The sequence below is a fragment of the Microbulbifer marinus genome (assembly GCF_900107725.1).
Classification (GTDB): Bacteria; Pseudomonadota; Gammaproteobacteria; order Pseudomonadales; family Cellvibrionaceae; genus Microbulbifer; species Microbulbifer marinus.
Window position 1 is genome coordinate 1 of record NZ_FNQO01000003.1, and the last position, 230,686, is coordinate 230,686.

Below are 230,686 nucleotides of genomic sequence, written 5' to 3' on the forward strand. Positions count from 1 at the left end.
TCGTCGTCGTCGTCGTCGTCGTCGTCGTCATCGTCGTCGTCGTCGTCGTCGTCGTCGTCGTCGTCGTCATCGTCGTCGTCGTCGTCGTCGCCCTCGCCAAAAAGAGGTCTCGGGCCCAAACCGCCATCGTCGTCATCGTCAGCGGCCGCGACGACAGCGCCCACTCCTAGCAGCCCAAGACCTGCACCCCACCAGGGAAACGCCGCCGCAGCAGGGGCAGCGGCGGGAACCGCAGCCGGAGCTGGGAAACCCGCACCACCAAGCATCGCCAGGTGCACGACCTCGTTTTCTCCATCAAGTACCAACTCGCTGCGATCACCGTCTTCGTCAACCTGGAAGAAGTTGGCGATGACAATCTGCTCACCCGACTTGAGGATGACGACCAGATCCATCCCCTTCCTGCCATAGGAGGCAATCTCGTCCGACTTCATGGGCAGCTTGACCAGCCCAACAGAAGTCAAGTCCAGGTCATCCAGCGGTACCTCTTTCAACGAGCGGGTGCCCTTCTCATAAATCGTTGCGATCATGCTTTCACCTACCTACAACACTTGCGGAACTTCATTTACACATGTGCTAACACGCGTAAGCTAAATCGGCCGTCTGACGCCTTGGAAGCTTTGGAATGGATCCGCTAATAGGTATGAGCTTTGCCTTCCCTTTGCATCCACAGTCCAGCCTGCACAATTTGCACATTTTTTGTACAGCCATATTTGGTATGGACTGCTACAGGGAACCTTTCAAGAGAAAAAATACCGCCAGCTATACTGAGCCCACCGGTTTATGGATGAATCGATAATAAGGAAGTAAGACGTCCTCGATGGCCATTGATGAAGACAACGACAACGCCTGCAACAGCCGCAAAAGTCGCGCGCTGGTTGATACGCCGGTGGGACCAATAGCCGGCACAATTGATATAAGGAAGGGGGTTAGGCGTTTTCTGGGCATACCGTACGCCCGCCCCGCCGTCGGCGAACTCCGCTGGCAACCGCCGCAGCAGCTACCGGCCTGGCAAGTACCATTCAATGCAATCAATTTCGGCATGCCGGCGGCACAGAACCCGTCTTCCTTAATGGAAGTGTGCGGCCCCAACGGTGAGCCGCCGGAAAGCGAGGACTGCCTCTACCTAAATATTTACGCCCCGCCACATGTTGGCGAAAGAAAACTGCCGGTGATGCTTTGGGTGCACGGTGGTGGCTTTTCTATTGGTTCGGGCTGCCAGGAAATTTACAACGGTTGCCATCTGGCCGCGAACGGTCGCGCCATTGTCGTTACCTTCAATTACCGGCTCGGCGCTCTCGGCTTTTTGCGCCTACGGGATTTCTGCGACATTCCCGCCAGTGGCAATGAAGGGCTGCTGGACCAGATTGCCGCACTAGAGTGGGTGCGAAAAAATATATCTGCCTTTGGCGGAGACCCCGACAATATCACCCTCTTTGGCGAGTCCGCCGGTGCCATGAGCATCGCTGCGATGCTTGCCGCGCCGCGCAGTCGCGGCCTTTTCCGGCGCGCCATAATGCAGAGCGGCCACCCCGGCGCAATGCACAGTATCGAGCGCGCCAACGATTTGGCGCAGGCATTCGTTACGCACCTGCAGCGGGCGGGCCACAGCTCGCCGGAATCCGCCAGCACCCGCGCCCTGCTGCAGGCCCAGCAGGCGGTAATGACCGATCCGCGCATGGAGAAGTGCTGGGGGCAGCTGCCCTTCAAGCCGGTGCTCGATGGCGAGCTTCTGCAAACCAGTGCCGTGGAAACCCTGCGGAGTGGCGGCACGCCCGAGGTATCCCTGTTGCTTGGCAGCAACCTGGATGAATGGAACCTGTTCAGCGCCGCCGCCCCCCAGATATTTACCCTGGACGACGCACAGATACGCGCGCGCCTTGAGTGGCTGTTGCCGGGCCACCTGCTCGACCCGCTGCTGCGTTACTACCACGAGTTGGCGACTTCCATCGACGACAACCCCTGGCCCGAATGGAGCCGAACCTGGAACCTGCTACTCACGGATATGGTCTTTACCCTGCCCGGCCTGCGCCTGCTGCAGGCTCACCGCGGCGAGCAATTCCACTATCACTTCGCCCAACCCCTGGCCGCGCAACCACTGCTTGGTGCCTGCCACGCAGTGGAGCTGGGCTACGTCTTCGGCACCCACGGCGCCATGGCCCTGCAACCCCTGTACGGCGGCGAAAGCGACCCCCACCGGCTTAGCAATACGATGCGCGAAGCCTGGCTGAACTTTGCCGAATGCGGAGACCCCGGCACAGACTGGCCCCGCTTCAACCGGGGCCATAGCCGCCGCTTCGGCGATCACCCCACCGCGCGCCCCTTCGACACAGCGGAACTGGCCAGAGTGTGGCAAGATGTGCCAGACGATCTGCTGAATGGTTACCTGTAATCAATGACAAAAATACTACTGGTCCGCCACGGTGAAGCGGCAAAGGGGCCAACCATACCAGACCCGGAACTCACCGAATTAGGTCATCAGCAAGCGGAGCGGCTCGCTCGCAAGCTGGCCGGTTCAACGCCCTTTCTTCTTACCAGCAGTCCGAAGACCCGTGCGCGCCAGACAGCCCAGCCACTGGCAGACATCTGGCAGCGCCCGGTCAACATAGAAAAAGCAGTCACGGAAATCCCATCACCCGAAGGGATGCCACTCAGAGAGCGTGGCCGGTGGATTCGCACCCTGCTCGACAGCAATTGGGATCTACTGGACGAGCGGCAGTTGGCGTGGCGCAGCGATCTCTTGAGTTATCTACTGCGGCTGGAAGAAGACACGGCAATTTTCTGCCATTTTATGGTGATCAACTCCATCGTTGCGGAAATTCGGGGCGATAAACGGATAAAACAGTTCCGCCCCGATTATACGTCGGTGACGGAGTTGCGGCTGACCGACGGAGATCTCGAATTGATCCGACTGGGGCGGGAACGGGGCAGCCGCATTTTGTAGAGCAAAGCCGGGGCGAGCACTGAGCTCGCCCATCAGCCGGGCGAAAAATGCCAACTTCTGGAAATCAAGCCAGACTCTTGCTCACCACTTCATACAGGTCCGCGGATAGCTTGCCGGAATCCATTACCGCCTGAAGCGCGCCCTGCATTTTTTCACCCAGTTCTCCCCGGTATTTCTTCCAGCGCGTGATCGGGATAACCAGGCGCGCCGCAATCTGCGGGTTGAGTTTATCCAGGGCAATGACTTGCTCGGCAACAAATTCAAAGCCGCTACCATCGGCACGATGGAACTGGGTGAAATTGCGGTTGGCGAAACCACCGATCACCGCGCGGACCTTGTTCGGATTCTTCTGCTCGAAGGCCGGATGCTGCATCAGTTCACGCACTTTCTCCAGGGTTCCCCACCTGGCGCTGGTGCTCTGCAGGCCGAACCACAATTCCACCACCTGGGTGTCCTGCCGCCAGCGCTGATAAAATTGCGCCAGCGCCGCCTCCGTATCGGCGGCCTCAGCAAAGTTAACCAGTGCCCCCAGTGCCGCGGCACTGTCGGTCATATTGCTGGCCCGATGGAACTGCTGCTGCGCCAGCTCGAGCGCGTCGGTATCCTCGGTCACACACAGATAGGTCAGACAGGTATTCTTCAGACTGCGCGCGGCAATTTCTGCCGCATCGGGGCTGTAGGGTTTGTCGCTATGCAGGCCGCGGTAGCAGACCAGCAGATCGTCCTTCAGGGCTTTCGCCAGGGCTCCGCGGGCAAATTTGCGTGCAACAATGATGGCCTCTGCATCGATCTGTTCGGATTGCTCCGCCAGCGTCTGCTCGCTCGGCAGAGCCAGCATTTCCGCAATCAGTGCCGGATCCAGATCGCGATTCTGCAGCACGCTGCGATAGGCCGCCACCAGCGCCTCCGGCAGATACAGCGACTTGCCCTGGCGGTAGTCAGACTGCAGCTGTTCGAGCGCCATAAACGCCAGGCGCTGACTGGCATCCCAGCGGTTGAATGCGTCCGAGTCATTGCGCATCAGGAACAACAGCTGCTCGGTAGTGTATCCATAGCGCACTTTTACCGGCGCCGAGAAATCCCGCAACAGTGACGGCAACGGCTTTTCCTGCAGACCAGTGAAATTGAACGTCTGCTCCTGCTCCGTCACCTGGAGCACAACCTGGGTATTCCCCGCCGAGTCCAGCGGCAGGTCCGTGCCTTCGGCGCCCAGCAGACCAAGCGCCAGCGGTATATGGAATGGCAACTTCTGTTCCTGCCCGGGCGTGGGCGGGCAGGACTGCTTGACGGTCAGCGCGTAATTGCCGGTAGCCTCGTCGTAGGCGTCGGTCACGTCCAGTACCGGTGTACCGGCCTGACTGTACCAGCGCCGGAACTGGGTCAGGCCCACGCCATTGGCGTCTTCCATTGCCTTGATGAAATCTTCGCAAGTTACCGCGCAGCCATCGTGACGCTCGAAATAGAGGTCACTGCCCTTGCGGAAACCCTCAGCACCCAGCAGGGTGTGAATCATACGCACCACTTCCGCACCCTTTTCGTAGACGGTCAGGGTGTAAAAGTTGGATATCTCCATGTAGGAATCCGGGCGCACGGGGTGCGCCATAGGGCCCCCATCCTCGGCAAATTGGGTAGTGCGCAGCATGGACACATCCTCGATGCGCTTGACTGCCCGGGAATTCATGTCCGCTGAGAATTCCGCATCGCGGAATACGGTAAAGCCCTCTTTCAGGCTGAGCTGGAACCAGTCGCGGCAGGTAACACGGTTGCCGGACCAGTTGTGGAAATATTCGTGGCCGACTATGGATTCGATGCGTTGGAAGGTGCTGTCCGTGGCGGTTTCCGGGCTAGCCAGTACGCAGGCGGAATTGAAGATGTTCAGCCCCTTGTTTTCCATCGCCCCCATATTGAAGTGATCCACCGCCACGACCATAAAGATGTCCAGGTCGTACTCTCGCCCGTACACCTCTTCATCCCAGCGCATGGCCTTTTTCAGTGAGCGCATGGCATGGTCGCACTTACCGATATTCTTGGCCTCGGTGAATATCTGCAGTTTCACCTCGCGTCCGCTGGCGGTGGTGTAGCTGTCCTCGACCTGCTGCAAGTCACCGGCCACCAGTGCGAACAGGTACGATGGTTTGGCGAAAGGATCCTCCCAGGTGACAAACTGGCGCCCATCTTCGGTAGTGCCGCGGGCTGTCTCATTGCCGTTTGACAGCAGGACCGGATATTGCCGCGGCGCGACTATCGTGGTGGTGAAACGGGACATCACGTCCGGGCGATCCGGGTAGTAGGTGATCTTGCGAAAGCCCTCGGCCTCGCACTGGGTGCAATACATGCCGTTGGAGAGGTACAGGCCCTCCAGCGACGTGTTGTCCTCCGGATTGATTCGGTTGTGGATCTCCAGCTCAAATTCCGGCGCATCAACCGGTATCGACAGGCCCTGCGGCAGCTCCTGATAGCGGCTGGCGGGAACCAGCTTGCCGTCAATGGAGACTGACAAGAGTTCCAGTTCCACACCATCCAGCACCAGCGGCGGCAATCCCTCTCCAGCCGCCGGGTTGCGGCGGATCTTCAGTTGCGACTTTACCAGGGTCGCCTTGGGTTGCAGCTCGAAGTGCAGCCTGGTGCTGTCCACCAGATATTCCGGCACTCGGTAGTCCTTCAGGTAAACAGTGCTGGGTTGGGCATCTTTCATGGTCTGAAACTTCCTCTGCTAGGGCCTTGCCACCGGAAAATGAGACGCGGCGCACAAGTTATCATTCCATAAAAAATTCACAAGAGCGGGAAGGCGTTTAAGTCTCCGGTGCGGCGGCAACATCCCCCAGCAAGAACGAGCCGGCCGCCGATGCCCTGGCGCCGAAGCACGATGCGCGCTGGCGCAACAACCCGACAAACCGCGCTGACTGCAGGGGCTGCTATGCAGGATAAGCGCCTTGCGCGGGACGGGATTCAATCAGTAGCCTGCAGCGTGGCCATCCTTGCGGCTCTCTGACGCACCGTGATACACGCCCTTACCGTCGCGCTTGATACCCTGATAGCCGCCGTAAGGGCCGCTCTCAAAGCGCAGTTGATGGCCCATCTGCACCAGACTGCGACGGGTCTCCATCGGGAAGCCGTCTTCGAGGCTGATGTAGCCGCCGTCCGACATGACCTCATCCGTCGGCTGGCTGGAGCCTGAGTGCAGAATACGCGGCGCATCGCCCGCCTCCTGCACATTCAGACCGAAGTCCACCATATTGATCACGATCTGCGCATGCATTTGGGGCTGGGTGGCCCCCCCCATGACTCCGAAGCTCATGAACGGTTTGCCATCTTTGGTTATAAAGGCGGGAATAATCGTATGGAAGGGCCTCTTGCCGGGCTGGTACTGGTTGAAGTGCCCTTCCTTGAGGCTGAACATCTCGCCGCGGTCCTGCAGGATAAACCCAAGGTCTCCTGGTGTCATACCCGATCCCATACCGCGATAGTTGCTCTGGATCAGCGACACCATATTGCCGTCCTTGTCCGCGACGGTCAGGTAAATGGTGTCACCGTGGCGCAGCGCCACATTGCCGGCGTCGAAGCGCTTGGCGGCCCGATCCGGATCGATCAGCTTGCGCCGCTCGGCGGCGTATTCTTTCGAGATCAGCTGCGCGACACGAATCTCGTTAAACGCGGGATCGGCGTAGTATTTTGCCCTGTCCTCAAACGCCAACTTTTTCGCCTCGACAAACAGGTGCACGTATTCCGGACTGGTGCGACCAAGCTTAGCCAGGTCGTAGCCTTCGAGAATGTTCAGAATTTGCAGCGCCGCAATACCCTGCCCGTTTGGCGGCAGCTCCCACACATCGTAGCCGCGGTAGTTGGTCGAAACTGGTTCCACCCAGTCGGATTTATGCGAAGCCAGATCTTCGTATGACAGGAAACCACCGTTCTCTTTCATATAGGCGGCGATTTCCTTCGCGATATCCCCCTTGTAGAAAGCGTCGCGTCCTCCCTCGGCAATCTGGCGATACGTCTTGGCAAGGCGCGGATTACGGAACAGGTCGCCTTCCTGGGGTGCCTTTCCGCCGGGCATATAGGTTTCGCGGAAACCCGGATACTTTTCCAACAGCGGTACGGAACGGTTCCAGTAGTAAGCCACCAGCTGCGTCACCGGAAAACCCTGTTCCGCGTAATCGATCGCCGGCGCCAGAATGTCCTTGATTGGCAGTCGACCGAACTTCTTGTGCAGCTCAAACCAGCCGTCCACTGCGCCGGGAACAGATACCGGCAGTGGCCCGTGAGAGGGTATTTTCGACAGGTTGTTTTGCGCAAAATACTCAAATGGCAGGGATTGGGGAGATCGGCCACTGGCATTCAGGCCGTATAGTTTGCCCTCTTCAGCGCTCCAGACGATGGCGAACAGGTCACCGCCGATCCCGCTTCCAGTGGGCTCCATCAGCCCCTGAGCCGCATTGGCGGCAATTGCCGCATCAACTGCACTGCCACCGCGCTTGAGGATATCCAGTGCAACCTGTGTCGCCAGTGGCTGACTGGTCGCAGCCATGCCCTGTGTCGCCAGCACCGGCGAACGACTGGCAAAGCCCTCGCCATTCACTCGATCGTACGCCATGGCTGTATCTCCGCCTAACAGGGTGAAGAAAATGAACGCGCCATTCAGGATGGCTCGACTAGCTAAATTCACCAATGGTGCCTCTCTTATTATTGTTCCAGGCCGTTTACACTGAAATTCTATATCCTTGCCAGTTTCCACAATTGCCCGGCAATCGCAAGTCAGTTTCATGAGGTTACGCGTGCGCAAATCTCGTTTTGTCCCACTCACGGCAGTTCTGCTGATCGTTGCGCTCTGCAGCTGGGCCTGGTGGGAACGCGACCGTGTTGCGCCAGTCCTGATCAACGCCCTGATTGAAGGCGGGAGAATTGACGCGATCCACGGACTGAAGTTTTCTTTCGGGCAAACTGATATCGAACGACTCGATATCTCTCTCGATAGCGGCGCGAAACTGCAACTGGAAGAGATGCGACTGGTCCGCCCTTTCAGCATGATTTTTTCCACGGGGCGGAACCGGGCTCGAGTGACGATAGAAAAGCTGAAATTTTCACCTCCGGAGGCCACTGTTAGCGACGTGGCAGCACCGGAAAGAAGAGACGCCCAGCCCGAGCAGGATTTCAAACTCAGTGACGCCTCTAAGGTATTGCTGGCTTATCTACCGGAACAACTGCAAATCTCAGAACTCATCTGGCCGGAAAACGGCGCTCAATCTGCTGCACTGGAACTCCATCGCGACCACGAAAGGCATACCATCAGCGCGAATTTATCCAGTGGCGAACAGCAGCTGTCCCTGCAGATTCAGCCGCAGGAACGGCAACTAGAATTGGTCGCCCGCCTCGGTACCCGGGGCCATGAACCCGCGCTGTCGTTGCACGGCAATTTGATACCCACAGACAGCGGTACCTGGCGGGCTGCCGCACAACTCGATTCCGACCTGGAGCAGTTGACCGGGCTGCCACTGGCCGGAAGCCTTGACGATATTGCGGCGAGTGCTTCGGGGCAGCTGGCTGCCAGTGTTGAAGCAGAGATACCGGATGAGCTATTTCACTTCCAAGGCTATCGAAAAGTCAGCGCAAAGTTACACAGCGAGTCACTGCAGCTGACCCTCCCAGAGGAGCTGCTCGGCGTTCCACTGGAGTTGTTACTGTCTACCGACGGTATCCCCATCGACATAGCGCTTACTTCGTTGCAGCCAATACGCGGGGAGCGCGTCTCTGGATCAGCCACGGTAAAGCTGACACCGGCTGGACAGAAACGGCCGCTGCTAGACCTAAGCATTGAAACCGATACCGACACGGGTATACCCGTGATCGGGCTGAAGGGCACTCTAAACCTTGAAGCCGCCGGACCACTCCTCAAGGCGCCGAGATGGCAGGAAAGGTTAAAAGCCATAACCATTGATTCGCCATCCGGTGCTATTGGTTTCGATGGCACCGCAAAAATGAAACCACTGCACGAACGCGGAGATGGCAATCAGCACTGGCTGAGCGATGCCAGCCTTACGCTGGTACCGGATAGCCGGGCGAAATTCAGCTTCGCCGTGGAAGCAGACAAAGACAGGATCAAAGGAAAGGTGATTGCCCAATTACTGGAGGCGTTGAAGCTGCACATTCCACATTGGCCAGGCACTATCCAGATGACTGGTGGGCCTGTCACACTGCAGCTGGCGACCGAGGGTAGTGACACGCCCGTCCGCTCCAAATTGCAGCAGATTAATTGCATGATCTCGGAAGAGAGCAACTGCTCCCTGAGGCTCGCCGCAACGGCGGAGAGAATTGCGCACAGCGCCAGCAAGCTCTCCATTCGTAAGCCTTCAGTCGATACACAACTCAACTTTACCCTGCAAGCTAATGGCCAGCGCTGGCTATTCCACCACACGGATTTTTCTGCACAGGGAATCACCAGCGACAGTATCGGGGTCGACAACCTGCGGCTCACATCACCATTGCTGGACTGCACGCTGGCGAATGGTAAGCAAACTTGTAACAGCAAAAAATTGCGCGCGGACTTTGCTCTAGTGAAAGCCGACCAACTGACCGCTTCCGGCGCGGTAAATTTTGACAATTTTCAGTTCCAGCAGCACAGCGGTAAGCAGCAGCTCAGCAGCCGCTACAGCTCAGAAGGACTCAAGTTTACCGCCCAGGGCAGCTACCAGCTCGAACCGCTGCTTAATGGAAAGCTCGACTTTCAGGATCAAAGGCTCAGCGGCGAGGGTCATATACGCTTAGGCAGCCTGCGGACACAGACAACATGGCATCACGATCTGGAATCCGCGAAGGGATTCGCTGCGTTCACGCTGGAGGAAGCGAAATTCAGCCAACAACAACCGCTCAGTAAGGCCGTGCAAGGCCTGCCACTGGATATCGTTGCCGGAAAAGTCGCTGCCAAGGGAAGTCTGTCCTGGCCCCAGGATCGGTCCTCCCGTGACACCGCAGACATCGAGCTGAATAATGTGGCGGTTGTCTACAAAGATAGCTTTGCCACCGGAGTTCAGGCAAAGCTGACATTAAGCAAGAGAACAGGACACTGGCTGACAGCAGAGCCACGGCCGGTAAAAATAGACACTCTCGATGTGGGGCTCCCCATCAAGGACATTCGCTTCGCAGTGTCACTGGATGAAAAGGGAGACCTGAAGCTGGGCGACGTCGGCGCGAAGCTGTTAAGTGGAACCCTGCAATCAGAGGCGCTGACCTGGAATCTCAATGGCGAAGAGCGCAGGAGCCTGGTCCTTCTCAACGAAATCTCTCTGCGAGAGCTGGCACGGGAGACCGAAGCAGGGAACTTTGCCGCTTCCGGCATTATCGACATGCGAATTCCGTTGCTCACGAACGCCGACGGAATAACCGTAGAGAAGGGAACTATTGAAGCCCGCCCCCCGGGCGGAAGGCTACGCTATTACGGTGCCTTTTCTGCCGAGATGTTATCCACCAACCCGCAGCTGAAACTGATTGCCGGTGCTCTGGAGGACTACAATTACCGGGCCCTGTCCGGCACCCTGGAATATCCCCCCAGTGGCGATATGCAATTGCAACTCAAGTTGATAGGACGCAGTCAGTCTGTGGACGCGGACCGGGATCTGATTATCAATCTGAATCTTGAAAACAATATCCCCGCCATGCTTCGCTCGCTGCAGGCCAGCCGGGACCTCAGTGAGGCGCTTGAACGCCAGATTCAGTGATTCACCCGCCGACATTCCGGTTCAGATTAGGTTAAGCTTGGGCCAATACAATAACCCCTGAAGTAAAACCCTGAGGAGCGTCAGATGACGACCACCAGACTGACTCCTGCACTGTTACTCTGCGCTATGGTTATCGCAGGGTGTACACCGACGGTAGCGGTGCAGGCCCCCAGTGAGCCGATAACCGTCAACCTGAATGTGAAGATTGAACATGAAATCCGTGTAAAGGTTGACAGGGAGCTGGACAACCTCTTCGAGGACAAAGAAGGCATTTTCTAAGGAGTCGAATCATGAAGATTGTTAAGACTGCGCTGCTGTTTCTGGGCCTGATCATCGCCCTGCCGGCACTGGCCATCAGCCTGAGCGAAGCCAAGAGCCAGGGCCTTGTCGGAGAGGCGAACAGTGGCTACATCGCCGTAGTGAGCCAAAGCTCTCCGGACCTCGAAAAGCTGGTGGCGGAAGTCAACGCCAAGCGGAAAGCCGAATATGCCCGGATCGCAAAACGCAATAATATTGATATCGCCCAGGTTGCGGCGCGAGCGGCCGAAAAACTCGAAGCCCGAGTGGCTCCGGGAGAGTACTATCAGGACAACATTGGTCGCTGGGTACAGAAATAACTGTGAACAAGGCTTGGCACGGCACTGTCGCACTTGGCGAGAGCATCAGCGACAGCCGAAAACCTGCCGGAAAAATAGAAAAAGCCCGCGGAGAACAATGCCTCCGCGGGCTTTTTATTATTACTTGTCAAATTTAAAGATTACCGAACAGGGAAAGACCGTCTAGCCCCTGCTTTTCCATCACTTCGCGTAACCGCTTTAGAGCATCCACCTGGATCTGGCGCACACGCTCACGGGTCAGGCCGATTTCACGCCCTACTTCTTCCAGGGTGCTGGCCTCAAATCCACGCAGACCGAACCGGCGGGAAACCACTTCGCACTGCTTGTCCGGAAGCTCACCCAACCAGCGGTTGATGCTGTCGAATAGGTCGCTGTCCTGTAGCAGTTCTGCCGGATCCGATTCCTGCTGATCCGGAATCGTATCGACGAGGGTCTTTTCCGACGACGGGCCAATTGGTGTATCCACCGAAGTAACACGTTCGTTGAGCCCCAGCATTCGCTCGACATCACCTACCGGCTTTTCCAGCAGAGTCGCGATTTCTTCCGCCGAGGGTTCATGGTCAAGCTTCTGTGCCAGTTCACGGGATGCACGCAGATAAACGTTCAGTTCTTTGACCACGTGAATCGGCAGCCGAATCGTCCGGGTCTGATTCATAATGGCCCGTTCAATCGTCTGGCGGATCCACCAGGTGGCATACGTCGAAAAGCGGAAACCGCGCTCAGGGTCGAATTTTTCCACCGCGCGAATCAGGCCCAGGTTGCCCTCTTCAATCAGATCCAGCAGCGCCAGACCGCGACTCACATACCGGCGCGCAATCTTTACCACCAGCCGTAAGTTACTTTCGATCATGCGCTTTCTTGCCGCCGAGTCGCCACGCAACGCCTTGCGCGCGTAGTAAACCTCTTCTTCTGCGGTCAGCAGGGGGGAAAAGCCAATTTCATTGAGATACAACTGAGTGGCGTCGAGATTCTTCTGCAGGTGACGATCACTGTCCAGCCTGCGCACTCGAGCCTTCAGGGGGGTGGGTTCGGAGTTTTTTTTTGCCGCTGGTCTCCGGGTGCGGCCGTCGTTCTTGCCCTCTTTCTGGTTTATTTGTTGCTGTTTCTGATCTGCTGCCAACTCAGGAGGAAGATCATCTGCGGGGCCAGTCACGGACTGGTCTTGCCGTTGTGCTTCCATTTCCCCTACTCCTTGTACTTTGCCAATATCAGCCGCACTGCAAACTGATTGCGCCATGACTGGCTTATCAGCTGCGTTACCGTCTGTGCGACAGTCACGGGACCGGCAGACCTTGCAGTCGTCACGAGTCCAGTGACTACCTCAAGTGGTACAAATTAAAAATCCATTTTTATTTGCAGAGCTTTCTGACTATCACTCGAGTCATGGCAGATAAGCAAGGGGATCGACAGGCTGACCGTTTCGTCGAATCTCAAAGTGGAGCTTATTGCGGTCGGTACCACTTGAACCCAATTCCGCTATCCTCTGCCCCGCTTTGACTTCGCTGCCCTCCTTCACAAGTAACTTGTGGTTGTGGGCATAAGCACTCAGATACTCCTCACTGTGCTTGACGATCAGCAGTTTCCCGTAGCCTCTCAGCGCACTTCCCGCGTAGATCACGGTGCCATTGGCTGCTGCGAGTACAGATTCTCCCTTTTCACCGGCGATATCAACTCCCTTCCGCAATGGGTCGCCGGAACTGAACCTGCTGATGACCTTGCCCTTTGCCGGCCAGCGCCAGCGGATGGAGGAGCCGGACGCCCGTGAAATCGGCTGGCGCGGCTTCCCTTGCGTTAAAGATTTTGAACTCTTGATGATTGGTTTTTTCTGGGGCATGGGCGCCGGACGGGGCTTCTTGACCACCTTGGAAGCGACGGCGACTACAGGGCGCCCAGCCAGCTGCAGGCGCTGCCCTGGATAGATTTGATAAGGTGCAGAAATACCGTTGATCGCCGCCAGATCACGAAAATCCTTGCCATATCGCCACGCAATTGAATATAGGGTTTCCCCGCGGCCAACCGTGTGATGCTTGATTCGAATGTCCGGCGGCTGGCTCAGTGAGCTGGTGGGTGCTGGGTGCGAGGCACAGGCATAGAGGAGCAGCGGCAGTACCACCACGCTCAAAATTTTAAACACCAGCGAAAAAAAATGACCAGAAACAGGGCAATTGTCCCGCCATTTCTGACGCTGGCTATGCTGAAAGAAACGACATTTCATTATTCTCTTTTTACATCAGACGGCCGCATTTATGGGAAAAGTGTCTAAAAAAAAGCTCTAAAAAATCACCGAAATCCTTCATAAAAAGTTGCCACTCCGATCTTTTGCAGATCTTACTGCGGCGAGACGCAGGATTTCCCCTCTCGATGCTTTCTCCCGAGAGAATCCACCAACAGTACCAGAATCGCGGCGACGATCGCCGCGGCTACTGCCGCCCCCAGGTAAGCATTCTCGCCGGTTTGGGCGCTGTAAGTAGCCGGCGAGGTGTTGGACATCAGCGGCGCCAATTTATTCACCCCCTCTTCCGCGCCGGCAAGCGGCAGCTTCCATGGCCAGATTATCTTCAGGCTACCCAGCAGAATGCCGGCAAGAAAAGCCAGGGTGCGGGCAATGTAATGGTGCATCAACCAGGACAGCAGCCGGCTGAACAACAGCAGTCCGGTGCCGGCGCCGGCGGCAAAACAAACCAGGTACAGCAACTGCATTTCGTGCACAGCCGCGAGAACTCGCGGATAAATACCGATCAGCAGCAATATAAATGCCCCTGAAATACCGGGCAGTATCATTGCACAGATCGCGAGGGCACCGGAGAGAAACAGTGTTACCGGCGTCGCGGGGATCTGTCCAGGGCGCAGCTCACTGACCAGCACCGCAGTCGCCGCGCCGATCAGCAGGAAAAGCACCACCGAAACCGACCAGCGGGGAATACTGCGCAGAATCGGCACCGCTGATGCCAACACCAGACCGAAAAAGAAGGCCCAGACTACGATCGGGTACGTCTGCAGCAAATAACCGATCAAGCGCGCCAGGCTGAAGACACTGATCAGTACGCCACTGAACAGGGCGAGCAGGAAACTGCCATTGATATATTGCCAGGCAACCACAGGGCCGTGGCGGCGCAGTATGGTGATGCAATGGGGACCAATACGGCTCAGTGAATCGAGCAACTCCTGGTAGATACCCGTGATAAAGGCGATGGTACCGCCGGACACGCCGGGAACCACGTCAGCCGCGCCCATAGCCATGCCGCGCGCGACCACGCCCGGATAGCGGCTTTTAAACAGGCCCGACAGATTCATCGAACGACACCACTCAGCAGCGGCACAAAGCGCACTGCCTCCAGTTTTTCGACGTCAAACTCATCGCTGTCTTCACGACGGGTGACGACGGTCAGGAACTGACGCTCTGAGCCAACCGGAATGACCAGCACGCCGTTGGGGGCCAGCTGCTCTTTCAGCTCTTCAGGAATGGATGCAGGAGCGGCAGCCGCCAGAATGGCGTCGAAGGGGCCCTTCTCCGGCCAGCCAAAGCCTCCGTTACTGAGCTTGAATTCGACATTGAAGTGGTCCAGCTCCCGCAGTCGTCGCCGCGCCTGATCCAGCAGGGGCTCGATGCGTTCCACGGAATAGAGCTGATCGACGAGACGCGCGAGAATGGCAGTCTGGTAACCGGAGCCGGTGCCCACCTCCAGTACCCGGTGCAACGACTTGGCACGGCTCAGCAGTATCTCGGTCATGCGCGCGACAATATAGGGCTGGGAGATGGTCTGCCCGTACCCGATCGGCAGCGCAGTGTCCTCATAGGCGCGAATGGCCAGCGCTTCATCCAGGAAAAGATGCCGGGGCGTGGACGCCATTACATCCAGCACCTCCTCGTTGCTGATCCCCTCCTCCCGCAACCGTTGTATCAGGCGGTTGCGGGTGCGCTGGGAGGTCATCCCCAGACCTTCTCGTCTCAAGCGATCCATATTCTTCTTATTTCCAACTTCTGCAGCGCGAATCGCGCCAAACCCGAGTCACAGATTCTATGTGGCGCCCGTTACATTGACCAGCTCTGCCACCTCCCGCAACAGCGCCGTTGCGAATGCCCCCACCGGCAGGGCGAACTCCAGCACAAGGTCGTCCCCTTCCCACACATGGTTAAAGGCCTCCGGGCGCAGTACCAGCGGACGGCGCTCCTGCTTCAGCCCACAGTGCTCCAGCCAGTCGCACCAGCGCTGCCAGGGCTCCAGAACCCGTGCCTCGAGCTCGGCGAGGGTCTCCGTCGCCAAATTCCTGCCGCGCCCCCACAATGGGCCTGTCGGTTCGGACTGCGGCTCACCGGCAAGTGGCTGCTGCCAATTCGATTCGCGCACTCTCTCCGCGAGCACCTGATTAAAAAGCCAGCTGCGAGCGGCGGACATGGCAAATGCCTTGTCACTTTTGCGGCAGCGACCGTTTTCTTCCGCCAGCCGGCGCGCCAGCTGCAAATTGCCACCGTCGCGCCCGAAACGCTGCTCGCCGAAGTAATTGGGTACTCCGCCGGCAATGCCGACCAAAACGCGCTCGGCCGCCTCTCGGTCGCCGCGAATATTGCGCAGCCGGATTCGAAAGCGGTTGCCGCTGTGCTCGCCGCGACGCAACTTGCGCGGTCCGCGGTGATGCTGCAGCAACGAGATTTCGTCGTTGTTTATCCGCTCCCAGTCCGGCGCCGGCTTCTGTCCCAGCCAGACACTAAACCATTGGGTAGTCACCGCATGGCGGTCTTTAAGGCCGTAGTAGCCGACATCCTGAGGCCGGACGCCGGCCAGTCGCGCCAGCTGTTGCGCCACCCAGGCAGTGTTGGCTCCGCGCTTGCGCACCTGCAGATATACGTGTTCACCGTTGTCGGCAAGCGCCGGCGCTGCCAGCTCCTCCACCACAAAATCTTCCGGCGTACTGCGAAATTCGCCGGCAATGGGCACCCCTCCGAGAGCCCGCGGCCAGTCCAGCGCCAGTGACCAGTCGAAGCTATCGATGTCAGGCATCGCCGCGCCCGAGCAGGACCGCCGCCTGGGCAGCAATGCCTTCCCCGCGACCGGTAAAACCCAGTTTCTCGCTGGTTGTGGCCTTGACGCTGATCACGCCCGCGTCCACGTTGCAGTCAGAGGCGATATTGGTCCGCATGGCATCGATATGCGGCGCCATTTTGGGGGACTGGGCGATCAGCGTGCAGTCTGCGTTCACAAGGCCATAGCCGCGCTCGGCAACCAGAGCAACCACGTGACGCAACAGCCCGCGGCTGTCGGCGCCGGCGTAGCTGTCATCGGTATCCGGAAAGTGATGGCCAATATCTCCGAGCGCCAGCGCGCCCAGAATGGCGTCCGCCAGTGCGTGCAGCAGCACATCGCCATCGGAGTGCGCCTTCAGCCCACGCTCGTGGGGGATTTTTACCCCACCCAATATCACGTGATCGCCGGGGCCAAATGCGTGTACATCGAAGCCCTGGCCGATTCGAAAACTCACTATCTCTTTTCCTCTGTGGGCGCATAGCGCAGGCGTAGTATGGTTTCCGCCAACACGATATCTGCGGGGTGGGTCACCTTGATATTGTCGCGCCGCCCGGGCACCAGTTGCGGCGAATGACCGAACAGCTCCAGCGCGCTGGATTCGTCAGTGATCGCGGCGTGCTGCTCCAGCCCGCGCCGCAAACAGGAGTGCAGCAGGCCAAGAGGTGCGCGCTGGGGAGTCTGTGCCAGCCAGATACGATTCCGGTCCAGGGTTTTTTCCACCACCGCACAACCCTGCTCGACACCGCTGAGCTTGACGGTATCGCTGGCCGGTTGCGCCAGCAGGGCGATCGGGGAAACGTCCTCACTCAGCAGCGCGCTAATATCGTCCAATGCGACGCAGGGACGCGCGGCATCATGCACCAGCACGGGCGTATCTTCCGATGCGTGTGTGGCGAGAAAATTGAGAGCAGCCAGAACTGAATCGGCGCGCTCGGCGCCACCAGTGATCGGGTGTACCAGCGGGTGTTTCGCCTCAGGCAGATGGGGGAAGTGAACATCGTCTGCGGACAAAGCCACAACGATGCCGGAAAGCCCCGGCCAGGTGAGAATATTGCTCAGCGTCAGCGACAGCAGCGGACGCCCCAATAACGGCAGGTACTGTTTGGGTCTGTCCGCCCCCATGCGCTTGCCGACACCGGCGGCGGGCACCACCACCCAATAACCGCTAACGAGAGAGCCACTAATCACTCTTTACCCTCTTCCGGGTCGAGAAAGATAAACAGGGTTTCGCCATCCTTGATCAGGCCGAGGTCATAGCGCGCCTTTGCCTCCACTCCGTCGGTGCCTTCTTTCAGGCTGCGCACTTCCCGCAGCAGCTGGCGGTTTTCCCGCGCAAGCGCGGCGTTCTTTTCCTGCTGCTGGGTGAGCTGGCGTTTCAGGCGCGTCACTTCTGCCAGACTGCCCTCACCGACCCAGAGTCGGTACTGGGAGGTGAGCAGGAGCAACACGAGAATTGCCAACAGCCAGCGCATCGGATTTCGTTCCGGTTACCAAAAATGCGGAATGATGACAAATCGCCAGGACTTGCGATTTGCACTGCCGAAGGCAGCCCCGGAGGGGTGAAGTACATGGATGTACTTCATGAATGCGAAATGCGGAATATTGCATTCCACGCCATTAGAGGCATATCCATTCCGCATTCCCCATTCCGCATTCCGCATTTATTTAAACTCGGCGCGGCCGCGGTACGGAGCAGAACCGTTCAGCTCGGCTTCGATACGCAGCAAACGGTTGTACTTGGCCACGCGGTCGGAGCGGCACAGGGAACCGGTCTTGATCTGGCCAGCGGCGGTAGCGACAGCCAGGTCGGCAATGGTGGTATCTTCGGTTTCGCCGGAACGGTGAGAGATCACCGCCGTGTAGCCGGCATCCTTCGCCATTTTGATCGCGTCCAGGGTTTCGGACAGGGAGCCGATCTGGTTGAACTTGATCAGGATGGAGTTACCTACGCCCTTCTCGATACCCTGCTTAAGGATCTTGGTGTTGGTTACGAACAGGTCGTCGCCCACCAGCTGCACCTTGTCGCCGATCTTGTCGGTCAGCACTTTCCAGCCGTCCCAGTCGCTCTCGTCCATACCGTCTTCGATGGACAGGATCGGGTAGTTGGCGGACAGGTCGGCCAGGTAGCTGGCGAAGCCTTCGCTATCGAACTGCTTGCCTTCGCCGGCCAGGTCGTACTTGCCATCTTTGTAGAATTCAGAGGAGGCACAGTCCAGTGCCAGGGTGATGTCCTCACCGAGGGTGTAGCCGGCCTTGTCCACCGCCTCGGCGATCACTTTCAGTGCCGCTTCGTTGGACGGCAGGTTCGGTGCGAAGCCACCCTCGTCACCCACTGCGGTATTCAGGCCGTTGCTGGACAGTACTTTTTTAAGGGAGTGGAAGATCTCCGCACCCTGGCGCAGTGCTTCGGCAAAGCTCTCGGCCTTGACCGGCTGAACCATGAATTCCTGGATATCCACGTTGTTGTCGGCGTGCTCGCCGCCGTTGAGGATATTCATCATCGGCACCGGCATGGAGTACTGGCCGGCAGTGCCGTTGATTTCGGCAATGTGCTGGTAGAGCGGGATGTGTTTGGATTTTGCCGCTGCCTTGGCCGCGGCCAGAGAGACCGCCAGAATCGCGTTGGCGCCGAACTTGGATTTGTTTTCGGTGCCGTCGGCATCAATCATCGCCTGGTCCAGGGCGCGCTGGTCGCTGGCATCCATGCCTTTCAGCAGATCGGCGATGGTGGTGTTGATATTCTCAACCGCCTTCAACACACCCTTGCCCAGATAGCGGCTCTTGTCGCCGTCGCGCAGTTCCAGCGCCTCCCGGGAACCGGTGGACGCACCGGACGGTGCGCAGGCCGAGCCAATAGAACCGTCTTCCAGAATCACGTCGGCCTCTACGGTGGGGTTACCGCGGGAATCCAGCACTTCGTAGGCCTTTACGGCGACAATCTTGCTCATCAACAAGGGCTCCATGTTTTTTGTGAATGTTAGTGAATGGCTAAATAATCTTGTTCAAATCCAGGCCTTAAACCTGCACCCCGGCGGCCCTGCCGCCGGGAGCCTTCGCTTTACGCACATCGCGTAGTTCAGTTTCGGGCCTTCGAATTATTTGGTATCCAGCGGCGCAAAGCCTTTGACCAGGTCGTCCACTGCCTTCATCTGTGCCAGGAAGGGCTCCAGTTTTTCCAGCGGCAGCGCACTGGGGCCGTCGCACAGCGCCTTGTCCGGATTCGGGTGGGCTTCCAGGAACAGGCCGGCAATACCGATGGCCAGACCGGCGCGGCCGAGTTCGGTGACCTGGGCGCGGCGGCCGCCGGAGGCTGCGCCCGACGGATCGCGCATTTGCAGTGAATGGGTCACGTCGAAAATCAGTGGGGCACCACCGGAGGCGTCGATCATGGTGCGGAAGCCGAGCATATCGACGACCAGGTTGTCATAACCGAAGCAGGCGCCGCGCTCGCACAGGATGATCTTTTCATTGCCGCATTCGGCAAATTTCTCCACCACGTTTTTTACCTGCGGCGGGCTCATAAACTGCGGCTTTTTCACATTGATCACCGCACCGGTCTTTGCCATCTCGGCAACCAGGTCGGTCTGACGCGCGAGGAACGCCGGCAGCTGGATAACATCCACCACTTCGGCCACCGGCGCAGCTTGGTGCGGCTCGTGCACGTCGGTGATCAGCGGCACGTCGAAGGTTTTCTTGACCTCCTCGAAGATCTTAAGCCCCTCTTCCATGCCCGGTCCTCGATAGGAGTGGATGGAAGAGCGGTTGGCCTTGTCGAAAGATGCCTTGAACACATAGGGGATGCCGAGCTTCTCGGTGACCTTTACGTAGTGTTCGGCAACCTGCATGGCCAGGTCGCGGGACTCCAGTACATTCATACCGCCGAACAGTACGAACGGCTTGTCGTTGGCGACCTGAACTTTTCCGACTTCGATGGTTTTCACTGTCTGTTCCCTCATCCCAGCGCGGCCGCCGCGAACGGCGGGGCGCAAGGCTTAATTTACTTTGAACCCTGGCTTTCGTGCTGCTTCATCGCCGCGGCGATGAAACTCTCGAACAGCGGGTGGCCGTCGCGCGGCGTGGAGGTGAATTCCGGATGGAACTGGCAGGCGACGAACCAGGGATGCTCCGGCAGTTCGACCATTTCCACCAGCGTATCGTCCGCGGACCAGCCACCTATCTTGAGGCCGGCCTTCTGCAGCCGATCTACATAGTTGTTGTTCACTTCGTAACGGTGGCGGTGGCGCTCGACAATCACATCGGAACCGTAGATTTCCCGCGCCTTACTGTCTTTGGCCAGGCGACATTCCTGGCCGCCAAGGCGCATGGTACCGCCCAGGTCAGACTGCTCGTCACGCTTCTCGACCTTGCCTTCCTTGTCGATCCACTCGGTGATCAGGCCGATGACCGGGTTGGAGGTATTCACATCGAATTCGGTGCTGTTGGCATCTTTCAGGCCAAGCACATTGCGGGAGTATTCGATCACTACCGACTGCAGGCCAAGGCAGATACCGAGGAACGGAATATTGTTTTCACGCGCGTAGCGCACGGATTCCAGCTTGCCTTCCAGCCCACGCTCACCGAAGCCGCCCGGGACCAGAATCGCATCGGCGCCCTTGATCAGGTCGAGGCCACCCTCACCTTCGACATCTTCCGCGTTGATGAAGTCGATATCCACCTTGCAGCGGTGCTTGATGCCGGCGTGAGTCAGGGACTCGATCAGCGACTTGTAGGCGTCCAGCAGCTCCATGTACTTGCCGACCATGGCAATCTTCACTTCGTGGTCCGGATTCAGCTTGCCGTCAACCACGGCGTCCCACTCGGACAGGTCCGGTGCCGGGCAATCCAGCTGCATCTTATCTACGACGATATCGTCGAGACCGTAGCTGTGCAGCAGCCGCGGCACACCGTAGATAGTCTTGGCGTCCGGCAGCGGCACCACCGCGCGTTCTTCCACGTTGGTGAACAGCGCGATCTTACGGCGGGAATCATCGTCGATTTCGCGCTCGGAGCGGCACAGCAGAATATCGGGCTGCAGGCCGATGGAGCGCAGTTCTTTTACGGAGTGCTGGGTCGGCTTGGTCTTGGTCTCGCCGGCGGTGGCGAGATAGGGCACATAACTCAGGTGAATCAGCAGTGCGCGATTCACGCCCAGCTCCACGCGCAGCTGGCGCACGGACTCGAGGAATGGCTGGGATTCGATATCCCCCACGGTGCCGCCGATCTCGACAATAGCGACATCCACGTCGCGGCCGCCCTCTACGACGCGGCGCTTGATCTCGTCGGTGATATGCGGGATCACCTGCACGGTACCGCCCAGATAATCGCCGCGGCGCTCTTTGCGCAGCACGGTTTCGTAGACTCGGCCGGTGGTGAAGTTGTTGCGCTTGGACATGCGCGTGCGGATGAATCGCTCGTAGTGGCCCAGATCCAGATCCGTCTCGGCACCATCTTCGGTGACGTAAACCTCACCGTGCTGGAACGGGCTCATGGTGCCCGGATCCACGTTAATGTACGGGTCCAGCTTCAGGATGGTGACCTTGAGGCCGCGGGCTTCGAGAATGGCGGCCAGGGAGGCGGAGGCGATACCTTTCCCCAATGAGGAAACCACGCCACCAGTGACAAAAATATAGCGCGTCATGCAAAACCTTGGTCAGTTGAATGCCCGATGGAATCGGGTTTGCGGGGCTGGCCCGAGCGAGATGTCCTGCCCGTCCCGGAGCCTTTGAGATGGGACGCCAGACTACCAGAAAGGTGCCTGCCGCTCAATCGCAAATTACCCGCAGGCCCCGCCATAGCGCCATTTGAGCGATCCTTCAAGCCCCTCTTCACAAAGGAACAGATCACCCACCGCGAGCAGCGTCCCGTCACGGTAGACCAGTGGTACCAAGTCGCGCAGCCAGGGCTCCAGCCCGGCTTCCTGCAACAGCTTTTTCAATGCCTGCGAGTGTCGGCGATGGGTTGGCCGGGCCCGCTCGCCACCGGAGCGATAACAGACCTGATAATCCCCTTGGGGCCAGCCGGAATCTACCGTCAGGGTCCAACCGCCGGCCAGCTCCAGGCGATCCCGGCCATTCCAGCGGTATTGACGGCCAGCCGGACTCGCCGGCAGCGGTGGTGTCAGGAACAGGCGATCGCGAAAGCGGCGTGCCACCAGCCCACCGACGGCAACTGCCATCTGGGTATCCTCGCCGGACTGCAGGGCCTGCTGCAGGGCCTGCTCGAGATGCGGCGCCTCCGGCATGCTGCCACCGCAGGCGGCAATCCAGCTGCGCAACAGGTTCTTCCGCCGACGCTGCGGTAGCAACCGCACCGATGCCAGGCTGATACTCTCACCGAAACGCTCGCGGCGCTGATCGCAGAGCTCAAGATCTGCGCTGCCCAGATCCCCGAGCAGCTCCGCCGCTTCGCGCAAATTCTGCACGGCGCGCGTCACCCGTTCGCGCAGTGGCCAGCGCTCGCTCAACAGCGGCAACACCGCGGCGCGCAGGTAGTTGCGATCCAGCGACTGGTCCGCGTTGCTCTCATCTTCAATCCACCGCAAGCGGTGTTCGCGCGCATACTCCTCCAGCTGCGCGCGACCGACGCCGAGCAGCGGACGCAACACGCTCGCGCCGCCGAGTGGTCGAGCGTCTGCCATCGCGGCGAGACCGAGGGCGCCGGCACCGCGCAGCAGGCGCAGAAAAAAGGTTTCCACCTGGTCGTCGCCGTGCTGAGCCAACAGCAGCTCGTCACCGGGCTGCAGTACTTCCCCGAACACTCTGTAGCGGGCATCGCGCGCTGCCTGCTCCAACCCGCGACCATCGCGATCCACCTGGACACGGCGCGCCACAAACGGCACCCCCAGCGAATCCGCCATCGCCGCACAGTGCTCCTGCCAGGCACCGGCATTGGCAGACAGGCCGTGGTTCACGTGTATTGCCCGCAACTCGAGCCCCTGCCGACTCAACAGGTGGAGCAGCACAGTGGAATCCAATCCGCCACTGAAGCCCAGCCAGCGGTTTCCGCCACAGGAATGACGCGATACCCGGCTCAATACACCCTCAATCCACTCACTCACATTCGCTTCCGCTCACCCAATCCGCCTCACCTGCCCAGCGCGTGCACCCGCGCCCTTGCCGCACATATGGAATTTTACCGCAACCTCTAATGATGGAATTTTGAGCACAAATGAAACTATTGTGCCATTTTGGCCTGTCGCAAATTGGCCCCTGATGATAAATTCCTGTTCTGAGTTTGAACTGTGTCAAATTTTTATAAAAAGAGTCCAAAATGGTCCAGTTAGTTGTAGATTCCGGTTGTGACCTGCCGGATGAGTTCCTACGAAAATTCTCCGTTCCGGTACTTCCCCACACCGTCAGCGTTGGCGAGGACAGCTTCGGCGATCAGCGCAACCCCGCCAAGATGTCACATTTTTACTCCATGTCCCTGGTCGATCGCTCGCGCCAGATAGTGACGGGGCCGGCCTCCACCGATGATATCGAGTCGATACTGCAGGGTCTGATCGATAAAGGCGGTAAGGATATCGTGGTACAGACCATCAATGGCGCCAACAGCCCGACATTCGACAACGCGCGTACCGCTGTACGCAGGCTGAGCAATAACGACGCGATCGCCGACGACATCTCGATTCACGTCGTGGATTCACAAACGGTGTTCTGCGGCCAGGGGCTGCTCGCACTCTATTCACTCAGCCTGATTCAAAAGGGGCTCAGCGGCGCTCAGGTCCGGCAAAGAGCGGAAGAGTTTCGCCGCAAGATTCACGGCTACGCCGCCATCAAGGATGTTTACTACGTGCGCGAACGCGCGCGCGCGAAAAACGAAAACAGCATCAGTTGGCTCAAGGCGACCGCCGCCCGTCACCTGGATCTGCACCCTATCCTGTCGATCCACCATGACGGCAGTACGGTGACCGACACCGTACGCGGCTATGACAACTGCACCGAGGCCCTGTTCAAGCTGGCGATCGACAAGATCCGCGCGGGAGAGCTGCAGGCACCGATGGTTGCGACCAGTATCGCCGGCCGGCTGGAGGAACTGGCAAAAATACCGGGGTTTGCCGAGCTGGAACAGGTCGCGCAGGAGCACAATGTGAAGGTCTACCGTTCGGTTATGAGCCTGTCAGGCGGCATCAATCTGGGGCCGGGAACGGTCGCCATGGCAATGGCCACCAAGGACTGAGGACTGTCCGCGCAACGGAATCGGGAGGGCGCTGTCACCCTCCCCCGATTCCGGGAGAGGGTGAATTCTGAAACGGGGATTAGGAGACGATGTTCCCGTAGCTCATCAGGCGCTGGTACCGCTTCTCTAGCAACTCATCGATCGGCACACTGCGCAGCTCCTCGAGCTGGGCACTGAGACGCTCTCTCAGGCGCGAAGCCATGGTATCCGGATCGCGGTGGGCGCCGCCCAGAGGCTCCGGAATGGTTTCATCCACGATGCCCAGCTCTTCCAGCACGCTGGAAGTCACCCCCATGGCCTCGGCCGCCAGCGGCGCCTTCTCCACGGTTTTCCAGATAATGTTGGCGCAGCCTTCCGGCGAAATCACGAAGTAGGTCGAGTACTGCAGCATGTTCAGCTGATCGCCGACGCCTATCGCCAGGGCGCCGCCGGAAGAGCCCTCGCCGATCACCGTGCAGATGATCGGCGTGCGCAGGCGCGACATGACCGCCAGGTTCTTTGCGATGGCTTCACTGATGCCACGCTCCTCACTGTCGATGCCGGGATAGGCCCCGGGTGTATCGATCAGCGTCAGCACCGGCATTTTGAAACGCTCGGCCATTTCCATGACACGCAGTGCCTTGCGATAGCCCTCGGGCTTCGGCATACCGAAGTTGCGGGCCACCTTTTCGTTGACGGAGCGACCTTTCTCCTCACCGATCACCGCCACCGGCACGCCGTTCAGGCGCGCAATACCCGCGATAATCGCCTTGTCATCCCCGAAATGGCGGTCGCCGTGCAGCTCGTCCCAGTCGGTGAAGATGCGCTCTATATAGTCTTTCGAATAGGGGCGCTGTGGATGGCGCGCCACTTGCACCACCTGCCACGGCGACAGGTCGGAGTAAATGGATTCGGTCAGACTCTTGCTCTTCTCCCGCAGGCGGGCCACCTCGTCAGCAATGTTCAGCTCGTTGTCATCGCCCACGTGCTGCAGCTCTTTTATCTTGCCTTCCAGTTCAGCAATCGGCTGTTCAAACTCGAGAAAATTGAAATTCATGAAATCCGCGCCTTTAACTCAATTCAACGCCACCAGGACATAATGGCGGCATAGCTTACCCGTACAGAACCAGCCAGTCGACCCCGGGCGCATCTACCGTCGCTCAGTGTAGTTGAGCGCAACCCGCTCGCGCCCGAGCAATTCGCGCAATGACTGCACCAGCTGGTCATTTGGCTCCACGTTCCACTCGGGTGGCAACTTGTAGACACCGCGGGCGTCGCTGCGCATAACCTCCAGTCTGACACCGCAACTACTGGCGGGCCCACCGGTATAGGGTTGCAGGCAGGCCGCCAGGCGCTTGGCCAGCCCGGGCGTCGCGGCGGCGCTTTCCAGTTGCAGGCGCATCCCGTTTACGCTGCGCTGGCGCAGTTCGTCCAGTGTCGAGACGCCGTTGACGGTCATTTTCAGGCCGCCGCTGTAGTCATCGTGGGCAACCGGGCCGTCCAGCACCAGCAGCGAATCCTTGGCCAGTTTTTCGCGGTGCTCGCCAAATGCCTCGCTGAACACCGCCGCTTCGATGCGGCCACTTCGATCATCCAGCGTCACGATTGCCATGGTATCGCCGCGCTTGGTTTTCATCACCCGCATCGCCACCACCAAGCCAGCCACCTTCTGGCTTTCCTTGCCCGGCTTCAGGTCGGCGATACGCGCCTTCACCAGATGCTTGAGCTCATCCTCGTATTCGTCGATCGGGTGGCCGGTCAGGTAAAGGCCGAGTGTGTTCTTCTCGCCCTCGAGGCGCTCGCGGATACTCCACGGGCGGGTGCGGCGGAATTCCGCGTAGACATCGCCATCGGACGCCTGCGGCACCACCTCGCCGAACAGGTCCATCATGCCCGCGCTGGCGTTGGCGGCCTGCTGCTCGGCCGCCTTCACCGCCTCGTCCAGCGCATTGAACAGTACCGCGCGGGAGTAATCCAGGCCGTCAGCGCCGCCGACATCCGGGCCGATGCCGTCCAACGCGCCGGAACGCACCAGCGCTTCCAGCGCGCGCTTGTTGACCTTGCGCGGATCGATGCGGGAACAGAAATCGAACAGGTCGGTAAATGGCCCGCCCTCTTCACGCACCGCGATAATGTTCTCGATCGGGCCCTCACCAAGGCCCTTGATGGCGCCGAGGCCGTAGATGATGCGGTTGTCGATATCGACCGAGAACTGGTAGCTGCCCAGATTCACGTCCGGCGGTACCAGCACCAGCTCCATGGCCCGGCACTCTTCGATAAAGGTCACCACCTTGTCGGTCTTGTCCATGTCCGAAGACATGGTCGCGGCCATGAACTGTGCCGGGTAGTGCGCCTTCAGCCAAGCGGTCTGGTAAGACACCAGCGCATAGGCGGCGGAGTGGGATTTGTTGAAGCCGTAACCGGCGAACTTCTCCACCAAGTCGAAGATCTTGATCGCCAGCTCCGGGTCAACGCCCTGGGCTTTCGCACCGTCTTCAAACGTCGCCCGCTGCTTGGCCATCTCCTCGGGCTTTTTCTTACCCATGGCGCGGCGTAGCATGTCGGCGCCACCGAGCGTATAGCCGGCCAACTCCTGTGCGATCTGCATCACCTGTTCCTGGTAGACGATAACGCCGTAGGTCGGCTCCAGGATCGGTTTCAGTTTCTCGTGCTGGTATTTGGCATCCGGGTAGGCCACCTGGGCGCGGCCGTGCTTCCGGTTGATAAAGTCGTCCACCATGCCCGACTGCAGCGGACCCGGGCGGAACAGGGCCACCAGGGCGATCATGTCCTCGAGGTTATCCGGCTGCAGGCGCTTGATCAGGTCCTTCATGCCGCGGGATTCCAGCTGGAACACGGCGGTGGTCTCGGCCCGCTTGATCATCTTGAAGGTTTCTTCATCGTCGAGTGGCAGCGCCTCGATGACGAGCGGCTCCCTGCCCTCGCGCGCGCGCTGCTCGTCCACCATGCGCTTGGCCCAGTCGATGATCGTCAGCGTGCGCAGGCCAAGGAAGTCAAACTTCACCAAGCCCGCGTCTTCTACGTCGTTCTTGTCGAACTGGGTCACCAGACCGGCACCGGTCTCGTCGCAGTAGAGCGGGGCGAAATCGGTCAGCTTGGTCGGTGCAATGACCACGCCGCCGGCGTGCTTGCCCACGTTACGGGCCACACCCTCGAGCTGCAGGGCCATCTCCCAGATTTCCTGGCCCTCCTCGTCGTTCTCGAGAAATTCCCGCAGCACCTCTTCCTGCTCGAACGCCTTCGTCAGGGTCATGCCGACGTCGGGCGGAATCATCTTCGACAGCTTGTCGGCAAGGCCGTAGGACTTGCCCTGTACCCGCGCCACGTCGCGCACCACCGCTTTCGCCGCCATGGTGCCGAACGTGATGATCTGGCTCACCGCCTGGCGGCCGTAATTGTCGGCCACGTAGCCGATCACCCGGTCGCGTTTCTCCATGCAGAAGTCGACGTCGAAGTCGGGCATCGACACCCGCTCCGGGTTCAGGAAGCGCTCGAACAGCAGGTCGTACTGCAGCGGATCCAGGTCGGTAATATCCAGCGAGTAGGCCACCAGCGAGCCGGCACCGGAACCCCGCCCCGGCCCTACCGGGATATCGTGGTCCTTGGCCCACTGGATAAAGTCCATCACGATCAGGAAGTAGCCCGGGAAGCCCATCTGGATGATGATGTCCAGCTCGAAGCGCAGCCGATCCTCGTAGACCTTGCGGCGCTCGGCGTAATCCGGCGCGGACTTGTCGAGAATTTTCTCCAGGCGCCGTTCCAGGCCGTCGAAAGAGACCTTCTCAAAGAACTGGTTCTCGGTCATGCCCTCGGGAATCGGGTACTCCGGCAGGAAGTACTTGCCCAGCTGAATCGGTGCCGAGCAGCGCTTGGCGATCTCCACGGTATTGTGCAGGGCTTCGGGAATATCGCTGAACAGCTCCCACATTTCTTCTGATGTGCGGAAATACTGTTCCGCCGAATAGCGTCGCTCGCGGCGCGGATCGTCCAAGGCGCGACCTTCGTGAATACAGACGCGCACCTCGTGGGCCTCGAATTCGCTCTCCTCGAGGAAACGCACATCGTTGGTGGCCACGACCGGCAGGCTCAGCTCCTGGGCAAGGGCAACCGCTGCGTGCAGGTATTCCTCGTCACCGGCGCGGCCAGTGCGCTGCAGTTCCAGGTAGTAGCGACCGGGGAAAATCTGGGCCCACTCCCGGGCCAGCTCTTCCGCCTGCGCCCGGCGCCCGGCAACCAGTGCGCGGCCGACGTCGCCGTATTTGGCACCGGACAGCATCAGCACGCCTTCACTGTATTCGCGCAGCCATTCGCGGCGCACATAGGCGTTGCCGTGGTATTGGCCCTCCATCCAGGCGCGGGAGATCAGCTCGGTGATATTGCGGTAGCCGTCGCCGTTCATCGCATACAGCGTGATCAGCGTCGGCTTGTCCTCACCGCCCTCGCTGAGCCAGAAATCGGCACCGGTCAACGGCTTGATACCAGCGCCGAGACAGGCGCGATAGAACTTGATCTGGCCGTAGAAGTTGGTCTGGTCGGTCAGTGCCAGCGCCGGCATCTGCAGTTCTGCGGCGCGCGCCACCAGCGGCTTGATGCGCACCAGACCGTCGATCAGCGAAAATTCCGAGTGAACTCGTAAATGGACAAAGGGTTGGGTCATATCATTACGCATTTTTTGGAGGCTAGGCCCGGGGTGCTCTGTAGCTGGCTTCCGGGCGCCCCTGCTACCGGTGAGCTTTCGCCAGACACGGGCTAGGCGCCCCCCTTTAATACATCCCTGTACGCTCTCCACGGCCATCCATGGCCGTGGAAGGTCTGGCAAAAGCCCCCCGGTATCAGGGCTTCACATCGGCCTTATTAGGATGGCCGACCAATGCCGTTTTAATTCTTGTTTCGTGTTACCAGATGCGGCCCATCTGCCGCGCGCGCTCGGTACAGCTCTTCAGCACTGCACGGCGCTCATCGTTATTCATGGTGCCCCAGCGACTGATTTCCATACCGCTGCGGAAACAGCCCTCACAGATATCCTGCGCATTCAGGGCACATACGGAAATACACGGGGACTTTACCGGCTTCTCCACCGGCAACTCGGTCAATACTGCTTCTTCTGACATCACGATTCTGAAACAGGGACTAACTGCTCGGCAAAGCGCTTGCCGTTGTCGGCGTAGTGATCGCTACTGGCCTTGAGCAGTTCGAAAGTGGATTCATCGAGGGTTTTGACAACCTTGCCGGGGCTGCCCAGTACCATCGAATAGTCGGGGATCTCGGCATTTTCGGTGACCAGCGCGTTGGCGCCGATGATGCAGCACTTGCCGATCTTGGCGCCGTTCAATACCACCGCGTTTATGCCGATCAGGCTGTAATCGCCGATACTGCAACCGTGCAGCATCACCTTGTGGCCGATGGTCACGCCGGTACCGATCGTCAGGGGAACGCCCGGATCCGTGTGCAGTACCGAGCCGTCCTGCACGTTGCTGTACTCGCCGATGGTGATCTGGTCGCAATCGCCGCGCACCACCGCATTGAACCAGACACTGCTATGACTAAGCATTCTGACATTGCCGATCACGTGGGCGCCGGGCGCGATATAGTGCCCCTCGCCTTCCAGTTGTGGCTGCTTATCCCCCAGTCTGTACAGCATTCGGCCTCCGGCATTCTGTTGGTGCAAGCCGGGTATTATCCCGCGCCGAGGGGGCCGTGGCTAGCGGATGAACCTTGCGCTTTTTCCGGTGGCCCCGGGCGGGCTACAGCAGCGCGCCCTGCTGCACGAAACGGGCGCCCTCCAGGGACAGCAGGCGGGCCTTCATGTCCAGGCCGCCGGCGTAGCCGGTCAGGGTGCCGTCCGCGCCGATCACCCGGTGGCACGGAATCACTATCGCTATCGGGTTGGCGCCATTGGCCCGCGCCACCGCCCGAATCGCCTTCAGGTTGCCCAGTGTCTCCGCCTGCTCGCGGTAGCTGCGGGTTTCGCCGTAGGGGATGCGCAGCAGTGCGTCCCAGACGCGGCGCTGGAATTCGGTGCCGCGGGGGTTCAGAGGCAGCTCGAAATCCCGCCGCTCACCGGCGAAGTACTCTGTCAGCTGCTGTGCGGCCCTGTCGGTCAACTCCGACGCCCGGCGCTGCCAGTCCTGGCCCACCCGCGTCGCGTGTCCGTCGCGGTGAAACTCCAGCGCCACCAGCCCCCGCTCGTCCGCGGCGATCAAAACCTCGCCGAAGCGGGTGGAGTAGATTTCATAGTTCGTCATCGTCAATCTCCGGATTTCAGCGACTGCCACAACAACAGCGCCCCGTAGGCGCGCCACGGGCGCCAGTTTTCGGCCCGCGCCAGCGCCTGTTTCGGCTTGGCCTTTTCCGCCCCGCTGCCGAGTGCCTGCAATATTCCCAGGTCCGATGCCGGAAACGCGTCCGGCATCGACAGGCCGCGCATGGCGATATAGTGTGCGGTCCAGTCTCCGATGCCGGGCAACGCCGTTATCTGCCGGCACCAATCGTCCAGCTCTGGCTCGGCAAAATTCACCCGCCCTTCCAGAGTCGCGGCGACAAACTCACGCAGCGTCCGCGCTCGCGCGCGGGTCAAGCCCAGGTCGGAGAAGTCCGCTCCCTCGAGCCGCTGCGCGGTCGGGAACAGCCAGTGCTCGTCACCCGCATCGTCCACAAACGACTCGCCATAGCGGGCCACGATACGCCCGGCGATAGTGGTGGCGGCAGCAACGGAAATCTGCTGGCCGAGAATCGCGCGAATGGCGTATTCGAACGGATCCCAGGCGCCCGGCAAACGCAGCCCCGGCGAAAGCGCCAGCTGTTTCTCCAGCATCGGGTCCCGCGACAGCACGGCAGAGATCTCCTCGGTGTCGGCGTCCAGGTCGAACAGGCGCCGCAACCGCTGGTTGACCAGGTAGAGTGCTGCCCCAGCGCCCTCGCCCTGCACCTCCACCACCAGGCGGCTCTTCTCCGCCTGGTGGGTTACCCGCAGTACGCCGCGGAACTGATCCAGCGCGATGCTGCGCTGGTACACCTCGCCCTCCACCTGCTCCACACCGGCCAGCACGCGCGCACCGAGAAATGCCAGTAGCTGCGACCAGTCCAGCGGCGGGCGGTAATCGAGATAGAGACGGATTCTTGATCCCCGCGCACCGGCCACGCCCCCAGCAGCCCGCTCCCGCCTGACTTCCGAAGGCGTGCGCTGGTAGATCTGCTTGAACACGCCGTTGAAGCGGCGCAGGCTGTTGAAACCCGCCTCAAACGCGATATCGGCGATCGGCAGTTCGGTATCGCGCAGCAGCCTGAATGCGAACAGCGCGCGCTCTGCCTGCCACACTGCCAGCGGGCTTACGCCCAGATGTTCGCCAAACAGCCGCCGCAGGTATCGGCTGCTGACCCCGAGGCGCATCGCCAGGACTTCCACGGATTGCGCTTCGCGCTCACTGCGCATCAACTTCAGCGCGCGCTGCACCGTCGTGGACACCAGCCCCCAGGCCGGGCTCCCCGGCGCCGAGTCCGGTCGGCAGCGCAGACAGGGGCGAAAGCCGGCATTCGCCGCCTCCGCCGCCGTCGCGAAGTAGGTCACATTGTGTTCCAGCGGCGGTCGCGCCGGACAGATGGGCCGACAGAAGATACCGGTGGTCTTCACCGCCGTGAAGAAACGGCCATCGAAGCGCCGGTCGCGGGCAAGGCGCGCGCTGGAACAGATTGCGGGGTCGAGCTGCACTGACATCTCCTCTTGCAGGCGGTCAGTGTAGGGCGATGCGGCGATCGCGACTAGTCAAATTCGGAACTGACTGTTACACGCGACGGCGCCGGGATAAGCCTGAGGAAACGCTGGCAGGCCAGGTTGACGGAGCAGCTGCACTAGGAAGCAACTCATCAGAGGCGGAATACATTCGTGGCCAAGATTGTACTCAGAACACCTTGTGAAAATGCCAGAGATCGGGTCCGCGCGGTGACACCTCCCCACTTCAGAATGGCTCCCGTACAGGTGTCAACACGCGCACCAGTGTCCACAGGTAGCACAGACTTTGCCGTCGACTTTTTAGACGCCCTCGCGGCCGCGCCTAAAAATACATATCCAAATAGTCTGTAAGATTTACAAGCTCCGGATTTCGGAGGCCGCAGAGGTTGCCAGAGCATATCTTGTCAGCTTCGCGATGCGAGCCGCGCCGAAGCCCGCCGAATGCTTACCCGCTCAACTTTAATCGATCATTGCGTACCAACTAGAGATCCCGCCGAAGGACATATTGAACTTACCGCAGTTGCAGGCCCTGAATCTCCCTTCACCCGACAGTCGAATGTCGCGACGCGATTGCGTCCCGATGTACCTGTCAAACGATTACTTGATTATTGTCACGCCATTTTTTAGCAGTGGATCACAATTTCTATTAGAACTCAGACTGCAAAGAAGTATAAAGGCGGCCGGCAGCGCGCACCGCAATTACCGGGCGTTCAATCAACCCCATTAGCGGCAGCGAGGCCGGGCCTACAGGGAAGTAGGTGGTGGATTTACGGCACATAAGAATTTTCCGCCGTACATCCGACTGCTGCGTAAGACAGGTTCACCCTTGTTCCCTGGCAGATAACAAAAAGGAATTTTGTTTTGGAGAGTTTATCCATGCGCCGTCTCTTGATTATTTTACTTTCACTTTCGGTCGTTATTCTGACCGCGTGCAGCGCGGATACCAAAAACGGCAGAAGAAACAGCACCATTCAGGTGACACCTACTACAACCGTCGTCGATACGGATAGCGACGGTATTGCCGACAGCAGTGACAACTGCCCCAATGCCGCCAACGCCGACCAGGCCGACACCGACAAGGATTCCATCGGCGATGCCTGCGATTCCGATATCGACGGTGATGATGTCGCCAATGAGCAGGATAACTGCCCACTAATCGCCAACAATGAGCAGTCCGACATCGACGGTGACGGTACCGGCGACGCCTGTGACAATGATCGCGACGGCGACGATGTAACCGACAGCCTCGACAACTGTCCTGGGACCGCAAATCCGGACCAAGCCGATCAGGACAACGACAATATCGGCGATGCCTGTGACTCCGATAGCGATACCGACGACGACGGCGTCGATGACGGCGCAGACAACTGTCCCAATGACGCCAATTCCGATCAGGCCGATATCGACGGCGATGGCGCCGGAAACGCGTGTGACGGCGACGACGATGGCGACGGCACCGCTGACGGCGGCGATAACTGCCCACTGACACCCAATACCGACCAGGCGGACCAGGACGGCGACGGCATCGGCGACGCTTGTGACACCGATCGAGACGGCGATGGTGTGGACAACGACAGTGACAATTGCCCGCTGGTCAGCAACACCGATCAGGAAGACGTGGACGGCGATGGTATCGGCGACGCCTGTGACGATCTGATCGACAACGACGACGACGGCGTTGCGAACGACGCTGACAACTGCCCCTCACACCCCAACTCCTCGCAGCGGGACACCGATGGCGATGGCATCGGCGATGCCTGTGATGATCTGATTGACAGCGACAACGACGGTGTCGAAGACGACATCGATAACTGCCCGCTGGTGGCCAATGACGATCAGCTCGACAGCGATGGCGACGGTCAGGGCGACGCCTGTGACAACGACGACGACAACGACGGCATCGGCGACGGGGACGACAACTGCCCGCTGACCCCCAATAACGATCAGGGCGACCTGGACGGCGACGGTGTCGGCGACGCCTGTGACGATGATCGCGATGGCGACGGTATACCCGACGGTAGCGATGACTGCCCGACGGATGCCACCAACACTTGCGATCAAGGTGACAGCGACGGCGACGGTGTCGATAACGGGCAAGACAACTGTCCCAACATCGAAAATGCGGACCAGTCGGATCTCGACAACGACGGTATCGGCGACGCCTGTGACGACGATACGGATGGCGACGGCGTCGGCGACAGTGGCGACAACTGCCCGATGACCGCCAACGCCGATCAACTCGACACCGACGGCGATGGTATCGGCGATGTCTGTGACGACGACCTCGATGGCGACGACGTTACCGACGACGTCGACAACTGCCCGCTGGTGAACAATCCATCGCAGCAAGACAGCGACGGCGACGGCTTCGGCGATGCCTGTGATCCCGACCAGGATGGTGACGGCGTCGACGACAACGACGACAATTGCCCGGCAACTTCCAATCCGGACCAGATTGATTCGGACGGTGATGGCCTCGGCGACGCCTGTGATCCGGATGTGGACGGCGACGGCGTCGACAACCAAACCGATAACTGTCCGCAGACGTACAATCCACCCGTACCGCCGAGCACAGAACAGGACGACTTCGACGGTGACGGTATCGGTGACGCATGTGACGATGGCACCGCGGCGACCTGCGAAGGTATCGGCAACTTCGAGCCGATTACTACCTTCAATTCGAAACTGGACCACGGCACAGTCGGCGACTGCAGCGGCTGCTCGGTAACCAGTCCGGGCCGGGTGACCAACGACGTCATCACCGATGCGGCGCGTATGGAAGTAGCGACGGGTGCATCCGGCTATGCCTACCTCGAGGTCGAAAGGACCGAGACTCTGATCGGCCGCCACAGGATCGGTTTCCTGGTCGAGCATCCGGCATCAATTCTGGATCTCATACTGTTGGATACGATCACCATCACCACGCTGCGGGATGGAGTACCCACCGGCGACAGCGCCTCTGGATCGTCACTGGTCGTGTTCGATGTGGACGGCGCGGTCAATCAGCGCCTGTTGACCTTCAATTCCATCCATGACTTCGACCAGGTGCATCTCCGCCTCGACAGCCTGCTGACCGAGGTCAACCAGCTGGATGTGTACTTGGCCTGTATGGCACCGATTAACCAGTAATTTAAATCACTAACGAAAAGCCCCGGCAATTGCCGGGGCTTTTTTTATGAGCGCATAGCCAAAAAATCAATTCTTTGTCTGGTGCCTGCCAGCATCGTAGTACTGCCACAGCACATTCACGATCTTCCACTCGCCATCGACTTTCACCAAGTGCATATAATCGAGCCACTCATCGGCCTCCACCTTGACCGTGGCAATTCTGTCGTGAATATCGAGTACCTTGACCGACTTGCGGGGATTATCGGGGAATCTGTCCCCATTGCGGTTGTAACGCTCGGCTACTCGCAGCATGGTGTCGTAATCGGTTTCCAGCAGGGTATCCTGCTCATCTTTTCGCCAGAAGGTGCGCTTTTTCAGCGCCGGATGAAGGGCCCTTTGCATCTGGTTTCTGTCGACACTGTGCTGTGATTCCAGGTAGTCGAGGGAAGCACGGATGATCATATCGCGATCATCGGCCAGAGCCGGGAAGCTGCATAGAGTGGCAAACAGCAGGGAAGCGCGCAGGTAGATAGACATATCAGATTCCTTGTCTGGATTCTTTTGCGCGACAGATGATGCCCGGGTGGGCAAGGACCGCCACCGCTTTTCGACCAGTCGAAACCTCTGACCGGCAAAAAGAATCCCCACGCACAGGGACGCCCCGGACATGGTGGTGCGAGGGCACAAAAAAAGCCCCGGCGTTGCCGGGGCTTTTTGAGCGGGAGAGAAAGTGCTTATTTGAGGCCCAATACTTCTTTGCCCTGAATAAAGGTCACATCCACCGGAATATCCGCTTCCGCGAGTCGATCCAGATCCGCTCGCAGTTCGGCGCCGACCACACCCTTGCCTTCCAGCAGCTCCTTCGACTTCGCGTAGTCGCCGTCACCCTGGATGGTCAGGATCAGATTGGACAGCTTTGTCATGGCTTCCTGCATCTTCTCGAAATCGACGCTGTACTGACCGGTCTCCGGGTCGCGGGTAAAGGCACCCTGCTCCTTGAAGAAGTTAAAGCGCATCATGTTCGCCTTGCCGTGGGCGCTGGCAGCGCCGAAACGCACACTGCGGAAAATACTGGCGAGGAAGGTGACATAGTTGTCCATCAACTCACCTTCTTCGAGCTCACCTTTCTCGTGCAGGCGCGTGACCATGTACAGGCCGAGAATGTCCGCCTTGCCCTCTTCCAATGCGGAAGAGGTTTCCTTCAGCGCCTGGCGTACGTTGCTACCGTCAGTAACGGTCTTCTTGATGCCGAGACCGTGAGCCACTTCGTGGAACATGGTGTTGGCGAAGAAGGCCGGGAAGGTGATGTGCTTGCGCTGGTCCTCGGCAATCAGCACTTCGCTGATCGGCACAAGGATCTTGTCGAACTTGGCGCGCATCGCGTTTTTCAGCTGCAGGCGACGGGTGCCCTTGGCCAGCTGCACTTCCTCGTCGTTCGGCAGGTTGATGGCAATGGTCTTGGAACCTGCGTTGCTGTGACCCGCATAGAAGAGGACATCGTAGGCGTTCAGGTCGGAGTCGGTGCCCGGCTCTTCTGCCTTGTACTTGTCGTCAACCGGCAGTCCCTTCTGCAACTCCGGCAGGAACGCCGCAAACTTGGCCAGTTTTTCGCTCCACTCTTTGTCTTTCAGCAGCACGTAGGACTCGTAGGCGGTGCGGTAGGCGAACAGCTGGTCTTCGTAGTTTTCGATCGGACCGATCACCACGTCGATATCGTTGTTCTTCATGTCCATCCAGGCCATATCGCTGGGACGGAAATCGTCACTGACCAGCGCATCGGCGCGCATGCTCAGGTAGTTGGCGAACTCCTTGTCCTCAGCCAGCTTGGCGGCCTCGCGCAGAATCTCGGCGGCGCGCTCCAGTTCGGCCTTGTAGGCCTCGCTGTAGGGGATCAGTTCCAGCTTGCCCTCGCTGTTGCGGCGCACCAGTGAGTAGAGACCGTCTTTACCCGGCTGCTGCCAGGCTTCGAATTCAGCCTTGGTCATGTCCGCCGGATAGAAATTTGCCCCGAGCGGTTTGGGACCGTAGCCCTCGACAAACGGCTTGTTGCCGTTCAGGCGATCCCAGGGGCCGTAATTGATCTTGGCAAACTCGCGCTTGCGGCTGTCTTCGATACTCGACAGCAGGTCCTCTGCCGGTCCGAAGGACTGCAGCCAGAACAGACGGTCCATGATCTGGCTGGCGTCGATCAGCAGGCCGATCATCTGGCGCTGATCGTCGGACAGGTCGCTCAGGTCCGCGTTCAGCTCCACCGGCACATAGATGTCAAAGCGCTGTTCCGCGTCTTCCACCGGCTGATCCGCCGGTGTGGCGACGGTTTCCGATTCCACGACCTGGGCTTCGGCCTCGGCCTGTGCGGTTTTTTCTTCCTGTTTGTCGCTGGGTGAGCAGCCACTTACCAGCAACAGCGCCAGCAGTGCAGCGATTATCCGTGCGGATTGAATAGGGGTCGTCATAAGAGGTTCTGCCTATCGTTATATTTAGTCCGGCGCCACATTAGTCCGGCCGCGGATATTTATCAAGGATGAGCAAGAGCAGGCACCAGTCTTTTAAGGAATCAACGGTTGTGTCACCGCCGTCCGCGCTTCGGCGGTGCGCTCCTGCTGCTGCAGTTGCCACAGTGTCGCGTAATGGCCATTTTTAGCCAGCAGCTCGACATGACTCCCCTGCTCGACAATGCGGCCTTGATCCATCACCAGAATCACATCCGCATCCACGACCGTGGAGAGGCGATGGGCAATCACCAGCGTGGTCTGCTCACGGGCGATTTCCCGCAGTGATTCGAGGATGCCGCGCTCGGATTTACTGTCGAGAGACGAGGTGGCTTCGTCGAAAACCATGATCGGCGGCCGCTTGAGCAGCGCGCGTGCGATGGCGACCCGCTGTTTTTCTCCGCCGGAAAGCTTCAGGCCGCGCTCACCGACGAGCGTCTCCACTCCTTCCGGCAACTGCTGCACAAAGTCGTGCAGATGGGCGTGGCGGATTGCCTCCATCACCTCGTCATCGCTGGCTTCCACCCGACCGTAGCGCACATTCTCCAGAATCGACTGATTGAACAGCACCGCATCCTGCGGTACTACGCCGATCGCACGACGCAGCGATTCCTGACTGACGGAACGGATGTCCTGGCCATCCACCAGGATGCGCCCCCCGGTGACGTCATAGAAGCGGAACAGCAACTTGAACAGCGTGGATTTACCCGCGCCGCTGGCACCGACTATCGCCACTTTCTGTTTCGGCTGCACGGTAAAGCTGACACCGCTGAGAATTTCGCGATTCTCCCGGTAGCCAAAACGCACATCGTCAAACTCGATACGCCCTTCCCGTATCTCCAGCTCCGCAGCGCCATCCCTGTCTTTTACTGCCGGCTCCACCGTCAGCAGCGAAAACATTTTTTCAATATTTGCCAGGGCACCCTTCATTTCCCGATAGACAAAGCCGAGGAAATTGAGGGGGATGAAGATCTGCATCATGAATGCATTGATCAACACGAAGTCACCGATGGTCATCTGACCTGTAGTGACATTCACCGCGGCCAGAATCATCGCACCGCACATGGCAGCGGCGATGATCAGCGCCTGGCCCGCATTGAGGCCGAACAGCGACAGGCGGTTCTTGCGCCGCGCCTGCTCCCAGAATGCCAGCTCACGATCGTAGTGGCCGGCCTCGTGCCGTTCGTTGCCGAAATATTTCACCGTCTCGTAGTTCAGCAGACTGTCCACCGCGCGGCTGCTGCTCTGGGACTCCGCCTGATTCAGCTCGCGCACGAAGCGCGTGCGCCACTCAGTGGCCACCACGGAAAAGCCGATGTAGACGACCACCGCGCCGAGAACCAGCAGCGCGAAGGCGACACTGTAGTTCCACCACAACAGCCCGGCGACCATCGTGATTTCCACCAGTGTCGGCACAATGTTGAACACCATGAATCGCATCAGGAAGCCGATGCCAGAGTTGCCGCGTTCTATGTCCCGTGACAGGCCGCCGGTGCGGCGGTTCAGGTGAAAATCCATATCCAGCCGGTGCAGGTGCCGGAACACCTCCAGGCCGACCCGCCGCTGGGCGCGTTCGGTGACCCGGCCGAAGATCGTATCGCGCAGCTCGCCGAACAGCGTGCTGGAAAAGCGCACCGCGCCGTAGGCCAGCAGCAGGCCGAGCGGCAGTGCGATGGCCTGAGCGGTACCGCCGGCGCTATCCAGATCGTCGACAATGTGTTTGAGAATAAAGGGCAGGACCACGCCGGCGAGCTTGGCGCCGACGAGACACAACAGCGCGAGGATGACTGCGCGCTTGAATTCCAGCAGGTAGGGAAACAGGGTTTTCAGTGCGCCCCAGTGCACTTCCTCCAGGGCGACGGTAGATTTTGGTCTGGGCATAGCTCGGTTCGCAGGATAACTGGTGCGCATTATACGCACGCGACAACGGGAGCGCCGCGAAGATAGCACCTCAAGCTAAGTTGAGGTCAAACAACCCGCTGCAGCAAACCGGTAATCTCAGCGAGCCGCCAACAAATGGTTAACTCAGCGCCCGCAAGGGTACATCGTCGCGGCGGCCGATGGACGCACCGAGCACCTTGACCAGGAACTCGGTCAGTACGCCGGCGGTGAACCCCCAGATCTCGTAGCCGCGGTACAGGTAGGCCGGCAGATACACCGCGCGCTTGTCGATGGTGATCCGGTCGGTGCGGATGCGCGGATCGGCGAGAAAAAATGACAGCGGCACGCGGAAGATCGCATCCAGCTCGCCGGGATTCGGGGTGAGTTTTGCATCGCGTGAAATCACACCGACCCAGGGCGTGACCTGCACCTGCCAGCGGGTGGTGCGCGACCACAGTGGGCCGAGCACCCGCACCTGATCAGCCGGCAGACCGATTTCCTCCTCCGCCTCGCGCAGCGCCGTGTACTCCAGCGACGGGTCCGTGTCATCCCAGCGTCCGCCCGGCAGCGAAACCTCGCCCGAATGCGTGGACAGGTTGGCCGAGCGCTTGGTCAGAATCACCTGGGGATCCGGCTCGTCGGTCAGCGCCAACAGCACCGCTGCGTGCCCCTGCAGATCGGGGCCACTCGGCACCCTGGTCTCCAGATCACCTCGCAACAGGGAAATCTTTTCTTCAATCTTGGTCAGCATAAAAACCTGTATCAACGCACTTCAATTGTGCACGGGGCACATATTCCATCATACCGAATCCAGCCCTGCGCGCCGAGCGATCATTTTTTGACCAGCAAGACAGGGAATTCCCCACGGTCGGGGAATCCGGCACGTCAACGGAGCTAATTCATCAGCTGCCTGCGGCAGTATCCTCCTGCGGCTGGGACTGAGGACTGGCCTGCCCCTTGGCCTTCTCGCGCAGCGACTGCACCAGCGCGTAATACACCGGCACCAACAGCGTCGCCAGCAGGCTCGCGGCGGTCATACCGCCAAATACCGCCAGGCCCAGGGAAACCCGGCTCACGGCACCGGCGCCGGTAGCCAACAGCAGCGGTATGACGCCGAGAATGAACGACATCGCGGTCATTAACACGGCGCGAAAGCGCAGGCGCGTCGCACTGAGTGCGGCGTCGGCGATGGACTTGCCCTTGTCCCTCTCCACGCAGGCAAACTCCACAATCAAAATTGCACTCTTCGCCGCCATGCCGATCAGCAGCACCAGACCGATCTGCGTATACAGATTATTGATGGAGCCGGTGATCCAGACTGCAAACATCGCGCCAGTGATGGCGATAGGCACACACAGGATCACCGCAATCGGAATGCTCCAACTCTCGTACTGCGCCACCAGAAACAGGTAGACGAACACCACGGCCAGGGAAAAGAGTATTGGCGCCATGTTGCCGGAACTGATTTCCTGCAGACTGGAGCCGGTCCACTCGTAGCCGTAGCCTTCGGGTAGCTGGTCGGCCAGATCCGCCATCGCGTTCATCGCCTGACCGCTGGAATAACCCGGCGCCTGCGCACCGTTGATCGTGACACTGTTGTAGAGGTTGTAGCGGTTGATGGTTTGTGGAGCGACCATCGGCGTTATCTTGGACACCGAAGTCACCGGCACTAGGCCACCGCTGTTGGAACGCACGTAGAATCCGGCCAGGTCCTCCTCCTTGTCACGGAACTGGGCATCCGCCTGCACCATCACCTTGAAAACCTTGCCATACAGGTTGAAATCGTTGACATAGTAACCACCGAGCAGCGCCTGAAAGGTGGAATAGACCTCCATCAGCGGTACACCGAGGACGTGGGCCTTGTCCTTGTCCAGCGTCAACTGCAGTTGCGGTGTCGTGGCCTGAAAACTGGTGAAGGCCTGGGCGATCTCCGGTCGCTGGTTCGCCGCGCCGAGCAGCCCGTACATTACCTGCGCCAGCTGGCTTGTGCTGCGCCCTTGCAGGTCCTCGAGAATAAACTCGAATCCGCCGACGGAGCCCACGCCCGGCAACGGCGGTATGGCAAAGGGCATGACCTGGGCATTGGGTATCTGCGCAACTTTCTTCTGCACCCGCTCCATGATGGCAAACTGGTGATCCTGTTCGTCGGTGCGGTCATCCCAGGGTTTGAGCACGGCAAACATCATTGCCGCATTCGACGACGCACTGTTGGCCAGCAGGTTGTAACCGGGCACTCCCACTACGTGGGCCATGCCAGGTTCTTCCTGCAGAATATCGCTCACCTGCTCCACTACCGGTATCGTGCGCTCCAGCGAGGAACCATCCGGCAGCTGAACGTGCAGCAGAAACGTGCCCTGGTCCTCGTCCGGAACAAAGCCGCCGGGAACGGTCGTGAACAGCCAGAAGCAGAAGGCAAACATCGCGGCGATCGACGCAATGCCAAGCAGGGGGATGGCCACCCAGAAACGCACCAAACGCAGATACAGATTCGTGGTGCGATGCAGGAATCGGTTGAAAAAACCGAAGATTCCGGTTTCCTTAATACCGGCGACCTCGCCCCCCGGGCCCGCTTTCAGCACCGTGGCACAGAGCGCCGGACTCAGTGTCAGCGCATTGATTGACGAGATGATCACCGCCATGGATATGGTGATGGCGAACTGCTGGTACATCTTTCCGGTGACCCCCGGCATCAGCATCACCGGCACAAAAACCGCCAGCAACACCAGCGTGGTAGCGATCACCGGACCGGTGACCTCGCGCATGGATTCGAGCGCCGCCTCTCTCGGCGACAGCCCCTCCCCCATCAGCCGCTGCGTGTTTTCCACCACGATAATCGCATCATCCACGACGATACCGATAGCGAGGATCAGCGCGAACAGCGTGATGGTGTTGATACTCATGCCCAGCCCCAGCATCAGCGCAAAAGTACCGATCAGTGATACCGGGATGGCGATAGCGGGTATCAATGTCGAACGCCAGTCCTGCAGGAAAAGGAACACGACCAGGATCACCAGAATCAGCGCCAGGATCAGCGTCTGGACCACCTCTTTCATCGACGCCTCGACGAACAGCGTGGTGTCGTAAAGCACAGTGGCTTCCAGATCATCGGGGAAGCGTTCGGCAAGCAGGGCTATCCGTTCCTTGATGCCGTCGGCCACCTGCAGCGCGTTGGCGTCCGGCAGCTGGTATACACCGATCACTGCGGCCGGCTTCTTGTCCAACAGCCCGGCGGCGACATAGGACTGACTGCCCAGCTCTATCCGCGCCACGTCCCTGACTTTGACCATGCCGCCATCCGGCTTGGCGCGAATGGTGATGTCGCCGAATTGCGCCGGATCCTCGAGGCGCCCCTTGGCGATGATGTTGTACTGGAACTGCTGCTCCTTGCTGATCGGCGGTGCGCCGAGCTGGCCCGCGGCCACCTGTACATTCTGCGTCTGGATCGCGCTGATCACATCCTGCGCGGTGACATCGAGTGCCGCCATCCGGTTGGGGTTCAGCCACACGCGCATCGCATAGTTACGCGCGTTAAAGATGTTGACCTTGCTGACGCCGGGTACCCGCGCGAGTTCGTCCTTCAGGTAGATTTCCGCGTAGTTGGCCAGGAACAGCTCATCGAAGGTGTCGTTGGGGGAAAACAAATTCACCACCAGCAGCATGGTGGTGCTCTGTTTCCTCACGGTGACGCCGTTGCGTTTGACATCCTCCGGTAGCGTCGGCATTGCCTGCTGCACCCGGTTCTGCACATTCACCTGGGCAATGTCCCCGTCGATCCCGGAATCGAAGGTGACCGTCAGGCTGTAGGAGCCATCGTTGCCACTGGTAGAGGACATGTATGCCATGCCCTCGACACCGTTGACCTGCGCCTCGATCGGCACCGCGACACTGTCGCGCACCACCTCGGCACTGGCGCCGGCATAACTGGTAGAGACACTGATGGTCGGGGGCGCTATATCCGGGAACTGGGCCACCGGCAACAGTGGCAGGGCCAATATTCCTGCCAGGGTTATCAGTATCGAAATGACGAAGGCGAAGCGCGGTCGCCGGATACAGAAGGCACTGATCATAAACCGGCCGCACTGTCTCCTGACCGCTGCGGGTTATTTGCTGTCATAGAATTCCACTTCCTCGGCCTCGCGGGAATCGCCGCTGCCGGTCGACTCCCCCTCACTGCCGGCGCCGGCGGCCCGCACCTCTCCCGACGGCGGCGGCGCGGGCGGCTCACTGTTTTCGTAGGGGTTGCGCGGCGTGCTCTGCGGCGTCACCGGCTTGTCAGCCACGACCCGCTGCAGGCCATTAACGATGACGGTTTCCCCGGCCTTCAGCCCCTCTTCCACCGCCCACAGTTCTCCCTCGCGCTGGCCCAGCTTTAGGTAGCGCTTGCTCGCCACATTGCCCTCGCCCAGGACAAACACATAGCGCCCCTGCATGTCCTCCATCACGGCGGACTGCGGCACCAGCGGCTTGACCGCGTCGCTGCCGCGGAATACGCGAATCGATACCCGCGCGTACTGGCCCTGCGCCAGCAGCTGTCCCGGATTGGGGAAGCGAGCGCGCACGGCGATGGAACCGGTATTCGGGTCTATCTGGTTGTCGACGAACACAATGTCGCCCGGGTGGGCGTAGGAGGTGCCGTCCGGCAGCTCGATACGAATATCACTCTGTACAGGCGCCAGCCCCTGCTGTCGCCGCCGCTCTGCTTCCACCTGCACAGCGAACAGTTGATCCTCCGGGACTTCGAAAAGCACGTAGATCGGATCCATCTTGACGATGGTCGCGAGCGGTTCGGACTGCGGCCCGACCAGGGAACCCTCGGGGTACTCGGCGCGCCCGATGCGGCCGGTGAGTGGCGCAAATATCTCGGTGTAGGAAAGGTCGAGTTCGGCTTTTTCCACATTCGCCCTCATGCCCTCGACACGGGATTTGGCCTCCTGGAAATTTCCCTCCAGCTCATCCATCTGCACCTGGCTGATAGCACCGGAGCTCACCAGCTGGCGACCGCGGCGATAATTGCGCTCGGCCACCCGCAGCGCCGACTGTGCCTGCGCCAGGTTGGCGCGCTGATTGTCCAGCGCGGCGATAAAGGGCTTGGGATCTATGCGATACAACAGCTGCCCCTGCTGTACCATGTCCCCTTCGGTGAAGTGGCGGCTCTCGATATAGCCCTCCACCCGCGGGATCACCCGATACTCATCGGTAGCCTCCACCCGCCCGACATATTCGAAGCGCGGAATGACCGGCTGTTCCCGTACCGACAGCACTTCCACCGGCGGCGGCGGTGGCGCCTCTGGCTCTTCCTCTTTGCCGGTACAGGCGCACAAAATGGCCAGCGACAGCCCGAACAAAAAAAATCGTGCCATGGAAGTTCAACCATCGCCTGCTGCAAAAAGATCTCGTCTAACAACTATAGGCGGGGACAACCAGGCGCCGGCAGGCGAGCGCGCTGGCGCTCGGGATTACCATGGGTATACTGGCGCCATGAAATTCTGCAGTCACTGCGGCAGCGATGCCGTCACCTTTGCCATTCCCGCAGGCGATGACCGCCCGCGCCACCTGTGCGGCGGTTGCGGCGCCATCCACTACATCAACCCGCGCATCATCGTCGGTGTCCTGCCCTATCTCGGCGACAGGGTACTGCTGTGTAAGCGCGCCATAGAACCGCGCTTGGGGCTGTGGACGCTGCCAGCGGGATTTATGGAAAACGGCGAGACCAGTGAGGAGGGCGCACTGCGGGAATCCTGGGAGGAGGCTCGGGCCAATATCCGTGTCGACGACCTCTACACCATCTACGACATACCGCATATCAACCAGGTCTACCTGATGTACCGCGGCGAACTGACGGATACCAATTTCGGCCCGGGCCCGGAGTCGCTGGAAGTCGAGCTGTTTCACGAAGATGAGATTCCCTGGCAGGAAATCGCCTTCCCGATCATGAGTGAGACGCTGGAACTCTATTTCATGGACCGCCAGGCGGGCCACTTCCCACTGCACCGCGGCGTCATTCAGCGCAAGCTGTGATTTTCGCAGCGGAACCAACAAAAAAGGGCGAACCGGTGGTTCGCCCTTTATCGCAATCTGGTGCGGTCAATCAGCCGCAGCGTTCATCCAGTTTCCACAGGTCGAACGCCGGCTCCTCGTAAGGATGGGCCGCGCGCAACGCGGCCAGTGCCGCGTCCACCAGCTCGTCTGCGCACACCATCTCTACCCGGTACTCCGCCACCTGCTCTACCTGGCCGGACTGGCCGATAAACGGTTGGCTACCCTCCAAGGGTCGGAACTGTCCCGTGCCCAGCACCTGCCAGCAACAGCTATCGTAATCGCCGATGCGTCCGGCGCCGGCGTCGAACAGTGCGCGCTTGACCACTTCCACGTGGGACTCGGGGATATAGGCACAGAGTTTGTACACGCAGACTCCTTGCGGGCAAGTTGAGATCAGAACATCAGCGTCATCAGCTTACGCTGGTACTGGGCCGCCAGCGGATCACCGCTACCGAGGCTTTTGACGATATCGAGAAACGCCTGCTTGGCCGCGCCATCGGCGAAATTCAGGTCCTTGCGCAGAATATCCAGCAGCAGCTCCAGCGCGTCCTGCGGGCGGCCGTTCTGGCTGTACTGCACCGCCAGCTTGTAGGCGGCGTCGTAATCCTGCGGATTCTGCTCCACCGCCTGCTGTAGCGCCTTGATCTCCGGCGATTCCGCGGCCTTCTGCTTCAGTTCCAGCTGCGCCATCAGCTGCTGGTAGTCGCTGTCCTGGTCCGCAAGCAGGATCTTGCCGAGTACCGTTTCCGCCTCCGGGGTGCGGTTCTGCTCCAGCAGCACCGCCGCCAGCTGTTTGGCGATGTCGGCGCGCTCGCCGGACTCGGTGTAGACCTGGCGCAGCACCGGCAATGCCTCGTCCAGCTTGCCCTCGGCCACCAGCTTCTGCGCCTGCTGAAACTGCAGCTCCCAGGCTTTCGGCAGGTACTTGTCCAGCATTTCGCGGATCTGCTTCTCCGGCTGCGCGCCGGCAAAGCCATCCACCGGCTGGCCGTCTTTCAGCACCATGACCGTCGGCAGGCTGCGCACGCCCAGCTGGCCGGCCAGCATCTGTTCGGTATCGGCATTCACCTTGGCCAGCAGGAACTGGCCGGCGTATTCATTGGCCAGCTTTTCCAGCACCGGCATCAGCTGCTTGCAGGGCTCGCACCAATCCGCCCAGAAATCCACCACCACCGGGCGTTTCATGGATTCTTCGATCAGCACCTGCTGGGCGTTTTCCGCCGTCACATCGACAATAAATTCGTTCACAACTACTCCTGAACCAAGCTGCAGTTATCTGTTAGCGGTATATGGTATCAGCACCGTATGCCAATTCGAGTGCCTCGCGCTCGACTTTGCGCAGGCCCCTGACGATCAGGCCGTAGGACCTGTCCATCAACCGCTCGATTTCATAGTCCGGCACGCTGCCGTCCAGCAGCACCGTGTTCCAGTGTTTCTTGTTCATATGGTAACCGGGAATCACGCCGGTAAAGATATCCCGCAGGGCCTGGGCTTCGTCGGGATCGCACTTTAAGTTCGTGCAGTCGACGCCGTCGAGGCGGCCAACGGTGGCGAACATCTTGCCCTTGATCTTGAACACCGCGACATCCGGGCCAAAGGGGAAATCCTCCTCGGCCTCGGGGCGGGAGAGCAGATAGTCGCGCACGGCCCTGCGGTCCACAGTGGATTCCTACCAGTTCAGGGACGACGGCAGCCGCGGCGACGACAGCAGTTTACTGAAGCGCTGCCAACGCTCGTTCGGATCCTCGGTGCCCTCTTCCACATAGTCGGCCACCAGTTTTTTGCCCCAGTTGTAATTGATCACATAGGCGCCGTAGGCATCCACGAAGCGTTTGCGCTGCGCAGCCTTTTCCGGACTCATCAACGTGTATTTCTGGAACAGCTCGACCACCTTGTCGCCGTCGATCTGGCCATCGATGTACTGGCGGGCAACTTCATTGCCGGCAAAGCTCAGCTTGGCGATCAGCTCCAGTACGCGATCGTATTTCTCCGCGTCGGCCGGATTCAGGCCGGCGAGCGGATAGAGCACTTCCTTTTCAAACTCGAGTTTTTCCTCACCGGGGAATGCCAGCTCGATACCATAGTTGGCGCTGCCCTCAGCAATCACGGACTGCGGGCTGAATAGCGGGTAGACACTGTACTCGACCCAGCCACGCTTGTTGACCAGCTCGTCTTCCAGCAGCGCGTTGTAAGTGTGGTGGCCCGGATAACCCTCGTGACAGCCGAGATCGATGGCGCGGTCGATCATGATCGGCAGCTCAGTATTGATCTGGATCAGGCTCTGCGCATTGCCCTGATACCAGTTGTATCCACTCCAGGGCTTGTCGGTGACATATTCGAGTACGAAGTTTTCGTTTGCCGGCAGCTGGATATGCTGCTTGGTGCGCTCGCGGCAGGCATCGATGGCCGCATCGAAAACGGCCTCGAGTTTGTCAGCGGGAACTTCAAACTGCTTTTTGAACGCCTGCACACGGACGGGCAGCGGCTCGTCGCCGGGCAAGAGTTCTTCTAGCTCGGCCAGTATCGGGCCGAACTCGGCAAAATTCTGTTTGGGCGGTTGAGTGTCGTAGAGCAGCTGTGCTTCGCGCTCGAAACTGCGCTCGGTGGCACCGGCCAGGCTCTCCGCGTGCGCGATCAGTGCGCGCAGCTGGGTTTTCAGATAGTGCACGCGCAGATTTTCGATGGAGCCGTCTTGCTTTTTTACTTCCGGCAGCTGCTTCAGCAACTGCTTGCCGCGTGCGGCAATGTCGACCGGCTTAGCCTCACTGCTGGCGGCCTCTTCCTTCCACTCCTGAGGACCGTAATAGGCATCGACGTAACTGTCGTCGTGATTGCCCAATTCCAGCACCAGCTGCACATAGCTCTTCGCCACCGCATCCATGTCTGCTTTTTTCCCCTTCGCAATGTCCGGTGCCTGCTCTACTGCTGCAGCCGGCTCTTGTGCCGACTCTTGCGCCGGCGCTTCTTTCCTGTCGCCGCAGGCACTCAGGGTGAGCAACAGTGCCGTCAGCGGCAGCAGCCTGAATAGTATTTGAGCTAGATTCATCTCGGTTCCCTTACTACTGGTAGTCGTATTCTGATTCTTGTTCACGGCGCGCCAGCATGTCACACCGGCACCACTTCGCAAAGATGCTCTTCCCTTTGCAGCGCGGCCTCAACTTCCGCCACGGCACGTTCGGCAGATTCCAGCGCACCCTCCATATAACCGAACCACTCCACGGCAAATTCGGTGCCGGCCCAGTGGATCGGGCCATTGGGCTCGCGCAGTCGCGCGCCATAGCCGGTCCAGGTGCCCGGCGCCATCAGCGCAGCGTAGCAGCCGCGGGTCCAGGCTTCACTGCTCCAGTCCTTATCCACATATTCCAGCGGTCGCCGGGCCTGCTGGCCAAAAAACTGCGCAAAGCACTCGAGTACCCTTTCGCGCCGCTCGTCCGCACTGACAGCGCTCAAATTGCGGGCCGTGTCACCCTCGAGGAAACCCATCAGCAGACCGGACGACTTGCCCGCCTCGGAATTGTCGAAAGTCACACGCACCGGCCCGGTCGGACTCGCCACCTGGCCGGACAACTGCGCGTCCCGCCAGAAGGGCTTCTCGTAGCGGGCCACGCACTTGATGCAGGCGCCGGCAGGCATGCGCTGCAGTAACTGATCGCGCCAGGACGGCAGTTCCGGCTCGAAACGGATACGCAGCGCCTGGTTGGGCGGCAACGCCACGATCATGCGCTCGCAGACGAGAGAACCGGCACCATGCCACAGCCGCAGGCGGCCATCGGGCAGCTGCTCGATTTTCTCTACCGGTGCATTCAGCTGTACTCGCTCTCCCAGCTGCTGCGCCATGCGCTCACACAGACCCGCGGTGCCACCGTGCACCCGATCCTGCTGGGCACCGCCGGTCACCGACAACAGGGTTTCGAGCGAATCGCCGGAACGCGCGTAAAAGAGTGCGTGCAGCAGCGACAGCTCGGCTGGTTCGGCGGCGAAAACCGCACCGATACCGACTGCAAACAGTTCCCGCGCCAGCCGCGTGCGGCAGTTTTTTTGCAGCCACGAGTCGAGCGTCACCGAATCCCAGTGTTCGGCCTTCGTGTGTGTCCAGGGCGCCGCCGGGTCGAGGCTCCGCGCCATGGCCTCGAAGCGCGCCATCGCGATGCCTAGGTCGGCGAGTGCCAGCGGATTGATTTTCGGAATGGTGCCGCGATAGCGACGCCCGCGACCGTTCAGATACAGCAGGTTATCGCCGCTGTCATACAGCGGCCAGGTCGTTGCACCCAGCTCCTCGATCAGCCGATACATCCGGTGTTGTCCCGGTCCGACCCACTGGCCGCCGATGTCGACCGTATCGCCGTTGGCAAAGCGGTGATTCTGCAGGCGGCCGCCGACCCGGTCGCGCGCCTCGAGAATCTTTACCGAGTATTTACTTCGCAGCAGGCGCGCCGCCTGTAAACCGGATATACCGGCGCCAATAACAACGACCTGAACCTGTTCCAGTGACATGCAGCCTCTCTCAACGCGCATTATTATTCTGTGCCAGCCACAGGCTGGAAATCACCGCGCCGTCGCGGCGCTGGCCCTGCAGCACCTCGCCGTGCAGCACCGCGGTAGTCTGGCCGTCATCCCCCAGATCCCACAACGCACCGCGGAAAAATGTATTGATGCCCGCGCGCAGATGCGTGCCGCGTCCACCCAGCGCGTACTTGCGCCAGGCCTCGCCCTCGCTGAGTGCACCGACATCCGCGCTATCGACGTCCGCCGGCGCCGCCGCGCCGTTGTAACCATTCCAGGGCCGCTGCCAGATGCCATCGGGAGAGGAATAGGACGGCACCGCCACCAGCTCGGCGCCGTCGAGTTGTTGCCAGGTATCGGGATACCAGCTGTCAGCGCAGATCAACACCCCCAGGCGTCCGAGCGGCGTATCGATAATCGGCAGCGGTTGCGTCGCCGGCTCGGTGAACGGCAGCTCACTGTCAATCGGATACCGCTTGCGCACCGGGCCCGCCACTGAGCCGTCGGCAAAAAATACAAAACTGCTGTTGTAGATGGGACCGGTGCCGGTATGTATCCGGTTTTGTTTCACGGACGGCACCGGCAGTGCGATGGAGCCCGCCACCAGCGTCACATTAAACTCCTCGGCCAGCGAGGCGAACAGCTGCTGGTACTGCGCGGCCATCGTCACAGCCTTGGTTTTGAACAGTGCCGCGGCGAAGGGATCGGCGGCGGTCTCGCTACTCAGCTGGTGTACAAAGGCTGGCAGATTACCCAGCGCCGCCCACAGCATCGCCATCGAAGTACTGTCGGCGCGAAAAGTCAGGAAACTTTCTCCCTCCGCCACCAGCCAGGTGCCGATATGTTCGGGAAACACCACCAGGGTCTGCTGACTCAGCCACCCGGCGTCCTGCGCCTTGACCAGATAGCCGCGCAGCTTGCGCCGCAGCCGTTCGGCGCTGGCGTAGTCCGCGGAGGTGAGGTAGGGCTGGATGGATACCAGATTGGCGTCACCGGGTCGGGCCGGATTCAGCGCTTCCAGTACTACCGGCGGCTCAGGGGAAGCAGCTGCATCCCGGGGCAGCGGGATCTGCAACAATAGGGCGAGGGCTGCCACAGCCAGGGCGGCGGCCAGCAATAGCTTTCTTATCATTATTTTGCACTTTGCTTTCTTGTCAGTGGCTACTATAGCGGCAAAGGAATCTTCGATTAAGTCCAGAGGGCGAGACGGAGATTTCCGGCACCGATGGACCGGCCTTTCCACCCGAGGACCCAATGCCCCGCGTGACCTTCCGCTTCTACCGGGAGTTAAACGATTTCCTGCCGCGACATCTGCGGCAGCGGGAATTCGAGCGGGACTTTCTGTTGGCGGGCTCCATCAAGGATGCGATCGAAAACATCGGCGCTCCCCACACCGAAGTGGACCTTATCCTCGTGAATGGCCGATCGGTTGATTTCGATTATCTACTTCGCGACGGCGACCGCGTCAGCGTCTACCCGGTTTTCGAGTCACTCGACATCTCCACCGTCACCCGCCTGCGGCCCCACCCGCTGCGGGAAACGCGCTTCGTGTTGGACTGCCATCTGGGTCGTCTGGCCCGCTATCTGCGTATGCTCGGCTTCGACAGCCTGTTCCGCAGTGACTATGCGGACGAGACACTGCTGCAAGTCTCCGTTGCGCAGCGGCGCATACTGCTGACCCGCGATATCGGCCTGCTGAAGCGCCGGCAGCTCGAACGCGGCTATTTTGTCCGCGCCACCAAACCGCGCGAGCAGCTGGGCGAAGTAATAGAGAGGCTGCAGCTACAGGGCTGCCTGCGTCCGTTCACCCGCTGCATCGCCTGTAACGGCAGTATTGCCGCGGTGCCCAAACAGGATATTGCCGATCTGCTGCCGGAGAACACCCGGCGCTACTTCGACGAATTCTTTCAGTGCCGCGACTGCCTGCGTATCTACTGGAAAGGCAGCCACTACGAGCGCATGAGTTTGCTGGTGCGGGAATTGCGAGCCGGCTACGGTTAGGCCGCACGACTGGCGCGGTGCTTGCCCTCAGCCTTCGCCTGCCGGCCGCTTTTCCGCCTCGAGGGCGTCTTCCGCCAGCGGGTGATCCCCCTCCTCCGCCAACTGGTATTCCTCCGACACCGGCGCCTTGCGCAGCACCAGGAATCCGGCGACACCGGCAATGACCGAAGCCAGCAGTACACCGGCCTTCGCCTGGATCAACAGCTCCTGCTCGCTGTAGAACGCCAGTTCGGCAATAAAGATGGACATGGTGAAACCGATACCGCCGAGCAGCGCCACGCCGAAGATGTGGTGGAAGCTCGCCGACTTGGGCAGATTGCCGAGCCCCAGTTTCCAGCCGAGCCAGGTGGCGCCGACGATACCGATCAACTTGCCAACCACCAGGCCGGCGATGACACCGAGGGTCACCGGATTGAGAACGGCGCTGGAACTGGTGAAGCTGTCGATGGGAATGCCGGCGTTGGCCAGGGCAAAGATGGGGATCACCAGGAAAGCCACCGGTGTATGCAACCGGGTCTCCATCCGCTGCAGCGGCGACTGCGCCAGGTTGACGCCGTTACCCAGCGCCATGACCCGCGCGCGCAGCGCATCGTTGGCAATAATCTTGTCGCCGGGACGGAAACAGCGGTCGAAGCTGCGGATGATGTCCTTGACGAAAGTGCTGAAGGCGACCGGGTCGTATTTCGGCCTCGCCGGCAATGCCATCGCGGTGATCACGCCGGCGATGGTCGCGTGCACTCCGGCCAGGTGCAGCTCGTACCACAACAGCAGTCCGACAAACACATAGGCGGGCGAACGGCGGACGCCGGCGGCCTTCAACAGCCACATGATCACCACCAGGCAGCCGGCGGTGATCAGCGCGGTCATGTTCACCTGCTCGGTGTACCAGATGGCGATCACCAGAATCGCGCCCAGGTCATCGACGATGGCCAGCGCCACCAGGAAAGTCACCACCGAGCGCGGCACGCGATTGCCCAGCAGCGCGATACAGCCGACAGCGAAGGCAATGTCCGTGGCCATGGGGATGCCCCAGCCACGCTCGCCCTCGCCTCCGGCGTTCAGTGACGCGTAGATCAGTGCCGGCACCACCATGCCGCCGATCGCCGCCATCACCGGCAGCACCGCCTGCTTCAGATCGGAGAGTTCCCCCACCAGAAACTCGCGCTTGAGTTCCAGGCCGACGAGGAAAAAGAAGATCGCCATCAGGCCATCGTTGATCCAGTGGTGCACACTGAGGGAAAACTCCCAGTCGCCGGCGTTCAGGCTGATGGGCAGGTGCAGCAGGTGCTGGTAGGCCTGCTGTAGCGGCGAGTTGGCGATGATCAGCGCCGCCACGGCGGACAGCATCAGCAATATGCCACTGCTGCTCTGGCGGTGGATAAACTCTTCAAAAGGGGTGACCAGGCGGCCGAAAGCACCCTCTAGCGGCGCTTCAAATACCTTTCCCTTGCGAATCTTGAACTTGTCCAGAACGCTTTTCGCCATCGACCGCTGACCTCCTTTCTAAAGATTAGCCCGCATTGCGTGCAGGCCGGCGCTTTTACCAACAGGGGCCAGAGGTTAGCATGGCAGCCACTTCCTCCACCATGTTTTTAGAACTATAGTGCCATTCATGACCCGCCTGGACCTTTTGTTAGTACAGCGCCAACTCGCCAATTCGCGCACCCACGCCAAGAAGCTGGTGGATGCCGGCCGGGTCATGGTGTCCAGCGGTGGCAGCTGGCAACCCGCGCAGAAAGCCGGCCAGGCGGTTGGCGAGGACTGGGACTTCAGGGTCGAGCCCCTGCCGGAAGATCGCTATGTATCGCGCGCGGGACTCAAGCTGGCGGCGATTCTCGACCATACGGGACTGGATCCGCGCGGCTGGCACGCCCTGGACGTAGGCTGCTCGACCGGCGGCTTCAGCGACTGCCTGCTGCAGCGCGGCGCCGAGCTGGTGGTGGGAGTCGATGTCGGACGCGACCAGCTGGCGCAGAAGCTGCGCGACGATCCCCGCATGCACCTGTTCGAGGGCATCAATGCGCGCCACCTGGACGCACAGCAGATCAGCCCCTTCGGCGATGCCGGTTTCGACGCGATTGTGATGGACGTGTCCTTCATTTCCCAGACACTGATCCTGCCGCAGCTACCGGCGCTGCTCCGCCCCGGAGGGCAGCTACTCAGCCTGGTCAAACCCCAGTTCGAAGTGGGCCCCGAGGGTATCGGCAAAGGCGGCCTGGTGCGGGATGCAAAGCTCTACCCGCAGGTACGCGACAAGATTACCGGCCTGTGCCGTGAGCTGGGGCTGGAGGTCAGGGAATATATCGACAGCCCGATCAGGGGCGGCGATGGCAATCGCGAGTTCCTGCTGTGGGCAACCCGCGGCGCCGATCTGTAGGGACGCCCCTGATTTCACCCTTTTGCTGGTGCAGCAACTCGAGTTGGGCGCTGCGACGGCCCTGTTGCCGGGGACGGTTGCCAGTCACGCTGTGAATACGTCCCTGTACGCTCTACGTGGCCATCCATGGCCGCGTAAGGTCTGGCAAACCGTCCCCGGCAACAGGGCCTTCACATAGACCTTGTCGATTCACCCGACTTGATTTGAATGAAACACTAAATAATCTTCGGCTTGATTACAGCGATACAATTTGAGCCAAGGTCCTGCTGCCGCCACAAGCTCAGCGACGGAGCCAACGTCGGCACCGTCGGGCGAACACGGGGTTCGCCCCTACAAGATTTCTGTCACCACCTCGGTTTTGACCGAGTTGGCGATAAAGCACTGCTCGTGGGACTGGTGGTGCATCGTTTCCAGTTGTTCACGGCTGGGCTGCTTTTCGCCCGAGAAGGTAATCCGCGGCCGCAGTGTCACGCGAGTCATGGCCATCTTGCCGCCGTCGGTCTTTTCCATCACCCCCAGCGCCTCGTCGCGGTACTCGTCCACGACGAATCCGCGTTTGGCGGCGATGGCGAGGAAAAACAGCATATGGCAGCTGGACAGCGAGGCGACAAAGGCCTCTTCGGGATCCACGTTTTCCGCCACCGAATAGGGCAGCGGCACTATATGTGGCGACGATGATGCCGGCACTTCGAGACCACCATCAAACAGCCAGGTGTGGCCGCGGCTGTATTTATTGTCGGTGAATTTTTCGCCATCGCGCCGCCAGTGCACAGTGGAAAAATACTCGGACACGACACGCCTCCGTGAATTCTCAGCGCAACAACTTTTCCAGCTTGGCTTTGAAACGCTGCGGCTGCCCTTCGGTGGGAGAACGGCTGCGGGTGGGACGCAGCACCAGCTGGCCCTGACAGTTCGGGCAGCTCCGATGCAGCTGCTCCGTACACTGCGGGCAAAAAGTGCATTCAAATGAACAGATATAGGCTTGGTCTGTGAGCCCCAGCGAGACGCCGCAGCGCTCGCAGGTGGACTTCATTCTTAACATGGCAGCCCCGTGCAATTCTTATCCAGGCGCATTTGCGCCTCCTCGCGCGGCCGCCGATCAGATTCTAGTGACCTGATCGGGACCGCCAAATTGGAAAAGGCGGGATGCCAGTGGGAAATTACCGGCTATTCCGCCTCGAGTTGCTGGTCGGTGCGCGCCGCCATGATGAAGTCATTTTTGTGCAGACCCTTGGCCTCATGGCTCCACCAGGTCACAGTCACCTTGCCCCACTCGGTCAACAGGGCCGGGTGGTGCCCAACTTCTTCGGCAATGGCGCCGACGCGATTGGTAAACGCCAGAGCCTGCTTGAAGTTGCGGAACTTGAACACACGCTCCAGCTGCAGGATTCCGTCGCGGGTAACCGGTGTCCAGTCGGGTATTTGTCGCAGCAGCTCTGGCAGTTCTTCATCACTGACCAGAGGTGCATCCGCGCGACAGGCTTCACATTGTTGTTGGGCGAGTTCAGTCATGGATCAGTCCTCAAAAATCTTTGGTTATTATGGACTCTTTTGAGTTGGGGCCCACTCTAACCGCCGTCTCCCGAGGAAACAAGCGCACCGACCAAAAACACATTTTATGTGGTTTTCTCCCTGGTTAATGGGACGGAGTGCTAAAAATGACGCAAAGAGTTATCACTTGGAGAGCCATGCGAAGCAGTAGAGACGTCCGGCGTTGTCGGCGCCGGATTTAACCGAGGCGATCAGGGATATGCTAATTTTCAGCACCTGCAGACTTTTCAAATCAACGAGATAAAAACCAAAATTGAGGATTGCCATGAGATCGACCATTCCCGCTCTCGCCCTGCTGCTGGGGCTGAGCGCCTGCGACCAGCAGGCTACTGACAGTACCCGTCCGCAACAGGCCCAGGCGCCCACATCCGTCGAGACCAGCGCCGCGACGCTGCAGACTTTCGAGCAGTTGCGCGAACAGTTCGTCAACGAACTCTGGCAACTGTTTCCGTCGTGGGCGGTTCGCGAGGGCTACTACAAGGTGGCCGATCAGCTACAGGTGCCCGACGATGCCTATCGCCAGCGCGTCCTCGACTTCGCCACCACCTACAGCCGCAAGTTTGCCAACCTCGACAGCAGCCGGCTGGACGCCAATGCGAGCAGCGATCTGGCGCTGATTCAGAACTTCCTGTCGCGCATCCAGTGGCAACTCAAAACCTTTAAGTCCTATCAGTGGAATCCCGCCGACTACAACGTCTCCCACGCCTTCGCATTGATCCTGAACACGGATTACGCACCGCTGGACGAGCGGCTGCGCACTTTCAGTAAGCGCATGGCAAAGGTGCCGGCCTATTACGATGCGGCGGAAAAATCACTGCGCACACCGGCATCCCCGCAGCTGGTTCTGGCGGTCGAGCAGAATGAAGGCGCGCTCAGCGTATTCGGCGAGGAGCTGAAGCAGAAACTCGCGCAGAGCGGTCTCAGCGACGACGAAAAGAAGGAGTTTACGCAACGCCTGCAAGACGCCCGACAGGCTATCGAGGAGTACGTGACCTTCCTGCAGACCAAGCACACGGATCTGGAGAAGACACAGAAATACAAGGATTTCCGTATCGGCGAAAAACTGTATGAAGAGAAATTCAAATACGATATCCAGATCGGCATGACCGCCAAGGAACTCTACGAGCGCGCCCTGGAAGAGAAAGCCAAGCTGCACGAGAAGATGGCGGAGCTGGCGGACAAGCTCTGGCCCAAGTACTTCCCCGAGAAGCAGCAGCCTCAGGACAAGCTGGATAGAATTTCCGCGGTACTGGAAAAACTGTCCGAGCACCACGCGACCAAGGAAACCTTCAAGGCGGAAGTTGAAAAACAGATACCCGAGCTGGCCGCGTTCGTCACCGAGCACGACCTGCTGACACTGGACGAAGACAAACCGCTGGTCGTGCGCACTACCCCGCCCTATATGCGCGGCTTCGCCGTTGCTTCGATCAATGCGCCGGGCCCTTACGACAAAGATGCCAACACCTACTATAACGTGATGCCGATCGAGGACTTTCCCGATGACCGCGCCGAGAGCCTCCTGCGCGAATACAACAGTTATCTGATGCAGATACTGAATATCCACGAGGCCATTCCCGGCCACTACACGCAATTGGTGTACGCGAACAAATCACCGAGCCTGATCAAGAGCATTCTCGGCAATGGTGCGATGATCGAGGGCTGGGCCGTCTACACCGAGCGCATGATGCTGGAGGCCGGCTACGGCGATTTCTCGCCGGAACTGTGGCTGATGTACTACAAGTGGAACCTGCGCACGGTGACCAACACCATCCTCGACTACGAGATACAGGTTAAGGGCATCGACGAAGAGCGGGCCATGGAACTGATGGTCCGGGATGCCTTTCAGCAGCAAGCGGAAGCCATGGGCAAGTGGCGCCGCGCCACCCTGAGCCAGGTGCAGCTGACCAGCTACTTCGCCGGTTACGCCGATATTCTGGCGCTGCGCGAGGAAATGAAGCAGAAGCTCGGTGAGAAATTTAACCTGAAGGAGTTTCACGAGAAATTCCTCAGCTACGGCAACTCACCGGTGCCGGTGATTCGGGAGCTGATGCTGGCGGAACTGGACGGCCAATAGCGACATCCAGGCAGGGGCGAGTCGCTACACGATACCGCCCCCGCCCGGGGGCGGCCCCACTTGCGGGGCTCGCCACCGAGCCGCGATCGCCTGCGGCCAGGCTGGCCTGCGCTGCACGCCTTCGCCCCGCTGACTGCTACTCGGCCGGCACTGGCTACCGCGCCGGGAGCAGCAGCAACTGGCGATCTGGCCTATCCGCTGGCTCGGCAACCACTGGCAGCAACCTGCCCTGCAACCAGTACGGCAGCTGGTCCAGATAATGATCACCCAGTGGGTGCCCACTCTGGCCGCCGGGGATCACTGCCCGCACTTCGGGCGTATCCCGCAATTCCGCTACCACCCGCACCGTCGCGCCCATGCTCACATCCAGCGAACCGGAATAGCGATAGCTGGCTCGGCCCACCGTCGCCGTGCTGCCGCCCCAGGGGTGCGCATCGCTATCGAACAGCATCCCCAGCAACGGCACGGCGCCGCTCAGTTCGTGGTGCAACGCCAGGCGGTGCTGGGCGCCCAGGCGCCAGAGAGCGACATCCTCACCCTGGGCCGCACGCACCTGGCCAACCGCTGCGCGGAAGGCTGCGGTGATCAGCCCGCTGCGACTGTCACGCCACCAGGCCGAGTCCCGCTCGCGCAGGATCAGCCGGTCCAAGGCGTGGTTGAGCACGTAGTTGTATTTGAACAAGTGGCGCTGCAAATCCTCGCCGAGCTCCGGCAGGAACAGGCCGCGCGCCAGCTCGCGATACCAGACTTGAAAGACCAGCGGTGCCGCCTGATCCGTGTCGGCCACCGGATCCGACTGCCAATCCTGCAGCTGCGCCAGGGCCGCCTGCTCGACTGCATCGAGCCCCCGCGGCTCGACCTCTCCCAACAGCGCGGGCAGCAACAGTGATGCCTGGCCATCGTGCCAGTCGAACTGCAGGCGCCGCATGTCATCCACGGTCAGGTCATGCTGCGATGACAGCTGCTGCTGGATGCGTTCGATGCGGTAGCGGGGGGCGTTATCGGCGGATACCAGCGGTCCGAGGCCACGCGGATTGACCCGTGCATTGGCCGCAGCCAGGTAGCCCTGCGGCGGATTGTAGATCTCGGGCATTTGCGCCGGCGGCACGAGACCGCGCCAGCGATTCTGCGCGCGGTGCCCCGGCAGCGGCTCCAGCCCTTCGCCGCGCCCGCGCAGGGGAATCAGCCCGGCGGTGCGAAAGCCGATATTGCCGTCCACATCGGCGAAAGTCGCATTGAGTGTCGGGCCCGGATAGCGGTCCAGTGCCGCGGTAAATGCCTGCCAGTTCGGCGCGAGGTTCAGGTCGATGATCGACTCGAGGGAGTGGCCGTCTAGATGCAGCATGGTCCAGGCCAGCGACAGCGCAGGTGCCTCGCTGATCAGCGGGCCATTGCGGGTCGTGACCAGCTCGAGCACCTCCGGCTGCGAGCGCCCGCGCACCGGAATTTCCACCAGCTGCGTCTGCGCCCGGTACCACTGATCACCGTCGCGGAACCGCAGTGGGTCCTCCGCTGAGCGCACCTCTGTGAACAGGTCCTGGGTGTCGCCGATATTGGTGAAACCCCAGGCGATATGCTCGTTGAAACCATTGATCACTCCCGGCAGGCCCGGCACGGACCAGCCGCGCAGCTGGCGATCGTCACCGAAGAACAGGTGCACCTCATAAAAAAGATTGGGCAGCCCCAGTGCATCGTGGGAATCAAAGGCGAAGAGTGCGCGACCGCTGGCGCTGCGCTCCGGAGCCACCACCCAGCCGTTGCTGCCGAAGGCAAAGCGCGGCATCAGCGGCGTATCGGCGGCGCTTACGCTGTCGAGGCGACTCAGCAACCCGCTGAGAGCTCCACCACGTTCTCCACCGTTATCCGGTTGCAGTATGTAGGGGAAATCCGCCTGCTCGCCGTCATCGGGCTGGAAGACTGTCGCCAGGGCGTCACCGACCTTTTCCCGCAGCGCCAGACGCAATATCTCGTGGCGAAAGTTGCGCCCCGACTGCAAGCCCATCAGGGCGCCGATGGCGAACACGTCCTCACGCTGCCACGGCTCCGGGCGATGCCCCAGCAGCAAAAACTCGGGTGGTGCCAGCGTGTACCCCTGTAACGCGCCATTGACCCCGGCGACATAGGCATCCACCAATCGCAGGAATCTTTCACTGGCATTGGCCTGCAGCGTGTTCGCGATCATCGGCACACGCATGCGCCAGAGTTCGCGATCCGTTGCCAGCATGCTGTCACCGAACAGTTGCGCGAGCCGGCCGCGGCCGGCGCGACGCAGCAGTTCCATCTGCCACAGACGCTCGCTGCCGTGCAGGTAACCCTCGGCAAAGAGCGCATCCGCCAGGCTCTGGGCGCGCACGAAGGGGCGCGCGTGCCGGTCGAAGCGGATGTGCACCGGCTGCTCCATTCCGCGCAGCGCGAGTTCCCCGCTGTATTTCGGCAACGACAGCGACAGCGCGGCGAAGAGCGCGATGGCGGAAAGCAGTATCAACACCGCCCCCGCCAGGCTCAGTTTTTTTATTATTTTTTGCATGGTTCGCTACCTCTCCGCCGGATGGCGATCATTTTTTGTTGCGGTTCAGCACTGCTGCAGTACCGGCCAGAGCGCCTCGATGTCGCCATCGCGCTCGGCAACCAGGTCGCCGAAACCGAGCAGCACTGCCTCACTCTGGGTCGGACGAAAGAAAACATAGTCGTCTGTGCGCAATTTTTCGCGCTTGCGTACGGTCATCAGCTGTTGATTGGAGCTGAGCCCGAAGAGTCCGCTGGGGCGCATCGACCGGGGATGAACCGGCTTCGCCATCCAGCGGCCGCCATAGAGGAACAGGCTCTGGCGGCCGTGCGAGAACAGTCGTGACAGCGGGCGCAGGTAAGGCAGATCGAGGCCCTGCCAGCATTTCAACACCGGCGCGGCAATATGGCAGGCCGGCAGCAGTTCCGCCAGTTGCGGATCGTCGAAATCGGTGGGCTTCAGCAGACAGGAACCGAGGCTGACCTCGTTCACCGGCGACTGCCGCAGGTGCTCCCGGTAGGTCAGGCTGCCGGCGCCGTTCAGCAGTAAATTGTCGACAGAGCGCCCGGGATAGCGTTGCAGGTACTCCTGCACGAAAGCCCGATAGCGCCGCTTGGATTTCTCGGCCGCCGCGCGGCGACTGGCGATCAGCGGCGGCGCCTTGGCCACGTGCGGGTCGTAACCCATGAAGCCGCAAAACTCCAGCGCCGGCTCCCCCTCGATCATATCCAGCAGTGGCGCCAGCTCGGCGGGGCTACCGAGTCCACCGCGATGCATACCCACGTCGATTTCGAAACACACGGAAAAGCGCCGTCCCAATTCGCGCGCCAGCTGCCCGTACTGCTGCAGCCGCTCGCGGCTGTCGACCAGCCAGTGAATGCGGCGGTCATCGACCCCCTCCGTACGCCGGTAGAAGTGGCGCAGCGCGGCAACCGGCAACGGCTTACCAAGCAATATGTCTGCCCCGGGCAGGGCGCGCTGTACCTGCGCCAGAAATGGTTCGTGGAATACCATCAACCGCTGCGTATCGAGCGCCGTGGCCGCATAGCGCAGCAGCTCTATGGACGGCAGGGACTTGACCACCAGGCGCACCGGCAGGCCCCGCAGATGTCGGCGTACACAGCGCAGGTTGTGATCCAGCCGTTCGAGGTCGATCACCGCACAGGGGCGCCCCGACCACTGCTGTCGCAGGGTGCGGCTGAGGCGGGCAAAATCCTCCGCCGCGAGCGCCCGCGCCGGCGGCGAAACCCCCCGGCGGAACGGCGCGACAGGCAGTGGACGCCCGTCATCTCGCCGACAAAATTCCATAGGTCACCCCGGAAATGTTTGAACATATGTACAAACATTTGAGCAGAAGCGCGGCTGCCAGGCAAGCGTCAAATTAGATTCATCGGGGATCGGATATCGGGGAGGGGTGAGCTGCGCCTAGTCGCGCAATCCCAACAGCCAGGCCATCTGCCGGTGCATTTGCCGGTGGATGTTATCGCGACTCACGCGGCCGGAGGCCAGTCCCTCGTACTCCAGCCGCTGCAGCGTACCGAGGCACAGTTGCGCATCGACTTCCGGCGTGCGGCTGCCGAGCAGGCGGCACAGGCGCACGAAATCCTCCAGGTAGCGATTGCGGTAGCGCATCGCCAGCGCGCGCAACTCCGCACTGACCGAAAGCTCAAACGCAAACGTCATCTCCATCACCAACCCCTCGGGCCTGTGGCGAATCTGACGCACCACATAATCGGTGGCCACTTGCGCGAAGTGGTCACACAACTGCCTGCGCACCGCCAGGGTCCGCCGCTCGGCCGCGGTGAACTGTGCCAGGTAGTCGAACACCTGCTTCCATGTATCGGTCAACTCCGCCTGGCCGCGTGAGACCTGGTAATGCAACGCCTGTTCCAGCAGCTCATCGAGATTGGCGAAGTAGTAATTGATCAGGGAGTAATTCACCCCGGCCTCTTTCGCCACGGAGCGGTGGGTCACCGCGCGGTAGCCGTCGCGGTGAATGAGCCTTAGCACGGCCTCGAGAATATTGTTGCGGGTCTGTTCCCCCTGTGCGCGACGCGAACGCCCGGGACGCGCTGTGGAGGTCTTGCGGCTCTGCCCGGCGGAGGAAGCGGAAGGTTGCTGCGGCATTTGTGGCTGCTGTTGGTGGTGACAGGCACCAGTGTAAGACAAGGCCCCGATCAAAGATAGTTTGCACAAATGCACAAACAAGGGTAGCCTCGCTATTGTTTGAACATTTGTACAAACAACTAACGACACAATATCGAACTCGAGGTTCAAGAAGTTCGGTCAAGACCCGCAAGCTAACAATAATCATATTGAGGGGATTGCCATGAAAGCGACCACCCAACCGCTCCAACGCAAGCTGCTGCCCGCAGCTATCACCCTGGCCACCTGCACCTACGGCAGTGCCCTGCTAGCACAGGAAAACACCGCGCTGGAGGAGGTAGTGGTCACTGCCCAGAAGCGCGAACAGGCACTGCAGGATGTACCCGTCAGCGTCACGGCCTTTACCAGCGAGTCCATCGAGCGCTCGGGCATCGAGGAATTCGAAGACTACGCCAGCAGAACCCCGAATGTCGGTTTTACCCAGCAGGGCAACCGCGCCTTTACCAAAGTCGCGATACGCGGTGTCACCAATATCGGCGGCAAGGCCAATGCGGTGGGTATCTATCTCGACGAGTTCAACATTGCGCCGAACATACTCGTCAACGGCTACTCACGCACGGCCGACACGGAACTGTTCGACGTGGAACGCATCGAGGTACTGCGCGGCCCGCAAGGCACCTATTTCGGCCGCAATACCATGGGCGGGGCGATCAACATCACCTCGCAGAAGCCGGACACTTCCGCCGCCTTCGGCTCGGTGAAACTGCAGGGTGACGAACACGGCGGTTACCTGGCCCGCACCAGCTACAACCAGCCGCTCGGCGACAGCGCCGCGCTGCGCGGCGCTGTGTTCTACCGCGAACAGGGCGGCTGGATGGACAACATCGGCCCCAGCGACGCCACTAACGACGGCGACAGCAGCGGTGCCCGCATCGCACTCTACGCAAAGCCGACCGAGCGCCTGGATATGGATCTGGCGCTGTCGCGCGTCGAGCACAACCAGAGCATGCCGAGCCTCGTGGCCAGTGGTCAGCTCGGCAGCATCCTGCAGCAATTGAATGCAATTAACGACCAGTTCCCGCTGCTGCTGGCGAGCATGGGCTACCCCGGTCCGGTCGCCCCCATCGATACCGCTGCCCTGCCGGAATGGCCGCTGCCCACCACCGATGCGCCTTTTGTCAGCGCAGGCAATTACGACACCCTCGCCACCGACCTGCCGCACGAGTCCAGCTCCGAGACGGATACCGCCACCGCCCGACTGGTATACGCGATCAACGACCACCTCACCCTGACTTCCGTCAGTGGCATCACCCGCAACGATTTTTCCGCGTTTGGCGACGGCGACATGTCCGTTCACCCGGCGTTCACCGTCGGCCGCGACAGCGACATGCGCGCCTGGAGCCAGGAGTTCCGCCTCAGCTCCAGCGGCAACGGCAGTATCGACTGGCTGCTCGGCGCGATCATCGCCGAAGATGAAATCAGCGAGACCGACATCAGTACCCACCTGGCCAGCGATCCCTTCCTGGATGCCTGGGGCACACTGCTGTTCGGTCTCAGCGCACAGGGCGGCCTGATCGACTTCACCGATCCGGCGATTCAGGCCATGCTGGCAACCCCGGGCGCAGTGCCCGGACTCTTCGGCCCGCTATCGGTAGGAAACTTCGAAGACGTCGACCGCGCCAACGAAACCCGCAGCCGCGCCGTATTTGCCGACACCACCTACTACGTGAACGAGGACTGGGAACTAAGCCTGGGCCTGCGTTACACCGATGATCGCGTGGACTTCTCGGAACTGACCCGGCCAACCGTGACCCTGCCGGTAGGCGAGGATCAGGTCAGCACGGACTTTACCGACTTGTCGTCGCGGGTCACGCTCAACTACCGGCTGGGCGACAGCAGTCGTCTCTACTTCACCGCCGCCAAGGGCTTCAAGGTGGGGGGTGTCAACTCCAGCGTTACCGCGCAGATCGATGAAGTGGACCAGGTGTTCGACAAGGAGACCGGCTGGAGCTACGAGCTCGGCAACAAGAGCCAGTGGCTGGACAACCGCCTGCAGCTGAACCTGTCCCTGTTCCAGTTCGACTGGAGCAACCTGCAGGTGCGCGGCCAGGATCCGCTGAGCCAGCGGCAGTTTGTGCAGAACGCATCGGATGCACAGAACCGCGGCCTGGAGATCGAGCTGACCGCCCTGCTCACCGACAACATCCAGCTCAGCACCAGCTACGGTCGACTGTCCGCCGAATTCGATGGGTTCACTAATGCGGTAACCACCAATGGCGACGTGATCGATGCGACCGGCAACCGCATCCCCTACTCGCCCGAAAACACCTTCAGTGCCGCGCTGGATATCGATATTCCCCTCAACGCCGGCTTCGATGGCTACCTGCACCTGGACTACAGCCATATCGATGATCAGTACTTCGATGTGGAGAACAGCGAGGCACGCATGATCCCCGCCTACCAGCTGTGGAACGCGCGCGCCGGCATCGGCAACGACAGCTGGAAACTGGCGCTTTTCGCCAACAACCTGCTGAACGAGGAGTACCTGCTCGGGCTGCAGGGCCTGGAGACGCACTATTCCGGGCTGCAGCGCAGTGTCGGTACCCCGCGCACGCTCGGCGCCAGCCTGACCATCGATTTCTGATCGGCCTGGTACTTTGCGCGGGCCCCAGGGCGGCCCGCGCCTTTTTAATACGGAGTAAGAGAAATGAAGTTTCCCGAACACGGCCGCGACACCGGCAATATCCTGCAGGATCTGGCAGCGCGCAAACAACAGGATGTGGACTGGCAGAGTGGCCGCGCATTTGCGTACGTCTACGACGCCGGCCCCGAGGCCATGCAACTGCTGAAAGACAGCTTCACCCTGTTCATGACCGAGAACGGGCTGGACCCCACCACTTTCCCCAGCGCCATGGAGCTGGAAAAAGACGTGATGAGTATGGCCATCGACCTGGTCGGCGGCGGCGCCGAGGCGGAGGGCAGCTTTACCTCCGGCGGCACCGAGAGCCTGCTGCTGTCGGTCAAAACGGCGCGCGACTACTGCCGCACGCACAAGCCCCATATCAAACAGCCGGAGTTGTTGCTGCCGGAAACCGCCCACGCCTCTTTCTTCAAGGCCTGCGCCTACTTCGATATCAAACCGGTGGTCGCGCCGGTGAATCCACACACCTTCCGCGCGGATCCGGCGGCGATGGCGGAGCGGGTGACGGAAAATACCATCATGATGGTGGCCTCCGCCCCTTCCTACGCGCACGGCGCCGTCGATCCGATCGAGGAGCTGGGGCAGATCGCCCTCGAACACGAACTGTTTTTCCATGTCGACTGCTGTGTGGGCGGCATGTATCTGCCGTTTGCGCGTCAGCTCGGCTACAGGATTCCCCGGTTCGACCTTTCCGTGCCCGGCGTGACCCAATTGTCGATGGACTTCCACAAATGGGGCTATGCCGCCAAGGGCGCCTCTGCGATCATCTACAAGAATGGTGCCGAGATGCGCCGCCACCAGTATTTTGCCTGGTCGGGCTGGACCGGTTACTCGGTCATCAATCCGACCATCATGTCGACCAAGAGCGCCGGCCCGGTGGCCGCCTGCTGGGCGATTCTGCAGTACATGGGGCGCGAGGGTTATCTCGACCTGGTGGAGTGCACCCAGTCGGCCTCGGCAAAAATCCGCGCAGCCATTACCGAGATACCGCAGCTTTACCTGCTCGGCGAACCGCGCACCAACCTGTTCTCCTTCGCCTCCGACGAGGTGGATGTGTTCAAGCTGGCGGCGAAGATGAAAGAGCGCGGCTGGTACATCCAGCCCCAGTTCGGCTTCGGTCCGTCACCGGCCAATATTCACCTGTCGGTCGGTGCCGGTAATGCAACGCACACCGACGCGTTTATCGCCGACTTGCGCGCGACGGTGGCGGAGATGGCAGCGAAGGCCGCCGGCCCTAGCCTGCAGGCACTGCCGGAGGACATTCACCTGGCGCTGAAGGAGAACTCTCCGCGGCTGCTCGAGGAACTGAGCCAGCTGATCGCCGGCAACGACGGCGACATCGCCGGCCGTATGGATTACATCAACAACCTGCTCAACCTGATGCCGCCCCCCGTCAGGGATGGGTTGCTGAGCGAATTCGTCAACGGTCTCTACAGCAAGGCCAGCGCCTGACGGCGCCAATAGCAGACAGAGCAGCGACCAGTGACAATAACGACAAGCCTGGAATCGGTAACCAGCGCCGGCGGCTCCCAGCGCTGGCGCCTGACCGCAGTACTGATGGTCACGGTGTTCGTGGCCTATCTCGACCGCATGAACATCAGCCTGGCACTGCCACTGATGGCGGAAGAGTTTGCCTGGAACCTGGAACAGAAGCAGTTCTATGGTTCCCTGCTGATGAGCCTGTTTTACGTGGCTTACGGCCTTTCCAATCTGCTCATGACCCCGCTGGCCGCGCGGCTGGGGCCACGCAGCAGCCTGCTGGCGATCGCCCTGCTTTGGTCGCTGTTCACGGCGCTGGGGGCTTTCTTCAGCCAGTTCGTGCTGTTGTTGTGTGCATCTCGTGTGCTTCTCGGGCTGTCCGAGGGCGTGCACTTCCCGATGGCCAGTGCATTGGTGCAGCGCTGGTTTCCGCTGCATGAACGCAGCCGCGCCAACAGTATCTGGATTGCCGGCCTGTTCCTGGCCATCCTCAGCGGGCCGCTGTTGCTGGTACCGCTGATGCACCTGTTCGGCTGGCGCGCCGGCTTCTACTGCCTGGCGATAGGCGGCCTGGCCCTGAGCCTGCCGCTGATCCGGCGCTGGGTTTACGACACACCGGCAGCACACCCGCGCCTCAATGCGTCAGAGAGGAGTTACCTCGAGCAACACCTCCCCCCCGCGGGACCGGCCGCACCCCTCGACTGGGGGCAGCTGCGGGACCTGGTGACCCCGGCGTTTGGCCTGATGATGCTGGTGGGCATCCTGAACAATATGGCATCGCTGGGCATTGCCAGCTGGCTGCCCACCTACCTGGCCAGCAAGGAGGGGGTCGATTACCGCGACCTCAGCTATCTGGCCGCCCTGCCCTATGTCTTTTCCTTTGCCGGCATGGCCTGCTGGGCACATCTGGGAGATCACGCCAACAATCGCGGCGCACTCGCTGCGTCCGGATTCACGATCGCCGGCATCGCGGTGTACTGCGCTTTCCGCGCCGAGCCGCTGTGGCTGGTAATGACACTGATGAGCTTTTCGGTGTTTTTTATCTCCGCCTACAACGCCTGCGAATTCGCCATGGTGCAGCGCCTGCTGCCGGCGGAATGTGCGGCGGAGGGCACCGGTGTTTATAACGGCCTGTCGACCATGGTCGGCGGCGGACTGGGCACGGCACTGATGGGACAGCTGATGGCGGACGGCAGCAGTACCATCGACGCCTGGCCGGTGTTGCTGCTGTTTCTCGCCGCCGCCATCGCCATCGGCACGCTCGGGCGGATCTGCCGCTACTGAGGCCAATTCACACTACAGGGAGAAAAAAAATGTCCATACCGGATAACAGTCTCGCCGAGTTCTATCCGTACTACCTGGAGCAGCATCGCGACGCGCGCTGCCGCGCGTGGCACTTCGCCGGCACCGCACTGGGGTTGGCCGCGCTGGTCGCCGCCATTGTCACCGCCAATGCATGGTTGGTGCTGGCGGGTTTGGGCAGCGCTTACGCCTGCGCCTGGAGCGGCCATTTTCTGTTCGAGAAAAACACCCCCGCCGCCTTTACCAATCCGTTCTACAGCTTCGTATGCGACTTCATGATGTTTCGCGACCTGCTGCTCGGACGGCTTTCGTGGCGCGATTCCGGCACAGAAAAAAGCCAGTAGGTCCGCAGGCTGCAATGATGCGCCGATAGCGAACAGTCTCGCGGCAATACTCAATTCACGGGCACAAAAAAGGCCGGGTCCCCTGCGGGGCCCGGCCTTTTTTCCGGGGGGAAGCGGGTTAAACCGCGCCCTCCTCGATCTTCGCCTTCCAGATCAGCGGTCCGGTGTTGTGCACCGACTCGCCCTGGCTGTCCACCGCCACGGTAACCGGCATATCCTCGACCTCGAACTCATAGATCGCTTCCATACCCAGTTCCGGGAAGGCCACCACCTCGGCATTCTTGATCGCCTGGGCGACCAGGTAAGCGGCGCCGCCGACTGCCATCAGGTAGACCGCCTTGTTGTCGCGGATCGCGTCGATTGCGGTCGGGCCGCGCTCGGCCTTGCCGATCATGCCCAGCAGGCCGGTCTCTTCCAGCATGGTGCGGGTGAACTTGTCCATGCGGGTGGCGGTAGTCGGACCGGCCGGGCCCACCACTTCCTCGCGTACCGGATCCACCGGGCCAACGTAGTAGATAAAGCGGCCGGCCAGATCCACCGGCAGCTTCTCGCCCTTGGCCAAGATATCGACCATCTTCTTGTGCGCCGCGTCGCGGCCGGTCAGCATCTTGCCGTTCAGCAGCAGGGTCTCGCCCGGCTGCCAGCTCAGTACGTCTTCGCGGGTCACCTCATCGAGATTGACACGGCGGGTGTTGCCGCCGGCCTCGCGGGTGATCGCCGGCCAGTCTTCCAGCTTCGGCGGCGTCTGGCGTGCGGGGCCGCTGCCATCGAGCGTGAAATGGGTGTGGCGGGTAGCGGCGCAGTTGGGGATGATCGCCACCGCCTTGTTGGCGGCGTGGGTCGGGTAGTCCTTGACCTTCACATCCAGCACGGTCGTCAGACCACCGAGGCCCTGGGCGCCGATACCCAGCTTGTTGACCTTATCGTACAGTTCCAGGCGCAGTTCCTCGGCACGATTGCTCGCACCGCGCTCCTGCAGCTCCTGGATATCGATCGGATCCAGCAGGGATTCCTTCGCCAGCAGCATCGCCTTCTCGGCAGTGCCGCCGACACCGATACCCAGCATGCCCGGCGGACACCAGCCGGCGCCCATCTGCGGCACCATCTTCAGCACCCAGTCGACCACGGAGTCGGACGGGTTCAGCATCGCGAACTTGCTCTTGGCCTCACTGCCGCCGCCTTTGGCCGCGACATATACCTCGACGGTGTCGCCCGGCACGATTTCGTAATGGATCACCGCCGGGGTGTTGTCGCCGGTGTTCTTGCGGGCGCCGTCCGGATCCTCGAGGATGGACGCCCGCAGTACGTTGTCCGCATTCATGTAGGCGCGGCGCACACCCTCGTTGACCATGTCGGTCACGCTTATGTCCGCATCCCACTGCACGTTCATGCCCACTTTCAGCTTCACGGTCACGATACCCGTGTCCTGGCAGATCGGGCGGTGGCCCTGGGCACACATGCGCGAGTTGATCAGGATCTGGGCCATGGCGTCCTTGGCCGCCGGGTTGGCTTCCTTCTCGTAGGCCTTGTTCAGGGCCTGAATGAAGTCCTGCGGGTGGTAGTAGGAGATGAATTGCAGCGCGTCGGCGACGCTGTCGATCAGGTCATCCTGGCGGATAGTGGTCATGGGCGCTCCAGTTAAGGTATCTGGCGGTTAAGTCTCGAGGCGGGCGATTTTACACGAAATGTAGGGTTATTGGCGGGCCTTGCCGCGATCAAATGGCACAAAAAAGGGCGAACCTCTGGTTCGCCCTTTTGCCGTCGCTGTGCGACTGTAATTACATCGACGAGGCCGTAGAACCACCCTGCAGCGAGCGGATAGCGTCGCGCAGCTGCACCAGGTCCTTGTTGACCGTGCGGCGGTAGGCGTCGATGGACTCCACTGCCTCTTCGTTGGCGCCGACGCGCGCGGTCAGGTCACTGCGCACGGATGCCAGCTGGCGCTCCAGCCGCGCCAGCTTGTCGGCGGTCTCGCGCTGACTGGCACTATTGGACTTGCGCAGTTCCGCCAGCGCCGACTCAACGGCGGCAATTTTCTTCACGCTGGCACTCATGCCATTGACCTTGCTGGTCAGGGCCGCGACCTGCTTCTTGTTCGCGTCCGCGGCACTCTTGTTGGCGGCGATGCTCTTACGATTGGTGTCGTAAGCGACGCCCCACAACTTGCGGATCTCGGCAGCGTTGTCCTTGGCCTTGGCGTTCAGCACCTCAACCGAGGCCGAGGATTCCTCATCGGACATCTCGAAGCGCTTCTCCAGCTCGGCGATACGGCTCTCGGCATCGACCAGCTGTACCCGGCTGGCCTGCCACTGCTGATACAGGAAGGCCGCCGCAGCGAGACCGGCCAGTGCCAGAATCAGCGCGAACAGACCCAGTACCGAGAAGCCGCCACGCCGCTCTTCCACCGCCGAAGCGGCCTCCGGCTCGGGCCGGCGCGGGGCGCTGCGGCCAATCGGTCTGTTGTCCAGTTGCGGCTCTATGGCGGCGCTGCCGTCCAATGTGGGCTCTCTGCGTTGCATGTTTGAAAATACCCGATATTTTTAATGGACCCGCGCTGTTGTGAAAATCGTGGGCGCGGGACCGGTGATTGGTCGAAATGAGCGGCAGTTATACCAAAAACTGACGAAAAAGTAAGCAGCTACGACTTAAGCCTAGCAGCCGGGAGCCAAAAGGCGCCAGTTGCGATCACCCGCTCCGTTGGACTGTTTTTGCAGCAAAACGGCCGAGAAATCAACAATATTCCACTTAGACCCTTGTTATCGTGGATTTACGCCCTATTCAACACATATGCCGGCTTAATTCTGATATGCCGCGCGTGTAGAATGCCCTCACCAATAACCTGACACAAAGGAAGGAAGACACCATGGCTTTCGAATTGCCCGATCTCCCCTACGCGAAGAATGCCCTGGAACCGCACATCTCCGAGGAAACCCTGGAGTATCACTACGGCAAACACCACAAGACTTATGTGGACAAGCTTAACGGTCTGCTGGAAGGCACCCCCGACGCCGACAAGTCCCTGGAAGAGGTAGTCAAGTCCTCCTCCGGCGGCGTGTTCAACAATGCCGCCCAGATCTGGAACCACACCTTCTACTGGAACTGCCTGAGCCCGAACGGCGGCGGCGAGCCGAGCGGCGCCGTGGCCGAGGCCATCAACAAGGCCTTCGGTTCCTTCGACAAGTTCAAGGAAGAGTTCACAACCAGCGCCGTGAACAACTTCGGTTCCGGCTGGACCTGGCTGGTCAAGAAAAGCGACGGCTCCGTAGCCATCGTGAACACCTCCAACGCCGGCACCCCGCTGACCGAAGCGGATCAGACTCCGCTGCTGACCTGCGACGTCTGGGAGCATGCCTACTACATCGACTACCGCAACCTGCGTCCGAAGTACATGGAAGCCTTCTGGGCCCTGGTCAACTGGGACTTTGTAAACCAGAACTTCGCCTGATTGCGGCGACGGTGAAAAAGCGGGCCCAGTGCCCGCTTTTTCCGTTAAAAACACGATAAAAAAGACAACTATCACTCGAATACCGGGAAAGCACACATGAAGTTGATACCGACCCTGCTCGCCACCGCCATCAGCGCGCTGGTTTTGACAGGCTGTGACCGCGGCCAGGAACCCAAGGCCCCGGAGCAGAGCGCTACCGAAGTCACCAGCGACAGCGCCGAATCCACTACAAAATCTGCCACAGAAGCAACGCAGGCGGACGCCGAGGCGATCGCCCAGGCCAACCAGATGTTTGAGGACTTCTTCCAAGAACACCTGGACCGCAGCCCCGAATTCAAGACCTTCCTCGGCATAAAAGAGGATTACGGCAAGTGGAACAACCTGTCGCCGGAGTTCGAACAGGAGACGCACCAGATCAACCAGCGCCAGCTGGCCGAGCTGAACAAGCTCGACCCGAGCAAGCTGGACGACGCCACCCGCCTGAGCCTGAAACTGGCCAAGCGCAATCTGAAGCAGGATATTGACGGCTACAAGTGGCGCCTGCACACCTATCCGGTCAACCAGATGTACGCCGTGCATACCGGTGTAGCCTCACTGCTGATCAACCAGCACCGCGTTGACAACGTCGAGGACGCGGAGGCTTATATCGCCCGCCTGAACGCATTGCCGGAACATTTCGCCCAGCTGGAGAAAAACCTGCAAGAGCGCGCCGAAGCCGGCACGATTGTGCCCAAATTTGTCTTCCCCTATGTGATCAGCGATGCGAAGAACCTGATCAGCGGTGCGCCGTTTGACGACGGCAAGGACAGCACTCTGTTCGCCGACTTCAAGGGCAAAGTGGACAAGCTGGAGATTTCCGACGACAAGAAGGAACAGCTGATCGGCAAGGCCAAGTCCGCGATGCTGAGCAGCGTCGGCCCCGCCTACGAGAGTCTGATCGACACCCTGCAACAGCTGGAGAAGCGCGCCACCACTGACGACGGCGCCTGGAAGCTCGCCAATGGTGACGACTTCTACAACTTCCGTCTCAATGTCTACACCACGACCGATATGACTGCCGATGAGATCCACGAGATCGGCCTCAAGGAAGTGGCACGTATTCACGACGAGATGCGCGAAATCATGAAGAAGGTGGGCTTTGAAGGCAGCCTGCAGGAATTCTTCGAGTTCATGCGCACCGACGACCAGTTCTACTACCCGAACACCGAAGAGGGTAAGAAAGAGTACCTGGACAACGCCACCGCAATCATCGACACGATGAAGGGGCGTCTGGACGAGCTGTTTATCACCAAGCCCAAGGCCGACCTGATTGTGAAGGCGGTGGAACCCTTCCGCGAGAAATCCGCCGGCAAGGCCTTCTACCAGCGCCCGGCGCCGGATGGCTCGCGCCCGGGCATCTACTACGCCAATCTGTACAACATGAAGGATATGCCCACCTACCAGATGGAGGCGCTCGCCTACCACGAGGGCATTCCCGGGCACCATATGCAACTGTCCATCGCCCAGGAACTGCAGGATATTCCCAAGTTCCGCAAGTTTGGCGGCTACACCGCTTACACCGAAGGTTGGGGCCTCTACTCCGAGCTGGTGCCGAAGGAGATCGGTTTCTACCAGGACCCCTACTCCGATTTCGGCCGCCTGGCGATGGAACTGTGGCGTGCCGGCCGCCTGGTCGTCGACACCGGCATCCACAACAAGAAGTGGACCCGCGAGGAAGCCATCAATTACCTGAAGGAAAACACGCCCAACCCGGAAGGCGACGTAACAAAGGCCATCGAGCGCTATATCGTCATGCCGGGCCAGGCCACCGCCTACAAGATCGGCATGCTGAAGATTGTCGAGCTGCGCGAAAAGGCCAAACAGGAACTGGGCGACCAGTTTGACGTCCGCGCTTTCCACGACACCATCCTGGCCAACGGCGCAGTGCCGCTGGATGTACTCGAAGAACTGGTGGACGAGTGGATTGCCGAGGTCAAAGCTCAGCAATAATTCCCCTCCCTCCCAAAAAGGCCGCCAACCGGCGGCCTTTTTTTCTCACACTGTCAGCAAATCAGTGGCACGATTCCGCCATTTTCCGTAACTCGCGGGCGATTAACCCCTGATCGAGCGGCTCCTGCCTGATCGTCAGATACTGAAGACTCGTGGCTGGCACACACGACAAAGCACCGGGCCGGATCAAAGAAAGCACTCAGAAAACTGGGAGCTTCAGCCTTTTACCGGCGAGACAAAGTCGCTGGGTTTCAGCGCCAGCAGCGAGCATCGCACTTTTTGCAGAATATTCTCCGCCGTATTGCCCATGATAAAGCCGGGAATACCGGTGCGTCCGACGGTGCCCATGACCAGTATGTCGAATTTCTTTTCGTCGATCAGTAACGGAATAAAGCGGTCGGGGCGGGCGATGGCATGGTTCACATCCAGCTTGCCGCCGATGCCAGATGCCTGAATCAACACATCGAGTTTCGAGCGGTGTTTGGAGCGGGCCGCCTCGGTTGCCCTGTCCAGCTCCTCGTCGGAGGCACTGAGCGGAAAGTTGTGGCGCAAATATTCATCCACGTCGTAATCCCAGCAGGAAATAACGTGCAACTCGCCGCTGCAGGTATCGGCCAGCGCCCGCGACCAGCGCAGCAAGCGAATCGCCAGGTCATAGGCACTGGCCTCCTCGCAATCCGGGTCCACGGCCACCGCCACATCGATCTCCTTGTGCGGATCGGTGATCGGGCGGCACAGCCACACCGGGCAGGGACACTTGCGCAGCAGCTCCATATCCATAGCCTTGAAGCCCTTACGCTGGCTGCGGCCCTCGACGTTTTTTATCACCAGGTCGTAGCCTTCATCGAGAACCCGGTGAATCACCCGCTCCGCCGGCCTGCTACCGCAGTCCGCCTCCACTTCGAGATCCAGCTGATCCTCTGTCAGCTGCAGTTCTTCCCGCACCGCCGACAGGCTTTCCAGCACCCGCTCCTTCAGCGCATCCATACAGAGCTGACTGTAATCTGCAAACTCCTCCGGTACCGCCGGACAAACGACCAGTACCTTGACTGCCGCATGATTGTTGCGCGCAATGGCGAGGGCCTGCAGCAAGCCGCTGCTATCGTCGCCGGTAGCGTGGCTCACATACAGAACATTATGAAAATTTGGCATATAGCTAACCGTGAGTTACGCGAACCAGGAAATAAAAATGGCAAAAACACCTTCGCATCGAACGCAGCTGCCACAATTTAGTATTGTGGCAGCTGCGCGATTCAAACAGGGGAAATCTGGCAAAACGATTTGCGCTAAAGCCACAGCCCGACGGACAATCAGCGGGAACCAACGGTGGAAAACTCTCGATGATAAAAAGCGGCCAACTGCACGCCTTCCACCTGGGTATAGATACCCATGAAGAGGCAGTTGTGTATATGCGCAGCGATTGCGATATCTGCCGCGCCGAGGGTTTCACCGCCAATACGCGACTGCAGATTCACGCCGGCGAAAAAAACTTGATCGCCACCCTCAATATTGTCAGCCATTCGGTACTGCCACCGGACTTCATCGGCTTTTCCAACAGTGCCTGGCACTACCTTCGCCTGCAGCACGGACAGCTTGTGCGGGCGCGTCACGCGCCATTGGTTAACTCGCTATCGGCACTGCGCAAAAAAATTTACGGCCACGAACTGAATGCACTGGAGATAAATGGCATCATTCACGACATTAGCCGCCGTCTCTACTCGGACATCGAGATTGCCAGTTTTCTGACCGCCTGTGCCGGCGGGCGCCTGTCGCTGGCGGAGATCACAGCCCTGACCCGTGCGATGGTGCACACCGGCAACCAACTGCACTGGCCCGGTAAAGACAGGGTGTTCGACAAACACTGTGTCGGCGGCCTGCCCGGCAATCGCACCTCGCCGATCGTCATCGCCATTGCCAGCGCGGCTGGCCTGATGATTCCGAAGACTTCGTCCCGCGCCATCACCTCCCCCGCGGGTACCGCCGACACCATGGATGTCCTGACCGAGGTGGACCTGACGCTGGAACAACTGCAAAAAGTGGTTACCGAAACCGGCGCCTGCCTCGCTGCCGGTGGCAAGGTGGGGCTCAGCCCGACCGACGACCTGCTGATCCGCATCGAACGCGCGCTGGACCTCGACAGCGAGGGGCAGCTGGTGGCGTCGGTGCTGTCGAAGAAAGTCGCTGCCGGTTCCAACCATATACTGATCGACATGCCGGTCGGCCCGACGGCCAAATTGCGTAACCTTGAGCAGGCGGATCAACTGGCGGAACTGTTTTACGGTGTCGCGGCCGCACTGCAGCTGAAAGTTCGCTGCGTGATTACCGACGGCGCTCAAACCATCGGCTATGGCATAGGCCCGAACGAAGAGGCGCGCGATGTGCTAGCCGTACTGCGCAACTCCGCCGATGCTCCACCCGACCTCACCGAGCGTGCGCTATACCTCGCCGGGCAGCTGCTGTCGATGCACTCCGGCGATTCTGATACGGCGTCACTGCAGCAAGCTCGGGAAATTCTCTATTCGGGGCAGGCGTGGCAGCAGTTCAAGCGAATCTGTGACGCCCAGGGCGGGCTCAAGGAAATTGTCGAGGCGCCCTATCACTCGGAACTGCGCGCCACCAGCGAAGGGCGCCTGCTGAAGATGGATAACCGGCGCCTGGCACAGCTGGCCAAACTTGCCGGCGCGCCCTCCTCTGCCGCCGCGGGGCTGCGCCTGCGGGTCAAGGTCGGCGCTTCAATCGTCCCCGGCCAACCCCTCGCGACGCTGTACGCGGACAGCCCCGGCGAGCTGGCCTATGCGCGGGAATATTTCCGCCAGAACCGCGACCTGTTCCAGATAGGTACCACATCGTGATGCCGCTGCTGTTCACGCTCGACCCCGCGCTGCCGCTGTTCAAGCCGCTGTACGACGGCCTGCCGGCAGAGGCCGGCGCGCTCGAGTACCGCCATTTTCCCGACGGAGAAACCTATCTGCGAGTTGAAACGCCGGTTGCCGGGCGCAATTGCATATTGCTCGCGGACCTGACGCGACCCGACACGAAATTCCTGCCATTGCAGTTCCTCGCGGCCACGCTGCGCGAGCTCGGTGCCGACTCGGTGGGACTCGTGGCCCCCTATCTGTGCTACATGCGACAGGATCGCCGCTTCCAGAGCGGCGAGGCGCTGACGTCGCGCCTGTTCGCACGGTGGATTTCACGGGAAGTGGACTGGCTGATCACCGTGGATCCCCACCTGCACCGCTATCACAGTCTGGCGGAAATCTACTCGGTCCCGGCCTGCGCCCTTGCCGGGGCACCGGTACTGGTGCACTGGCTTACGCAGCGGGGCGAACCCTGCCTGTTGGTGGGACCAGATGCGGAAAGCCGCCAGTGGGTGGAAAGAATTGCGCAGCAATGCGGACTGCCGTTCATTGTCGGTAACAAGGAGCGCCGTGGCGATCGCGACGTGACAGTGCAGCTACCAGAAATTACCGCCGAGCAGGCGGCGCTGCACAGCGCGGTCATTGTCGATGACGTGATCTCCAGTGGTCACACGGTGCTGCAAACCATCGCCAGGTTGCAGGCAGCCGGCTTTACCGCCATTGACTGTCTCGCCGTACACGGATTGTTTGCCGGCGACGCACGACAGCGGCTACTCAGCGCCGGCGTACGCCACCTGGTCGTCAGTAACAGTATCCCGGGCGCTGCACCGATGGTCGATCTGTGCCCGCTGCTACTGCAGCCGATCCACCAGATGCTAGCGGACCTAAGACATCGGCACGGAGCCTGAGCCCATGAAACTGATTTTTCTCGGCGCGACCCAAACAGTTACCGGTTCAAAGTTTCTGGTAGAGGATGGACGCCACAGTTTTCTCGTCGACTGCGGGCTGTTCCAGGGCTACAAATGGCTGCGCGAGCGCAACTGGCAGCCGCAGGCGTTCTCGATCGAAAAGCTCGACGGCATAGTGCTGACCCACGCCCATATCGATCACTCCGGCTATATCCCGCGCCTTTACAAGCAGGGCTTCCGCGGACCAGTCTACTGCCACCACGCCACGCGCGATCTTTGCGCCATACTGTTGCCGGACAGCGGCCGCATCCAGGAGGAGGATGCGCTGTTTTACGCCCGGCACAAACTGAGCAAACACAAAAAACCGGAACCGCTCTATGACGGCGAGACTGCGGAGCGCTGCCTGGAACTCTTCCAGCCGGTGGACTTCGGTGAGAAGTTTGCACTGGGCAACAGCCGCATTCACCTGCAACCGGCCGGGCATATTCTCGGCGCCGGTTGCGCGATCCTGGAAAACGAAGGCACCCGTGTCGGGTTTTCCGGTGATGTGGGTCGCCCGCACGATCTGATCATGCGGCCACCACAGCCTTTGCCGGAGCTGGACCTGCTGCTACTGGAATCCACCTACGGCGACCGCCTCCACCCGGAAGTGGATATCCCCGCGCAGCTGGCAAAGGTTGTCAACGATACGGCAAGCGGCGGCGGTGTGCTGCTGATTCCGAGTTTCGCTGTGGGCCGCGCCCAGACCCTGCAATATCTGCTGGTCACGCTGATGAAAAGCGGCGTCATTCCGCAACTGCCGATCTTTCTCGACAGTCCCATGGCGATCGACGTCTCCGATATTTACTGCCGTTACGCCGACCAGCACCGCCTGACACCCGAGGACTGCCAATTCATGCAGAGCGGTATCACCTACACCCACAGCGTGGCGGAATCCAAGGCACTGGAGGAAATCCGCTACCCGCACATCATCATCGCCGGCAGCGGCATGGCCACCGGCGGGCGCATACTGCACCACATGAAACGGCTGCTGCCCAACCACCGCACCACGCTGCTGTTTGCCGGCTACCAGGCCGGCGGCACCCGCGGCGCGCTGCTGACCGGCGGCGGCCTGTCGGTAAAGATTCACGGCGAGCAGGTGCCCTGCAAGGCGAGGATTGAAATGATCGAAGGCCTGTCGGCCCACGCGGATTACCGCGAACTGTGTGACTGGCTGCAGCAGTCACAGCTGCGCCCGGATACGCCGATCCAACTGGTCCACGGTGAACCCGACGCGGCGGACTCGCTGCGGTTTTATCTGAAGGAACATACGTCTTATCACCCGGTGGTGGCGGAGTACCGTCAGGTATTGCATCTGTGAATGTTCACAGTGCATCGAGGCGGTTCAGCTTTTTCCAGAAGCGATCGTAGCTGGAATACCAGCGATAATTCGGCTCCCGGTCCCCGGCCCGCTGCCGCCAGCGCCTGTGCCAGTCTTGCGCCATTTCACTGACCGCCGCGACCGAGTCGCCGTCGGCCATCGCCACAAATAATTGCTGCTCCACCCTATCCCGGTCCTCGCGCAGCTGCGCGCAAAATGCGTGATCCTGCAACGCGCGGCGATGCACTTTTTCAAACCGGAACCAGGGGCTGTGACGGATATCGCCATCAGCGGAAAAGATCACGCTGCTCGCCGCGGAAAAGTCCACCGGCTGAAACAGAGACAGGCAGGGTGCGGAGGTGCCGGTAACCCACACCTGCGGCGGCGCCCCCGCCGCGAGCCGGACAATCATCGACCCGCAGGTCTGGCTCGGCCGGGTGATACCGCCCGCGTGCATGCACAGATCGCGATTGCTGAAGCCGGAAAAGCACTCGCCATCGCTGTGGTGACTGCGCAGGCTCGCCGCCAGCGTCGCCAGCGACGGGGGTGTCATCGCCGCGAGGGAATCCAGGCTCACCCGGCGGCGCTGTGCTGCACAGCCCATGAATTTCATAAAGCGGGTATCGAAGGCGCGGGCGAAATGGAACGGCTCTCTTCCACGGTAATAGCCGGCGCTACGGGCAAACTCCAGCAGGCCGTCGGAACAGAGATCAAATTCCTCACCAATAGACAGCGCATTGGAAATGGCCGCAAACTGCTCCACCCGCCGCGCCACCCAGTGGCGACCTGCGGTCTCCAGCACCCAGGCTTCAGTGCTATCGGCGATGATAAAGCTGTTGTCGTAGCGAAAGGATTTATCGCGGTGACCGGCAGCACCGCCCTGCCCGTGCGCCTGCAGCAGCTCGGTAATCACTTCCAGCGCCTGCCGCGCGGTCGCGCCGCGCTCGAGCCCCAGGCGCAACAGGTCCATCCCCAGCAGCGCTTCCCCCCGCTTATCCACAAGGCGCGTGAACACCGCCTCATTCCCGATCACCACACCGCGCTCGTTTACGCCTATCTCAGCCCCCCAGATCCACGCTGGCTTGGACAGGATCATGCCGTAGCGCTCCGGCACCTGGGGAATGCGGATATAGGTGGTGCGCAGCTCTTTGCTCTGGTCTCCGCAGACCGGCGGAATGAAGCAGACAATCTGCGCCTCGCTGGGCTCGCGGTCGCTGTTCTTGGCGAACCAGGCTTCACCGGCATTTTTTATTATTTGCGTATCACACATTGCTAGCTTTCCGACTTGCGCGTCTCGAGTAGCTATTCGATCCGCAAGTTTCCCGGGGATTGAACCGTTCACACATCCTGTGCATCACCTTAGTAAACCCCGATGCTACCGAGGTTGCGGCCAATCGAACAGAATTCTGTCGACAGGGTCACGGCGTAATGGCAAACGGGCAAGGGAGGAAGCGGCCAACTGCGGACCGGGGAAATCGCCGGCGCGCGCACAGAACAGCGGCTAACGCCAGCCATTATTCGCGCGACTACCGAGTGCGGGGGATCAGATATTCAGCACCTGCTTGACGAACGGAATGGTGATCTTGCGCTGGGCCATCAGCGAAGCCCGGTCCAGTTGCTCAAGACAGAGAAATAGCGCGCGGGTGTCGCGCGGGGCGCGGTGCAGAATATATTGTGCCACGTCTTCCGGCAGGTCGAAGCCGCGCAGGCGGCTGCGCCGACGCAGGGCAGCGACCTTGTCGCTATCGTCGAGCGGTTGCAGCTGGAAAACCAGCGCCCACTGCAGGCGCGACTGCAGGTCGGCCAACCCTATATCGAGACCGCGGGGAGACTTGCGCGCGCCGAGCAACAGCTGGCCGCCACCGTCCTTGACCCGGTTATACAGATGGAACAGCGCCGTCTGCCACTGCGGATGCCCCTCGAGCAGGTGCAGGTCGTCGATGCACACCAGTTCCAGCTGCTCGAGGCCATCGAGCATCACCGCCGGATCCATCGCCAATAGATCCGTCAGCGGCAGATACTGGAAGCTGCGTCCGCAGGCCTCGGCGCTCTGGCACACGGACTGCAGCAAGTGGCTGACGCCGCTCCCCGCCTCACCCCAGAGGTAGATCACCGGTTCTGGGTTTTCCCCACTGACGAAGGACTGCAGCAGGGTCACCACCTGTCGGTTCGGATCCGAGTCAGACAGATAGAAGTTATCGAAAGTGGCGTCATCCCGCAGGGACACCCCCAACGGCAACTGTTGCGGTGTGGTCATCTCAGTGCCAGCTATAGCGCAACGGGTTTTCCGCGCTGCCCAGAGGCGCGCGGTAGCCGCTCAGGTCGATGGATTCGCTTTCCGCCTCAGCTCGCAGCTTGCGGTTCAGGGCCAGGGCGTCACGCAGATTCTGCAGCTGCACGGAAGTAGTCAGCGCAACGCGCATGCGGTCGCCTTTCACCGACAGCAGGTCTGCGCTGCGGACCTGGGCCAGCTCTTGCAGATAGGCCGAAGCCTCCGTATAGGCGGCGAAGCTGTCGACGCCGGACAATTCGACGATAACCGCGCTCAGCTGGCCGCCGTTGCCCTGCGGGCGCACGGCGTAACGCTGTGCCAGCAGATTGGCGGCCTCGTCGACACCGCGCAGGGCCACCTCTTCCAGAGAGCTGCCGCTAGCGTCAAAGGCATAGCTGCGGCCGCCGTGAATCAGCAGCCAGTTGCCCTGCCAGCGCTGGCCGGAGGCCTCCAGCAGGCGGCCCATCAGTGTGGCATCCGGGTTGTAGCGCACACCGGCGCGCTCCGCGGCACGCTCATCCTGAGCCCAAAGGTTGCCGAGCGGCATGTTGCGCTGATCGTTCAGGTCCATGACCGGAAACTCCACCGGCAGGCCGCGCTCTGTCGCCATGGCATCCACCGCCGCGAACAGTTCCGGGTTGTCTTCCTCACGCAGCGCGCTGCGACCGCCCTGCAGCGTGTCCACCGCCATCCACACCAGCGTTCCCGGGCGGTTGTTCGGCCACATGGGCAATCCCAGCTTGTGCACCTGATCACCCACTGCCTGGGGATCGAAGGACAGGTGCAGGTACAGCTGGTTGTCTTCGCTGGTGTAGCGGAAGCCCTGCACAAACTGCTGGGCCTTTCGCAGGATCGGCTGCAACTGGGGGTTGCTGCCAATCGCCGCATCACCGGTCACCCGCACGAATATCCGCTCCAGCCCGCGGCTGGTGGCGGCAGTGCGGTCGGTGGCGCCGCGGCTCGGTACCGCCTCTACAACGTCATACAGGTCCGGCATGACTCGCGCCTGAGCCGGCAGAACCAGCGTACACAGCACCAGGGCCACTACCTGTGACACCAACCCGTGCCGAAGCAGCTTATGCATCGGATTTCTCCCCAAAACCTCTTGAAATGGCCTGGATGAGCAGGTTGCCTGCCCTTCCGCCTCAAACTTTGAAAGTGGCCGATTCCGCGACGCCAGGCGCCAAAGGTACAGGGAATGGCCAAATTTGCGGCTATTGTATCAGTGTCGGGTATTTCTCCCAGTACCTGGCCCGCATTTCTCGCAAAGACCCGTAGCGAGGTGGTTCCAGGGTGCGTCATGGCTGATTTTAACGACTAGAGGAGCGCGCAGGCGTACTGGCAGTACGTCGAGCACTCCGAACGAGGTAAAAGCAGCCGGGGCGTGCCCTGGAACCACCGCAGTAGGGGATTTGCGAGAAATGCGGGCCTATTCGCACAATCGAGCAAATTTCCACTAGAATACGCGCCCTCTAAATGTCCAGCGCAGGATGAATCATGAGCGATTCCAAGCCCCAGTCCCTCTCTTATAAAGACGCCGGTGTCGACATCGACGCGGGTAACGCCCTGGTAGAGCGTATCAAGCATGTCGCCAAGCGCACCGCCCGCCCGGAAGTGATGGGCGGACTGGGAGGCTTCGGCGCCCTGTGCGAGCTGCCCAGCGGCTACAAGGAGCCGGTGCTGGTATCGGGTACCGACGGAGTGGGCACCAAACTGCGCCTGGCGATGGATCTAGGTATCCACGACAGCATCGGCATCGACCTGGTCGCCATGTGCGTCAACGACCTGGTGGTGGCCGGCGCCGAACCGCTGTTCTTCCTCGACTACTACGCCACCGGCAAGCTGAACGTGGACATTGCCGCGGAAGTGGTATCCGGCATCGGCAAGGGCTGCGAACTGGCCGGCTGCGCCCTGGTGGGCGGCGAGACCGCGGAAATGCCCGGCATGTACGAAGGCGACGACTACGACCTGGCCGGCTTCTGCGTCGGCGTGGTGGAGAAGTCCGAGATTATCGACGGCAGCAAGGTCAAAACCGGCGACGTGTTGATCGGCCTCGGCGCCAGCGGCCCCCACTCCAACGGCTACTCACTGATCCGCAAGGTGCTGGAGATCAGTGACGCCGACCTGCAGCAGGACATGGGCGGCGTAACCCTGGCAAAGGCGCTGATGGCGCCGACGCGGATTTACGTAAAGAGCCTGCTCGAACTGATGAAGAGCACCCAGGTCAACGCCCTGAGCCATATCACCGGCGGTGGCCTGCTGGAAAACCTGCCGCGCGTATTGCCGGAAGGCGCCTGTGCCCGCGTCGATGTCAGCAGCTGGGAACTACCACCGGTGTTCCGCTGGCTGCGCGACGCCGGCAATATCGACGGCCGCGAAATGTACCGTACCTTTAACTGCGGTGTGGGCATGGTGATCTGCGTGCCCGCCGATGCCGCCGACGGGGCGCTGGCAACCCTGCAGAAGCTGGGTGAAGACGCCTTCGTGATCGGCAGCATTGAAGACGCGGCCGCGGATGCCGAAGCGGTAGAGCTGGCAGGTCTTTGATGTCCCAGAGCAAATGTCGGGTTGCCGTCCTGATTTCCGGCAGCGGCACGAATCTGCAGGCACTGATCGACGCCGCCTCCCGTGAAGACGCGGAATTTTCCATCTGCGCCGTAATCAGTAACAAGCCGGAGGCCTATGGCCTGACGCGCGCTACCGAGGCGGGCATTCCCGCCACGGTAGTCAATCACCGCAACTACCCGGACCGCGACACCTTTGACCGCGCCCTGATCGAGGAAATCGACCAGCACGCACCGGACCTGGTGGTACTGGCCGGCTTTATGCGTATCCTGACCCCGGAATTCGTGCGCCATTACAGTGGCCGCCTGCTGAACATCCACCCTTCGCTGCTGCCGAAATACCAGGGGCTGCATACCCACCAGCGTGCGCTCGACGCCGGAGACAGTGAACACGGCGTGACCGTGCACTTTGTCACCGAAGAGCTGGACGGTGGCCCAGCTATCGTGCAGGCGGTGGTTCCGATCGAAGCCGGCGACACCGCCGAGCTGCTCGCCAAGCGTGTACAGGTGCAGGAGCATCTAGTCTACCCACTGGCGGTTACCTGGTTTGCCCAGGGGCGTTTGCGTATGCTGGAGGACCGCTCGGAACTGGACGGCGAACTGCTGCCCCGCAGTGGCAAGCAGATCACCGGTTAAGCGCACCGCACTTTTTCCGGTAAGCCGTGTCTCATTGGCTGATACCGGATTCAGGTTGGGTATAGGATCCGGAGCATACAGTACGCCCTAAGGCCTGTTTGCAGGTCAATCGGGGCTGCGCGCAGCAGGCTTAGTGCCCGCATCCCCTGCGCTACAATTCCGTTTTCGATCAACCCCGGTCCCGCCGCGATGGCGGGCCGCCGCACCGCGCACAAAGCGGCGCTTTGTAAATGCGCGACGCGGTCCGGACATCAGGAGGTCGCAGTGCCAGCGCGTATTTTCGCCTTTTTTCTCATGCTTCTTTCCAGCCAATTGCTCCTTTCCGGCCAGCTGCTGGCCGCAGAGCTACAGCCCTTCAGTGCCACTTACTCTGCCAGCTTCAATGGCATCGGTGTGACCGCGAAGCGTGAGTTGTCGGGCAAGAGCAACAATTGGCGCCTCGATTTCAGTGCCGACTCCCTTTTCGCCAAGATCAGCGAGTACTCGCGTTTCGGCAGCAGGGACGGTCAGCTAATTCCACACCATTACGAATATCACAAGACCGGCCTGGGGCGGGACAAACACACAGTGCTTAATTTCGAGCCAAACCAGAACCGGGTGGTCAACGTTTCCAATGCCAAACGCACACTGGAAAACGCTCCGCAAAATGTGCAGGACAAAATCAGCTATCAGCTGCAACTGGCACTGGATATTGCCAACAACAAGCAGGACCTCGTCTATCAGGTCGCCGATGGCAGAAAAATCCGTAAATACAAATTCGCCGTTGCCGGCACGGAAAAACTGCAGACACCGCTGGGGCCTGTAGAAGCTATCAGAGTTGAGCGGGTGCGGGACGGGGATTCGGAGCGTGAAACGATTATCTGGTTTGCACCCAAATGGAACTACGCGCTGGTGAAATTGATGCAACAGGAAGAAGATGGCAAAACCTACCAAATCTCCTTGACCAAATTATCCATTAACGGAAATAACGTCAGCGCCAATCAATAAAATTCCACTTACCCATTAAAAGCCGAAAAAAAATCGCGACATTCGATAGATTTTTCGGCTTTTTGTCTTTATAAAGTCGCCCGCTTCTACTGTTGGCGTAGTTTGGCATTGCTAGACTATTCGAGCAGGGAATTAATTGCGAAATCCGAAGGCATTTAAAAACGCCTTCCAGCCATGTATCAGTTTTCTTCAACTCTGTTTGTGGCTTTCAGTAATCAGCAATTTAAGAGTGGGATCTCATGAACAAAAACATTCTGCGCCGCGCAGTGCTGGCTGCCGCAATTAGCACCGTGTCCAGCGGCAGTATGGCTGCCGGTTTCTATCTGCAGGAATCCAGCACCTCCGGCCTCGGTCGGGGCTTCGCCGCGGAAAACACCATTGGCGATAACGCCTCGATTCTGGCACGCAACCCCGCGGGTTCCGCGCTGTTCGACCGTATCAGCCTGTCTGGCGGTGTGACCTATGTCAATCCGGAAATCGATGCCGCGGGTGACATCACTCTCTTCTTTGAGACGCCGTTGGGGCCTACCAGCGCAACCTTTTTCGATGAGGCCAATGACTACGCCACCGACGCATTTGTGCCGAATTTCTCCCTGGCCGTACCGATCGACCCCTGCTGGTCTGCGGGCCTGGCGATGTACACTACCTATGGCCTGGAAACCGATTTCGAACCGGACTGGCTGCTGACTAACGTCAACGACAAGACTGAACTGTTGACCATCAATATTCAGCCGTCGATCGCGTACGATTTCAATGATCAATTCAGTATTGGTCTCGCGGCAAACTTCGTCTATGCCGATGCCAAACTGACCACCAAAGTGCCGGCAAACTATCCCCTGGATCCGCCAATCCCGTCCAATCTGTCGATACTGAACTACCACGATGCGGATGACTGGGATGTAAGCTGGGTGATCGGCGCTCTGTGGCGCATCTCCGACCAGACGCGGGTTGGCATTTCCTACCACGCTGAAATCGATCCCGAACTGGAAGGCGATGTCAGCTCAGAGGTTCTGCCGAGTGCGGTGAATCCCACACTGCCGCCATTCAGCAACGCGCGCGGCGATGTAAAACTGGATCTGCCGGATACACTGGAACTCGGCTTCTACCACCGCTTTGACAACGCGTGGGGTATTGCCGCCGGTATCATGTGGACCGATTGGGACGATTTCGAGCGCCTCGAAGCCTTTATACCGGATGGCGGACCGGGCTTCGATCCACTGCTGTTCCGCGAAGAGAATTTTGAGAGTGGCTTCCGCTACAGTATCGCCGGCGAATACTACCCCTGCGATGAAGTCACCTGGCGCATCGGCTACGTATACGATGAGGGCGCGGCCCGCGACGGCGTGAACGAATTGGGCGTGGAAGAAGTACAGAATACCCTGGGCTTCGCCCTGCCGGTAACCTGGCGCAGCCTGTCTATCCCGGATACCGACCGCCAGTGGGTCACTTTCGGCGGCACCTACAAGTTTGACAACCACCTGAGCATTGACGGTGGCTTCGCCTACTTGTGGGGCGATGACGAGACCGTACAGGAATTCACCCGAATTCCGGTACCCACTTACTTCGATGGTGGCACCACCAATATCGAAGCCTGGCTGGCCGGTGTTTCCGTGAACTATTCGTTCTGATCGAGCATAGCCATCTCAGACGAAGGGGGCGGACATCCATGTCCGCCCCCTTCTGCCCCCCTGCGCGACAGCCGCACCACTATCGAGCCCAGATCGCGAAATGACGGTTCGACTCCCGCACCAAAACACCACCCGGCAGTTGCACCTGCACTAAAAAGTCTCACAACCCAGCGCCCCACCCACCCGGAACGAAAACAGCCACTCACGCTTTTTGTCGCGACCGTAATTTCTGCCAAGCCCGGGCTCAGGCACCAGCCGGATACAAAAAATCCCCTAATAAATACATTGACTTAGCTGAACCTTCCCGTCGAGTTATCCCGCTGCAAAAGTGACCTGCCCACCCGCCTCCTAAATTTCATCGAGAAGAACTGGCACGCTCTGTGCAGAGCAGAGATTACGAGGCACATTCGGCCGGCCGGACTAACACCAAGAAAGTGAACCCGTGGCCGCAGAATTCTTCCAGTGCGCTTGACGACAAATATTGAGCCAGCCGATCCACCCGGTTGGCAATGAGCAGAGGCGCTCATCGACACCTGCCCCAGGCAGTCAGTCGATGGGCGCTTTTTTTATGTGTGCAATTTTTACTGTTCTCAACTGGGGAGGCTTTCACATGAAGTGGACACAGGTTTTCAGGCGCGCTGCGCTAATGCTGGGACTGGCAGGCGCTGTGGGACTGCATTCAACGCAGGCGGTGTCGTCCGAACTCGGCTATCCGGAAAAAGAGGAGCTGACCTTCGGCTTTATCAAGCTCACTGATATGGCCCCTATCGCCATCGCTTACGAGAAAGGATTTTTTGAGGATGAGGGTCTCTACGTCACCATAGAGGCGCAGGCCAACTGGAAGGTGCTGCTGGACGGCGTGATCGACGGCCGCCTGGACGGCGCCCACATGCTGGCCGGCCAGCCCATCGCCGCCACCATGGGCTTCGGAACCAAGGCGGATATCATCACCCCCTTCTCCATGGACCTGAACGGCAACGGCATCACCGTCTCCAATGAGATCTGGGAGCAGATGAAGCCGAATATTCCCAAAATGAAAAACGGCCTGCCGGTACACCCGATTAAGGCGGACGCACTGAAGCCGGTAGTGGAAAAATACAAGGCGGATGGCAAGCCTTTCAATATGGGCATGGTGTTCCCGGTATCCACCCACAACTACGAACTGCGCTACTGGTTGGCCGCGGGTGGCATCCATCCCGGCTACTACGCGCCACACAAGGGGGATATCTCCGGGCAGATAGACGCGGACGCCCTGCTCTCGGTGACGCCGCCGCCGCAGATGCCCGCCACTCTCGAAGCCGGAACCATCTATGGCTACTGCGTGGGCGAACCCTGGAACCAGCAGGCGGTGTTCAAGAATATCGGTGTGCCGGTGGTGACCGACTACGAAATCTGGAAAGACAACCCGGAAAAAGTCTTCGGCATCACCAGAGCTTTCGCAAAGAAGTATCCCAACACCACCGTGCGCATCACTCGGGCGCTCATCCGCGCCGCCATGTGGCTCGATGAAAACAACAATGCCAATCGTCCGGAAGCGGTAAAAATTCTCTCACAGTCCAACTATGTCGGCGCCGACTACGACGTAATTGCCAACAGCATGACCGGCACCTTCGAGTATGAGAAAGGCGACAAGCGCGCCGTACCGGACTTCAACGTATTCTTCCGCTACCACGCCACCTATCCCTACTACTCCGACGCCATCTGGTACCTGACGCAGATGCGCCGCTGGGGACAGATTCCGGAAGACAAGAGCGACGATTGGTACAAAGAGCTGGCGGCGAAAGTCTACCGCCCGGACATCTACGCGGCCGCGGCCAAGTCCCTGATTGATGACAAGCTGGCGAGCGCCGACCAGTTCCCCGACTTCGACAGCGAAGACGGCTTCCGCGAACCACAGACCCATTTCATCGACGGCATCGTCTACAACGGCCATAAGCCCAACGACTATATCGACAAGTTTCCGATCGGGCTCAAGGCCGGACAGAAACTCTAACGATCGCAAGATTTACATTGAACAGGAACGCGAGGTGAGGACCATGACATCGACCACCCTGACTGGAAGCAAGCCGGCCGCCTGGAAACTGTCGCAGTTCGACGGCAAGCTGTTTGGCAGTGCCATCAAGACAGTGGTTGTCCCGTTTGCCGGCATCCTGGTATTTCTGATGTTGTGGTCTGTCGCCGCGCAGAATATCGACACCTCCCTGGGCAAGTTCCCCGGGCCTGCCGCCGTGTGGGAGCAATTCGACGCACTCTACCAGGAACACAGCCGCTCGCGGGAAAAGGAAGCCGCCTTCTATGAGCGGCAGCGGGAACGTAACGCGAAGCGAGTGGTGGATGATCCCAGCTACCAGCCAAAGATTCGCGATTACACCGGAAAGGAAACCTTTATCGACCAGGTATTCACCAGCTTGGTCACAGTGATGAGCGGCTTCCTACTCGCCGCGACTATCGCCATTCCGCTGGGGATCGCCACCGGCCTCTCGCGCACACTGAATAGCGCCATCAATCCGGTGGTGCAGGTATTTAAGCCAGTATCGCCGCTGGCCTGGTTACCGCTGGTAACCATGGTAGTAAGCGCTGTCTATACGTCGACGGATCCACTGGTCGCCAAGTCGTTCCTGAATTCGATGTTCACCGTCACCCTCTGCTGCCTGTGGCCGATGGTCATCAATACCGCCGTGGGCGTGGCTGGTATAGACGACGACCTGGTAAATGTCAGTAAGGTGCTGCGCCTGCCGCCACTCAAGCATGTGCAAAAAATCGTACTGCCCGCTTCGGTGCCGATGATCTTTACCGGCATGCGCCTGTCCCTGGGCGTGGCCTGGATGGTGCTGATCGCCGCGGAGATGCTGGCGCAGAACCCGGGGCTCGGAAAATTCGTCTGGGACGAGTTCCAGAACGGCAGCTCCGATTCCCTGGCCCGCATCATGGCGGCAGTCCTCGTAATCGGCTTTATCGGCTTCCTGCTCGACCGCGCCATGCTGCAACTGCAGAAACTGGTTTCCTGGGATCGGGACAGCGTAACCCACTGAGCATCGCCCTGAGAAAAACAGCCTGGAGAAGAAAATGAGCGTATTACTCGACATCAGTCATATCGATATGGAATTCCCGACTCCCAAAGGATCCTTTACCGCACTACGTGACGTTAATTTGCAGATCAAGAAAGGGGAGTTCGTGTCACTGATAGGCCACTCCGGTTGTGGCAAATCCACCGTACTGAATGTGGTCGCCGGCCTTTACGGGGCGACCCGGGGTGGCGTGATACTGAATGGCAAAGAGGTAACGGAACCGGGCCCGGAACGGGCTGTGGTATTCCAGAACCACTCACTGTTGCCCTGGCTCAGCGCCTACGAAAATGTGGAACTGGCAGTAAAACAGGTATTCGGCAAAATAAAAACCAGGGCCGAAATGCGCGAGTGGATAGAGCACAACCTGCAACTGGTACATATGGGCCACGCGATGCACAGGCGCCCGGCGGAAATTTCCGGCGGCATGAAACAGCGGGTGGGCATAGCTCGCGCCCTGGCAATGCAGCCCAAGGTACTGCTGATGGACGAACCCTTCGGGGCCCTGGACGCACTCACTCGCGCCCATATGCAGGACTCCCTGATGGAAATCCAGGCAGAGCTGAACAATACCGTGATCATGATCACCCACGATGTAGACGAGGCCGTGCTACTTTCCGACCGCATAGTGATGATGACAAATGGTCCGGCAGCGACCATTGGCGAAACCCTGGATATCTATCTCGAGCGACCTCGCAACCGCCTGGAGCTGGCCGACGATCCGCACTACAACCAGTACCGAGCCAGGGTGCTCAAGTTCCTGCACGAAAGGCATGGTGGGCATAAACCAAAAACGGCAAAGGTCAGCATGGAGAAAAATATCGAATTCGATAACAAGTCTGTGGAACACGCAGCCTGAGCTGTTCAATAAAAGTGTTTAAAACCGGCACACACAAAATCGCTTAAATAACTCATTGACCAACCTACTTTATTGGGGATTACCTATGAAACGACTGACTTTTCCACTGCAACAGCGGTTACTGGTTCTGGCGGTTTCCGCTGTTGTCGGCGCCCCCGCCTTTGCCGTCGACGCGGTTGAATCTGAAGAGGCCTCTGCCGCATCACTCGGTGAGGCACTCAGCCAGAGCGAAGTTACCCTGGGCCTTCGCGCGCGCGCCGAACAGGTAGATGTGGACGGTGCAGACTCGGCGGACCTGACCAGCCTGAAGACTCGCCTGACCTTTCAGTCCGGTACTTTTCAAGGCCTCAGCACGCTGATCGAAATGGACGATGTCACTCACCTGACCGATTTTGAGGGCGGCGTGGCGGATCCGGAAGGCACCGAAGTGAACCAGGCACTGCTCGCCTACAAGCTCGGCGACACCACGATGAAGTACGGCCGCCAACGCATACTGCTGGACAACCAGCGCTTTGTCGGTGGTGTCGGATTCCGTCAGAATGAGCAGACATACGACGGCTTCAGCATCACCAACAACAGCCTCGCCGACACGACTCTGTTCCTCGCTCACATCGACAACGTCAATCGTATCTTCGGCGAAGACAGCCCGCTCGGCGACCACAAAAACGATACCTACCTGCTGAACGCCAAATACAGTGGTATCAAAGCCGGTGCCCTCTCCGCCTACGCCTACCTGATCGACAACGAGACTGCCCCGGCCTTTTCCACCGACACCTACGGTCTGCGCTTTGCCGGCAAGACGGGACGCGCCGATTACGCATTGGAATACGCCACTCAGTCCTCCGCCGCCGACAACCCGGCCAGCTACGACGCCGACTATCTCCTGGCCGAGGGCGGCTATGCGTTTGGTTCGATAACGGTGAAAATGGGTTACGAACTGCTGGGCTCAGACGGCAGCAATGGCCAGTTCATCACCCCACTGGCGACACTGCACAAGTTCCAGGGCTGGAACGACAAGTTTCTCGGCGGGGGGAGCGGCAATATTCCTGGCGGTATCGAAGATGCATACGCAACACTGGGCACTTCGCTGGCGGGGATCAAATTTGCGCTCAATTACCACCAGCTCAGTTCAGAAGACCCCGGCGTATCTGGTATGGATAAACTAGGCAGTGAATATGGCTTTGTAGTCGGCGGAAAAATCGGTTCAGTCGATCTGAGTCTGAAATACAGCGACTTCACTGCCGATGAATTTTCCAGCGATACCACTAAGTGGTGGCTTACCGCACAGGCAAACTTCTAGAACCAAGGCGGCAGGTCCCGCCGACCGCGTGACCTGCCCTAATCACCACAAACACTCACATTGGAGCTGCGGGCTCCGCCGTTTTCCCAGCAGAAGTTGCCCGCATATCCCACGAGCATATCCCGAAACAAATTGCCGCCGATCCCAGCCGACACACTGAGGTTGCACAAACTACCAAATCCGCTGCCGGATGCCACATATGTTGCAGCACTCCGACAACGCAAAAGGCACAGTAAAATCAGCACAACCGGAGGAGTTCCTGTTGTGGAGTGCTACAGATACCAAAGGGGTTACCCTCAAGGGGGTAATGATCAGCACAGGGGTTCGGGAATAGAATAATTTTCCACGCGGCGGGTGCAAGGAAAGAGAGATCAAATATCAGGTCCAGCCGCCCATTGCTTCACCAGCCATAAACAGCTTCATTTCGATTCAAGTGTAAGGAAGAATATGAATCGCCTACTGCTCCTGCTGTTATTCATCAGTCTTGACGTTTATTCATTCAGCATGGGGGACGCCATCAATATCGCCGGCCGCCAGCGAATGCTTTCCCAACGGATTACCCAAACCTATATGCTGCGTGGCATTCAGCCGAGTGCCGAACGCCATCAACAGATTTTTGAGCGTTGCATGCGGGAGTTCTCCGAGAACCTGGATCAACTCGCGGCATTTAGCGAAGCGGCGCCGATACGGGCCGACCTGCAGAAGGTACAGCAGGAGTGGAGCGCTTTCGAAAAAATTGCCCGACAGCCGGTCAGCAAAATCAGTGCCGAGAAGCTATTCAGACGCAGTAATACCCTGTTGCCGGCCGCCCATAACTACGTGATACGCCTGCAGGAACTCGCCGACCACAAAAGCGCGGAACTGGTCAATATTGCCGGCCGCCAGCGTATGCTCTCCCAGCGTATCGCCAAGAATTATGTCGCGCTCTTCTGGGGAGTGTCCGGCGAGGAAGGTGTAACAGGTCTCTATGAAGACTTGGCCGAATTCCAACACATGCTGGACTTTCTATTACAGAGCCCCCTGAATACACCTCAAATCACCCGAAACCTGCTGAAAACCCAGGGACATCTGAGCTACGCCAGACGCGGCTTCGACGCAGAAATGCAGATCTCCGAGGAGCGCCAGATTCATGTAATAACGGGCACCACAGACATGATGTTGCGCAATATGGATGTCATTACCCGCCAGTACACCGATTTAATGAACACTGCCCATCTATCGGCGCGCTAGATATCGCACAGTGGTTTTCGACGGAACTGTCCTGTTTCTCGCCAACTCTCAAAACGGGCAGCCAAATAAAAAGGCCGGGCAAAGTTGCCCGGCCTTCTCTTGTCTTGAACATTCACTCACCGACAGCTTTCCCGAATAGGCCTCTAGCTGCAGGGTAAATGACGCTCTCTTTGCGTGCGAATGGATTTTGTCGCAAGCAGCCTTCCCTGGGTCAGCTTCCGGCCCGGCCAGTCCGGCCGCTCCACGTATTCACGGCGCCTTCGACCCCTGGCCGGTCGAATAATCGCGCAGCGAGCAGTGCTCGCTCAGCGCGCGAAGGGAGTTTGTCGCAAGCAGCCGTCCCTGGGTCAGCTTCCGGCCCGGCCATCCTTGGCCGGTCGAATAATCGCGCAGCGAGCAGTGCTCGCTCAGCGCGCGATTATTCCCAGCCGCATTGGCGGCCCTGGTTTTGTTCTTTCAGGTACGCCATCAGCGGCTGGAAGTAATCGATGATGGCCGAGGCATCCAGCTCGCGCTGACCGGTCAGGGCTTCCATCGCGTCCGGCCACGGCTTGCTCGCCCCCATTGCCAGCATCGCGCGCAGCTTCTTGCCGGCTTCATCGTTTTTGTAGATGGAGCAACGGTGCAGCGGACCGGTTTCACCGGCGGCCTCACACAGCGCACGGTGGAACTGGTACTGCTGGATATGCGCGAGGAAGTAGCGCGAATAGGGCGTGTTACCGGGAATATGGTACTTCGCTCCCGGATCGAAATTGGCTTCGGTACGCTCGACCGGCGCCTCGATACCCTGGTATTCCTCACGCAGTTTCCACCAGGCCTTGTTGTAATCGCCCGGCTGGACTTCGCCGTTGAACACCTGCCAACGCCATTTATCGACCATCAGGCCGAATGGCAGGAAGGCAATCTTGTCCAGCGCCTGCTGCATCAGATAGCCAATGTCCTTGCTCTCATCCGGCACCTCATCCAGGAGTCCGATTTCTTTCAGGTATTTCGGCGTAATGGACAGCGCGATGGTATCGCCCACTGCCTCGTGGAAACCATCATTGGCGCCTTCTTTATACAGGTATGGCTGCTGGTTATAGATGCGCTGATAAAAGTTGTGCCCCAGCTCGTGGTGAATGGTCACCAGGTCTTCGCCGGTTTTGTTGATACACATCTTGATGCGCAGATCGTCCTGGCCGTCCAGGTTCCAGGCGCTCGCGTGGCAGACCACATCGCGGTCACGCGGCTGGGTGAACTGGGAGCGCTCCCAAAAGGTCTCCGGCAGCGGCTTGAAGCCCAGCGAGGTGAAGAAACGCTCACCGGTCTTGACCATCTCCTTCTCGTCCATACCGGCGTCGACCACCAGCTGAGTCAGGTCGTAGGGTGCCTGCATGTCATCGTCTTTGACCAGCTCGTAGACGTTACCCCACTGCTGAGCCCACATGTTGCCGAGCAGGTGCGCCGGGATCTTGCCTTGGGCCGGCACTACGTCGTCACCGTAGTGCTCATTCAGCTTGGCGCGCACGTGGCAGTGCAGTGCCTCGTACAACGGCTTGACCTTGTTCCACTGCGCATCCATGTCGGCGGCAAAGGCATCGGGCTCCATATCGTATTTGGAGCGCCAGAATGTGCTCAGGTTGTCATAACCCAGCTCCTGGGCACCGGCATTGCCAATCTCCACCTGGCGTTGGTACAACGGCTTCATCGGCGGTGACACCTTCCGCCAGCCAACCCACAACTCCTTCAGCAGTTCCGGATCGCGGTTCTTGGCCATCATCTGGCCCATTTCGGTGAGGGTGTAGCACTTCTCTTCGCCCTCTTCCTCGCGGCAGTATTTACCGGCGCCATACATACCCTGCATCTTGGAACCGATCTGAGCCAGCTCTGCGGTCAGCTCCGGATCCTTGGGCGCCGGGAACACCAGCCCCTGCTTCAGCATGGTCAGCTGGCGGCGGGTATCCGGATCCAGATCCAGATCGTTGAACTTGGCCGCTTCGGATGCCAGCTCAACCGCCATCGCGGTGTACCGCTCGGAGGCAAGGGCTTCGACGTACTGGGAGTCGATATTGATATAGGTGGAGGCCAACCAGCTCGCGTGGCTAACCTCTTCCGCCATCTCCTCGAGTCGGGACTGGGCGTCCTGCAGGAACGCTTTGGCGTCCTCAGCCGTGACCTGGCCATTTCCGCCCGTGCTACTCATTTCAGCGCTGGCGGTTGTCGCCGCTTCTTGAACCGGCTCCTGCTGGGCCTGTTTGTTATCGCATCCGGCGAGCGCCACTGCTGCGGCAATGGCGAGAGCAATTTTCTTCATCGGCTCCCTCTATCTTTTTATTGGAAGTGGTTATAACTGTCGCCGTTTATAGCATAAGCACGGCTTCGGCAGGGATGCCTGCGCCATCTGCGACGCCATATCGGCATAAAATTCCCTTTTAAGCGGCAAATTTGGGGAAAAATCTCGCACGCTCAGAAGCGCAGACCAAGCAATAGCAACGTCGAAGGGTGGAGCTGTCTGTACCTCAGAGCAGAGGGACAATCCAGAAGAAGAGAGGGGGAATTGGAGGCAGCCCAACCAGCAACACCCTCGGCACATGATACCACTGCTACCGTTGCTCCCTTCCGGGCCTGGCGGGGTTCACAGCTGTTCATTGCGAGGGGACCGGAAGGGCCGCCACTGCAGGCTTCGACCGATATCGACGGACGATCAGCATCGAAGAGGGCGCGATTATAAGGGAACCTCTAAAGAAGTCCATAGCGTTCCCGCGGATCCTGAAAGCCAGGGAAGGCCATGAACTTATTCAGAGCTTGCCGAGGACTGAAAGGCGCGAGTTCCAGCCCCGCTAAAAGGTTATACTGTGCGCGATCGGTCTTACTCCGGTAAAAAGTCCTCCCAGCCAAGAGTTATTCATGCACCTGTTCGTCGACAATCTCACCAACGTAGATTTCAGCTATCTGGACTACCGCCGCGGTCTCGTGGGCGAGACCTGGCTGGCGAATGCGGCCCTGGACGGCGCCCTGGACAGCCAGGGCATGGTGTGCGATTTCGGCGTGGTGAAGAAGACGCTACGCCACTGGCTCGACGACCAGCTGGATCATCGCCTGTTGGTCCCCACCCGCTCGCCGCATCTCAAGCTGGAGCGCAACCCGCAAGGCGTTGGGATCACCTGGCAGGTGCAAAGCGGCGAAGTGATCGCCGTGAGCGGACCCGAGCAGGCATTTGCGTTCGTGGAGGCAGAGTCGGTCACCGCAGACAGCGTCGCGGCGTGGAGCGTACAGCAACTGGCCTCCGCGTTCCCCACCAGCGTAGAGCAACTGCAATTGAGTTTTACCTGTGAAGAAATCGCCTCCCCCTACTACCACTACAGCCACGGCTTAAAAAAACACGAGGGTAACTGCCAGCGCATCGCCCACGGACACCGATCGCGGATCCAGATTTTTCTCGACGGCGAGCGCAGCGGGGAGTGGGAAAGCAACTGGGCGGATCGCTGGCGAGACATCTATCTGGGCACCCGTGAAGACCTGCAGGTGGAAAGTGACGAGCAAACCCTGCACTTTGCCTATCAGGCGCAGCAGGGCCGCTTCACCCTCGCGATTCCCGCGAACCACTGCGAACTGGTCGACTGCGATACCACCGTCGAACAACTGGCCCAATATATCGCCGAGACCATCTCGGCAGAGCGTCCGGGCACTGAGGTGCGGGTGCGCGCCTATGAGGGTATTGGCAAGGGCGCTGTCGCCTCGGCAAAATCCTAAGGCTTGCCGTTTTTGCGCCTACTGCCAGAGAGCGTGACACTTTGAACCTGATCATTCTTGAAAGAGACGACTTCGTTGAGCCCGGTATTGCCAAACTGCGTGACCGCAGACTGCTGCATATCCAGCAGGTGCACCGGGCCGCAGTCGGAGACCAGCTGCGCGTCGGCCTGCTGGATGGCAAGATTGGTACCGGCGAGGTTGTCTCCCTTAGCAGCGAATCTGTAGAACTGCGGGTGGATTTTCACAGCACGCCGCCCGCCCCCCTCCCCCTGACCCTGATTCTGGCTCTGCCGAGACCGAAAATGCTGAAGCGGGTGATTCAGCACGTCACCGCGCTGGGAGTGAAGCGGCTTTTCCTGATCAACGCCTATCGGGTAGAGAAATCCTATTGGCAGACGCCCTGGCTGGCGGAAGAGAAGCTGTATGAACAGTGCTTGCTTGGACTGGAGCAGGCGGTCGACACGCAGATGCCACGCATCGAGCTACGCAAGCGATTCAAGCCGTTCGTGGAAGACGAACTGCCCGAGATTGCCGCCGGCACGGAGAAGCTGGTGGCACACCCGGTCACGGAGCAGCCCTGCCCTGTGGATACGCCCCATGCGACCACTCTGGCAGTTGGGCCGGAAGGTGGGTTCATTCCCTATGAGGTGGAGAAGTTTCGGGCCGCCGGCTTCCACGCCGTTCACCTGGGGCCGCGCATCCTGCGCGTCGAGACCGTGTTGCCGGTCCTGCTGGGCCGACTCTACCCATCCCACTGAGGGCTCTCCCACTGAGCCGCGAGAAATTCCCACTGCAACCAAATGGCAACGACAAGGCGTCCGACTAGTACAGAACTACTGGTTTCCGGCACAGCCGCCAATTTGGAGCACTAAAATATGAATGAAGGCACCCTCGCCCTACTGGTCCCGTTTGCATTTTTTCTTTTGGTCGGTGTGATCGTGTGGATGATTCTGCACTTCCGCCACAAGTCCAACACCGAGACTCAGGAGACGATCCGCCTCGCCGTGGACAAAGGCAATGAACTCTCCCCGGAGCTGATCGAACAGCTGGGTAATTTCCGCGCTCACCCCAAGCGGGATGTCCGCGTCGGTACCATGTGGATTGCGATCGCGATCGGGCTAGCGCTGATGGGCGTGTTCGTGCCGGATCCCAGCAACAGCGCCTTGCAGGGCCTACTCGCCACCGCGGCCATTCCGCTGATGATCGGAGTCGCGTACCTGGCGATGTACCGCCTGACCGGGCGCGACAAGCAAGCCTGACCGGCCCTACATTCTTCAGCGCGGGCAGCACGGCAGAAGCACTTGCCTGCCCCCGCAATCCCCATGAAAAGAAATAAACCGGAACACAAATAAAAAAGCCGCGTAAATACGCGGCCATAATGTGGTGGCTCCCGCCACCGGGTCTCACAGAGAGGGGCGCGAAGGTGCGCCCCTGGGGGAGAAAGACTGCTCAAATAGACAAGCGCGTCACTGCATGCTTTCTCAGGTTGCAGCCGCTAGGCGGCTGCGTATTCTATCCAGCCGCAGCGCCTCAGGCCGCTGCGCCTTCCTCTACCGCGGACTTCTGCAGCGCCAGTTTCGGGTCGACGTATTCGTAACCCAGTACATCGGCCACCGCCTGGTAAGTCACCATGCCGGCGTGAACGTTCAGGCCTTCCAGCAGATTGGCATCGTCCAGCAGCGCCCGCTTGGCGCCCTTGTTAGCCAGGGCCACCGCGAACGGCAGAGTGGCGTTGTTCAGGGCCATGGTGGAGGTACGCGCGACACCGCCGGGCATGTTGGCCACACAGTAGTGCACCACGCCGTCTACAACGTAGGTGGGCTCCTGGTGGGTGGTCGCCTTGGAGGTTTCGAAACAACCGCCCTGGTCGATGGCTACGTCCACAACCACAGCGCCTTTCTTCATCCGGCTGATAATGTCGCGGGTCAGCAGCTTCGGAGCCGCGGCGCCCGGAATCAGTACCGCACCGATAACCAGATCCGCTTCCAGCGCGTGCTGCTCGATCGCGTCGTTGGTGGAGTACTCAGTGCGCACGGCACCGCCGAAAATATCGTCCAGCTGACGCAGGCGCGGCAGGGAGCGGTCGAGGATGGTCACATCCGCGCCCATACCCAGGGCCATCTTGGCCGCGTTGGTACCCACTACGCCGCCACCGATAATCAGTACCTTGGCCGGGGCCACGCCGGGCACACCGCCGAGCAGTACGCCGAGGCCGCCCTGGGCTTTCTCCAGGTGGTGCGCGCCGCACTGAACGGACATACGGCCGGCAACTTCAGACATCGGCGCCAGCAGCGGCAGGCCGCCGAAGCGGTCGGTCACGGTTTCATAGGCGATACAGGTCGCACCGGACTTCACCAGCAGCTCGGTCTGCTTGGGGTCGGGCGCCAGGTGCAGGTAGGTATACAGCAGCTGACCGGGGCGCAGCATTTCGCATTCGTGCGGCTGCGGCTCCTTCACCTTGACGATCATATCGGCAGTGGCGAAGATCTCTTCCGGGGTATCGATGATGCGGGCACCGGCCTGCTCATACATCTCATCGGTAAAGCCGATGGCGGCACCGCCGTCTTTCTGCACGATCACTTCGTGACCGTTGCTGATGAGTTCACGGACACTCGCCGGCGTCAGGCCGATGCGGTATTCGTGGTTCTTGATCTCTTTCGGGACGCCAATCAACATTTCTCTGCTCCTCTTGTAATTGGCTAACGCACCGTTGCCAGACGTGGCGGTTGCGCGCCTTATCTCTGCGATTTCACCCAGTATAGGGCCGCACTTAAAGTGGATCTATGCTAGATTTCAGCCTGAGCCAGTGGAATCCACTATACAAGACGTCAAGTAGGCCGCTTTTTGAGCAAAGCGACCCGCCAGGAGCTATCCGTATGCACAAGCGCGCCAGTGAATTGAGTACCATCGACCGCAATATCCTGCGGGTATTGCAGAAAAACGGCCGCACCAGCTATGCGGAACTGGCGCGACAGGTAGGGCTGACCGCGACCCCCTGCGTGGAACGAGTCAAGCGGCTGGAGGGCGACGGTGTCATCCAGGGCTACACGGCACTGATCAACCCGGAGTTTCTCGACGCGGCCCTGGTGGTATTCGTGCAGATCCGCCTGAACCGCTCCGCCCAGGACGCCTTCGAGGAGTTTCGCAACGCGGTGGCCGCGCTGCCGGAAGTGCAGGAGTGCTATCTGGTATCGGGGAACTTCGACTACCTGATCAAGGCGCGGGTCGCGGATATGAGCGCCTATCGCAGGTTCTACGGCGAAACGCTGTTGACGCTGCCCGAGGTGCAGGAATGTACCAGTTACGTGGTCATGGAGCAGGTGAAGGAAACGCTGGAGGTACCGGTGCACTACAACCGTTAGTGCAGAGAGGAACCCGCGGTCGGCGCTCTATTGAACGCCGGCCGCGGCACTATCAATACTTGATGCCGAGCATGCGGTAGATAAAGCCGATCACCCAGGCGGGGCCGATCAGCAGGAACTGCAGATCCTTGAAAAACGAGGGTTTCTTGCCTTCGATATGGTGGCCGACAAACTGCAGGATCCACATCAGCACGAACAGTGCCAGCGCCGTCTGCCATACGGAGATCCCCAGGCGCTCGACCACCGACCAGCCCCACAGGCACACGACGCTGATTGCCGCCATACCGAGGGCCAGTGAGAATGACATCGCCAGGTAAAACAGCAGCGTCGGCACCAGTGCTACCACGGCCCAGTTCAGCCAGGGGACGTCTGCCATAAACGCCGGCTGCGGAATGGCCCACAGCAGGCCGACCACGGTCGCATAGATCACCGGCACGGCGATCCAGTGAATGGTCTTGTTGGTGGGGTTCTGGTGGCTCTCGCCGTATTCGGCGAACCACTGCTCGGCGCTGCGCATTGATCTCTCCTCATCTTGTTATTGTCTGCGCTAATCATCAGTCACCGCTCGGCGACAATCAATGACCGAAAACGCCACCGCGCCCCGCGCCTTGAGGTCCTGCCCGCCTATCGCCGCACGTAAGCCTCCAGCTGCTGACGGTAAAGCTCAGCCATGGCCTCATCGAAACAGCAGAACACGATGCGCTGCGGCTCGCAGTCCCGATCCAGATGCTGCTGCACCTGCTCCACGGCTATCTCTACCGCCTGCTCCGGCGGATAGTCGTAGACACCGCAACTTATTGCTGGAAAGGCAATGGAATGCACATTCTCACGTCGCGCCAGCGCCAGGCACTGGCGGTAACAACTGGCCAGCAACTCGGGCTCGCCAAGATTGCCGCCCCGCCATACCGGGCCTACCGTGTGGTAGATGCGTTTTACGGGAATGGAAAAGGCCGGGGTAGCGCGCACTTCGCCCACTGGGCAGCCGCCGATTTTGCGACAGGCTTCCAGCAAGCCGGGCCCCGCCGCGCGGTGAATGGCCCCATCTACCCCACCGCCGCCCTGCAGGTGCTGATTGGCGGCATTGACGATTACATCGACCTGTAATCGAGTGATATCACCGAGGTGGACTTCGATCACTCAGTATCTCCAACCGCTATTTTGAATAATTGCTGCGGGTGGAAATCCTTTTCGCTTCACAACAGTCGCACCCGCCCAGCGGGTGCGTCCAGCGCGCAGTTATCAGCAGTTGATCCCGCTCAATCCATGCCGCAACCGTAAGCCCGCCGGAATCAATCCAGCAGTTCGCGATGGCGAGCGGCTACGGCTACGGGACATTTCGTCACTGCGCTAACTATCACGATAGCAGCTGCGGAGAGGATGAAGCCCGGCAGCAGCTCGTAGATATCGAAAATCCCACCGGAAAGCTGCTTCCAGATCAGCACGGTCAGACCGCCGACGAGCACACCGGCGATGGCACCGGGACCGGTCATGCGCGACCAGTACAGGCTGATCAGGATAGCCGGGCCAAAGGCCGCACCGAGGCCCGCCCAGGCATAGGCCACCACATCCAACACCTTGGAATCCGGGTCCATGGCCACCCATACGGCAATCAGTGACAGAACGATCACGGCCCAGCGGCCCACTTTTACCATCGCCTCCGGGCTGGTCTCGCGACCGAGCCACACATGATAGATATCCTCGGCCAGCGCGGCGGAACTAACCAGCAGCTGGGAATCGGCGGTACTCATGATCGCCGACAGAATCGCCGCCAGCAGCACGCCGGCCACCAGCGGATGGAACAGTGCCTGTACCAGTTCCATGAAAATGCGCTCGCCGTCCGGCAGAGTCTGCTGCAGTTCCAGATGGCCAAACAGGCCCACCGCCATGGCGCCGAGAAAACCGCAAAGAGACCAGACTGCGGCTACGGTCGCCGCCACCGGCACATCGTCGGGGCTACGCACCGCCTTGAAGCGCGCGAGGATATGCGGCTGCCCGAAATACCCCAGCCCCCAGGCCAGAGAACTCAGGATGGCCACGATTCCCAGCGCCTGACCGGTGTTATCGCTCATCCAGTGCGTCAACTCCGGGGCCTTCTCCTGCAATTTGACCCAGCTAGTGGCGAAACCACCTTCATCGGTGATCACCACCAGCGGCACGATCACCAGCGCAAGACTCATCAGCAGGCCCTGAAACACATCGGTCCACGAAACCGCCAGAAAGCCGCCGAACAGGGTGTAAGAAATCACCGCCGCAGCACCGATGAATACCGCCCAGCGGTAATCCCAACCAAATACCGTCTCGAACAGCTTACCGCCGGCAATCAGCCCGGAAGCCACGTAAAACAGGAAAAACAGCAGGATAAAGATCGCACAGAGGGTGCGCAGATACGGGTGTGCCAGGTTGAAGCGGCGATGCAGATAAGCGGGCACCGTCAGGGCATCGTCCAGCTCGTAGGTATATATGCGCAGCCGCCGTGCCATTGTGACCCAGCTCGTCACGATGCCGGTGAACAGGCCGATCGCGATCCAGCCGGACGACAGGCCCGCGACATAGGCCGCGCCGGGCAATCCCAACAACAGCCAGCCACTCATATCCGACGCCCCGGCGGACAGTGCTGCCACCGCCGGCGGCAGCGAACGGCCACCGAGGAAGTAGTCACTGGCGTCCCTGGTACGCATATACGCGTAAACACCGATAACCAGAATGAAAGCCAGGTAGGCGACGAACGTCAGGGCAATGAGCCATTGTGCGGACATAGAAAATCCTTGTTCTTAGAATGAAGCAACGCCCAGCAGGGGGAATTCCGAGTCAGAAATTTGCTTATTTTTAGTGCAATATCCAGCTTCAGAATAGGGGCGGCAGCTAATATTTTGGTTTATTGCGCTTAAATCTACTAATTAGGTGGCGCCGGCTCAATCCGCAAACTACATATTGAAACAACAAGCGGAAAAAAGACAACACTATGGGTATTTGTCTGGACGAATTGCGGCTTCTGGTCATCCGTCCGACCCTCAAGCATCTGAGAGCCTGGAGCCCGGGTATGGAAAACCTGCTCCTCGGAACCGCAGCACAGGAATCACAGCTCGGTTTCCACCTCAAACAGGGACGGCGCCACGGACTGGGAATCTATCAAATTCAACCACATACACACCGGGAAATTTGGGACGAGTATCTTATCGATTACCCGGCCCTCGCCTCCAAGGTACGAGGTCTGGCCAGCCAGCGGGATTTCCTCGATCACCCCCACAGCGAGCTGACCACCAATTTGCGCTATGCGACCGCCATTGCCTGGCTAATCTACCGCTCGGCGAAAATCTACAAGGTGGAAGAGACCGACGTCGCCACCATGGCGCGCCTGTGGCACCAGCATTTTCACCACGGCCCCTCTGCGTCTGCACATGACTTTGAGTGCAGCTACGCGCAGCTGGTCAATGGCGCCGATCCTACAGATTCAGCGCCTCGATATACTGCGGCTGCTCCGCAGGCTCCTCCCCGGACTCCTCCCCATCTGGAATCCAAGAGTGCACCTGTCGCTGCATTGAATGTTCGCTCTTAGCCGCCGGCGCGTCTTCGCTACGGTCGAGTTCCAGGCTTTCGAAATCGTACAGGTCGCGATCCGCCAGCTGTGACGGCGACACCCGGGTGAGCGAGGCAAAAATGTTCTCGCTGCGCCCCGGATACTTCTTGTCCCACTCCCGCACCATCTGCTTGATCGCCTGGCGCTGCAGGTTTTCCTGACTGCCGCACAGATTGCACGGAATGATCGGGAACGCCTTGTGCTCGGCAAAGCGTGCGATGTCCTCCTCACGGCAGTAGGCCAGCGGGCGAATGACGATATTGCGGCCATCGTCCGCGCGCAGCTTCGGCGGCATCGCCTTCAGGCGCCCGCCGTAGAACATGTTCAGGAACAGCGTCTCGACGATATCGTCCTTGTGGTGTCCCAGCGCCACCTTGGTCGCGCCGATTTCCTCGGCAAACCCGTACAGGGTGCCGCGACGCAGCCGCGAGCAGAGGCCGCAGGTGGTCTTACCCTCCGGCACCACCTCTTTCACCACCGAGTAGGTGTCCTTCTCGACGATGTGGTACGGCACGCCCAGGGACTGCAGATACTCCGGCAGGATATGCTCCGGAAAGCCCGGCTGTTTCTGGTCCATGTTGACCGCTACCAGCTCGAAGTGCACCGGCGCCGTCTTCTGCAGGTTCAGCAGGATATCCAGCATCGCATAGGAGTCCTTGCCGCCGGACAGGCACACCATGATCTTGTCGCCCTCTTCGATCATATTGAAGTCGGCGATGGCGCGGCCCACATTGCGGCGCAGGCGCTTCTGCAACTTGTTGAATTCCAGCCGCTCGCGGCGGTTTTCCAGTTCGGACATGGTGATTCTCTTACTACGGGACTCTGGGCCTGGGAATTGAATTAAAAGTTAATGCGAAGGCCCTGATGCCGGGATTCGTTTGCGGGACCTTGCGCGGCCACGGATGGCCGCGGAGAGCTTACAGGGACGTATTCACTGGGGGGCGCCTAGCCCATGTCCCGCAAACGAATCCCGGTAGCAGGGCCGCCACGTAACCCAAACGGTGCCCACAAAGGCACCCGGACAAAGCCAAAATCAGGCCGCGATTGTACGCATTTCGATCACGGAGTACACGACTGATCGTCCACCCTCTGTTCCAGCAAGAGCTGGACGCAGGGCCAGACGTGGTCGAGCAGCGCCGGCTGGGCCTTGGCGGTGGGATGAATGCCGTCCGTCTGCATGGCCCCATCCAGCAGTGCCACCGGCTCGAGAAAAAAGGGTACCAGGGGAATCTGCTCTGCCTCGGCCACCTTCGGATACACCGCCGCGAAGGCCTCGGTATAAGCGCGCCCATAGTTCGGCGGCATACGCATGCCTAGTAGCAGCACCTCGGCGCCCTGCTTTTCCGCCAGCCGCACCATCTGTTGCAGGTTGCGGGCTAGCGACTGCGGCGGATAGCCGCGCAGGCCGTCGTTACCGCCGAGTTCCACGATCAGCCAGCGCGGCTGATGTTCCTGCAACAGTCGCGGCAACCGCGCCAGCCCGCCGGACGACGTCTCGCCACTGATACTGGCATTGATGACTTTGACCGGCTTGTCGGCCTCTTCCAGCCGTTCGCGCAACAACTGTACCCAGCCCTGCGCCTCATCGATGCCGTAGGCCGCACTGATACTATCCCCCAACACCAGCAGCGTATCCGCCGCGCTCGCCTGCGACTGCCCCAGCGGGACAGAAAGCAGCAGGAACAAGCCGAATCGCGCGAGCAGCTGCCGAAAAAAAACGGTCGTCATGTCATACTCTCCAGTTCATATCAGCGCAGTACCAGCAGAGGGAGCGAAGAAGAATGTCCGCCATGCTCAGGGCCGAAAACCTGCACCACCGGGTAGCCACCAGCGAAGGGCCGCTGACCCTATTAAATAATATTTCCCTGCAGCTCGCTCGCGGCGAGAGCCTGGCCATCACCGGCGCCTCCGGCTCCGGCAAGTCGACACTGCTCGGCCTGCTCGCCGGCCTCGACAAACCCACCGAAGGCAGGATCTGGCTCGCCGGCGAGGAAATCACTGCGATGGACGAAGAGCAGCGCGCCGCCCTGCGTGCCCGCTGCGTCGGCTTCGTATTCCAGACCTTCCAGCTGCTGCCCGGGCTCACCGCCCAGGAAAACGTCATGCTGCCGAGCGAACTGCGTGGCGAGCGCAGCGCCGCCAGCCGCGCCGCGGAATTCCTCGCCCGCGTCGGCCTGGAACACCGCCTGCACCACTACCCGCGGCAGCTGTCCGGCGGCGAACAGCAGCGGGTTGCCATTGCGCGCGCCTTCGCCAGCTTCAGCGGCGGCGACGGCATCCTGTTCGCCGACGAACCCACCGGCAGCCTCGACGCCGGCAATGGCGACAAGGTTATCGATCTGCTGTTTAAACTCAATGCCGAATCCAATACCACCCTGGTGCTGGTCACCCACGAACAGCGCCTCGCCCAGCGCTGCGGCGCGCACCTGCGTATGGCCGCCGGCGAAATAACGGCGGCCGACTCGCTGGACGGCAATGACAACCTCTCCGAGGTGTCCATCTGATGCTGCCACTGAAACTGCTGTTCCGGGACTGGCGCGGCGGCGAACTGGCTCTGATCGCCACCGCCTTGGTGCTGGCGGTGACCTGCGTGACCGCGATCGCCCACTTCACCGATCGCCTGAGTCGGGCCATGGAGCAGCAATCGCTGACCTTCCTCGCCGCCGAGCGGGTGTTGCGCAGTAGCCGGCCCGTGGATGACAGCTGGCTGCAAGAGGCGCGCGAGCGGGGCCTAAAACAGGCGGAGGCGGTAACTTTCGCCTCCATGGTGGCCGCCGGGGACCAGTTCCAGTTTGCCGCGGTCAAGGCGGTCAGCGACGGCTACCCATTGCTCGGCACACTGGAGATGCGCAGCGCCGAGGGCGCGCCGGGCAGACAGGTGCAGCACGGTCCGCCACCGGGCGAGGCCTGGGTTGAGCCCCGTTTACTGCCACTGCTGGAACTGCAACTCGGCGACACCCTGCAACTCGGCGACACCACGCTGACAGTCACAGGCCTGCTGGACCGCGAACCGGATCGCAGCACCAGCCTGTTCGACATGGGCGCGCGACTGCTGGTGCACGTGGATGACCTGGCCGCCGCCGGCGTCATCCAGCCCGGCAGCCGCGTGCGCTACCGCTATCTGTTCGCCGGCGACGACCGGGCACTGGAGCAGTATTTCAAATGGCTGAAGCCGCGGCTGACCGAACATCAGCGCGTGATCGACCTGCGCGAAGGGCAGCCGCGCGTGGCTTCGGCCCTGGATCGCGCCGAGCGCTTCCTGTTTCTCGCCGGCAGTCTCGCGGTACTGCTGGCCAGCGTCGCCGTCGGTCTGGCCGCACGCCGCTATGGCCTGCGCCACACTGCCTATGTCGCGGTAATGAAGAGTCTCGGTGCCGGGCGCGGCAAGGTTCTGGCCATCTACCTCGGCCAGCTGACCGCGCTGACGCTGTTAGCGACCGCCACCGGCCTGCTGCTCGGCAGCCTGATCCAGTCCCAGGCCGTCAACCTGATGGCCGACTTCTTCCCGGTGGAGCCGCCACCGAGCCAGTTGAGCCCACTGCTGGTCGGCCTGGCCACCGGCTTCGCCTGCGCACTGGGCTTTGCCCTGCCGCCGCTGTTCCGCCTCTCGCGCACGGACCCGATGCAGGCGCTGCGACGCGACTGGAGCAACCCGGACCGGCGCGAATGGCTGGGACTGGTGCTGGGCCCCACCAGCATGCTGCTGCTGATCTGGTGGCTGTCCGGCAGCCTCGCGATTACCACCGCACTGTTTGCCGGCATGGCCCTGCTGGTCGGCGGCAGCGCCCTGGTCAACCAGCTGCTGGTGCGCGGCCGGCTGTCATCCCTCGGCGGCGCCTGGCGTATTGCCCTCGGCAGCCTGCAGCGCCGCGCTGCCTTCAATACGCTGCTGATCGCCGCCTTCGGCACCGGCCTGCTGGCGATGCTGGCACTGGTGTTCGCGCGCACCGCGCTGATCGACGAGTGGCGCATGCAGCTGCCGGAGCAGGCGCCCAACCACTTCCTGTTCAATATCGCCCCGCACGAAGTCGACCCACTGCAGACCACGCTCGCGGACAACAACATCGGCAGTACCGAGTTCTACCCGATGGTGCGCGGGCGCCTGATCGCCATCAATGGCATTCCGGCGAAGGAATACAAGAAAGACCAGCGCAACGGAGAACCCAATGCCTTGCGCCGCGAACTCAACCTGAGCTGGACCGAGAACCTGGCACCGGACAACCGCATCCTCGAAGGTGAATGGTGGGACAAAACCGACAGAGGCGTGTCGGTGGAAGTCGAGCTGGCCGCACGCCTGAACCTGGCGCTCGGCGACATGCTGCGCTTTTCCATCGGCGGCCTGGAAGTCGAGGCCCCGGTCGCCAGCTTCCGCTCGCTGGACTGGAACAGCATGCGCCCGAACTTCTACATGATCTTCGCCCCGGGCACACTGGAAGACTTCCCCGCGACCTATATCACCAGCTTCTATCTGCCGCCGGAGCAGAAGCTGCTCGTCAACGACCTGGTGCGCAATTTCCCCAGCGTCAGCGTGATCGAGCTGGACAAGATCATCCAGCGCATCCGCGACACCATCGCCCAGGTGTCCCTGGCCATCGAGTCGGTGATGGCACTGATGCTGGTGGCCGGCGTACTGGTGCTGATCGCCGGAGTGCGCGCCAGTATCGCCGAGCGTTTGCAGGAAGCGGCAATTATCCGCACACTGGGCGGCCGCCGCCGGCTGCTGTTACAGAGCCTCGTCCTGGAGTTTGGCCTGCTGGGTGTCGCCGCCGGCCTGCTCGCCGCCGCCGGTGCCGAAGCGACGCTCGCAGTGCTATCACAGCGGGTATTCGAGCTGCCGTTCGTATTCCACCCCATGCTGTGGCTGGTCGGCCCGCTGGCGGGAGCACTGCTGGTTGGCAGTGCCGGTACCCTCGCCTGCCGCAGCTCGGTCAGCCAGCCGCCGCTGCAGGTGCTGCGGGAGCTGGCATAAAAGTTTTTTGAATCGTCATTCCCACCTGCGCGGGAATGACGACTGAACGATGTTTAATTGGCGAATTTATGGATCTGGATTTCGACCGCAACCATATCTGGCACCCCTATTCCTCCCTGATCGATCCGCCGCCGGTTTACCCGGTCGAGCGCGCCGAGGGAGTGCGTATCTACCTGGAGGACGGCCGCGGCCTGATCGACGGCATGTCATCCTGGTGGAGTGCCCTGCACGGTTACAACGTGCCGGAACTGAACAGCGCGATGCAGGCGCAGATGGAGAAAATGTCGCACGTGATGTTCGGCGGCCTCACCCACGAGCCGGCCATCGAACTGTGCCGGAAGCTGGTGGCCATCACACCGGCACCACTGCAGCGTGTGTTCCTCGCCGACTCCGGTTCGGTATCGGTGGAGGTCGCCATCAAGATGGCGCTGCAGTACTGGCAGTCCCAGGGCCGCGGCGAGAAATGCAAACTGCTCGCCCTGCGCAACGGCTACCACGGCGATACCTTCGGGGCCATGGCCACCTGCGATCCGGTGACCGGTATGCATCACCTGTTCGCCGGCCAGCTGACCCAGCACTTCTTCGCCCCGGCGCCGCAACCGAAATTCGGCGAAGCCTGCGCGGACGAAGACATTGCCGAACTGCGACAGCTGATCGAGCAGCATCACAATGAGCTGGCGGCAGTCATTCAGGAGCCGATCGTGCAGGGCGCCGGCGGTATGCGCTTTTATTCAGCGGAGTATCTGCGCCGAGTGCGCGAACTGTGTGACGAGCACGAACTGCTGCTGATCGCCGACGAGATCGCCACCGGCTTCGGCCGCAGCGGCGAACTGTTCGCCTGTGAACACGCCGGCATCTGCCCCGATATCCTGACGCTCGGCAAGGCACTGACCGGCGGCACCATGACATTGGCCGCGGCGCTGTGCACCGACAAGGTCGCCGACGGTATCTGCCGCGGCGAGGCCGGAGTGTTCATGCACGGCCCGACCTTTATGGGCAACCCGCTGGCCTGTGCGGTGGCCAGCGCCAGTATCGATTTGTTACTGCACGGCCCCTGGCAACAGCGCGTGGCGGCAATCGAGAGCCACATGCGCCAGGCACTGGCACCGCTGCAGGATTCCGCCGCGGTGGCGGATGTGCGCAGTCTCGGCGCCATCGGTGTGGTGGAAATGCGCGAACCGGTCAACATGATGCAGGTGCAGGAAGCCCTGATCGAGCGCGGCGTCTGGTTGCGCCCCTTCGGCAAACTGGTTTATACCATGCCGCCCTATGTGATTTCCGAACAAGACCTGGGCCAGCTCACCACGGCGATGGTCGACGTCCTCGGCGCACTCTAACTCGTGTAAACAGGCCAGAATTTTTCGCAAGGATCACCGTGCCCCCGCTGCTAGAAGTTTCCGACCTGGAATGCCGCTACGGCAACAAGGTCATTCTCGAATCCGTTTCCTTCGCCCTGAATGAGGGCGAAGTCGCCTGCCTGCTCGGCCCCAGCGGCTGTGGCAAGACGACCCTGTTGCACGCGATCGCCGGCTTTCAACCCGTGTATCGGGGGCGCATCTCTCTGGCGGACAGTACTATTTCCACGCCCGCCGCCATCACCCCGCCGGAGCAGCGGCATATCGGCGTCGTTTTCCAGGACTACGCCCTCTTCCCGCATCTGACCGTTGCGCAGAATATAGCCTTCGGCCTGAAATCGCTGCCGAAGGCAGAGCGCGAATCCCGTGTGCGCGAGCTGCTGCAACTGGTGCAACTGCAAAGCTTTGCGCAGCAGTACCCGCATCAATTGTCGGGCGGCCAACAACAGCGCGTTGCGCTGGCGCGCGCATTGGCGCCGCGGCCACGACTGCTACTGATGGATGAACCCTTTTCCAACCTGGATACCGAATTGCGCCGCAGCCTGGCGGCGGAAGTGCGACACATTCTTCGCGAAGAGGGGACCGCCGCGGTGATCGTGACCCACGACCGCAGCGAGGCTTTCGTCGCCGGTGACAAGCTCGGCGTGCTGAGCGGCGGACTGCTGCAACAGTGGGATACGCCGGAAACTACCTATCGCCGACCGGCAACTGCCGCGGTGGCGCGTATCGTCGGTGACGGTACGCTGCTGGAAGGCAAACTGCTGCAGCCGGACCTGATCGAAACCGCTCTCGGCAGAGTCCATCTGCCCTCCGCGATCGAAGCGCCCGCACAACAGCTGCAGGTGTTTGTGCGCAGCGAGGATATACAACCCGGCGAACACGCCGACGCCGTTACCGCCCAGGTCGTAGCGCGCGATTTTCTCGGCAGTGACACGCTGTATAAATTTCGCCTGCCCGGCGGCCGCATTATCGAGGCAACCCTGGGAGCGGAATTCCAGTTTGCGCCGGGTAGTGAAGTGCCGTTGCGTATCGTCGCACCCGTCGTTTTCACACCGTAAGTCCGACGTTTATCTCGTCAGTAAGGGTTTGACTCTAAATGCGTATCTACAGCGCCGGCGCCTCGGACTCGATCAGTTCCGCCTGTGCCTCGCCACTGCGCCGCCCCATCGAGCGGCTCAGCAGGATCACCGGCAACAGCCCCACCAGCACAATCATCAGTGCGCCCAGCGCCGAACGCTCCAGCATTTCGTCGGACGCGAACTGGTAGATGTAAGTCGCCAGCGTGTCGAAGCCGAAAGGCCGCAGCAACAGGGTCGCCGGCAGCTCCTTCATGCAATCCACGAATACCACCAGCGCGCCGCTGAGCAGGCCCGCGCGCACCAGTGGTAGGTGTACCGCCCACAGCGTCTGCCAGCTATTGCGGCCCAGGGAACGGGAAGCGCGGTCCATCGACGGCGTGACCTTGTCGAGGCTCGACTCGATCGCGCCGGCAGACACCGCGAGGAAACGCGCGGTATAGGCAAACACAATCGCAAACACGCTGCCGCTCAGCAGCAGGCCGATGGAAATATCGAACTGCGCGCGCAACCAGGCATCCAGCGCATTGTCGAAGGCAGCCAGTGGAATCAGCACGCCGATGGCCATCACCGCTCCGGGCATTGCGTAACCCAGCTTGGCAAAGCCCACCAGGGATTTGACCAGGCGTACCGGGTAGAGCCGTTTGCCATAGGCCAGCAGCAGCCCCAGCAGCGCGGTGATCAGCGCCGCCGTTGCCGACAGCAACAGGCTGTTCAGCGCGATGGTGAAGAAGTCATCGGTCCAGTAGCTGGCAAAGTTAGCCAGTGCATAACCACCGAGCACCAGCAGCGGCACCCCGAAACCACACAGCAACAGCAATCCGCAACAGGCGCTGGCCAGTGCAGCGCGCCAGCCGCGCAGGCGATAGCTGTCGCGGCTGCGTGATGGCGACTGCACGAAGTGCCTCTGCCGCGCCCGTCCCATGCGCTCCAGCGCGATCAGCAGCACCACGAACACCAAAGTGCTGCAGGCAATCTGCGCGGCGCCGCCGAGGTTGCCGCGGCTCAACCAGGTATCGTAGATGCCCACACTGAGGGTGCGCACCGCGAAGAAGTCCACGGTGCCGAAATCGTTCAGTGTCTCCATCAGAACCAGCGACAGGCCTACCGCAATAGCGGGACGCGCCATCGGCAGCGAAACGCGTACGAAACTCTGCCAGGGAGTACAGCCGAGGGAACGGCTGGCCGCGCGTATGCTGCCACACTGTTCGATAAACGCGGCGCGCGCGAGCATGTAGACATAGGGATAAAGCACCAGCGACAGCATCGCAATGGCACCGCCCATACTGCGAATCTCCGGAAACCAGTAATCCCGCGACGTCTGCCAGCCGAACCAGTCGCGCAACAGTTTCTGCACCGGCCCGGCGTACTCCAGCAGATCCGTATAGACATAGGCGATGACATAGGCCGGCACCGCAAACGGCAGTAGCAGCGCCCACTCGAAAAAACGCCGCCCCGGGAACCGGCACATGGTCACCAGCCAGGCGCTGCCGACGCCCGCCAGCAACGTGAATAGCCCTACACCAAACGCAAGAACCAGCGTCGCGGATATATAGTGAAACAGCACCGTATCCAGCAGGTGCGGCCAGATGTTTTCTTCGGGAAAGAGCGCCAGCCAGAAAATAGACAGCACCGGCAGTGCCACCAGCAGCGCGATGGTGCTAACTGGCAGTATCCAGCGCAGGCCGGAAGAACGCCGGCGGGAGGGGGAAAAAACTGGAGTCATAAAATCAACAACGCGGCCCGCACCTTCAGGTGGGGGCCGCGATACAGTAGCCCGTCAGTGGGCGACCATCATATCCGGACTAGAAGTCGAAGCCCACCTCATCCACCAGTCGCGAGGCGGCCGGCACATGGGAGCCGATCTCTGTCAGGCTCAGATCGTCTTCCTTGAACTCGCCCATGTACTGGTTGATCAGGTCGGAGCGCGGTGTGCCGGGGCGCACCGGAAATTCAAAATTCTTTTCCGCGTAGAGATACTGGGCTTCCGGGCCGCTGAGGAATTCCAGCAGCTTAATCGCATTGTCGCGGTTCGGTGCATGCTTGGTCAGTGCCGCACCGGAAATAAACATGTGGGTGCCGCGATCCTGCTGATTCGGGAACACCAGGTTGACGGACTTGGCCCACTCGATCTGCTCCGGCTGCTCGGTGTTGGTAATCATGTTGCCAAAGTAGTAGCTGTTGCCCAGGGACAGGTCGCATACGCCCTCACTGATCGCCTTCACCTGAGCGCGGTCGTTACCCTGGGGCTTGCGCGCCAGATTGGCCTTGACGCCCTCGAGCCACTTCTTGGTTTCCGCCTCGCCGTGGTGGGCAATCATCGATGCGAACAGGGACAGGTTGTACGGATGCTTGCCGCTGCGGGTACAGATACGCCCTTTCCATTTCGGATCCGCCAGCTGTTCGTAGCGCGTGATCTCGCCGGGCTTGACCCGGTCCTTGGAAGCGTAAATCAGCCGCGCACGGGTCGTGAGACCAAACCAGTTGCCCGCCTCGTCGCGAAACTGTGCCGGGATATTCTTTTCCAGCACGTCACTCTGCACCGGCTGGGTCAGATCCTTGGCCAACAGATCCATCAGGCTGCTGGTGTTGGAGGTCAGCACCAGATCCGCCGGGCTGTTGCGCCCTTCCCGCTGCAGGCGCTCGTTCAGGCCCTTGCCGGCGTAGACGACTTTGGTCTCGATGCCGGTTTCCTCGGTGAATTTGTCGAGTACCGGCTCGATCAGAAAGGGCTGCCGGTAGGAGTAAATATTGACCTGCTCGGCGGCAACCGTTGCCGTCGCTGCAAAAAGGCCGGTGACGGCAACTGCTGTGCGGAAAAGTGATCGTATGTCCATCAATGATCCATGACCTTATGGTTAATTTGAGAAGCATTCTCATTTGCCTCGCCGGTAAAGTCAACCGCGCCCGCCGGTATTCCGGTTTTCGGCAATGTCGCGCAATTCCACCTATTCTTAGGGGCACAATGGCAACTTGTGGAGGCCCCATGGTCCGCTTCCTGCCCCTGATCGCACTGATCGTTGCTCTGAACGGCTGTGGCCGCCAGAGCGATACCCACGACCCCACCGAAGTCGAGCGCACCCCGCCCGGCGAAATGGCCACCGAAGCAATGGAGGAGCCGATAACTCCGCCAGAGGACGACAGCGGCACCGCAACTACTGACCAGTCGGGTACAGCACCGCAAGGCACCGACGCAGAGACGCCGGAGATCTGTACGCCCGAGTGGTTTGCCTGGGTCCACGAGCAGATTCAGTCCAGACCCGACGGCGACCTGGCGGAACAGTACCCGTCCGGCCTGCCCGAGGTGGGTAGCGACGAGTGGTTTATCGCCGTCGACAAACTCACCGGCGGCGACGGTGCCCACGGCCCGGATGGCGGCAGTGCCGAGTGGTGCAGCATGGTGCAACAGCGCCTCGGCACTCCCGCGCAGTAAAGCCAACTTTTCAGAAAATCGGAGGAGCTTTTATGCTGCCGATCAAGCAACTGTTAGCGGCGACCATCGCCGCCGCGGCACTGCAGCCGGCCGTTGCCGAAGAAGAGAAGCCACCGCCCGGTGCCATGGCCCTGTCTACAGTGCTGACCAAACTGGAGCAGCAGGGCTTTACGCCGATCATCGGTGTCACGCTCGAAAACGGTCGCTGGGAAGTGGAAGCCTATAAGGGCGCGGAGAAGCGTGAACTCGAGGTGGATCCCAATACCGCCGAAATACTCGCCGACGAGCCTGACGACGACTGATGTATCCGCCCCCTGCGGCCGGGGACGCTGCTCTCCGGCCGCAGCGGCCTGTGCGAAACGCCCCCCGATGCTCGACGTCAATCCGTCGACAATCACGTACAATCAGCGCTGAATTTGTGTGGAGTCCATTGCATGCTGCCCATGGTTCGCGCCAGTGCGCTGTCGGGATACAAGAAGCTGCTACAGAGCTACGGGGTCGATGCCGACCAGCTGCTCGCGCGCCTGTCCCTGCCGGCCGATTACCTGGACAGGCCCGACCTGATGATTCCGCTCGAAACCAAGGTGGAACTGCTAGAGCTGGGCGCCGAGTGCAGCGGCTGCGAGCACTTCGGGCTGGAACTGGCGCAACGGCAGAACATTTCCATGCTCGGCGCTCTGGGGCTGCTGGTGCAGCAGTGCCCGACGCTGCGCGACGCGCTGACCACCATCAGCACATCCATCGGCCAGGCGGTGCAGGGCCTCGATGCCTGGCTCGAGGAGCGGGACGACCTGGCCTACCTACGAGCCACCTACCGGCTCGACGGCCCCCAGGCCCAATCACGCCAACACAACGACAACACCCTGATCGCGGCCTACAACATCATCTGCTTCCTGCTCAACGAGAGAGTAGCCCTGCGCTCGGTGTACCTGCGCGGTCCGGAACCGACTTCCATAGCGCCCTACAACGCGACCCTGAATGCGCCGATCGTATTCGCCAGCGACTGCAACGGTCTGGTGTTCGACCGCAGCTATCTCGACCGACCCGTGGTCGGCGCCAATCCGGAAATGCGCGGGCTGATCGACGGCTTCCTGAAGAAGAAACAGCTGGACGACTTTCAGGAGCGCCTGCTGTGGCTCATCACCAACCTGCTGCCACGCGGCCCGGTGACCCTGGAAACCGTCGCGGAAAATATCGGCATGGCACCCCGCACCCTGCAGGCGCGGCTGGGCCAGCTGGGCACCAGTTTCCAGCAGCTGCTCGACCGCGCGCGGACCGAGCAGGTGTGCACCTACATGCTGGATGGCGACCTGAGCCTGACAGAGATCGCCGAACTGGTCGGCTACAGCCAACTGAGTGCCCTGACCCGCGGTTTCAAGCGCATCATGGGGGCCAGCCCCGCCGCCTGGCGCAGGCAGATGGCAGCGCAACCGGCGGCACCTGCGCGATCTGTCAAATAGCCGACGCGATCGGTCAACCGCGATCCCCCCGAATCGGTTAGTCTCGATAGCTGATAACAACAACTCCCCTCGGGTGACGCCATGACCACAGAGACCCTGACTCGGCAGGATGTCGACAAGACGCTGCTGCAAAACCTGCTCGACTCCCAGCGCCAGGCCTACCTCGCCGACCCCGTGCCCGACTACCGCCAGCGGGTGCAGGACCTGAAAACCCTGGCGCGCATGCTGCGCGAACACCAGGAGGCGCTGGTCCAGGCGATCTGCGCCGACTACGGCAACCGCTCGCGCAATGAGACCCTGTTCTGTGAGTTCTACCCGGTGCTCGACGGTATCAAGGACACGATCAAACGGTTGAAGAAATGGATGAAGCCCCAGCGCCGCCATATCGACTTCACCGCCTTCCCCACTTCGTCTAACCGCGTGATTCCGCAACCACTGGGCGTCGTCGGCGTGATAGTGCCGTGGAACTTCCCCGTCAACCTGACCTTTGCGCCGCTCACCAGCATATTCGCCGCCGGCAACCGCGCCATGGTGAAGATGTCGACCAATTCCAGCCGGCTGGCAGCGCTGCTGCAAGACATCAGCGGCGACTACTTTGCCGAGGACAAACTCGCGTTCGTGGCAGACAGTGGCGGCACGGGCCCGCTGTTTTCCAGCCTGAAGTTTGATCACCTGATTTTCACCGGCTCCACTGCCACCGGTCGCGCGGTGATGCGTGCCGCCGCCGACAACCTGACCCCGGTCACTCTGGAGCTGGGCGGCAAGTCGCCGGCGATCGTCGCGCCCGACTTTCCGCTCGAAACCGCCGCCGAGCGGGTAATGTTCTGGAAGCTGATGAACGCCGGGCAGATCTGCACCACCGTGGACTACCTGTTCCTGCCGGAGCAGCGCGTGGAGGCTTTTGTCGACAAGGCCAGGCAGCTGGTACAGAAGCGCTATCCGGACCTGCAGGGGCGCGACTACACCTCGGTCATCGACGACACCTCCTACCGCCGCCTGTGGGCAAGCCTCGATGACGCCCGCGCGAAGGGTGCTACGGTGATCGACTTGTCCGGTGGCCAGGGCAGCCGCGACGACGGGCTGCGCAAGTTCCCGCCACACCTGCTGCTGGACGTCACCGACGACATGGAAGTGATGCAGCGAGAGATATTCGGGCCGCTGCTGCCGATCAAGACCTACACCCGTCGCGAAGAGGTGATCGCATACATCAATGGGCGCGACCGGCCGCTGGCGATCTATCCGTTTACCAACGATAAGTCGCTGTGCGACTTCTATATCGAGCGCGCGATTTCCGGCGGGGTGTCGGTCAACAACTGTGTGCTGCACGTGGGCCAGCACGATATTCCGTTCGGCGGCGTCGGCGAGAGCGGCATGGGCCACTACCACGGCTACGAGGGCTTTATCACCTTCTCCAAACTGCGCCCGGTGTTCTACCAGGGGCCGCTGGATCCCCTAAAGTTGTTGATGCCGCCCTATGGCAAAACGGCCAATAAAATCATGGACCTGATGCTGCGGATGACCCGCTAAGCGTAAAACTGAAAAAGGCCCAGCCAAGTGCCGGGCCTTTTTGTTTGAGCGCGCGATTTTTTATTCACAAATCGAATCGCGATGCCGTTGTGGCTTAACGCGCCTGACATTGCCAATGAAGCGCCCGGGTAGTCAGGAACCAGGCATGAGTTTTTCCTAACGGTACTGCTCGTAAACGCCCTCACCTTTCCGATACCGGCGGACCTGAATGCCAACTCGCCGGCCCGCATTTACGACAGTCGGGACCTGTACGACGATGAACTTTCGGCCAAAGCGCTGGACCTGTCGACAATCCGCAGCAAACTGCACGGCCTCGGCTTCCGCCCGATTACCGATGTGAGATTCGTCGGCGGCCACTGGAAGATCAGAGCCCGCTACGGCGGCAAGATGCGGGCGCTGGAAGTGGATCCGGACAGCGGCCTGATCATCTCCGACCGCCCGGATCGCGGCTGAGAGTCAAAAGGCCCCGTATTCTGCGCTGATCAGCGTCAGCAGCTGGCTGAAGGCCTGGTTCGACTCCAGCGTCGAAGACTCTTCCATCGTGTGGTAACCGGTGGTGGGTATCTGCAGCGTGGTGCCCTGCACGAAGCCATTGGAAGCGGCGGCTATGCGGCCCATCTCGGTACTGCCCAGCGACTGGGGCTCATTGCCCTGCGCCAACGCCAGCCGGTTTTGCTCCTCGATATAGGCATCCTTGTAGCCGAAGCTGATGCCGTGTTCGCGGCACAACCCCTCCAGCAATGCCGTGGCGCCGGCATGGAATGGGGCATTGACATCGCGCCGGCGCAGCACGACTTTCTGCTGGTCGGCGGTCGCCCGGTCGGGGTAGGGACTGGTATCCACCACCACAAGCTTGTCGGTGCCACCATTAAAGCGGCGGAACCACTCGAGCAGGTAGCGCCAGCTACTGCCCGCCTCCTCCTGTGCGGTAAAGAATGCCGTGCCCTGGAACCCGAGCGCGAACAGGTGCACCAGGTGCGCGGCGGTCAGCACGTTATCCAGCTGCGCACTCAGGATACCGTCATTGATAGTCAGGTGATCGGTAAAGGCCACCGGGGTGCCGGCCACAAGGTGCTCTAGCCCGTCCACTTCAAAGATCAGGTTGTTGCGGTACTCGCACACATAAGTGCGCTTGATCACGCCCGCGCCGAAGTAGGAACCAGACCAGGGCTCGTACGCGGTCACGGGCACGGCCTGGAAACGGTCGACGATTTTCCGCATCAGCTTTTCCGACACCGAATTGCCCAGCAGGTCGGAGCGGTTGCCGGCAACAAAGGCCGCGTACTGGAATTCGTTCGGCCCGGTACAGATAAGACCATGGCGGTCTATGTGGGCGGAAAACATCGCGGTGCCGGGCTTGCTTCCCTGGGCCACCAGCAGGCCCTCGTACCAGGTCACCCTCGCCCCCCGCTCTTCCAGCTCCCGCTGCAGCACCCGGAAAAACGAGTGCTCTGCCCCCACCACACTGGGGCTGCGGATCAGGACTTTTAACAGGTCGATAAACTCTTCCGTCTTCTGCATGGATGACAGGTCTCCAAAGTGGGCAGGCACGAATGGCACTGCTGCGCAGTATATCCCTGTTGGGGGCAGCTCAGCGATAGGGCAAACGGCAGGCGGCGGGGCCGCCCCAGGGCACGGGAGGCGAGACAGGCATCAATCCAGCGCGACCGGATCCGGACGACCCGTGGGGCAGCAGGCGCTGGCGTAAAATGGGTGGGTTCAGGCGGCGCGTACTATCCGGGCACAGCGAAATCCGACATACCCTGAAAGTCGACAACGACGACGGGTTCATCGCCGACGACCCAGGCATCGTGCCCCACCGGCAGCAGCGAGACATCGCCGGCCTTGCACTCCAGCACGGTCCCCTCATCTGTCAGGATTTTAAGCACGCCGGAAACATGATACTGAAAGTGCGGCGCTTCGCAGCTATCCGTGCCGGCAATAGACTGCAGAGAATCAGACCAGCGCCAACCGGGCTCGAAGGTGGCGCGCCCTACGACACCGCCACCAATCTTCAGGAGTTCAACCTTCCCGTTGGGAAACTCCCGCACTTCATCCGGCTCGGCGAAGCTCTTCACCTCGGTTCCATCCATATTCCAGTCCTGCCAGTCTCTTCACACGGTGAACAGGCGCCACATTATCCGTGGCCGTACCAGCTCAACCGCTAACTACAGCGCAAAGGTCAACAATTACGAGCGAGTAATATCTATAGCAGCTGAGCGTAGCAGGCGCTTCAAGATACGGATATGGAAGTCACCAAAGTCCACCTCTACGCGAATAGGGGTGAGGTCAATCCGGGGGGGCGATAGGAACTCGGCTGTTCTCCCCGGCCGCGGCGGCCACAAGACACCATGATAGCCGCACTTTTCATTGTCACAGTAACAGCCGACATCGAAACTGGTGGACATCGGCGGAGCTGCCCGCGTGCCTCGCTTGCGCCAACTACTCTAAACTTTGCACCGACTGCGGCAGCTAGACATCCCGCAAATCGCGAATAGCAAAATCGCTTTAGAGACTGTCTCAGATCGGACAATAGGAAATTCAGATACGAAAATCGTTATCATGTCGGCGCAAATAGACGCACCGTAATATACGCACCAGCACAAGTTAGCGGATAAAAAGTAACGGTAAAAATATTCCCGGGAGACTGAATCAGTGTTCAGTGGTCCTTGATCTCACGAACCTGTTCGTCAGGTCGTGCCAGCTCGTGATAAAAATCGTCCAGATAGACCAACAGCTCGTCCGACTCCACCTCTGGTGGAATCACCAGATCCCGGACCGCTCGCCGCTTTCCATCGCCCAGGTAAAAAGCTTCCCAGCCGCCTGACTCCCTTCTGATTTCAATAACAAAGCGACCGAATATATCAAATTTCAGCGTTATCATAGGGATGAAGGTCTATCATAAAATGGAAGTAATTTAACACCTCCAATAGGCGCGACTTACTTAGCGCGCTTTTTACGCGAAAGCGAGAACGTAGCCACCGCGTAAAAGTCACACATGCGAGCCCTCGCGGAAGACCGTAGGCCCGTAGCGAATTACTCGGCTTTGTTGTAAATGAACTCGCGATACACGATCTACTGCTCCGAAAGGTCATTGCACAACTGACAAGCAACGCGATTCTTGTAATTTCTTATACGTACAACAAGGAAGATGGTTGAACTTATAAACGCCCATAATACGCCAAACTCCAAAGCGTACTCCAACCCTCTGCCTTTTAAATATTGAACACCTGAGAACAGGGCAGACAATGTCAGTAACATCATTAGATATTGGAACATCCATTTCCTGACAGGCACGGAAAATCCTCCTTTGCGCATTCAATATGCATAATGCCAACGGCAACCAAGACTAAAAAAAAGCAGTGCAAGCCATCCCGCCGGCGAAGAGCGCCCGGCAGAAGCAACCTGCTAACTGCCACTAGCCTGTTGTAATTTGATGCTCTTTTTCTGGCTTGAAGCCTGCTGCAAGCGCCAATAAATACCCTCCCAGAACAACATCAATAATGCCACAGAATTCCGGCCACCAATCGGGAGAACCTGTATTTATAAACATTAGATCATGGTAAACATCATAGATTCCATGGATGACCATACCCACACCAACCAAAAACCAACGTAATCGCCTGCGGCTTTTGAGCGCAAGCCAAGCGATAATAAAAAATGGTATCGAGGCGGCGACTTCATTTAGAAGTGCCTTTCCATCCAATGCCGAACTAGCGAATAGCCAATAATAGAGTGGAAACGTAAAGAGTAAATACGGATAGCCTTTTCGACTTGCTTCAAGCCCACGCTTATGGAAGGTAATCCCGATGACAATTGCGGTTACGAAGCCAATCGACAACCAAGCAGCACTCATTGCTTATAGCTCTCTAAGCCAGAAATCCTGCAAACATAACACCCACAGCGGAAACTGGTAAACACATTTTTCCAGCCCTGTTGATTACAATTTTTACATGTCGATCGGCTCGGCCTTCGGCGGTTCCCAACTCTAAACGTCTGCTGTATGCGCGGTCATAAATTGTGGCCCGCATTTCTTGCAATGATGCTAGGCTGGCTGAAAGATATTGTATTGCAAGACCTCTCTACAGTAGGTTATCGGCATACTCGGCATTGCTTTGACAAGATATTGAATGCAGCCATAACCTCCCTATTGACGCCTGACGCCGGAGTTAAGCTGCAACTTGTAGCGCCGTCGGCTTGAACGACTTGTTATGTGCTACCTTAGCACTTCAATTTTTACGTTGATTAAACCCAATGACGTACTACCAATACTACTGAACGCAGCTTTTGAGAGATCAATTATGCGACCTTTGACAAATGGTCCACGATCATTGATCTTCACAACGACACTTTTGCCATTCTTTATGTTTGTTACTTTTACCATTGAGCCAAACGGTAACTTTTTATGCGCCGCTGTATGAAGCTCGTGCTTATAAATTGCTCCACTGGCTGTCAGCCTATTCTGCAGCTTATCCGCATAATATGATGCTTGCCCAGTTTCAGCAAAACCACTCCAGCTGCTTCTGCCCCCCGGCTGGGCATTTGAATATCCTGCTATCACGCTGATGAATGCAATTGCCAATATATTTTTTAGAGTGATCACCATAATATGAGCCTTTTATTGTTCTTACATAACGCCAACAACACGGGCAGATTATCTTGTGTGCGTTTTTCTCAAAAATGGGAGCGTAGCGCCAGTGCAAAAAAGGTAAGCTTTCACGCGGAGGCCCGCAGTCCCGGAGCATTCTGCCTGTGATTGTTATGCATGAATTACGCGCCTACCACAAGCTAAGACAAGTAAGCCAAGACCTCAACGAACTTTACGGATCGTTTTAAATAGTAACTGCTAACGCGAAAGATGCTATGCATATTTCAAAAATAAGAATTATTAGTACGGCCCAGCTCTTGTGCTTTTTTAATGCAAAAAACATAAAGAGACTAGCTGTCACAATGAGTTACAGCAAAAATCCTGTAATTTCTTCTTTCATGCTTCCCTGACTTTAAACTGCATAGCGCCCGGCTCGGCGCGACATAGCGGCGCTGAGTCTTCGTGTGGAAATGTGAGCGCAGCGAAAATCACAAGAACAAAGCAAAGCTCATGGAGTCGGCTGCAGACACTTGTTAAGTGTAAACCTACTCTCCAAAGGCAATCAGAACAGCGCTGCGGTCATCTTCATTGGAAATCCCGATATACCGGTCACTACCGATCCTGTACTCCCCTGCGAAATCATACTGGAAAACGTAGTATTCTCCTGCATATGGCCGGACTTCGAAGTCAGGACAGGCATTTATTCCGCAGCAACTCAGTCCAGCACTTGGGCCGAGAAAATCACGGGCCCGCTCTTCTGCTTCCTCAAATTTTATGAACATTGACACTTAACGCCAGGCTAAGGAGCGCAGACATGGGGCTATAACCGGAAGCGACCCAAAGTTTGCGTCCCAGCATCCGCGCCAGCATCCGCGCCAGCGGGTGCGACTTTAGCCCCTTGTTAGGCATACATATCCTCCACGAAGTACGTTAAACCTAGCGTAACGCAAATAATGAATAGATTTATTGCGACGCGAACAAGCCAAGAAAAATCGCCATAAGAAATACTATATTTTTTTGATGCTATTACTAGTGCACCCATCAAGCCAAACCAGGGCGTGAAAAACAAAACGGTCTTCCACTTAACGAGAGAAACAGCTAAATCGTGGAGCGCACCACTTACCAAAAACGTGATAAAAACAGCTAGCCATACCGGCACGAAGGAGCAAAGTGGTCTCATTACGTTACGCGATAAATAATAGGCCCAAATTGGATTCCAATAGTACCAAAATTCTGGAAAAGACCTGGCACCCAAAGAACGAGACAGCATATTCCTCATAGAACGATTCGCGCCTATCGGGACACCGTTTCTTCTTTTTACATATTGGGATAGTGACAGTGTATTTTGCATGATAAGTCCGTATGCCTAACGCCGCGGACAGCGGTGCGAGCTTGCGGGCGTCCGACAGGCGGAGGCTCCATAGTGCTGCGCTTGGTTATGTGTAGACCCGACTGCCAGTTTAGTTCGAAAGATTAAGTTGCCAGGATACGCCATACCTATCATTTAACCACCCAAATTTTTGGCTAAACCCGTAGTTATCTAAAGGCATTAGCTCCGATCCATCTTCCGCTAACACCCGAAAAACTTTCTCAATTTCACTCGCCGATTCGCACTCAACATACAATGACATGGAGGGTGTGAAGCTAAACTTATGGTCGAGGTGACTATCAAGAGCCAAAAACTCAGCGCCATTAATCGAGAACCTAGCCATCTTGGTGGAACCTTCTGGTTCATGCTCACCAGCTTTGTAGCGCTGGATATCCGTGATCTTTGAATTGGGGAATATGGAGGTATAAAACCTGATGGCTTCCTCAGCTTTTCCTGCTTGTTTTCCAACAAACATAAGCGATGTCGTAATAGATTTCATCTGTTACTCCGTTCTGATTCATACATATAACGCCCTAATAACCGGCGGCCGAAGCGTAGCGTAGGCTGTCCGGCGCGCACCTTTCGCGCGCGAAGTTCATTAGCTTGTTAAGCATGACTACCTAATAAACTCCAATGCTCGTTTGTTATATGCCTCTGCAAAATGTACATTCTCAGAGCACGTAGATGGATCCAAACTCAACCCTAAATATTTACACCCTAGAGGATCTGTAACATACCCGATTTTTACAGAGCCACCTTCCAGAGAGCGTAGAAATTCGAGCGCATCCTTGCGACCTAAGCCATATAGATAGAGCTGATTATTCTCAATACGGCCTTTGAATACTATGAAGCCTTGATCGAAGTCTGATTTAGCTTCCTCAGTGCCCATCTTGACACTAATTTCATGAGAAGAAACATTCTCAACAACCTTCTCACTACTTTGTATTTGTGTAAATAACACAGCCGACAAAGTAAGAAGGACCGCCACCGCTAAAATCACTATATTCTTGGGCATGTGCTTAACGCCCGCAGAGGCACGAAGGGCCGGCGCAAACTGCCTGTGGTTGTTTTGTTTTACACGCAGTGGTAGCAAATATCGCTCCATAGTTCTTTATGTTCCCGCTTTAATCCAACACCATTGGAGTGAGAATCTACGCTAGCAAGGACCCATTTTCCTGGCGGAAACCTTCCTTCTTTTTCACATTGATCTAGACCGATGAGGATTTCGTCCTTCTTTTCATCGGAAATATACGTTTGGGCGATCAAACGTAATCCATCATAAATTTCCTTATTTTCCACGGAGTCCTCTTGAAACATAACGCCGCGAGCAGCGGCAGCTTACTTTGAGCGCTTTATGCGCAACAATGGGAACGAAGCGACCTGCGCATAAAGTGCACAAAGTAAGCTGTCCGGTGGAGGCCCGCAGGGCCGGAACGAAACGCCTCGCCTTGTTATGTATTTTCAGTGTATTTTACTTAAAATTGCACCAGCCATCTGCATATGAGTTTTCGCAGACATGATCAAAACCAGCTTTTCTCTGAGAACTGGACTCTCTAGTCCGTTAGATTCCGCTTCAATTTTTGCATTTTCTTCAGCCTTTATCAGGCTTTCTTTGAGTGCTGAGAATTCTTCCGTTGTGAAATTGTAAAGTACCTTACAAGTCTCAATTTCATCGAGTGCCTTTTTTGTCAATTTTGCATCGGTAACGCACTCAATGGACATTTTTCTATAATCTGACGCCTTAGCATCCAGAGTCACTAAATAAGAAAGCTCATCAGCCCCAAAGCAGACAGCGGGGAAAAATAATATTAGGAATAAGGAGATAATTTTCATTCTGCTTCTCATGGTGCATAACGCTTTGCTCACCGGTAAATTAGGAGTGCAGCGAGTAATTTATCCGGGTGCAGCAACTTGTTATACGGCATTAGGATAGACATCTCAAGCAAGGTTTCCTAATATCCACTGTTTGGCAGCCGCAGAATTAAAAGCTTTTCTCCCATACCCTTCGGTTAACAAATCTTCAGGCAGATACTCATCATATTTTTCAACAAGCTTTTGCTGTATCGAAAGTGTTTCAGCAAGCTCGATTTCATCTGGTAGCACATCATTTGCCATGTCGATTAAACAGTTCTTTATATCATCTGCATTAGAATTTTGTACTTCAATAACACCAGCGAAATTACTGCATACATAACCACTTCTAATTAGTAAAATGGTAAGCGTGTTAACAACTTTGTCGCCCATCCATGAGAAAATATAACTATGCTTACCGCTTTGATAGACAGGTTGTTTTTCAAGGTCAGCCTCTTTAAAAAGATATGCACCCTCTTGAAAAAGCCGTCTTCCGAGATTATCTACAAAATCTATTTTCTGATTTCCAACCTCAATGCGATAGTCACCATTGCGGTAGATACTTAGCATCTCTTTTCGAACCCTGTCATGAATCGACATGCCACTGCCGTTAAATTTTGGAGGTTTACCACCCTTTGTAGAAGTGACATAGATGACTTTCTTTTCATCATCAATATCCGTGACCTTCCATCTACGACCACCAAATATAATGTGCTGATCTTTAAGAATTAGGGAATCGACAGGCAGTGTTCCGAGCGTTTTGCTTCCGGCAACAATACGGAATTCTTCCGGTGTTTTAAAAACAGCATAGAAAGTATAGGAATTGGTAAGACGTTCTCCCTCAATTCCCACAACCAACTCACCGCTATTGAGTTGTTGTATTAATTGGACTGTCCCCATATGGGACAACAATTGTTTAAAATGCTGAATCGATATTTCTTTGAATGATCCTTGCTCACATAATAAAGAATAAAGCTGGTCAGCCCTGATGCTTCCCCATTGCGCAATTACCGCAAGAATCTGGTGTAAAAAAGTAGAAAGATGCATTTGTTCTGTATCTGCCGGTTCAAACCAGTTCTCTACAATGAGTAATCGAATCATCGCTAGTGATTGAACCAACTCCAATCGAAGACCATCCACAATATTGGATTTATCATTCAGTTCATTTTCTGCGATTAACATACGCAATATGGAAGGGGAATTCCTTCTGCCAGACCTGCCTAACCGCTGACGTAAACTTGATACTGAGTGTGGAGCAGTAACCTGAATGACAGAACTCACTTTCCCGATGTCGATACCTAGCTCTAAGGTCATGGTACAAATAGCTGTGGTAGGTAGGGTTTCTTTCTGCAATCTGGATTCTAAATCTTCCCGAAGTTCTTTAGCTAATGAACCGTGATGAGGGTAAAACTCATTGGGTACAACGTGTTGTTCGCATAAATCACTTAGCTGTGCAGCGATGCTTTCTGTCCGGCTGCGGCTATTTGCAAATACCAGATGTGAGTCACCTCTACAGAGCCTAAATATTTCCTGACAAATCTGCTGTTCAGCGGAAGTACGTGCTTCATCCGCCATGATGTCTACCGGTTCTAAATATCCTTTAACCTGAACCTTAATAGTGCTTTGGTGCTGGCTACTGGTAATGGTTTCGCAAGGCAGGCTTTTATTTGGTCTAAGAGAAAGCGGTACTTTCTCAAGCTCTCCGAGTGTCGCACTTAGCGCAACCCGTGGAATAGGATTAGAGATTCGGCCAGTTATGTGTTCAAGACGGGTAAGCAGAGACAGTAATTGCTGTCCTCGCTCTGTTCCGATAAACGCATGAAATTCATCAATGACAATATATTTGAGTGAGGTGAAGGATTGTTTTATCCATCCTGGCTCTCTGACTAAGAGGGATTCCAAGGATTCAGGAGTGATTAACAGAATACCTGAAGGATTGTTTCTGGCTTTTTTCTTTTTGGATTGAGGGCTATCACCATGCCAAGGTGTAACCTGCATATCCAGCATTTCACTTAAGCTTTCTAGCCTGCGGTACTGATCGTTTATCAATGCTTTCAAAGGACTGATATAGAGAATACCAAAGCCGTTTTCATCGTCGTTAATTGCGCTACATGCGGGTAGAAAAAAAGCTTCTGTTTTACCTGCTGCCGTTGATGCACTAATTAGCACATCTCTATCACCTGACAGAATCGGTGCAATTGCCCGTTTTTGTATTTCCCTTAAATCAGGCCATCCCTGATTAAATAACCATTTTTGTACACGCTTATCAAGGCGCTGATATCCCTCTATCATAATTTGAAATCAGCTAGTCCATCACTATTCAAAATTTCGCCTGTCTCTTCATCCACCATAATTTCATCTGTATCACTTGGACGATCATCCTTAATCGCAATGGATTGAACTAACTGTGACCATTGCATAGAAGGATTTTGTTCCAAGACTGCCAGCATATCCAAAAATGCTTTGATGGTATTTCTCGGTGTGCGGAAATAGGCATCACCGATAGTCTGGCTACAATGGTGTAAAAAAGCTTTGAGAGCATCATCAGGTACTAGATATTTAGATGTATCACCTTCGGCAAAGACATGACGAAGATTCTTCAGGAGAATATAAAGTTCCTCCGGTGTTAAGCTCGCTAGATGTAGTGCAGGTGAGGAATAATCAATAACCCCCGCACGTTGCGCAAAGCTATTTTCAGCTAATCGGGATTGCAATGCTTCATAGCTATATAATCCTCTGCGGGGATCTAATAAAAACTCCGGCGTTCCGCCCAGTAAAAACCCAAGATATTCAGCTGAACCCTGAAGGCAGTCGTTAAGTATCCGGAGAATCTGCTCATAGTTGGATGTACGTGCTTGTGTGCTGCTTAACTTATATAGATTGACCATCTCATCCAGATTGACGAGTAAGCCTTCATAGCCAGCCTGACGTACAAATAGGCTCATAAGTTTTAACGCATCATAAAACGAGTTATCCGAAATAATCGTTCTTACATCAAGATCTCTTCTTGCATCTGTCTTAGTAGTGTATTCAGCACGTAACCAGCGAATGGCATTTGATTTTAATTCTTCATTATCCTGCTCATGACCATTCCAGTAGGCATCAATAACTTTTGCAAAATCATATCCGCCAACCAATTCTGACAAGGATGCTAATTTTTGATGAATTACTGTTGAAACATCAGTATTTTTTTCAGCTGCTTCTTTACGGGCCTGAGTTACAAATCGTTCTACAACACTGGCTAATGCATTTCCATCCGGTTTATTACGGGTTGCCAGATTCCTCATAAGCTCGGAATAAAGATTCCGTGCCTGTCCTGAAGAAGCGTGGACACGTCGATCCGGTGAAAGATCCGCATTGACCGTAACCAGTTTCTTTTCAAGAGCAATGGAGCGTACCACACTCAGAAAAAATGTTTTCCCTGAGCCATAATCACCAATGATAAGCCTGAATGCTGCGCCGCCTTGAGAGATTCTTTCAATGTCCTTATATAACGCTTTGACTTCATTGCTTCGTCCTACCTGAATATGCTGAATCCCAATTTTGGGAGTTACTCCAGATTTCAGTGATTGAATGATTGCGTCACGTTCTTTTAATCGGATACGTTTTTCCATAAGTTTAACCTTCTATCTCTTCTACGATTTCCTGATCGACATAAATTGCGTCTCCATCCTCTTCAAGTACAGCAGCATCCACTTTATCAAATGACCAGTCATTAATAGTTTCCAATGCTCCACTAACCATCAGATCCGAATCACGGCACAATGCCTCCACCTCTTCACGAGTCCATTTATCTTTTCGTATAAGGCTTTCAAACAACGCATAATGCGATTTATCAATTCCGGATTCTTCCTCTACAACAGTGCTATCTGTGGCTGAGTCATCGGATTCATCTACGGGTTCATCTTCCACGAATATTGCGCCCAACATGCTTTGTACATCTTTGGTTTCCGATTCATGTATTGCAAGAATGCTTTCGTCGAGCTGGAATGACGAGGAAGCGAGTGACATAGTTTCTGATTGAGGGCTGGCAGGTCGCATTCCCGCTTTGCTGGATGACATTCCGTGAATGTCGCCAGTTACTAGAGCTTTATCCAGACCTAGCAAGCTATAGAGTTTTTCAAGCTGTTTGATTTCATCCGGGTCAATTTTTCCATCGGCCATCGCAACACCGACCAATATGCGACTGACAGCAGCTTTTTCTGTTTTACCAAGTAATTCCAATCTGGCTTTTAAGCCCGTGACGTTTGAAGGTGTATTAAGTCTCCACACCAGATAGGCATGTAATGATCGTTTCTCGGTAGGAGATAAATTAGTATCGTGGTCAATGAGCTGAGTTAATAAATGCAATTCCGACTGATCGACATGTGAATCAATGGTGGCGACCATAGCGGCTAGACGCAGTGCCATCCCCATTTCACTAAATGCTTTGGAGGGTTCAAAGTATTTACCATGTCCTTCAGGAAATAGAACCAGTTTTCCATCTGCGCTTGTCTTGGCATGGTGGTAACGTGTATCGGGTGCTATGCCATAACCGGCTTTTTGTGCAAGATTCTGAATTAATTCAGCTTCCTTTTTATTGATCTTGGCAGGTAAAGGCGATTTGGTATATGTCCAGAATTCCTCGACACTTACCAGACCATTTTTCGTTGAAATGGCATCATCTGCCCATTTTTTAAACTTTCCTAATCCTAATGTAGCGCCCACATCACTAAGATCGTCCGGCAGCAATAATACGGCTTCAATATCGGTGCGGGACGTATCGGGTTTAGCAAGATAGCGGCTATACGCATCTAATTCAGTAGTACATTCGTCTGCAATGGCAATTAGTTTATTTACAGGGCCTTTCAAGTTGCTTGGATCGGGAAGATCCTGTTGAGGAAATGATATTCCTCGCAAGGAAGAACTAGCGGGATGATATTCAATCTTTAATCGTGTTTTATTGGGTTTGACGATAATGCCGTCCCCGTATTTTTTGCTATAGAGGCGTGTAAACATCTGGCTGAATTCATAGCCACAACGCCGTGCCGGTTTCTTCAGATTATAATCCGGATAAAACCTAATCCATGCCAACGCCAGTTCAGCAGAAACGGGCTTTTCTTCATTTACCGTTGTGGCAAGGCGATGTTTAAATAGCAGTGAATCTCTTTGAGGTGTTTTTTCAAGTTCCGGATGTGATACTACGTGAGGCCGTAATAGACACATGATTTCTAAAAGACGTGTAGCATAATTTGAGAAAGATCGACTACTGCCGTAAATGCCTTTTAAGCGCAGTATTTCGTCAAACAACGATTTAAATTCTGAGTCATCCACCGCCTGCTTAATTGAATCAACAGTAATGCGCCTTTCAATGCCATAGAAATAAATAAACACATAACCTAAAGGTGTCTCTGGATCACTTCTATTACTCGATAGCCAGCTTAGGAAAGCACCACGCCCTTTAGGGGTGAGCGAGATAAATTTAGGCCAATATCCTAAACTTTCATCTTCATAACTTGATGGTTTGTTTTCAATTTTTAGCGAATCATCAACTAATGAGGCTTCCGTTCCATACCCATCTAACGAACTGAGCCTTCCGCCAAAATAAAAATTACCGCCAGTAAATGTTTGTCCCTTTATGGAGATAGATTCACCGGATTTTATCCATTTCCCCGGCGTTTTGTTTTTGCTTTTTTCCTCTTCATAGCCATAGGAAATACTGAAGGTAGCCAGATCGTCGTCATCATCACGATTACTGTTCGCAACAACCCGTCTACTTGTCGTTACACGGATTTCATTTTCGGAACTTGATCTACTATTCTTATGCGTTTGCTGTTTCGAGGACGCTGCCATTGCTTTGATGACGTAGTGCAAAATTACCGCCCCTCCTACTAATAACCAAAATTCCATATTAGCCTCAATTGTAATTTTTTTGGGATTGCACAGTCGTTTCAGCTGCCGTATAACGCCCACAGCAGGGGCGGCTTACGTTGTGTGCGTATTGCGCGATAATGGGAGCGAAGCGACCCGCGCAATACGCACACAACGTAAGACGTCCCGCGGAGGCCCAAAGGGCCATAGCATACTGCCTGTGATTGTTATGCATTGCCGTCCCAGCCACTCCGATCCCAGACATTTTGCACGCGAACCCACACGTCGCTTGCCATTGAATTTTTCCAAACCCCACCAAGGAGACCGGCAAATTTCTCATCTTCTTGAGCTAGCCGCTCTACTCGCTCAATAATTTTCGGCCCATGCTGGGCAAGAACTTGCTCCAACGGACCTGCTGCCAGAACTTCTTTTATCGCATTGCTCTGACTGAAATTCATGATTGTCAAAATCAGATCCAAAGCCTCATTAGGCTTTTCGTAGACGAACTCATACTCAATATCCTCGACCCATTCATATTGATCTCTACGCGGGTCACCGGATTCAAACTCCCACATCTCAATCCACGATCTCGCAATTTCTTCAATATTCATATTGATGCATAACGCCGCCAGCAGCGGCAGCTTGCATGGAGCACCTTTTGTGTAAAAATGAGCGAAGCGAACGCAAAAGGTGCGGAGTGTAAGCTGTCCAGCCCACGCAGTGGGCGATGCTGCCTGGCCTTGTTAGGAGATTACGCCGCAGAACTAGGAGCATAGCCTTTTTCTGAACTGCGAATACTTTTAGACAGAAATAGAACCACACCAACAGCAAATATATTTACCCCAACCTGCCAAGGCTGACCAGATTGCAATAGCGAGAATTTAAACACACTACCAGCTTGAAAATTACCGGTAACGCTTAGGCCACTTAAATTTATAAAAACCGTAAGATGAAATCCACTAGTAAAGAAATATCCGAATATTGGACTCCAAAATGCCGGTATTTGGAGACACCAAAATTTAGACAGACCTCGCTCAAACTTGGACAGGTTCTCAAGTACAGCTATCCCCAACCATACCCCCCATGCATATAGGGCTGTGAAAGCGACGTAAATCAAAACGGGCATCACCCCACTAACACTCATCAGCTGCTCTGCACTTAGAACAACACCAGTGAAACTTCCTCCAAGAGTCAAAATACCTATGACTCTACGCTGGTAATTTTTCATACTTCTCCTAACGCCTCAAACAGACGCGCGCCTTGGCGCGTCGGCTTGCTTTGACTTGTTAAGCGCGACACGCCCACCCCAAAAGTACAGATAAATCACATTCGCTAGAACTGCTACCGCCATAAGGCCACTAAATAGATGATCGACTAGCAACTCATTTAGCTTGTACAGCCACAGACTACACGGGAGAACTGTGTCTTCGTTAGGGGCACAGTGGATGATCATATAACGGTCAAATGGCACGTGTGTAAATGATAGGACGCTCGCTATTGAATATATTCCATAGGAAGCTAAGGCATTAACTCCAAGATTGTATGCTCCGCGCCCGCTCCAGCGCCAAAGAACTTTAGTCAAACATACGAAAGCTAAAGGAGCGATGAAAATTGTCGACAGTATGAGGTTTTCGATGGTCATTATTTTTATGAGTGCTTAACAGTTTTGTTCACGAGCCTTGGGCTTTTGTTTCCGGGGGCTATTGTTTCCAAGTTCTCTTTCTAACCTTTGGGAAACAATTCCTTTTAAAATCAATAGCTTGATATATTCCTGCAACAAAACTTGACCAGAAAAAGAAGCCATGGGCTCCTTTTTTCAGCGACTCTATGTCCCTATTCGCTAATGCCCGCCCCTTTAAAATCAGTTATTTAGCCTATCCGATCCCGAAAACACAAGCCATAGGCTTCTGTTCTCGGCATTGACGGAAGCTGCCTGACTAACTACTGTATATAAAAACAGTCCTGCGAGTGTTGTTATGGATGACATCAGGCAAAGGGTGTCTGTGAGACCCGTACGATTTTTAGACAGGCTGCGTCTGCATATGCGTGAATCCGGGCTGGCGTATACCACTGAGCGCACCTATATACACTGGATCAGGCGCTTCATTCTTTTTCATCGGAAACGGCACCCAAGTGACATGGGTATCCCGGAGGTAGAACACTTTCTTACCCACCTTTCGGAGGATCGGGATTGCTCGGTGGGGACCCAGAGAATTGTGCTCAATGCACTGGTCTATCTCTATGTCCGTTTTCTGGAATTGTCATTGGATGGATTGGCTTTTACTCAGGCTAAGCGCCCGCGGCGGCTGCCCGTGGTTTATAGCCGCGCCGAAATCGCTTCTATCCTGTCCCACCTGAGCGGTGCCGGGCGGCTGCGGGTGCAGCTGTTGTATGGAGCCGGCCTGCGCTCGGCGAAATTGCTTTCTTTACGAGTGAAGGACATCGATTTCGCGAGCAACAACATTTTCGTTCGAGCCGGCAAGGGGAACAAGGACAGGACAACCATGTTGCCCCAGGCGCTGGTCGCAGACCTCAGGCGGCAGATTGAGCGCGTAGAGATACTGCACTCCCAGGATGTAGCGGAGGGCTTTGGGGAGGTTTACCTCCCGGATGCGCTGGCCCTCAAATACCCGAGCGCCTCGCGAGAGACCGCATGGCAATTCCTTTTCCCGGCATCCAGACTCGGGCCCTGCCCCCGCACAGGCGTTGTACGCCGGCACCACTTACATCCATCCGCGCTCGCGAAGCAGATACGCCGGGCGGTGAGGGCCGCGGGAATCCATAAACCGGCTCGCGCCCATGCCTTTCGCCACAGCTTTGCCACACATCTGTTGGAGGCGGGGTACGACCTCAGGACGATTCAGGAGCTACTGGGCCACTCCGACATCAGCACGACGGAGATTTATACCCATGTGGTGAACCGTGGGGATAGGGGTGTGCAGAGCCCGGTGGATCGGCTGTCTCACGTGAATGCCGAGATCAGGGCACCGGCGGCAGGGTACCAGCTCGCAATCTGAATGGGTTCAAAGCCGGCGCAGGAGTGTCTGCTGGCTAAATACAGCAGAAACGAAAAAGCCCCGCAGATGCGGGGCTTTTCTTGGATAGGCTGGGAAAGCCGGCTTACATCATGCCGCCCATGCCGCCCATACCGCCCATGCCACCCATGTCAGGCATAGCCGGCTTCTCTTCCGGGATCTCGGAAACCATGGCTTCGGTGGTGATCATCAGGCCGGCGATGGAAGCCGCAGCCTGCAGTGCAGTGCGGGTTACCTTGGCCGGGTCGAGGATACCCATTTCCAGCATGTCGCCATACTCACCGGTAGCGGCGTTGTAGCCATAGTTACCTTCGCCCTGCTTCACCTTGTCGACCACAACGGAGGCTTCTTCGCCGGCGTTGTCGACGATCTGGCGCAGCGGCATTTCCATGGCGCGCAGCGCGGCGGCGATGCCGTGGTTCTGGTCTTCGTTGTCGCCGGTTACGGAGATAACCTGAGTGGCGCGAACCAGTGCGGTGCCACCGCCAGGTACCACACCCTCTTCCACTGCTGCGCGGGTTGCGTGCAGGGCGTCTTCAACGCGGGCTTTCTTCTCTTTCATCTCGACTTCGGTGGCGGCGCCAACCTTGATCACTGCAACACCGCCGGCCAGCTTGGCTACGCGCTCCTGCAGCTTCTCTTTGTCATAGTCGGAAGAGGATTCTTCGATCTGGGCACGGATCTGGCTGACGCGGCCTTCGATGTCTTTCACATCGCCGGCGCCGTCTACGATCACGGTGTTTTCCTTGGACAGGGTTACGCGCTTGGCGGTACCCAGGTGCTCCAAGGTGGTGCCTTCCAGCTCCAGGCCAACTTCTTCAGAGATCACGGTGCCGCCGGTCAGGATGGCGATATCCTGCAGCATGGCCTTGCGACGGTCGCCGAAGCCCGGCGCCTTAACGGCAGCCACTTTCACGATGCCGCGCATGCTGTTCACAACCAGGGTGGCCAGCGCTTCGCCTTCCACGTCTTCGGCGATGATCAGCAGCGGCTTGGAGGCCTTGGCTACCTGCTCCAGCAGCGGCAGCAGATCGCGGATGTTGGAGATCTTCTTGTCCACCAGCAGGATGAAGGGGCTCTCCAGCTCAGCGGTCATGTTCTCCTGGTTAGTGATGAAGTACGGAGACAGGTAGCCGCGGTCGAACTGCATACCTTCTACCACGTCCAGCTCGTTCTCGAGGCCGGAACCTTCCTCAACGGTGATTACGCCTTCTTTACCAACTTTCTCCATGGCTTCGGCGATGATGGTGCCGACGCTCTCGTCGCTGTTGGCGGAGATGGTGCCTACCTGGGCAATGGACTTGCTGTCGGTGCAGGGGGTAGCCAGGCTGGCGAGGTGATCAACGGCTGCGGTCACGGCTTTGTCGATACCGCGCTTCAGGTCCATCGGGTTGAAGCCCGCCGCTACGGATTTCAGGCCTTCGGTCACGATGGCCTGGGCCAGTACGGTTGCGGTGGTGGTGCCGTCACCGGCGGTGTCGGAGGCCTTGGAAGCCACTTCCTTCACCATCTGCGCGCCCATGTTCTCGAACTTGTCTTTCAGTTCGATTTCCTTGGCTACGGACACACCGTCTTTGGTCACGGTGGGAGCGCCGAAGGCCTTGTCCAGTACCACGTTGCGGCCTTTCGGGCCCAGGGTGGTCTTAACGGCGTCGGCCAGGATGTTTACGCCTTTCAGCATTTTCTGACGAGCGTCGTCACCGAATTTCACTTCTTTAGCTGCCATGATTCTTGTTCCTCAAATTCTGTCTGCGAGTGAAGTAATAGCGGGGCGTGCAGCCCGGAAGCTTAGCCTTCCAGCACGCCGTAGATGTCGCCTTCGCTCATGATGATCAGCTCTTCGCCGTCCACCTTGAGGGTGTTGCTGTCCGCGTAGCGACCGAACACTACGGTGTCGCCTACTTTCACAGACAGGGCGCGAACGTCGCCGTTGTCCAGCAGCTTGCCCTCACCCACGGCTACCACTTCACCCTGGTTCGGCTTTTCTTTGGCAGCGCCCGGCAGCACGATACCGCCGGCTGACATAGCTTCTTCTTCCTTACGGCGCACTACGACGCGGTCGTGTAAAGGACGAATTTTCATGGATAAGTTCTCCATTGAGTCGTTTCTTAAGGTTTTTTCAACAGGCTCCGGCCTCTGCGGCCGGTGACCTAACGCCCCGCTCTGACCGGCAGAACCGGGGCAAAATTCAGGCGTGCACCCTATCTATGGGCGCACAAGTGGATTTCAACAGCGGCAGATAAAAAATCTGTGAATTTGAAGTGAAACAGGGGCAAGTGATCAAAAATCAGTCAAGCCGATCGGGATCATTCTTGTCTTTGCGGTCGGAGTGACGGTTTTCTCGGGAATAGTCACCCTCGATCACATCGCGATCGCCGCGGCGCTGCTGCCGGTGTGGCGCACCGTGTACGTCGAAGCCCGGGCGGATCACCACCACATGCTTCAGGATTCGCCCCAGTAACAGCTGGCGCAGCCCCGGGATCAGGCAGGCAAAGCCGAGGGCATCGGTAAAGAAACCGGGGGTCAGCAGCAGTGCGCCACCCACGGCCAGGAAGATACCTTCCACCATTTCCCGTGCCGGCAGCTCACCGGCCTGCATTTTCTGCTGGGCGCGCATCACGGTGGAGAGCCCCTGGCGGCGCAACAGCGCCAGCCCCACTACTGCGGTCAGCAGCACCAGGCCGATTGTCGGCAAAGCGCCAATTTCCCGGCCCACGGTGATCAATAGCCACATCTCGAGTATGGGCACGACGATAAACATCAGAAGCAGTGGGCGCATGGAGGGGGTCCTTTTGCAGTCATTCGCTTGGTGAATCGGGCGAATCCGGGTATTTTCGATATGCTGTAGTAAATGAGGGATGGTGGCAAATACTTCAAGGCGCCGCATTCAACTCGGCGCGCCGCAAGCAACGGAGGCTTTGATGGCAAGCGAGCAGCAGGAGACCATGGAGGTACCTAGCATTGGCCGCAGTCGCCACCTGGTGGACGACATTCTGGCAGCGGCGGATATCCGCATTAATGGCGACAGGCCCTGGGATATGCGCCTGCATCGCGAAGAGGCGCTGGATGAAATCATCGCCCGCCACAGTCTCGGCCTCGGCGAGAGCTATATGCGCGGCGACTGGGATGTACCGGCACTGGACCAGTTTTTCTACCGTATCCTCAGAGCCGACCTGCCCCGCCACATCAAGCCGTGGCGCAATGTATGGCGCATTCTGCGCAGTTACCTGATCAACTTGCAGAGCCGCCGCCGCGCCTTTGAGGTCGGTGAACGCCACTACGACCTCGGCAACGACTTCTACCAAGCCATGCTCGACAGCCGCCTGACCTACAGCTGCGGCTACTGGCGGCAGGCTGAAACGCTGGAGGAGGCACAGACCGCGAAGCTGGACCTGATCTGCCGCAAGCTGGACCTGCAGCCCGGCATGCGGCTGCTGGATATCGGCTGCGGCTGGGGCAGCCTGGTGAGCTACGCGGCGCAGAAGTACGGTGTGGAGTGCGTCGGGGTAACGGTTTCCCGCGAGCAGCATGCCTATATCGCCGAACACTACGCGGACCTGCCGATCACCGTGCACCTGCAGGATTACCGCTGCCTGGATCAGCCCTTCGATCGTATCGCCAGTGTCGGCATGTTCGAACATGTCGGCCGCAAGAACCACCGCACGTTTATGCAGGTGGCCAAGCGCTGCCTGGAGAAAAGCGGCCTGTTACTGCTGCACACCATCGGCAAGAACCAGCGCCGCTCCAACATCGATCCCTGGATCGACAAGTACATTTTCCCCAACGGCGACCTGCCCGCCGCCGGCCAGATCGGTGATGCCGCGGACCGGCTACTGACCTGTGAGGACCTGCACAACTTCGGCAGCGATTACGACAAGACGCTGATGGCCTGGCATGAAAACTTCGAACAGAACTGGGAGCGCTTCGCCGACCGCTACGGCCAGCGTTTCTACCGCATGTGGCGCTACTACCTACTGTCCTGCGCTGGTGCCTTCCGCGCGCGGCATATTCAGCTGTGGCAGTGGATGTTTTCCGACAGGTTGCCTGGCGGAGTGGAGCGGGTTTCCTGAGGCTGCCGTGAAATAAAAAAGGGCGAACCCGGAGTTCGCCCTTTATCTTTCTCTTGTCCGTCGCAGTGACGTCAGATGCGCGCCCCGCCGTCGATATCCATCACGCGGCCGGAGACAAAATCGTTTTCGAGGATGAATGCCACGGTGGAGGCGATTTCGTCCTGCTCACCCAGGCGGCGCAGCGGCACCTGCTTGACCAGACTGTCGAGGATTTCCGGACGCATCTGCGCGACCATGTCGGTGCCGATAAACCCGGGGGCAATGGCGGCCACACGCACACCGTAGCGGGCCAGCTCCCGCGCCCAGGTCACGGTCATGGCGGCGACGCCGGCCTTGCTCGCGGAGTAGTTCGTCTGGCCCATGTTGCCGGCTCGGGACAGGCTGGAGATATTCACGATCACGCCGCCCTGACCACTTTCCGCCATGATGCCCGCCGCGGCGCGGCCACAGAGGAATACGCCGGTCAGGTTGACGTCGATTACCGACTGCCACTGGGACAGGGACATGCGGTCGGTGACCTTGCCGTCTTTGCACTTCAGCAGCAGGCCGTCGCGCATGATACCGGCGTTGTTCACCAATACCTGCAGCCCACCGAAATCCTTGGCGATCTGTGCGAAGCCGTTGTCCACTTCATCTTCCTTGGCCACGTTGATCACGTAGCTGCGCGCTTCGGCCCCGTGTTGCTTGCAGGCTTCGACGCTCTGCTGCAGGCCTTCCTCGTTGACGTCGATCAGTGCCAGGCGCGCGCCGTGCTTGGCCAGGTATTCGGCCATGGCGCGGCCCAGCCCCTGACCTGCGCCGGTGATGGCTACGATGCTGTCGGCGATTTGCATGTCGGATTCCTCATCTTCGATTTCGTTATTTTCGTACCTACCCGGCCCTATGCTGCAGGCGCGGGGTCTAAGCGGTTACCACTGATAGCCGACCCCGACCGTCACCTTGGTATCCTCTTTTTCCAGATCCAGTGAGGGCGTGTTGTCGTACAGCCAGTGATAGGCGACTTCCATCAGCAGACCCTCCACCAGCGGTGTGCGCAGGCCCAGTTTGGCATTCGCCTGGTAGTCCTCGCTGCGGTCGAGGGACTGCAGGGTTTCCTGGTCAAAGTAGATTTCCGGCCCCAGCGCGAACTTGTAGCGGTAGTTCAGCGCCAGTCGTCCGGCCGCGTAGCGGTCGTCCTGGTCTTCGCTCAGGGCGGAATCGATAAAATCTTCCTGCAGGCTACTGATACCACCCTGCAGGGAGAAAGCCGTCTTCTCGGTGTCATAAAACAGGTAACCGAGGCCGAGACCCAGGGTAGTGCCGAGGTCCAGATTACGCGCCTCTTCCCGCTGCAGTTCGCTGTTGGCCGCGGCAAACCACTTTTCGGCGAAGATCCAGCGCAGATTGTAGGCCAGCAGGTACTTCTCCAGCCCCTCTACCTCTTGATTGCTCTGGCTCTGATAGAGCGCGTTGATCAGGTGGTGGAAATCACCGTGGCGCACATCCAGGTTGACATTGACATCCAGATCTTCGCGCTCGCGGTTGCCGTGCTCAAAGACACCGCCAGCATTGACGTTGCCGTGGAACGCCACCGGATCGCCGACGAAGTTGATATAGGGTTCAGCGCGGTCGATGGCCGGGAAGTCCATCACCCAGCCGGCGCCCTCGTCGCAGTAGAGTTCCCACTGCTCGCGGCGATGCCCGGCCAGGGCACAGGGGCCCTCGCGACCGGCGATCTTCAGGTCGACATCCACGTCCATGGACACGATCTTTGACTTCTCGATCTTGATCTCGCCAAACGTCTCGGATTTCCACACCACATGCTCTCTCTCGACGACCACCAGTTCACCGTGAACTCGGTCGCCGTTGCTCAGCGTCAGCACGCCGGCTGTGGCATGCAGCGAGACAACGGCAAGAAAAAACAGCAAGATAGACGACAGACGTCGGACAGCAGGAAACACAGGAAAAACCTTGGAATTATCAGGGATTATTTAACAGCGGATTTGTCTGTGGAGAACAACGTACAAACAGACGGTAATGATGCCACATCTAGCCCGGACATTGCATCGCGGCCGAATACAAATCGAGACTTGAAAGTTTCCCCGGGGGGCGACCTTGACTTCACATCGTTCGGATGAAGATTGCGCGACACGGAGCGATGCCCGAGCCAGGATCTATAGCGTGCTCGCAGCGGTGCCGCGGGGCCGGGTCATCACCTATGGCGACCTGGCGGAAATGGCCGGCTATCCGCGCGCGGCGCGGCTCGCTGGCCAGACACTGCGCAAGCTGCCGCGGGATACCAAACTGCCCTGGCACCGGGTGATCAACGCCCAGGGACGCATTTCCCTGCCCGAGCCGGGCGCACAGCGCCAAAGGGAGAAACTGGAAAAAGAGGGTGTCGCTTTCCTGCGCGGCCGCGTGGACATGCGCAAGTACCGCTGGCGGCCCTAGGGCCTGTTGACACTAAATTCGATAGCCGCGTTGCCGCCCCAAAACGGGCCAGGCAAGGCGCGAGGAGCGTGGTTTAGCAGGCTAAATGAGCGATGAGCAACGCGGCATGGCCCGTTTTGGGGCGCAACCCGAAGGGACGGGGCCGTTTTTCCGCAATGCTGCGTTGCAGTTCGCTTATGTGGCGAGCCACACGGCGCTCGCTACGCCTTGCCTTGCGAAAAAACGGCCTCCGTCGCGGCCATCGAATTTAGTGCCAACAGGCCCTAGGCCGGTTCAGACTCGGCCCTGCGGCTATCGCGCCACCACAGGAATATTGCCAGCGCCACCGCCGGCGTGCCGAGTATCGCCACATAAATGAAGAACTGCGCATAACCCTCGGCATCCACCACGATACCGGAAAAACCGCTGATAAATTTGCCCGGCAAAGTCATCAGCGAACTGAACAGCGCATATTGAGTGGCCGTGTAAGCCTGGTTAGTCAGGCTTGACAGGTAGGCGATAAACACCGCGTTGGAGATACCGCCGCTGATATTGTCCGCACTGATCACCACCGCCAGCCAGAACCTGTCCGGCCCAACCTGTGCCAGGTGCGCGAACAGCAAGTTTGTGGCTGCGACCATCGCGGCGCCGAGGATCAGCGGGCGCATGATGCCGTATCGCACGACCAGCAGGCCGCCGAGAAAGGAACCGATGATGGTGCAGAAGAATCCGAACACCTTGCCAATTTCGGCGATATCCGTCTTGCTGAAGCCGAGGTCCAGGTAGAAGGGATTGGCCATCACCCCCATGGCGATATCGCTCAAGCGGAAAATGCCGATAAACAGCAGCAGTACGATGGCAAAGCGGCCGTTGCGCTGGAAGAACTCGATAAATGGACAGGCCACCGCGCGCACGAACCATTCCTTCAGCGGGCTGTGTTCGCCGCTGCCCAACATGCGATCGACCCACTCGTGCTGGAACGGCTCGGCCCTATCCTTGATCAGACTGTGGTCCGGTTCGGCCACCAACAGCGTAGTAATGATGCCCACGCCCATCAGGATGGCCATTGTCGTATAGGAGGTGGACCAGCTGGCCAGCTCGGCGATGTAGAGGGCACCGGCACCGGCCACCAACAGCGCCACCCGGTAGCCGAACACGTAATTGGCGGCCATGGCCCCCTGCAGTTCCTTGTCCACCGATTCGATTCGGTAGGCGTCGATCACCACGTCCTGGGAGGCGGAGCAGAAGGCCACCCAGACCGCCAGCAGCGCCACCTGAGTGAGGGCCAGTTGCGGGTTCAGGCTGGCCATACCGACCAGGCCCAGGGAGATTCCCAACTGGGATAACAGCATCCAGCTGCGCCGTTTGCCAAGCCACTTGGTCACGAATGGCAGACGCAGGTAATCAATGACCGGTGCCCAGAGCACCTTGATGGAAAAGGTGATACCCACCCAGGCAAAAAAGCCGATCGCGGTTCGGCTGACGCCGTAATCGCGCAACCAGGCAGTGAGCGTGGAGAAGACCAGCAACAGCGGCAGTCCGGCGGAAAAGCCGAGAAAGAACATGGCGAGTACACGGGGCTTCAGGTAGACCCGCAGCGCCTGCCCCCAAGTAAGTTTCTGCTGCATGCTGCTTTATTACGTCCCTATGTTAGTCAGCGACACCCCGATGTTGCGCAAGGGGTATTGCGCCTGCGGTTACTCCGCGAGCGGTGTCAATGCCCCCAGGTCACCTCCAGCTCCGCTTCAGCCAGTTTGTTGGCATTCACATTGAAGCCCACTTTCGCCGCGGAGGCGTTCTCATCCAGCGGCAGTTCCTCCACTTTCAGGGCGTAGACCCGGAACTGATAGCGGTGGTCGCCGTGCCCCTGCGGCGGGCAGGCGCCACCGTAGCCGGGTGCACCGTAGTCGTTGCGAGCCTGAACCGCTTCCGGGATCAGCCCATTCTTGGGATCGCCGGCACCTTCGGGCAGGCTGGTGACATCGGCGGGGATATTGAATACCACCCAGTGCCACCAGCCACTGCCGGTGGGTGCATCCGGGTCATGCACCATGACCGCAAAGCTCTTGGTGCCTTCCGGTGCGCCACTCCAACTGAGTTGCGGGGAAATATTTTCACCTCCGCAACCGTGGTACACATGCGCCTGAGGCATGCGCTCGCCGGCTTGCAGGGTCTTCGAAGTGAGCGTGAATTCGGCAGCGGAGGACATGGCGGAGATCACCGTTAACGTAGTGGCAGCCACCAGTTTAGCAACCGACCGCTTGCCGTTGCTGTGCATCTTATGACTCAGTGTTGCAGTATTCATTGACTCTCCTCTCCATCGGCGAACAGGTCGGCAATCCTGATCAGGTCCATATTGCCGCCGGTCAACACCACGGCGACATTCTTATTGCGAAAACGCGCCCGGTGTTCCAGCACAGCGGCCAGCCCGACTGCGGCGGACGGCTCCACTAACTGCTTGGTACGCGTCCACAGCAGGCGCATGGCTTCCACGATACCATGCTCGCTGACTGTCACTATATCGCGCACTGTCCGCCGTATCACGGCGTAGTTGCGGCGCCCGAGTGTCGTGCGCAGGCCATCGGCGATGGTTTCCGGCGCCTGCGGCGTGGTGATATGCACACCGCCACGCAGGGAGCGCTGGGCGTCGTCGGCGCCCGCCGGTTCGGCACCGATCACGATGACTTCCGGTGCCAGGGCGGCGATGGCAAGGCCGATGCCGGCGAGCAGGCCGCCGCCGCCGACCGGTGCCACCACAACATCCGGCATAAATCCCTGCTCCCGGCACTGCTGCACTATTTCGAGTGCCACTGTGCCCTGCCCGGCGATGATACGGCGATCGTCGAACGGTGGCACGACGTGGGCTCCACTCTGCTCCACCACTTTCTGCAGCGCTGACTCCCGATCGGCCTGGGTGGGACCGCAGATCACAATCTCGGCACCATATCCGGCGACAGCCGCACGCTTGGCTAATGGCGCCGTCTCCGGCATCACGACCGTGCAGGCGAGCCCACGCTCCGCCGCCGCCCAGGCCAGCGCAGCGCCGTGATTGCCGGAGGAGTGAGTGGCCACCATCTGCGTATCTGGTGGCAGCTGTGCGAGCGCATTGCTGGCGCCGCGCGCCTTGAAAGCACCCACTTTCTGCAGGTGTTCACATTTGAACCAGAGGTTCGCGCCACTGAATTCATCCAGCTGCCGACTGCTGATCAAGGGGGTGTGGTGAATCCGGCCGGCAATATTTTGTGCGGCGGTAAATACATCGGCGCTGGTGGGCAGGTCATTCTGGTCCGTTGTCATAAGTATTGAGGTTAAGGAAACTGGTTGGTGTTTAGAGCCGGGGGACGCCGTCTGCAGCAAGTCCGGGCACTAAAAAGTAGCGCTCCCAGGCAAATTTGGCGAGCAGACGGCCAGACACCGCACCGAAGTGCCTGCAACGGCAGCGAATTCAGCGCAATAATCGCAGCAGTTTAAACTTTCTGGCATTGAACGGCGCGTAACGCAAATCCAGGTCGAGGAAATTACTGCGCTTCATCACCGCCTTGAAGTGACTGAAAGTGCGGAAGCCATGCTCCCCATGATAGGCGCCCATGCCACTCGCACCGACGCCGCCAAAAGGCAGCTCGTGCGCAGTCATGAACATCATGCAGTCGTTGACGCAGGCGTTGCCGGAACTGCAACGGGAGAGAATGCGATCGGCGGTGGCGTCATCCTTCGTGAAGACGTACAGAGCCAGCGGTTTCTCTCGGCTGTTGACGAATTCCTCGGCCTCGCTGAAGTCGTCGAGTTCCACTACCGGTAGCACCGGTCCGAAAATCTCTTCCTGCATGACCGCCGCTTCGGCACTGACATTGCGCAGCAGGGTCGGCGCTACAAAACAGCCGTCGACATCCACCTGCCCGCCGAATACTAGCTCGCCATCGTCAAGGAGATTTGCCAGCCGTTCCGCGTGGCCGCTGTTTATGATGCGGCCATAATCCGGTGACTGGCGCGCATCTGCGCCGAACATCGCTACGGTGGCTTTTTCGATCGCCGGCAGCAGGCGGTCTGCGGTGGCCCTGGTGCACAGCAGGTAATCCGGCGCGATACAGGTCTGGCCCGCGTTGGTGAACTTGCCCCAGGCGATACGCCGTGCGGCTACCTCAAGATCGGCGTCATCGGCGACAATACAGGGACTCTTCCCGCCCAGTTCCAGGGTCACCGGGGTCAGGTGCTTGGCGGCGGCAGCCATGACGATCTTGCCCACCCGGCCGCCACCGGTATACAGGATATGATCCCAGCGCTGTTCGAGCAGCGCAGTGGTTTCCGGAACTGCGCCCTCGACACAGGCAAACGCATCGCGATCCAGGTAGCGCGGCAGCAGCTCCGCGACCAAGCCGGAAGTTGCTGGCGCTAGCTCCGAGGGTTTCAGTACCGCGCAGTTGCCGGCGGCGATCGCCGGCACCAGTGGCGACAGTAACAGTTGCAGGGGGTAATTCCAGGCGCCGATGATCAACACTACCCCGAGAGGTTCCGGCAGCACGTAGCTCTTCGCGGGCTGGGCGACAATGGGAGTGGCTGCACGCCGTGGCCGGGCCCATTGCTTCAGGTGCTTGAGGGCGTGATCGATGTCACCGTACAGCGCGGAGACTTCGGTCATGAAACCTTCCTGCGGCGCCTTGTGCAGATCACGCTGCAATGCCTGCAGGAAGCGGGACTCGTTTTCGGAAAGCATGCTCCGCAGCTGCCGCAACTGTTGTCGCCGCCAGCCCAGTTCGGCAGACATGCCACTGCGAAAGTAGGTGCGCAGACCCGCGACCAGAGCCGCGGCATTCAGATCATCGACTGAGCCTGGTTTCGACGCCATTTGAGGTTCCAACGAAGACACTTCCAACTCGCTACCCCCGGGCAGATTTTCGCCCAAACTTCTCATTTATAGTTATCGGGCTCCAGCGGAAATAAATTCCCACGCGGCCCCGTCGGGCGCAATATCTTGGGAAGCCACCGGCAAGTCAACAAAGCAACAGGAACAATGTTCTAAACTTGGCGCCAGTTCACTCTCATCGTGCTAGCGCCGTGCGGTTTACTTAAAAATCGAACAGCACCGCGAGGGCCAGCGCGGTAATCCACAACAGGAGTGCCCGGGATAGCAGCGCCTGTAAACCTTCGAGCTGTGCTCCACAGACCCGCTGGCCTTCAGGCACTTCAAATCCTGCATTGCACTCGCTGGCGTCGATACCGCCAAGTGCCCCCTCCAGATACGCCTCCAGTACCTCGGCGGTATCCCGCTCGCGACAGGTGAGACACTGGCGCCAGGCACGGTAGCAGCCGGCAAAGTTGCCGACGATGGCAAAGCTGAAGCCCATGACACGCACCGGCAGCCACTCGAGCAACCACAGCCAGCGCGCTGCAGTGGCACCGCCCTCCTCACCGCGGACCTGCTCCGCGTAGAGGGCGCTAAGGCGAAACAGCAGCGCGCCGGGAATACCCAGCAGAATGAACCAGAAAAGTACCGCAAACAGCCTCTCAAACGCACAGTAAGCGGCACCGCGAAATACCTGCTCGTGCAGCCGCTGGCCGTCACCCGGCTCTTCGTGCAATTCGCGTATCAGCGGTGCCGCGGCCTGACGCGCGGAACTCAGATCGCCGCGATACCAGCTGCGCAGGTAATCGGACAGCATCTCATTGAAATTGCCGCGGCCGAGGCAGTACAGCAGCAGTGGTACGCCCAGTAACAGGGTGCCGAGTCCGCCGAGCAGCACTTCGGCCAGTACCATCAATGTCGCGGCGAACAGCGCCGGCGGCAGGATACTGGCTCCCAACAGCAGGCCCGGATCCTTGCGCAGGCGCTCAACGCCAGTGAGTCGACTGCGCCACCACTGAAACCAGTCATCCCGGTGCATGGGCGCACCGGATCCCCACAATTGCACCAGCGCCAGTGCCAGCAGCACGATTAGCAGTGCCATAGTATTTCTCGACGTTTGGATTTATTGGAGAAGAATAACGCCAGCGCGGCTGACGGGAAAGCCACTTGCCAATGGAACGGCAACCTGTCGGCGCACAACAGCCCTCAGGCGGCGATCACTTGATCCAGCTCGCGGAAGTAGCGCTGCCAATCGAACCCCGGCCCCGGATCCAGCTTGCGGCCCGGCGCAATGTCGGAGTGGCCGGTAATTCTGTCTTTGTCGATTGCCGGATAGGCCGCCATGATGGCGGCCGTCACCTCGGCCAGCGAGCGGTATTGGGCGTCGGTATAGGTGTCCGTGTCCAGCCCTTCCAGCTCGATGCCAATGGAAAAATCATTGCAGTTGCATCGCCCCTCGAACTCCGACTGCCCGGCATGCCAAGCACGCCGGTCCAGGGGAACATACTGGGTTACCCGGCCGTCGCGGTCGATCAGGATATGCGCGGAGACCTGCAGTGCGGCAATCTCGGCAAAATACGGATGGGCATCGATATCCAGCTGCCCGAGGAAGAAAGCGTCTATGTAGGGACCACCGTACTGCCCCGGTGGCAGGCTGATACTGTGGATCACAAGTAGGTCGACCGGGCAGCTTTCCGGCCGGCTGTTACAGTGGGGGCTGGGAACCTGGCGCGCTCCGGACAACCAGCCGGAATCCAGTTGGTATTTCACTCGCTGATCTCCGCTCCGACAGACTGCGGCTCCGGATTGCGCCCCGGAGCCCCGGCAAAACACCATTCTATGGAAGCGGTGATCGATATGCCAATCGGCATGATTCCGCCAGCCGCGGGATTTCGAGATGCAGAGCACTGGAGCCGGTTAAGCGGCACGCGGCCGCTGAAAATACCGTGGGTTTACAGACAGGCTTTGGCATCCGCGGCCGCGGGTGCCAAAAACTGAGCATAATCAGACAACCGCCTCTCTGTCGTCCACTGTGACAGCGATTTTGCTTTCGCCAATGCTGCCCACAACATGTTTCAACGCCCGCTCGAATAGCGGCCCCTTATCCAGCGGCTGTATCACCTCGTCGCGCAGCGCGTGCGCCAGCTCCAGTCGCGAATACACCGCCACCTTGGCGCCCGAACGATTTACAAACATGAATTTATCCAGTTCCCTGATGATTGCGGCCAGACGGCAGCGAATCGGCGGCTTGTCCGGCGCGTGCAGCATGAACCAGCTGTACTTCAGGTGATAGGTCTGACGCCAGCACTCATCACTGTCCGCCAGCGGCTCCAGATCTTTTGTCTCGGCCACTGGCGCCGCCTCGGCGACCTGCTGCAGCTCTTCCACCGCGGGCAGATCGGTTTCCCGATCAAGCAACTGCGCACTTGGCGCTTCTTCGGCGGCCGGGGATTCCGCACTTGTCTCAGCCGCCGGCTCATCGACCGCCGGCGCCCCGTAGGCTTCGGCCTCCGGCTCGGCCACGACTGGAACCTCTGGAATCTCCAGCACGCTGTCCGCTTCGCGCAGCAGCTCCTGCACCAGTCGCTCGCGGGTGCGGCGCTCGCGCTCCGACTCGACCCGCTCGCCGAGAGCCTGGCGCTCCCGATACAGAGCGTTCAGCCCCTGCATCAGGCGCTGCCGGTCACCAATACTGAGCGATAACGATTTCGCTCCGTCGTCCAGACGCTTGCGCAAGCCGGGTAACAGTTGCTGCATCTTGAAACGGCTCTCTGGCATAGGCGCAACGACACTCCATACCAGATCCCTCGCGGTCAACACATTGCGGCGCCAGTTGGTGCTGTCCGTACCCTCCTTGAGACAGGTGCGGAACAGTACACTGTTCCAGACGCGATTGAGCCATTGGTGCACGATTTTTGGCAGCTTGCGCTCTGCGGTCAGAGCGTCAAATACCGCCGCCACCCGTGCCTTGGCCGCCTCCACCCGCGCACTGCCGTGGGCTTCATCGACTGTGCGCCGCTCCATCACTTCGGCCCGGCGCCGCTCGCGCTCGACAAAGTCCTCGAAAGACTGCAACAGGCGGACAAAGATGCCTTCGTCGCTGTCAAAGTCCTTCAATACCTGTTCAACCACCACACAAACCTGGCGGTAAAACGGCTCTTTCTCGTAATTTTCTCCCGGTTGCCAGCCGATAGCCGCATCGGCCAGCGCATTGAACAATTTGCGTGCCGGATGTCCGCCTTTGCTGAAGAAGGCCTTGTCGGCGACCGCGAGTTTCAACAGCGGCAATTGCAGTCGGATCAGCTGCACCTTGATCGGTTCCGCAAGGTTGCGGTCTTCCAGCATGAAGGAGAACAGCAGGTCCACCATGCGGATAACTTCCGTATCCAGCTCGTGCAGTGAAGCGCTTTTCTTCGCCTCCACCAGGCGCTGCTGTAGCAGGCTGCTGACATCCAGCACCTGCCCGAGCACGTTTTCCTGTAGCGGAATCGACTGCAGGGCACCCAGGTGTTGCAGTAGATCGGGTGTCTCCATCGACACGACACCGGAGGCAGCCGGAACCAGTCCGTAACCACCGTTCGCGCTACCGGCATCATTGCCGACAGCGGGCACCTGCCCTGCGGTCGCCCCGGGATAGCCTCCGGGCACTATCGGCCCGTTGGGTACAGCCCCCCCGCCGGCAAATCCCGTGGCGGCAGTCGGATGTCCCTGGGGAGCAGGAGGCATTGGTGTTCCGGTTGGTGTTGCTGCGCCGCCACTGTTACCGGCCGGCATACGCGGCGCGCCGGGCCGCGAGACCTGCCTGCGCTGCAGCAAGGGATCTTTCAAGCCCGGCAAGACGCCCTTTTCTATCAGCAGCTGGTTGCAGTTCTGATAGAGCGTGGCGAGCTTTGCGGCGAGCCGCAGTTCAAACATTTTCAGTACCGTCAGGCGTGCGCGCAGATGGATATCCAGAGGCTTGAGCGCCTCCCCGAAAGCGCGGCAAAGGACTGACGGCGACAGCGGCATATTTTCGTCGTATACCTTGACCGGCAGCAGCGTATCCAGGCGCAGTGCCAGTTCGGCGATCGGGCTCGCGCAATCGCGTTTCACATCGGCAATGATGGATTTCATCGCGACCTGCTGCTCCAGGTCGTCGTTCTGAACCAGAGACAGCCCCTCTTCGGCTGGCAAGTCCGTCTCTGCTTGCGGTGCCCGGCTATCAATATCGGCAAAGCCGTTCTTGACCGAAACGACGAAACGATCGGTCATTCGGTTGCGCTCGAGTCGCAACACCCGCAGTGCCTGGAACAGTCCATCTTGCTCTTCCTGGCTGTGCACCTTTTCCGCCATTGCAAACAAGGTGTCATCTACACCGGCGAACACTTCTTTTATACGTGCAAACAGCCAACTGCTGGCGGTATCGCGCACACTGACTACGGCGGAAGGGAGGGGGCAGTCATTAGAAGACCGCCTGGTCACGTCGGATTTGTTGTTGGAAAAAGCAACGACGCGGGAAAATTCATTCGTGTCCATTTCAGCCTCTATACGCCACCCTGGCGCTGAGAAATTTTATTTCTCCGGCGGTCAACCCTGACCACATCGGATCCAGCTTAAATCAAGTACCCATTAGAGGAACAAAAAAGAGATATCTGGTGCCCGCCCCGAACGGTTAGAGAGACCCTCACCAGATGAAAAACGCGACAGATTTCACACTTTTTGCGGTATTTCTGCGCCAAGGAGAATATCGGGCAATTAGAACTAACACGCAAGGGGAATGCGGTCAGTTAGACGCCGAATTGCGCAAAATATTTTCAGGTCTTGTTGGAGAGACAGGAATGGCAGTCAAAACTTTTTCAACATGACACCAATAGGCAAGCGGCCTTGAAAATGACGCCAGCCGCCAAAATTCGGGGAAAAAAGCGCCAACAGAAGTGATAGCTACCAGTCGAACCCGGCCCGACTGGCGCCAGAAAAGTTGAAATTAGCGCCACTCACGGACACTATTTTTGTCCATCGCGTTTCTGGCGGACGCTGCCGATCACCGATTGCAATGCACGCTCGAATAACATGCCGTCATCCAGCGGCATCAGCTGCGCCGCCCGCAGGGCATGGGCCAGTTCCAGCCGGGCAAATTCCGCCACCTTGGCACCGTTGCGGTTGACAAAAATGAACTGGTCGATGTCTCTGATTACGGCGGCCAAGCGGCAACGGAATTGTTCCTCTTCGGAGCGTTTCAGTTCGAACCAGCTGCCCTGCGCCAGGCGAAAAGTCATCTGCCAGTGGGGATCGTCCTCCGGCAGAGAAGCTAACCCATCCTGCTCGGGCTCGGCCGTTACCACCTCGGCCTGCGCCACCACCTGCTCCAGCTCTTCCATCTGCGGCAGCGCGGCCTCCACCGGAACCTCTTCCTGTTCGACCGCAACCGGTGTCTCTGCAGGCGCAGCCGCCTCGCGTAAATCCCGCTCCGCCTGTTCTTTGGCCAGACGCTCTCTCTCCGCCGCCAGCCGCTGTGCCAGCGCAAAGCGCTCCCGGTACACTTCTTTCAGGCCCGCAAACAGGTTGCGCGCTTCAAACGGGCTCAGTGAGACCGCTTCCACGCCCTCGCGTAACCGTTCCTGCAGCGCCGGCAGCAATCCCAGAAGCTGCTGGCGGCTGTCCGGCATCGGCGCCTGCACACTCCACACCAGATCCCGTGCGGTGCGTACATCCCGGTTCCAGTCTTCGCTGTCGGTGCCATCCTTGACACAGGTAAGGAACAGCACATTGTTCCAGACCTTGTGCAGCCAATCCTGTACCACCGCTGGTAAATCTCGCTCTGCCATCAGCGCATCCATCACCGCAGCTACCCGTGCGCGAGCCGCTTGCGTCTTGGCGCGACCGTCGGCTTCGTCCACCACGCGGCGCTCGAGCATTTCCGCACGCTTGCGCTCACGCACGATGAATGCGCGGAAGGACTCCAGCAGCTGCGAGAAAATATTCACATCCTGGTCGAATTCGTCGAGCACACGATCCACAACCAAGCTGATTTCCCGGTAGAGAGGGTCTGACTCATAACTGTCACCGACTTGCCAGCCGGTCGCAGCATCGGCGAGTTCGTTGAGCAGCTTGCGCGCCGGATGGCCGCCTTTGCTGAAGAACGATTTGTCGGCAATCGCAACCTTGAGCAGTGGCAGCTGCAAGCGTCCCAACTGCGACTTGAGCGGCATGGCGAGGCTGCGGTCTTCGAGAATGAAGGAAAACAGCATCTCGATCAGCTTGATGATGTCGCTGTCGACCTTGGCCAGGGAGGCGGCCTGATTCGCCTGCACCAAGCGCTGTTGCAGCAGTTCATTCACGTTTAACAACTGGATTTCGGCGGCCCCCTGATGCTCAGCACTATTCTGCAATTCGCCCAGATGCGCCAACAGATCGCCGGCAGGCATGGGTGCGAGGCCGGCCGTCGCCGGCAGCAAACCCGGCGCAAAACTGCCACTGCCGGCCGCGCCCACGTTGATGTCCTGGCCGGAAGCCGCCGCCTGCGTACGACCTGTCCCGGCGGCCGCGCCGGCAGCAGCGGGACCACTCGGGCGCCGGGCCGGTTGCTGCCCGGCCTCGCGGCGCGGTTCCCGCAGCGTCGGCAGGACTCCGTGATCCACCAGCAGCCGGTTGCAGAGTTCGTAGAAATCCTGCAGCTGCAACATGACCACCTGCTCGAATTTCTTCAGCAGTGTCAGGCGTGCGCGAATATGGATATCCAGCGGGCGCACCGCGTCCACGAAAGCATCACAGATCGCATCCGGGCCGAGGGGATTGTTCTTTTCGTGGATCTTGACGGGATAAATGGTATCGAAGCGCAGGGATAGTTCGCTAAGCGGCTCAGCGTAGGCGCGCTTGGCGTTGGCGACCATGGTGTCCGCTGCGACCAGCTGTTCGAGTTCGTCATTGTGGACCAGGGACAAATTTTCCGAAGCGAAGCCCTGCTCCAGCTCATGCTCCGGGGACTTTACCTCGAAGGCCTGATCCAGATTGTCCGCAAAACGCTCTGCGATTTTGCGACGCTCGACGCGCAACAGACGCAACGCCTGGAAGAGACCGTCCTGCTCTTCCTGCCCATGGGCCCGTTCTGCCATTGAAAACAGGGAGTCGTCCACTTTGGCAAAGAGTTGCTTGGTCTGCTCCAACAGCAGGTTACGCGCCTTGTCCCGCAGGACTGCCGCGGCGGGGGGAAGCGGCATTTTTTTGCGCGTGGAAAAATCCAGCTTCCCGGCACTTTTCTCCGCCAGGGAAACGACCTTGTTGGACTCATTCATCATAAAAAAGCCCTTCGGATGCCGCCCGGCACCCCGCGCTGTTGCTAGTGGTCGAAATGTACCGGCAGGCTGCGACCAGTCCGGCCCCGATCACCCCGGCATAGTGTAACCGTCTCATTGTTGTACCGACCCACCCTGCGCGGGCGCTGCCGGCCCGCTAGTCATAAAGGGCTATTCTACAGTCGGCTCGGGGGGGCATAACAACTGGCGGAGTTTTAATTGAGACCCTGGTCACAGCTGAGTGCCGGTTTAGCAGCTCTCTGCCTATGCTGCCTCGAATTCAAGGGCAGCGACAGCAAATACAATCCAAGTCGAATCGCATTTGATACACTTCGCCCGCTTGCGAATCGAGGGCCCCCAATGCAACCACAAGACACCGCCATACCCAACCTGATCGCCGACATGGAGCGCTCCGTGCGCGCAGCGCTGGCAGAGGATATCGGCAGCGGAGATATCACGGCCCAGCTGATTCCCGCGGATCGCGATGCCCGCGCCAGGGTGATTACCCGGGAAAACTGTACCGTCTGTGGCCGGGCCTGGGTGGAAGAGGTTTTCCGTCAGCTGGATCCCAATCTGCAGCTCACCTGGCACTGCGAGGACGGCGACCGGGTAGCGGCCAACACAGTATTGTTCGAGCTACAGGGTAACGCCCGCGCGATTCTGACCGGTGAGCGCACCGCGCTGAATTTCCTGCAGACACTATCCGGCACCGCCACCACCGCAGCCCAGTTCGCCGCGCGCGCCGCCGGCACGCGGATCAAGATACTGGATACCCGTAAAACCATTCCCGGCCTGCGCAGCGCGCAGAAATACGCGGTGCTATGCGGCGGCTGCCACAATCACCGCGTCGGCCTCTACGATGCCTTCCTGATCAAGGAAAACCATATCGCTGCGGCCGGGGGTATCGACAGAGCCATCGCCCAGGCAAGAGCGATCAAACCTGAGGCGCTAGTAGAAGTCGAGGTGGAAGATATCGACGAGCTGAAACAGGCCCTGGCGAGCGGTGCCGATGTGATCATGCTCGACGAGTTCAGCGACGAGGATACTCGGACCGCCCTGTCACTGGCGAAGGGCCAGGCCAAAATCGAGATTTCCGGCAGTGTCGACAGCGAGCGGCTGCAGCAACTGGCCGGCCTGGATGTGGACTACATTTCTTCCGGCAGCCTGACCAAGCACCTGCGGGCCATCGACCTGTCGCTGCGCATCGATCTGTAAAGCCGCCGGGAACTGCTCGACCGGCTATCGCCGGTCGCCGGGCTAGCGCATTCGGTCGCGGGCCCGGTCGATGGATTTCTTCAGCTCCCCCCAGGCATTTTCAACGCCGGCTTTCATCTCGTCCCAGGCATCGCCACTCTGATCCTTCAGGTGGTTCATCTTTTCCTGCAGCGCATCGCGCTTGCTGCGCAACTCGTTCAGCTCCTCGCGGTACTTGATTTCGGCATCAGCCCCCGCTTGTTCGGCGCGCGCCTGCAGCTTGTCGATTTCCGCGTTCCATTCTTCGATCCTCGCGGCCATCTTCTTCTCGTAAGCGGTTTTCTCTTTGCTCGTACTCACAGCTCACAACCTCCGGATACATCCAACCTCAGATATGAGTGTAGGTAACGGCGCGCAATTAGTCAGGTTCAGTGACCACCGCTTACAGCCAGCAGAGGCTCGACTAGGCTTCATCCAGAGCAGTACGAACAGACAGCCATACCTGACCCGTTCAAAGGGCCGAGCTCAAGCAAAACGGAGCCAAACCATGAATCAGTGTGAAACCTGTGGCAACGAATACGACAAAACAATGAAGATCACCATCGGCGGTGAATCTCATACATTCGACAGCTTCGAGTGCGCAATTCAGGCGCTGGCACCCAAGTGCGCTCAGTGTAACTGCCGTATCCTGGGTCACGGCACCGAAGCCGGCGGCGAGTACTACTGCTGCGCGCACTGCGCGACACGCGCAGGTCACGACGAGATCGTGGATCGGGCCCAGTAGCATAACGACAGAGTCCACGGGCGTGGCATGCGCCGACCCGCCGCGGCCTGCAATCATCGAACATTGCGTAGCCAACTGCCAACCTGCTCCCGCGCCTTAACCGGCCTGCGGTGAGCCAGGAAAAATCATGCTGGCCAATAGGAACAGGTGTCAGTGATGATTGTGATGTTGTTGGAGGGAAGTATCCGTTGCCGGCGCACTATTGTGCCCAACGTGACCACCGTGCCCCAAAGCACCCCAAAGGGTCCAGCTGCCGAACAGCAATATCGCGCCGGCAAACAGCATCCGCACCGCCGGGCGCTGCACAATACCGCGCACTGTCGCCGCGGCGGCACCGGTAGCAAACATCGCCGGCACAGTGCCGAGCCCAAAGGCCAGCATCGCCAGTGCCGCGCGCTCGCTACTGCCCTGGGCCAGGGCAAAAGTCAGTGCGCTGTATACAAGCCCACAGGGCAGCCAGCCCCACAGCGAGCCCAGTGCCAGCGCCTGCCCGGCGGAGCGAACCGGCAGCAGGCGTGCGGACAATGGTTGCAGGTAGCGCCACAGGTAGGCACCGCCCTTTTCCAGCCATACCAGACCGCGCCAGACACCAGCGATATAGAGCGCCATCGCGATCAGCATGAACCCGGCCAGCAGACGCAACGGCGTCAGCGTGGGTAAGGCCGCGGCGCCCAGCGCGCCGGCCACGGCGCCCATCAGGGTATAGCTGCCGAGGCGACCGGCGGAATAGGAAGTGAGTTGTAGCCAGGCAGTCTTCTGCCCGGGCACCGCCATACCCAATGCGCCGGCGATACCGCCGCACATACCGATACAGTGGCTGCTGCCAAGAAAGCCGATCGCGAGTGCGGCGGCGATAAAACCCCAGTCGCCCACCTAGTCCCCCTGCCCGTCTTTGTCAGACGGTCGTTCGCGCGGCTCGTCATCGTCGAACAGAATACGCCGCCCCTCGGTTTCCAGGTCGTCGTACTGGCCACTGTTGACCGCCCAGAAAAACAGCTTCACGGCGATAGTCACGAAGATGACGGCGATGGGAATCAGGAAGTACAGGCTGTCCAAGATTAACTCCAGCTTTTCTGCCCAGCGGGCGCCCCTGCTGCGGCAGATGACTCTCGGGCGCTACCGCTGCCGGCGTCACTGCGGGACAGACGCATCGCATTCAGGACCACGATCAGTGAGCTCACCGACATGCCGATGGCCGCGGCCCAGGGCGGCACCAGCCCACAAACTGCCAGCGGCAGCGCCAGCGCATTATACCCCAGCGCCCAGGCCAGGTTCTGCCGCACGATGCGCCGCGCCTTGCGTGCCAGGCCGATCGCTTTGGGCAACACCGTGAGATCGCCGTTCAGCAATATGGCATCCGCCCTGGACTGGGCGAGGTCGGCGGCAGACATCATCGCCACCGACGCATCGGCGCCGGACAGCACCGGGACGTCGTTGAGGCCGTCGCCGACCATCAGCACCCTCTGGCCGCCCGCCTGCAGCTGCTGCAGGTGAGTGAGCTTATCTTCCGGTGAGGTGCCGGCGCGGAAATGCGTGATGCCCGCGGCGCCGGCGAGACGCGCCACTTCGGCAGACTGATCGCCACTGAGCAGTTCCACCTGCAGCGCACGCTCCTCGAGCTGCGCCACCGCCGCCCGGGCGGAAGAGCGCAGCCCGTCGCCCAGCGCAATCCAGGCGATGGGGCCGGTATTATCGGCCAGCAACAGCCACTGTCCCTCGCCTGCCGGAGCTTCCAGCTTTACCGCTGCCGCGAAGTCCGCCCGGCCGAGTCGATAGCGTGCGCCGTCGATTACGCCTTCCAAACCGCGGCCGGTGTGGACCTTCAAATCCCGCGCAGAAACGTTACCGCGCCAGGCGCGAAACGCCCGCGCCAGCGGATGATTGGTCTGCGACTCCAGCGCCGCCGCCACATCCTTTACCCGCTGCTCGTCCCAGTCATCGCGCAGCAAATCAATCCGCAGAATGCGCGGCTCACCGCGGGTCAGGGTACCGGTCTTGTCGAACACGACACGGCCGATTCGCGGCAGCGTCTCGAGCAGATTACCGCTGGCGACCAGCAGTCCAAGCTGCTGCAGGCGCAGGGTTGCCGACGCCAGTGCAGCCGGCGTGGCCAGGGAAAGCGCACAGGGACAGGTCACCACCAGCACCGACAGCGCCACCCAGAAGGCCCGCGCGGTGTCTATCTGCCACCAGACCACGAACGCCGTGAGCGCCGCCAGCAGCACCAGGCCGACGAAAATACCGGCAACGCGATCCGCCAGCGCCACCTGCTGCGGTTTTTCCAACTGCGCCCGCTCCACCAGCCGTTCAATCGCCGACAGGCGTGTCGACTGGCCGGCGGCGGTCACGCGCACCTGCAGGGTCGAATCGCCATTGACACTGCCGGCATATACCGGACTGCCAGGCGTCTTCTGCTGCAGGGCCGCTTCACCGCTGAGCAGGGATTCGTCGACACCACTCTCCCCTTCGATGACTTCACCATCGGCCGGGATGGTATCGCCGGGCCGCAGCAAAATGCGGTCGCCGACAGCCAGCGCCGCTACCGGCACATTGCAGACGTCCTCGCCGTCGAGCCTGGCCGCGGTCAACGGCAGCAGCTGGGCCAGACCGCCACTGGCGAGACCGGCGCGGTGGCGCGCGCGCATCTCGACGGTGCGGCCGAGTAGCAGGAAGAAAGTGAACATCGAGATGGATTCGAAATACACCTCGCCGGTATCAAATACCGTGGCGTAAAAGCTGGCGGCGTAGGCCAGCCCGATCGCCAGGGACACGGGCACATCCATACTCAGGTGGCGGGCGCGCAGACTGCGCAGCGCCGCGGAGAAAAACGGGCGCGCGGCGTAGAGGACCACCGGCGTCGCCACCAACAGCGACACCCAGCGGAAATACCGTTCCATATCGCCATCGATGCCACTGCTGGCGCCGAAATAGAGCGCGATGGCGAACATCATCACCTGCATGGTGCCGAGGCCCGCGACACCCAAACGGCGCAGTGCGGCGCGCTGCTCGCTCTGAATCATGCCCTCGCTGTTCGACGCGGTGGCCGGCGCCGGTCGATAGCCGATACGCTCCAGCTCCGCGAACAGGCGGCTCGGCTGCACGGCGGCCGGATCGAAACAGATTTGTGCCCTCTGGGTGCTGGCGTTGACCGATACCTTTTCCACCCCTGCCAGTTGACCCAGGTGTTTTTCGATTAGCCAGACGCAGGCGGCGCAGCTGATACCGCCGATCAGCAAACTTGCCAGTTTGCGCTCACTGTTCCAGTCACGCACATACTGCTGCTGCACCTCGGGCAGATCGTAGGCGCTCCAGCGGTCGGGCTGTGGCGATGCATCCTCGGGGCGCTCGCTACTGCTGTCGCGATAGCGATAAAAGTTATCCAGGCCACCGGCGACAATGGCCCCCGCCACCGCCTCGCAGCCCGGGCAACACATGGAGCGCTCGGCACCGTCAATCATTACCGAGTGGTTGCTGCCCTTCGGAACCGGCAGGCCGCAGTGGAAACAAGAGGTTGCGGTCATTGACTGGCAGGGTTGAGAGGCGCGGCTTCGCCGAGGTCGAAGTTGATCTCTCCCTTGAGTCGCCACTCGGCCTTCTGGTGTTGCTGCGGGTCCAGTTCGGGCATCAGGCGCAGATACCAGCGGTGCTCCAGATCCCCGGGCACGGAACCGGTGTAGCGTCCGGCCGACATCTGCGTCAGCGGGATGTGGCGATCCATATCGGCCTCTACCGGGTGACTCATCGTCAGCAACAGCTGCTGCGGATATTCCAGCTCCCCGTTCAATTCCACTGTCACGGAACTGTCTGCGCGCTGGAACTGCACCATGGCCGCCAGGCCCAGAGCCTGCGCGCGCAGGTCCTGGTCTGCAGTGAAATGGTACATGCGGCTGTCTTTGTAATAGGTATCGCTGACGGTGTCGTCGGCGTGGCGCACCGCCAGAGACACCATCACTGCCGAAACCAGCACCACCAGTATCAGCGGCGCCAGGACCATCCAGGCCCAGGCTTCCCGATACCACGGCTTTGAGGATTGTTCGCTCATTGCTCTACCAAAGTTGTGGACGCTTTCGAAAATACAGCGACGGCCCGATCAGGGCCGTCGCATTCTAGACTGACATGAAAGCGCGACTATTGTTTTGGACCGATAAAGACCGTCTTGTGTTTATCCATCAGCTCCGGCTTATCTTCCGCCTGCACAACGATGTAGATGTCGTGCTTGGTCAATTTCAGCTGTTCCCTGGGCACGCTGACACGGATGGGGACCGAATAGATCTCACCCGCTTGAAGGTAGACCTCGCGGGGCTTGCGCACCGAATAGTCATAGTCGGGTTCGCCCTCGACAGTGATGGAGAACTCGTGCGCAGCCTGGTCCATATTGTTGATCTTGATCGTGTACACATTCTGGATCAACCCCTGGGACTCCCGGTACATGCGGGCACCGCGATCGCGCAGCACCTCGGCCTCGATCGGGCTGCGGGTGATTACCTGCTGCGCAAACAGGCCCACCATTGCCAGCAACACGAATGCGTAACCGAACAGGCGCGGGCGCAGGTAGTTGGTCTTACCCGTTTCCAGTTCGTCCTCGGACGTAAAGCGGATCAGGCCGCGCGGATAGTTCATCTTGTCCATCACGCTGTTGCAGGCGTCGACGCACAGACCGCAGTTGATGCACTCGTATTGCATGCCGTCGCGGATATCGATGTCCACCGGGCAAACCTGCACGCACCAGTAACAGTCGATGCAGTCGCCCATGCCCTCGGCGCGGTAATCGATACCCTTTTTGCGCGGCCCGCGGGTTTCGCCGCGCTTGGCATCGTAGTAGACCGCCAGCGTGTCCTGGTCGTACATCACCGATTGGAAGCGCGCATAGGGACACATGTATTTGCACACCTGCTCACGCAGGAAACCGGCGTTCATGTAAGTGGCAAAGGTAAAGAAAGCGACCCAGAAAGCGCCCTGCGGGTGCGCGTTGAAGCTGGCCAGGTCCACCACCAGGTCGCGAATCCCGTAAAAATATCCGACGAACGCCAGGGCGGTGGCGAGGGAGATAAACAGCCAGATCGCGTGGGTTCCACCCTTGCGCAGAATTTTCTCCGCACTCCAGGGAGCAGCGTCCAGTTTCATGCGCTTGTTGCGGTCACCCTCGCAGACCCGCTCGGCCCAGATGAACATCATCGTCCAGACCGTCTGCGGACAGGTAAATCCGCACCAGACTCGGCCGAGCCAGGTCGTTACCGCGAACAGGGCAAAGGCCGCGATAATCAGCAGCCAGGCGAGCAGGAAGCCGTCCTGGGGACCAAAGGTGGTCCAGAAGATATGGAACTGCCGCGCCGGCAGGTCGAAGTGAACCGCCTGACGACCCTCGATGGTCAGCCAGGGAATGAAGAAGAAGGCCAGCAGCAGCGGCAGGCCTGTATATTTGCGGATACGGGTATAGACGCCTTTGATATGGCGAATATAAATCTTGTCGTCAGATTCATAGAGCATGCGATAGCGAACTTCGCCATCGCCTTCCTGCTCTTCGCGGGTCGGAATCAAATCACTCACAAAAAACCTCACTATACGCGGGCACTTGCTGCGCCCGGGTACTGTCGTTTGGCCAAACTATGAGGCTTTTTTTCTTCGTCCCTGCAGCGCCCGGATCCTGAAGGCCCGGCAAAGCCGGGCCCGGAAATGTTTACTGTTGCTCGTCTTCCTGACGGGACAGGCTGTAGACATAGGCCGCAACCAGGCGGATCTTGTCTTCGCGCAGCTTGTCATCCTGCGCCGGCATCACGTTTTGGCGGCCGCCGCGGATAGTGTGCTGAATCTGCTCGCGGCTGCTGCCGTAGAGCCAGATGTTGTCGGTCAGGTTGGGCGCACCCAAGGCCTGGTTGCCCTTGCCGTCCGCGCCGTGACACGCCATACACACAGTGCCGAAAACCTTCTGACCTTCAGCCGCCATCTCGGCGTTGTGCTCGAGGCCGTTCAAAGACAGCACATACTCAGCAACGTTTTTAACACCCTCTTCGCCAATCACCGGCCCCTGCGGAGGCATCATGCCCTGGCGACCGTTGTTGAGCGTCTCGAGGATTTTCTCCGGCGTGCCGCCGTACAGCCAGGCATTGTCGGTCAGGTTCGGGAAACCGAAGTTGCCACCGCCGTCAGCACCGTGACAAACCGCGCAGTTGTTGGCAAAGATGCGCGCGCCCATTTTCAGCGCTTCGCGGTCCTCCGCAATCTGCTCGATGGGCATTTCCAGATACTGGCCAAAATTCTCGCTGAACTTTGCCTGCGCTTTCTCCTGCTGTTTCTCCAGTGCTCCTACGGAGGTCCAGTCTCCGAAGCCCTTGAAGTTGCCCAGCCCCGGGTAAACCGCAAGATACGCGGCGGTAAACAGCAGCGTGGCCACAAACAGCATGAACCACCAGCGCGGCAGCGGGTTGTCATACTCTTCGATACCGTCATAAACGTGACCGGTCGTGTTGTTTTCCGGTTCAGCCTGGTCGTCTACAGCCACTTTGCGGTTGGCGAACAGTACCCAGGTAATCAGCGCCAGATTGGCGAGGGTGAGCACAATTACCCACAAACTCCAGAATGTACTCATTGCTTGTCCTGCCCCTGTTTTTGTTTCGTTCCGGATTCGTTCCCGGATTTGGATTCGTCCTCGCGAGCAGCCGATTCTCTATCCTCGGCCGAAGGCTCCTCGTCGGCAAACGGCAGCCGGGCGTCTTCTTCAAAGCGCTTCTTGCGCTTGGGGGAGAAGGCCCACCAGCAGATAGCCAGGAAAGCCACGGCCCCCAGGACTACGCCTATCTGCCGCAAAATATTGATATCCACGAGTCCCCTTCTCCGCTAGCGCTTCTGCTGCACCAGGGTGCCCAGCTGCTGCAAATAGGCCACCAGCGCATCGATTTCCTTCACCTTGCCGCCGACAAACGGCTTGGAGGCATTGGCAATGTCTTCATCGGTATACGGGACACCGACTGCGCGCAGAGCCTCCATTTTTCTGGCGGTAAGCTCACCGGTCACCACATTGTCAAACAGCCACGGATAGGCCGGCATGATGGATTCCGGCACCACGCTGCGCGGGTTGTACAAATGCGCGCGCTGCCACTCGTCGGAGTAACGGCCGCCCACACGGGCCAGGTCCGGGCCGGTACGCTTGGAGCCCCACAGGAACGGGTGCTCATATACATGTTCCTGCGACATGGAGTAATGGCCGTAACGCTCCACCTCGGCGCGCAGCGGGCGAATCATCTGTGTGTGGCAGACGTGACAGCCTTCGCGGATATAGATATCGCGACCTTCCAACTCCACCGCACCCAGCGGTTTCAGGCCGGCGATTGGCTCATTGTTTTCCTTGGTAAAGAACTGCGGGACGATTTCCACCAGGGCGCCAAAGCTGATCGCAATGACGATGAAGAAAATCATCAGACCGATATTTTTTTCTACGATGTCATGGTTTTTCACGATCTGACCTCCTAAACAGCTTGCGCCGCAGCTTTGTCTTCGCCACGCTCGGCGGATTCCTCGGCATCTTCGGTGATGGTGCGGAACACGTTATACGCCATCAGCAACATACCAATCAGGAACAGTGCACCGCCGATCCAGCGCACCACATAACCGGGGTGACTGGCGATCACACTCTCAACGAAGCTGTAGGTCAGCGTGCCGTCGGCATTGAAGGCGCGCCACATCAGACCCTGGGTAATGCCGTTCACCCACATGGCGGCGATGTACAGTACGGTGCCCACGGTGGCCAGCCAGAAGTGCGCATTGATCAGTTTCACACTGTACATTTCCTTGCGCTTCCACAGCACCGGAACCAGGTGATAGAGAGCACCGATAGAGATCATTGCCACCCAGCCCAGCGCGCCGGAATGCACGTGGCCGACGGTCCAGTCGGTGTTGTGGGACAGCGCGTTGACCGTCTTGATGGACATCATCGGGCCTTCAAAGGTGGACATGCCGTAGAAAGACAGGGATACCACCAGGAAGCGCAGGGTCGGATCGGTGCGCAGTTTATGCCAGGCACCGGACAGGGTCATGATGCCGTTGATCATGCCGCCCCAGGACGGCGCCAGCAGGATAACGGACATCACCATCGCCAGGCTCTGGGTCCAATCCGGCAGCGCGGAATAGTGCAGGTGGTGTCCACCGGCCCATACATAAATGGAGATCAGCGCCCAGAAGTGCACGATGGACAGCTGATAGGAGTAAACCGGGCGACCAGCCTGCTTCGGCACGAAGTAGTACATGATGCCGAGGAAGGCCGCAGTCAGGAAGAAGCCCACCGCGTTGTGGCCGTACCACCACTGGATCATCGCGTCCTTGGTGCCGGAGAACATGGAGTAGGACTTCCAGGCGCTGACCGGTACTTCCAGGTTATTGACGATATGCAGCACGGCGATGGTGATGATGTAGGCACCAAAGAACCAGTTGGCCACGTAGATGTGCGAGGTTCTGCGCTTGGCGATAGTACCGAAGAACACGATCGCATACGCGACCCAGACCAGGGCGATCAGGATATCGAGCGGCCACTCCAGTTCCGCATACTCTTTCGCGGAGGTGTAGCCCAGCGGCAGGGTAATGGCGGCGCCGACAATAATTACCTGCCAGCCCCAGAAGGTGAAAGGGATCAGCCAGCCGCCCCACAGGCGCACCTGACAGGTACGCTGCACGACGAAGTAGGAAGTGGCGAACAGCACGCTGCCACCGAAGGCGAAAATCACCGCATTGGTGTGCAGCGGGCGCAGGCGACCAAAATGGGTGAAAGGCTGCCAGATGTCGTTCAGCGCCGGCCAGGCCAGCTGCGCCGCGATCAATACACCCACGGCCATGCCCACGATACCCCAGACCACGGACATAATGGTGAACTGGCGCACGATGTTGTAGTCATAGTCCGGCACAGGGCCGGTCTTTGCCACCGTTGTCGTCATGTTGTTACTTCCGTTGCTTTTTAAAATTCATTTTTGCTAAACGAGCAAAAGCCCGCCGCCACCATTCCGGCTATATGCCTTCACGATAGCCGTCGCCAGCCGCAGGGCGACGATTTAAGCGCATCATTCGCCTGACGCAACTGATCTAAATCAATTTTCGGCCTTTGCCGGCGGCGATACGCAGGCGCAGAGCGTTCAGTTTGATGAAACCTTCGGCGTCTTTCTGGTCGTAGGCGCCCGCATCCTCCTCGAAGGTGGCGATGCGCTCGTCGAACAAACTTTCGGCAGAACGGCGCCCCACGGCACTCACGCTGCCTTTATACAGTTTCAGGCGCACTTCACCGTTCACCACCTGCTGCGACTCGTCGATTGCCGCCTGCAGCATGCGCCGCTCCGGGGACCACCAGTAGCCGTTGTAGATCAGGTTGGCGTAGCGCGGCATCAACTCGTCTTTCATATGGGCGACTTCGCGATCCAGCGTAATGGATTCGATGGCGCGGTGCGCTTTCAGCAGAATGGTGCCGCCGGGCGTCTCGTAGCAGCCGCGGGACTTCATGCCGACGTAGCGGTTCTCGACGATATCCAGGCGGCCGATTCCGTTGGCGCCGCCGAGCTTGTTCAGCTTCTCCAGCAGCGTCGCGGGGCTCATACGCTCGCCGTCGATCGCAACGGGATCGCCGTTCTCGAAGGTCAGGGTGATATAGGTCGGCTGATCCGGCGCCGCCTCGGGGCTGACGCTCCAGCGCCACATATCCTCTTCGGCTTCCGCCCAGGGATCCTCGAGGATGCCGCCCTCATAGGAGATATGCAGCAGGTTGGCATCCATCGAGTAAGGAGATTTCTTCTTGCCGGTGGAGAAATCCACCGGGATCTTGTGCTGCTCGCAGTACTGCATCAGCTTCTCGCGGGAGGTCAGATCCCACTCGCGCCAGGGGGCGATCACCTGAATACCCGGCTTCAGCGCGTAGGCGCCCAGCTCGAAGCGCACCTGGTCGTTGCCCTTGCCGGTGGCGCCATGGGAGATGGCATCGGCGCCGGTTTCGTTGGCGATCTCGATCAGGCGCTTGGCGATCAGCGGGCGGGCGATGGAGGTACCCAGCAGGTACTCGCCCTCGTAGATGGTGTTCGCACGGAACATCGGGAAGACGAAATCGCGCACATACTCTTCGCGCAGATCGTCGATATAGATTTCCTTGACGCCCAGAGCCTCGGCCTTGGCGCGCGCCGGCTCCACCTCCTCGCCCTGGCCGATATCGGCGGTGAAGGTCACAACCTCACAGTCGTAGGTTTCCTGCAACCATCGCACAATCACCGAGGTATCCAGACCGCCGGAATATGCCAGTACTACCTTGTCGATTTTGCTCATTGCTGTCCTCTACTGGGAGTAAGCCGCCACTAAAAAACGCTGCGAAGCCAAGTGCCGCGGCGTGGAATCAGGTGTCGGTCTGGGGGGATTATTCTTGGAGGTGTGCCCAGGCGTGGCAGCAGTGCTGCCTTTTTCGGGGCGCGATTGTAGCGCCTCAGCTCGCCAACGACTAGCGCCAACGAGCCTGCCGGCGAATATGGCTATTTTATAAACAATAGCCGCGTCGCAATTTACCCGCGCATCGGGTAGCATTCGCGCCGCAAGTCCACCCACCACCGAGCACCAGTGAAGCACTATGACGGAGCAACTCACCCTTCGCGCCCCCGATGACTGGCACATTCACCTGCGCGACGGCGGCGCCCTCGAGCGCACCGTAGGGGACGCGGCACGCCAGTTCCGCCGCGCCATTGTTATGCCTAATCTGGTACCGCCGGTGGTGGATGCAGAAGACGCACTGTTTTACCAGCTGCGTATCCGTGAACAGATTCCCGAGGGCAATCCGTTCGAGCCGCTGATGGTCATCTACCTCACCGACAGAACAGATGCGGAAATGGTCAAGCTGGCACACAAGGCCGGTGTCATCGCCGCCAAACTGTACCCCGCCGGCGCCACCACCAATTCCGATTCCGGTGTCACCGATATCGCCAATATCTACCCGGCGCTGGAAGCCATGCAGGAGTGCGGCATGAAACTGCTGCTGCACGGTGAGGTGACGACTAGCGACATCGACATCTTCGACCGCGAACAGGTGTTTATTGAGAAGACCCTATCGCGCCTGGTGGACGACTTCCCGACCCTGAAAATCGTGCTGGAGCACATCACCACCGCGCACGCGGCCGAGTTCGTGCAGAATGCCCGCGACGGTGTCGGCGCCACCATCACCGCCCACCACCTGCTCTACAACCGCAACCACATGCTGGTCGGCGGCATCCGCCCGCACTACTACTGCCTGCCGATACTGAAGCGTGGCTATCACCAGTCTGCGCTGATCGAGGCGGCCACCAGCGGCAACCCCAAGTTCTTCCTCGGCACCGATTCCGCCCCCCACGCCCAAGGCAAGAAAGAGACTGCCTGCGGCTGTGCCGGCTGCTACACCGCCTTCGCGGCCATCGAGCTCTACGCGGAAGCCTTCGACCGCGCCGGCAAGCTGGACAAACTGGAGGGTTTCGCCAGCGAATTCGGCCCCGATTTCTACGGCCTGCCGCGCAATGAGGACACCATTACCCTGGTGAAACAAGCCTGGGCACTGCCTGAGAGCCTGGATATGGGCGGCGAGCGGCTCATTCCACTGGCCGCCGGCGAAACATTGAGCTGGAAACTGGTGTAACCGGGATCCGGGAAAGAATACTGAACCTTGAAACGCAGGCACTGATGCCGGGGGTCGCTTGTGAAACATTTGCCGGTGAGGCTGTTGAGCAAGCGACCACCGGCAGCAGGGCCGCCCCAGACCTCAAACAGAACGCAAAGCCAATTAAGGACCCCAAGTGACCCCCGCGGAAGAACCCACAGGACCGAAAAGCCTCCTCGCCCAGCGATTTCGCGGATTCCTGCCCGTGGTGGTGGATCTGGAGAGCGGCGGCTTCAACTCCCGCACCGACGCCCTGCTGGAAATTTCCGCGGTCATCCTGGATATGGATGAAAACGGCGTCCTGTTTCCTGAAGCCACCCACAGCTTCCACCTGGAACCCTTTGAGGGCGCCAATGTGGAGCAGTCGGCGCTGGACTTTATCGGCATCGACCTCGAATCCCCGGACCGCGATGCCTGGCCGGAGGAAATCGCGCTGCCGGAGCTTTTCCGCAAAATCCGCAGCGCAGTGAAGAAACACAGCTGCACCCGCGCCATCGTGGTCGCCCACAATGCCCATTTCGATCTCGGCTTTATCAATGCCGCAGTGGATCGCTGCGGTATCAAGCGCAACCCCTTCCACCCGTTCTCCTGCTTCGACACCGCCACTCTCGCCGGTCTCGCCTACGGACAGACGGTGCTGGCCAAAGCCTGCCAGGTGGCCGGGATCGAATTCGACAACAGCAGCGCCCACTCCGCCGAGTACGATGCCGAAAAAACCGCGGAACTGTTCTGCGGCATCGTCAACAAGTGGCAGGAGCTGGGCGGCTGGCCGCTGCCCGCAGCGTCCGAATCCCCGTCAGAGCCCTGAACGCCGCCAGCCGCGAAAACTGCTGTCCCCACTACAACCAAAGTCGCATTCCCAGCCCCGCCCCGGCCTTCTAGGCTGGGCGAGGCTTACCCAACAACAATAATGGTGAATGCAATGATGCCCCTAAAACCCAGGCGCGGACCTCTCCGCCGCCTGCTAGTCGCCGCGGCTGTGTTCTGCGCGGCCACCACTGGCCAAGCCGGCAGCTGGCAACAGAATGTCACCATCGGCGGCTTCAACGATGTTCATATCTATACCCCTGACAACAATTCCGCTATCGGCCATGGCAAGGCACTGCTGATCGTACTGCACGGCTGTGTGCAGCCAATCGACAACTATGTCAACGCCAACCTCGAAGACGCGGCCGAGGAATTCGGCATGGTGGTGGCGGTGCCGGAGGCGATGAACAAGGCGGGCTACAGCTGCTGGTCCTACTGGCAGGGCACCAGGTCACGCTCGGCCGGTGACTACAAAAACCTCATCAACCTAGCCAACACCCTGTCCGGTGATGCCAATCGTGGCATCGACCCAGACCAGGTCTATATTGCCGGCCTGTCATCCGGCGCCAGCTTCGCCAATTCCACCGCCTGTCTGGCACCGGACGTATTCGCCGGCATGGGCATCAGCGCCGGGCCCAGTATCGGCACCAGTCCCAATGGCGCACTCGGCCCCTGCGAGACCGCCGACGTCACCAGCCGTTGCTCTGGCTACGCTGGTAGTTACGCCAGCCACTTCGCAACCCAGATCGCGTCCATCGCCCACGGTGAAGCCGACACTACGGTCAACCGGTGCTACAAGGAGCAGAATGCGGAAGGCATGGCCGGCGTCTACGGTGTAGAGCAACTGCCGGGCATCAACTCGGTAACCGAAGGCAGCCGCACCGCCGCGGAAACCCTGTGGCAGGATGGGCGCGTCTCGATGCTGTCGCTGAACGGCGTGGATCACTCCTGGTCCGGCGGCGAAGGCGCCTCCGGTGGCTACATCAGCAGCACCGGGATCAACTACGCACGCTACCTGGGGCGCTACTTCCGCGACAACAACAAGCGGGTGGATCGCAATCGCGGGCCGATTTCACCGGGGGAGTGAAAACGCTGAAAAGCACCGCACAGCTCAAAACCAGTGCCCGACAGATCCCGAGCCTTTTGTATCAGCAAAACGCTTTTGCGGAGCAGAAAAACCGTCGCAAACCACGGAAAACGGGGGCCCATTCCAAACAGGTGATTTTTTGTTCAAATCCCTGTACAATGGCCGGTTCACGCAGAAAATCGGAAAATTATTGTGGCCAAGAAAGCTTCTACTGCTTCCAAACGCAAGCAGCCCACCGCCTTAGAAACCCGCGAGAGCATCGAAGAACAGGTGCAGGCCTTTCTCGCACAAGGCGGTGAAATCCAGCAGGTTCCCAAGGGAGTGAGCGGACAGACCAACACTTCCGGGCCGAAGCACATCACCCTGGGCAAAAAGCCCCGCAGCTAGTTTTCCCCCCAAATACAGAAGCGGCCGCTGGCCGCGATCGGAATCCAGAGTTCTCAGGATCGATCGCGTCCAGCGGCCGCTGCTGCATGGGTATCCGGCGATACCCATGCCAGGAACCGTGGATAGATGCCTCAGGGCATCTCTTCCAGCTCCGCACCTTCCTTCACCGGCGGCATCAGGTCTTCCTTGGTGATATGCATCGCCATCAGCACGTTCGCGGCGACGTAAACGGAAGAATAAGTACCCACCACCACACCGACGATCAGCGCCAGCGAGAAGTTGTGAATCAGCTCGCCGCCGAAGAACTGCAGTGCCCACAACACCAGCAAAGTGGTGAATGAGGTCATGAAAGTCCGGCCGAGCGTCTGGCTGATGGAGATATTGATGATCTCCGCGGAATCCGCCTTGCGCACCTTGCGGAAATTCTCGCGGATGCGGTCCGCGACCACGATGGTGTCGTTCAGCGAGTAGCCGATCACCGCCAGTACCGCCGCCAACACGGTCAGATCGAAGTCCAGCTGCAGCAGCGCAAAGAAGCCGAGCACGATAACCACGTCGTGGGCCAACGCCGCTACTGCGCCGACGGAGAACTTGTACTGGAAGCGCAGCGCCACGTAGGCCATCACCACCGCGAGTGCGAACAACATGCCGAGGCCGCCATCATCGCGCAGCTCTTCACCGATCTGCGGACCGACCATTTCCACACGGCGCAGCTCCACATCGCCTTCGCTGCCCTGCCCCAGCACGGCCACCACTTTGTCGCCGATCGACTGGGTGGCCTTCTCATCCCGGGCTCGAACCTGGGTCTGCGCTTCGGCCACTGCCGGCGGTAGCTTGATCAGCAGTTCGTGGTCGGAACCGAAATTCACCACGGTGGCACCTTCGTAGCCGGCTGATACCAGCTGGGTGCGCACTTCCTCGATGCGCGGCGGCACTTCGTAGCCCACCTCGATCTGGGTACCACCGGTGAAGTCCAGACCGAATTTCAGGCCATTCATGACCAGCGCGGCCAGTGACGCAACCACCATCACGATGGAGATTGCAGCGGCCAGTTTGCGCCAGCGCATGAAATCGAACACGCGCTTGCCCATGTATTCGGTGATTTGTCCGTTTTCTACTTTGGTCTCGCTCATTGCCAACTCCCTTAAATCCAGAGTTTTTGTACACGGCGACCGCCGTAGAACAAGTTGATGATTGCCCGGGTGCCCATGATGGCGCTGAACATAGAGGTCAGGATGCCGATGGACAGGGTCACGGCGAAGCCCTGTACCGGGCCGGAGCCGATTGCATAGAGGATCACCGCCACAATCAGAGTGGTGATGTTTGCATCCACGATGGTGCTATAGGCATTGTCGAAGCCGGCCGTGATCGCCGACTGCGGCGGCATGCCGTTGCGCAGTTCCTCCCTTATTCGGGAGAAGATCAGCACGTTGGCATCCACCGCCATACCCACTGTCAGTACGATACCGGCGATTCCGGGCAGGGTCAGCGTGGCGCCGAGAATCGACATCACCGCCACCAGCAGCACCATATTCACCGCCAGGGCGATATTCGCGGCCAGGCCGAACACGCGGTAGAACAGCAGCATACAGACGAGTACCGCCAGCAGGCCGATCTGCACCGACGTGACGCCGACCTTAATGTTGTCGGCACCCAGGGACGGGCCGATCACCCGCTCTTCGACGAAATACATCGGCGCCGCCAGGGCACCGGCGCGCAGCAGCAGGGCCAGCTCCTGGGCTTCGGCGGGGCTGTCGAGGCCGGTGATGCGGAACTGGCGACCGAGCGCGCTCTGCACGGTGGCCAGGCTGATGATCTTCTTGTCGTCGGTGCGCTTCTGCACCACGATCTCATTGCCCGCGGCGTCCGTCTGGGTCTCCGGCACAAAGCGGCTCTCGATAAACAGCGTGCCCATGCGGCGACCGACATTTTTCCAGGTAGCGCGGTGCATCAGCTCGCCACCGCGGGAATCCAGGGTGATGTTAACCTGCGGGAAACCGCTCTCGTCGTAGCCGACGCGGGCGTCGGTCACCCGGTCACCCTTGATGATGACCTTGCGCTCCAGCCAGGCACCGCCGTACATCTGGCGTTGCTGCTCATTGCGGTACTCGAAATATTCCTTGTTGGTCACCAGGGTGTCCGGGCGCGCCTCCATACGGTACTCGAGGTTCGCGGTCTTACCGATAATGCGCTTGGCTTCGGCGGTATCCTGCACGCCCGGCAGTTCCACCACGATGCGGTTGCGGCCCTGGCGCTGCACGATCGGCTCGGCCACGCCCAGCTCGTTAACGCGGTTGCGCAGGGTGGTGAGGTTCTGGGTTACCGCGTAGTCCTCGAGCTGCTTGATCTCCTGCTCGGACAGGGTCGCACGGACTTCGAGGTTGTCGCCGCTGCCGCCTTCGGTCAGCTGCAGCTGTGGGAATTCCTTGCGCATGGTGGAGACCGCCAGGTCGCGCAGGTCTTCGCTGCGGAAGCGGGCGACAACTTCGCGATCGTCCACCAGGTCCACACTGCGGTAGCGCGCCTTGGCCGTGCGCAGTTTGGCCTTAACATCCTGCGCGTAGCCTTCCATGTTCGTTTTGACGATGGTGTTGGTGTCCACTTCCATCAGGAAGTGCACGCCACCAGCCAGGTCCAGGCCCAGCTTCATCGGGCTGCCGCCGAGATTGCTCAGCCAATCCGGTGTCGTGGAAGCCAGGTTCAGCGCCACCACGTAGTCGCTGTGACCCAGCGCTTCTTGAATCGCCCGCTTCGCCGGCAGCTGATCGTCCATCGATTCGAGACGCAGCAGCACGGCCTTGTCGCCCACTTCGCCGCCGATATAGCTGATGCCCGCCTCATCCAGGGACTTCTGTGCGCGATCGAGGACATTCTGCCCCACGTTCATGGCGCTGGACTGACCGGAGATCTGTACGGCGGGATCCGGCTTGTAGAGGTTGGGCGCGGCGTAGGTCAAGCCGAGGACCACAACCACAAGAATCAGGAGGTACTTCCAGAAGGGGTAGCGATTCATGCTGCTCTCATTGTTTTAGTGCGGCCTTGTGGGCCGGTAAATCTTGGCAATGTCGGAGGATATGCGGGCGCCGAAGGCGGATTGCAAGGCGCAGAAGCCCCCAAGTGGGGGCCGATTATACGGGGATAGGGTTGGGGTACAAATCGGCCGGCTCGGCCTGTACCCAGTAGCCACTTTCGTGGCGCCCCTGCTCCGGGGACCTTTTCGCCAGACACGCGGTGAATACATCCCTGTACGCTCCCCACGGCCATCCATGGCCGCAGAAGGTCTGGCAAAAAGGTCCCCGGCATCAGGGCCTTCGCATCGACACCCTGCAATATCGGCTCTCGCTGGTGGAGCGCTCGCCCTACCCCTCCAGCGGCGGCACCTCGCGCCCGAGGCGGCGGTAGAACTCGGCCACGAAGGTCTCCAGCTCACCCGCGGCGATGGCGTCGCGCAGGCCCTGCATCAGCCGCTGATAGTGGCGCAGGTTGTGAATGGTATTCAACTGTGAACCGAGGATCTCGCCGCAGCGATCCAGGTGATGCAGGTAGGCGCGGGAGAAGTTCTCGCAGGTGTAGCAGTCACAACCTTCCTCCAGCGGCCCGGTATCGTGGCGGTGGCGGGCATTGCGGATCTTGACCACCCCCTCGGCGGTGAACAGATGGCCGTTGCGCGCATTGCGGGTGGGCATCACGCAATCGAACATATCCACGCCGCGGCGCACCGCCTCGACGATATCTTCCGGCTTGCCGACCCCCATCAGATAGCGCGGCTTGTCCGCCGGCATCTTGTGGGCGAGGTGATCGAGCACCTTGATCATCTCGTCCTTGGGCTCACCCACCGACAGGCCACCGATCGCATAGCCATCGAAGCCGATCTCGGTGAGGCCGCGCATAGAAATATCACGCAGCTCCGGGTACATGCCGCCCTGCACTATGCCGAACAGCGCCGACGGGCTGTCGCCGTGGGCTTTCTTGGAGCGCTCCGCCCAGCGCAGGGACAGCTCCATCGACTTGCGCGCCTCATCGGTCGTAGCCGGGTAAGGGGTGCACTCGTCGAAGATCATGACGATATCGGATCCCAGCGACTTCTGGACCTGCATCGACTCTTCCGGCCCCATAAACACCGGGCTGCCATCGATCGGCGAGCGGAAGGACACGCCCTCCTCGGTGATCTTGCGCAGATCGCCGAGGCTGAACACCTGGAAGCCGCCGGAGTCGGTCAGAATCGGGCCGGACCACTGCATGAAGTCGTGCAGGTCGCCGTGCTCCTCGATCACCTCGGTGCCCGGACGCAACATCAGGTGGAAAGTGTTGCCGAGGATGATGTGCGCCCCGATCGCCTCGACGTCCCGCGGCAGCATACCCTTGACGGTGCCGTAAGTGCCCACCGGCATAAAGGCCGGGGTCTCAACGACGCCGCGCGGAAAGCGCAAGCGGCCACGGCGGGCCTTGCCGTCGGTAGTATCCAATTCAAACTGCATAAAGCACTGGCGGCTCAAAGGTAGCTCCTGAAATTTGTCCGGTTGCGGAAGATGGCTCGCGCCGTCACCAGCCGCTGACCTCGGGATTGCGGGTGATCAGCATCGCATCGCCGTAACTGAAGAAGCGGTATTTCTGCTGCACCGCCTCGCGGTAGGCGTTCATCGTCTGCTCGTAACCGGCGAAGGCGCTCACCAGCATCATCAGGGTCGACTCCGGCAGGTGGAAGTTGGTAATCAGGCGATCCACCACGCGGAACTGGTAACCGGGGTATATAAAGATGTCGGTCTCGCCCACCGTCGGCACCAGTTCGCCGTTCGCCGCGGCGCTTTCCAGCGCGCGCACACTGGTGGTGCCGACGGCGATCACCCGCCCGCCGCGCGCACGACAGTCCGCCACCGCCCGGCACACGGATTCCGGCACGTGCAGTACTTCGCTGTGCATTTTGTGTTCAAAAATGTCGTCCACCCGCACCGGCTGAAAGGTACCGGCCCCCACATGCAGGGTCACAAAGGCGGTCTCCACGCCCTTGTCGCGCAGGGCGGCAAGCATCGCATCGTCGAAATGTAACCCTGCCGTCGGCGCCGCCACGGCGCCAGCATGGCGGCTGTATACCGTCTGGTAGCGCTCGCGGTCCGTATCCTCATCGGGCCGGTCTATATAAGGCGGCAGTGGCATATGGCCAAGGCGCTCCAGCACCGGCAACACGCCCTCTTGCGGAAACTCCAGCTCAAACAGCGCCTCGTGACGCGCCATCATCTGCAGCGGGGTATCGTCTTCGAGCAGTATTTCGGTGCCGGGCTTCGGCGACTTGCTCGAGCGGATATGGGCCAGCGCCCGGTGCTCGTCCAGCACCCGCTCGATCAGAATCTCCAGCTTGCCACCACTGGCCTTGCGCCCGAACAGGCGCGCCGGGATAACGCGGGTGTCGTTGAAAACCAGCAGGTCGCCGGGCTCCACCAGGTCCGCCAGCTCGGCGAACTGGCGGTGCTCGAGGCGACCACTGGGGCCGTCCAGGCACAGCAGACGGCTGCCCCGCCGCTCCTTGGCTGGAGTGCGGGCAATCAGTTCATCGGGCAGGTCGAAGCGGAAATCCTGGCGGCGCATGGAATCAGTTTAGGTGGTCAACAAGTGGGCGCGAAGAGTAACGGAAAGCAGCCCCGCCGCCAAATCCGGTTGACCGGTTACCGCCCATCGCTATAATCGTCCCCCTCGCCGAGGCACCCGAACGACATTGCCTCGCGCTGCTGCCAGAGTGGTGAAATTGGTAGACACGACGGATTCAAAATCCGTTGGGGTAAAACCCGTGCCGGTTCGAGTCCGGCCTCTGGTACCAAACAAATAAAGGCCCGCACTTGCGGGCCTTTTTTGTTTGCTATCGGAGGCCAGCGAGAGCGGCACCCCGGTTCGACCGATTGCGCCCAGGGCGCAATCAACAACGAGCAGCCGCCAGCGGCCGCGAAGCCCGCAGGGCCAAAAAAGCCTGGGCTTTTTTGGTTAGTCCGGCCGGGTTCAACGCTCAAAACTACCCATCTCATGCGGGTCTTCTTGTTTGGTACCACGGCCGGCGAGAACAGGCTCGCGGTTCGACCAACCGCGCAGTGGTTGGGACGCCGCGGGCGCCCGCAGGCGCAAACCGGCCGGAGTAAAGGCGCCAGGGCTTTCGCCAAATTCAATCCCAGTCGAGGCCCTACCCGCGGGTCTCCACGACTTTAGGCCTCGACATCGAGTCTGAATCCCGCACCTCTCCCCACGCCGTACCGGGGGCCGGTGTTCGCCCCTGCCGCTGATCAATCGCTGAACAGCTTTAAACAAGCGAGGACAGAGGCAGATACTTTCGCTAAACCCAAGCCCTGACGCGTATTTCGAGCAAAACTACCGTGTTCAGCAGCCCTAGGCTCGTTAACACTCACAGCCGCTCTGTAACTCATTGATTTCATTACAAACTCATCCTTGCTCAATAGTCAGCTCGCCTGTCGCGAAAGTAGCCCAGAGGCTTGTTGATTCTGGCGTCCGCTTTATCTCCGCCTAGCAAACTATTGATATCCCATGTGTTTTCGAAGAATCTAAAAAACGCTGACAAGTGAGATATGAAGCCAAGGTGATATGAAGCCTATGGCTTTTGAATAAAACTGTTAGGGCAAGCACGAAGAGACAATTTCGATGATAAGAGCTTTAGTTTTTATATTCTCTGTACTTCCAATTTCTTCATTCGCATGTAGCTGTCTATACCAACCGCTAGAAAAGCATGTTGAAAGCGCAAAAAATATTTACTTGGGAGTGTTGATGTCGTCAAAAGTGATTACCCCTGAGTCAGAGGAGCAGTGGCCGTACATAGAAGGCACTTTCAAAGTTGAGACCGTGATTAAAGGTAAACCAAATAAAATTGAAACAATACGCACAGGATTTGGTGGCGGAGATTGCGGCATTCCCATGACAACTGGTAGAGCATACGTAATTTTCTTTGAAAGTGAGGATTATCACATTGGGTCATGTGGAGCGTCCGGGCAAGTTCAAAGATATGAAGAAAAAGACTTTGTCAGTAAGTTACAGGACATCGTCAGTGTACAACAGCCCTAACAAAGCAATGCAGTCGACGTCTTACTTTGTGCATTTTTTGCACGGTCGCTGCGCTGCTATTTTAGTACAAAAAGCACACAAAGTAAGCCGCGTCTGATTGCGGTGCTAGTTGTTCGCAGAAGGAGAGAACTATGAATACAAGGAAGAAGTTTTATATTTTAAACACGAACAATAAGTATCGAGATGAAGATCAAGTTGAAATGCTTAGCGAGGGTATAGCTGCGGAATTTTGTGAAAGAAAAAATAACATCGATAAAATACAAGGAGGGGATACCGTATTTTTATATGGAAATAAACAAGGTATTCTAGGGTATGGCCAGGGAAGCGGTATCGTTCTGAGTAAAGATAGAATTAGGCCTGAAAATGGCGAACTTGTTGAGGGAGGTTGCCATTATCAAAAATTGTCAAATTTTTGCATTGTTAAGCCATTAACCGCCCAAGAAATAAAGGAAATTCTCCAGCGCAATCTCCAGTTTAATCGTACATTTCTCACTTTGACGGATGGTCAAAAGCTATTAGATGTATTGGAGCAGCGCAACTAACAAGGCCAGGCAGATTGCTCCGGGCTTCGACCCTCCGCAGACACTCAACGCTGCTCAACTGTTGAGCGAACCACTGCACTCCCATTTTCGTTGCACATGTGGCGGCATTGACCGCTCGTACTGACGAAGTTAAACAAATAAGGAAACCCAATGATTGATCATTTAAGTACATATGCTAAAGATTATGCTGCAACCAAAAAATTCTACAGAGATTCATTGGCTGTTCTTGGTTATCACATGCAAGAGGAATATGTTGCAGGTTGGAATAAAGATTTCCCAAACCAAAGAGTATGTGCTTTTGGCCCAGAAAAGACTCCAATCTTTTGGATTATAGAAGTTAAAGAAAGTTATACGCCGAGGCATATTGCTTTTTCAGCGGCCAATAGAGATGCTGTGGACTCCTTTCACAAAGCCGCGATGAAAAGTGGTGGAAGAGACAATGGCAAACCAGGCTTACGCAATGAATATCATGAACATTACTATGGTGCATTTGCATTAGATCCTGATGGCAATAACATTGAGGCTGTTTGCCATCTGCCCGAATAAACTGTTGAACAAGGCGCTAACTTTTTAGACAAAAAATTGGACTGAACAGTCGTTGTTGGGCAACGCCTGTCCACATACATGGTGTTTCGAAATTCACGTTAAACCCATGTGCAATCACCAGCAAAATAGAAACACAGCGAATGACTGAAATTCCACTTACAAGGGTAATCGCGAGTAAAGAAAAACAGCTTCAAATTCGTAATTCCGTCAGCAATGCAGTAAACATCCCCGGCGTTGCCCATATTGCTAGCGAGAAAGATGTAGACGCATTAACCTCGCTATTAGATAACCCAGAGATATCCAAACCAATTTATACACTTCCCCAGCAGATCAATCGCAACACCATTTCTGCATTTATTAATAAACATATTGAAGATCGTGCACTTGGCGAAGGTCTATTGATGGTCAGTACGGATGAGAGCGGCGTAGCCAGCGCGTATTACGATATTCAATTTTGGCCCCAATGGGCTGCTTGTGAGCTTGGCGGTGCCATTCGTGGCGACAGGCAGGGTGCTGGCCAGGGTAGCGACGGCGCAATCGCAGCTTTTAGCTGGCTGTTTGAAACTATTGGTGTTGATCTGATTTGTGAGACGGCGGCGCTTGATAATACTCGCACGGCGCATCTCCTTGAGCGAATCGGATTTACCTACATGGGCGAAATCGAGAGCCAGTTAGCCGATGGAGGTGTGCGACCTTCACATTACTGGGAATTGAGCAAGGCCAATTGGTATCGCCGATTGCTCAAAAAGTAACAAGGCAAAACCTACACTTCGCTTCGGTTTACCGTATATCTCCGCGCTAAATACAGCATGCCGCACCTCCGCTACCCAATTAGATAAAACCGCTAATACGCGGGTCTTTTGACCTGGCATCTAACCGCCACCAGGGTGGATGCCCGATTGAACCAATCGCGCAGGGTTGCAAACTGAGCCGCCGATCAGCCGCTTACAGAGTCACTGTTCGACGCTGATTTTTTCCCCGGCATATTCCGTCGACGTCGCCCTTACCACCGGTTGCACCATCAACGATTTGCCATCGTACCCAATATGCGGTTGTAGGTAGGGCTCGAACTGCACCGTATCCTCTCCCCCGGCCAACCAGCGCTCGACAAAATGAGTATCCGCCGGCGCAATCATCGGCAGAGATTTCTCATGGTACTTTTTCGTCGCCGGATGGGCGTCCAGCGTGATGATGGAGCAGCTGAGCAAATCACCCCAGGTCTTGTACAGGCCGCAGAAGAAAAACGGCGCACCGTAACTGAACTCCACCGGATTCTTGCCACCCTGGCTCTCGACCCAGGCGGTCGCCGGGATCAGGCAGCGGGACTTGCGGTATTCGGGGCGGGTGCCGAGTTTTTTCCAGTTGCTGTTGATCGACCAGTATTTGCGGTGCGGTTTCCAGCCGTCGCCATCGCGCTCCATATACAGATGCCAGATCGCGTTTTCGATTTCGGGATCGCCATGTCTAGCGGTGACGATGGACACCTGCTGTGTCGGGCGGCGGCGACGCCCGAAGATCATGCGCTGCGGGTGGTGCACGCCGTAGATGTCCAGAAAGCGCTCAATGCCCGCGTGATCATCCACATCGAAGACACTGCACATCAGGACTGCACCGCGACCGGCTGCGACCCGCGCAGCGTCAGCATTGAAATTGCCAGCGCCGCCAGCGCACACAGCGCGATCGCCGCCACCAGTGGCAAGGGCGTGCCGTCGAACACCAGGCTGACGATTATGATGGCCACGGCTCCGAGCAGCATTTGCAAAGCCCCGCCCAGCGCGGCGGCCGTGCCGGCGATGGGGCCGTGCTCCTCGAGCGACAGTACCATCGAAGTCGGTATCACCAGCCCAAGGAAAACATTACACAACAGCAGCATCGCCACCAGCACCGGGAAATCCGCAAAGCCTGCAGCGATCACCGCCAGCATCAGCGTGGCGCTGGCGGCAAAGCCGGCCACCGCCCAGCGCACCACGGCCACCGAGCCGAAGCGCTCGCCGAGATTCGCGGCGAACTGGCTGGAGGTGAAAAAGCCGAGCGCGTTCAGGGCAAAGGCGAGGCTGAACTGCGTCGGTGTCAGCCCGTAGTGGCCCGTATACAGGAAGGACGACGTGGACAGGAAAACGAAAAAGCTCGACATGCCGAGGCCACCGATCACGGTGAGCCCCATATAGCCGGGATCGCGCAGCAAGGTGGCAAAGGCGCTGCGCATGGCGCCGAACTGGAAAGGTACGCGATCCTCGGCACGCAGCGTCTCCGGCAGGCCTACACCGGCGAGCACCAGGCTCAGCACCGTGGCCGCCGCCACCGCGATAAACACCGACGGCCAGCCGAAGGGCCCGATCAGCGCGCTGCCGGCCAGCGGCGCCAGCATCGGCGAGATGGAAATCACCAGCATTACCGTCGTCATCAGGCGCGTGGCCTCGGTGCCGGTATAGCGGTCGCGAATCACTGCTCGCGGGATGGACATTACCGAGGCGGCGCCAACCCCCTGGATAAAACGCAGCGCGATCAGCCATTCGATCGTGGGCGCCAAGGCGCAACCGACGGACGCCACCGCAAACAGCACCAGGCCGAAATACAACGGCGGTTTGCGCCCGAACATATCGGAGGCCGGGCCATAGAACAGCTGGCAGATGCCGAACGCGATGAAAAAGGACATCAGCGTGTACTGGGTGGCCTCCACCGGCGCCCCCAGGCTGTCGGCAATAACCGGCAGCGCCGGCAGGTACATATCGATCGCAAACGGGCCGACACAGCTCAACAAACCGAGAATCAGCGCCATCCTGACCAGATCCGATTGCATATCCCAATTCCAATAATTCTGCTGATTACTTCCCGGCCTTGGCTAGTCGTAGATAAGCGCGGGGCGACTCACCGATTCTAGCAGGATAAATAGCGGCATCTCTGCATCATCCCGTCGAAACATCCCAAATAAAACCAGCATTAAGGGTCAATTTGACAAAAATAGAACTATTACCGGAAACCCCGTCCGCATCTAACTTAGGATTCAAAACTTCAGTAAACAGGCAGACGGCAATTGGCGAGCCCCTGTGCTGAGGGCTCTGCTTGCAAAAGACCGAACGCATCTCGCCCGGCCAAATGCCCAGAAAGCAGCTGACCTGATGGTCAGTCATTAGTATCCAGTTTTAGACACACGGAAGTTCGACCTAGTCGTTGAACGTTGCTCGATCACGGACCGCAGTAGCAACCGCTGGATTTGTCGCCCGTACTTACCGGCGACAATGTTGCAGATACAGGTGATCGCCATGTTTGGCAGACAACTTCCCAGCCCGAACGCTGCGTTCGGTGACCACAGTTTTGACCGATGTGCCGCATTGGGGCAGCGCAGATGAATCTCCCCAAGCGCCTCAAACTCCCGCAGGTGCTGAAGCGCCCGCTCGGACTCTTCATCAATCCCTCCGACTACCGGTTCCTGGGTGACCTCCTTACCCGGTGGCCAGTCGGTGTAGCGCCTGCCACAAATGCCGGCCAAACCGCTACTGTGGCTGCGGATTCCCACAACTCCCAGCCCCAGGCGATGGTCGCCGAGCCAAAACATGTGCCACGCCCCGCAGCGCGCCCCCGGCGGCAGCGCCTGCGCCAGCCCGAAGCGCGCACACTGCGGCGCCGCGTCGATCAACTGGCCCCCATCACCACCACGCCCTGCTGGGTAATCACGCTGGACCCGGAGGGTGCGAGGGCGCGTACGCTGCTGTCGGCGCTGAAAGAACAGCGACTGCCGGCCCGCACCATTGGCGGTGTCGATGGCCGCGGCGGCATGCCGGCGCTACAAGCGGGCGAACGGATTGCCAGCGGTACCACGCGCTGGCGCCACCTGTGCGAGCTGAAAAGCTCCGAGGTGGGTTGTTACCTGGCACACCTGCGCGCAATCCGCCGGGCCTACGAATCCGGGCTGGAACGGGTCTGTATTCTCGAGGACGATGTCCATTTGGAGCCCGATTTCGGCAAAGTGCTCGCGGAGCTGGAGCAACTGCCGGCCGACGTGGAAATGGTTCGCCTGATGGGACTCAAGGTACGCAAGCGCAAGGAAGTGCAAACCCTGACCGATGGAAACTACCGGCTGGTGCGCCCGGAACGCGGCTGGTGCGGTGCCCAGGGTTATCTGATCAATCGCGCCGGCATGAAGAAAGTTTTGGATTACGGCAGCCGAATTTTCGAACCCATCGACAAGCTGTTCGATCACTTCTGGGAATATGACCTGCACGTGTACGGCGTCGAGCCGCACCTGCTGTGGGAGACCGAGCACGAATCGAGCATCAAGAAATCCAATGTCCACCGGGACAGGGTTTCGCGGTGGCTCTACTGGCTGCACCCGCTGGGCAAACTCTGGCGCAGCCTGAAGCGCCATGCGTACCTGCGCAGTCACGCGAGGGAGTTCTACCCGGCACAGAAACCGCAGGGGCGCCCGGGCCGCACGGCAAGGATGAAACAGTAACTGGCAATTGCAACCGGCGACGTCAGTATTCCCAGTAGCGCTGCATTTTCAGGAACATGAAAGAAGCGGTCCAGGTGATCATCATCAGGCCGGCGAGCGCCTCCAGGCCGGCGGTGAAACGCAGATGTCCCATCGGCTCGATGTCACCAAACCCCAGTGAGGTATAGGTCGTAAAAGAAAAGTAGGCACAGTCGATCAGGCTGCCATCAAAGTTGCCCAGCAGCGTGTCGAAGTGCATCGAGTGCACCATAAAGTAATAGCCGATCGCAAACAGCCAGATCTCGACGACGTGCGCGAGCATGGCGCCGAACACACCGATCAGCACCGCCAGATTGCGCCTTACCGATAGCCTCTGCCCCAGTCGAAACAGACCATTCAGCGCCTCGTGGTGAATCACCACCGTCAACCCGACAAGCAGACTGTTGAGCAGAAACGCAACGAGCATTTCAGCGGCGCCCCCGGAAAAACTCCTTGACCAGGCCGCCGGCTTCTTCAGCCATCACCCCGCCTTCCACCGCGATCTTGTGATTGAAAAAATCCGCTTCACCCAGCTTCAGCCGACTTTCCACGGCACCGGCGCGAGGCTCAGGTGCGCCGTACACCAGCCGTGTGACGCGCGCGTGCACCATCGCGCCGAAGCACATGGTGCAGGGTTCGATCGTCACATAAAGGGTGGTCTGCGGCAGGCGGTAATTCTGCAGCTGTTCCGCCGCGTGGCGCAGGGCGACGATCTCCGCGTGGGCACTGGGATCGCAGTTGCCGATGGGGCGGTTGCTGCCCTCGCCAATAATTTTTCCTTCATGCACCAGCACGGCGCCAACCGGCACCTCGCCGCGCTCGCCGGCAATTTCCGCCAGCTCCAGTGCGCGACGCATAAATCCATAATCTCTCGGGGTTGCCATAAAATCCGTTCTGTTATTTCTTACAGATCAACCTGCGTACAACGAAGTCGGCCTCCAGCTTCAGGCTTTCCCGCAGCTCGAGTTCGCGGCGCACGTCACTGTTGCCCTTCCAGGCAAAGGGTGTCATAGCGAGGAAATCTGCTATGGCTTCGCGGCCCTGTAATTTAAACGGAAAACAGCAGCGCAGTTCCACCTCGGGAACGAAACCCTCCACCGGCTTGGGCGGCGCATGTTGACGCGGCTCGTCATAGAGTGCCGACTTCAGCGGCCACAGGTGCTCCGGCCCCGGCGCTACGTCCAGCAGGGAGCCGCCCGGGTTCAGTACACGCTGCATTTCCGCATCCGCCGCTGGCGCAAATACCCGTAACAGGTGGTCGACACTGTCCTTTGCCAACGGCAACTCCACACTACTCGCTACGACAAATTGCGTATCGGCCTGACTCTTTGCCGCCATGCGTATACCGGCCTTGGAAATATCCACGCCAGCCAATGCCTGCGCCGGCCAACCGGCCTCCTGCAACTGGCGCGGGTAATAGCCCTCACCGCAACCAATGTCGAGCAGCTGGCGACCCGGCGCATAGGGCAACAGCGCCACGATCGCCTCCACCAGCGGCCGGTAAATACCGGCCTCGAGGAAGCGGTGCCGCGCCTGTAACATTTCCGCGGAATCACCGGGCTCCTTGCTGCGCTTTTTATTCACCGGCAGCAGATTGACATAGCCCTCACGGGCGCAGTCAAAACTGTGTCGATTGGTACAGCGCCAAGTGCTATCGCCGATTTCCAGGGGTAGATGACAGACAGGGCATTGCCAGATCATTCTGCTTCCAGGGATTCAGGTTGCTTTGATTGAGCGGCCGGCTCCTTGCGCAGAATCAAATCCGCAGCCTTCTCCGCGATTGCGATCACCGGCGCGTTGGTATTGCCGCTGATCAGGGTGGGCATTATGGAGGCGTCCACCACGCGCAGTCCATTGACGCCGTGGACTTTTAACTCTTCGTCGACTACCGCCAGATCATCACGGCCCATCTTACAGGTGCCCACCGGATGATAGATGGTTTCTGCATGGCGACGTATAAATCGCTTGATGGAAAGCTTGCTCATCAGCGGCTTTGTCGGCAGCCACCAGCGCTGATGGTAGCGCTGCAAATCAGACCGCAGCAGGATGTCACGGGCCATCTCGAAGCCTTCCATCATCACCGCCATATCTTCGGCGTCACTCAGATAATTGGGCTGAATCAATGGCATAGAGCGGGGATCATTATTAGCCAGTGTTATTTCGCCGCGGCTCTTTGGGCGCAGCGCACAGGCGTGTAGTGAATAGCCGTAACCGCCCGGTTTTTTCAGACCGTGTTCAAAAAGCGGTGCGGAGGTCAGGTGAAACTGAATATCCGGGTTTCCGCCCGCCCTACTGGAGCAGGCGAATCCGCCCGCCTCGGCCACGTTGTTGGTCAGCGGGCCGCGATTGAGGAACAGCAGCTCGGGCAGGCGCAGCGCCGTCTGCAACTTCGGCAGAAAGGACTCGGAAAAGGTCACCGGCTCCGAGGCCTGCACCACCTGGGTAATGTCCAGGTGGTCCTGCAGGTTTTTTCCCACCCCCGGCAAATGCGCCTGGGGCACGATGCCGAACTCTTTCAATTCCTGTTCCGGGCCGATACCGGAGAGCAGCAACAATTGTGGCGACTGAATCGCGCCGGCGCAGAGCAGCACTTCCTTGTTGGCCAGTATGCGCTTGCCATTCAGCAGCTCCACACCAGTCACCCTGTCGCCCTTGAACAGCAGGCGCGCGGCCTGACTGCGGGTGAACACACTCAGGTTGGGACGGTTTTTCACCGGATGCAGGTAGGCAGCGGCAGCCGAGCAACGCCGGCCGTTTTTTTGCGTTACCTGATAAAAGCCGACGCCGTTCTGCTGGCTGGCGTTGAAATCATTATTGAGCCGATGACCGGCGGATTGGGCTGCGCGCACAAATGCGCGCCCGGCCTCGGTCTTCCACCTCAGGTCGGACACTTTCAGCGGGCCGTAACCGCTGTGGTGCGCGTCGCTGCCGCGTTCGTTGCCTTCCGACAGCAGGAAGTACGGCAGCATATCGCGCCATCCCCAGCCGGGATTACCCGCCGCCTCCCAGGCATCGTAGTCGGCGCCATTGCCGCGGATGTAGATCATTGCATTGATTGAGCTGCTGCCGCCGAGAGTGCGACCGCGCGGCCAGAAGAGCCGGCGCCCTTCCAAGTGCTGCTGTGGCTCGGTGTAGTGATGCAGGTTGTAGCGCTTGCCCGGCACCAGGTAGCCGATCCCCGCCGGCATGCTGATCAGCAAACTGCGATCGGAAGGTCCCGCCTCCAGCAGGCACACGCGGTGCTGCTCATCGGCACTCAGGCGGTTGGCCAGCACGCAACCGGCGGAACCGCCACCGACAATTACATAGTCGAATACCATTTGGCGGGGCATAGGCTCTCTGCTCTTTTTGTTGTTGGAATGGCCCTGACGGTACACTCGGCAACTGCGAAATCACAAGGCGTCACGGCAGTAACCGATGAGCGATTCCGAATTCAGCGATAAAAAAATCCTGCAAAGCTGGCACAGCAATGCGGCACCCTGGATCCGGGCGATCGATGGCGCCACAATCGCCAGCCGCAAACTGGTTACAGATGGAGCAATTGTAGCTGCCGTGCTGGATCACCGGCCCGGCTCAGTCCTCGACGTCGGCTGCGGCGAGGGCTGGCTGGCGCGGGCGCTGGCCATCAACGGCATCGAAGTTCTCGGGATCGACGCCGTGCCGGAGCTGCTCGAAGCGGCGCGGCGGCGCGCCGGGCCCGGGGAGAGCTATCGGCAGCTCTCCTATGAGGCGCTGGCCGCGGGCGAGCTGCGGCAACGGTTTGACTTGATGGTGTGCAATTTTTCCCTGATCGGCGATACGTCCGTAGCGCGACTGGTCGCCGCAGCACCGGCACTACTGAACCCCGGCGGGCACCTGCTGGTGCAGACGTTACACCCGCTGGTCGCCTGCGGCGACACCGAATACCGCGATGGCTGGCGGCACGGTTCCTGGGACGGTTTCAGTGAGGATTTTCGCGACCCTGCCCCATGGTATTTCCGCACGCTGGAATCCTGGCTGGCGCTGTATCGCCGCATTGGACTGGAATTGGTCCTGGTGCAGGAGCCCCTGCACCCGGAAACCGGCAGACCCGCCTCACTGATCCTGAGCGGACGAGTCTCTGCCGATAATCGCGTCTAGCGCCGGGCAGTGCTCGGCGCTAGCTCCGGCACGACGGCGCGGCCGGCACGGCGGCTATCGGCGCTGCGGGCGCGCAGCGCTTTTACCGCGGCGGCAGGCACCGGATCTGCCAGCAGCTGCCAGCGCTCGCCATCAAAGTACTCCAGATCCAGGCCGGGATACGGCAGCGCCATCAGCAGCTGACCGTTCTCGACCAGCGCGCCCGGCACTGGCACCCGGTAGCCCACGCCGCTCAGGTCGAGCTTCAACAGTTCCTTGTTGCCGAGCGCGGCGGCAAAGTCCCGCCAGTCCGCCTGCAGCGCGCGCTTGTCCACCGCACTGGTTTCGGCGGAGAACTGCTGCCCCTCGACCAGCGGCAGCTCCCAGTCTGCCCGGTGCCAGGCGCGTTCTGCCAGCGCCAGCAGGCGCGGGAAAATCATGTATTCCACCTGGGCGTCGGTGCGCACGACTTCGCTCCACAGCTGCCCCTGGATGCCACGCACCCGTTCGGCGAACTCCGCCGCGGGCGATGTCGCCGACCAGCTGTTGCCGTCGCGATTGGTGGAAATTTCCGCCAGTTGCGCGGTGTTCAGCGGCGCATAACTGAAAGTTTTCTTGGTCGGGGTATGGCGCGAGGCCCAGTAGTAGCCGCTTTCCTTCGGGTCCACTTCGTAGGGCATGTCGAAGTAGAGGAAATCCGAGTGCGACTGCACTACGTCGAAACCGGCGTCCGCCAGGTGGCCGCTGTGTTCCGTTCCGCCCCACGGCAGCTGCTCCCAGGAATTCACATAGTTGTCCGCGGTAGCCAGCGCCTTATTCGCGTCATCGATGTGTTTGACGCCATCGTGCCAGGCCGCCATGGTCGCAATGCCGGCCTCAGCCACCAGGCCGCTAACCCGCTTGGCGTAATATGCGCCCAGCTCCTCGATAGACGCGGCGCCGCCATTCGCTACCAGTTTCTGACATTGGGGTGAGCTGCTCCACGGCTGCTGGCGCGCCTCTGCCACTACATCGCCCTTTTCCGGGTCGCTGCCCGGGGCGTCCTCGAAGCTGTTGCCGGCGAGGATGTTTTTTGCCTCGTCGCCACCGAAGTGCCAGCTGGTCAGCGGGCTGCCGGCGGCGAGGTGCATGGCCTGCACTTCGCGAATCAGCTTGCCGACAAAACGGTAGGTGGAATCGAGGCAGGGGTTGATATAGCTATCGTCGTAGAACTGTACCGACAGATACCGGGTGTCGTCCTTGGGATCGAGCAGGCGATATTCACCGGCTCCCTGCGGATCCTGCTCCTGCAGCCGGCGATAGCGCGCCTCCATGGCCACGATTGCCGCACGGGCGTGCGCTGGCATATCGAATTCGGGCACAACCTCGATATGGCGCGCCGCGGCGTAACGGACGATCTCGATATAGTCATCGACACTGAAATAGCCGCTGCCGTTGTTGTCACTGTTGGGCCCCGAGCCCAGCTGCGGCAGCAGACAGCGGGTTTCCGTCAGGTCGAAGCAGCGCTGGCTGCCCACCTCGGTCAGCTCCGGCAGGCCCGGGATCTCCAGGCGCCAACCCTCATCGTCCGACAGGTGGAAGTGGAAGCGATTGAGTTTGTAGGCGGCCATCTGGTCCAGCAGCTTCAGCACCACCTGCTTGCTGTGGAAGTTACGGCCCACATCCAGGAACATGCCGCGATGCGGGAAGCGCGGCGCGTCCTCCACCTCCACCCGCGCCAGCGTGCGGCTCTTCACATCCACCAGCGCCAGCAGCGACTGCAGACCATAGAAAGCCCCCGCCTGATCGTAACCGAGCACTTCCGCACCGCGCTCGCCGACCGCCAGCCGGTAGGCGCCGGGGGTCTTGTCGACAAAGGCCGCCCCGTCGATGTCCACCCGCACCGGATAGGCACCGGGCCCGGTCGGTGCCAGCTGCAACTGCTCCAGGCGCTGGCGGAAGGCGTGCAGGCTCGGGCTGGCCAGCGGGCCCGCGTCCACGGCGATCCCGGTAGTGAGTGCGAATGGCTCGCCGGAGGTCTGTACCCACAGCGGCTGCGGAATAATACGCGCGCGCCAGCGGTCGTCCGCCGCGGGCGCGTCCGCGCTATATTGGGCGTAGCGGCTCTCGGCCGTGGCCAGCACATTGGCATCCGCCACGGCGCGCTTCCAGTTATCCGGATTGTTCTTGTTGATCGGCAGCACCAGCGCCTCGATGCTGTCGCTGTCGGTGGACTCAATCACGCGGGCGGTACCCTCGCCATCGACGGTGAACAGCCGCGGCATAAAATCGGACTCGAACTGCATCCAGTACTCGGCGAGAAAGTCCAGCTCGAGGAGTTCACCGGCGCCAATTCCGGTGAACTTATCAGTCGGCACCAGGCGATGCAGGTCGCCCTTGACGTGCTCCAGCAGGAAATCATCGCGGTTCCGCAGGCTGAGGGTGCGACGCACGCTGTGGAAGTAGAGCGTCCAGTCGCGCTCCTCGGCGCCGATGGCCGGCCCTTCATTGATCAGGTTGATCCGGTAGGTGGAGCAGATAGCGCCGCTGCCCCCGGCGCGCTTGCAGTCGGCCCGCAGGGCCGCATCCACGCCCTGGAAGTTGGTCAATACTTCCTGCGTCACCGAGAAGTTCTGCGCAATCTGCTCGGCGGCCGTGACTGCGCCTCGATCCGGTTCACTGCAGGCGGCAACAAGACCACCGAGGGCCAGGGCGAGGAAAAATGGGGCGCGGGTCATGACTGTTCTCTTATTTTTGTCTGAGAACGCCACCTTAACGAAAAAGACAGCGCTGTCAACCGCTTCACCGCTAAATCCATCGACAAAGGGATCACAACTCGGAGGACGTCCGCGTCACGACCCAAAGGCAAGGTAAGTGAGAATGAGCAGACAGTTACGCCGGCACCTAGGGTCGATGGAAAGCGCGACCTAGATCAAGTTTTCATTAGAAGGGAGGCTGTATCGTAAAAAGCGACAATAAGAAACTTTGGCGCTCTGCTTCGCACTGCCGCAAGCAAATGAGCAACAATGAGAAAACCCAGCAGTGATGCCGCCTCTGGCGCAGTGACCGCCTTTCTGGCGCTGTCCACAAACTCAGGTTGCATTGGGCGACGAAGTTATGCGATACAACAGTTCATTAAGGGTGAACCATAATAAATTCAACGGCTGCTGATCAGCCGTTTGGCTAAGAAGTAGACGCCCGGGGTAGACGACATGGAACATTGCAGTTTTCGATTCCGTACCAGCAAACACCTGCTAGCCGTGTTTAGTCTGCTGTTGTTGCCCGCCGCCAGTTCCTGTCTCGCCGATGAGCTGTTTATCCCCGATTCCAGTAGCGCCCTGAACCTGCAGGCCGACGGGACATTTTTCATTGACAGCGCTTTCGGTATGGACAATGTGGCCCTGTACGAGTCGGCGGAAAACCTGCGCAACAATTCCATGGGCTTAGTGCACCGGCGCCTGAACTACCAGTGGCTGCAGATGCACACCAATCCAGACCAGTTTCAGCCCGTCACCGGCGGCAAAGCCCTGAATGAAATCCTGAAGATGGGCTGGCAGACCTACCGCGAAAAGAACCGACGCAAGCTCGACAACGGCCTGATGCGCTATACCAGCGGGCACGGCAAGATCGGCAAGGCGTTCGATTACGACGTGCGGCTGTCCGACGATAAATTCAAGTTCTCATTCGAGTACGAGTTCTAAACTCCAACTCCAGTATCAATTTCCGGTTTGTTAGAATCTCCGCCAATTCATACTTGGCGGAGATTGCCGTGAGCACCCCAGACACCCCCACTTCCTTTTCCCAACTGCCCCGCGCGAGCGTCGGTCGGCGCCTGGCCGCACTGGTTTACGATGCACTGATCATCATGGGACTGCTGATGGTGTACGGCTTTGTCGCGATGCTGGTGGCATCGGCCGTGGTCGGCCTGAACTGCCAGCCCGAGGAGCTGGACTACAACCCCTGTGTCAGCGGCCCGCTGTTCCAGCTGGGCGGGCTGGCAGTCATTGCCGGCTACTTCTTCTGGTCCTGGCGTGCGGCCGGCCAGACGATCGGCATGCGCGCCTGGCGCCTGCTGCTGGCCAGCCCCGGCGGCGTCCAGCTTAGCTGGCGCCAGTGCGTGTTGCGAGCGGTGACTGCCCCCCTGTCCCTCACCTGTTTCGGCCTTGGCTATTTCTGGGCGTGGACCCGCGCCGACCGGGCCAGCTGGCACGACATCATCTCGGGCTCTGAAGTGCGGCTACTGCCGAAGAAGAAAAAATAAAGCGGAAAACAGTTATTGCGACCGATTCGCGGCCGGAAGTGATTCTGGCCGCCATACCACCCCACTCAGCGGGCCCGCTTGAGCAGCAGCCACCCTACCAGGAAACAAAACAATATCGGCACTAAGACCGCAATAAACGGCGGGAAGCCGAATACCAACGAGGATGGCCCGAGCATATCCTGCATGGTCTGGAACACTATGCCCACGATCACACCGGTAAACACCCGCAGACCAGTCGTCACCTCCCTCAATGGACCAAAAATAAAGGAGATGGCCACCATGACGAGGCTGGCGATGGTCAGGGGTTGCAGCAATTTCTTCCAAAACTGCAGCCAGTAACGGCTGGAGTCCTCGCCCTTGCGATCGAGGAACGTACCATAGGACCACAAGTTTCGCGGCGAAAGATCCGACGGCAACGGTACGACCAGGGCAAAAAGCTCTGGCGATACATCTGTATGCCATTCACTCTCCGTAGTCACCTCGCTCATGGATCTCTCGGCCGTAAAGGTGGTGGCGCGGCTGTTTTCCAGCATCCACTCGTCGCCGCCAAAACGGCCGCGCTCGGAGAATTCCACCCGTTGCAGCTCGCGCTCCTCGCCAAAGCGGTAGCGGGTAACGCCGTACAGCACACCGTCGGGCAATGCCGCATTGAAATGAACGAACTCGCCGCTGTCCTTGAGCCACAAGCCCTGCTCCAGGCCGCTGGCTTCGAGCTCCCCAAGCTCCCGGGCCTTGAGGTTTTCCGCCACCTGATTGGTCTTGGGAATAACAAATTCCGCCAGCGCCAGTCCCAACATGATCAATAAAAGAACGGGCTTCATTACCGCCCAGGCGATGCGGCCGATGGAAACGCCGGCCGCCCGCATGACCGTCAGCTCGCTGGTACCGGCGAGCGTGCCCAGCCCCACCATGCAGCCCACCAGCGCCGAGAAACCGAGCTGGTCGTAGATACCATCCGGAATCTTCCAGGCTACATACTGCAGCACATCGATGAACTGGTAATCGGCCTTCATCTCGCCCAGCTCATCGACCATGGCAAAGATCACATCCAGGCCGACAATCACCAGCAGTACGGCACCGACGGCCAGTGCGATAGTGCGTCCGATATACAAATCCAGCTTACGCATCTGCTGATCCTCCGGACTGCTCTGCCGACGGGCGCTTCGGGCGCCGGCGCCAGTTACCGCCACCGAGCAGGATCAGGCCCAGGATCAGGAACGGGGGATGCACCAACCATATTGCAGCCGGATTGCCGATCTTGCCGTCTTCGATGGCTCCACGCACCCCCTGCAGAATGACCAGGTAGGTGATGTACAACAGCACTGCAGGCATCATCTTGGCGTAGCGTCCCTGGCGAGGATTGGTGCGCGACAGGGGTACTGCCAGTACAGCCACCACCATCACCAGTACCGGCAGGCTAAAACGCCAGTGCAGAAAAGCGCGCTCTTGGGGCATATCGCTGCGCCACAGGTCGAGCGTCGATGTGGCTTCCATCCGATCGCCCCAATTACTGCGCTTTTGCTGAACCTCCAGCTGCACCTCGTAACTGGTGAACTTCATCAAACGGTAATCCCGCTGCCCCGGCACCCCCTCATAGCGGTAGCCATCGCGCAGTACCAGGTAGCGTAGCCCGGTATCCGGATCAATCTCTTGTACCCCTTCCCGCGCCAGGATCACAATCTGCTGGTCGGCCTCGGTTTCCGCACTGGAACTACCCAGTTCAGCAAGAAACACCTCGTGCATCGTGGATTTGTCTTTGCTGAGGGAATCCGCGTAATAGACGGCCCTGTTACCCTCGGTGGCGACAAATTTCTTCGGCACCAGATGATCGAATTCGCTACGCGACTTATCCGCCGTCAGCAAGCCAGACGAACGTTCCATACCTGTCGGCGAGAAATAGAGGCTCATTGACGCCACCACCAGCGCCACCATAAAGGCCGGCGCCAATGTGTACATCAGCAGGCGCCGCTCACTGAAACCACAAGCGTGCAATACCGTCATTTCACTTTCGATATACAGGCGGCCGTAGGCGAGTAGAATGCCGACGAACAGACCCAGCGGCAGCACCAGCTCCAGGAAACTGGGCATTCGATAGCCAATCAGGGAAAAAAGGATATTGGCCGAGAGATCGCCAGCAGCGGCCTCCGCCAGGTATTTCACGAAGCGGCCGCTCATCACCATCAACATCAAAACAGCGCTGACTGCCAGCGTGGCGAAAAGCAGCTCGCGGCAGAGATAGCGGAAAATAATCACAGGACGAACGGATTCCTTGGCGACAGCGGTGTGATGAATTGTGGATCAAAAAATGAGCAAGTTCCCGCCGAATACAGCAATCCAGCAGCTGGCGGGTTAAACTTGTGCGGCGCATTATCGCCAAAAATATTTGCAATGTCTCGGCTCAGAGCCATTGATTCAGGTTAATAAAGGAAAAGGAATTATGCAGTTCTCTGCGAAGGTCTCCGATATCAGCAAGCAGCGCAACGCATGCGCCATTATTTCAGCAGATGCCAAAAACCGCTTTAGCGCCAGTGGTACCGCTCTGGACCAGGCAACGAATGGTTTTATCGGCAAAGTGCTGAAGCGCGGCGACCTCGGCAGCAAGCTCGGCAGTACCCTGCTGTTGAATCTGGTGGATGGCCCGGCAGAGCGTGTGCTGCTGGTGCGCGGCGGTGACGGCATACTGAGCCAGGCGGAATTCCGCAAGCTGGCCAAGGCCAGCGCCAACGGTGTCAAAGGCTATAAGGACGCCACCAGCTACCTGACCGAACTGGAAGTTACCGACGCCGACAGCGCCTGGCAGGCGCAGCAACTGGCACTGGCTGCCGGCCTCGCCACCTACAAATTTACCCGCTGTCACAGCGAGGCCAAGGGCAATCCGCTGGCCAAGTTCACCGTGCACGCGCCGGAGCGCAAACAGCTGAAGGCCGTGCAGCGCGGTGTGGAGCTGGGCGCGGCCCAGGCCGCAGGCAGCAATGTGGCGCGCGAACTGGGCAACCTGCCCGGCAATATCTGCACGCCGACCTATCTAGCCTCCGAAGCGCGCGCACTGGCCAAAAAACATGCGAAATTGACCACCACCGTGCTCGACGAGAAGAAAATGCAGTCCCTTGGCATGGGCGCCTTCCTGAGCGTTTCCAAGGGCAGCGATCAGCCACCGGCGCTGATCGCCATGCAGTACAAGGGCGGCAAGGCCGGCGATAAGCCGGTGGTGCTGGTCGGCAAGGGCATCACCTTCGATACCGGCGGCATCAGCCTCAAGCCCGGCCTGCAGATGGACGAGATGAAGTTCGATATGTGCGGCGCAGCCAGTGTGTTCGGCGTGATGAATGCGCTGCTGGAGCTGCAGCCGGCCATCAACGTGGTAGGACTGGTTGCGGCGGCGGAAAATATGCCCAGCGGCCGCGCCAGCAAGCCCGGCGACATTGTCACCTCCATGTCGGGCAAGACCATCGAGATCCTCAATACCGACGCCGAGGGCCGCCTGGTGCTGTGTGACACCCTGACTTACGCCGCCAAGTACAAACCCGAAGTGGTGATCGATGTCGCCACCCTCACCGGAGCCTGTGTGATCGCGCTGGGCAACCACGCCACCGGTCTCTATGCGAACAAGGACGAACTCGCCGCAGAACTGCTCGCCGCCGGCGAGCGCACCGGCGACCGAGCCTGGCAAATGCCGCTGTGGGACGAATATCAATCATCGCTGGACTCCAATTTCGCCGACATCCAGAATATCGGCGGCCGCGAGGCCGGCTCCGTGACCGCGGCCTGCTTCCTGGCCCGGTTTGCCGAAGATTACACCTGGGCGCACCTGGATATTGCCGGCAGTGCCTGGAATTCCGGCGGCGCCAAGGGCGCAACCGGCCGTCCGGTGCCGCTGCTGGTGGAATACCTGCTCGGCAAATAAACCCAGCCACAGGCAGCCGGGCCAGCGCCCGGCCGCTGTTGTTGCGCAGGGGCGTCGGCGGGAGGGAGCCCGGCGACGATCCCCGGCGACAGAATTGAATCGATCCACAAATCAGCCCCCAGCCGTATCGGTAACACAATGACCCGCATCGATTTCTACGTACTCCCATCCGCACAACCCGCAGAAGCCGATATCTTCGCCTGTCGCCTGGCCGAGAAGGCCTATCGCAGCGGCCTGCGGGTGCTGCTGGCGGTAGACGACAAGGCGCGGGCGGATCAGCTGGATCAGTTATTGTGGACTTTCCGCGAGGACAGTTTCTTGCCCCACGCCCCGCAGGGCGCGGAGCAGAACGCCGCCGTGGAGATCAACTGCGGCGAGGATCCGGGCATGCACCACGGCCTGCTGATCAACCTGTGCAGCGAGGTGCCCGGCTGGTTCAGCCGCTTCGAGCGGCTGGCGGAAATCGTCGTGCAGCAGCCGGACGTGCTGGCGCGGTCGCGATCGCGCTTCAGCCACTTCCGCGATCGCGGATATCCGTTACAATCCCATAAAATCAATTAATCCTTGGTAAGCAGCCACTCACACAGCTATGGCCGGTCGAAAGAACAAGCACAAACAGCGCGGACACCAGCGCGGGCAGTCCGGTGACCTGCTCAACGAGCTGAACTCCCTGCGCGACCTGCTCGGCAGTGAAGAGCTTGGCGACATCCCGCTGCTGGACCAGGTCGCGTCGCCCGGCCAGCCGCCGGCGTCAGCGACGCCGCCGGCGAGCCCCCGGCCACCGGAACCACTGGACGAGATCGACCTGCCGATCCTGTTCTCGCCGGTCGACGAGGAACCCTCCGAGGATTACCGCACCGAACTGAACGAATCCGACCTCAAGTTGCTGCGTCCGCTGCAGGATCTGCCACCGGCCGACCTTGGCAGCGAGTTGCCGACCGCAAAAGAACAACCCCAGCCGACGCCGGGTGCGCGCAAGCGGGCGGTACTGCAGGAACAACAGCAGGAACTGTTCGCACCCCCCGCGGCAAGCCCGGTCGGGGAGAACCCCTTCTTGCCCGAGCATATCCGCGCGCGGCTGACGGGTGGTCGCGTGCCAAAAAGCGAGGACCTGGCGCCGGAGCCAGCTCCAGCCGATGTCACCCTGATTCCGGAAGAATTGCTCGATACAGCGCCCGCAGCCGCCAGCACGGAGGCGCTTGCCCCCAATTCTGTACCAGTCGAGCTGCCGGCAGCGGAAGCGCGGGACCCGGAGCCACCGGCAGCCGAACCGGGGCAATCAGAGCCGGTAACGGAGTCCGCGGACGCAGCTGCCCTCTCGGCGCGCCAGCGCGAGCGCCAGCAGCTTGTCGACCGTTTGGTGGCCAAGCAGCTGCCGGTGTTGGAGCGCCAGCTGCGTGCCCGTATCGAGCTAATGCTCGACGAACTGGAGGCAAGAGACTAACCCGCCTTTTGCCGCCTTGACCCCAGCGGTATAATTCCCGCCTTTTTGGCGCGGCCAGAATGTTTGCCAGACTATTCTGAGCCCACATAGCGCGCCTGCAGTCAGTTAACACAAGGTTTCCCACCCGCATGGACAAAACATACCAGCCCAACGCCATAGAACAGCAGTGGTACAAAACCTGGGAGGAGAGCGGCTACTTCAAACCTTCCGGCGATACCGAAGCCAAGCCCTACTGCATCATGATCCCGCCGCCGAACGTCACCGGCAGCCTGCACATGGGCCACGGTTTCCAGGAATCCATCATGGACGCGCTGATCCGCTACCACCGCATGCAGGGGGATAACACTTTGTGGCAGGTCGGCACCGACCACGCCGGTATCGCCACTCAGATGGTGGTCGAACGGCTGCTGGCGGCCGAAGGTAAGTCCCGTCACGAACTGGGCCGCGACAAGTTCATCGACAAGGTGTGGGAGTGGAAGGAAGAGTCCGGCGGCACCATCACCCGCCAGCTGCGCCGTCTCGGCGCCAGCCCCGACTGGTCCCGCGAACGCTTCACGATGGATGACGGCTTCTACAAGGCAGTGCAGGAAGTCTTTATCCGCCTGTACGAGGACGGCCTGATCTACCGCGGCAAGCGCCTGGTCAACTGGGATCCGAAACTGCACACCGCAATTTCCGATCTCGAGGTGCTGAACGAGGAAGAACAGGGTCACCTGTGGCACTTCCGCTACCCGCTGACAGATGGCTCCGGCCACCTGGTCGTCGCCACCACCCGCCCGGAGACGATGCTCGGCGATACCGCAGTGGCCGTACACCCGGAAGACGAGCGCTATAAGCACCTGATCGGCAAAACGATCAAGCTGCCGCTGGCCGAGCGCGAGATCCCGATTATCGGCGACGATTATGTCGACCGCGAGTTTGGCACCGGCTGCGTCAAGATCACCCCGGCCCACGACTTCAACGACTACGAGATGGGCCAGCGCCACAACCTCGAGATGATCAACATCCTCGACGCGGACGCCAACCTGAATGACAACGTGCCGCAAAAATACCGCGGCATGGAACGCTTCGCCGCCCGCTCACAGATCGTCGACGACCTGGACGAACTCGGCCTGCTGGAAAAAATCGATCCGCACACGTTGAAAGTGCCGCGCGGCGACCGCTCCGGCGTGGTCATCGAGCCCTGGCTCACCGACCAGTGGTATGTGAAAACCCAGCCGCTGGCGGAAGAAGCCATCAAGGCCGTGGAAGACGGCAGCGTCAACTTCGTGCCGAAGAATTACGAGAACATGTACTTCTCCTGGATGCGCGATATCCAGGACTGGTGTATCTCCCGCCAGTTGTGGTGGGGGCACCGCATCCCCGCCTGGTACGATGACGAAGGCAATGTCTACGTTGGCCGTAGCGAGGAGGCGGTGCGCGAGAAGCACAAGCTCGGCACCGATATCCCTCTGCGCCAGGACGACGATGTGCTCGACACCTGGTTCTCCTCCGGCCTGTGGACCTTCGGTACCCTGGGCTGGCCGGCAGACACCGAAGAACTGAAAACCTTCCACCCAACCTCTGTGCTGGTAACCGGTTTCGACATCATCTTCTTCTGGGTCGCACGCATGATGATGCTGACCCTCTACTTCAAGAAGGAAGTGCCCTTCCACACCGTGTACGTGCACGGTCTGGTCCGCGACAGCCACGGCCAGAAGATGTCCAAGTCAAAGGGCAACGTACTGGATCCGATCGACCTGATCGACGGGATCGACCTGGAAAGCCTGGTGCAGAAGCGCACCACCGGCATGATGCTGCCGCACCTGCAGGAGAAGATCGAAAAGCAGACCCGCAAGGAATTCCCGGAAGGCATCGCCGCTTACGGCACCGATGCGCTGCGCTACACCTATTACTCCCTCGCCTCCACCGGCCGCGATATCAAGTTCGACGTCGGCCGTATCGAGGGTTTCCGCAACTTCTGCAACAAGATCTGGAACGCATCGCGCTATGTGCTGCAGAACTGTGAGGGCCATGACTGCGGGCAGGACGGCAGCGGCGATTTCGAACTCACTCTGGCCGACCGCTGGATCATCTCCCAACTGCAGCGCACAGAAAAAACGGTGCGCGAGGCGATGGATACCTATCGCTTCGACCTGGCCTCGCAGGCACTGTATGACTTTATCTGGGCCGAATACTGCAGCTGGTATCTGGAGCTGTCCAAGCCGGTGCTGTGGGACGAATCCGCCTCCGGCGCAGTGAAAAAAGGCACCCGCCGCACCCTGATCCGTGTGCTGGAGACGGTCTTGCGCCTCGCCCATCCGCTGATGCCGTTTATCACCGAGGAGATCTGGCAACGCGTGAAGGAACTGGCCGGCAGCCAGGGCGATACCATCATGCTGCAACCCTACCCTGAGCCCAACGAGCACAAGATTGACTCCGAAGCGGAAGCGGCTATTGCCTGGCTGAAGCAGGTGATCGAGGGAGTGCGCAATATTCGCGGAGAGATGAATATATCTCCGGCGAAGAAAATTCCATTGATTCTCCGCGGCGGCTCCGCGCGTGACAAGGAACTGCTGGAGCAGGCCCGCAGCCTGCTGATCAAGCTCGCCAGTCTCGAATCCATCGACTGGCTGGAAGCCGGTGAGAGTGCGCCCGCTTCCGCCACGGCGCTGGTCGGCGATATGGAGCTGCTGGTACCCATGGCCGGCCTGATCGACGTGCAGGCCGAATCCACGCGCCTGCAGAAGGAAATCGACAAGCTGGCGAAGGAACTCGGCCGCGTGGAAGGAAAACTCCAGAATCCAAAATTTGTCGACAAGGCGCCCGCGGAAGTGGTCGCCAAGGAAAAAGACAAGCTGGCCGATATGCAGAGTGCCCAAGCGCGCCTGCAACAGCAACTGGAGGAAATCAGCAAGCTCTAGTGGCGTGAATATTTTCCTGCCAGTCAATAACGAAGGGGCCTAGCGCCCCTTTTTTAATTCCGCAACGCCCGCCCACGGCACCTGTGACGTCAAATATTACAGAATTCGCTCTCATTAAAAGTTGCGTCTTTAGAATTAATCGTTCCTTACCCTAACTGGCGCTATCCCCGTCAAAGATTTATAAATCAGGCAGTGTTTCGTTTTGCTTCGCGCCGCAAATTATTTCTGCGCCAGCAGAGAACAACAAAAACAAGTAAATTTCCGCCAACTCGCTCCCGCCAAAACGGGAACCAAACCTGCAATACAAAAAGAGTTTCGAGGTTTCTTTTAACGCCGTTGTATCAGTGATGAACCCGGGCAAGCGCCCAACAGCAGATCGGGGAGAGAGAAGTTGAATTACCCAACCCAATTCGACCCGGCCATGCAATTAACACAACTGTGGCCACTGATTGTCTATTGCCTTGCGGTTCTGGGATTGATCGCGCTGATGCTGGGGCTCTCCTACTTCCTCGGACAGCGCCGCCGCGACCCCGCCACCGATGAACCCTATGAGTCCGGCATCGTCTCCCAGGGCAGCGCGCGGCTGCGACTATCCGTCGCCTACTATCTCGTTGCCATTCTGTTTATCGTCTTTGACCTGGAAGCCATTTACCTGTTCAGCTGGGCTATTGCGTTTCGCGAGGCCGGCTTACTGGGATTCGTCGAGGCGACTATTTTTATAGTGATACTGCTGGTCGGACTGATTTATCTATGGCGCCTGGGCGCACTGGACTGGGGCGGAAAGCAGCAGAGCCGGATGGAATCCGGAGACAATCAATAAAGAATAATTAAGGAATCATCATGCGCTGGCAGTTAACCAAAGCGGACGACTTGATCGCAGCGAGTGACAAAATTACCGACGAAGAAATCTTTTCTGAGGAAGTCAAAAAAAATATTCTTCTTACCAAACTCGAAGACCTGGTAGCCTGGGGTCGCGCCAACTCGCTGTGGCCATTCAATTTCGGCCTCTCCTGCTGTTACGTGGAGATGGCCACCGCCTTCACCAGTCGCCACGACATCTCCCGCTTCGGTTCAGAAGTGATCCGTGCCACACCACGCCAGGCAGACCTGATCGTTATCTCCGGTACCGTATTTATCAAAATGGCACCCGTGCTGCAGCGACTCTACGAGCAGATGATGGAGCCGCGCTGGGTCATCTCCATGGGTTCCTGTGCCAATTCCGGCGGCATGTACGACATTTACAGCGTGGTTCAGGGTGTGGACCGCTTCCTGCCGGTCGACGTCTATGTACCCGGTTGCCCACCGCGTCCGGAAGCGCTGATGCAGGGGCTGACGCTGCTGCAAAAATCCATCGCCGCCGATCGCCGCAGCCTCAGCTGGGTGGTCGATGAACAGGGTGCGCGCCAGGTGCCTAAACCCAGCCAGCGCGACCTGCACCGGCAAGAGCGTATGCAGGCAGACAAATTGCGCGCGCCGGACACCGTATAACAAGCGCGGTACGGGCAACCCAGTCGACGAAAATTGATCCGGAAAATAACAGGACAAAAAGTCCAAAATTGGAAAACTCTATGAGCGGTGTAATCGCAACCAGCGTTTACAAGCAGTCCCCTTACCGGGCTGAGGCGGAAGCCTTTATCGGCGATCTGCGTCAGGAATGCCAGCAAGAGAATTACTGGCTGCAGCCAGATTGCCTCGACATGCCCACGCTGTGGATCGATGCGCAGGCACTGCTGCCATTGCTGCGATTCCTGAAATCTGAAATATCCCGGCCCTTTGCCATGCTTTACGACCTCAGCGCCATTGATGAGCGTCTGCGTATGAATCGCGGTAAAGGTCCTGCGCAACAGCCGGCGAGTGATTTCACCCTGGTGTATCAGCTGCTGTCGGTGGAGCGCGATCTGTTTATCCGTATCAAGGTCGCGCTGGCGGAATCCCACTTGTCTGCGCCGTCTGCCACTTCCGTGTGGTCCAACGCCAACTGGTACGAGCGGGAGGTCTGGGATCTGTTCGGCATCGAGTTTGTCGGCCACCCGCACCTGCGTCGCATCATGATGCCGCCGACCTGGCAGGGACACCCACTGCGCAAAGATCATCATGCGCGCGCTACTGAAGTGGATCCATTTACGCTGACTCCGGAGAAGCAGCAAGTGGAGCAGGAGGCGCTGCGATTCCGGCCCGAGGACTGGGGCATGGCGCGCGCCAGCGACAGCTCCGAGTTTATGTTTCTTAACCTGGGGCCGAACCACCCCAGTGTGCACGGCGTTTTCCGTATCGCTCTGCAACTGGACGGCGAACAGGTTGTCGACGCGGTACCGGATATCGGCTACCACCACCGCGGCGCAGAAAAAATGGCCGAGCGCCAGGCCTGGCACACCTACATGCCCTACACCGACCGTATCGACTACCTCGGCGGTGTCATGAATAACCTGCCCTACGTGCTGGCACTGGAGCAGCTCGCCGGTATTCAGGTGCCCCCGCGGGCACAGACCATTCGCGTGATGATGTGCGAGTTCTTCCGCATCGCCAGCCACCTCGTTTTCTACGGCACCTTCGCCCAGGATGTCGGGCAGATGTCGCCGGTGTTCTACATGTTCGTGGATCGGGAAAAGCTGTTCGGCATCGTCGAGGCAATCACCGGGGGGCGCATGCACCCGGCGTGGTTCCGCATCGGCGGCGTCGCGCAGGATCTGCCTGAGGGCTGGGACAGGATGGTGCAGGAGTTTCTCGACTACATGCCCGCGCGCCTGCGCGAATACGACGGCATGGTGATCAAAAACAAACTGTTGCAGAAACGTACCCGCGGTATCGGCGTCTACGACACCGCCGAGGCGCTGGAGTGGGGTATCACTGGCCCCGGCCTGCGCGCCACCGGACTCGAGTGGGATCTGCGCAAGAGGCGCCCGTACAGCGGCTACGATCAGTTCGAGTTCGACATACCCACTTACGACGGCGGCGACTGTTTCGATCGCTGTCGCGTGCGTGTCGACGAGATTCACCAGAGCCTGCGCATCATCCGCCAGTGTCTCGACAATATGCCCGGCGGCCCCTACAAATCCGATCACCCGCTGACCACACCGCCGCGCAAGGGGCGGACGATGCTGGACATCGAGACACTGATCCAGCACTTCGTCAACAACAGTTGGGGACCGGTCATGCCCGCCGGTGAAACCTGTTTCCCGATAGAGGCCACAAAGGGGCTGAACAGCTACCAGATTGTCAGCGACGGCGGCACCACCTCTTACCGCACCCGGATCCGCACGCCGTCCTTCCCGCACCTGCAGATGATCCCGTTGATGTCGCGCGGCCTGCTGGTGGCAGATCTGATTGCGATTATTGCCAGTATCGACTTTGTCATGGCGGATGTGGACCGCTGATGTGAAGGCTTGAGGAAGCGCACATGTCCAGTATTTTCGAACCGGAAATCATAGAAGTAATGGAGCACAGCAAATCGGGCCAGGGTAAACCTACTGCCAGTCTGAGCACGACGGAAAAAGAGGAAATCGACCGCGAGTTTTCCCACTACGAAGACAAGGGATCTGTGGGGCTGGAGGCACTGCGTATCGTGCAGAAGCACCGCGGCTGGGTTTCCGATGAGAGCCTGCACGCCGTCTCCGCCTACCTCGATATTCCCGTTGCCCAACTGGAGAGCGTCGCCACCTATTTCCAGCTGATCTTTCGCCAGCCGGTCGGCAAGGAAGTGATTTTCCTGTGCAAGAGTGCCAGCTGCTGGATTATGGGCTGCAACCGCCTGCAGGAAAAAATTCAAAACAAATTGCAGATCAAACCTGGCGAAACAACCGAAGATGGAATCTTCACCCTGCTGGAAACCCCGTGCCTCGGTGATTGCGACAAGGCTCCGGTGATGATGGTTGGCGAGGAGATGCACCGCAACCTCACCGAAGCCGACATCGACGAGATTCTCGATAACAAGGCCAATATCAACCGCGCTGAAGGCTGCCGCCATAACCACGCTGAAGGCTCTCGCCATGCAGACAAATCCGCTGACTAATCCGCTCACCAAGAATATCGGCCCGCACAACAGCGCCACAGATATCGGTCACTATCGGGATAACGGCGGCTACCGAGGCTGGCGTAAAGCACTGGATATGGCGCCGAAGGATATCGTCAAGCTTGTTCAGGATGGCGGCCTGCGCGGGCGCGGCGGCGCTGGCTTCAATACCGGCCTGAAGTGGAGCTTCGTGCCCAGTGGCGAGGACAGTCCGGCGGTCAAATATCTGGTGTGCAATGCGGATGAAATGGAGCCCGGTACTTTCAAGGACCGGCTGCTGATGGAGCGGGACCCACACCTACTGCTCGAAGGCATGGCGATCGCCGCCTATGCGATCGAGGCGCGCACCGCCTACATTTTCATTCGTGGTGAATACCATCTCGCCGCAGCGAGGCTGCAACAGGCGATTGCCGAAGCGACGGAACAGGGTCTGCTGGGTTCAAATATCCAGGGTGGAGATTACAGTCTGGAAATCCATCTGCACCGTAGTGCCGGCAACTATATCTGCGGTGAAGAGACGGCGCTGCTCAATGCGCTCGAGGGTCGGCGCGCCGTGCCCCGCGCGAAGCCGCCCTTCCCGCAGGTCAGCGGCCTGTGGGGCAAACCCACCGTCGTCAACAATGTGGAAACCTTCTGCAATATCCCGCACCTGATCGACATGGGCGCCGAGTGGTACCGCAGCCTCGGACGCGGCGAGGACGCCGGCAGCAAGCTGTTCGGTGTCAGTGGCAAGGTGAAGAACCCCGGCACCTGGGAGCTGCCGATGGGCACTCCTGTCCGCGAAATCATTGAGCAACACGCCGGCGGCATGCAGGACGGCCTGCAACTGAAAGGCTTCCTGCCTGGTGGTGGCTCCACGGATTTCCTCGGCCCCGAGCACCTGGATGTGCCGATGGATTACGACGCTATCGGCAAGGCCGGCAGCCGCATGGGTACCGGCACCATCATCGTGCTCGACGACCACACCTGTCCGGTCGGACTGGTACTGAACCTCTCGCAGTTCTTCGCCCGCGAATCCTGTGGCTGGTGCACGCCCTGTCGGGACGGCCTGCCCTGGGTGGTGAAAATTCTGCAACGCATAGAAAGCGGCGAAGGCCGACTGGAAGACCTGGAGCTACTGCGCGAGCAGGCCGGGCGCATGGGGCCGGGCAACACCTTCTGCGCACTGGCGCCCGGCGCCGCCGAGCCGCTGCAGAGCGCGCTGAAATTGTTCGAACAGGATTTTGTCGATCATATAGAGAAAGGCTGCTGTCCTTTCGCGTAACAGCAGCCTTGCCGAAAGCTTACAGAATCAAAAAATAACGGACCGAAAATGCCAACCATAACCGTAGACGGCGAACAGTATCAGGTAGACGAGGACCAGAACCTGCTCAGCGCCTGCCTGGCTCAGGGGATCAATCTGCCCTACTTCTGCTGGCATCCGGCCATGGGCTCGGTGGGCGCCTGCCGTCAGTGTGCCGTCATCGAATACAAGGATGCTGGAGATCAGCGCGGCCGGCTGGTGATGAGCTGCATGACGCCGGTCAAAGACGGCGGTATCTACAGCGTCAATGCGGAAAACGCCCAGGAATTCCGCGGCGGCATCATCGAAGACCTGATGACCAATCACCCCCACGACTGCCCGGTGTGCGAGGAAGGTGGCGAGTGCCACCTGCAGGACATGACCGAAATGAGCGGCCACACCAACCGGCGCTATCGCGGCACCAAGCGCACCCATCACAATCAGTATCTGGGCCCGTTTATCAACCACGAGATGAACCGCTGTATCGCGTGCTATCGCTGTACCCGCTTCTATCGCGACTACGCCGGTGGCGATGACCTGCAGCCGCTAGGCAGAAACAACCAGGTGTACTTTGGACGCCAGCAGGACGGGATACTCGAAAACGGCTTCAGTGGCAATCTGGTTGAGGTCTGCCCGACCGGGGTCTTCACCGACAAAACCTTCAGCGAGCATTTCGTACGCAAATGGGATCTGCAGACCGCACCCTCCATCTGCGAGCACTGCGCGGTCGGCTGCAATACCGCGCCGGGTGCACGCGAGGCGGGCAATGGTCAGGACGTAATCCTGCGCCGAGTGGTCAATCTCTATAACCGCGACATCAACGGCTATTTCCTCTGTGACCGCGGGCGCTTTGGCTATGACTACGTGAACAGCGATGCGCGTATCAAGAGTGTGCTGGCCGCGCGCAGTGAGCAGATGATCGGCTCCACCGCCGAAGCCGGCGACAAGGTACACGTGGAAATTCCGCCTGAAACGGCGGTAAGGCAGCTCGCCCAGCAGCTCGATGCGGTACAAAAGGGACAGCGCCGGTTACTGGGGATCGGCTCCCCGCGCACCTCACTGGAAAATAATTTCGCCCTGCGATCGCTGGTAACACCGGAAAATTTCTATTCCGGGCTGAACGGTCGGGAACAGGAACTGCTGCAGCTGATAGACAGCATCCAGCGCGACGATCGGGTTCACAGCCCGAGCACGCCGGAGATCGAGCATGCCGACGCAGTGCTGATCCTGGGCGAGGATATCGATAACACGGCGCCGAGAATTGCCCTGGCCGTGCGCCAGGCGGCACGCAACCGCCAGAAAACGCACGCGCAGAGCTTGAACATCCCCCTGTGGCAGGACGCCTCGGTGCGTCAGCTGCGCGGAGAGCACAGCCCGATCATCTTTGCCGGCACCGAGCTGACCGGCCTTGCCGATATCGCCAGCGCCACCTTGTTCGACACACCGGAAAAGGTCGCCCTGTTTGCCGATGCGGTTTCACAGCTGATCAGAGGCGCTGACCCAGCAAGTCTCTCCCTGACCACCGCGGAGCGCGAACTCGCCGTGCGCACCGCCGATATCCTCGCCGCTGCCGAAAGACCGCTCATTATTTCCGGTTGCGCCAGCCGCTACGGCGACATCATTCGCGGTGCCGGCAGTATTGCCGCGGCTCTGGCAGACAAGTCTGCGGCGCCCGGCCACCTCTATCTCGCCTGCCCCGAGGCGAATAGTCTCGGACTCGTACAGCTGCAGGAACCCGGACACGGCAGTCTCGAACAGCTGGCCAGCCGGCTGCAGTCGAACGCAGATGACAAAACGCCGATATCGCTGCTGATCGTCGAAAACGATCTCTACCGGCGCGCAGACCACGAGACGCTGGAAACCATTTTTTCGCGCGCCGATGAAGTAATACTGCTGGACAGCCTGCTGAATGACACCGCCAGGCGTGCCGACCTCATTTATCCGGCAGCCGCCACGGCGGAGTCCCAGGGTACATTCATCAACAGTAACGGCCTGGCGCAGCGATACTATGCGGTGTACGAGGGCTTGGGCTACATCCAGGAGAGCTGGCGCTGGCTGGCCGATGCCGCGCGCTTCTGTACACAGAAATCAACTGCACTGGCGGCGGTTGCCAGCTGGCAGCACAGCACGGACTTGAGCGACGCCCTGGCCGGCGAATTTTCACAATTTGCTCCACTGGCCACCCTCGGCCCCGACGAGGACTATCGCATCGACGGTCTCAAGGTCGCCCGCCAGAGTCACCGCTCCAGCGGGCGCACCGCCGTTCGCGCAAAGGCCCGGGTGGCCGAGTTCCCTCCGCACCAGGATCCGGATGCTCCGATGACCTTCAGTATGGAAGGTATCCACAATGCCGGACTGACTCCGCTGCAGGCCAACATCTGGTCGCCGGGCTGGAACTCGAACCAGTCGATCCTGAAGTTTCAACAGGGTATCGGCGGCGCGCGCAAAGGTGCCAACGGTGGTATTCAGCTGCAGCGGCAAGCGCAGCGGATTCCCGCATGGACGATCCCGTCACATGAGGCCACTACAGCTGCAACATCCGACAATCAGCTGCGGATGCTGCCACTCTATCGGCTGTTCGGTTCGGATGAACTGAGCGCGAATGCAGCAGCCATCGCCAGTGTCATCGATAAGCCGTTTGTGCGTCTCAACAAAGAGGACGCTGCCGAGTTGGGCCTGCAGGAAGGGGACTGGCTCGAACTGGAAGTCGATTCGGCACGCTACCGGCTCGAAGCCACACTTTCTGCCACACAACCCGCCGGCACCGTCGGTGTCCCCTGCGGCATACCGCAGCTGGCATCGCTGATGCCGGAATTGCCAGGGCCGGCGGCGCTCAAGCGGGTTGAGTCGCAGGCGACCAGCGCAAGCGGAGAGACCTTATGAATGCCTCGGTCTGGATGACACTGCTGAATATTATTGGCGTCTTGATGGGTGCCGTGCTGCTGGCTGCCCTGCTGACCTGGGGTGAGCGGCGCCTGCTCGGCTTCTGGCAGGATCGTCCGGGGCCGAACCGGGTCGGCCCATTCGGCCTGCTGCAGGTCGTTGCGGACATGATCAAGCTGTTCTTCAAGGAAGATTTCGTGCCGCGCTTCGCCGACATTCCGGTCTTCGTAATCGCCCCCACCGTTGTCATGGCGACCATGCTGCTGGCCTTCGCGGTGGTGCCGGTGTCACCGGCAATCGGCGTGATCGACCTGAATATCGGCCTGCTGTTTATTCTCGCCATGTCGTCCATGGCCGTGTACAGCGTGATCCTCGGCGGCTATGCCTCCAACAACAAATACGCGCTGTTAGGCGGGCTGCGCGCTGCCGCGCAGACGGTTTCCTACGAAGTGTTTATGGGGATCAGCTTGATGGGCGTGGTCATGCTGGCGGGCAGCTTCAATTTGCGTGAGATAGTCCTGGCCCAGCAGAACGGCTGGTTTATCCTGCCGCAGTTTATCGGCTTCCTGGTGTTCTTTATTGCCGGTATCGCCGAGAGCCACCGGTTGCCATTCGACCTGCCGGAAGCGGAGCACGAATTGACTGCCGGCTTTCATACCGAGTACTCCGGCATGAAGTTCGGGATGTTTTTTGTCGGCGAATACCTGTCAGTCATCCTGATCTCCGCACTGGTCACCACCTTGTTCCTCGGCGGCTGGCAGGGCCCGTGGCTGCCGCCGATTGTCTGGTTTGCACTGAAGACCGCCTTCCTGGTCATGATCTTTGTCCTGCTGCGGGCCGCGATTCCCCGCCCGCGCTACGACCAGTTGATGCAGTTCGGCTGGAAAGTGATGTTGCCGCTGTCGTTACTCAATCTCCTGGTGACTGCCGGGGTACTGTTGTGGATCGGATAACCAGAAAGCGGCTCAGCAATAAAAGCATGGGAGAAAGCCAATGATCGCGAGTCAACTGCGCAGCATGTGGCTGGTGTTCAAACACCTGTTCAGCCGCAATGCTACGGTGCAGTACCCGGAGCAGAAGCCCTATCTGGCGCCGCGCTACCGTGGCCGCATCGTGCTGACCAGGGATCCAAACGGCGACGAGCGCTGTGTCGCCTGCAATCTGTGTGCCGTCGCTTGCCCGCCGGATTGTATTTCCCTGCAGAAAACCGAGGATGAGGACGGCCGCTGGCGTCCGGAGTATTTCCGCATCAACTTTTCCCGCTGCATCATGTGTGGCCTCTGTGAAGATGCCTGCCCGACCTACGCCATTCAGCTGACGCCGGACTTTGAAATGTGTGAGTACGACCGGCAGAACATGGTGTACGAAAAGGAGGACCTGCTGATCAGTGGCCCGGGTAAATACCACGAATACAGCTTCTACAACGTGGCCGGCAAGGCGATAGCCGGCAAGGACAAGGGCGATGCGGAAAATGAAGCCGAACCCATCAATGTAAAAAGCCTGAACCTTTAATCCCCCTGACAGAGGCATCTCGGGGGCAGGAAAAATAATAACTCGTGAGGCATTTATGCCCGGTATCGTTTTTCTCCTGACCGCAGCGGTGGCCGTTGTTTCCACCGCCTTCGTCATCTTCAGCCGCAACGCGGTGCATGCGTTGCTCTATCTAATCGTGTCCCTGCTCGCGGTGGCGGTGATTTTTTATCAGTACGGCGCGCCCTTTGCCGCGGCACTGGAAGTCATCGTCTATGCCGGAGCCATCATGGTGCTGATGGTGTTCGTCATCATGATGCTGAACCAAGGCGAAGCGGCCGTGAGCCAGGAAAGCGCCTGGCTGCAGCCACGGGGCTGGATCGGCCCCGCGCTGCTGTGCGGCGTGCTGCTGACGCAATTGATCGTACTGTTATTCGCCGCGCCGGCCGAATCGGCCGACGCAACGCACTATGTCGGCCCGAAAGAAGTCGGTATTGCGCTGTTCAGCCACTACATACTGGCGGTCGAGCTGGCATCAATGCTGTTGCTCGCCGGGCTGGTTGGCGCCTTCCACCTGGCCCGGCACAAGAGCGTAGATTCCACGGAGGTGAAGCATGCCGATTGAATCAATGCCCGGGCTGCACTCCGGGCTGGCGCTGGCTGCAATCCTGTTCTGCCTTGGGCTCGTCGGCCTGTTGGTGCGCCGCAACATCATATTCATGCTGATGTGTGTGGAGATATGCACGAATGCCGCGGCGCTCGCTTTTGTGGTCGCCGGTGCGCACTGGGGCAATGCGGACGGTCAGGCGATGTTTGTATTTGTCATCACCCTGGCGGCGGCCGAGGTGGCCATCGCCCTGGCACTGGTACTGCAGTTTTACCGGCGCCGGCACACGGTGGATATCGACCAACTTAACGGACTGAGAGGTTGATATGCAGGAACTGTTAGCCTGGATTCCGCTGCTGCCGCTACTCGGCTTTTTGATCCTCATTTCCGTGCCGCTATTCAGCCGCAGCGAACTGCCGGAAAGCGCCACCGCTGCGGTCGGTGTCGGCAGTGTCGGGCTCGCCGCCCTGTTGACTGCGATTGTCGCCGTCACGGTATTCCGGCAGGACCCGTCGGCGACGATGCAGCTGCCCGTGTGGCAATGGCTCAGCGTCGGCACGCTGCAGCTGGGGTTCGACTTTTATGTGGACTGGCTGACGCTGGTCATGCTGCTGGTGGTGACCGGGGTGGGCTTTCTGATCCACCTTTACTCCGCCGGCTACATGCGCAGTGATCCGGGCTACCGGCGCTACTTCGCCTACCTGAACCTATTTGTCTGCGCCATGTTGCTGTTGGTGCTGGCGGACAACCTGGTGCTGCTCTATCTGGGATGGGAGGGTGTCGGCCTGTGCAGTTACCTGCTGATCGGCTTCTGGTACAAGGATCCAGCCAATGGTGCCGCAGCGCGCAAGGCCTTTATCGTCACCCGCGTCGGCGATACTGCCATGGCGATCGGGCTTTTTCTGCTGTTCAGCCAGTTTGCGACACTGAATATTCGCGAGCTGCTCGCTGCCACCGGCGGCGCAGCACAGAATGATCCCATTATCACGCTGGCGGCGCTGCTGCTGCTCGGCGGCGCTGTGGGCAAATCCGCACAGCTGCCACTGCAGACCTGGCTGCCGGACGCGATGGCCGGCCCTACACCGGTCAGCGCCCTGATCCATGCCGCCACCATGGTGACCGCTGGTGTCTACCTGATTGCGCGCATGCACCCGCTGTTCGCCCTGTCGGAAATGGCGATGAGTTCCGTCGCCGTGGTCGGTGCCCTGACACTGCTACTGGCCGGCTGCAGTGCACTGGTGCAGACCGACATCAAGCGGGTGCTCGCCTACTCGACCATCAGCCAGATCGGCTACATGTTTCTGGCCCTCGGCGTCGGTGCCTGGTCCGGAGCAATCTTCCACCTGATGACACACGCCTTTTTCAAGGCCCTGCTGTTCCTGTCCGCCGGCTCCGTGATTCTGAGCCTGCATCACGAGCAGAATATTTTTGCGATGGGCGGCCTGCGCCGGAAAATCCCCATTACGTTTATTTGTTTCACCGTTGGCTGCGCCTGCCTCGCCGCGCTGCCGCTTACATCGGGCTTCTACAGCAAGGACCAGATACTGCTCAGCGCCTGGGAGTTTTACCATGGCTTCAACGGTGTCTGGCTGGCCGGGATGCTGGGCGCACTGGTCACCGGAATTTACAGTTTCCGCCTGCTGTTCCTGGTGTTCTTCGGCGACGAAGGCTCCGCATCAGCCCACTGCAAGGATGCCAACAACGGCGTAATGACGCTGCCGCTGCTGGCCCTGGCCGCGCTGGCACTAACCGGCGGTCTGCTGGCACCGCCGCTGCAGGCAGTATTTGGCGAGCAGGTCGCCGGACATCCGGCAGCCTGGGTGGAAGGTCTGGCCATCGCCATGCCGATACTGGGGTTCGCGATCGCCTGGTGGTGCTTCCTTTACCGCCGCCGCCCGGCCGCGGAGGCGTCCACACTGGCAAAGTTCTGGTTCAGCGGCTGGGGCTTCGACTGGCTCTACGATCTCCTGCTGGTCAAACCCTTCGTGTTCCTCGCACAGATTAACCGCAATGACATTGTCGATGCCCTGTACAGGGGTGCCGCCGCCACCAGCCGCCAGCTGAACCTGTTGCTCAGCAGCTCGCAGAACGGACAGGTGCGCTGGTATATGACCACCCTGGTGGCCGGCTCCATTCTTTTCCTCGCGCTTCTGGTGGCCCTATGACACTACTGGCAATTATCGCGATACTGTTTATCGGCGGGGTCCTGGCCTGGCTGTCGGGGCGGCTTCTGGGCCGCGGCAGTCGCTGGATTTCACTGTTCAGCCTGCTTCTGGCCACGGCGCTGCTCGGGCGCTACTGGCCGGACTTTACCGCCGGCGCGGATGTCGGTAGTGGAGGCGAACTCTGGTGGGACAGCCTGCAACTGACGTGGATACCGCGCTTCGGTATCAGTTTCTTCCTCGCCGTAGACGGCCTCGGCTTCCTGATGCTGGCATTGACACTGCTGATGGGGCTGTTCGGTTTGATCATGACCTGGCGCGATATCAGGTTCCGCCGCGGCTTTTTCTATTTCAACTACCTGTGGATCCTGGCCGGGGTCATCGGCGTATTCACCGCGATGGATCTTTTCCTGTTCTTCTTCTTCTGGGAAGTGATGCTGATTCCGATGCTGTTCCTGATCGCCGTCTGGGGCTATGAGCAGCGCATCTATGCGGCGATCAAGTTTTTTATCTTTACCCAGGCCAGCAGCCTGTTGATGCTGATCGCGATCGTCGGGCTCGTCTACCTGCACTACAGCAACAGTGGCCAGCTCACCTTCAATTATCGCGAGCTGCTGAGCGCACAAATTTCGCCAACCGCCGCCTACTGGTTAATGCTCGGCTTTTTTATCGCCTTCGCGGTGAAGCTGCCAGCGCTGCCGGTGCATACCTGGCTGCCGGATGCGCACACCCAGGCGCCGACAGCCGGCAGTATCCTGCTCGCGGCGATACTGTTGAAAACCGGGGCCTATGGTTTGCTGCGTTTCACGCTGCCGCTATTCCCCGAGGCGTCGGTCGCCTTTGCGCCGGTTGCCATGACAATCGGGGCGCTCAGTGTAATCTACGGTGCGGTGCTGGCATTTGCGCAACAGGATATGAAGCGACTGGTAGCCTACTCGAGTGTCAGCCATATGGGCTTTGTATTGCTGGGGCTGTACGCGCTCAACACCATCGCCGTTCAGGGAGCGATCATGCAGATGATCGCTCACGGCTTCAGCACCGCGGCCCTGTTCGCGCTGGTCGGTGCACTGCAGCAGCGGCTACATACCCGCGATATGGCGCAACTGGGAGGTCTCTGGGCCAGCCTGCCCAAACTTTCCGCGATTGCCCTGTTCTTCGCTGTGGCCTCCCTCGGCCTGCCGGGACTCGGTAACTTTATTGCCGAATTCCTGGTACTGCTCGGCAGTTTCGACAGCAGTCGCTGGATCACCGTCGTTGCCGCCATCGGCCTGGTCGGCGCGGCGCTCTATGCTCTGCTAATGATGCAGCGGGTCTTCTTCGGCGAGTCACGCGGTCTCAATACGGACGCTACGGCAAAAGAACCTGTAATCGATCTAAATCCACGGGAAACCGTCGCCCTGCTCTCGCTGGCCGTCGCGCTGGTTTTTCTCGGCCTGCGCCCACAGCCGGTGTTCGACATCGCCGCACCTTCGGTGGCCGGGTCGCTAGCGCGAGCTGAGGCCGCCCGAACGGAACAGGGCACAGTGAAAGCACCGACAAGCATAGAGACCGCCACCCGCTCCGGTTGGCCGAAATCAATTTCTACCGGAGGGGAATCGCTATGAGCGCACAGGAAGTACACGCCATTCTGCCGCTATTGGTATTGAGCGGCGGTATCGTGGTGCTGTTACTGCAGGTGTCATTCTGGCGCGGACACCTTGCAGCCAGCATTACGTCGCTGATAACACTGGTGGCAGCAATCTTCGCCTGTTTCCAGGTTGCCGGACGATTGACATCCGGGATCGACTCCATCGCGGTAACCGGCCTGCTGCTGGTGGATCACACCGCATTATTTTTCTGCCTGTTGTTACTGCTCGCTGCGGTTGCCGTCGCGATACTCGGTTTTAACTACCTGCAGCAACGCTGCCACGAGGGAAAGCCGTTCAGCAGCTACCCGGAGGAGTTTTACATTCTGTTGTTACTGGTAATGCTCGGCGCTACTACGCTGGTCTGCGCCAGCCATTTCGCCAGCTTTTTCCTCGCCCTGGAACTGATGAGCCTGGCCCTGTATCCCCTGCTCGGCTTCGCGGTCACCGGTGATCTGTCACCGCAGCGAGACCAGATGCAGTCACTGGAATCCGGCATCAAATATCTTCTGCTTTCCGCCCTCTCCACCGCCGTCGGATTATTCGGCATTGCGCTGATATACGCGGCCAGCGGTGTTCTCGATTTCGGTGGTATCGCCGCTGCGGTTGCCAAACTGCACCAGGGCCCCAACCTGCTACTGACCGGGCTGACACTGTTACTGATTGCGATGGCTTTCAAGCTGTCGCTGGTGCCGTTTCATATCTGGACGCCGGACGTTTACCAGGGTGCCCCAACACCGATAACCGCGCTGATCGCCACTGTCGGCAAGGGCGCGGTCGTCGCCGTGCTGCTGCGTTTTTTCGCCCAGACCGATCTTTTCGCGCTGCCGACCCTGACCAGCCTGCTCGCAATCACCGCCGTGGCCAGCATGCTGGCCGGTAACCTGCTGGCGCTGATGCAAAACAATATCAAGCGCCTGCTGGCCTATTCTTCCATTGCACATATCGGCTACCTGATTGTTGCCTTTCTGATTGGTAACAGTGCCTTTGGCAGTGAGGCGGTTATTTACTATCTGGTGGCTTATGTGATCACTACGCTGGGCGCATTCGCCGTGGTCGGCCTGATCGCGGACTCTGCGATGGCCCAGGCGCCGGGCGGCGCCGGGCCGATTAACGATTCCACCAGTGATCCGTTCCAGCGGGACTACTACCGTGGCCTGCTGTGGCGCTCGCCCTGGCTGGCCTGTTGCCTCGCAGCCATGTTACTGTCTCTGGCAGGCATTCCATTGACCATCGGCTTTATCGGCAAATTTTACATCTTTGCCGCCGGCGTTCAGGGTCAGATGTGGATGCTGCTCGCAGCGGTAGTCATCGGCAGTGCGCTGGGGCTCTTCTATTACCTGCGCCTGCTGCTGACAATGGTTCAGCGTGACCCCGAACCCGCTTCAGCTGCGGTCGGTGGCGTACGGATCGCCACTTCTGGGCAGATTTTGCTTCTTTCCCTCACCGCGGCGCTGTTGCTGTTTGGGGTGTTTCCGCAAATCTTGATCAATTGGATAAATGCACTATAACCATACGTATGCAACGATGATTGACGAGACACGCATTATGTTTTGCCGCCATCACATAAATACACAAAAATACCGAAAGGCAAATCTATGAAAACCTTCAAGCAAGCATTCGAAGTTTTAAAGGACGCCGAAAAATTCCACCTGGATATGGCGGCCCTGTACAAAGAATTACTAGAGAAGTCCGAAGATAATCGAACACAGTTGCTGCTTAAACACATGCTGGAGCACGAGCAGCGTATGGCCAGAAATCTTGCCAACTACAGTGAGGTGGCGCAGCACAAGGTCATGCAGACCTGGCTGCAGTACACTCACGAGGAATCCGCCAAGGATTTCATCAAGAAGTTGGAGCTGAGCGATCCGCCCACGATCAAGGAAATCAATAACATGGGCCGCGAAGTCGACCGATATTTTTCCGACCTGTATCAGGCGGTCTATGGCGCGATTGAGTCGGCCGAAGTGAAAGAGGTTTTCGAGGACCTGAAGCAGATTCAGGACAAGGAGCGCATCACGCTGTCGATGGCCACCAATTCGCTTTGGGACATGTAAAAAACTACCCGCTAAGAAGCACTGCTGTCCCATAGTTTGGGATGAATGAAAAAAGCCTGAACCAAACCGGTTACGATGTTTTCGCCAAAAAGACAATGTAATCAGGGAGGTTTCAGGCTATGTCACTTTATAACCCTGCGTAAAAAAAGCGAGCCTCAAATGAGGCTCGCTTTGTGACGGCTGCACTGCGGGACAGCAGCTCCCCGCAGAGCGCTTGTTCAGAACTCCAAAACAGGACTCTGTTTTAGAATTCGTAGCCGGCTTTCAGATAATAGAAACCACCACCAATGCCATAGGGCGATGTCTCATAGTAAACCCCGCCCAAAACATTGTCCGGGGCTCCTACGATTGAGCCATCAATCTCGCCACCCTTTTCATCAAACACATTGGCGGCGCCGGCAGTCAGCACGATGCTGTCTGACGCGGCGTAGGTCAGTTCAAAGTCTACCGTGAACTCAGAACCCAGCTCCTCACCGAACCAGTCGGCGTGTACGCCCACATATTCACCGTAAAAGTTGGTGCGAACAAAGGCGCTCAACTTGTCCCAGTTCTGGGCTACGGTGAAAGAGGCCCGATGATCCGGAAGGCCGCGCTCCAGGCGTAGCGCTTTACAGATCTCGCCCTGGTTGTTTACGAAACCACCACCACAGGTGGTGTCTCCGCCAACAACTTCAGTTTGGGTCCAGTTATAGGCCAAGCTGAAGTCGGTGCCACCACCGAACAATTCCGTACCATAAGTTGCCACTACGTCGAGTCCAGTAGTTTCGGTATCGAAGTCGTTGGCAAAGTAGTTGACCTGACCGATCAATTCCGGGTTGGGAACGCCTGCAGCCGCCATGGCAGAGCGCTGGGCTGCCGTAGGCGTGGCATTATCGGTCAGGGCGATTCGGTCGGTTACTTCGATGAAATAGGCATCGGCAGTCACTTGCAGATCACCAACAGACATTACCAGACCAGTGGCAAAGTTAACGGACTCTTCCGGCTGCAGCTCGGCCTCACCCAGTTTGGGCGCCGGCAGTGTTTGTGCCTGAGTCAGCTGACCGCCAACGATCGAGGTCTGGGTATTGACAACGGACGCCTGGCCCATAGTCGGAGCCCGGAAACCGGTGCTGTGTGAAGCGCGCCAGGCGAGGTTGTCGGTAATCTGCCAGTTAGCCACCAACTTGTAATTGGTGGTATCGCCGAAGCTATCGAAATTTTCGTAGCGCAAGGCGCCGCCCAGCAGAAAGTTATCCGTCAACTGGTTTTCCAGGTCCGCATAGAGGGCGTAGTTGCTGCGCTCAGCGATACCAGCAGAATCAATGGAGAAACCAGCAAAACCATGTGAACCAATGTTGAAGCCCTGATCGGCCAGCGGTCCTACCTGCCAGGACATTCCCTCGCCGGCGATGATCTGGAACGACTCATCACGCCACTCGGCGCCCACGGCAACACTCAGGTTATCCATTTGCTTTTGCAAATCGAAGTTAAGAGTCTTCTCCAGCTGAATGTAGGAACCTGTGTCGAAATCGCGCTTGCTGTCGGGTCCGAAAGATGGGTTGATGGTGTTGTTCAGACCAAACACTGCCTCGTTGCGGCCCACAGAAGCGCTCAGGTCAAAGTTCCAGCCTTGCATGAAGCCATTGGAGAACTCTCCGCGACGGCCCGCTGTCAAGGAGGTATCGGTAATATCGCCAACGAAACGCGGGGTATAACCGCCGGGAATTGTCTTGTTGAAGACAAAGCAGTTGTCGTCTGCCGTCAGGCCGGAAGTCACCATGTCAGAGCCGTCAGCCAAAGGCGCGGTGCGGTAGGCATCACAGCTGGAGGCATTGCCGTCCAGTGCACCAACTAGGCGGTTGCCATCGTCGTCGGTGTAAACTCCTGAACGACCGTTCGGGTTACGGTAGTAGAAACCACCATCGACCTTGCGGTTGGAGTGGTTACCGAAGGCATAGATCTCGGTGCCATCCTTCAGGTCCATGCCGAAGTTGGCAAACAGGGTCATGTCATCTTCAACAATCGGGGCACCCCAAATCTGTGCCGGGTCAGCTACTGCGGTGTTACCGGCGTCGATGAGCTCCTGGGCATCGGCACGCTGCACTGAACGAGAGGTGTCATCGGCATTTTTCAGCTGGAAGCTCAGATTCAGGAAACCCGAGTCTGTCATCGCCATGCCGTAATTGCCCGCGATGGTGGTGCTCTGGCCGTCACCTTCGAAATACTCGCCAGTTTTCAGCTCGAGCGAACCACCTTCGGCATCGTCTTTCAGAACAAAGTTCATCACGCCGGCAATGGCATCAGAACCGTACTGCGCCGCTGCACCATCGCGCAGCACTTCCACCTGTTTCAGAGCAATGCTGGGAATAACGGAAATATCGGGACCCTGGGCACCATCGTTAAGGCCACCGCCCTGGAAGGCAATCACAGAGGCGCGGTGGCGGCGCTTGCCGTTGAGCAGGACCAGGGTTGAGTCTGAAGACAAGCCACGCATGTTAACGGGGCGAATCATAGATGCAGCGTCACTGATGGGTTGGTCGTGCACATTAAAGGAAGGCACGGAGCTCTTCAGCATATCCAACATGTCACTGCTGCCGGATTTCGCCAGGTCATTTGCATTAAATACATCCACCGGAACCGGGGATTCGGCGACGGAACGCGGCTTGGTTCTCGAGCCTACAGTCACCACCTCTTCCATCACTAAATTATCACCAGCGGACTGCGCCTGAACCGGCGCAGCCAGGGCGCCGGCCAGAGCGATCAACGAGACCGATGAAACCCCGAACTGTGTAGTTTTTTTCATTGAAAATACCCTTGCAATTTTTCGTTGTTATGCGCACGAGTTGCGCGTGCGTGTTGGAAGGTTCCCACAGCAAAAATGCAAAAACCGTGACACATTCGCGCACGCTCGAATGCAAAATGCCTCTTTATCAAGAATCGTGCAACTTGATGGCAGAACTAAGCGAAATCACCTGTTTTTTAGCTCTATTTTGTATTTGCCGTATTAACGATTTTTCGCATATAAACTGCCAAAATAGTGCGCAACATTTAATCAGGTCGCACAATTTCTGTTCGGCCGGCAGATGCACTCAATTCACTTCGAAGGCAAAATATGCGATGGCAATTCTATGTTTCACCCTCCCCTCGCAGACGAGGAACCGGGCTGCAATCTGAGTCACCATCAGTAACAGCCGCGTCAAAACAGTGCGTAGTTGCTACTCAGCTGCTGATTTTCGCGCCCAACTTGGCGGGGGAATCACTGCCGGTTACACATTTATGGCTATTGGTTGTAGTCAGCGCACAGTTGGCGCGCCGAACTGCGAATAAAAATAACTGGCGGTGACAAAAATGCGACATGCCAGTCAAAGCTATTCAAATTTCGAATGGCTCGGAAAACCTGTCGCAAAAAATTAAACAGCAGCTGTAAAAATAATACCCGGATACTTTTTCTGGCGGAACTTTCTCACGCCAATTCTCGTCATCCATTTCGCAAATATTACGAATTCGAATTGCCCCCCGCAGGGCTTGATGTTAATTTTGACAGCGGTGTCATTTTTTTGGCGAGGCTCTCGTCAGGTGCAACAGCGCAACACCGACTGCGACCAGCGACCGCTCTCAGCCCCCGGGAAGCTAAAAGAAGTTGTTCTCGCAGGATGTGATCCGTCGCTGTAGACGTAAAGAAAATGCCCCTATATTCGTCCCGGTTTCGTGGGATTGGCTTCTTGTTTTGACTCACGGATGTCTGGAGCATGTTGAATAAGTCACCCTGCAGTCAAAATCACACGCCGTCACGCTGCCGCTATCGGGCAGCCGGTACATTGCTCTATAAGGAATGGTCAGGACGACTACTTCACCGACATTTCTTCAAAGGTCGGCAGCCAGCCTCCGGGCGGTCCCAGTTCGAGGCGATCAGGCCGGGGCGAGGCGCGGCCACTGAGCAGGTATCGCCGGTCGCGCCAGTACCATACGCGCAAATCGCTCCAGAGATGATTGCCATCCGCATCCAGCAGTTCGCCCTTGTCGACCCACTGCTGAGCGACATAGCGCTGTCCTTTCGACAGCAACCGGCGCAAGCGATGCCGGCCGACGGCGCGACTGTCCAGCACGCCAAGTCCGGCGTGACTCTGTGCGGGCTTGAAAACCAGCTCTTGCTTGCGCGCGGCGAGCGTTTCGAGATTGTCGTCGGACAATTCCCAGGTTGGCGGCACATGCCGCGACAGCAACGCGCGTTCGTCGGGCGTGATGCCGAGCGCGGCGTCCATGTGTGGCCGGGAAAGCCAGTCGAGCAATCGCTTGTCACTGCGGGTGGCATAGCTGAACGGATTTGGGGCAATGTAGACGCGCCCGCTCGCATAGGCCTCTTTCAGAGCGGCAAATTGCGGCGCCTGCCAAAAGAAATCGGTGGAGCGATTAACGACGAAATCGACCGGCGCGCCGTCGACCAACAGGCTTTCACCATCCCACTGCAAAGCCTCGGGCGCGACAACATAGGTGCGCCAACCCAGCGCCCGGCACAGCGCCGCCAGCCGCGTATGCTCCTCGCGAAAGCGGCCACTTTGCAGCGAATCGCTGTCATCGAGAATCGCCACACCCGCGGGGGAATCGGTATTCAGACAGGTCCGTATTTCCTCCGTGATCATTTCCTGAATTTGCCGCCCCAGCTCGCCAATAGTGGGCGAGGGCTGGATAGCGGCATCATCCGCAAGGCAGAGTTCGTAAAAGACGCGGTTGATCTGCGCCGCAAAAAGGAATCCGGAGCCGTTATCGTTGAACTCGATCAGTTGCCAGTCGCCGGGCCTGTCCGGCGGCAGGTGAAAGTCCCAGGCACTGAAGAAACAAGTTTCGGCGCGCGGTATTCGGGCGATGGCGGGCGCCTGATCTGTGGCTCGAGCGATCCAGGCCTGACGCCGGGTCACCCGCTCGAACAGTGCGATAAAGTCATCAACCTCGACAAGCAGCTTGTCGGGGATGCGCTGGTGTGCGCGAGCGACCGAAACATAGTCGGGCAGTGGCGGCTCGCTGGCATACAGATGTTGCAGGAAGGTCGCTGCGGCGTCGGCCACCCCGTTACCTCCTGCGGCGGCATTCGGCGTTCATGTCCTGAGTCTAGCAGTGCGGCCCAGTGTAGCTGCGCACAGGTTCTCGAGACCAGATTTCATGGCAAGTGGACTGTTCGACAATTTAATCTCCCCACTGCATCGGCGGCGGCCGGCCAAGTCTGCACAACGTAAAACAGCATTAAAAAGTACCCATGAGCAATGAAAAACAACGCCTGGCCTCCCTAGATGCCTTACGCGGCTTCGATATGTTCTGGATCATCGGCGGTGAGGCTCTGTTCCTGCCACTGTTCACGCTTACCGGATGGTCGATCTTCGCCCTCGGCCACGAACAGATGCAGCACTCTGCATGGCATGGCTTCAGCTTTTACGACCTTATTTTCCCGCTGTTTATCTTCCTGTCCGGCGTCGCGCTCGGTATCGCCAACAAGTCAGTGCGCGGCCTGTCGATGAAAGAGCGCAAGCCGGTGTACCACAAGGCGGTGAAAAGACTGCTGATCCTGATTGGCCTCGGTGTGCTCTACAACCACGGCTGGGGTAGCGGTATGCCGGCGGACCCGAGCGAAATCCGCTACGCCAGCGTACTCGCCCGCATTGGCTTCGCCTGGTTCTTCGCCGCGATGATTGTCTGGCACTGCAGCGTGCGCACCCAGTACCTGATTGCAGCGGCCATTCTGCTCGGATACTGGCTGTTGCAGGTCGGCTTCGGTTCGCTGACCCCGAGCGGCTCCGTCAATGCCTGGATCGACCAGTGCTGTCTGCCGGGCACCACCTACCAGAATCGCGCCTATGACCCGGAGGGCCTGCTTTCAACGGTTCCGTCGATCGTCAATGCACTGTTGGGGATTTTTGCCGGGCGCTGGTTGCGTGACCACCAGGGTCAGCACCGAATAGTCCTGCAGGGGCTGACCGCCGCCGGTCTCGTCAGCCTGCTCGGTGGTTCTATCTGGCACTGGGTTTACCCGATCAACAAGGAGCTGTGGACCGGCTCCTTCGTACTCGTCACCTGCGGTTGCAGTCTGCTGCTACTGGCGCTCTTTTATCTGCTGGTGGATGTATGGCAGTGGCGACGCTTCAACGGTTTCTTCGCGGTGATCGGCTGCAATGCGATTCTGGTTTACCTTGGGACCAGCCTGCTGAATTGGGTTTACACCAGTAAAAACCTGTTTGGCGGTATCGCGGCGGCCCTGCCGGAGGCGGGCGCCACGTTGGTCATCGTCTGCGGGGTGATCTTACTGCAATGGCTGGTATTGAAGTGGCTGTATAGTCGGGGAATATTTATCAGCCCCTAACGTTTAACCGGGCGGCCCGTAGACTTCGCTGGTCGCCCGACGTCAACAGCTATACAGTAATGACGCGGCTAGGAGTCACTTCGAATGAGTCTCTTTGCCGTTGGAAGCTGGGCAAAACTGAGAGAGGTAATACGCGGCTGCCTCACCACGCTTGTCATCCGGCAGGCCATCGAGCTGTGAGCCGAAATCGTAGGTGGTAACGTGAAGCAGGGTTGATCGCTCCACACCCGGAATCTTTTTCACATACGCCTGAACTTTGGTTCCGCCTTTCTCCGACGCCACTACCGGCCCATCAAATCCTGCCGGGCGACTTTTGGCGACACGCAACAAGTCACTTGGTATACCGACTGATATCGACTTGCAAGCAGGACGTGACCAGGTTTCTCTTGCTGAAGTTATAACGGCTGAGAACGCTCATCATGTTCTCTTTGCCCAGTAGGCGATGGGTGATCGCCTCGATACCCAACCCTTGTTGCTCCAACTCCTGAGCCTGTCCGGCCAGGTTGAGGAGGTAATCCAGCTTTTCCCGCAGCCGCTGTTTGCCACTCTCCACGACACCGCGGTGCGGGCACAGGATCACATCGAAATCATGCTCGAGTACCGTGTGGATACTCTCCATCAATGTGGGAATATGTTCGTCAATGCGCAGGAATTTCAGGTAGTTGGCAATATACAGGTCCGCGCTGAACAGCCAGCCCCGATCCCGCAGCAAATAACAGGTCATATCCTTGGCGTGTCCCGGCGTGAAGATCGGCGTAACCGACTCCTGCCCGATGCAAACTTCATCGGGATGCACCGCCGCTTTCGCCTTCCCGGCAGAGCCCCAGATCAATTTCTGCATCGGCGGAATGCGGAAGCCCCGCTTCAGGATCTCGGCGGTCGCGGCCGGTGCGAGCGGCTGCACACCAGTCAGCCTGTGAATGGCGCCGGCGTTACCGCTGTGGTCTTCGTGGTGATGGGTCAGTAACAGCTGACTGAACGGCGCGCCCTGCACGAATGGCTTGACGTACTTCCACTGGTTGCTAGGGCCGGTATCGACAATGGTGTCCTGCAGGCGGTAGACGATAAATGACGTGTTGATACCGAGGTTGAAACGGCCGACCCGCAGGGCATCGAGATCTTGGTAGCGGAAGGAATCGAGAACGGACACGGGCAACCCTCAAGAACACATGAAGGTTATTTGTACGCAATTGCGGCATGCGGGTAAATTGCAATTCCCGTGAATGTGGATGACCTATCGAGCCTGTGGTCACTCGATGGCGCCTGAGGTCTGATCACGGTCATTCGGTCATCGACAGCCTGAGCTTGAGCCCCATCTTGGATGTGGTACCCGAAGTCACCCAGGCGATTTTGCCACTGCTGTCGACGATGACGATGGTCGGTGTGACCCGCACCCCCCAGGATGCACTGAGTGCACCGCTGGGGTCATTGATGGTGGAGAACTGCAGCTCCTTCTGTTCGAGGTATTCCTCCAGTTCCGTGTCACTGCCGGACTGCATGGCGACGGTAATGACCTGATATTCCCGCGCAAGATCAGAGACTGCCGGCGATACCACCCGGCAATAGGGGCACCAGGTGGCCCAGAAGTAAATCAGCACCGGCCCCTGCGGTGACATCTGCTGCAGATCCAGCACGCTGCCCTCCAGGGACCTACCTACCAATGGCGGCGCTTGGTCGCTGGGCATATCCCGCTGCTGATAGTAGCCGACCGCGCCGACCACCAGCGCCGCGAGCAGGCAGAATCCCACCAGCTTGCGCAGCGCTGCAAACCACTTTATTCGCACAACGGCTTCTCTGCTTGCCTCAATCAGTACTTCACGCTGCAGCCGTAAGCCCGCGACGAGGCAACCGTGATCGCCTTACCATCCAGCGACGCATCCAGCGCGGCGGCAACGTAGTTTTTGGATTGGGGAATCACCGCCGGGTTGGCGGAATCGTTGTCGTCGATGGCACCGGCGTACACCACCTTGCCTTCCGGATTGATAATAAACATATGCGGCGTGGTCTTGGCGCCATAGGCACGGCCCATGCTGCCATCGCTGTCTAACAGGAAAGGCGCGCTGGCATTCAGCTCGTGGCTCGCGGCCACCGCCATGGCCTGCTCCGGCTCCAGGTAACCCTGCTTGCCTTTGGCCGAAGAAATCACGGTGAGCCAGTTGATCTCCTGAGCGGTGTATTTCTTCTGCAGCGCCTGCATATTGCCACTGCCGTAATGCTTTCTTACGTAGGGACATTCCTTGTTGAACCACTCGATCACCAGCCACTGGCCCTTGTAGTCCTCCAGCGAGTGGGTTTTGCCCTCGGCGTCCACTTCGGAAAAAGCCGGTGCTTTCTCACCGGGTGTGGCTACCGCCAGGGCCAGTGCCGGCACTGCCAGTGTCATCATCAGGACTCTTTTTATTACTTGCGTCATGGGGTGTCATCCTCTGCGTGTTGTGTACGTGGTTGCTCGCTAAACAGGGCAGCGATCGTGCGCTCCTGCAGGATCTGCGGTAACAGTTCCGGCTCGCGCGCACCGGGCGCGTACCAGGCATAGACCGGCACCGAGTTTCGCCCCAGCGCCGACAGCGCCGCGGTGATTTCCGGGTCCTGCCGGGTCCAGTCTGCCCGTATCAGCAGCACATCGTTGGCGCGAAATAATTCCATTATTTTCGGGGACTCCAGCACCAGCTTCTTGTTCACCTGGCAGGTAATGCACCAAGCGGCAGTGTAGTCGATAAACACCGGGCGGTTTTGCGCCAGCGCCTCCGCGATCATTGCCTTATCGTAGCGGTGCCATCCATTTGACACCGATGTTGACGTCACTGCCGGTTCCTCCGGCTGCGGTACTTGCAGTGCGCCAAATGCGCCTGCCGTCGCTGCCACCACCAGGGTATAGGCCGCCACCCTGCCGCCGCGGGCAAAGTTTCTGCCGAGCCAGAGCGCGAAAACAACCGCCAGCAATAGCAGTGCCCCGATCAGCCAGCCGCTCTCGCCGAGAATGCGCCCCAGTACCCACAGCAGCCAGATCACGGTGGCATAGAGCGGAAACGCCAATAGCTGTCGCAGTTTCTCCATCCACGGACCCGGTGCCGGCAACCTGTTCAGCAGTGCGGGGCTGGCGCAGAGCAGCAGAAACGGCGCCGCGAGGCCGGCGCCCAGGACGAGGAAGATCGCCATCGCCGCCACCGCCGGCAATGTCACCGCCGCCCCCAGCGCGGCGCCCATAAACGGGCCGGTACAGGGTGCGGCGACGAATACCGCCAGTACGCCGGTGGCAAAGGAACCGCCGTGACTGCGACCGGCGATGTTCATCAACCGGTGGCCGAATTCGAAGACCCCGCTGAACGACAGCCCCATCAGCCAGAACAACAGGATCAGCGCCAACACCACCGGCGCCGACTGCAGCTGAAAGCCCCAGCCAACTGCCGCGCCACCGGCGCGCAGTATCAGCAGCACCGCACCCAGCACGGCAAAGGTCGCGAGGACACCGGCGCTGTAGCGCAGGCCCTCGCGCAGGCGACTGGCGGTCGTCGCTCCCGTGCCGACCAGCCCGAACAGTTTGATGGACAGTACCGGGAAGACACAGGGCATCAGGTTCAGGATCATGCCGCCGGCAAAGGCGGCCAGCAGCAACAGCCACAGTGACTGGCCCGGCCGCATCACCCCGCCCACCGGCACTCCTTCCAATGACCAGGCGCGCTGGCCGTCGCTGATGACGAAGTCCGTCGCATCGGGTAACGAAGCTCCCGGTACGCGGGTGAAGGTGTAATTGATGCGATGCTCCGCAGTCTGAACCCGCGGCGCAGCGGCGGTGAGCAGCTCGCCATCGGTCGGAAATACCTGCGGCGGGACGGCGGCGCGGCCGCCTGTCGATGTGAGGGTCAGCCGCAGCGAGCCGGGGCCGGCTTCGCTTAGCCCGACTGGCCTCCACGGGCTCTGTCTCTGCGGAACCGGCACCCGCGCCTGAAAGCGATCGCGCAGGGCGCGATCGGCTGCGGGCCAGCTGCTCTGCTCCGCCACAGGCCGCGACAGCTGCATGGTGCCGAATCCGGGAATACAGTCGACTTTGCACACCAGCCATTCCAGATTTGCGTCGAGCTCGATCCGCTCGGCGCCGGCCGCTGGGGTTACATCGAACAGATAGGCGACGTCGCCCTCGTAGCCCAGATTGGTCAGGTGCTCGATCGGCAGGCGTACCGGAAACGGCCACTGGATATCGCCAACCTCGGCAGCGCTGCCGCGAAAGTCGAACCGCGGCGCGGCGCCCGAATCACCGGCGTTGCGCCAATAAACGTGCCAGCCCGGATCCACCTCGAAGTAAAAGCCGATGGTTTCCGCCGTTCCCTGCGCAAATGATTGCGGCGCCAGCCAGCGCACGCGCACATGGTCGCCGCGGGCAGAGTCTTGGGCGAATGTTGTTCCGGCGCCAATCGCGAGGAACAAGTAAATAAGGGTCGCAACGAGAATTTTCCGCGCAGCCACTGCAGCAGCCTCCCTGTGGGCATTAAACCCCGGTCCTGGCCGCCCATCGAACTGCGGAGCTGGCCAGTTATTGAATACGGACACGCCATTCAATCGGATTGCTGGTTTTGCTGCAAACCGGCGCCTCGCGAAATATCAAAGGAGACATTTCCGCCAGCCGCGAAGGAAGGGCTTATCCGTCTATTTCAGGCAGGCAAGCAGGCACAAATTCGCCGATAAAGTCGCTGTAGCGCTCCTTCATCGGCAGGTCCAAATCAACCTTGAGCCTGTTGCGACTGGCCTGGACACACTCGCCGGTTACCGGATTCTCACCATCTTTCAGATAGGTTTCCCAGTAGACACCGGTCCCTCGCTTTTGCCAGGCGGGCAGATCATTAAAGTTGACTCCTCGCTGGAAAAGGAATTCATTTTTTTCGGCCGTCGACTTACCCGCGAGTTCCGCAGCAGCGTCCTTGGGTGACACACCATCCTTGCGCAGACTCCAATAACAGTGGGCATTCAGGGCATTTCTGTGCGCATCCTCATTTCGCCAGCGAAAATAATCAATCACGAGCTGTCGACCTGGCAACTGAGATATGCGGCAATCAAAGGCTGCGACATCCGCCAGCTCCAAACTGAATTTAGCGCTCGCCTCTGCGGCCAGAATCGAATTGAATTTTCGTTCCTTGCGATCAAAAGAATTTTCGTTCAGATCGAAGAGCAGAGATATCTCATCACTCTGCGTATAGCCGTACAGCACCTTGAAACCACACTGCATCAAGTGTTTTACGGTTTCGATCATCATGTCCCTGAAGCGGGCATCGTAAGGCGCTTCAAATCGATGCCTGTCTCTGGTCAACGCTGTGAAGCAGCGCCCATCGATCCGCGCCACCATGTAGATGCCCGGCAATACACGGTGATCATTAGCGGTTTCATATATCCGCATTTTCTTGTCGAGTTCATCAAACTTCACTGTTCCAGACCTCAATGCGGTAGCGTCCCGCTTCCATGCTTACCCGGTAAAGCTCATCAAAGCCCTCCTGAAAGTCTGGCATCTCGAGCTTGCTATAGGTCCCTCTGATCCCCGCCTCAGGGATCCGGTCCTTTCCTTCCCGTAGAGCGTTTCTTTTCAGGCAGTCTTCCAGTGTTGAGGTAAAGTAGTAGCCCACCACGATAAATCTATGGCTCTTAAACGCGGAGATATACCGTTCCCGGTCTTTTCGGGTGGGGTTGGTATTATCTATTACCACAGGCTGCTTTGACTCCAGGCATGCGTCAAACAGGATTTTCTCGCGATGCCTGGTCTTCAGCATATCCAGGTTAAGGCGAATATGGGTTTTATAGAAATTATCGAGGTAAAAAGTAGATTTTCCGCTGGCTTGTAAACCAATAAAAATAATACCTTTCACGAGGCACTTTCCTATGCAATTGCCGGCACCCCGGACGGTGCGGCCCGGAGCCGATGAGGCTCCCAGGACGAACCCCCCAGGCATTGTGTTTGGCCTTTTTGTCCCTGCTGGCATCCTGGACCAGCAGCCACACGGCCAATGCCAGCAGAACATTTATACGAAGGTCAGGAAGCATCATCAACCTCCCAAGGCTTTTTACTGGCGGCCAGATGCCCGAGAACCAATTTCTGTCGCCATTCGGCAACTACTGATATCTGTGTATTTATCCAGTAAAATGATGCAAACCCTCAACCCAAGATAGTCCCTTGCCACAAGGATTTCTCCTCAGCCGCCACAGCTTCGACCAGGGCGGCAGCACTTGCATCCACTACTGGCTGACCACGCCCCAGGGCCCGGCCAAGCTGGTCATTGAGGGAGAGCAGCCCGTCTTTATGGTGAAGGTGGCAGACCGGGCCCGGGTGTCCGAGGTTCTAGCCAATGTGCCCCACCAATGGCGGCAGCTGGGCTTTCAGACCTTTGACCGCGAGGAAGCGGCCATGCTGTATTTTCCCACCATCGATGCCCACCGCCGGGCCCAGTCCCAATTGCAAAACCGCGGCATCGAGGTGCTGGAAGGTGACTTTCGTCTCCACGACCGTTATCTGATGGAACGCTTTGCCCGGGGTGGTCTCTACTTCGAAGGCCGCGCTCGGGCCAGAAATGGCTATACCGAATATCGCCAGGTGCGCCTCAAGGGCGCCGAGGTGCAGCCGGATTTCAACGTCGTGTCGTTGGATGTGGAGTGCTCCGGCCAGGGCGAGCTGTATTCCATCGGTCTCTATGGCCACGGGGTGGAGGAAGTGCTGATGGTGGGGCAGCCCCAGAGCGCCGACACGGCCATTTACTGGGTGGATGACGAGCGGGCCCTGCTCAAAGCCCTGGAGGCCAGGTTCAATAGTCTGGATCCCGACATCATTATCGGCTGGTCCGTGGTGGACTTTGATTTTCGGCTGCTGCTGAAAAGGGCCCAACGCCACGGCCTGCGCCTGAAGCTCGGCCGGGGTGGCGCGGATGCCCGCTGGCGGGATGGCCGGGACGGCAGCCAGGGCTTTGTCACCCTACCGGGTCGGGTGGTGCTGGACGGCATCGACGGACTGAAGAGCGCCACCTACAATTTCGAGAGCTTCAGCCTGGAGTTCGTGGCCCAGGCGCTGCTGGGCAGGGGCAAGGACACCGAAGACGTGGACAACCGCCTGAGCGTGATTGAACACGACTTTCGCCATAACAAGCCCAAGCTGGCCGCCTATAACCTGGAAGACTGTCGCCTGGTCTGGGACATCTTCCTGCACACCCGGCTGCTGGATTACCTGCGTCTGCGGGCCCAGCTCACCGGCCTTGAACTGGATCGCAGCGGCGGCTCTGTCGCGGCCTTCACCAACCTCTATCTGCCCAAACTACACCGCAGCCGCTATGTGGCGCCCAACCTGCCCGCCGATGGCGGCCTGGCCAGCCCGGGCGGCTATGTAATGGACTCCCGGCCGGGCCTTTACGACAACGTGCTGGTGCTGGATTTCAAGAGCCTGTATCCGAGCATTATCCGCACCTTCAAGATCGATCCGATGGGGCTTGTCGAGGGCCTCGCAGACGACGCCATCCCCGGTTTTCGCGGCGCACGCTTTTCCCGTGACCGACATTTCCTGCCGGACATCATTGCCAACCTTTGGGCCCAGCGGGACATCGCCAAGCGGGAGCGGGACGCCGCTCGCTCCCAGGCCATCAAGATCATCATGAACTCCTTCTACGGGGTACTGGGCTCAGGCGGCTGCCGTTTCTACGACACCCGCCTGGCCAGCTCCATCACCCTGCGTGGCCACGAGATCATGCAGCAGACCGCCCGTTGGATAGAAGAGCTGGGCCACCAGGTGATCTATGGCGATACCGATTCCACTTTTGTGTGGCTGAGCGGCCGGCCCAGCCCGGAAGAAGCCGATGCCACCGGCAAGGCCCTGGCAGGCGAGATCAACAGCCGCTGGCGGCACAAGCTCAAAGAAGAGCTGCAGCTGGACTGCCTGCTGGAGCTGGAATTCGAAACCCATTACCGGCGCTTTTTGATGCCGACCATTCGCGGCTCGGAGGCCGGCTCCAAGAAACGCTACGCGGGCCTGGTCGTGAACCGAGACGAGGAAAAACTGGTATTCAAGGGCCTGGAAACGGTGCGCAGCGACTGGACCGCCCTGGCCAAGCAGTTCCAGACCCAGCTCTACGCCATGGTGTTTCGGGGGGAGGATCCGTCCGACTATATCCGCGAGACGGTGGCGAAAACCCGGGCCGGGGAACTGGACGAGCAGCTGGTGTACCGCAAGCGGCTCAGGCGCAAATTGGAGCAATACGTCAAAAACGTGCCGCCCCATGTGCGGGCGGCGCGACTGGCCGATGATAGCCGCCGCCAGCAGGGCCTGGCGCCCCGCTACCAGAACAAGGGCTGGATCCGCTATGTGATCACCCTCAATGGCCCGGAGCCGGTGGAGCATCGCCAGTCGCCGATGGACTACCAGCACTATATTGACCGACAGCTCAAGCCAGTGGCCGATGCCATCTTGCCGTTTGTAGAGCTGGATTTCGACAGCCTGGTAGATGGCCAGCTGGGGCTGTTCAGAGCCACGGGTGAGAAATCTTAGCGTTAACGGAAACGACCTTGTCCGTTACTCCAGCCCCACAACTTCGAGCGCCTCCGAAGAAAGGTAGCGCCAGCGCAGATTAAATCCGCACAGTTCCATACCGTAAATGCGATCGGAGTCAGGCTGCTGGTACGCGGGCTTGGGGTCCTGGGCCAGCACCTGTTCGATCAGCCGCGGCAGGTCCGTGCCCCAGTCATCTTTATATGCGGCAGCCTGCTCGCGAATATGATCCGGAATCGACACGGTAGCTGGTGCCGGCGGTGCGCTGGCAAATCCGCTCTGCGCATCGCCCAGCGCGTCTGCGTAGGGAATGTAGGGCTTGATATCCAGCACCGGGGTGCCGTCCACCAGGTCGGCCCCGCCGATAATCAGCTCGACTCTCGGTTGGGTACGCACTTCCAATAGGCGCACAACCGACAGGCCGATATTGTTCGGGCGAAATGGTGAACGGGTGGCGAGGACGCCGAGCTTCTTGTTGCCGCCGAGACGCGGCGGGCGCACCTTGGCGGACCACTGGCCGGCGGCCTGGTGGAACTGGAAGATCACCCAGATATGAGTGTTCTCTTCCAGCCCGGCCACCGCATCCGGCGTGTCCAGCGGCGGCAGCAGTTCAATCGCCGCGCGACTGGCGTCGGCCAGCAGCGGCTGGCGGGGAACGCCGAACTTCTCGCCAAAGCAGGAGCGTACGCGCGCGATGGGTTCGACGTTCATTGAGTAGCAGATTTATTTATCGATACCGCCGAGGCAGAGGTACTTAATTTCCAGGTAGTCGTCGATACCGTACTTGGAACCCTCGCGGCCCTGGCCGGATTCCTTGACGCCGCCAAAGGGAGCCATCTCGTTGGAGATGATGCCCTCGTTGATGCCGACCATGCCGTACTCCAGCTTCTCGGCGACACGCCAGATGCGGCCGATATCGCGGGAGTAGAAATAGGAAGCGAGGCCGAATTCGGTATCGTTGGCCATGCGGACCACGTCCTCCTCGGTGGAGAACTTGAACAGCGGCGCGACCGGACCAAAAATCTCTTCCTTGAACAGGCGCATATCGTCGTTGACGTCGGTCAGTACCGTCGGTGCATAGAAGCACTCGCCCATGTCGCTGGGACCGCCACTGAC

The 230,686-nt window shown here is 59.2% G+C and carries 197 protein-coding genes, 1 tRNA gene and 1 other RNA gene (1 of these 199 cut by a window edge); 80 read left to right on the forward strand and 119 right to left on the reverse strand.

The annotated features are described in order from the left end of the window. Nucleotides 1-527: BapA/Bap/LapF family prefix-like domain-containing protein (locus BLW36_RS17195; RefSeq protein WP_139304886.1), on the reverse strand; the 527-nt coding region annotated here is incomplete at its 3' end. 290 nt (nucleotides 528-817) lie between these two features. Between BLW36_RS17195 and BLW36_RS12010 the strand changes: the two genes are divergently transcribed. Continuing rightward, complete coding sequence (locus tag BLW36_RS12010; RefSeq protein WP_091388743.1) at nucleotides 818-2,389, forward strand: carboxylesterase/lipase family protein; 1,572 nt, start codon at nucleotides 818-820, stop codon at nucleotides 2,387-2,389. 3 nt (nucleotides 2,390-2,392) lie between these two features. Next, nucleotides 2,393-2,941 carry a histidine phosphatase family protein gene (locus BLW36_RS12015; RefSeq protein WP_091388747.1) on the forward strand — a complete coding sequence of 183 codons (549 nt, stop codon included), beginning with the start codon at nucleotides 2,393-2,395 and terminating at the stop codon, nucleotides 2,939-2,941. 64 nt (nucleotides 2,942-3,005) lie between these two features. Here the strand turns inward: BLW36_RS12015 and pepN are convergent, their stop codons facing one another. Both pepN and ggt read right to left on the reverse strand, forming a co-directional pair. Continuing rightward, entirely contained in the window at nucleotides 3,006-5,636 is a 2,631-nt protein-coding gene (gene pepN / locus BLW36_RS12020) for an aminopeptidase N (RefSeq protein ID WP_091388750.1), read from the reverse strand. 258 nt (nucleotides 5,637-5,894) lie between these two features. After that, entirely contained in the window at nucleotides 5,895-7,535 is a 1,641-nt protein-coding gene (gene ggt / locus BLW36_RS12025) for a gamma-glutamyltransferase (protein WP_170833201.1), read from the reverse strand. 181 nt (nucleotides 7,536-7,716) lie between these two features. On the opposite strand from ggt, the gene BLW36_RS12030 reads away from it, so the two are divergent. From BLW36_RS12030 to BLW36_RS12040, 3 genes are all read left to right on the forward strand, one after another. Next, on the forward strand, nucleotides 7,717-10,653 hold the full coding sequence (locus BLW36_RS12030) for an intermembrane phospholipid transport protein YdbH family protein (protein ID WP_170833202.1): 2,937 nt from the start codon (nucleotides 7,717-7,719) through the stop codon (nucleotides 10,651-10,653). A gap of 84 nt (nucleotides 10,654-10,737) precedes the next feature. Next, complete coding sequence (locus BLW36_RS12035) at nucleotides 10,738-10,932, forward strand: YnbE family lipoprotein (RefSeq protein ID WP_091388759.1); 195 nt, start codon at nucleotides 10,738-10,740, stop codon at nucleotides 10,930-10,932. An 11-nt stretch (nucleotides 10,933-10,943) separates the two neighbouring features. Then, nucleotides 10,944-11,270, forward strand: coding sequence for a YdbL family probable chaperone protein (locus tag BLW36_RS12040; protein ID WP_091388761.1), 327 nt, complete (start codon nucleotides 10,944-10,946; stop codon nucleotides 11,268-11,270). Nucleotides 11,271-11,403: 133 nt separating this feature from the next. Here the strand turns inward: BLW36_RS12040 and rpoS are convergent, their stop codons facing one another. The 12 genes from rpoS to tilS form a co-directional block, all read right to left on the reverse strand. Next, nucleotides 11,404-12,450 carry an RNA polymerase sigma factor RpoS gene (rpoS, locus tag BLW36_RS12045; RefSeq protein ID WP_244506240.1) on the reverse strand — a complete coding sequence of 349 codons (1,047 nt, stop codon included), beginning with the start codon at nucleotides 12,448-12,450 and terminating at the stop codon, nucleotides 11,404-11,406. A 201-nt stretch (nucleotides 12,451-12,651) separates the two neighbouring features. Then, nucleotides 12,652-13,404 (reverse strand): peptidoglycan DD-metalloendopeptidase family protein, encoded by a 753-nt coding sequence (locus tag BLW36_RS12050; RefSeq protein ID WP_091390116.1) that lies wholly within the window; start codon nucleotides 13,402-13,404, stop codon nucleotides 12,652-12,654. Nucleotides 13,405-13,598: 194 nt separating this feature from the next. Then, nucleotides 13,599-14,564, reverse strand: a complete 966-nt coding sequence (locus BLW36_RS12055; RefSeq protein WP_091388766.1) for a DUF368 domain-containing protein — start codon at nucleotides 14,562-14,564, stop codon at nucleotides 13,599-13,601. Next, complete coding sequence (locus BLW36_RS12060; RefSeq protein ID WP_170833203.1) at nucleotides 14,561-15,232, reverse strand: protein-L-isoaspartate(D-aspartate) O-methyltransferase; 672 nt, start codon at nucleotides 15,230-15,232, stop codon at nucleotides 14,561-14,563. Before BLW36_RS12060 ends, BLW36_RS12055 begins: the two co-directional genes overlap by 4 nt. Before the next feature lie 57 nt (nucleotides 15,233-15,289). Further along, a complete protein-coding gene (gene truD, locus BLW36_RS12065; RefSeq protein WP_091388772.1) occupies nucleotides 15,290-16,270 on the reverse strand; it encodes a tRNA pseudouridine(13) synthase TruD in 981 nt (326 codons plus the stop codon). Continuing rightward, nucleotides 16,263-16,748 (reverse strand): 2-C-methyl-D-erythritol 2,4-cyclodiphosphate synthase, encoded by a 486-nt coding sequence (ispF, locus tag BLW36_RS12070; RefSeq protein ID WP_091388775.1) that lies wholly within the window; start codon nucleotides 16,746-16,748, stop codon nucleotides 16,263-16,265. Before ispF ends, truD begins: the two co-directional genes overlap by 8 nt. Then, entirely contained in the window at nucleotides 16,748-17,482 is a 735-nt protein-coding gene (ispD, locus tag BLW36_RS12075; RefSeq protein ID WP_244506242.1) for a 2-C-methyl-D-erythritol 4-phosphate cytidylyltransferase, read from the reverse strand. The genes ispF and ispD overlap by 1 nt, the downstream gene beginning before the upstream one ends. Further along, nucleotides 17,479-17,766, reverse strand: a complete 288-nt coding sequence (locus BLW36_RS12080) for an FtsB family cell division protein (RefSeq protein WP_091388779.1) — start codon at nucleotides 17,764-17,766, stop codon at nucleotides 17,479-17,481. Before BLW36_RS12080 ends, ispD begins: the two co-directional genes overlap by 4 nt. A gap of 189 nt (nucleotides 17,767-17,955) precedes the next feature. Further along, a complete protein-coding gene (gene eno, locus BLW36_RS12085) occupies nucleotides 17,956-19,242 on the reverse strand; it encodes a phosphopyruvate hydratase (protein WP_091390124.1) in 1,287 nt (428 codons plus the stop codon). 147 nt (nucleotides 19,243-19,389) lie between these two features. Further along, nucleotides 19,390-20,235 carry a 3-deoxy-8-phosphooctulonate synthase gene (gene kdsA, locus BLW36_RS12090; RefSeq protein WP_425286755.1) on the reverse strand — a complete coding sequence of 282 codons (846 nt, stop codon included), beginning with the start codon at nucleotides 20,233-20,235 and terminating at the stop codon, nucleotides 19,390-19,392. Between the two features lie 56 nt (nucleotides 20,236-20,291). Next, nucleotides 20,292-21,932 carry a CTP synthase gene (locus BLW36_RS12095; RefSeq protein WP_091388786.1) on the reverse strand — a complete coding sequence of 547 codons (1,641 nt, stop codon included), beginning with the start codon at nucleotides 21,930-21,932 and terminating at the stop codon, nucleotides 20,292-20,294. Nucleotides 21,933-22,067: 135 nt separating this feature from the next. Continuing rightward, nucleotides 22,068-23,351: a tRNA lysidine(34) synthetase TilS gene (gene tilS, locus BLW36_RS12100; protein WP_244506243.1), complete on the reverse strand. Its 1,284-nt coding sequence runs from the start codon at nucleotides 23,349-23,351 to the stop codon at nucleotides 22,068-22,070. A gap of 212 nt (nucleotides 23,352-23,563) precedes the next feature. Here tilS and BLW36_RS12105 point away from each other — a divergent pair, with 212 nt between their 5' ends. Then, nucleotides 23,564-24,472: a DegV family protein gene (locus BLW36_RS12105; protein ID WP_091388789.1), complete on the forward strand. Its 909-nt coding sequence runs from the start codon at nucleotides 23,564-23,566 to the stop codon at nucleotides 24,470-24,472. 79 nt (nucleotides 24,473-24,551) lie between these two features. Here BLW36_RS12105 and BLW36_RS12110 read toward each other — a convergent pair whose 3' ends face one another. The 6 genes from BLW36_RS12110 to BLW36_RS12135 form a co-directional block, all read right to left on the reverse strand. Continuing rightward, nucleotides 24,552-25,508, reverse strand: a complete 957-nt coding sequence (locus BLW36_RS12110) for an acetyl-CoA carboxylase carboxyltransferase subunit alpha (RefSeq protein WP_091388792.1) — start codon at nucleotides 25,506-25,508, stop codon at nucleotides 24,552-24,554. A gap of 93 nt (nucleotides 25,509-25,601) precedes the next feature. Continuing rightward, nucleotides 25,602-29,129 (reverse strand): DNA polymerase III subunit alpha, encoded by a 3,528-nt coding sequence (dnaE, locus tag BLW36_RS12115; RefSeq protein ID WP_091390132.1) that lies wholly within the window; start codon nucleotides 29,127-29,129, stop codon nucleotides 25,602-25,604. A gap of 238 nt (nucleotides 29,130-29,367) precedes the next feature. Then, nucleotides 29,368-29,583, reverse strand: a complete 216-nt coding sequence (locus tag BLW36_RS12120; RefSeq protein WP_091388795.1) for a DUF1289 domain-containing protein — start codon at nucleotides 29,581-29,583, stop codon at nucleotides 29,368-29,370. Continuing rightward, nucleotides 29,583-30,113, reverse strand: a complete 531-nt coding sequence (locus BLW36_RS12125) for a gamma carbonic anhydrase family protein (protein WP_091388798.1) — start codon at nucleotides 30,111-30,113, stop codon at nucleotides 29,583-29,585. Before BLW36_RS12125 ends, BLW36_RS12120 begins: the two co-directional genes overlap by 1 nt. A gap of 103 nt (nucleotides 30,114-30,216) precedes the next feature. Then, a complete protein-coding gene (locus BLW36_RS12130) occupies nucleotides 30,217-30,717 on the reverse strand; it encodes a methylated-DNA--[protein]-cysteine S-methyltransferase (protein ID WP_091388801.1) in 501 nt (166 codons plus the stop codon). Between the two features lie 2 nt (nucleotides 30,718-30,719). After that, on the reverse strand, nucleotides 30,720-32,180 hold the full coding sequence (locus tag BLW36_RS12135; protein ID WP_091390136.1) for a DNA-3-methyladenine glycosylase 2 family protein: 1,461 nt from the start codon (nucleotides 32,178-32,180) through the stop codon (nucleotides 30,720-30,722). A 996-nt stretch (nucleotides 32,181-33,176) separates the two neighbouring features. Here BLW36_RS12135 and BLW36_RS17430 point away from each other — a divergent pair. Further along, nucleotides 33,177-35,330, forward strand: a complete 2,154-nt coding sequence (locus tag BLW36_RS17430) for a thrombospondin type 3 repeat-containing protein (RefSeq protein WP_211567198.1) — start codon at nucleotides 33,177-33,179, stop codon at nucleotides 35,328-35,330. 66 nt (nucleotides 35,331-35,396) lie between these two features. On the opposite strand, the gene BLW36_RS12145 is transcribed toward BLW36_RS17430, so the two are convergent. The 6 genes from BLW36_RS12145 to BLW36_RS12170 form a co-directional block, all read right to left on the reverse strand. Next, nucleotides 35,397-35,846: a nuclear transport factor 2 family protein gene (locus tag BLW36_RS12145; RefSeq protein WP_211567199.1), complete on the reverse strand. Its 450-nt coding sequence runs from the start codon at nucleotides 35,844-35,846 to the stop codon at nucleotides 35,397-35,399. A gap of 197 nt (nucleotides 35,847-36,043) precedes the next feature. Then, the gene (locus BLW36_RS12150; RefSeq protein WP_091388807.1) at nucleotides 36,044-37,765 is read right to left on the reverse strand and encodes a dipeptidyl-peptidase 3 family protein; all 1,722 of its coding nucleotides are present in this window, start codon (nucleotides 37,763-37,765) and stop codon (nucleotides 36,044-36,046) included. A 93-nt stretch (nucleotides 37,766-37,858) separates the two neighbouring features. Further along, a complete protein-coding gene (locus tag BLW36_RS12155) occupies nucleotides 37,859-39,682 on the reverse strand; it encodes an ABCB family ABC transporter ATP-binding protein/permease (protein ID WP_091388809.1) in 1,824 nt (607 codons plus the stop codon). 139 nt (nucleotides 39,683-39,821) lie between these two features. Next, nucleotides 39,822-40,433 carry an NUDIX hydrolase gene (locus BLW36_RS12160; RefSeq protein ID WP_091390142.1) on the reverse strand — a complete coding sequence of 204 codons (612 nt, stop codon included), beginning with the start codon at nucleotides 40,431-40,433 and terminating at the stop codon, nucleotides 39,822-39,824. 151 nt (nucleotides 40,434-40,584) lie between these two features. Next, nucleotides 40,585-43,749, reverse strand: coding sequence for an efflux RND transporter permease subunit (locus BLW36_RS12165; RefSeq protein WP_091388812.1), 3,165 nt, complete (start codon nucleotides 43,747-43,749; stop codon nucleotides 40,585-40,587). 33 nt (nucleotides 43,750-43,782) lie between these two features. Further along, on the reverse strand, nucleotides 43,783-45,042 hold the full coding sequence (locus BLW36_RS12170) for an efflux RND transporter periplasmic adaptor subunit (RefSeq protein ID WP_091388815.1): 1,260 nt from the start codon (nucleotides 45,040-45,042) through the stop codon (nucleotides 43,783-43,785). 118 nt (nucleotides 45,043-45,160) lie between these two features. Between BLW36_RS12170 and BLW36_RS12175 the strand changes: the two genes are divergently transcribed. After that, nucleotides 45,161-45,700: an NUDIX hydrolase gene (locus BLW36_RS12175; RefSeq protein WP_091388818.1), complete on the forward strand. Its 540-nt coding sequence runs from the start codon at nucleotides 45,161-45,163 to the stop codon at nucleotides 45,698-45,700. Nucleotides 45,701-45,770: 70 nt separating this feature from the next. Here BLW36_RS12175 and BLW36_RS12180 read toward each other — a convergent pair whose 3' ends face one another. From BLW36_RS12180 to BLW36_RS12205, 6 genes are read right to left on the reverse strand one after another with little or no spacing between them, the layout of a single operon-like run. After that, nucleotides 45,771-46,088 (reverse strand): YqfO family protein, encoded by a 318-nt coding sequence (locus BLW36_RS12180; protein WP_091388821.1) that lies wholly within the window; start codon nucleotides 46,086-46,088, stop codon nucleotides 45,771-45,773. 26 nt (nucleotides 46,089-46,114) lie between these two features. Then, the gene (trxA, locus tag BLW36_RS12185; protein WP_091388825.1) at nucleotides 46,115-46,969 is read right to left on the reverse strand and encodes a thioredoxin; all 855 of its coding nucleotides are present in this window, start codon (nucleotides 46,967-46,969) and stop codon (nucleotides 46,115-46,117) included. Nucleotides 46,970-47,000: 31 nt separating this feature from the next. Further along, entirely contained in the window at nucleotides 47,001-47,381 is a 381-nt protein-coding gene (locus BLW36_RS12190; RefSeq protein ID WP_170833204.1) for an MmcQ/YjbR family DNA-binding protein, read from the reverse strand. 9 nt (nucleotides 47,382-47,390) lie between these two features. Continuing rightward, the gene (locus BLW36_RS12195) at nucleotides 47,391-48,767 is read right to left on the reverse strand and encodes a hypothetical protein (RefSeq protein WP_091388828.1); all 1,377 of its coding nucleotides are present in this window, start codon (nucleotides 48,765-48,767) and stop codon (nucleotides 47,391-47,393) included. A 59-nt stretch (nucleotides 48,768-48,826) separates the two neighbouring features. Further along, nucleotides 48,827-50,236 (reverse strand): flavin monoamine oxidase family protein, encoded by a 1,410-nt coding sequence (locus tag BLW36_RS12200; protein WP_244506245.1) that lies wholly within the window; start codon nucleotides 50,234-50,236, stop codon nucleotides 48,827-48,829. Further along, nucleotides 50,226-51,356, reverse strand: a complete 1,131-nt coding sequence (locus tag BLW36_RS12205) for a carbon-nitrogen hydrolase family protein (RefSeq protein WP_091388834.1) — start codon at nucleotides 51,354-51,356, stop codon at nucleotides 50,226-50,228. Before BLW36_RS12205 ends, BLW36_RS12200 begins: the two co-directional genes overlap by 11 nt. Nucleotides 51,357-51,478: 122 nt before the next feature. Between BLW36_RS12205 and BLW36_RS12210 the strand changes: the two genes are divergently transcribed. After that, complete coding sequence (locus BLW36_RS12210) at nucleotides 51,479-52,225, forward strand: Mut7-C RNAse domain-containing protein (protein ID WP_091388838.1); 747 nt, start codon at nucleotides 51,479-51,481, stop codon at nucleotides 52,223-52,225. Between the two features lie 27 nt (nucleotides 52,226-52,252). Here BLW36_RS12210 and nhaA read toward each other — a convergent pair whose 3' ends face one another. After that, nucleotides 52,253-53,710, reverse strand: a complete 1,458-nt coding sequence (gene nhaA / locus BLW36_RS12215; RefSeq protein ID WP_244506246.1) for a Na+/H+ antiporter NhaA — start codon at nucleotides 53,708-53,710, stop codon at nucleotides 52,253-52,255. Nucleotides 53,711-53,837: 127 nt separating this feature from the next. Here nhaA and BLW36_RS12220 point away from each other — a divergent pair, with 127 nt between their 5' ends. After that, nucleotides 53,838-54,602: a TlyA family RNA methyltransferase gene (locus BLW36_RS12220; RefSeq protein ID WP_091388841.1), complete on the forward strand. Its 765-nt coding sequence runs from the start codon at nucleotides 53,838-53,840 to the stop codon at nucleotides 54,600-54,602. 330 nt (nucleotides 54,603-54,932) lie between these two features. Here BLW36_RS12220 and BLW36_RS12225 read toward each other — a convergent pair whose 3' ends face one another. The 4 genes from BLW36_RS12225 to BLW36_RS17370 form a co-directional block, all read right to left on the reverse strand. Next, on the reverse strand, nucleotides 54,933-55,394 hold the full coding sequence (locus BLW36_RS12225; protein ID WP_091388844.1) for an OsmC family protein: 462 nt from the start codon (nucleotides 55,392-55,394) through the stop codon (nucleotides 54,933-54,935). 19 nt (nucleotides 55,395-55,413) lie between these two features. Further along, a complete protein-coding gene (locus BLW36_RS12230) occupies nucleotides 55,414-55,644 on the reverse strand; it encodes a DUF1272 domain-containing protein (RefSeq protein WP_091388848.1) in 231 nt (76 codons plus the stop codon). Between the two features lie 125 nt (nucleotides 55,645-55,769). Next, nucleotides 55,770-56,114, reverse strand: coding sequence for a 4a-hydroxytetrahydrobiopterin dehydratase (locus BLW36_RS12235; protein WP_091388852.1), 345 nt, complete (start codon nucleotides 56,112-56,114; stop codon nucleotides 55,770-55,772). A 162-nt stretch (nucleotides 56,115-56,276) separates the two neighbouring features. Then, complete coding sequence (locus BLW36_RS17370) at nucleotides 56,277-56,432, reverse strand: hypothetical protein (RefSeq protein ID WP_170833205.1); 156 nt, start codon at nucleotides 56,430-56,432, stop codon at nucleotides 56,277-56,279. On the opposite strand from BLW36_RS17370, the gene BLW36_RS12240 reads away from it, so the two are divergent. Then, complete coding sequence (locus tag BLW36_RS12240; RefSeq protein WP_091388855.1) at nucleotides 56,419-58,227, forward strand: DUF885 domain-containing protein; 1,809 nt, start codon at nucleotides 56,419-56,421, stop codon at nucleotides 58,225-58,227. The two genes, BLW36_RS17370 and BLW36_RS12240, sit on opposite strands and share 14 nt — an antisense overlap. A 154-nt stretch (nucleotides 58,228-58,381) precedes the next feature. On the opposite strand, the gene BLW36_RS12245 is transcribed toward BLW36_RS12240, so the two are convergent. From BLW36_RS12245 to BLW36_RS12255, 3 genes are all read right to left on the reverse strand, one after another. Then, nucleotides 58,382-60,754 carry a penicillin acylase family protein gene (locus BLW36_RS12245; protein ID WP_091388858.1) on the reverse strand — a complete coding sequence of 791 codons (2,373 nt, stop codon included), beginning with the start codon at nucleotides 60,752-60,754 and terminating at the stop codon, nucleotides 58,382-58,384. A gap of 45 nt (nucleotides 60,755-60,799) precedes the next feature. Then, nucleotides 60,800-62,041 (reverse strand): alanine racemase, encoded by a 1,242-nt coding sequence (locus BLW36_RS12250; protein ID WP_091388861.1) that lies wholly within the window; start codon nucleotides 62,039-62,041, stop codon nucleotides 60,800-60,802. 117 nt (nucleotides 62,042-62,158) lie between these two features. Beyond that, nucleotides 62,159-62,860, reverse strand: a complete 702-nt coding sequence (locus BLW36_RS12255) for a TetR/AcrR family transcriptional regulator (protein WP_091388864.1) — start codon at nucleotides 62,858-62,860, stop codon at nucleotides 62,159-62,161. A 202-nt stretch (nucleotides 62,861-63,062) separates the two neighbouring features. On the opposite strand from BLW36_RS12255, the gene BLW36_RS12260 reads away from it, so the two are divergent. The 4 genes from BLW36_RS12260 (at nucleotide 63,063) to BLW36_RS12275 (ending at nucleotide 68,665) form a co-directional block, all read left to right on the forward strand. Beyond that, complete coding sequence (locus BLW36_RS12260) at nucleotides 63,063-65,483, forward strand: TonB-dependent receptor (protein WP_091388868.1); 2,421 nt, start codon at nucleotides 63,063-63,065, stop codon at nucleotides 65,481-65,483. Between the two features lie 63 nt (nucleotides 65,484-65,546). Then, complete coding sequence (locus BLW36_RS12265) at nucleotides 65,547-66,992, forward strand: pyridoxal phosphate-dependent decarboxylase family protein (RefSeq protein WP_091388871.1); 1,446 nt, start codon at nucleotides 65,547-65,549, stop codon at nucleotides 66,990-66,992. A gap of 30 nt (nucleotides 66,993-67,022) precedes the next feature. Next, on the forward strand, nucleotides 67,023-68,303 hold the full coding sequence (locus tag BLW36_RS12270; protein WP_091388874.1) for an MFS transporter: 1,281 nt from the start codon (nucleotides 67,023-67,025) through the stop codon (nucleotides 68,301-68,303). A gap of 29 nt (nucleotides 68,304-68,332) precedes the next feature. Beyond that, complete coding sequence (locus tag BLW36_RS12275) at nucleotides 68,333-68,665, forward strand: Mpo1-like protein (protein WP_091388876.1); 333 nt, start codon at nucleotides 68,333-68,335, stop codon at nucleotides 68,663-68,665. A 118-nt stretch (nucleotides 68,666-68,783) separates the two neighbouring features. Here the strand turns inward: BLW36_RS12275 and BLW36_RS12280 are convergent, their stop codons facing one another. Continuing rightward, nucleotides 68,784-70,292 carry a fumarate hydratase gene (locus BLW36_RS12280; protein ID WP_091388878.1) on the reverse strand — a complete coding sequence of 503 codons (1,509 nt, stop codon included), beginning with the start codon at nucleotides 70,290-70,292 and terminating at the stop codon, nucleotides 68,784-68,786. A 151-nt stretch (nucleotides 70,293-70,443) separates the two neighbouring features. Further along, on the reverse strand, nucleotides 70,444-71,184 hold the full coding sequence (locus BLW36_RS12285) for a hypothetical protein (protein WP_091388880.1): 741 nt from the start codon (nucleotides 71,182-71,184) through the stop codon (nucleotides 70,444-70,446). A gap of 344 nt (nucleotides 71,185-71,528) precedes the next feature. On the opposite strand from BLW36_RS12285, the gene sodB reads away from it, so the two are divergent. Then, nucleotides 71,529-72,110, forward strand: coding sequence for a superoxide dismutase [Fe] (gene sodB / locus BLW36_RS12290; RefSeq protein ID WP_091388883.1), 582 nt, complete (start codon nucleotides 71,529-71,531; stop codon nucleotides 72,108-72,110). A gap of 96 nt (nucleotides 72,111-72,206) precedes the next feature. Further along, nucleotides 72,207-74,099, forward strand: coding sequence for a DUF885 domain-containing protein (locus tag BLW36_RS12295; protein WP_091388886.1), 1,893 nt, complete (start codon nucleotides 72,207-72,209; stop codon nucleotides 74,097-74,099). Between the two features lie 216 nt (nucleotides 74,100-74,315). Here BLW36_RS12295 and BLW36_RS12300 read toward each other — a convergent pair whose 3' ends face one another. Further along, a complete protein-coding gene (locus BLW36_RS12300; RefSeq protein ID WP_091388889.1) occupies nucleotides 74,316-75,251 on the reverse strand; it encodes a universal stress protein in 936 nt (311 codons plus the stop codon). Between the two features lie 188 nt (nucleotides 75,252-75,439). Here BLW36_RS12300 and BLW36_RS12305 point away from each other — a divergent pair, with 188 nt between their 5' ends. From BLW36_RS12305 to BLW36_RS12315, 3 genes are read left to right on the forward strand one after another with little or no spacing between them, the layout of a single operon-like run. Then, nucleotides 75,440-76,951, forward strand: coding sequence for a thymidine phosphorylase family protein (locus tag BLW36_RS12305; protein ID WP_091388892.1), 1,512 nt, complete (start codon nucleotides 75,440-75,442; stop codon nucleotides 76,949-76,951). Continuing rightward, nucleotides 76,951-77,865 (forward strand): ribose-phosphate diphosphokinase, encoded by a 915-nt coding sequence (locus BLW36_RS12310; RefSeq protein WP_091388896.1) that lies wholly within the window; start codon nucleotides 76,951-76,953, stop codon nucleotides 77,863-77,865. Before BLW36_RS12305 ends, BLW36_RS12310 begins: the two co-directional genes overlap by 1 nt. 4 nt (nucleotides 77,866-77,869) lie before the next feature. Then, the gene (locus BLW36_RS12315; RefSeq protein ID WP_091388899.1) at nucleotides 77,870-79,225 is read left to right on the forward strand and encodes an MBL fold metallo-hydrolase RNA specificity domain-containing protein; all 1,356 of its coding nucleotides are present in this window, start codon (nucleotides 77,870-77,872) and stop codon (nucleotides 79,223-79,225) included. 4 nt (nucleotides 79,226-79,229) lie between these two features. Here BLW36_RS12315 and BLW36_RS12320 read toward each other — a convergent pair whose 3' ends face one another. The 3 genes from BLW36_RS12320 to BLW36_RS12330 form a co-directional block, all read right to left on the reverse strand. Then, complete coding sequence (locus BLW36_RS12320) at nucleotides 79,230-80,495, reverse strand: C69 family dipeptidase (RefSeq protein ID WP_091388902.1); 1,266 nt, start codon at nucleotides 80,493-80,495, stop codon at nucleotides 79,230-79,232. Between the two features lie 273 nt (nucleotides 80,496-80,768). Then, the gene (gene hda, locus BLW36_RS12325; protein ID WP_091388905.1) at nucleotides 80,769-81,482 is read right to left on the reverse strand and encodes a DnaA regulatory inactivator Hda; all 714 of its coding nucleotides are present in this window, start codon (nucleotides 81,480-81,482) and stop codon (nucleotides 80,769-80,771) included. A gap of 1 nt (nucleotide 81,483) precedes the next feature. Beyond that, nucleotides 81,484-82,581, reverse strand: a complete 1,098-nt coding sequence (locus BLW36_RS12330; RefSeq protein WP_091388910.1) for a DUF2066 domain-containing protein — start codon at nucleotides 82,579-82,581, stop codon at nucleotides 81,484-81,486. 413 nt (nucleotides 82,582-82,994) lie between these two features. On the opposite strand from BLW36_RS12330, the gene purM reads away from it, so the two are divergent. The 9 genes from purM (at nucleotide 82,995) to BLW36_RS12375 (ending at nucleotide 93,766) form a co-directional block, all read left to right on the forward strand. Continuing rightward, the gene (gene purM, locus BLW36_RS12335; protein ID WP_091388913.1) at nucleotides 82,995-84,044 is read left to right on the forward strand and encodes a phosphoribosylformylglycinamidine cyclo-ligase; all 1,050 of its coding nucleotides are present in this window, start codon (nucleotides 82,995-82,997) and stop codon (nucleotides 84,042-84,044) included. Further along, entirely contained in the window at nucleotides 84,044-84,697 is a 654-nt protein-coding gene (gene purN, locus BLW36_RS12340; RefSeq protein ID WP_091388915.1) for a phosphoribosylglycinamide formyltransferase, read from the forward strand. The genes purM and purN overlap by 1 nt, the downstream gene beginning before the upstream one ends. A gap of 264 nt (nucleotides 84,698-84,961) precedes the next feature. Continuing rightward, nucleotides 84,962-85,684, forward strand: a complete 723-nt coding sequence (locus tag BLW36_RS12345) for a DUF3108 domain-containing protein (RefSeq protein ID WP_244506247.1) — start codon at nucleotides 84,962-84,964, stop codon at nucleotides 85,682-85,684. Between the two features lie 239 nt (nucleotides 85,685-85,923). Further along, the gene (locus BLW36_RS12350; protein WP_091388918.1) at nucleotides 85,924-87,312 is read left to right on the forward strand and encodes an OmpP1/FadL family transporter; all 1,389 of its coding nucleotides are present in this window, start codon (nucleotides 85,924-85,926) and stop codon (nucleotides 87,310-87,312) included. A 646-nt stretch (nucleotides 87,313-87,958) separates the two neighbouring features. After that, entirely contained in the window at nucleotides 87,959-89,305 is a 1,347-nt protein-coding gene (locus tag BLW36_RS12355; protein WP_425286757.1) for a CmpA/NrtA family ABC transporter substrate-binding protein, read from the forward strand. Between the two features lie 43 nt (nucleotides 89,306-89,348). Beyond that, nucleotides 89,349-90,344 (forward strand): ABC transporter permease, encoded by a 996-nt coding sequence (locus tag BLW36_RS12360; RefSeq protein ID WP_091388926.1) that lies wholly within the window; start codon nucleotides 89,349-89,351, stop codon nucleotides 90,342-90,344. 34 nt (nucleotides 90,345-90,378) lie between these two features. Continuing rightward, nucleotides 90,379-91,236: an ABC transporter ATP-binding protein gene (locus BLW36_RS12365; protein WP_091388928.1), complete on the forward strand. Its 858-nt coding sequence runs from the start codon at nucleotides 90,379-90,381 to the stop codon at nucleotides 91,234-91,236. A gap of 85 nt (nucleotides 91,237-91,321) precedes the next feature. Then, entirely contained in the window at nucleotides 91,322-92,536 is a 1,215-nt protein-coding gene (locus BLW36_RS12370) for an alginate export family protein (protein WP_091388931.1), read from the forward strand. Nucleotides 92,537-92,983: 447 nt separating this feature from the next. Continuing rightward, nucleotides 92,984-93,766, forward strand: coding sequence for a type IV pili methyl-accepting chemotaxis transducer N-terminal domain-containing protein (locus BLW36_RS12375; RefSeq protein WP_091388934.1), 783 nt, complete (start codon nucleotides 92,984-92,986; stop codon nucleotides 93,764-93,766). Nucleotides 93,767-94,184: 418 nt separating this feature from the next. Here the strand turns inward: BLW36_RS12375 and BLW36_RS12380 are convergent, their stop codons facing one another. Both BLW36_RS12380 and ffs read right to left on the reverse strand, forming a co-directional pair. Further along, nucleotides 94,185-96,059, reverse strand: coding sequence for a M2 family metallopeptidase (locus tag BLW36_RS12380; protein ID WP_091388938.1), 1,875 nt, complete (start codon nucleotides 96,057-96,059; stop codon nucleotides 94,185-94,187). Nucleotides 96,060-96,312: 253 nt separating this feature from the next. Beyond that, nucleotides 96,313-96,410, reverse strand: an RNA gene (ffs, locus tag BLW36_RS12385) — signal recognition particle sRNA small type. Nucleotides 96,411-96,652: 242 nt separating this feature from the next. Between ffs and BLW36_RS12390 the strand changes: the two genes are divergently transcribed. The 3 genes from BLW36_RS12390 (at nucleotide 96,653) to BLW36_RS12400 (ending at nucleotide 98,757) form a co-directional block, all read left to right on the forward strand. Further along, nucleotides 96,653-97,498, forward strand: a complete 846-nt coding sequence (locus BLW36_RS12390; RefSeq protein ID WP_091388941.1) for a 6-carboxytetrahydropterin synthase — start codon at nucleotides 96,653-96,655, stop codon at nucleotides 97,496-97,498. Between the two features lie 41 nt (nucleotides 97,499-97,539). Continuing rightward, nucleotides 97,540-98,256: a 16S rRNA (uracil(1498)-N(3))-methyltransferase gene (locus BLW36_RS12395; RefSeq protein ID WP_091388944.1), complete on the forward strand. Its 717-nt coding sequence runs from the start codon at nucleotides 97,540-97,542 to the stop codon at nucleotides 98,254-98,256. A 117-nt stretch (nucleotides 98,257-98,373) separates the two neighbouring features. After that, nucleotides 98,374-98,757, forward strand: a complete 384-nt coding sequence (locus BLW36_RS12400; RefSeq protein WP_091388947.1) for a DUF6249 domain-containing protein — start codon at nucleotides 98,374-98,376, stop codon at nucleotides 98,755-98,757. 271 nt (nucleotides 98,758-99,028) lie between these two features. Here BLW36_RS12400 and ald read toward each other — a convergent pair whose 3' ends face one another. After that, a complete protein-coding gene (gene ald / locus BLW36_RS12405; RefSeq protein ID WP_091388949.1) occupies nucleotides 99,029-100,174 on the reverse strand; it encodes an alanine dehydrogenase in 1,146 nt (381 codons plus the stop codon). Between the two features lie 200 nt (nucleotides 100,175-100,374). Here ald and BLW36_RS12410 point away from each other — a divergent pair, with 200 nt between their 5' ends. Further along, nucleotides 100,375-100,860, forward strand: coding sequence for an Lrp/AsnC ligand binding domain-containing protein (locus BLW36_RS12410; protein WP_091388952.1), 486 nt, complete (start codon nucleotides 100,375-100,377; stop codon nucleotides 100,858-100,860). Between the two features lie 52 nt (nucleotides 100,861-100,912). Here the strand turns inward: BLW36_RS12410 and BLW36_RS12415 are convergent, their stop codons facing one another. The 5 genes from BLW36_RS12415 to BLW36_RS12435 form a co-directional block, all read right to left on the reverse strand. Beyond that, nucleotides 100,913-101,377: an Mpo1 family 2-hydroxy fatty acid dioxygenase gene (locus tag BLW36_RS12415; protein WP_091388955.1), complete on the reverse strand. Its 465-nt coding sequence runs from the start codon at nucleotides 101,375-101,377 to the stop codon at nucleotides 100,913-100,915. Nucleotides 101,378-101,484: 107 nt separating this feature from the next. Further along, the gene (locus BLW36_RS12420) at nucleotides 101,485-101,997 is read right to left on the reverse strand and encodes an O-acetyl-ADP-ribose deacetylase (RefSeq protein ID WP_091388958.1); all 513 of its coding nucleotides are present in this window, start codon (nucleotides 101,995-101,997) and stop codon (nucleotides 101,485-101,487) included. Between the two features lie 152 nt (nucleotides 101,998-102,149). Then, a complete protein-coding gene (gene putP / locus BLW36_RS12425) occupies nucleotides 102,150-103,616 on the reverse strand; it encodes a sodium/proline symporter PutP (RefSeq protein ID WP_091388960.1) in 1,467 nt (488 codons plus the stop codon). Nucleotides 103,617-104,303: 687 nt separating this feature from the next. Continuing rightward, nucleotides 104,304-105,236: a tRNA 2-thiocytidine(32) synthetase TtcA gene (ttcA, locus tag BLW36_RS12430; protein WP_091388963.1), complete on the reverse strand. Its 933-nt coding sequence runs from the start codon at nucleotides 105,234-105,236 to the stop codon at nucleotides 104,304-104,306. Between the two features lie 260 nt (nucleotides 105,237-105,496). Beyond that, nucleotides 105,497-106,165 carry an arylesterase gene (locus BLW36_RS12435; RefSeq protein WP_091388965.1) on the reverse strand — a complete coding sequence of 223 codons (669 nt, stop codon included), beginning with the start codon at nucleotides 106,163-106,165 and terminating at the stop codon, nucleotides 105,497-105,499. Between the two features lie 53 nt (nucleotides 106,166-106,218). Here BLW36_RS12435 and BLW36_RS12440 point away from each other — a divergent pair, with 53 nt between their 5' ends. The 4 genes from BLW36_RS12440 (at nucleotide 106,219) to BLW36_RS12455 (ending at nucleotide 111,819) form a co-directional block, all read left to right on the forward strand. Then, nucleotides 106,219-106,941: an ABC transporter ATP-binding protein gene (locus tag BLW36_RS12440; RefSeq protein WP_091388968.1), complete on the forward strand. Its 723-nt coding sequence runs from the start codon at nucleotides 106,219-106,221 to the stop codon at nucleotides 106,939-106,941. Further along, nucleotides 106,941-109,406 carry an ABC transporter permease gene (locus tag BLW36_RS12445; RefSeq protein WP_091388973.1) on the forward strand — a complete coding sequence of 822 codons (2,466 nt, stop codon included), beginning with the start codon at nucleotides 106,941-106,943 and terminating at the stop codon, nucleotides 109,404-109,406. Before BLW36_RS12440 ends, BLW36_RS12445 begins: the two co-directional genes overlap by 1 nt. Nucleotides 109,407-109,474: 68 nt before the next feature. Then, nucleotides 109,475-110,743, forward strand: a complete 1,269-nt coding sequence (gene bioA, locus BLW36_RS12450) for an adenosylmethionine--8-amino-7-oxononanoate transaminase (RefSeq protein ID WP_091388976.1) — start codon at nucleotides 109,475-109,477, stop codon at nucleotides 110,741-110,743. 38 nt (nucleotides 110,744-110,781) lie between these two features. Continuing rightward, nucleotides 110,782-111,819: an ABC transporter ATP-binding protein gene (locus tag BLW36_RS12455; protein WP_244506248.1), complete on the forward strand. Its 1,038-nt coding sequence runs from the start codon at nucleotides 110,782-110,784 to the stop codon at nucleotides 111,817-111,819. A gap of 46 nt (nucleotides 111,820-111,865) precedes the next feature. Here BLW36_RS12455 and BLW36_RS12460 read toward each other — a convergent pair whose 3' ends face one another. Together BLW36_RS12460 and BLW36_RS12465 are read right to left on the reverse strand one after the other, a co-directional pair. Beyond that, nucleotides 111,866-113,563 (reverse strand): ABC transporter permease, encoded by a 1,698-nt coding sequence (locus BLW36_RS12460; RefSeq protein ID WP_091388979.1) that lies wholly within the window; start codon nucleotides 113,561-113,563, stop codon nucleotides 111,866-111,868. A 79-nt stretch (nucleotides 113,564-113,642) separates the two neighbouring features. Continuing rightward, the gene (locus BLW36_RS12465) at nucleotides 113,643-114,674 is read right to left on the reverse strand and encodes a Fe(3+) ABC transporter substrate-binding protein (protein WP_091388982.1); all 1,032 of its coding nucleotides are present in this window, start codon (nucleotides 114,672-114,674) and stop codon (nucleotides 113,643-113,645) included. Between the two features lie 149 nt (nucleotides 114,675-114,823). Between BLW36_RS12465 and BLW36_RS12470 the strand changes: the two genes are divergently transcribed. From BLW36_RS12470 to BLW36_RS12485, 4 genes are all read left to right on the forward strand, one after another. Beyond that, nucleotides 114,824-115,270 (forward strand): hypothetical protein, encoded by a 447-nt coding sequence (locus BLW36_RS12470; RefSeq protein WP_091388987.1) that lies wholly within the window; start codon nucleotides 114,824-114,826, stop codon nucleotides 115,268-115,270. Between the two features lie 32 nt (nucleotides 115,271-115,302). Then, nucleotides 115,303-115,572 (forward strand): PepSY domain-containing protein, encoded by a 270-nt coding sequence (locus BLW36_RS12475; RefSeq protein ID WP_091388990.1) that lies wholly within the window; start codon nucleotides 115,303-115,305, stop codon nucleotides 115,570-115,572. A 132-nt stretch (nucleotides 115,573-115,704) separates the two neighbouring features. Continuing rightward, nucleotides 115,705-116,730, forward strand: a complete 1,026-nt coding sequence (locus tag BLW36_RS12480; RefSeq protein WP_091388993.1) for an AraC family transcriptional regulator — start codon at nucleotides 115,705-115,707, stop codon at nucleotides 116,728-116,730. Nucleotides 116,731-116,811: 81 nt separating this feature from the next. Next, nucleotides 116,812-118,257 (forward strand): coniferyl aldehyde dehydrogenase, encoded by a 1,446-nt coding sequence (locus tag BLW36_RS12485; protein ID WP_091388997.1) that lies wholly within the window; start codon nucleotides 116,812-116,814, stop codon nucleotides 118,255-118,257. A gap of 456 nt (nucleotides 118,258-118,713) precedes the next feature. Here BLW36_RS12485 and BLW36_RS12490 read toward each other — a convergent pair whose 3' ends face one another. The 14 genes from BLW36_RS12490 to BLW36_RS17205 all read right to left on the reverse strand — a co-directional run bounded on the left by BLW36_RS12490 (nucleotide 118,714) and on the right by BLW36_RS17205 (nucleotide 133,143). Beyond that, the gene (locus BLW36_RS12490) at nucleotides 118,714-119,778 is read right to left on the reverse strand and encodes a peptidase M42 (protein WP_091389000.1); all 1,065 of its coding nucleotides are present in this window, start codon (nucleotides 119,776-119,778) and stop codon (nucleotides 118,714-118,716) included. Nucleotides 119,779-119,990: 212 nt separating this feature from the next. Continuing rightward, on the reverse strand, nucleotides 119,991-120,350 hold the full coding sequence (locus tag BLW36_RS12495; protein WP_091389002.1) for a cupin domain-containing protein: 360 nt from the start codon (nucleotides 120,348-120,350) through the stop codon (nucleotides 119,991-119,993). Nucleotides 120,351-120,916: 566 nt separating this feature from the next. Then, nucleotides 120,917-121,141: a DUF7661 family protein gene (locus BLW36_RS12500; protein ID WP_091389005.1), complete on the reverse strand. Its 225-nt coding sequence runs from the start codon at nucleotides 121,139-121,141 to the stop codon at nucleotides 120,917-120,919. Nucleotides 121,142-121,675: 534 nt separating this feature from the next. Further along, on the reverse strand, nucleotides 121,676-122,113 hold the full coding sequence (locus tag BLW36_RS12510) for a hypothetical protein (protein ID WP_091389011.1): 438 nt from the start codon (nucleotides 122,111-122,113) through the stop codon (nucleotides 121,676-121,678). Nucleotides 122,114-122,473: 360 nt separating this feature from the next. Then, nucleotides 122,474-122,863: a septal ring lytic transglycosylase RlpA family protein gene (locus BLW36_RS12515; RefSeq protein WP_091389014.1), complete on the reverse strand. Its 390-nt coding sequence runs from the start codon at nucleotides 122,861-122,863 to the stop codon at nucleotides 122,474-122,476. Nucleotides 122,864-124,305: 1,442 nt separating this feature from the next. Then, entirely contained in the window at nucleotides 124,306-124,713 is a 408-nt protein-coding gene (locus BLW36_RS12525; protein ID WP_091389019.1) for a VOC family protein, read from the reverse strand. A 117-nt stretch (nucleotides 124,714-124,830) separates the two neighbouring features. Then, nucleotides 124,831-125,307, reverse strand: coding sequence for a hypothetical protein (locus BLW36_RS12530; RefSeq protein WP_139304887.1), 477 nt, complete (start codon nucleotides 125,305-125,307; stop codon nucleotides 124,831-124,833). Then, nucleotides 125,289-125,513, reverse strand: coding sequence for a hypothetical protein (locus BLW36_RS17200; RefSeq protein WP_139304888.1), 225 nt, complete (start codon nucleotides 125,511-125,513; stop codon nucleotides 125,289-125,291). The genes BLW36_RS12530 and BLW36_RS17200 overlap by 19 nt, the downstream gene beginning before the upstream one ends. A 162-nt stretch (nucleotides 125,514-125,675) precedes the next feature. Further along, entirely contained in the window at nucleotides 125,676-126,047 is a 372-nt protein-coding gene (locus tag BLW36_RS12535; RefSeq protein ID WP_091389024.1) for a hypothetical protein, read from the reverse strand. 105 nt (nucleotides 126,048-126,152) lie between these two features. Then, a complete protein-coding gene (locus BLW36_RS12540; RefSeq protein ID WP_091389028.1) occupies nucleotides 126,153-128,357 on the reverse strand; it encodes a DEAD/DEAH box helicase in 2,205 nt (734 codons plus the stop codon). Next, nucleotides 128,354-129,679 carry an ATP-binding protein gene (locus BLW36_RS12545; protein ID WP_091389031.1) on the reverse strand — a complete coding sequence of 442 codons (1,326 nt, stop codon included), beginning with the start codon at nucleotides 129,677-129,679 and terminating at the stop codon, nucleotides 128,354-128,356. The genes BLW36_RS12540 and BLW36_RS12545 overlap by 4 nt, the downstream gene beginning before the upstream one ends. A 4-nt stretch (nucleotides 129,680-129,683) precedes the next feature. Further along, nucleotides 129,684-131,954 carry a tellurite resistance TerB family protein gene (locus BLW36_RS12550; RefSeq protein WP_091389035.1) on the reverse strand — a complete coding sequence of 757 codons (2,271 nt, stop codon included), beginning with the start codon at nucleotides 131,952-131,954 and terminating at the stop codon, nucleotides 129,684-129,686. A gap of 188 nt (nucleotides 131,955-132,142) precedes the next feature. After that, the gene (locus tag BLW36_RS12555; RefSeq protein WP_091389038.1) at nucleotides 132,143-132,526 is read right to left on the reverse strand and encodes a DUF6869 domain-containing protein; all 384 of its coding nucleotides are present in this window, start codon (nucleotides 132,524-132,526) and stop codon (nucleotides 132,143-132,145) included. A 140-nt stretch (nucleotides 132,527-132,666) separates the two neighbouring features. Next, nucleotides 132,667-133,143: a hypothetical protein gene (locus BLW36_RS17205; protein WP_139304889.1), complete on the reverse strand. Its 477-nt coding sequence runs from the start codon at nucleotides 133,141-133,143 to the stop codon at nucleotides 132,667-132,669. A gap of 748 nt (nucleotides 133,144-133,891) precedes the next feature. Here BLW36_RS17205 and BLW36_RS12560 point away from each other — a divergent pair. Next, complete coding sequence (locus tag BLW36_RS12560; RefSeq protein WP_091389042.1) at nucleotides 133,892-134,932, forward strand: integron integrase; 1,041 nt, start codon at nucleotides 133,892-133,894, stop codon at nucleotides 134,930-134,932. A gap of 103 nt (nucleotides 134,933-135,035) precedes the next feature. On the opposite strand, the gene groL is transcribed toward BLW36_RS12560, so the two are convergent. From groL to BLW36_RS12575, 3 genes are all read right to left on the reverse strand, one after another. Further along, nucleotides 135,036-136,676: a chaperonin GroEL gene (gene groL, locus BLW36_RS12565; RefSeq protein ID WP_091389044.1), complete on the reverse strand. Its 1,641-nt coding sequence runs from the start codon at nucleotides 136,674-136,676 to the stop codon at nucleotides 135,036-135,038. 62 nt (nucleotides 136,677-136,738) lie between these two features. Continuing rightward, a complete protein-coding gene (locus tag BLW36_RS12570; RefSeq protein WP_091389047.1) occupies nucleotides 136,739-137,032 on the reverse strand; it encodes a co-chaperone GroES in 294 nt (97 codons plus the stop codon). A gap of 205 nt (nucleotides 137,033-137,237) precedes the next feature. Next, nucleotides 137,238-137,729, reverse strand: coding sequence for an FxsA family protein (locus BLW36_RS12575; protein WP_091389050.1), 492 nt, complete (start codon nucleotides 137,727-137,729; stop codon nucleotides 137,238-137,240). A gap of 142 nt (nucleotides 137,730-137,871) precedes the next feature. On the opposite strand from BLW36_RS12575, the gene cfa reads away from it, so the two are divergent. Beyond that, nucleotides 137,872-139,020 carry a cyclopropane fatty acyl phospholipid synthase gene (gene cfa, locus BLW36_RS12580; protein WP_091389054.1) on the forward strand — a complete coding sequence of 383 codons (1,149 nt, stop codon included), beginning with the start codon at nucleotides 137,872-137,874 and terminating at the stop codon, nucleotides 139,018-139,020. Between the two features lie 71 nt (nucleotides 139,021-139,091). Here cfa and BLW36_RS12585 read toward each other — a convergent pair whose 3' ends face one another. Together BLW36_RS12585 and BLW36_RS12590 are read right to left on the reverse strand one after the other, a co-directional pair. Beyond that, nucleotides 139,092-139,853 (reverse strand): SDR family oxidoreductase, encoded by a 762-nt coding sequence (locus BLW36_RS12585; protein ID WP_091389056.1) that lies wholly within the window; start codon nucleotides 139,851-139,853, stop codon nucleotides 139,092-139,094. A gap of 75 nt (nucleotides 139,854-139,928) precedes the next feature. Continuing rightward, nucleotides 139,929-140,960: a DUF481 domain-containing protein gene (locus tag BLW36_RS12590; RefSeq protein WP_091389059.1), complete on the reverse strand. Its 1,032-nt coding sequence runs from the start codon at nucleotides 140,958-140,960 to the stop codon at nucleotides 139,929-139,931. A gap of 154 nt (nucleotides 140,961-141,114) precedes the next feature. On the opposite strand from BLW36_RS12590, the gene BLW36_RS12595 reads away from it, so the two are divergent. Next, entirely contained in the window at nucleotides 141,115-141,450 is a 336-nt protein-coding gene (locus tag BLW36_RS12595; protein ID WP_091389062.1) for an MGMT family protein, read from the forward strand. 263 nt (nucleotides 141,451-141,713) lie between these two features. Here the strand turns inward: BLW36_RS12595 and BLW36_RS12600 are convergent, their stop codons facing one another. The 7 genes from BLW36_RS12600 to BLW36_RS12630 form a co-directional block, all read right to left on the reverse strand. Further along, nucleotides 141,714-143,057 (reverse strand): AmpG family muropeptide MFS transporter, encoded by a 1,344-nt coding sequence (locus BLW36_RS12600; protein WP_091389065.1) that lies wholly within the window; start codon nucleotides 143,055-143,057, stop codon nucleotides 141,714-141,716. A gap of 86 nt (nucleotides 143,058-143,143) precedes the next feature. Then, nucleotides 143,144-143,734, reverse strand: coding sequence for a YbhB/YbcL family Raf kinase inhibitor-like protein (locus BLW36_RS12605; RefSeq protein ID WP_280140357.1), 591 nt, complete (start codon nucleotides 143,732-143,734; stop codon nucleotides 143,144-143,146). After that, nucleotides 143,731-144,726, reverse strand: a complete 996-nt coding sequence (locus tag BLW36_RS12610; protein ID WP_091389068.1) for a threonine ammonia-lyase — start codon at nucleotides 144,724-144,726, stop codon at nucleotides 143,731-143,733. Before BLW36_RS12610 ends, BLW36_RS12605 begins: the two co-directional genes overlap by 4 nt. Before the next feature lie 148 nt (nucleotides 144,727-144,874). Beyond that, a complete protein-coding gene (locus tag BLW36_RS12615; protein ID WP_170833206.1) occupies nucleotides 144,875-146,272 on the reverse strand; it encodes an aldehyde dehydrogenase family protein in 1,398 nt (465 codons plus the stop codon). A gap of 220 nt (nucleotides 146,273-146,492) precedes the next feature. Next, nucleotides 146,493-147,371 carry a regulatory signaling modulator protein AmpE gene (ampE, locus tag BLW36_RS12620; protein ID WP_091389072.1) on the reverse strand — a complete coding sequence of 293 codons (879 nt, stop codon included), beginning with the start codon at nucleotides 147,369-147,371 and terminating at the stop codon, nucleotides 146,493-146,495. 104 nt (nucleotides 147,372-147,475) lie between these two features. Beyond that, nucleotides 147,476-148,039, reverse strand: coding sequence for a 1,6-anhydro-N-acetylmuramyl-L-alanine amidase AmpD (gene ampD / locus BLW36_RS12625; protein WP_244506250.1), 564 nt, complete (start codon nucleotides 148,037-148,039; stop codon nucleotides 147,476-147,478). Nucleotides 148,040-148,273: 234 nt separating this feature from the next. After that, complete coding sequence (locus BLW36_RS12630) at nucleotides 148,274-150,784, reverse strand: DUF1631 domain-containing protein (protein ID WP_091389078.1); 2,511 nt, start codon at nucleotides 150,782-150,784, stop codon at nucleotides 148,274-148,276. A 155-nt stretch (nucleotides 150,785-150,939) separates the two neighbouring features. Here BLW36_RS12630 and BLW36_RS17375 point away from each other — a divergent pair, with 155 nt between their 5' ends. Continuing rightward, nucleotides 150,940-151,113, forward strand: coding sequence for a hypothetical protein (locus BLW36_RS17375; protein ID WP_170833207.1), 174 nt, complete (start codon nucleotides 150,940-150,942; stop codon nucleotides 151,111-151,113). Nucleotides 151,114-151,251: 138 nt separating this feature from the next. Here BLW36_RS17375 and BLW36_RS12635 read toward each other — a convergent pair whose 3' ends face one another. Beyond that, nucleotides 151,252-153,543, reverse strand: a complete 2,292-nt coding sequence (locus BLW36_RS12635; protein ID WP_244506251.1) for a DUF1631 domain-containing protein — start codon at nucleotides 153,541-153,543, stop codon at nucleotides 151,252-151,254. Between the two features lie 357 nt (nucleotides 153,544-153,900). Here BLW36_RS12635 and nadC point away from each other — a divergent pair, with 357 nt between their 5' ends. Next, nucleotides 153,901-154,755 (forward strand): carboxylating nicotinate-nucleotide diphosphorylase, encoded by an 855-nt coding sequence (gene nadC, locus BLW36_RS12640; protein WP_091389081.1) that lies wholly within the window; start codon nucleotides 153,901-153,903, stop codon nucleotides 154,753-154,755. Nucleotides 154,756-154,797: 42 nt separating this feature from the next. On the opposite strand, the gene BLW36_RS12645 is transcribed toward nadC, so the two are convergent. Then, entirely contained in the window at nucleotides 154,798-155,094 is a 297-nt protein-coding gene (locus BLW36_RS12645) for a sll1863 family stress response protein (RefSeq protein WP_211567202.1), read from the reverse strand. Between the two features lie 187 nt (nucleotides 155,095-155,281). Between BLW36_RS12645 and BLW36_RS12650 the strand changes: the two genes are divergently transcribed. Then, nucleotides 155,282-155,518 (forward strand): hypothetical protein, encoded by a 237-nt coding sequence (locus BLW36_RS12650; RefSeq protein ID WP_091389084.1) that lies wholly within the window; start codon nucleotides 155,282-155,284, stop codon nucleotides 155,516-155,518. Nucleotides 155,519-155,668: 150 nt separating this feature from the next. On the opposite strand, the gene BLW36_RS12655 is transcribed toward BLW36_RS12650, so the two are convergent. The 10 genes from BLW36_RS12655 to BLW36_RS12700 form a co-directional block, all read right to left on the reverse strand. Beyond that, a complete protein-coding gene (locus tag BLW36_RS12655; RefSeq protein WP_091389088.1) occupies nucleotides 155,669-156,391 on the reverse strand; it encodes a sulfite exporter TauE/SafE family protein in 723 nt (240 codons plus the stop codon). Continuing rightward, entirely contained in the window at nucleotides 156,392-156,574 is a 183-nt protein-coding gene (gene ccoS, locus BLW36_RS12660; RefSeq protein ID WP_091389091.1) for a cbb3-type cytochrome oxidase assembly protein CcoS, read from the reverse strand. It abuts the gene before it with no gap. Between the two features lie 2 nt (nucleotides 156,575-156,576). Continuing rightward, on the reverse strand, nucleotides 156,577-159,039 hold the full coding sequence (locus BLW36_RS12665) for a heavy metal translocating P-type ATPase (protein ID WP_091389094.1): 2,463 nt from the start codon (nucleotides 159,037-159,039) through the stop codon (nucleotides 156,577-156,579). Continuing rightward, the gene (locus tag BLW36_RS12670; RefSeq protein WP_091389097.1) at nucleotides 159,036-159,560 is read right to left on the reverse strand and encodes a FixH family protein; all 525 of its coding nucleotides are present in this window, start codon (nucleotides 159,558-159,560) and stop codon (nucleotides 159,036-159,038) included. The genes BLW36_RS12665 and BLW36_RS12670 overlap by 4 nt, the downstream gene beginning before the upstream one ends. An 86-nt stretch (nucleotides 159,561-159,646) precedes the next feature. Beyond that, on the reverse strand, nucleotides 159,647-161,065 hold the full coding sequence (ccoG, locus tag BLW36_RS12675; RefSeq protein ID WP_244506252.1) for a cytochrome c oxidase accessory protein CcoG: 1,419 nt from the start codon (nucleotides 161,063-161,065) through the stop codon (nucleotides 159,647-159,649). 130 nt (nucleotides 161,066-161,195) lie between these two features. Then, nucleotides 161,196-162,104 carry a cytochrome-c oxidase, cbb3-type subunit III gene (gene ccoP, locus BLW36_RS12680; RefSeq protein WP_170833208.1) on the reverse strand — a complete coding sequence of 303 codons (909 nt, stop codon included), beginning with the start codon at nucleotides 162,102-162,104 and terminating at the stop codon, nucleotides 161,196-161,198. Further along, nucleotides 162,101-162,337, reverse strand: coding sequence for a cbb3-type cytochrome oxidase subunit 3 (locus BLW36_RS12685; RefSeq protein WP_091389100.1), 237 nt, complete (start codon nucleotides 162,335-162,337; stop codon nucleotides 162,101-162,103). Before BLW36_RS12685 ends, ccoP begins: the two co-directional genes overlap by 4 nt. Before the next feature lie 15 nt (nucleotides 162,338-162,352). Then, nucleotides 162,353-162,970 carry a cytochrome-c oxidase, cbb3-type subunit II gene (gene ccoO / locus BLW36_RS12690; protein WP_091389103.1) on the reverse strand — a complete coding sequence of 206 codons (618 nt, stop codon included), beginning with the start codon at nucleotides 162,968-162,970 and terminating at the stop codon, nucleotides 162,353-162,355. 11 nt (nucleotides 162,971-162,981) lie between these two features. Further along, on the reverse strand, nucleotides 162,982-164,439 hold the full coding sequence (gene ccoN / locus BLW36_RS12695) for a cytochrome-c oxidase, cbb3-type subunit I (RefSeq protein ID WP_091389106.1): 1,458 nt from the start codon (nucleotides 164,437-164,439) through the stop codon (nucleotides 162,982-162,984). 145 nt (nucleotides 164,440-164,584) lie between these two features. Next, nucleotides 164,585-165,805 (reverse strand): argininosuccinate synthase, encoded by a 1,221-nt coding sequence (locus tag BLW36_RS12700; RefSeq protein WP_091389108.1) that lies wholly within the window; start codon nucleotides 165,803-165,805, stop codon nucleotides 164,585-164,587. A 295-nt stretch (nucleotides 165,806-166,100) separates the two neighbouring features. Between BLW36_RS12700 and pyrC the strand changes: the two genes are divergently transcribed. From pyrC to BLW36_RS12720, 4 genes are all read left to right on the forward strand, one after another. After that, nucleotides 166,101-167,132 (forward strand): dihydroorotase, encoded by a 1,032-nt coding sequence (gene pyrC / locus BLW36_RS12705; RefSeq protein WP_091389111.1) that lies wholly within the window; start codon nucleotides 166,101-166,103, stop codon nucleotides 167,130-167,132. A gap of 157 nt (nucleotides 167,133-167,289) precedes the next feature. Further along, entirely contained in the window at nucleotides 167,290-167,961 is a 672-nt protein-coding gene (gene rnt, locus BLW36_RS12710; RefSeq protein WP_091389113.1) for a ribonuclease T, read from the forward strand. A gap of 114 nt (nucleotides 167,962-168,075) precedes the next feature. Further along, entirely contained in the window at nucleotides 168,076-169,047 is a 972-nt protein-coding gene (locus BLW36_RS12715; RefSeq protein WP_091390230.1) for an extracellular catalytic domain type 1 short-chain-length polyhydroxyalkanoate depolymerase, read from the forward strand. A gap of 192 nt (nucleotides 169,048-169,239) precedes the next feature. Continuing rightward, nucleotides 169,240-169,434, forward strand: coding sequence for a hypothetical protein (locus BLW36_RS12720; protein WP_091389117.1), 195 nt, complete (start codon nucleotides 169,240-169,242; stop codon nucleotides 169,432-169,434). Between the two features lie 131 nt (nucleotides 169,435-169,565). Here the strand turns inward: BLW36_RS12720 and secF are convergent, their stop codons facing one another. The 4 genes from secF to queA form a co-directional block, all read right to left on the reverse strand. Next, nucleotides 169,566-170,567, reverse strand: a complete 1,002-nt coding sequence (gene secF, locus BLW36_RS12725; protein WP_091389120.1) for a protein translocase subunit SecF — start codon at nucleotides 170,565-170,567, stop codon at nucleotides 169,566-169,568. Nucleotides 170,568-170,578: 11 nt separating this feature from the next. After that, nucleotides 170,579-172,447 carry a protein translocase subunit SecD gene (gene secD, locus BLW36_RS12730; protein ID WP_091389123.1) on the reverse strand — a complete coding sequence of 623 codons (1,869 nt, stop codon included), beginning with the start codon at nucleotides 172,445-172,447 and terminating at the stop codon, nucleotides 170,579-170,581. Between the two features lie 346 nt (nucleotides 172,448-172,793). Continuing rightward, a complete protein-coding gene (gene tgt / locus BLW36_RS12735; RefSeq protein ID WP_425286756.1) occupies nucleotides 172,794-173,912 on the reverse strand; it encodes a tRNA guanosine(34) transglycosylase Tgt in 1,119 nt (372 codons plus the stop codon). Between the two features lie 64 nt (nucleotides 173,913-173,976). Next, nucleotides 173,977-175,017 (reverse strand): tRNA preQ1(34) S-adenosylmethionine ribosyltransferase-isomerase QueA, encoded by a 1,041-nt coding sequence (queA, locus tag BLW36_RS12740; RefSeq protein WP_091389129.1) that lies wholly within the window; start codon nucleotides 175,015-175,017, stop codon nucleotides 173,977-173,979. Nucleotides 175,018-175,159: 142 nt separating this feature from the next. Between queA and BLW36_RS12745 the strand changes: the two genes are divergently transcribed. From BLW36_RS12745 to BLW36_RS12760, 5 genes are all read left to right on the forward strand, one after another. Next, a tRNA-Leu gene (locus tag BLW36_RS12745) sits at nucleotides 175,160-175,246 on the forward strand. Between the two features lie 950 nt (nucleotides 175,247-176,196). Then, a complete protein-coding gene (locus BLW36_RS17210; protein ID WP_170833209.1) occupies nucleotides 176,197-176,490 on the forward strand; it encodes a hypothetical protein in 294 nt (97 codons plus the stop codon). Nucleotides 176,491-176,621: 131 nt separating this feature from the next. Then, complete coding sequence (locus BLW36_RS12750) at nucleotides 176,622-177,032, forward strand: hypothetical protein (protein ID WP_091389133.1); 411 nt, start codon at nucleotides 176,622-176,624, stop codon at nucleotides 177,030-177,032. Between the two features lie 150 nt (nucleotides 177,033-177,182). After that, entirely contained in the window at nucleotides 177,183-177,578 is a 396-nt protein-coding gene (locus BLW36_RS12755) for a VOC family protein (protein ID WP_091389136.1), read from the forward strand. A 140-nt stretch (nucleotides 177,579-177,718) separates the two neighbouring features. Beyond that, the gene (locus BLW36_RS12760; RefSeq protein WP_091389139.1) at nucleotides 177,719-178,330 is read left to right on the forward strand and encodes a GNAT family N-acetyltransferase; all 612 of its coding nucleotides are present in this window, start codon (nucleotides 177,719-177,721) and stop codon (nucleotides 178,328-178,330) included. 201 nt (nucleotides 178,331-178,531) lie between these two features. Here BLW36_RS12760 and BLW36_RS12765 read toward each other — a convergent pair whose 3' ends face one another. Together BLW36_RS12765 and BLW36_RS12770 are read right to left on the reverse strand one after the other, a co-directional pair. Beyond that, on the reverse strand, nucleotides 178,532-179,179 hold the full coding sequence (locus BLW36_RS12765) for an SOS response-associated peptidase family protein (protein WP_091389144.1): 648 nt from the start codon (nucleotides 179,177-179,179) through the stop codon (nucleotides 178,532-178,534). Beyond that, entirely contained in the window at nucleotides 179,179-180,378 is a 1,200-nt protein-coding gene (locus BLW36_RS12770; RefSeq protein WP_091389148.1) for a multidrug effflux MFS transporter, read from the reverse strand. Before BLW36_RS12770 ends, BLW36_RS12765 begins: the two co-directional genes overlap by 1 nt. A gap of 546 nt (nucleotides 180,379-180,924) precedes the next feature. Here BLW36_RS12770 and BLW36_RS12775 point away from each other — a divergent pair. Next, a complete protein-coding gene (locus BLW36_RS12775; protein ID WP_170833210.1) occupies nucleotides 180,925-182,031 on the forward strand; it encodes a glycosyltransferase family 25 protein in 1,107 nt (368 codons plus the stop codon). Between the two features lie 22 nt (nucleotides 182,032-182,053). Here BLW36_RS12775 and BLW36_RS12780 read toward each other — a convergent pair whose 3' ends face one another. The 4 genes from BLW36_RS12780 to BLW36_RS12795 are packed head-to-tail and all read right to left on the reverse strand — an operon-like array spanning nucleotide 182,054 to nucleotide 185,381. Next, nucleotides 182,054-182,476 (reverse strand): ion channel, encoded by a 423-nt coding sequence (locus BLW36_RS12780; RefSeq protein WP_091389156.1) that lies wholly within the window; start codon nucleotides 182,474-182,476, stop codon nucleotides 182,054-182,056. A 1-nt stretch (nucleotide 182,477) separates the two neighbouring features. Further along, nucleotides 182,478-182,933 (reverse strand): tRNA adenosine(34) deaminase TadA, encoded by a 456-nt coding sequence (tadA, locus tag BLW36_RS12785; RefSeq protein ID WP_091389159.1) that lies wholly within the window; start codon nucleotides 182,931-182,933, stop codon nucleotides 182,478-182,480. Nucleotides 182,934-182,946: 13 nt separating this feature from the next. Further along, nucleotides 182,947-183,750, reverse strand: a complete 804-nt coding sequence (locus BLW36_RS12790) for a putative RNA methyltransferase (RefSeq protein WP_091389163.1) — start codon at nucleotides 183,748-183,750, stop codon at nucleotides 182,947-182,949. Continuing rightward, on the reverse strand, nucleotides 183,747-185,381 hold the full coding sequence (locus BLW36_RS12795) for a GMC family oxidoreductase (protein WP_091389166.1): 1,635 nt from the start codon (nucleotides 185,379-185,381) through the stop codon (nucleotides 183,747-183,749). Before BLW36_RS12795 ends, BLW36_RS12790 begins: the two co-directional genes overlap by 4 nt. Before the next feature lie 85 nt (nucleotides 185,382-185,466). Here BLW36_RS12795 and BLW36_RS12800 point away from each other — a divergent pair, with 85 nt between their 5' ends. Further along, a complete protein-coding gene (locus BLW36_RS12800) occupies nucleotides 185,467-186,168 on the forward strand; it encodes a class I SAM-dependent methyltransferase (RefSeq protein WP_091389170.1) in 702 nt (233 codons plus the stop codon). Here BLW36_RS12800 and BLW36_RS12805 read toward each other — a convergent pair. Further along, nucleotides 186,165-188,864, reverse strand: a complete 2,700-nt coding sequence (locus BLW36_RS12805) for a family 20 glycosylhydrolase (RefSeq protein ID WP_091389172.1) — start codon at nucleotides 188,862-188,864, stop codon at nucleotides 186,165-186,167. The two genes, BLW36_RS12800 and BLW36_RS12805, sit on opposite strands and share 4 nt — an antisense overlap. A gap of 474 nt (nucleotides 188,865-189,338) precedes the next feature. On the opposite strand from BLW36_RS12805, the gene BLW36_RS12810 reads away from it, so the two are divergent. Beyond that, nucleotides 189,339-189,827: a pepsin/retropepsin-like aspartic protease family protein gene (locus BLW36_RS12810; RefSeq protein WP_170833211.1), complete on the forward strand. Its 489-nt coding sequence runs from the start codon at nucleotides 189,339-189,341 to the stop codon at nucleotides 189,825-189,827. 68 nt (nucleotides 189,828-189,895) lie between these two features. Further along, nucleotides 189,896-190,387 carry an RDD family protein gene (locus tag BLW36_RS12815; RefSeq protein ID WP_091390237.1) on the forward strand — a complete coding sequence of 164 codons (492 nt, stop codon included), beginning with the start codon at nucleotides 189,896-189,898 and terminating at the stop codon, nucleotides 190,385-190,387. A gap of 65 nt (nucleotides 190,388-190,452) precedes the next feature. Here BLW36_RS12815 and lptG read toward each other — a convergent pair whose 3' ends face one another. After that, nucleotides 190,453-191,514: an LPS export ABC transporter permease LptG gene (lptG, locus tag BLW36_RS12820; protein ID WP_091389176.1), complete on the reverse strand. Its 1,062-nt coding sequence runs from the start codon at nucleotides 191,512-191,514 to the stop codon at nucleotides 190,453-190,455. Continuing rightward, on the reverse strand, nucleotides 191,507-192,640 hold the full coding sequence (lptF, locus tag BLW36_RS12825; protein ID WP_091389179.1) for an LPS export ABC transporter permease LptF: 1,134 nt from the start codon (nucleotides 192,638-192,640) through the stop codon (nucleotides 191,507-191,509). Before lptF ends, lptG begins: the two co-directional genes overlap by 8 nt. A 184-nt stretch (nucleotides 192,641-192,824) precedes the next feature. Here lptF and BLW36_RS12830 point away from each other — a divergent pair, with 184 nt between their 5' ends. The 18 genes from BLW36_RS12830 (at nucleotide 192,825) to BLW36_RS12915 (ending at nucleotide 214,733) form a co-directional block, all read left to right on the forward strand. Continuing rightward, nucleotides 192,825-194,291 (forward strand): leucyl aminopeptidase, encoded by a 1,467-nt coding sequence (locus tag BLW36_RS12830; protein ID WP_091389181.1) that lies wholly within the window; start codon nucleotides 192,825-192,827, stop codon nucleotides 194,289-194,291. Between the two features lie 138 nt (nucleotides 194,292-194,429). Then, nucleotides 194,430-194,852 carry a DNA polymerase III subunit chi gene (locus BLW36_RS12835; protein ID WP_091389185.1) on the forward strand — a complete coding sequence of 141 codons (423 nt, stop codon included), beginning with the start codon at nucleotides 194,430-194,432 and terminating at the stop codon, nucleotides 194,850-194,852. A 28-nt stretch (nucleotides 194,853-194,880) separates the two neighbouring features. Continuing rightward, on the forward strand, nucleotides 194,881-195,735 hold the full coding sequence (locus BLW36_RS12840; protein WP_091389188.1) for a hypothetical protein: 855 nt from the start codon (nucleotides 194,881-194,883) through the stop codon (nucleotides 195,733-195,735). A 128-nt stretch (nucleotides 195,736-195,863) separates the two neighbouring features. Further along, nucleotides 195,864-198,638 carry a valine--tRNA ligase gene (locus BLW36_RS12845; RefSeq protein ID WP_091389191.1) on the forward strand — a complete coding sequence of 925 codons (2,775 nt, stop codon included), beginning with the start codon at nucleotides 195,864-195,866 and terminating at the stop codon, nucleotides 198,636-198,638. Nucleotides 198,639-199,029: 391 nt separating this feature from the next. Beyond that, nucleotides 199,030-199,458: an NADH-quinone oxidoreductase subunit A gene (ndhC, locus tag BLW36_RS12850; protein ID WP_244506253.1), complete on the forward strand. Its 429-nt coding sequence runs from the start codon at nucleotides 199,030-199,032 to the stop codon at nucleotides 199,456-199,458. Nucleotides 199,459-199,478: 20 nt separating this feature from the next. Then, nucleotides 199,479-200,126: a NuoB/complex I 20 kDa subunit family protein gene (locus BLW36_RS12855; RefSeq protein ID WP_091389198.1), complete on the forward strand. Its 648-nt coding sequence runs from the start codon at nucleotides 199,479-199,481 to the stop codon at nucleotides 200,124-200,126. Nucleotides 200,127-200,206: 80 nt separating this feature from the next. Further along, a complete protein-coding gene (nuoC, locus tag BLW36_RS12860) occupies nucleotides 200,207-202,012 on the forward strand; it encodes an NADH-quinone oxidoreductase subunit C/D (protein ID WP_091389201.1) in 1,806 nt (601 codons plus the stop codon). Between the two features lie 23 nt (nucleotides 202,013-202,035). Continuing rightward, nucleotides 202,036-202,647 carry an NADH-quinone oxidoreductase subunit NuoE gene (nuoE, locus tag BLW36_RS12865; RefSeq protein ID WP_091389204.1) on the forward strand — a complete coding sequence of 204 codons (612 nt, stop codon included), beginning with the start codon at nucleotides 202,036-202,038 and terminating at the stop codon, nucleotides 202,645-202,647. Next, the gene (nuoF, locus tag BLW36_RS12870) at nucleotides 202,625-203,911 is read left to right on the forward strand and encodes an NADH-quinone oxidoreductase subunit NuoF (protein WP_091389207.1); all 1,287 of its coding nucleotides are present in this window, start codon (nucleotides 202,625-202,627) and stop codon (nucleotides 203,909-203,911) included. The genes nuoE and nuoF overlap by 23 nt, the downstream gene beginning before the upstream one ends. A gap of 48 nt (nucleotides 203,912-203,959) precedes the next feature. After that, the gene (nuoG, locus tag BLW36_RS12875; RefSeq protein WP_091389209.1) at nucleotides 203,960-206,812 is read left to right on the forward strand and encodes an NADH-quinone oxidoreductase subunit NuoG; all 2,853 of its coding nucleotides are present in this window, start codon (nucleotides 203,960-203,962) and stop codon (nucleotides 206,810-206,812) included. Then, nucleotides 206,809-207,765: an NADH-quinone oxidoreductase subunit NuoH gene (nuoH, locus tag BLW36_RS12880; protein ID WP_091389213.1), complete on the forward strand. Its 957-nt coding sequence runs from the start codon at nucleotides 206,809-206,811 to the stop codon at nucleotides 207,763-207,765. Before nuoG ends, nuoH begins: the two co-directional genes overlap by 4 nt. A gap of 40 nt (nucleotides 207,766-207,805) precedes the next feature. Continuing rightward, on the forward strand, nucleotides 207,806-208,324 hold the full coding sequence (gene nuoI / locus BLW36_RS12885) for an NADH-quinone oxidoreductase subunit NuoI (protein ID WP_211567203.1): 519 nt from the start codon (nucleotides 207,806-207,808) through the stop codon (nucleotides 208,322-208,324). Nucleotides 208,325-208,379: 55 nt separating this feature from the next. Next, nucleotides 208,380-208,907 carry an NADH-quinone oxidoreductase subunit J gene (nuoJ, locus tag BLW36_RS12890; RefSeq protein WP_091389216.1) on the forward strand — a complete coding sequence of 176 codons (528 nt, stop codon included), beginning with the start codon at nucleotides 208,380-208,382 and terminating at the stop codon, nucleotides 208,905-208,907. Further along, on the forward strand, nucleotides 208,897-209,214 hold the full coding sequence (gene nuoK / locus BLW36_RS12895) for an NADH-quinone oxidoreductase subunit NuoK (RefSeq protein WP_091389219.1): 318 nt from the start codon (nucleotides 208,897-208,899) through the stop codon (nucleotides 209,212-209,214). Before nuoJ ends, nuoK begins: the two co-directional genes overlap by 11 nt. Before the next feature lies 1 nt (nucleotide 209,215). Next, entirely contained in the window at nucleotides 209,216-211,054 is a 1,839-nt protein-coding gene (nuoL, locus tag BLW36_RS12900) for an NADH-quinone oxidoreductase subunit L (RefSeq protein ID WP_091389222.1), read from the forward strand. Then, complete coding sequence (gene nuoM, locus BLW36_RS12905) at nucleotides 211,051-212,655, forward strand: NADH-quinone oxidoreductase subunit M (protein WP_091389225.1); 1,605 nt, start codon at nucleotides 211,051-211,053, stop codon at nucleotides 212,653-212,655. Before nuoL ends, nuoM begins: the two co-directional genes overlap by 4 nt. Further along, a complete protein-coding gene (locus tag BLW36_RS12910; RefSeq protein ID WP_091389229.1) occupies nucleotides 212,652-214,187 on the forward strand; it encodes an NADH-quinone oxidoreductase subunit N in 1,536 nt (511 codons plus the stop codon). Before nuoM ends, BLW36_RS12910 begins: the two co-directional genes overlap by 4 nt. A gap of 87 nt (nucleotides 214,188-214,274) precedes the next feature. Then, on the forward strand, nucleotides 214,275-214,733 hold the full coding sequence (locus BLW36_RS12915) for a hypothetical protein (protein ID WP_091389233.1): 459 nt from the start codon (nucleotides 214,275-214,277) through the stop codon (nucleotides 214,731-214,733). Between the two features lie 244 nt (nucleotides 214,734-214,977). On the opposite strand, the gene BLW36_RS12920 is transcribed toward BLW36_RS12915, so the two are convergent. After that, the gene (locus BLW36_RS12920; RefSeq protein ID WP_244506254.1) at nucleotides 214,978-217,476 is read right to left on the reverse strand and encodes a TonB-dependent receptor plug domain-containing protein; all 2,499 of its coding nucleotides are present in this window, start codon (nucleotides 217,474-217,476) and stop codon (nucleotides 214,978-214,980) included. A 1,081-nt stretch (nucleotides 217,477-218,557) separates the two neighbouring features. Further along, entirely contained in the window at nucleotides 218,558-219,775 is a 1,218-nt protein-coding gene (locus tag BLW36_RS12925; RefSeq protein ID WP_091389238.1) for a hypothetical protein, read from the reverse strand. Nucleotides 219,776-219,963: 188 nt separating this feature from the next. On the opposite strand from BLW36_RS12925, the gene nagX reads away from it, so the two are divergent. Continuing rightward, nucleotides 219,964-221,061 (forward strand): transmembrane glucosamine N-acetyltransferase NagX, encoded by a 1,098-nt coding sequence (nagX, locus tag BLW36_RS12930; RefSeq protein ID WP_091389242.1) that lies wholly within the window; start codon nucleotides 219,964-219,966, stop codon nucleotides 221,059-221,061. Nucleotides 221,062-221,136: 75 nt separating this feature from the next. Here the strand turns inward: nagX and BLW36_RS12935 are convergent, their stop codons facing one another. The 7 genes from BLW36_RS12935 to BLW36_RS12965 form a co-directional block, all read right to left on the reverse strand. Then, nucleotides 221,137-221,388, reverse strand: coding sequence for a hypothetical protein (locus BLW36_RS12935; RefSeq protein WP_139304891.1), 252 nt, complete (start codon nucleotides 221,386-221,388; stop codon nucleotides 221,137-221,139). Nucleotides 221,389-221,392: 4 nt separating this feature from the next. Continuing rightward, complete coding sequence (locus BLW36_RS12940; RefSeq protein ID WP_091389248.1) at nucleotides 221,393-222,211, reverse strand: MBL fold metallo-hydrolase; 819 nt, start codon at nucleotides 222,209-222,211, stop codon at nucleotides 221,393-221,395. A 130-nt stretch (nucleotides 222,212-222,341) separates the two neighbouring features. Then, nucleotides 222,342-222,845 (reverse strand): protein disulfide oxidoreductase, encoded by a 504-nt coding sequence (locus BLW36_RS12945; RefSeq protein WP_244506255.1) that lies wholly within the window; start codon nucleotides 222,843-222,845, stop codon nucleotides 222,342-222,344. Nucleotides 222,846-222,868: 23 nt separating this feature from the next. Beyond that, complete coding sequence (locus BLW36_RS12950; protein ID WP_091389252.1) at nucleotides 222,869-223,474, reverse strand: thioredoxin family protein; 606 nt, start codon at nucleotides 223,472-223,474, stop codon at nucleotides 222,869-222,871. Beyond that, the gene (locus tag BLW36_RS12955; protein ID WP_091389255.1) at nucleotides 223,471-225,525 is read right to left on the reverse strand and encodes a protein-disulfide reductase DsbD family protein; all 2,055 of its coding nucleotides are present in this window, start codon (nucleotides 225,523-225,525) and stop codon (nucleotides 223,471-223,473) included. The genes BLW36_RS12950 and BLW36_RS12955 overlap by 4 nt, the downstream gene beginning before the upstream one ends. A 172-nt stretch (nucleotides 225,526-225,697) precedes the next feature. After that, nucleotides 225,698-226,477 (reverse strand): tRNA(His) guanylyltransferase Thg1 family protein, encoded by a 780-nt coding sequence (locus BLW36_RS12960; RefSeq protein WP_091389258.1) that lies wholly within the window; start codon nucleotides 226,475-226,477, stop codon nucleotides 225,698-225,700. Next, nucleotides 226,467-226,913, reverse strand: coding sequence for an ATP-binding protein (locus BLW36_RS12965; RefSeq protein WP_091390247.1), 447 nt, complete (start codon nucleotides 226,911-226,913; stop codon nucleotides 226,467-226,469). The genes BLW36_RS12960 and BLW36_RS12965 overlap by 11 nt, the downstream gene beginning before the upstream one ends. A 305-nt stretch (nucleotides 226,914-227,218) precedes the next feature. Here BLW36_RS12965 and BLW36_RS12970 point away from each other — a divergent pair, with 305 nt between their 5' ends. Then, nucleotides 227,219-229,570, forward strand: coding sequence for a DNA polymerase II (locus tag BLW36_RS12970; RefSeq protein ID WP_091389262.1), 2,352 nt, complete (start codon nucleotides 227,219-227,221; stop codon nucleotides 229,568-229,570). Nucleotides 229,571-229,594: 24 nt separating this feature from the next. Here the strand turns inward: BLW36_RS12970 and tsaA are convergent, their stop codons facing one another. Beyond that, a complete protein-coding gene (gene tsaA / locus BLW36_RS12975; RefSeq protein ID WP_091389266.1) occupies nucleotides 229,595-230,281 on the reverse strand; it encodes a tRNA (N6-threonylcarbamoyladenosine(37)-N6)-methyltransferase TrmO in 687 nt (228 codons plus the stop codon). Between the two features lie 12 nt (nucleotides 230,282-230,293). Further along, nucleotides 230,294-230,686 carry the end of an NAD-dependent succinate-semialdehyde dehydrogenase gene (locus BLW36_RS12980; protein ID WP_091389268.1) on the reverse strand. Its footprint extends 1,071 nt past the window's final position, so the window shows 393 of its 1,464 coding nt (coding positions 1,072-1,464); its start codon lies off the right edge, out of view; its stop codon occupies nucleotides 230,294-230,296.

Excerpts from the sequence above, each read along its gene's own strand:
- BLW36_RS12800 (WP_091389170.1), top strand. The coding sequence starts at position 185,467 with ATGAGCGATTCCGAATTCAGCGATAAAAAAATCCTGCAAAGCTGGCAC.
- BLW36_RS12750 (WP_091389133.1), top strand. The coding sequence starts at position 176,622 with ATGAATACAAGGAAGAAGTTTTATATTTTAAACACGAACAATAAGTAT.
- BLW36_RS12260 (WP_091388868.1), top strand. The coding sequence starts at position 63,063 with ATGAAAGCGACCACCCAACCGCTCCAACGCAAGCTGCTGCCCGCAGCT.
- BLW36_RS12035 (WP_091388759.1), top strand. The coding sequence starts at position 10,738 with ATGACGACCACCAGACTGACTCCTGCACTGTTACTCTGCGCTATGGTT.
- BLW36_RS12540 (WP_091389028.1), bottom strand. The coding sequence starts at position 128,357 with ATGATAGAGGGATATCAGCGCCTTGATAAGCGTGTACAAAAATGGTTA.
- BLW36_RS12200 (WP_244506245.1), bottom strand. The coding sequence starts at position 50,236 with ATGCGCGTTGAGAGAGGCTGCATGTCACTGGAACAGGTTCAGGTCGTT.
- BLW36_RS12285 (WP_091388880.1), bottom strand. The coding sequence starts at position 71,184 with ATGCAACGCAGAGAGCCCACATTGGACGGCAGCGCCGCCATAGAGCCG.
- BLW36_RS12320 (WP_091388902.1), bottom strand. The coding sequence starts at position 80,495 with ATGTGTGATACGCAAATAATAAAAAATGCCGGTGAAGCCTGGTTCGCC.
- BLW36_RS12830 (WP_091389181.1), top strand. The coding sequence starts at position 192,825 with ATGCAGTTCTCTGCGAAGGTCTCCGATATCAGCAAGCAGCGCAACGCA.
- nuoM (WP_091389225.1), top strand. The coding sequence starts at position 211,051 with ATGACACTACTGGCAATTATCGCGATACTGTTTATCGGCGGGGTCCTG.
- BLW36_RS12500 (WP_091389005.1), bottom strand. The coding sequence starts at position 121,141 with ATGATAACGCTGAAATTTGATATATTCGGTCGCTTTGTTATTGAAATC.
- BLW36_RS12555 (WP_091389038.1), bottom strand. The coding sequence starts at position 132,526 with ATGAATATTGAAGAAATTGCGAGATCGTGGATTGAGATGTGGGAGTTT.
- BLW36_RS12400 (WP_091388947.1), top strand. The coding sequence starts at position 98,374 with ATGAATGAAGGCACCCTCGCCCTACTGGTCCCGTTTGCATTTTTTCTT.
- BLW36_RS12230 (WP_091388848.1), bottom strand. The coding sequence starts at position 55,644 with ATGTTAAGAATGAAGTCCACCTGCGAGCGCTGCGGCGTCTCGCTGGGG.
- BLW36_RS12475 (WP_091388990.1), top strand. The coding sequence starts at position 115,303 with ATGCTGCCGATCAAGCAACTGTTAGCGGCGACCATCGCCGCCGCGGCA.
- BLW36_RS12165 (WP_091388812.1), bottom strand. The coding sequence starts at position 43,749 with ATGATCAGTGCCTTCTGTATCCGGCGACCGCGCTTCGCCTTCGTCATT.
- BLW36_RS12560 (WP_091389042.1), top strand. The coding sequence starts at position 133,892 with ATGGATGACATCAGGCAAAGGGTGTCTGTGAGACCCGTACGATTTTTA.
- BLW36_RS12365 (WP_091388928.1), top strand. The coding sequence starts at position 90,379 with ATGAGCGTATTACTCGACATCAGTCATATCGATATGGAATTCCCGACT.
- BLW36_RS12835 (WP_091389185.1), top strand. The coding sequence starts at position 194,430 with ATGACCCGCATCGATTTCTACGTACTCCCATCCGCACAACCCGCAGAA.
- BLW36_RS12615 (WP_170833206.1), bottom strand. The coding sequence starts at position 146,272 with ATGGCGTCGAAACCAGGCTCAGTCGATGATCTGAATGCCGCGGCTCTG.
- BLW36_RS12490 (WP_091389000.1), bottom strand. The coding sequence starts at position 119,778 with ATGCAGAAGACGGAAGAGTTTATCGACCTGTTAAAAGTCCTGATCCGC.
- BLW36_RS12840 (WP_091389188.1), top strand. The coding sequence starts at position 194,881 with ATGGCCGGTCGAAAGAACAAGCACAAACAGCGCGGACACCAGCGCGGG.
- ttcA (WP_091388963.1), bottom strand. The coding sequence starts at position 105,236 with ATGTCCGAACTGGAAAACCGCCGCGAGCGGCTGGAATTCAACAAGTTG.
- nagX (WP_091389242.1), top strand. The coding sequence starts at position 219,964 with ATGAGCAATGAAAAACAACGCCTGGCCTCCCTAGATGCCTTACGCGGC.
- BLW36_RS12585 (WP_091389056.1), bottom strand. The coding sequence starts at position 139,853 with ATGCAAATCGCCGACAGCATCGTAGCCATCACCGGCGCAGGTCAGGGG.
- BLW36_RS12375 (WP_091388934.1), top strand. The coding sequence starts at position 92,984 with ATGAATCGCCTACTGCTCCTGCTGTTATTCATCAGTCTTGACGTTTAT.
- BLW36_RS12495 (WP_091389002.1), bottom strand. The coding sequence starts at position 120,350 with ATGGATGGAACCGAGGTGAAGAGCTTCGCCGAGCCGGATGAAGTGCGG.
- nuoE (WP_091389204.1), top strand. The coding sequence starts at position 202,036 with ATGTCCAGTATTTTCGAACCGGAAATCATAGAAGTAATGGAGCACAGC.
- purM (WP_091388913.1), top strand. The coding sequence starts at position 82,995 with ATGAGCGATTCCAAGCCCCAGTCCCTCTCTTATAAAGACGCCGGTGTC.
- BLW36_RS12795 (WP_091389166.1), bottom strand. The coding sequence starts at position 185,381 with ATGCCCCGCCAAATGGTATTCGACTATGTAATTGTCGGTGGCGGTTCC.
- BLW36_RS12170 (WP_091388815.1), bottom strand. The coding sequence starts at position 45,042 with ATGGCACGATTTTTTTTGTTCGGGCTGTCGCTGGCCATTTTGTGCGCC.
- secD (WP_091389123.1), bottom strand. The coding sequence starts at position 172,447 with ATGAATCGCTACCCCTTCTGGAAGTACCTCCTGATTCTTGTGGTTGTG.
- nuoH (WP_091389213.1), top strand. The coding sequence starts at position 206,809 with ATGAATGCCTCGGTCTGGATGACACTGCTGAATATTATTGGCGTCTTG.
- BLW36_RS12810 (WP_170833211.1), top strand. The coding sequence starts at position 189,339 with ATGGAACATTGCAGTTTTCGATTCCGTACCAGCAAACACCTGCTAGCC.
- BLW36_RS12250 (WP_091388861.1), bottom strand. The coding sequence starts at position 62,041 with ATGGAATTTTGTCGGCGAGATGACGGGCGTCCACTGCCTGTCGCGCCG.
- truD (WP_091388772.1), bottom strand. The coding sequence starts at position 16,270 with ATGCCTGACATCGATAGCTTCGACTGGTCACTGGCGCTGGACTGGCCG.
- BLW36_RS12635 (WP_244506251.1), bottom strand. The coding sequence starts at position 153,543 with ATGATGAATGAGTCCAACAAGGTCGTTTCCCTGGCGGAGAAAAGTGCC.
- BLW36_RS12760 (WP_091389139.1), top strand. The coding sequence starts at position 177,719 with ATGACTGAAATTCCACTTACAAGGGTAATCGCGAGTAAAGAAAAACAG.
- BLW36_RS12175 (WP_091388818.1), top strand. The coding sequence starts at position 45,161 with ATGAAATTCTGCAGTCACTGCGGCAGCGATGCCGTCACCTTTGCCATT.
- BLW36_RS12910 (WP_091389229.1), top strand. The coding sequence starts at position 212,652 with ATGAGCGCACAGGAAGTACACGCCATTCTGCCGCTATTGGTATTGAGC.
- BLW36_RS12265 (WP_091388871.1), top strand. The coding sequence starts at position 65,547 with ATGAAGTTTCCCGAACACGGCCGCGACACCGGCAATATCCTGCAGGAT.
- BLW36_RS12535 (WP_091389024.1), bottom strand. The coding sequence starts at position 126,047 with ATGAAAATTATCTCCTTATTCCTAATATTATTTTTCCCCGCTGTCTGC.
- sodB (WP_091388883.1), top strand. The coding sequence starts at position 71,529 with ATGGCTTTCGAATTGCCCGATCTCCCCTACGCGAAGAATGCCCTGGAA.
- nuoF (WP_091389207.1), top strand. The coding sequence starts at position 202,625 with ATGCAGACAAATCCGCTGACTAATCCGCTCACCAAGAATATCGGCCCG.
- ccoN (WP_091389106.1), bottom strand. The coding sequence starts at position 164,439 with ATGACGACAACGGTGGCAAAGACCGGCCCTGTGCCGGACTATGACTAC.
- BLW36_RS17210 (WP_170833209.1), top strand. The coding sequence starts at position 176,197 with ATGTCGTCAAAAGTGATTACCCCTGAGTCAGAGGAGCAGTGGCCGTAC.
- tadA (WP_091389159.1), bottom strand. The coding sequence starts at position 182,933 with ATGGCAACCCCGAGAGATTATGGATTTATGCGTCGCGCACTGGAGCTG.
- purN (WP_091388915.1), top strand. The coding sequence starts at position 84,044 with ATGTCCCAGAGCAAATGTCGGGTTGCCGTCCTGATTTCCGGCAGCGGC.
- BLW36_RS12600 (WP_091389065.1), bottom strand. The coding sequence starts at position 143,057 with ATGCAGCAGAAACTTACTTGGGGGCAGGCGCTGCGGGTCTACCTGAAG.
- BLW36_RS12360 (WP_091388926.1), top strand. The coding sequence starts at position 89,349 with ATGACATCGACCACCCTGACTGGAAGCAAGCCGGCCGCCTGGAAACTG.
- nuoK (WP_091389219.1), top strand. The coding sequence starts at position 208,897 with ATGCCGATTGAATCAATGCCCGGGCTGCACTCCGGGCTGGCGCTGGCT.
- nuoJ (WP_091389216.1), top strand. The coding sequence starts at position 208,380 with ATGCCCGGTATCGTTTTTCTCCTGACCGCAGCGGTGGCCGTTGTTTCC.
- BLW36_RS12845 (WP_091389191.1), top strand. The coding sequence starts at position 195,864 with ATGGACAAAACATACCAGCCCAACGCCATAGAACAGCAGTGGTACAAA.
- bioA (WP_091388976.1), top strand. The coding sequence starts at position 109,475 with ATGGATCTGGATTTCGACCGCAACCATATCTGGCACCCCTATTCCTCC.
- BLW36_RS12780 (WP_091389156.1), bottom strand. The coding sequence starts at position 182,476 with ATGCTCGTTGCGTTTCTGCTCAACAGTCTGCTTGTCGGGTTGACGGTG.
- lptG (WP_091389176.1), bottom strand. The coding sequence starts at position 191,514 with ATGCGTAAGCTGGATTTGTATATCGGACGCACTATCGCACTGGCCGTC.
- hda (WP_091388905.1), bottom strand. The coding sequence starts at position 81,482 with ATGACCACACCGCAACAGTTGCCGTTGGGGGTGTCCCTGCGGGATGAC.
- BLW36_RS12670 (WP_091389097.1), bottom strand. The coding sequence starts at position 159,560 with ATGAGCGAACAATCCTCAAAGCCGTGGTATCGGGAAGCCTGGGCCTGG.
- BLW36_RS12205 (WP_091388834.1), bottom strand. The coding sequence starts at position 51,356 with ATGATAAGAAAGCTATTGCTGGCCGCCGCCCTGGCTGTGGCAGCCCTC.
- BLW36_RS12120 (WP_091388795.1), bottom strand. The coding sequence starts at position 29,583 with ATGTCAGAAGAAGCAGTATTGACCGAGTTGCCGGTGGAGAAGCCGGTA.
- ggt (WP_170833201.1), bottom strand. The coding sequence starts at position 7,535 with ATGGCGTACGATCGAGTGAATGGCGAGGGCTTTGCCAGTCGTTCGCCG.
- BLW36_RS12150 (WP_091388807.1), bottom strand. The coding sequence starts at position 37,765 with ATGACGACCCCTATTCAATCCGCACGGATAATCGCTGCACTGCTGGCG.
- BLW36_RS12445 (WP_091388973.1), top strand. The coding sequence starts at position 106,941 with ATGCTGCCACTGAAACTGCTGTTCCGGGACTGGCGCGGCGGCGAACTG.
- BLW36_RS12275 (WP_091388876.1), top strand. The coding sequence starts at position 68,333 with ATGTCCATACCGGATAACAGTCTCGCCGAGTTCTATCCGTACTACCTG.
- BLW36_RS12665 (WP_091389094.1), bottom strand. The coding sequence starts at position 159,039 with ATGACCGCAACCTCTTGTTTCCACTGCGGCCTGCCGGTTCCGAAGGGC.
- BLW36_RS12220 (WP_091388841.1), top strand. The coding sequence starts at position 53,838 with ATGACCCGCCTGGACCTTTTGTTAGTACAGCGCCAACTCGCCAATTCG.
- BLW36_RS12130 (WP_091388801.1), bottom strand. The coding sequence starts at position 30,717 with ATGACGAACTATGAAATCTACTCCACCCGCTTCGGCGAGGTTTTGATC.
- BLW36_RS12300 (WP_091388889.1), bottom strand. The coding sequence starts at position 75,251 with ATGCCAAATTTTCATAATGTTCTGTATGTGAGCCACGCTACCGGCGAC.
- BLW36_RS12770 (WP_091389148.1), bottom strand. The coding sequence starts at position 180,378 with ATGCAATCGGATCTGGTCAGGATGGCGCTGATTCTCGGTTTGTTGAGC.
- BLW36_RS12465 (WP_091388982.1), bottom strand. The coding sequence starts at position 114,674 with ATGGACATACGATCACTTTTCCGCACAGCAGTTGCCGTCACCGGCCTT.
- BLW36_RS12775 (WP_170833210.1), top strand. The coding sequence starts at position 180,925 with ATGAATCTCCCCAAGCGCCTCAAACTCCCGCAGGTGCTGAAGCGCCCG.
- BLW36_RS12310 (WP_091388896.1), top strand. The coding sequence starts at position 76,951 with ATGCCGCTGCTGTTCACGCTCGACCCCGCGCTGCCGCTGTTCAAGCCG.
- BLW36_RS12015 (WP_091388747.1), top strand. The coding sequence starts at position 2,393 with ATGACAAAAATACTACTGGTCCGCCACGGTGAAGCGGCAAAGGGGCCA.
- BLW36_RS12485 (WP_091388997.1), top strand. The coding sequence starts at position 116,812 with ATGACCACAGAGACCCTGACTCGGCAGGATGTCGACAAGACGCTGCTG.
- BLW36_RS12630 (WP_091389078.1), bottom strand. The coding sequence starts at position 150,784 with ATGGACACGAATGAATTTTCCCGCGTCGTTGCTTTTTCCAACAACAAA.
- BLW36_RS12355 (WP_425286757.1), top strand. The coding sequence starts at position 87,959 with ATGCTGGGACTGGCAGGCGCTGTGGGACTGCATTCAACGCAGGCGGTG.
- BLW36_RS12330 (WP_091388910.1), bottom strand. The coding sequence starts at position 82,581 with ATGCATAAGCTGCTTCGGCACGGGTTGGTGTCACAGGTAGTGGCCCTG.
- ccoP (WP_170833208.1), bottom strand. The coding sequence starts at position 162,104 with ATGAGTACATTCTGGAGTTTGTGGGTAATTGTGCTCACCCTCGCCAAT.
- BLW36_RS12145 (WP_211567199.1), bottom strand. The coding sequence starts at position 35,846 with ATGTCTATCTACCTGCGCGCTTCCCTGCTGTTTGCCACTCTATGCAGC.
- BLW36_RS12790 (WP_091389163.1), bottom strand. The coding sequence starts at position 183,750 with ATGATCTGGCAATGCCCTGTCTGTCATCTACCCCTGGAAATCGGCGAT.
- BLW36_RS12915 (WP_091389233.1), top strand. The coding sequence starts at position 214,275 with ATGAAAACCTTCAAGCAAGCATTCGAAGTTTTAAAGGACGCCGAAAAA.
- BLW36_RS12380 (WP_091388938.1), bottom strand. The coding sequence starts at position 96,059 with ATGAAGAAAATTGCTCTCGCCATTGCCGCAGCAGTGGCGCTCGCCGGA.
- nuoG (WP_091389209.1), top strand. The coding sequence starts at position 203,960 with ATGCCAACCATAACCGTAGACGGCGAACAGTATCAGGTAGACGAGGAC.
- nuoI (WP_211567203.1), top strand. The coding sequence starts at position 207,806 with ATGATCGCGAGTCAACTGCGCAGCATGTGGCTGGTGTTCAAACACCTG.
- BLW36_RS12470 (WP_091388987.1), top strand. The coding sequence starts at position 114,824 with ATGGTCCGCTTCCTGCCCCTGATCGCACTGATCGTTGCTCTGAACGGC.
- BLW36_RS17375 (WP_170833207.1), top strand. The coding sequence starts at position 150,940 with ATGAAAAACGCGACAGATTTCACACTTTTTGCGGTATTTCTGCGCCAA.
- BLW36_RS12350 (WP_091388918.1), top strand. The coding sequence starts at position 85,924 with ATGAACAAAAACATTCTGCGCCGCGCAGTGCTGGCTGCCGCAATTAGC.
- BLW36_RS12545 (WP_091389031.1), bottom strand. The coding sequence starts at position 129,679 with ATGGAAAAACGTATCCGATTAAAAGAACGTGACGCAATCATTCAATCA.
- BLW36_RS12440 (WP_091388968.1), top strand. The coding sequence starts at position 106,219 with ATGTCCGCCATGCTCAGGGCCGAAAACCTGCACCACCGGGTAGCCACC.
- BLW36_RS12235 (WP_091388852.1), bottom strand. The coding sequence starts at position 56,114 with ATGACTGAACTCGCCCAACAACAATGTGAAGCCTGTCGCGCGGATGCA.
- BLW36_RS12650 (WP_091389084.1), top strand. The coding sequence starts at position 155,282 with ATGAATCAGTGTGAAACCTGTGGCAACGAATACGACAAAACAATGAAG.
- tgt (WP_425286756.1), bottom strand. The coding sequence starts at position 173,912 with ATGCAGTTTGAATTGGATACTACCGACGGCAAGGCCCGCCGTGGCCGC.
- pyrC (WP_091389111.1), top strand. The coding sequence starts at position 166,101 with ATGACGGAGCAACTCACCCTTCGCGCCCCCGATGACTGGCACATTCAC.
- BLW36_RS12160 (WP_091390142.1), bottom strand. The coding sequence starts at position 40,433 with ATGCTGACCAAGATTGAAGAAAAGATTTCCCTGTTGCGAGGTGATCTG.
- BLW36_RS12550 (WP_091389035.1), bottom strand. The coding sequence starts at position 131,954 with ATGGAATTTTGGTTATTAGTAGGAGGGGCGGTAATTTTGCACTACGTC.
- BLW36_RS12195 (WP_091388828.1), bottom strand. The coding sequence starts at position 48,767 with ATGAATCTAGCTCAAATACTATTCAGGCTGCTGCCGCTGACGGCACTG.
- queA (WP_091389129.1), bottom strand. The coding sequence starts at position 175,017 with ATGCGCCGCCAGGATTTCCGCTTCGACCTGCCCGATGAACTGATTGCC.
- ampE (WP_091389072.1), bottom strand. The coding sequence starts at position 147,371 with ATGGCACTGCTAATCGTGCTGCTGGCACTGGCGCTGGTGCAATTGTGG.
- BLW36_RS12255 (WP_091388864.1), bottom strand. The coding sequence starts at position 62,860 with ATGCCGCAGCAACCTTCCGCTTCCTCCGCCGGGCAGAGCCGCAAGACC.
- BLW36_RS12755 (WP_091389136.1), top strand. The coding sequence starts at position 177,183 with ATGATTGATCATTTAAGTACATATGCTAAAGATTATGCTGCAACCAAA.
- BLW36_RS12080 (WP_091388779.1), bottom strand. The coding sequence starts at position 17,766 with ATGCGCTGGCTGTTGGCAATTCTCGTGTTGCTCCTGCTCACCTCCCAG.
- BLW36_RS12245 (WP_091388858.1), bottom strand. The coding sequence starts at position 60,754 with ATGCAAAAAATAATAAAAAAACTGAGCCTGGCGGGGGCGGTGTTGATA.
- BLW36_RS12280 (WP_091388878.1), bottom strand. The coding sequence starts at position 70,292 with ATGACCACTATCCGCCAGGATGACCTGATCGACAGCGTCGCCGACGCG.
- BLW36_RS12370 (WP_091388931.1), top strand. The coding sequence starts at position 91,322 with ATGAAACGACTGACTTTTCCACTGCAACAGCGGTTACTGGTTCTGGCG.
- BLW36_RS12105 (WP_091388789.1), top strand. The coding sequence starts at position 23,564 with ATGGTCCAGTTAGTTGTAGATTCCGGTTGTGACCTGCCGGATGAGTTC.
- BLW36_RS12295 (WP_091388886.1), top strand. The coding sequence starts at position 72,207 with ATGAAGTTGATACCGACCCTGCTCGCCACCGCCATCAGCGCGCTGGTT.
- BLW36_RS12435 (WP_091388965.1), bottom strand. The coding sequence starts at position 106,165 with ATGACGACCGTTTTTTTTCGGCAGCTGCTCGCGCGATTCGGCTTGTTC.
- BLW36_RS17370 (WP_170833205.1), bottom strand. The coding sequence starts at position 56,432 with ATGGTCGATCTCATGGCAATCCTCAATTTTGGTTTTTATCTCGTTGAT.
- BLW36_RS12410 (WP_091388952.1), top strand. The coding sequence starts at position 100,375 with ATGCACAAGCGCGCCAGTGAATTGAGTACCATCGACCGCAATATCCTG.
- BLW36_RS12010 (WP_091388743.1), top strand. The coding sequence starts at position 818 with ATGGCCATTGATGAAGACAACGACAACGCCTGCAACAGCCGCAAAAGT.
- BLW36_RS12125 (WP_091388798.1), bottom strand. The coding sequence starts at position 30,113 with ATGCTGTACAGACTGGGGGATAAGCAGCCACAACTGGAAGGCGAGGGG.
- BLW36_RS12855 (WP_091389198.1), top strand. The coding sequence starts at position 199,479 with ATGCGCTGGCAGTTAACCAAAGCGGACGACTTGATCGCAGCGAGTGAC.
- BLW36_RS12950 (WP_091389252.1), bottom strand. The coding sequence starts at position 223,474 with ATGACGCAAGTAATAAAAAGAGTCCTGATGATGACACTGGCAGTGCCG.
- nuoL (WP_091389222.1), top strand. The coding sequence starts at position 209,216 with ATGCAGGAACTGTTAGCCTGGATTCCGCTGCTGCCGCTACTCGGCTTT.
- dnaE (WP_091390132.1), bottom strand. The coding sequence starts at position 29,129 with ATGACCCAACCCTTTGTCCATTTACGAGTTCACTCGGAATTTTCGCTG.
- nhaA (WP_244506246.1), bottom strand. The coding sequence starts at position 53,710 with ATGGCGAAAAGCGTTCTGGACAAGTTCAAGATTCGCAAGGGAAAGGTA.
- BLW36_RS12040 (WP_091388761.1), top strand. The coding sequence starts at position 10,944 with ATGAAGATTGTTAAGACTGCGCTGCTGTTTCTGGGCCTGATCATCGCC.
- BLW36_RS12155 (WP_091388809.1), bottom strand. The coding sequence starts at position 39,682 with ATGCCCAGACCAAAATCTACCGTCGCCCTGGAGGAAGTGCACTGGGGC.
- pepN (WP_091388750.1), bottom strand. The coding sequence starts at position 5,636 with ATGAAAGATGCCCAACCCAGCACTGTTTACCTGAAGGACTACCGAGTG.
- BLW36_RS12110 (WP_091388792.1), bottom strand. The coding sequence starts at position 25,508 with ATGAATTTCAATTTTCTCGAGTTTGAACAGCCGATTGCTGAACTGGAA.
- BLW36_RS12570 (WP_091389047.1), bottom strand. The coding sequence starts at position 137,032 with ATGAAAATTCGTCCTTTACACGACCGCGTCGTAGTGCGCCGTAAGGAA.
- BLW36_RS12610 (WP_091389068.1), bottom strand. The coding sequence starts at position 144,726 with ATGACAACGGACCAGAATGACCTGCCCACCAGCGCCGATGTATTTACC.
- cfa (WP_091389054.1), top strand. The coding sequence starts at position 137,872 with ATGGCAAGCGAGCAGCAGGAGACCATGGAGGTACCTAGCATTGGCCGC.
- BLW36_RS12715 (WP_091390230.1), top strand. The coding sequence starts at position 168,076 with ATGATGCCCCTAAAACCCAGGCGCGGACCTCTCCGCCGCCTGCTAGTC.
- BLW36_RS12525 (WP_091389019.1), bottom strand. The coding sequence starts at position 124,713 with ATGAAATCTATTACGACATCGCTTATGTTTGTTGGAAAACAAGCAGGA.
- putP (WP_091388960.1), bottom strand. The coding sequence starts at position 103,616 with ATGTCCGCACAATGGCTCATTGCCCTGACGTTCGTCGCCTACCTGGCT.
- BLW36_RS12460 (WP_091388979.1), bottom strand. The coding sequence starts at position 113,563 with ATGACTCCAGTTTTTTCCCCCTCCCGCCGGCGTTCTTCCGGCCTGCGC.
- BLW36_RS12805 (WP_091389172.1), bottom strand. The coding sequence starts at position 188,864 with ATGACCCGCGCCCCATTTTTCCTCGCCCTGGCCCTCGGTGGTCTTGTT.
- nadC (WP_091389081.1), top strand. The coding sequence starts at position 153,901 with ATGCAACCACAAGACACCGCCATACCCAACCTGATCGCCGACATGGAG.
- BLW36_RS12390 (WP_091388941.1), top strand. The coding sequence starts at position 96,653 with ATGCACCTGTTCGTCGACAATCTCACCAACGTAGATTTCAGCTATCTG.
- BLW36_RS12210 (WP_091388838.1), top strand. The coding sequence starts at position 51,479 with ATGCCCCGCGTGACCTTCCGCTTCTACCGGGAGTTAAACGATTTCCTG.
- BLW36_RS17205 (WP_139304889.1), bottom strand. The coding sequence starts at position 133,143 with ATGAAAAATTACCAGCGTAGAGTCATAGGTATTTTGACTCTTGGAGGA.
- rpoS (WP_244506240.1), bottom strand. The coding sequence starts at position 12,450 with ATGGAAGCACAACGGCAAGACCAGTCCGTGACTGGCCCCGCAGATGAT.
- BLW36_RS12605 (WP_280140357.1), bottom strand. The coding sequence starts at position 143,734 with ATGAATACTGCAACACTGAGTCATAAGATGCACAGCAACGGCAAGCGG.
- tsaA (WP_091389266.1), bottom strand. The coding sequence starts at position 230,281 with ATGAACGTCGAACCCATCGCGCGCGTACGCTCCTGCTTTGGCGAGAAG.
- BLW36_RS12480 (WP_091388993.1), top strand. The coding sequence starts at position 115,705 with ATGCTGCCCATGGTTCGCGCCAGTGCGCTGTCGGGATACAAGAAGCTG.
- BLW36_RS12765 (WP_091389144.1), bottom strand. The coding sequence starts at position 179,179 with ATGTGCAGTGTCTTCGATGTGGATGATCACGCGGGCATTGAGCGCTTT.
- BLW36_RS12515 (WP_091389014.1), bottom strand. The coding sequence starts at position 122,863 with ATGGTGATCACTCTAAAAAATATATTGGCAATTGCATTCATCAGCGTG.
- BLW36_RS12060 (WP_170833203.1), bottom strand. The coding sequence starts at position 15,232 with ATGGATCGCTTGAGACGAGAAGGTCTGGGGATGACCTCCCAGCGCACC.
- BLW36_RS12240 (WP_091388855.1), top strand. The coding sequence starts at position 56,419 with ATGAGATCGACCATTCCCGCTCTCGCCCTGCTGCTGGGGCTGAGCGCC.
- BLW36_RS12510 (WP_091389011.1), bottom strand. The coding sequence starts at position 122,113 with ATGAGTGCTGCTTGGTTGTCGATTGGCTTCGTAACCGCAATTGTCATC.
- ald (WP_091388949.1), bottom strand. The coding sequence starts at position 100,174 with ATGTTGATTGGCGTCCCGAAAGAGATCAAGAACCACGAATACCGCATC.
- BLW36_RS12415 (WP_091388955.1), bottom strand. The coding sequence starts at position 101,377 with ATGCGCAGCGCCGAGCAGTGGTTCGCCGAATACGGCGAGAGCCACCAG.
- BLW36_RS12575 (WP_091389050.1), bottom strand. The coding sequence starts at position 137,729 with ATGCGCCCACTGCTTCTGATGTTTATCGTCGTGCCCATACTCGAGATG.
- BLW36_RS12315 (WP_091388899.1), top strand. The coding sequence starts at position 77,870 with ATGAAACTGATTTTTCTCGGCGCGACCCAAACAGTTACCGGTTCAAAG.
- secF (WP_091389120.1), bottom strand. The coding sequence starts at position 170,567 with ATGAGCGAGACCAAAGTAGAAAACGGACAAATCACCGAATACATGGGC.
- BLW36_RS12055 (WP_091388766.1), bottom strand. The coding sequence starts at position 14,564 with ATGAATCTGTCGGGCCTGTTTAAAAGCCGCTATCCGGGCGTGGTCGCG.
- BLW36_RS12700 (WP_091389108.1), bottom strand. The coding sequence starts at position 165,805 with ATGAGCAAAATCGACAAGGTAGTACTGGCATATTCCGGCGGTCTGGAT.
- nuoC (WP_091389201.1), top strand. The coding sequence starts at position 200,207 with ATGAGCGGTGTAATCGCAACCAGCGTTTACAAGCAGTCCCCTTACCGG.
- BLW36_RS12095 (WP_091388786.1), bottom strand. The coding sequence starts at position 21,932 with ATGACGCGCTATATTTTTGTCACTGGTGGCGTGGTTTCCTCATTGGGG.
- groL (WP_091389044.1), bottom strand. The coding sequence starts at position 136,676 with ATGGCAGCTAAAGAAGTGAAATTCGGTGACGACGCTCGTCAGAAAATG.
- BLW36_RS12305 (WP_091388892.1), top strand. The coding sequence starts at position 75,440 with ATGATAAAAAGCGGCCAACTGCACGCCTTCCACCTGGGTATAGATACC.
- eno (WP_091390124.1), bottom strand. The coding sequence starts at position 19,242 with ATGAGCAAGATTGTCGCCGTAAAGGCCTACGAAGTGCTGGATTCCCGC.